227 protein-coding genes and 2 tRNA genes (1 of these 229 running past the window's edge) are annotated in these 220,442 nt (G+C 74.0%); 91 read left to right on the top strand and 138 right to left on the bottom strand.

Annotation, left to right across the window (positions count from 1 at the left end; all coding sequences use genetic code 11):
• Positions 1 to 90 carry the 3' portion of a hypothetical protein gene (locus NBH00_RS01145; RefSeq protein ID WP_254571527.1) on the top strand. 93 nt of this gene lie to the left of the window's left edge, so the window shows 90 of its 183 coding nt (coding positions 94-183); the start codon falls outside the window, past its left edge; the stop codon is at positions 88 to 90.
• A gap of 152 nt (positions 91 to 242) precedes the next feature.
• Here the strand turns inward: NBH00_RS01145 and NBH00_RS01140 are convergent, their stop codons facing one another.
• The 5 genes from NBH00_RS01140 to NBH00_RS01120 form a co-directional block, all read right to left on the bottom strand.
• A complete protein-coding gene (locus NBH00_RS01140; RefSeq protein ID WP_254571526.1) occupies positions 243 to 1,850 on the bottom strand; it encodes a GMC family oxidoreductase in 1,608 nt (535 codons plus the stop codon).
• Positions 1,851 to 1,947: 97 nt separating this feature from the next.
• Entirely contained in the window at positions 1,948 to 3,234 is a 1,287-nt protein-coding gene (gene purB / locus NBH00_RS01135) for an adenylosuccinate lyase (protein WP_254571525.1), read from the bottom strand.
• Positions 3,235 to 3,288: 54 nt separating this feature from the next.
• On the bottom strand, positions 3,289 to 3,702 hold the full coding sequence (gene purE, locus NBH00_RS01130) for a 5-(carboxyamino)imidazole ribonucleotide mutase (RefSeq protein WP_367401359.1): 414 nt from the start codon (positions 3,700 to 3,702) through the stop codon (positions 3,289 to 3,291).
• Between the two features lie 56 nt (positions 3,703 to 3,758).
• Entirely contained in the window at positions 3,759 to 5,045 is a 1,287-nt protein-coding gene (gene purD / locus NBH00_RS01125) for a phosphoribosylamine--glycine ligase (RefSeq protein ID WP_254571523.1), read from the bottom strand.
• 15 nt (positions 5,046 to 5,060) lie between these two features.
• Complete coding sequence (locus tag NBH00_RS01120) at positions 5,061 to 5,342, bottom strand: GYD domain-containing protein (RefSeq protein ID WP_254571522.1); 282 nt, start codon at positions 5,340 to 5,342, stop codon at positions 5,061 to 5,063.
• A 55-nt stretch (positions 5,343 to 5,397) separates the two neighbouring features.
• Between NBH00_RS01120 and NBH00_RS01115 the strand changes: the two genes are divergently transcribed.
• The gene (locus NBH00_RS01115; protein ID WP_254571521.1) at positions 5,398 to 6,081 is read left to right on the top strand and encodes a hypothetical protein; all 684 of its coding nucleotides are present in this window, start codon (positions 5,398 to 5,400) and stop codon (positions 6,079 to 6,081) included.
• A gap of 165 nt (positions 6,082 to 6,246) precedes the next feature.
• On the opposite strand, the gene NBH00_RS01110 is transcribed toward NBH00_RS01115, so the two are convergent.
• The 3 genes from NBH00_RS01110 to clpB form a co-directional block, all read right to left on the bottom strand.
• Complete coding sequence (locus tag NBH00_RS01110) at positions 6,247 to 6,777, bottom strand: CAP domain-containing protein (RefSeq protein ID WP_254571520.1); 531 nt, start codon at positions 6,775 to 6,777, stop codon at positions 6,247 to 6,249.
• Between the two features lie 175 nt (positions 6,778 to 6,952).
• The gene (locus NBH00_RS01105) at positions 6,953 to 7,636 is read right to left on the bottom strand and encodes a CAP domain-containing protein (protein ID WP_254571519.1); all 684 of its coding nucleotides are present in this window, start codon (positions 7,634 to 7,636) and stop codon (positions 6,953 to 6,955) included.
• Positions 7,637 to 7,858: 222 nt separating this feature from the next.
• Positions 7,859 to 10,426 carry an ATP-dependent chaperone ClpB gene (gene clpB / locus NBH00_RS01100; protein ID WP_254571518.1) on the bottom strand — a complete coding sequence of 856 codons (2,568 nt, stop codon included), beginning with the start codon at positions 10,424 to 10,426 and terminating at the stop codon, positions 7,859 to 7,861.
• Between the two features lie 109 nt (positions 10,427 to 10,535).
• On the opposite strand from clpB, the gene NBH00_RS01095 reads away from it, so the two are divergent.
• On the top strand, positions 10,536 to 10,802 hold the full coding sequence (locus NBH00_RS01095; RefSeq protein WP_254571517.1) for a hypothetical protein: 267 nt from the start codon (positions 10,536 to 10,538) through the stop codon (positions 10,800 to 10,802).
• A gap of 129 nt (positions 10,803 to 10,931) precedes the next feature.
• On the top strand, positions 10,932 to 11,162 hold the full coding sequence (locus NBH00_RS01090; RefSeq protein WP_254571516.1) for a hypothetical protein: 231 nt from the start codon (positions 10,932 to 10,934) through the stop codon (positions 11,160 to 11,162).
• Between the two features lie 12 nt (positions 11,163 to 11,174).
• On the opposite strand, the gene NBH00_RS01085 is transcribed toward NBH00_RS01090, so the two are convergent.
• From NBH00_RS01085 to dnaK, 5 genes are all read right to left on the bottom strand, one after another.
• Positions 11,175 to 11,819 (bottom strand): hypothetical protein, encoded by a 645-nt coding sequence (locus tag NBH00_RS01085; RefSeq protein WP_254571515.1) that lies wholly within the window; start codon positions 11,817 to 11,819, stop codon positions 11,175 to 11,177.
• 103 nt (positions 11,820 to 11,922) lie between these two features.
• Positions 11,923 to 12,405 (bottom strand): heat shock protein transcriptional repressor HspR, encoded by a 483-nt coding sequence (locus tag NBH00_RS01080; protein WP_254571514.1) that lies wholly within the window; start codon positions 12,403 to 12,405, stop codon positions 11,923 to 11,925.
• A 67-nt stretch (positions 12,406 to 12,472) separates the two neighbouring features.
• Positions 12,473 to 13,663 carry a molecular chaperone DnaJ gene (dnaJ, locus tag NBH00_RS01075; protein ID WP_254571513.1) on the bottom strand — a complete coding sequence of 397 codons (1,191 nt, stop codon included), beginning with the start codon at positions 13,661 to 13,663 and terminating at the stop codon, positions 12,473 to 12,475.
• A 38-nt stretch (positions 13,664 to 13,701) separates the two neighbouring features.
• Positions 13,702 to 14,316, bottom strand: a complete 615-nt coding sequence (locus NBH00_RS01070; RefSeq protein WP_254571512.1) for a nucleotide exchange factor GrpE — start codon at positions 14,314 to 14,316, stop codon at positions 13,702 to 13,704.
• 3 nt (positions 14,317 to 14,319) lie between these two features.
• Positions 14,320 to 16,227 carry a molecular chaperone DnaK gene (dnaK, locus tag NBH00_RS01065; protein WP_254571511.1) on the bottom strand — a complete coding sequence of 636 codons (1,908 nt, stop codon included), beginning with the start codon at positions 16,225 to 16,227 and terminating at the stop codon, positions 14,320 to 14,322.
• 287 nt (positions 16,228 to 16,514) lie between these two features.
• On the opposite strand from dnaK, the gene NBH00_RS01060 reads away from it, so the two are divergent.
• Positions 16,515 to 18,071 (top strand): MFS transporter, encoded by a 1,557-nt coding sequence (locus tag NBH00_RS01060; protein WP_254571510.1) that lies wholly within the window; start codon positions 16,515 to 16,517, stop codon positions 18,069 to 18,071.
• A gap of 88 nt (positions 18,072 to 18,159) precedes the next feature.
• Here NBH00_RS01060 and NBH00_RS01055 read toward each other — a convergent pair whose 3' ends face one another.
• Genes NBH00_RS01055 through NBH00_RS01045 form a run of 3 tightly spaced genes read right to left on the bottom strand, consistent with a single transcriptional unit; the run spans position 18,160 to position 20,263 of the window.
• The gene (locus tag NBH00_RS01055; protein ID WP_254571509.1) at positions 18,160 to 18,642 is read right to left on the bottom strand and encodes a GNAT family N-acetyltransferase; all 483 of its coding nucleotides are present in this window, start codon (positions 18,640 to 18,642) and stop codon (positions 18,160 to 18,162) included.
• Positions 18,639 to 19,358, bottom strand: coding sequence for an endonuclease III domain-containing protein (locus NBH00_RS01050; RefSeq protein WP_254571508.1), 720 nt, complete (start codon positions 19,356 to 19,358; stop codon positions 18,639 to 18,641). The genes NBH00_RS01055 and NBH00_RS01050 overlap by 4 nt, the downstream gene beginning before the upstream one ends.
• A 5-nt stretch (positions 19,359 to 19,363) precedes the next feature.
• A complete protein-coding gene (locus NBH00_RS01045) occupies positions 19,364 to 20,263 on the bottom strand; it encodes a carbohydrate kinase family protein (RefSeq protein ID WP_254571507.1) in 900 nt (299 codons plus the stop codon).
• A gap of 25 nt (positions 20,264 to 20,288) precedes the next feature.
• On the opposite strand from NBH00_RS01045, the gene NBH00_RS01040 reads away from it, so the two are divergent.
• The 5 genes from NBH00_RS01040 (at position 20,289) to NBH00_RS01020 (ending at position 25,737) form a co-directional block, all read left to right on the top strand.
• Positions 20,289 to 21,101 (top strand): alpha/beta fold hydrolase, encoded by an 813-nt coding sequence (locus NBH00_RS01040; protein WP_254571506.1) that lies wholly within the window; start codon positions 20,289 to 20,291, stop codon positions 21,099 to 21,101.
• A 57-nt stretch (positions 21,102 to 21,158) separates the two neighbouring features.
• Positions 21,159 to 22,751, top strand: coding sequence for a hypothetical protein (locus NBH00_RS01035; protein ID WP_254571505.1), 1,593 nt, complete (start codon positions 21,159 to 21,161; stop codon positions 22,749 to 22,751).
• 58 nt (positions 22,752 to 22,809) lie between these two features.
• The gene (locus NBH00_RS01030; RefSeq protein WP_254571504.1) at positions 22,810 to 23,601 is read left to right on the top strand and encodes a phosphatase PAP2 family protein; all 792 of its coding nucleotides are present in this window, start codon (positions 22,810 to 22,812) and stop codon (positions 23,599 to 23,601) included.
• A 77-nt stretch (positions 23,602 to 23,678) separates the two neighbouring features.
• Entirely contained in the window at positions 23,679 to 24,335 is a 657-nt protein-coding gene (locus tag NBH00_RS01025) for a CDP-alcohol phosphatidyltransferase family protein (RefSeq protein ID WP_254571503.1), read from the top strand.
• A gap of 94 nt (positions 24,336 to 24,429) precedes the next feature.
• A complete protein-coding gene (locus NBH00_RS01020) occupies positions 24,430 to 25,737 on the top strand; it encodes an inositol-3-phosphate synthase (protein ID WP_254571502.1) in 1,308 nt (435 codons plus the stop codon).
• A 67-nt stretch (positions 25,738 to 25,804) separates the two neighbouring features.
• Here the strand turns inward: NBH00_RS01020 and NBH00_RS01015 are convergent, their stop codons facing one another.
• The 3 genes from NBH00_RS01015 to NBH00_RS01005 all read right to left on the bottom strand — a co-directional run bounded on the left by NBH00_RS01015 (position 25,805) and on the right by NBH00_RS01005 (position 29,177).
• Positions 25,805 to 27,079, bottom strand: a complete 1,275-nt coding sequence (locus tag NBH00_RS01015) for a PucR family transcriptional regulator (protein WP_254571501.1) — start codon at positions 27,077 to 27,079, stop codon at positions 25,805 to 25,807.
• Between the two features lie 86 nt (positions 27,080 to 27,165).
• Positions 27,166 to 28,362 (bottom strand): hypothetical protein, encoded by a 1,197-nt coding sequence (locus NBH00_RS01010; protein ID WP_254571500.1) that lies wholly within the window; start codon positions 28,360 to 28,362, stop codon positions 27,166 to 27,168.
• On the bottom strand, positions 28,287 to 29,177 hold the full coding sequence (locus NBH00_RS01005; protein WP_254571499.1) for an ATP-binding protein: 891 nt from the start codon (positions 29,175 to 29,177) through the stop codon (positions 28,287 to 28,289). The genes NBH00_RS01010 and NBH00_RS01005 overlap by 76 nt, the downstream gene beginning before the upstream one ends.
• 50 nt (positions 29,178 to 29,227) lie before the next feature.
• Between NBH00_RS01005 and NBH00_RS01000 the strand changes: the two genes are divergently transcribed.
• The 3 genes from NBH00_RS01000 (at position 29,228) to NBH00_RS00990 (ending at position 32,543) form a co-directional block, all read left to right on the top strand.
• Complete coding sequence (locus NBH00_RS01000) at positions 29,228 to 31,141, top strand: PHP domain-containing protein (RefSeq protein ID WP_254571498.1); 1,914 nt, start codon at positions 29,228 to 29,230, stop codon at positions 31,139 to 31,141.
• A 143-nt stretch (positions 31,142 to 31,284) separates the two neighbouring features.
• The gene (locus tag NBH00_RS00995; protein ID WP_254571497.1) at positions 31,285 to 31,890 is read left to right on the top strand and encodes a uracil-DNA glycosylase family protein; all 606 of its coding nucleotides are present in this window, start codon (positions 31,285 to 31,287) and stop codon (positions 31,888 to 31,890) included.
• Positions 31,863 to 32,543 carry a hypothetical protein gene (locus NBH00_RS00990; protein ID WP_254571496.1) on the top strand — a complete coding sequence of 227 codons (681 nt, stop codon included), beginning with the start codon at positions 31,863 to 31,865 and terminating at the stop codon, positions 32,541 to 32,543. Before NBH00_RS00995 ends, NBH00_RS00990 begins: the two co-directional genes overlap by 28 nt.
• A gap of 9 nt (positions 32,544 to 32,552) precedes the next feature.
• Here the strand turns inward: NBH00_RS00990 and NBH00_RS00985 are convergent, their stop codons facing one another.
• Positions 32,553 to 33,494 carry an NAD(P)H-quinone oxidoreductase gene (locus NBH00_RS00985; RefSeq protein ID WP_254571495.1) on the bottom strand — a complete coding sequence of 314 codons (942 nt, stop codon included), beginning with the start codon at positions 33,492 to 33,494 and terminating at the stop codon, positions 32,553 to 32,555.
• A gap of 96 nt (positions 33,495 to 33,590) precedes the next feature.
• On the opposite strand from NBH00_RS00985, the gene msrA reads away from it, so the two are divergent.
• Positions 33,591 to 34,253, top strand: coding sequence for a peptide-methionine (S)-S-oxide reductase MsrA (gene msrA, locus NBH00_RS00980; RefSeq protein ID WP_254571494.1), 663 nt, complete (start codon positions 33,591 to 33,593; stop codon positions 34,251 to 34,253).
• A 163-nt stretch (positions 34,254 to 34,416) separates the two neighbouring features.
• Here msrA and NBH00_RS00975 read toward each other — a convergent pair whose 3' ends face one another.
• The 3 genes from NBH00_RS00975 to NBH00_RS00965 form a co-directional block, all read right to left on the bottom strand.
• The gene (locus NBH00_RS00975) at positions 34,417 to 34,596 is read right to left on the bottom strand and encodes a hypothetical protein (protein ID WP_254571493.1); all 180 of its coding nucleotides are present in this window, start codon (positions 34,594 to 34,596) and stop codon (positions 34,417 to 34,419) included.
• Positions 34,597 to 34,651: 55 nt separating this feature from the next.
• A complete protein-coding gene (rlmD, locus tag NBH00_RS00970) occupies positions 34,652 to 36,049 on the bottom strand; it encodes a 23S rRNA (uracil(1939)-C(5))-methyltransferase RlmD (RefSeq protein ID WP_254571492.1) in 1,398 nt (465 codons plus the stop codon).
• A 69-nt stretch (positions 36,050 to 36,118) separates the two neighbouring features.
• Positions 36,119 to 36,730 carry a hypothetical protein gene (locus NBH00_RS00965; RefSeq protein WP_254571491.1) on the bottom strand — a complete coding sequence of 204 codons (612 nt, stop codon included), beginning with the start codon at positions 36,728 to 36,730 and terminating at the stop codon, positions 36,119 to 36,121.
• A 131-nt stretch (positions 36,731 to 36,861) separates the two neighbouring features.
• Here NBH00_RS00965 and NBH00_RS00960 point away from each other — a divergent pair, with 131 nt between their 5' ends.
• Positions 36,862 to 37,260 carry an HU family DNA-binding protein gene (locus NBH00_RS00960; protein ID WP_302182678.1) on the top strand — a complete coding sequence of 133 codons (399 nt, stop codon included), beginning with the start codon at positions 36,862 to 36,864 and terminating at the stop codon, positions 37,258 to 37,260.
• A gap of 154 nt (positions 37,261 to 37,414) precedes the next feature.
• On the opposite strand, the gene argF is transcribed toward NBH00_RS00960, so the two are convergent.
• The gene (gene argF, locus NBH00_RS00955) at positions 37,415 to 38,293 is read right to left on the bottom strand and encodes an ornithine carbamoyltransferase (RefSeq protein ID WP_254571489.1); all 879 of its coding nucleotides are present in this window, start codon (positions 38,291 to 38,293) and stop codon (positions 37,415 to 37,417) included.
• Here argF and NBH00_RS00950 point away from each other — a divergent pair.
• Both NBH00_RS00950 and NBH00_RS00945 read left to right on the top strand, forming a co-directional pair.
• Positions 38,292 to 38,990: an endonuclease/exonuclease/phosphatase family protein gene (locus NBH00_RS00950; protein WP_254571488.1), complete on the top strand. Its 699-nt coding sequence runs from the start codon at positions 38,292 to 38,294 to the stop codon at positions 38,988 to 38,990. The genes argF and NBH00_RS00950 overlap by 2 nt on opposite strands.
• Before the next feature lie 58 nt (positions 38,991 to 39,048).
• Positions 39,049 to 39,456, top strand: coding sequence for a cupredoxin domain-containing protein (locus NBH00_RS00945; protein ID WP_254571487.1), 408 nt, complete (start codon positions 39,049 to 39,051; stop codon positions 39,454 to 39,456).
• A 9-nt stretch (positions 39,457 to 39,465) separates the two neighbouring features.
• Here the strand turns inward: NBH00_RS00945 and NBH00_RS00940 are convergent, their stop codons facing one another.
• Genes NBH00_RS00940 through thiO form a run of 4 tightly spaced genes read right to left on the bottom strand, consistent with a single transcriptional unit; the run spans position 39,466 to position 42,167 of the window.
• Positions 39,466 to 39,945 carry an ester cyclase gene (locus NBH00_RS00940; protein ID WP_254571486.1) on the bottom strand — a complete coding sequence of 160 codons (480 nt, stop codon included), beginning with the start codon at positions 39,943 to 39,945 and terminating at the stop codon, positions 39,466 to 39,468.
• Positions 39,946 to 39,959: 14 nt separating this feature from the next.
• A complete protein-coding gene (locus NBH00_RS00935) occupies positions 39,960 to 40,808 on the bottom strand; it encodes a thiazole synthase (protein ID WP_302182677.1) in 849 nt (282 codons plus the stop codon).
• Between the two features lie 10 nt (positions 40,809 to 40,818).
• The gene (gene thiS / locus NBH00_RS00930) at positions 40,819 to 41,028 is read right to left on the bottom strand and encodes a sulfur carrier protein ThiS (protein WP_254571485.1); all 210 of its coding nucleotides are present in this window, start codon (positions 41,026 to 41,028) and stop codon (positions 40,819 to 40,821) included.
• A complete protein-coding gene (thiO, locus tag NBH00_RS00925; RefSeq protein WP_254571484.1) occupies positions 41,025 to 42,167 on the bottom strand; it encodes a glycine oxidase ThiO in 1,143 nt (380 codons plus the stop codon). Before thiO ends, thiS begins: the two co-directional genes overlap by 4 nt.
• A 64-nt stretch (positions 42,168 to 42,231) precedes the next feature.
• Here thiO and thiE point away from each other — a divergent pair, with 64 nt between their 5' ends.
• Genes thiE through NBH00_RS00905 form a run of 4 tightly spaced genes read left to right on the top strand, consistent with a single transcriptional unit; the run spans position 42,232 to position 45,620 of the window.
• Positions 42,232 to 42,903, top strand: coding sequence for a thiamine phosphate synthase (gene thiE, locus NBH00_RS00920; protein WP_254571483.1), 672 nt, complete (start codon positions 42,232 to 42,234; stop codon positions 42,901 to 42,903).
• On the top strand, positions 42,890 to 43,567 hold the full coding sequence (locus NBH00_RS00915) for a hypothetical protein (protein ID WP_254571482.1): 678 nt from the start codon (positions 42,890 to 42,892) through the stop codon (positions 43,565 to 43,567). Before thiE ends, NBH00_RS00915 begins: the two co-directional genes overlap by 14 nt.
• 45 nt (positions 43,568 to 43,612) lie before the next feature.
• Positions 43,613 to 44,986, top strand: coding sequence for a dihydrolipoyl dehydrogenase (lpdA, locus tag NBH00_RS00910; RefSeq protein ID WP_254571481.1), 1,374 nt, complete (start codon positions 43,613 to 43,615; stop codon positions 44,984 to 44,986).
• Between the two features lie 4 nt (positions 44,987 to 44,990).
• Positions 44,991 to 45,620, top strand: coding sequence for a DsbA family protein (locus NBH00_RS00905; RefSeq protein ID WP_254571480.1), 630 nt, complete (start codon positions 44,991 to 44,993; stop codon positions 45,618 to 45,620).
• Between the two features lie 61 nt (positions 45,621 to 45,681).
• Here NBH00_RS00905 and NBH00_RS00900 read toward each other — a convergent pair whose 3' ends face one another.
• Positions 45,682 to 46,113, bottom strand: coding sequence for an SRPBCC family protein (locus tag NBH00_RS00900; protein ID WP_254571479.1), 432 nt, complete (start codon positions 46,111 to 46,113; stop codon positions 45,682 to 45,684).
• A gap of 49 nt (positions 46,114 to 46,162) precedes the next feature.
• Between NBH00_RS00900 and NBH00_RS00895 the strand changes: the two genes are divergently transcribed.
• Together NBH00_RS00895 and NBH00_RS00890 are read left to right on the top strand one after the other, a co-directional pair.
• The gene (locus NBH00_RS00895) at positions 46,163 to 46,420 is read left to right on the top strand and encodes a hypothetical protein (RefSeq protein ID WP_254571478.1); all 258 of its coding nucleotides are present in this window, start codon (positions 46,163 to 46,165) and stop codon (positions 46,418 to 46,420) included.
• Positions 46,421 to 46,478: 58 nt separating this feature from the next.
• The gene (locus NBH00_RS00890) at positions 46,479 to 47,177 is read left to right on the top strand and encodes a 2-oxo acid dehydrogenase subunit E2 (RefSeq protein ID WP_254571477.1); all 699 of its coding nucleotides are present in this window, start codon (positions 46,479 to 46,481) and stop codon (positions 47,175 to 47,177) included.
• Between the two features lie 14 nt (positions 47,178 to 47,191).
• Here the strand turns inward: NBH00_RS00890 and NBH00_RS00885 are convergent, their stop codons facing one another.
• A complete protein-coding gene (locus NBH00_RS00885) occupies positions 47,192 to 47,821 on the bottom strand; it encodes a hypothetical protein (RefSeq protein WP_254571476.1) in 630 nt (209 codons plus the stop codon).
• An 88-nt stretch (positions 47,822 to 47,909) separates the two neighbouring features.
• A complete protein-coding gene (locus NBH00_RS00880) occupies positions 47,910 to 48,554 on the bottom strand; it encodes a hypothetical protein (protein ID WP_254571475.1) in 645 nt (214 codons plus the stop codon).
• Between the two features lie 51 nt (positions 48,555 to 48,605).
• Here NBH00_RS00880 and lipB point away from each other — a divergent pair, with 51 nt between their 5' ends.
• A complete protein-coding gene (lipB, locus tag NBH00_RS00875) occupies positions 48,606 to 49,304 on the top strand; it encodes a lipoyl(octanoyl) transferase LipB (RefSeq protein WP_254571474.1) in 699 nt (232 codons plus the stop codon).
• Positions 49,305 to 49,321: 17 nt separating this feature from the next.
• Here lipB and NBH00_RS00870 read toward each other — a convergent pair whose 3' ends face one another.
• Complete coding sequence (locus NBH00_RS00870; RefSeq protein ID WP_254571473.1) at positions 49,322 to 49,699, bottom strand: hypothetical protein; 378 nt, start codon at positions 49,697 to 49,699, stop codon at positions 49,322 to 49,324.
• A 58-nt stretch (positions 49,700 to 49,757) separates the two neighbouring features.
• On the opposite strand from NBH00_RS00870, the gene lipA reads away from it, so the two are divergent.
• The 8 genes from lipA to NBH00_RS00830 all read left to right on the top strand — a co-directional run bounded on the left by lipA (position 49,758) and on the right by NBH00_RS00830 (position 57,474).
• Complete coding sequence (gene lipA / locus NBH00_RS00865; RefSeq protein WP_254571472.1) at positions 49,758 to 50,762, top strand: lipoyl synthase; 1,005 nt, start codon at positions 49,758 to 49,760, stop codon at positions 50,760 to 50,762.
• Between the two features lie 45 nt (positions 50,763 to 50,807).
• On the top strand, positions 50,808 to 51,581 hold the full coding sequence (locus NBH00_RS00860) for a rhomboid family intramembrane serine protease (protein WP_254571471.1): 774 nt from the start codon (positions 50,808 to 50,810) through the stop codon (positions 51,579 to 51,581).
• An 11-nt stretch (positions 51,582 to 51,592) separates the two neighbouring features.
• A complete protein-coding gene (locus tag NBH00_RS00855) occupies positions 51,593 to 51,769 on the top strand; it encodes a hypothetical protein (protein ID WP_254571470.1) in 177 nt (58 codons plus the stop codon).
• The gene (locus NBH00_RS00850; RefSeq protein WP_254571469.1) at positions 51,766 to 52,794 is read left to right on the top strand and encodes a D-alanyl-D-alanine carboxypeptidase family protein; all 1,029 of its coding nucleotides are present in this window, start codon (positions 51,766 to 51,768) and stop codon (positions 52,792 to 52,794) included. The genes NBH00_RS00855 and NBH00_RS00850 overlap by 4 nt, the downstream gene beginning before the upstream one ends.
• A complete protein-coding gene (locus NBH00_RS00845) occupies positions 52,791 to 54,236 on the top strand; it encodes a CoA transferase (RefSeq protein ID WP_254571468.1) in 1,446 nt (481 codons plus the stop codon). Before NBH00_RS00850 ends, NBH00_RS00845 begins: the two co-directional genes overlap by 4 nt.
• A gap of 10 nt (positions 54,237 to 54,246) precedes the next feature.
• Positions 54,247 to 54,999 (top strand): sulfite exporter TauE/SafE family protein, encoded by a 753-nt coding sequence (locus tag NBH00_RS00840; RefSeq protein ID WP_254571467.1) that lies wholly within the window; start codon positions 54,247 to 54,249, stop codon positions 54,997 to 54,999.
• A gap of 145 nt (positions 55,000 to 55,144) precedes the next feature.
• Entirely contained in the window at positions 55,145 to 56,356 is a 1,212-nt protein-coding gene (locus tag NBH00_RS00835; protein WP_254571466.1) for an acyl-CoA dehydrogenase family protein, read from the top strand.
• A complete protein-coding gene (locus NBH00_RS00830) occupies positions 56,353 to 57,474 on the top strand; it encodes an acyl-CoA dehydrogenase family protein (RefSeq protein ID WP_254571465.1) in 1,122 nt (373 codons plus the stop codon). The genes NBH00_RS00835 and NBH00_RS00830 overlap by 4 nt, the downstream gene beginning before the upstream one ends.
• Before the next feature lie 7 nt (positions 57,475 to 57,481).
• On the opposite strand, the gene NBH00_RS00825 is transcribed toward NBH00_RS00830, so the two are convergent.
• The 3 genes from NBH00_RS00825 to NBH00_RS00815 form a co-directional block, all read right to left on the bottom strand.
• Positions 57,482 to 58,747: an FAD-binding domain-containing protein gene (locus NBH00_RS00825; RefSeq protein ID WP_254571464.1), complete on the bottom strand. Its 1,266-nt coding sequence runs from the start codon at positions 58,745 to 58,747 to the stop codon at positions 57,482 to 57,484.
• 42 nt (positions 58,748 to 58,789) lie between these two features.
• On the bottom strand, positions 58,790 to 59,839 hold the full coding sequence (locus NBH00_RS00820) for an LLM class flavin-dependent oxidoreductase (protein ID WP_254571463.1): 1,050 nt from the start codon (positions 59,837 to 59,839) through the stop codon (positions 58,790 to 58,792).
• Positions 59,840 to 59,950: 111 nt separating this feature from the next.
• A complete protein-coding gene (locus tag NBH00_RS00815) occupies positions 59,951 to 60,778 on the bottom strand; it encodes a crotonase/enoyl-CoA hydratase family protein (RefSeq protein WP_254571462.1) in 828 nt (275 codons plus the stop codon).
• Between the two features lie 50 nt (positions 60,779 to 60,828).
• Between NBH00_RS00815 and NBH00_RS00810 the strand changes: the two genes are divergently transcribed.
• Positions 60,829 to 61,296 (top strand): group I intron-associated PD-(D/E)XK endonuclease, encoded by a 468-nt coding sequence (locus NBH00_RS00810; RefSeq protein WP_254571461.1) that lies wholly within the window; start codon positions 60,829 to 60,831, stop codon positions 61,294 to 61,296.
• A tRNA-Ala gene (locus tag NBH00_RS00805) sits at positions 61,287 to 61,359 on the top strand. Before NBH00_RS00810 ends, NBH00_RS00805 begins: the two co-directional genes overlap by 10 nt.
• A 76-nt stretch (positions 61,360 to 61,435) precedes the next feature.
• Here NBH00_RS00805 and NBH00_RS00800 read toward each other — a convergent pair.
• On the bottom strand, positions 61,436 to 62,395 hold the full coding sequence (locus NBH00_RS00800) for an alkaline phosphatase D family protein (protein ID WP_254571460.1): 960 nt from the start codon (positions 62,393 to 62,395) through the stop codon (positions 61,436 to 61,438).
• A gap of 118 nt (positions 62,396 to 62,513) precedes the next feature.
• On the opposite strand from NBH00_RS00800, the gene NBH00_RS00795 reads away from it, so the two are divergent.
• Both NBH00_RS00795 and NBH00_RS00790 read left to right on the top strand, forming a co-directional pair.
• Positions 62,514 to 63,521 (top strand): NADP-dependent oxidoreductase, encoded by a 1,008-nt coding sequence (locus tag NBH00_RS00795; RefSeq protein ID WP_254571459.1) that lies wholly within the window; start codon positions 62,514 to 62,516, stop codon positions 63,519 to 63,521.
• A 66-nt stretch (positions 63,522 to 63,587) separates the two neighbouring features.
• Complete coding sequence (locus NBH00_RS00790; protein ID WP_254571458.1) at positions 63,588 to 64,436, top strand: adenylate/guanylate cyclase domain-containing protein; 849 nt, start codon at positions 63,588 to 63,590, stop codon at positions 64,434 to 64,436.
• A gap of 150 nt (positions 64,437 to 64,586) precedes the next feature.
• On the opposite strand, the gene NBH00_RS00785 is transcribed toward NBH00_RS00790, so the two are convergent.
• Both NBH00_RS00785 and NBH00_RS00780 read right to left on the bottom strand, forming a co-directional pair.
• A complete protein-coding gene (locus NBH00_RS00785; RefSeq protein ID WP_254571457.1) occupies positions 64,587 to 65,405 on the bottom strand; it encodes an SDR family NAD(P)-dependent oxidoreductase in 819 nt (272 codons plus the stop codon).
• 26 nt (positions 65,406 to 65,431) lie between these two features.
• Positions 65,432 to 66,829 (bottom strand): patatin-like phospholipase family protein, encoded by a 1,398-nt coding sequence (locus NBH00_RS00780; RefSeq protein WP_254571456.1) that lies wholly within the window; start codon positions 66,827 to 66,829, stop codon positions 65,432 to 65,434.
• Between the two features lie 109 nt (positions 66,830 to 66,938).
• Between NBH00_RS00780 and NBH00_RS00775 the strand changes: the two genes are divergently transcribed.
• Positions 66,939 to 68,237 (top strand): Glu/Leu/Phe/Val family dehydrogenase, encoded by a 1,299-nt coding sequence (locus NBH00_RS00775; protein ID WP_254571455.1) that lies wholly within the window; start codon positions 66,939 to 66,941, stop codon positions 68,235 to 68,237.
• 67 nt (positions 68,238 to 68,304) lie between these two features.
• Here the strand turns inward: NBH00_RS00775 and NBH00_RS00770 are convergent, their stop codons facing one another.
• Both NBH00_RS00770 and NBH00_RS00765 read right to left on the bottom strand, forming a co-directional pair.
• The gene (locus NBH00_RS00770; protein ID WP_254573769.1) at positions 68,305 to 69,027 is read right to left on the bottom strand and encodes a hypothetical protein; all 723 of its coding nucleotides are present in this window, start codon (positions 69,025 to 69,027) and stop codon (positions 68,305 to 68,307) included.
• A 78-nt stretch (positions 69,028 to 69,105) separates the two neighbouring features.
• Complete coding sequence (locus NBH00_RS00765; protein WP_254571454.1) at positions 69,106 to 71,013, bottom strand: diguanylate cyclase; 1,908 nt, start codon at positions 71,011 to 71,013, stop codon at positions 69,106 to 69,108.
• A 196-nt stretch (positions 71,014 to 71,209) separates the two neighbouring features.
• On the opposite strand from NBH00_RS00765, the gene NBH00_RS00760 reads away from it, so the two are divergent.
• The 3 genes from NBH00_RS00760 to NBH00_RS00750 all read left to right on the top strand — a co-directional run bounded on the left by NBH00_RS00760 (position 71,210) and on the right by NBH00_RS00750 (position 72,227).
• Positions 71,210 to 71,282, top strand: a tRNA-Ala gene (locus NBH00_RS00760).
• Positions 71,283 to 71,348: 66 nt separating this feature from the next.
• On the top strand, positions 71,349 to 71,840 hold the full coding sequence (locus NBH00_RS00755; protein WP_254571453.1) for a metallophosphoesterase family protein: 492 nt from the start codon (positions 71,349 to 71,351) through the stop codon (positions 71,838 to 71,840).
• Between the two features lie 42 nt (positions 71,841 to 71,882).
• Positions 71,883 to 72,227 (top strand): hypothetical protein, encoded by a 345-nt coding sequence (locus NBH00_RS00750; protein WP_254571452.1) that lies wholly within the window; start codon positions 71,883 to 71,885, stop codon positions 72,225 to 72,227.
• On the opposite strand, the gene NBH00_RS00745 is transcribed toward NBH00_RS00750, so the two are convergent.
• Positions 72,224 to 73,210 carry a hypothetical protein gene (locus NBH00_RS00745; protein WP_254571451.1) on the bottom strand — a complete coding sequence of 329 codons (987 nt, stop codon included), beginning with the start codon at positions 73,208 to 73,210 and terminating at the stop codon, positions 72,224 to 72,226. The two genes, NBH00_RS00750 and NBH00_RS00745, sit on opposite strands and share 4 nt — an antisense overlap.
• Positions 73,211 to 73,307: 97 nt before the next feature.
• Here NBH00_RS00745 and NBH00_RS00740 point away from each other — a divergent pair, with 97 nt between their 5' ends.
• Positions 73,308 to 73,955, top strand: a complete 648-nt coding sequence (locus tag NBH00_RS00740; protein WP_254571450.1) for an HD domain-containing protein — start codon at positions 73,308 to 73,310, stop codon at positions 73,953 to 73,955.
• 23 nt (positions 73,956 to 73,978) lie between these two features.
• Here the strand turns inward: NBH00_RS00740 and NBH00_RS00735 are convergent, their stop codons facing one another.
• Together NBH00_RS00735 and NBH00_RS00730 are read right to left on the bottom strand one after the other, a co-directional pair.
• The gene (locus NBH00_RS00735) at positions 73,979 to 74,410 is read right to left on the bottom strand and encodes a hypothetical protein (protein ID WP_254571449.1); all 432 of its coding nucleotides are present in this window, start codon (positions 74,408 to 74,410) and stop codon (positions 73,979 to 73,981) included.
• Positions 74,411 to 74,615: 205 nt separating this feature from the next.
• A complete protein-coding gene (locus NBH00_RS00730) occupies positions 74,616 to 75,740 on the bottom strand; it encodes a DUF5938 domain-containing protein (RefSeq protein WP_254571448.1) in 1,125 nt (374 codons plus the stop codon).
• Between the two features lie 182 nt (positions 75,741 to 75,922).
• Here NBH00_RS00730 and NBH00_RS00725 point away from each other — a divergent pair, with 182 nt between their 5' ends.
• The 9 genes from NBH00_RS00725 to NBH00_RS00685 all read left to right on the top strand — a co-directional run bounded on the left by NBH00_RS00725 (position 75,923) and on the right by NBH00_RS00685 (position 86,076).
• Entirely contained in the window at positions 75,923 to 76,552 is a 630-nt protein-coding gene (locus NBH00_RS00725) for a TetR family transcriptional regulator (protein WP_254571447.1), read from the top strand.
• A complete protein-coding gene (locus NBH00_RS00720; protein ID WP_254571446.1) occupies positions 76,549 to 78,147 on the top strand; it encodes an acyl-CoA carboxylase subunit beta in 1,599 nt (532 codons plus the stop codon). Before NBH00_RS00725 ends, NBH00_RS00720 begins: the two co-directional genes overlap by 4 nt.
• Positions 78,148 to 78,161: 14 nt before the next feature.
• The gene (locus tag NBH00_RS00715) at positions 78,162 to 80,126 is read left to right on the top strand and encodes an ATP-binding protein (RefSeq protein ID WP_254571445.1); all 1,965 of its coding nucleotides are present in this window, start codon (positions 78,162 to 78,164) and stop codon (positions 80,124 to 80,126) included.
• A 138-nt stretch (positions 80,127 to 80,264) separates the two neighbouring features.
• On the top strand, positions 80,265 to 80,891 hold the full coding sequence (locus NBH00_RS00710; protein WP_254571444.1) for a TetR/AcrR family transcriptional regulator: 627 nt from the start codon (positions 80,265 to 80,267) through the stop codon (positions 80,889 to 80,891).
• A 64-nt stretch (positions 80,892 to 80,955) separates the two neighbouring features.
• Positions 80,956 to 81,927 carry a crotonase/enoyl-CoA hydratase family protein gene (locus NBH00_RS00705; protein ID WP_254571443.1) on the top strand — a complete coding sequence of 324 codons (972 nt, stop codon included), beginning with the start codon at positions 80,956 to 80,958 and terminating at the stop codon, positions 81,925 to 81,927.
• Positions 81,924 to 82,517 carry a TetR/AcrR family transcriptional regulator gene (locus tag NBH00_RS00700; RefSeq protein ID WP_254571442.1) on the top strand — a complete coding sequence of 198 codons (594 nt, stop codon included), beginning with the start codon at positions 81,924 to 81,926 and terminating at the stop codon, positions 82,515 to 82,517. The genes NBH00_RS00705 and NBH00_RS00700 overlap by 4 nt, the downstream gene beginning before the upstream one ends.
• 184 nt (positions 82,518 to 82,701) lie before the next feature.
• Positions 82,702 to 83,475, top strand: a complete 774-nt coding sequence (locus tag NBH00_RS00695; RefSeq protein WP_254571441.1) for a phosphodiester glycosidase family protein — start codon at positions 82,702 to 82,704, stop codon at positions 83,473 to 83,475.
• 69 nt (positions 83,476 to 83,544) lie between these two features.
• On the top strand, positions 83,545 to 84,951 hold the full coding sequence (locus NBH00_RS00690; RefSeq protein WP_254571440.1) for a glycosyltransferase family 4 protein: 1,407 nt from the start codon (positions 83,545 to 83,547) through the stop codon (positions 84,949 to 84,951).
• Between the two features lie 69 nt (positions 84,952 to 85,020).
• Positions 85,021 to 86,076 carry a DNA topoisomerase IB gene (locus NBH00_RS00685; protein ID WP_254571439.1) on the top strand — a complete coding sequence of 352 codons (1,056 nt, stop codon included), beginning with the start codon at positions 85,021 to 85,023 and terminating at the stop codon, positions 86,074 to 86,076.
• Positions 86,077 to 86,085: 9 nt separating this feature from the next.
• Here the strand turns inward: NBH00_RS00685 and NBH00_RS00680 are convergent, their stop codons facing one another.
• The 4 genes from NBH00_RS00680 to NBH00_RS00665 all read right to left on the bottom strand — a co-directional run bounded on the left by NBH00_RS00680 (position 86,086) and on the right by NBH00_RS00665 (position 89,522).
• On the bottom strand, positions 86,086 to 87,063 hold the full coding sequence (locus NBH00_RS00680; protein WP_254571438.1) for an NAD(P)H-dependent flavin oxidoreductase: 978 nt from the start codon (positions 87,061 to 87,063) through the stop codon (positions 86,086 to 86,088).
• A gap of 152 nt (positions 87,064 to 87,215) precedes the next feature.
• Positions 87,216 to 88,187: an ATP-grasp domain-containing protein gene (locus NBH00_RS00675; protein ID WP_254571437.1), complete on the bottom strand. Its 972-nt coding sequence runs from the start codon at positions 88,185 to 88,187 to the stop codon at positions 87,216 to 87,218.
• Complete coding sequence (locus tag NBH00_RS00670; RefSeq protein ID WP_254571436.1) at positions 88,184 to 88,963, bottom strand: phosphosulfolactate synthase; 780 nt, start codon at positions 88,961 to 88,963, stop codon at positions 88,184 to 88,186. Before NBH00_RS00670 ends, NBH00_RS00675 begins: the two co-directional genes overlap by 4 nt.
• Entirely contained in the window at positions 88,947 to 89,522 is a 576-nt protein-coding gene (locus NBH00_RS00665; RefSeq protein WP_254571435.1) for a histidine phosphatase family protein, read from the bottom strand. Before NBH00_RS00665 ends, NBH00_RS00670 begins: the two co-directional genes overlap by 17 nt.
• 126 nt (positions 89,523 to 89,648) lie before the next feature.
• On the opposite strand from NBH00_RS00665, the gene NBH00_RS00660 reads away from it, so the two are divergent.
• Positions 89,649 to 90,296, top strand: coding sequence for an alpha/beta family hydrolase (locus NBH00_RS00660; RefSeq protein WP_254571434.1), 648 nt, complete (start codon positions 89,649 to 89,651; stop codon positions 90,294 to 90,296).
• On the top strand, positions 90,293 to 91,015 hold the full coding sequence (locus NBH00_RS00655) for a glycerophosphodiester phosphodiesterase (RefSeq protein WP_254571433.1): 723 nt from the start codon (positions 90,293 to 90,295) through the stop codon (positions 91,013 to 91,015). The genes NBH00_RS00660 and NBH00_RS00655 overlap by 4 nt, the downstream gene beginning before the upstream one ends.
• A gap of 3 nt (positions 91,016 to 91,018) precedes the next feature.
• On the opposite strand, the gene NBH00_RS00650 is transcribed toward NBH00_RS00655, so the two are convergent.
• Entirely contained in the window at positions 91,019 to 91,429 is a 411-nt protein-coding gene (locus NBH00_RS00650) for a GNAT family N-acetyltransferase (RefSeq protein ID WP_254571432.1), read from the bottom strand.
• A 57-nt stretch (positions 91,430 to 91,486) separates the two neighbouring features.
• Between NBH00_RS00650 and NBH00_RS00645 the strand changes: the two genes are divergently transcribed.
• Positions 91,487 to 93,070, top strand: coding sequence for a DUF5715 family protein (locus NBH00_RS00645; RefSeq protein ID WP_254571431.1), 1,584 nt, complete (start codon positions 91,487 to 91,489; stop codon positions 93,068 to 93,070).
• Here the strand turns inward: NBH00_RS00645 and NBH00_RS00640 are convergent.
• On the bottom strand, positions 93,067 to 93,414 hold the full coding sequence (locus tag NBH00_RS00640; protein ID WP_254571430.1) for a DUF952 domain-containing protein: 348 nt from the start codon (positions 93,412 to 93,414) through the stop codon (positions 93,067 to 93,069). The genes NBH00_RS00645 and NBH00_RS00640 overlap by 4 nt on opposite strands.
• Positions 93,411 to 95,411 (bottom strand): transketolase, encoded by a 2,001-nt coding sequence (tkt, locus tag NBH00_RS00635; RefSeq protein ID WP_254571429.1) that lies wholly within the window; start codon positions 95,409 to 95,411, stop codon positions 93,411 to 93,413. The genes NBH00_RS00640 and tkt overlap by 4 nt, the downstream gene beginning before the upstream one ends.
• A 99-nt stretch (positions 95,412 to 95,510) precedes the next feature.
• Between tkt and NBH00_RS00630 the strand changes: the two genes are divergently transcribed.
• The gene (locus tag NBH00_RS00630) at positions 95,511 to 96,014 is read left to right on the top strand and encodes an inorganic diphosphatase (protein WP_254571428.1); all 504 of its coding nucleotides are present in this window, start codon (positions 95,511 to 95,513) and stop codon (positions 96,012 to 96,014) included.
• Between the two features lie 73 nt (positions 96,015 to 96,087).
• Here the strand turns inward: NBH00_RS00630 and NBH00_RS00625 are convergent, their stop codons facing one another.
• Positions 96,088 to 98,091, bottom strand: coding sequence for a hypothetical protein (locus tag NBH00_RS00625; RefSeq protein ID WP_254571427.1), 2,004 nt, complete (start codon positions 98,089 to 98,091; stop codon positions 96,088 to 96,090).
• A gap of 41 nt (positions 98,092 to 98,132) precedes the next feature.
• On the opposite strand from NBH00_RS00625, the gene NBH00_RS00620 reads away from it, so the two are divergent.
• Positions 98,133 to 99,023 carry a haloalkane dehalogenase gene (locus NBH00_RS00620; RefSeq protein ID WP_254571426.1) on the top strand — a complete coding sequence of 297 codons (891 nt, stop codon included), beginning with the start codon at positions 98,133 to 98,135 and terminating at the stop codon, positions 99,021 to 99,023.
• A 119-nt stretch (positions 99,024 to 99,142) separates the two neighbouring features.
• Positions 99,143 to 100,861, top strand: coding sequence for a DUF6909 family protein (locus NBH00_RS00615; protein WP_254571425.1), 1,719 nt, complete (start codon positions 99,143 to 99,145; stop codon positions 100,859 to 100,861).
• A gap of 62 nt (positions 100,862 to 100,923) precedes the next feature.
• Here the strand turns inward: NBH00_RS00615 and NBH00_RS00610 are convergent, their stop codons facing one another.
• Both NBH00_RS00610 and NBH00_RS00605 read right to left on the bottom strand, forming a co-directional pair.
• Entirely contained in the window at positions 100,924 to 101,589 is a 666-nt protein-coding gene (locus NBH00_RS00610) for a peroxiredoxin (protein WP_254571424.1), read from the bottom strand.
• 97 nt (positions 101,590 to 101,686) lie between these two features.
• Positions 101,687 to 102,568 carry an SDR family oxidoreductase gene (locus NBH00_RS00605; protein ID WP_254571423.1) on the bottom strand — a complete coding sequence of 294 codons (882 nt, stop codon included), beginning with the start codon at positions 102,566 to 102,568 and terminating at the stop codon, positions 101,687 to 101,689.
• 173 nt (positions 102,569 to 102,741) lie between these two features.
• Here NBH00_RS00605 and NBH00_RS00600 point away from each other — a divergent pair, with 173 nt between their 5' ends.
• Together NBH00_RS00600 and NBH00_RS00595 are read left to right on the top strand one after the other, a co-directional pair.
• Entirely contained in the window at positions 102,742 to 103,593 is an 852-nt protein-coding gene (locus tag NBH00_RS00600; protein WP_254571422.1) for an alpha/beta fold hydrolase, read from the top strand.
• Between the two features lie 31 nt (positions 103,594 to 103,624).
• On the top strand, positions 103,625 to 104,332 hold the full coding sequence (locus NBH00_RS00595) for a DUF3105 domain-containing protein (protein ID WP_254571421.1): 708 nt from the start codon (positions 103,625 to 103,627) through the stop codon (positions 104,330 to 104,332).
• Here the strand turns inward: NBH00_RS00595 and NBH00_RS00590 are convergent.
• From NBH00_RS00590 to NBH00_RS00580, 3 genes are all read right to left on the bottom strand, one after another.
• The gene (locus NBH00_RS00590; RefSeq protein WP_254571420.1) at positions 104,322 to 104,957 is read right to left on the bottom strand and encodes a sugar transferase; all 636 of its coding nucleotides are present in this window, start codon (positions 104,955 to 104,957) and stop codon (positions 104,322 to 104,324) included. The genes NBH00_RS00595 and NBH00_RS00590 overlap by 11 nt on opposite strands.
• The gene (locus tag NBH00_RS00585; protein ID WP_254571419.1) at positions 104,954 to 106,114 is read right to left on the bottom strand and encodes a glycosyltransferase; all 1,161 of its coding nucleotides are present in this window, start codon (positions 106,112 to 106,114) and stop codon (positions 104,954 to 104,956) included. The genes NBH00_RS00590 and NBH00_RS00585 overlap by 4 nt, the downstream gene beginning before the upstream one ends.
• Positions 106,115 to 106,241: 127 nt before the next feature.
• Complete coding sequence (locus tag NBH00_RS00580) at positions 106,242 to 107,321, bottom strand: glycosyltransferase family 4 protein (RefSeq protein WP_254571418.1); 1,080 nt, start codon at positions 107,319 to 107,321, stop codon at positions 106,242 to 106,244.
• A gap of 54 nt (positions 107,322 to 107,375) precedes the next feature.
• Here NBH00_RS00580 and NBH00_RS00575 point away from each other — a divergent pair, with 54 nt between their 5' ends.
• The gene (locus NBH00_RS00575) at positions 107,376 to 108,323 is read left to right on the top strand and encodes a glycosyltransferase (RefSeq protein ID WP_254571417.1); all 948 of its coding nucleotides are present in this window, start codon (positions 107,376 to 107,378) and stop codon (positions 108,321 to 108,323) included.
• Between the two features lie 107 nt (positions 108,324 to 108,430).
• Positions 108,431 to 109,300: an IS982 family transposase gene (locus tag NBH00_RS00570; protein WP_254569017.1), complete on the top strand. Its 870-nt coding sequence runs from the start codon at positions 108,431 to 108,433 to the stop codon at positions 109,298 to 109,300.
• A gap of 21 nt (positions 109,301 to 109,321) precedes the next feature.
• Here NBH00_RS00570 and NBH00_RS00565 read toward each other — a convergent pair whose 3' ends face one another.
• Positions 109,322 to 110,818, bottom strand: coding sequence for a lipopolysaccharide biosynthesis protein (locus tag NBH00_RS00565; protein ID WP_254571416.1), 1,497 nt, complete (start codon positions 110,816 to 110,818; stop codon positions 109,322 to 109,324).
• Complete coding sequence (locus NBH00_RS00560; protein ID WP_254571415.1) at positions 110,815 to 111,552, bottom strand: sterol desaturase family protein; 738 nt, start codon at positions 111,550 to 111,552, stop codon at positions 110,815 to 110,817. Before NBH00_RS00560 ends, NBH00_RS00565 begins: the two co-directional genes overlap by 4 nt.
• A 37-nt stretch (positions 111,553 to 111,589) precedes the next feature.
• On the opposite strand from NBH00_RS00560, the gene NBH00_RS00555 reads away from it, so the two are divergent.
• On the top strand, positions 111,590 to 112,729 hold the full coding sequence (locus NBH00_RS00555; RefSeq protein WP_254571414.1) for a glycosyltransferase family protein: 1,140 nt from the start codon (positions 111,590 to 111,592) through the stop codon (positions 112,727 to 112,729).
• Between the two features lie 90 nt (positions 112,730 to 112,819).
• On the opposite strand, the gene NBH00_RS00550 is transcribed toward NBH00_RS00555, so the two are convergent.
• The 6 genes from NBH00_RS00550 to NBH00_RS00525 form a co-directional block, all read right to left on the bottom strand.
• Positions 112,820 to 114,412 (bottom strand): O-antigen ligase family protein, encoded by a 1,593-nt coding sequence (locus NBH00_RS00550; protein ID WP_254571413.1) that lies wholly within the window; start codon positions 114,410 to 114,412, stop codon positions 112,820 to 112,822.
• Positions 114,391 to 116,268, bottom strand: a complete 1,878-nt coding sequence (locus NBH00_RS00545) for a FlgD immunoglobulin-like domain containing protein (protein WP_254571412.1) — start codon at positions 116,266 to 116,268, stop codon at positions 114,391 to 114,393. Before NBH00_RS00545 ends, NBH00_RS00550 begins: the two co-directional genes overlap by 22 nt.
• Complete coding sequence (locus NBH00_RS00540; protein ID WP_254571411.1) at positions 116,265 to 116,804, bottom strand: histidine phosphatase family protein; 540 nt, start codon at positions 116,802 to 116,804, stop codon at positions 116,265 to 116,267. The genes NBH00_RS00545 and NBH00_RS00540 overlap by 4 nt, the downstream gene beginning before the upstream one ends.
• Before the next feature lie 47 nt (positions 116,805 to 116,851).
• Positions 116,852 to 118,225, bottom strand: a complete 1,374-nt coding sequence (locus tag NBH00_RS00535) for a LytR C-terminal domain-containing protein (protein WP_254571410.1) — start codon at positions 118,223 to 118,225, stop codon at positions 116,852 to 116,854.
• Between the two features lie 66 nt (positions 118,226 to 118,291).
• Entirely contained in the window at positions 118,292 to 120,229 is a 1,938-nt protein-coding gene (locus NBH00_RS00530) for a polysaccharide biosynthesis protein (RefSeq protein ID WP_254571409.1), read from the bottom strand.
• Between the two features lie 429 nt (positions 120,230 to 120,658).
• Positions 120,659 to 121,120 carry a winged helix-turn-helix transcriptional regulator gene (locus NBH00_RS00525; protein ID WP_254571408.1) on the bottom strand — a complete coding sequence of 154 codons (462 nt, stop codon included), beginning with the start codon at positions 121,118 to 121,120 and terminating at the stop codon, positions 120,659 to 120,661.
• A gap of 68 nt (positions 121,121 to 121,188) precedes the next feature.
• Here NBH00_RS00525 and NBH00_RS00520 point away from each other — a divergent pair, with 68 nt between their 5' ends.
• Positions 121,189 to 121,899, top strand: a complete 711-nt coding sequence (locus tag NBH00_RS00520) for a glycosyltransferase family protein (protein WP_254571407.1) — start codon at positions 121,189 to 121,191, stop codon at positions 121,897 to 121,899.
• Here the strand turns inward: NBH00_RS00520 and NBH00_RS00515 are convergent.
• Both NBH00_RS00515 and NBH00_RS00510 read right to left on the bottom strand, forming a co-directional pair.
• Complete coding sequence (locus tag NBH00_RS00515; protein WP_254571406.1) at positions 121,880 to 122,872, bottom strand: DUF354 domain-containing protein; 993 nt, start codon at positions 122,870 to 122,872, stop codon at positions 121,880 to 121,882. The two genes, NBH00_RS00520 and NBH00_RS00515, sit on opposite strands and share 20 nt — an antisense overlap.
• 64 nt (positions 122,873 to 122,936) lie before the next feature.
• The gene (locus tag NBH00_RS00510; RefSeq protein ID WP_254571405.1) at positions 122,937 to 124,034 is read right to left on the bottom strand and encodes a DegT/DnrJ/EryC1/StrS family aminotransferase; all 1,098 of its coding nucleotides are present in this window, start codon (positions 124,032 to 124,034) and stop codon (positions 122,937 to 122,939) included.
• Between the two features lie 55 nt (positions 124,035 to 124,089).
• Here NBH00_RS00510 and NBH00_RS00505 point away from each other — a divergent pair, with 55 nt between their 5' ends.
• Positions 124,090 to 124,800, top strand: a complete 711-nt coding sequence (locus NBH00_RS00505; RefSeq protein ID WP_254571404.1) for a DedA family protein — start codon at positions 124,090 to 124,092, stop codon at positions 124,798 to 124,800.
• The gene (locus tag NBH00_RS00500) at positions 124,800 to 125,681 is read left to right on the top strand and encodes an undecaprenyl-diphosphate phosphatase (RefSeq protein WP_254571403.1); all 882 of its coding nucleotides are present in this window, start codon (positions 124,800 to 124,802) and stop codon (positions 125,679 to 125,681) included. Before NBH00_RS00505 ends, NBH00_RS00500 begins: the two co-directional genes overlap by 1 nt.
• A gap of 51 nt (positions 125,682 to 125,732) precedes the next feature.
• On the opposite strand, the gene NBH00_RS00495 is transcribed toward NBH00_RS00500, so the two are convergent.
• Complete coding sequence (locus NBH00_RS00495) at positions 125,733 to 126,758, bottom strand: type IV toxin-antitoxin system AbiEi family antitoxin domain-containing protein (protein ID WP_254571402.1); 1,026 nt, start codon at positions 126,756 to 126,758, stop codon at positions 125,733 to 125,735.
• A 256-nt stretch (positions 126,759 to 127,014) separates the two neighbouring features.
• On the opposite strand from NBH00_RS00495, the gene purM reads away from it, so the two are divergent.
• Complete coding sequence (purM, locus tag NBH00_RS00490) at positions 127,015 to 128,109, top strand: phosphoribosylformylglycinamidine cyclo-ligase (RefSeq protein WP_254571401.1); 1,095 nt, start codon at positions 127,015 to 127,017, stop codon at positions 128,107 to 128,109.
• Positions 128,110 to 128,184: 75 nt separating this feature from the next.
• A complete protein-coding gene (locus NBH00_RS00485; protein ID WP_254571400.1) occupies positions 128,185 to 128,610 on the top strand; it encodes an OsmC family protein in 426 nt (141 codons plus the stop codon).
• 58 nt (positions 128,611 to 128,668) lie between these two features.
• Here NBH00_RS00485 and NBH00_RS00480 read toward each other — a convergent pair whose 3' ends face one another.
• Positions 128,669 to 129,388, bottom strand: a complete 720-nt coding sequence (locus NBH00_RS00480; protein WP_254571399.1) for a CHAP domain-containing protein — start codon at positions 129,386 to 129,388, stop codon at positions 128,669 to 128,671.
• Between the two features lie 72 nt (positions 129,389 to 129,460).
• Here NBH00_RS00480 and NBH00_RS00475 point away from each other — a divergent pair, with 72 nt between their 5' ends.
• Positions 129,461 to 130,291: an SDR family NAD(P)-dependent oxidoreductase gene (locus tag NBH00_RS00475; RefSeq protein WP_254571398.1), complete on the top strand. Its 831-nt coding sequence runs from the start codon at positions 129,461 to 129,463 to the stop codon at positions 130,289 to 130,291.
• Between the two features lie 236 nt (positions 130,292 to 130,527).
• Here the strand turns inward: NBH00_RS00475 and NBH00_RS00470 are convergent, their stop codons facing one another.
• Together NBH00_RS00470 and NBH00_RS00465 are read right to left on the bottom strand one after the other, a co-directional pair.
• Positions 130,528 to 131,331 (bottom strand): flagellin N-terminal helical domain-containing protein, encoded by an 804-nt coding sequence (locus tag NBH00_RS00470; RefSeq protein WP_254571397.1) that lies wholly within the window; start codon positions 131,329 to 131,331, stop codon positions 130,528 to 130,530.
• Positions 131,332 to 131,449: 118 nt separating this feature from the next.
• Positions 131,450 to 132,334 carry a LysR family transcriptional regulator gene (locus NBH00_RS00465; RefSeq protein ID WP_254571396.1) on the bottom strand — a complete coding sequence of 295 codons (885 nt, stop codon included), beginning with the start codon at positions 132,332 to 132,334 and terminating at the stop codon, positions 131,450 to 131,452.
• 71 nt (positions 132,335 to 132,405) lie between these two features.
• On the opposite strand from NBH00_RS00465, the gene NBH00_RS00460 reads away from it, so the two are divergent.
• Positions 132,406 to 133,659, top strand: a complete 1,254-nt coding sequence (locus NBH00_RS00460) for an MFS transporter (protein WP_254571395.1) — start codon at positions 132,406 to 132,408, stop codon at positions 133,657 to 133,659.
• Positions 133,660 to 133,674: 15 nt separating this feature from the next.
• Here NBH00_RS00460 and NBH00_RS00455 read toward each other — a convergent pair whose 3' ends face one another.
• From NBH00_RS00455 to NBH00_RS00380, 16 genes are all read right to left on the bottom strand, one after another.
• Positions 133,675 to 134,850 (bottom strand): glycosyltransferase family 2 protein, encoded by a 1,176-nt coding sequence (locus NBH00_RS00455; RefSeq protein ID WP_254571394.1) that lies wholly within the window; start codon positions 134,848 to 134,850, stop codon positions 133,675 to 133,677.
• 80 nt (positions 134,851 to 134,930) lie between these two features.
• Complete coding sequence (locus NBH00_RS00450; RefSeq protein WP_254571393.1) at positions 134,931 to 135,137, bottom strand: hypothetical protein; 207 nt, start codon at positions 135,135 to 135,137, stop codon at positions 134,931 to 134,933.
• 24 nt (positions 135,138 to 135,161) lie between these two features.
• Complete coding sequence (locus tag NBH00_RS00445; protein ID WP_254571392.1) at positions 135,162 to 135,524, bottom strand: hypothetical protein; 363 nt, start codon at positions 135,522 to 135,524, stop codon at positions 135,162 to 135,164.
• Entirely contained in the window at positions 135,524 to 136,153 is a 630-nt protein-coding gene (locus NBH00_RS00440) for a hypothetical protein (protein WP_254571391.1), read from the bottom strand. The genes NBH00_RS00445 and NBH00_RS00440 overlap by 1 nt, the downstream gene beginning before the upstream one ends.
• 18 nt (positions 136,154 to 136,171) lie before the next feature.
• Positions 136,172 to 137,638, bottom strand: coding sequence for a flagellar biosynthesis protein FlhF (locus NBH00_RS00435; protein WP_254571390.1), 1,467 nt, complete (start codon positions 137,636 to 137,638; stop codon positions 136,172 to 136,174).
• 109 nt (positions 137,639 to 137,747) lie between these two features.
• A complete protein-coding gene (flhA, locus tag NBH00_RS00430) occupies positions 137,748 to 139,817 on the bottom strand; it encodes a flagellar biosynthesis protein FlhA (protein WP_254571389.1) in 2,070 nt (689 codons plus the stop codon).
• A 145-nt stretch (positions 139,818 to 139,962) separates the two neighbouring features.
• Positions 139,963 to 141,021 (bottom strand): flagellar biosynthesis protein FlhB, encoded by a 1,059-nt coding sequence (gene flhB / locus NBH00_RS00425; protein WP_254571388.1) that lies wholly within the window; start codon positions 141,019 to 141,021, stop codon positions 139,963 to 139,965.
• 78 nt (positions 141,022 to 141,099) lie between these two features.
• A complete protein-coding gene (locus NBH00_RS00420) occupies positions 141,100 to 141,501 on the bottom strand; it encodes a VOC family protein (RefSeq protein WP_254571387.1) in 402 nt (133 codons plus the stop codon).
• Between the two features lie 38 nt (positions 141,502 to 141,539).
• Positions 141,540 to 142,334: a flagellar biosynthetic protein FliR gene (gene fliR / locus NBH00_RS00415; protein WP_254571386.1), complete on the bottom strand. Its 795-nt coding sequence runs from the start codon at positions 142,332 to 142,334 to the stop codon at positions 141,540 to 141,542.
• A gap of 31 nt (positions 142,335 to 142,365) precedes the next feature.
• The gene (fliQ, locus tag NBH00_RS00410) at positions 142,366 to 142,641 is read right to left on the bottom strand and encodes a flagellar biosynthesis protein FliQ (protein ID WP_254571385.1); all 276 of its coding nucleotides are present in this window, start codon (positions 142,639 to 142,641) and stop codon (positions 142,366 to 142,368) included.
• Between the two features lie 16 nt (positions 142,642 to 142,657).
• Positions 142,658 to 143,296, bottom strand: a complete 639-nt coding sequence (gene fliP / locus NBH00_RS00405; protein WP_254571384.1) for a flagellar type III secretion system pore protein FliP — start codon at positions 143,294 to 143,296, stop codon at positions 142,658 to 142,660.
• Positions 143,296 to 143,805 (bottom strand): FliO/MopB family protein, encoded by a 510-nt coding sequence (locus NBH00_RS00400; protein WP_254571383.1) that lies wholly within the window; start codon positions 143,803 to 143,805, stop codon positions 143,296 to 143,298. The genes fliP and NBH00_RS00400 overlap by 1 nt, the downstream gene beginning before the upstream one ends.
• Positions 143,806 to 143,969: 164 nt before the next feature.
• The gene (gene fliN, locus NBH00_RS00395; RefSeq protein WP_254571382.1) at positions 143,970 to 144,326 is read right to left on the bottom strand and encodes a flagellar motor switch protein FliN; all 357 of its coding nucleotides are present in this window, start codon (positions 144,324 to 144,326) and stop codon (positions 143,970 to 143,972) included.
• Positions 144,327 to 144,361: 35 nt separating this feature from the next.
• Complete coding sequence (locus NBH00_RS00390) at positions 144,362 to 144,805, bottom strand: flagellar basal body-associated FliL family protein (RefSeq protein ID WP_254571381.1); 444 nt, start codon at positions 144,803 to 144,805, stop codon at positions 144,362 to 144,364.
• Positions 144,802 to 145,743, bottom strand: coding sequence for a flagellar motor protein MotB (locus tag NBH00_RS00385; protein WP_254571380.1), 942 nt, complete (start codon positions 145,741 to 145,743; stop codon positions 144,802 to 144,804). Before NBH00_RS00385 ends, NBH00_RS00390 begins: the two co-directional genes overlap by 4 nt.
• Before the next feature lie 5 nt (positions 145,744 to 145,748).
• On the bottom strand, positions 145,749 to 146,558 hold the full coding sequence (locus tag NBH00_RS00380; protein ID WP_254571379.1) for a flagellar motor protein: 810 nt from the start codon (positions 146,556 to 146,558) through the stop codon (positions 145,749 to 145,751).
• Positions 146,559 to 146,696: 138 nt separating this feature from the next.
• Here NBH00_RS00380 and NBH00_RS00375 point away from each other — a divergent pair, with 138 nt between their 5' ends.
• A complete protein-coding gene (locus tag NBH00_RS00375) occupies positions 146,697 to 147,722 on the top strand; it encodes an alcohol dehydrogenase (RefSeq protein ID WP_254571378.1) in 1,026 nt (341 codons plus the stop codon).
• A gap of 139 nt (positions 147,723 to 147,861) precedes the next feature.
• Here NBH00_RS00375 and NBH00_RS00370 read toward each other — a convergent pair whose 3' ends face one another.
• The 17 genes from NBH00_RS00370 to NBH00_RS00290 all read right to left on the bottom strand — a co-directional run bounded on the left by NBH00_RS00370 (position 147,862) and on the right by NBH00_RS00290 (position 162,414).
• Positions 147,862 to 148,221, bottom strand: a complete 360-nt coding sequence (locus NBH00_RS00370; RefSeq protein ID WP_302182676.1) for a response regulator — start codon at positions 148,219 to 148,221, stop codon at positions 147,862 to 147,864.
• Positions 148,221 to 149,117: a FliM/FliN family flagellar motor switch protein gene (locus NBH00_RS00365; RefSeq protein WP_254571377.1), complete on the bottom strand. Its 897-nt coding sequence runs from the start codon at positions 149,115 to 149,117 to the stop codon at positions 148,221 to 148,223. The genes NBH00_RS00370 and NBH00_RS00365 overlap by 1 nt, the downstream gene beginning before the upstream one ends.
• The gene (locus NBH00_RS00360; protein WP_254571376.1) at positions 149,114 to 150,103 is read right to left on the bottom strand and encodes a flagellar motor switch protein FliM; all 990 of its coding nucleotides are present in this window, start codon (positions 150,101 to 150,103) and stop codon (positions 149,114 to 149,116) included. The genes NBH00_RS00365 and NBH00_RS00360 overlap by 4 nt, the downstream gene beginning before the upstream one ends.
• A gap of 11 nt (positions 150,104 to 150,114) precedes the next feature.
• Entirely contained in the window at positions 150,115 to 150,633 is a 519-nt protein-coding gene (locus NBH00_RS00355; RefSeq protein ID WP_254571375.1) for a chemotaxis protein CheD, read from the bottom strand.
• Positions 150,633 to 151,220, bottom strand: a complete 588-nt coding sequence (locus NBH00_RS00350) for a chemotaxis protein CheC (RefSeq protein ID WP_254571374.1) — start codon at positions 151,218 to 151,220, stop codon at positions 150,633 to 150,635. The genes NBH00_RS00355 and NBH00_RS00350 overlap by 1 nt, the downstream gene beginning before the upstream one ends.
• A 1-nt stretch (position 151,221) precedes the next feature.
• A complete protein-coding gene (locus NBH00_RS00345; RefSeq protein WP_254571373.1) occupies positions 151,222 to 153,252 on the bottom strand; it encodes a chemotaxis protein CheA in 2,031 nt (676 codons plus the stop codon).
• A gap of 3 nt (positions 153,253 to 153,255) precedes the next feature.
• Positions 153,256 to 154,152, bottom strand: a complete 897-nt coding sequence (locus tag NBH00_RS00340) for a CheR family methyltransferase (RefSeq protein ID WP_254571372.1) — start codon at positions 154,150 to 154,152, stop codon at positions 153,256 to 153,258.
• The gene (gene cheB, locus NBH00_RS00335) at positions 154,149 to 155,237 is read right to left on the bottom strand and encodes a chemotaxis-specific protein-glutamate methyltransferase CheB (protein WP_254571371.1); all 1,089 of its coding nucleotides are present in this window, start codon (positions 155,235 to 155,237) and stop codon (positions 154,149 to 154,151) included. Before cheB ends, NBH00_RS00340 begins: the two co-directional genes overlap by 4 nt.
• A 28-nt stretch (positions 155,238 to 155,265) precedes the next feature.
• Positions 155,266 to 155,778 carry a chemotaxis protein CheW gene (locus tag NBH00_RS00330; RefSeq protein WP_254571370.1) on the bottom strand — a complete coding sequence of 171 codons (513 nt, stop codon included), beginning with the start codon at positions 155,776 to 155,778 and terminating at the stop codon, positions 155,266 to 155,268.
• A 158-nt stretch (positions 155,779 to 155,936) separates the two neighbouring features.
• Positions 155,937 to 156,164 (bottom strand): flagellar FlbD family protein, encoded by a 228-nt coding sequence (locus tag NBH00_RS00325; RefSeq protein ID WP_254571369.1) that lies wholly within the window; start codon positions 156,162 to 156,164, stop codon positions 155,937 to 155,939.
• Positions 156,165 to 156,230: 66 nt separating this feature from the next.
• A complete protein-coding gene (locus NBH00_RS00320) occupies positions 156,231 to 157,061 on the bottom strand; it encodes a flagellar hook-basal body complex protein (protein ID WP_254571368.1) in 831 nt (276 codons plus the stop codon).
• An 88-nt stretch (positions 157,062 to 157,149) separates the two neighbouring features.
• Positions 157,150 to 157,530, bottom strand: coding sequence for a TIGR02530 family flagellar biosynthesis protein (locus NBH00_RS00315; protein ID WP_254571367.1), 381 nt, complete (start codon positions 157,528 to 157,530; stop codon positions 157,150 to 157,152).
• Positions 157,530 to 157,940: a flagellar hook assembly protein FlgD gene (locus NBH00_RS00310; RefSeq protein ID WP_254571366.1), complete on the bottom strand. Its 411-nt coding sequence runs from the start codon at positions 157,938 to 157,940 to the stop codon at positions 157,530 to 157,532. Before NBH00_RS00310 ends, NBH00_RS00315 begins: the two co-directional genes overlap by 1 nt.
• 21 nt (positions 157,941 to 157,961) lie before the next feature.
• Entirely contained in the window at positions 157,962 to 159,455 is a 1,494-nt protein-coding gene (locus NBH00_RS25175) for a flagellar hook-length control protein FliK (RefSeq protein WP_302182675.1), read from the bottom strand.
• A complete protein-coding gene (locus NBH00_RS00300) occupies positions 159,452 to 160,132 on the bottom strand; it encodes a lytic transglycosylase domain-containing protein (RefSeq protein WP_254571365.1) in 681 nt (226 codons plus the stop codon). Before NBH00_RS00300 ends, NBH00_RS25175 begins: the two co-directional genes overlap by 4 nt.
• A gap of 67 nt (positions 160,133 to 160,199) precedes the next feature.
• Positions 160,200 to 160,655: a flagellar export protein FliJ gene (gene fliJ, locus NBH00_RS00295; protein ID WP_254571364.1), complete on the bottom strand. Its 456-nt coding sequence runs from the start codon at positions 160,653 to 160,655 to the stop codon at positions 160,200 to 160,202.
• A gap of 64 nt (positions 160,656 to 160,719) precedes the next feature.
• Positions 160,720 to 162,414, bottom strand: coding sequence for a putative bifunctional diguanylate cyclase/phosphodiesterase (locus NBH00_RS00290; protein ID WP_254571363.1), 1,695 nt, complete (start codon positions 162,412 to 162,414; stop codon positions 160,720 to 160,722).
• An 82-nt stretch (positions 162,415 to 162,496) separates the two neighbouring features.
• Here NBH00_RS00290 and NBH00_RS00285 point away from each other — a divergent pair, with 82 nt between their 5' ends.
• A complete protein-coding gene (locus tag NBH00_RS00285; protein ID WP_254571362.1) occupies positions 162,497 to 163,513 on the top strand; it encodes an SGNH hydrolase domain-containing protein in 1,017 nt (338 codons plus the stop codon).
• 10 nt (positions 163,514 to 163,523) lie between these two features.
• On the opposite strand, the gene NBH00_RS00280 is transcribed toward NBH00_RS00285, so the two are convergent.
• Genes NBH00_RS00280 through flgB form a run of 7 tightly spaced genes read right to left on the bottom strand, consistent with a single transcriptional unit; the run spans position 163,524 to position 169,505 of the window.
• Positions 163,524 to 164,984 carry a FliI/YscN family ATPase gene (locus NBH00_RS00280; protein WP_254571361.1) on the bottom strand — a complete coding sequence of 487 codons (1,461 nt, stop codon included), beginning with the start codon at positions 164,982 to 164,984 and terminating at the stop codon, positions 163,524 to 163,526.
• A 3-nt stretch (positions 164,985 to 164,987) separates the two neighbouring features.
• A complete protein-coding gene (locus tag NBH00_RS00275) occupies positions 164,988 to 165,704 on the bottom strand; it encodes a FliH/SctL family protein (RefSeq protein ID WP_254571360.1) in 717 nt (238 codons plus the stop codon).
• Positions 165,704 to 166,807 carry a flagellar motor switch protein FliG gene (gene fliG, locus NBH00_RS00270; protein WP_254571359.1) on the bottom strand — a complete coding sequence of 368 codons (1,104 nt, stop codon included), beginning with the start codon at positions 166,805 to 166,807 and terminating at the stop codon, positions 165,704 to 165,706. The genes NBH00_RS00275 and fliG overlap by 1 nt, the downstream gene beginning before the upstream one ends.
• Positions 166,808 to 168,382: a flagellar basal-body MS-ring/collar protein FliF gene (gene fliF, locus NBH00_RS00265; RefSeq protein WP_254571358.1), complete on the bottom strand. Its 1,575-nt coding sequence runs from the start codon at positions 168,380 to 168,382 to the stop codon at positions 166,808 to 166,810.
• A gap of 9 nt (positions 168,383 to 168,391) precedes the next feature.
• Complete coding sequence (fliE, locus tag NBH00_RS00260) at positions 168,392 to 168,757, bottom strand: flagellar hook-basal body complex protein FliE (RefSeq protein WP_254571357.1); 366 nt, start codon at positions 168,755 to 168,757, stop codon at positions 168,392 to 168,394.
• Positions 168,757 to 169,146 (bottom strand): flagellar basal body rod protein FlgC, encoded by a 390-nt coding sequence (flgC, locus tag NBH00_RS00255; protein WP_254571356.1) that lies wholly within the window; start codon positions 169,144 to 169,146, stop codon positions 168,757 to 168,759. The genes fliE and flgC overlap by 1 nt, the downstream gene beginning before the upstream one ends.
• Complete coding sequence (gene flgB, locus NBH00_RS00250; protein ID WP_254571355.1) at positions 169,146 to 169,505, bottom strand: flagellar basal body rod protein FlgB; 360 nt, start codon at positions 169,503 to 169,505, stop codon at positions 169,146 to 169,148. The genes flgC and flgB overlap by 1 nt, the downstream gene beginning before the upstream one ends.
• A gap of 172 nt (positions 169,506 to 169,677) precedes the next feature.
• Here flgB and NBH00_RS00245 point away from each other — a divergent pair, with 172 nt between their 5' ends.
• Positions 169,678 to 170,559 (top strand): hypothetical protein, encoded by an 882-nt coding sequence (locus tag NBH00_RS00245; protein WP_254571354.1) that lies wholly within the window; start codon positions 169,678 to 169,680, stop codon positions 170,557 to 170,559.
• 14 nt (positions 170,560 to 170,573) lie between these two features.
• Here the strand turns inward: NBH00_RS00245 and fliT are convergent, their stop codons facing one another.
• A complete protein-coding gene (fliT, locus tag NBH00_RS00240; protein ID WP_254571353.1) occupies positions 170,574 to 170,888 on the bottom strand; it encodes a flagellar protein FliT in 315 nt (104 codons plus the stop codon).
• Complete coding sequence (gene fliS / locus NBH00_RS00235; RefSeq protein ID WP_254571352.1) at positions 170,888 to 171,322, bottom strand: flagellar export chaperone FliS; 435 nt, start codon at positions 171,320 to 171,322, stop codon at positions 170,888 to 170,890. The genes fliT and fliS overlap by 1 nt, the downstream gene beginning before the upstream one ends.
• Positions 171,323 to 171,442: 120 nt before the next feature.
• Here fliS and NBH00_RS00230 point away from each other — a divergent pair, with 120 nt between their 5' ends.
• Positions 171,443 to 173,125: a S8 family peptidase gene (locus NBH00_RS00230; protein WP_254571351.1), complete on the top strand. Its 1,683-nt coding sequence runs from the start codon at positions 171,443 to 171,445 to the stop codon at positions 173,123 to 173,125.
• Positions 173,126 to 173,134: 9 nt separating this feature from the next.
• Here NBH00_RS00230 and fliD read toward each other — a convergent pair whose 3' ends face one another.
• The 3 genes from fliD to NBH00_RS00215 all read right to left on the bottom strand — a co-directional run bounded on the left by fliD (position 173,135) and on the right by NBH00_RS00215 (position 177,484).
• Positions 173,135 to 174,472: a flagellar filament capping protein FliD gene (gene fliD / locus NBH00_RS00225; protein WP_254571350.1), complete on the bottom strand. Its 1,338-nt coding sequence runs from the start codon at positions 174,470 to 174,472 to the stop codon at positions 173,135 to 173,137.
• Between the two features lie 10 nt (positions 174,473 to 174,482).
• Positions 174,483 to 174,914: a hypothetical protein gene (locus NBH00_RS00220; protein ID WP_254571349.1), complete on the bottom strand. Its 432-nt coding sequence runs from the start codon at positions 174,912 to 174,914 to the stop codon at positions 174,483 to 174,485.
• Between the two features lie 134 nt (positions 174,915 to 175,048).
• Positions 175,049 to 177,484 carry a tetratricopeptide repeat-containing glycosyltransferase family 2 protein gene (locus NBH00_RS00215; protein WP_254571348.1) on the bottom strand — a complete coding sequence of 812 codons (2,436 nt, stop codon included), beginning with the start codon at positions 177,482 to 177,484 and terminating at the stop codon, positions 175,049 to 175,051.
• 293 nt (positions 177,485 to 177,777) lie between these two features.
• Here NBH00_RS00215 and NBH00_RS00210 point away from each other — a divergent pair, with 293 nt between their 5' ends.
• Together NBH00_RS00210 and NBH00_RS00205 are read left to right on the top strand one after the other, a co-directional pair.
• Entirely contained in the window at positions 177,778 to 178,608 is an 831-nt protein-coding gene (locus tag NBH00_RS00210) for a sigma-70 family RNA polymerase sigma factor (protein ID WP_254571347.1), read from the top strand.
• A gap of 107 nt (positions 178,609 to 178,715) precedes the next feature.
• The gene (locus NBH00_RS00205) at positions 178,716 to 179,585 is read left to right on the top strand and encodes an IS982 family transposase (protein ID WP_254569017.1); all 870 of its coding nucleotides are present in this window, start codon (positions 178,716 to 178,718) and stop codon (positions 179,583 to 179,585) included.
• 61 nt (positions 179,586 to 179,646) lie between these two features.
• Here the strand turns inward: NBH00_RS00205 and NBH00_RS00200 are convergent, their stop codons facing one another.
• Entirely contained in the window at positions 179,647 to 179,808 is a 162-nt protein-coding gene (locus tag NBH00_RS00200; protein WP_254571346.1) for a hypothetical protein, read from the bottom strand.
• A gap of 21 nt (positions 179,809 to 179,829) precedes the next feature.
• Complete coding sequence (locus tag NBH00_RS00195; RefSeq protein ID WP_254571345.1) at positions 179,830 to 180,057, bottom strand: hypothetical protein; 228 nt, start codon at positions 180,055 to 180,057, stop codon at positions 179,830 to 179,832.
• 117 nt (positions 180,058 to 180,174) lie between these two features.
• Here NBH00_RS00195 and NBH00_RS00190 point away from each other — a divergent pair, with 117 nt between their 5' ends.
• Entirely contained in the window at positions 180,175 to 180,375 is a 201-nt protein-coding gene (locus NBH00_RS00190) for a hypothetical protein (protein ID WP_254571344.1), read from the top strand.
• Between the two features lie 50 nt (positions 180,376 to 180,425).
• Here the strand turns inward: NBH00_RS00190 and NBH00_RS00185 are convergent, their stop codons facing one another.
• Together NBH00_RS00185 and NBH00_RS00180 are read right to left on the bottom strand one after the other, a co-directional pair.
• A complete protein-coding gene (locus NBH00_RS00185) occupies positions 180,426 to 180,740 on the bottom strand; it encodes an EscU/YscU/HrcU family type III secretion system export apparatus switch protein (protein ID WP_254571343.1) in 315 nt (104 codons plus the stop codon).
• Complete coding sequence (locus NBH00_RS00180) at positions 180,727 to 181,353, bottom strand: hypothetical protein (RefSeq protein ID WP_254571342.1); 627 nt, start codon at positions 181,351 to 181,353, stop codon at positions 180,727 to 180,729. The genes NBH00_RS00185 and NBH00_RS00180 overlap by 14 nt, the downstream gene beginning before the upstream one ends.
• Positions 181,354 to 181,418: 65 nt before the next feature.
• On the opposite strand from NBH00_RS00180, the gene NBH00_RS00175 reads away from it, so the two are divergent.
• The 9 genes from NBH00_RS00175 to NBH00_RS00135 all read left to right on the top strand — a co-directional run bounded on the left by NBH00_RS00175 (position 181,419) and on the right by NBH00_RS00135 (position 187,752).
• Positions 181,419 to 182,108 (top strand): flagellar hook-basal body protein, encoded by a 690-nt coding sequence (locus NBH00_RS00175; RefSeq protein WP_254571341.1) that lies wholly within the window; start codon positions 181,419 to 181,421, stop codon positions 182,106 to 182,108.
• Between the two features lie 135 nt (positions 182,109 to 182,243).
• Positions 182,244 to 182,969 carry a flagellar hook-basal body protein gene (locus NBH00_RS00170; protein ID WP_254571340.1) on the top strand — a complete coding sequence of 242 codons (726 nt, stop codon included), beginning with the start codon at positions 182,244 to 182,246 and terminating at the stop codon, positions 182,967 to 182,969.
• A 55-nt stretch (positions 182,970 to 183,024) separates the two neighbouring features.
• Complete coding sequence (locus tag NBH00_RS00165) at positions 183,025 to 183,246, top strand: hypothetical protein (protein ID WP_254571339.1); 222 nt, start codon at positions 183,025 to 183,027, stop codon at positions 183,244 to 183,246.
• Positions 183,243 to 183,806 carry a flagellar export chaperone FlgN gene (flgN, locus tag NBH00_RS00160; RefSeq protein ID WP_254571338.1) on the top strand — a complete coding sequence of 188 codons (564 nt, stop codon included), beginning with the start codon at positions 183,243 to 183,245 and terminating at the stop codon, positions 183,804 to 183,806. The genes NBH00_RS00165 and flgN overlap by 4 nt, the downstream gene beginning before the upstream one ends.
• A gap of 3 nt (positions 183,807 to 183,809) precedes the next feature.
• Positions 183,810 to 185,120, top strand: coding sequence for a flagellar hook-associated protein FlgK (gene flgK, locus NBH00_RS00155; protein ID WP_254571337.1), 1,311 nt, complete (start codon positions 183,810 to 183,812; stop codon positions 185,118 to 185,120).
• Positions 185,121 to 185,122: 2 nt separating this feature from the next.
• Complete coding sequence (flgL, locus tag NBH00_RS00150; RefSeq protein ID WP_254571336.1) at positions 185,123 to 186,016, top strand: flagellar hook-associated protein FlgL; 894 nt, start codon at positions 185,123 to 185,125, stop codon at positions 186,014 to 186,016.
• 50 nt (positions 186,017 to 186,066) lie between these two features.
• The gene (fliW, locus tag NBH00_RS00145) at positions 186,067 to 186,525 is read left to right on the top strand and encodes a flagellar assembly protein FliW (protein WP_254571335.1); all 459 of its coding nucleotides are present in this window, start codon (positions 186,067 to 186,069) and stop codon (positions 186,523 to 186,525) included.
• Positions 186,526 to 186,548: 23 nt separating this feature from the next.
• The gene (gene csrA, locus NBH00_RS25170) at positions 186,549 to 186,812 is read left to right on the top strand and encodes a carbon storage regulator CsrA (protein ID WP_302182674.1); all 264 of its coding nucleotides are present in this window, start codon (positions 186,549 to 186,551) and stop codon (positions 186,810 to 186,812) included.
• Positions 186,813 to 186,939: 127 nt separating this feature from the next.
• Entirely contained in the window at positions 186,940 to 187,752 is an 813-nt protein-coding gene (locus tag NBH00_RS00135; protein ID WP_254571334.1) for a flagellin N-terminal helical domain-containing protein, read from the top strand.
• 71 nt (positions 187,753 to 187,823) lie between these two features.
• Here NBH00_RS00135 and NBH00_RS00130 read toward each other — a convergent pair whose 3' ends face one another.
• Positions 187,824 to 188,204, bottom strand: a complete 381-nt coding sequence (locus NBH00_RS00130; RefSeq protein WP_254571333.1) for a hypothetical protein — start codon at positions 188,202 to 188,204, stop codon at positions 187,824 to 187,826.
• Between the two features lie 67 nt (positions 188,205 to 188,271).
• Here NBH00_RS00130 and NBH00_RS00125 point away from each other — a divergent pair, with 67 nt between their 5' ends.
• The gene (locus tag NBH00_RS00125) at positions 188,272 to 189,378 is read left to right on the top strand and encodes an SGNH/GDSL hydrolase family protein (RefSeq protein WP_254571332.1); all 1,107 of its coding nucleotides are present in this window, start codon (positions 188,272 to 188,274) and stop codon (positions 189,376 to 189,378) included.
• An 18-nt stretch (positions 189,379 to 189,396) separates the two neighbouring features.
• Here the strand turns inward: NBH00_RS00125 and NBH00_RS00120 are convergent, their stop codons facing one another.
• Positions 189,397 to 190,053, bottom strand: coding sequence for a TetR/AcrR family transcriptional regulator (locus NBH00_RS00120; protein ID WP_254571331.1), 657 nt, complete (start codon positions 190,051 to 190,053; stop codon positions 189,397 to 189,399).
• A 135-nt stretch (positions 190,054 to 190,188) separates the two neighbouring features.
• Between NBH00_RS00120 and NBH00_RS00115 the strand changes: the two genes are divergently transcribed.
• Both NBH00_RS00115 and NBH00_RS00110 read left to right on the top strand, forming a co-directional pair.
• Entirely contained in the window at positions 190,189 to 191,652 is a 1,464-nt protein-coding gene (locus tag NBH00_RS00115) for an MFS transporter (RefSeq protein WP_254571330.1), read from the top strand.
• Between the two features lie 198 nt (positions 191,653 to 191,850).
• Positions 191,851 to 193,386 carry a protein kinase domain-containing protein gene (locus NBH00_RS00110; protein WP_254571329.1) on the top strand — a complete coding sequence of 512 codons (1,536 nt, stop codon included), beginning with the start codon at positions 191,851 to 191,853 and terminating at the stop codon, positions 193,384 to 193,386.
• Here NBH00_RS00110 and NBH00_RS00105 read toward each other — a convergent pair.
• The 11 genes from NBH00_RS00105 to NBH00_RS00055 form a co-directional block, all read right to left on the bottom strand.
• Positions 193,349 to 194,227: a cupredoxin domain-containing protein gene (locus tag NBH00_RS00105; RefSeq protein WP_254571328.1), complete on the bottom strand. Its 879-nt coding sequence runs from the start codon at positions 194,225 to 194,227 to the stop codon at positions 193,349 to 193,351. The genes NBH00_RS00110 and NBH00_RS00105 overlap by 38 nt on opposite strands.
• Complete coding sequence (locus NBH00_RS00100; RefSeq protein WP_254571327.1) at positions 194,224 to 195,144, bottom strand: multicopper oxidase domain-containing protein; 921 nt, start codon at positions 195,142 to 195,144, stop codon at positions 194,224 to 194,226. Before NBH00_RS00100 ends, NBH00_RS00105 begins: the two co-directional genes overlap by 4 nt.
• Positions 195,141 to 196,148, bottom strand: a complete 1,008-nt coding sequence (locus tag NBH00_RS00095) for a cupredoxin domain-containing protein (protein WP_254573760.1) — start codon at positions 196,146 to 196,148, stop codon at positions 195,141 to 195,143. The genes NBH00_RS00100 and NBH00_RS00095 overlap by 4 nt, the downstream gene beginning before the upstream one ends.
• A 233-nt stretch (positions 196,149 to 196,381) precedes the next feature.
• Positions 196,382 to 197,356, bottom strand: coding sequence for a D-alanine--D-alanine ligase family protein (locus tag NBH00_RS00090; RefSeq protein WP_254571326.1), 975 nt, complete (start codon positions 197,354 to 197,356; stop codon positions 196,382 to 196,384).
• Positions 197,353 to 199,323: a Stk1 family PASTA domain-containing Ser/Thr kinase gene (gene pknB, locus NBH00_RS00085; RefSeq protein WP_254571325.1), complete on the bottom strand. Its 1,971-nt coding sequence runs from the start codon at positions 199,321 to 199,323 to the stop codon at positions 197,353 to 197,355. The genes NBH00_RS00090 and pknB overlap by 4 nt, the downstream gene beginning before the upstream one ends.
• A gap of 6 nt (positions 199,324 to 199,329) precedes the next feature.
• On the bottom strand, positions 199,330 to 200,793 hold the full coding sequence (locus NBH00_RS00080; protein WP_254571324.1) for a peptidoglycan D,D-transpeptidase FtsI family protein: 1,464 nt from the start codon (positions 200,791 to 200,793) through the stop codon (positions 199,330 to 199,332).
• Positions 200,790 to 202,139 carry an FtsW/RodA/SpoVE family cell cycle protein gene (locus tag NBH00_RS00075; protein WP_254571323.1) on the bottom strand — a complete coding sequence of 450 codons (1,350 nt, stop codon included), beginning with the start codon at positions 202,137 to 202,139 and terminating at the stop codon, positions 200,790 to 200,792. The genes NBH00_RS00080 and NBH00_RS00075 overlap by 4 nt, the downstream gene beginning before the upstream one ends.
• 79 nt (positions 202,140 to 202,218) lie before the next feature.
• The gene (locus NBH00_RS00070) at positions 202,219 to 203,544 is read right to left on the bottom strand and encodes a Stp1/IreP family PP2C-type Ser/Thr phosphatase (protein WP_254571322.1); all 1,326 of its coding nucleotides are present in this window, start codon (positions 203,542 to 203,544) and stop codon (positions 202,219 to 202,221) included.
• 2 nt (positions 203,545 to 203,546) lie between these two features.
• A complete protein-coding gene (locus tag NBH00_RS00065) occupies positions 203,547 to 204,059 on the bottom strand; it encodes an FHA domain-containing protein (protein WP_254571321.1) in 513 nt (170 codons plus the stop codon).
• On the bottom strand, positions 204,056 to 204,880 hold the full coding sequence (locus tag NBH00_RS00060) for an FHA domain-containing protein (RefSeq protein WP_254571320.1): 825 nt from the start codon (positions 204,878 to 204,880) through the stop codon (positions 204,056 to 204,058). Before NBH00_RS00060 ends, NBH00_RS00065 begins: the two co-directional genes overlap by 4 nt.
• 122 nt (positions 204,881 to 205,002) lie before the next feature.
• A complete protein-coding gene (locus NBH00_RS00055) occupies positions 205,003 to 206,964 on the bottom strand; it encodes a serine/threonine-protein kinase (RefSeq protein WP_254571319.1) in 1,962 nt (653 codons plus the stop codon).
• Between the two features lie 310 nt (positions 206,965 to 207,274).
• Between NBH00_RS00055 and NBH00_RS00050 the strand changes: the two genes are divergently transcribed.
• The 4 genes from NBH00_RS00050 to NBH00_RS00035 all read left to right on the top strand — a co-directional run bounded on the left by NBH00_RS00050 (position 207,275) and on the right by NBH00_RS00035 (position 210,344).
• Entirely contained in the window at positions 207,275 to 208,312 is a 1,038-nt protein-coding gene (locus tag NBH00_RS00050) for a hypothetical protein (protein WP_254571318.1), read from the top strand.
• A 22-nt stretch (positions 208,313 to 208,334) separates the two neighbouring features.
• The gene (locus tag NBH00_RS00045; RefSeq protein WP_254571317.1) at positions 208,335 to 208,877 is read left to right on the top strand and encodes a DUF4446 family protein; all 543 of its coding nucleotides are present in this window, start codon (positions 208,335 to 208,337) and stop codon (positions 208,875 to 208,877) included.
• The gene (gene pheA / locus NBH00_RS00040; protein ID WP_254571316.1) at positions 208,874 to 209,767 is read left to right on the top strand and encodes a prephenate dehydratase; all 894 of its coding nucleotides are present in this window, start codon (positions 208,874 to 208,876) and stop codon (positions 209,765 to 209,767) included. Before NBH00_RS00045 ends, pheA begins: the two co-directional genes overlap by 4 nt.
• Positions 209,768 to 209,831: 64 nt before the next feature.
• Positions 209,832 to 210,344 (top strand): HNH endonuclease, encoded by a 513-nt coding sequence (locus NBH00_RS00035; protein ID WP_254571315.1) that lies wholly within the window; start codon positions 209,832 to 209,834, stop codon positions 210,342 to 210,344.
• A gap of 526 nt (positions 210,345 to 210,870) precedes the next feature.
• Here the strand turns inward: NBH00_RS00035 and gyrA are convergent.
• The 6 genes from gyrA to dnaA all read right to left on the bottom strand — a co-directional run bounded on the left by gyrA (position 210,871) and on the right by dnaA (position 220,303).
• Positions 210,871 to 213,474, bottom strand: coding sequence for a DNA gyrase subunit A (gene gyrA / locus NBH00_RS00030; protein ID WP_254571314.1), 2,604 nt, complete (start codon positions 213,472 to 213,474; stop codon positions 210,871 to 210,873).
• 78 nt (positions 213,475 to 213,552) lie between these two features.
• Positions 213,553 to 215,982 (bottom strand): DNA topoisomerase (ATP-hydrolyzing) subunit B, encoded by a 2,430-nt coding sequence (gyrB, locus tag NBH00_RS00025; RefSeq protein WP_302182673.1) that lies wholly within the window; start codon positions 215,980 to 215,982, stop codon positions 213,553 to 213,555.
• Between the two features lie 153 nt (positions 215,983 to 216,135).
• The gene (locus NBH00_RS00020) at positions 216,136 to 216,450 is read right to left on the bottom strand and encodes a DciA family protein (protein ID WP_254571313.1); all 315 of its coding nucleotides are present in this window, start codon (positions 216,448 to 216,450) and stop codon (positions 216,136 to 216,138) included.
• A gap of 23 nt (positions 216,451 to 216,473) precedes the next feature.
• Positions 216,474 to 217,595, bottom strand: a complete 1,122-nt coding sequence (gene recF / locus NBH00_RS00015) for a DNA replication/repair protein RecF (protein WP_254571312.1) — start codon at positions 217,593 to 217,595, stop codon at positions 216,474 to 216,476.
• A 43-nt stretch (positions 217,596 to 217,638) separates the two neighbouring features.
• Positions 217,639 to 218,748, bottom strand: coding sequence for a DNA polymerase III subunit beta (gene dnaN, locus NBH00_RS00010; RefSeq protein WP_254571311.1), 1,110 nt, complete (start codon positions 218,746 to 218,748; stop codon positions 217,639 to 217,641).
• Between the two features lie 124 nt (positions 218,749 to 218,872).
• On the bottom strand, positions 218,873 to 220,303 hold the full coding sequence (gene dnaA / locus NBH00_RS00005) for a chromosomal replication initiator protein DnaA (RefSeq protein ID WP_254571310.1): 1,431 nt from the start codon (positions 220,301 to 220,303) through the stop codon (positions 218,873 to 218,875).
• Positions 220,304 to 220,442: the final 139 nt, after the last annotated feature.

Below are 220,442 nucleotides of genomic sequence, written 5' to 3'. Positions count from 1 at the left end.
GGCCTCGCGACCCGGACGGGGAAGCGGACCTACGTCCTCGTCGACGTCGTCCCGAAGTCGGCGCTCAAGAAGGCACGCGCCCGGGGCTGACCCCCGGCCGCCCCAGCCGACCCGCCAGCGGGTCGCGGCCGACCCCCCGCCTACGCCGGACCCGCACGAAGACCACCATGCGCGCACGTCGTGCGCCTCCGCCGTGGTCGCCGCTCCCCGTCCGCCGTCTCAGTCGCCGTTCGATCCCGCCGCTACGCCGGAGCCCCGACGTCGGCCGGCGCCGCCGAGGTCGCCACCGCGACCCCGCGGATGAGGTCGGCCGCCCGCTCGGCGAGCGCGATCGTCGGGGCGTTCGTGTTGCCGCGCGGGACGCTCGGGAAGACCGACGCGTCGACGACGCGCAGGCCCTCCACCCCGTGCACGCGGCACTCGGGGTCGACGACGGCCAGCGCGTCCGTCCCCATCCGGCAGGTGCCCACGGGGTGGTAGATCGTCTGGGTCGTCGCCCGGATGTGGGCCTCGATCGCGGCGTCGTCGTCCCCGTCCGGGACGAGGTGGGGCTCGGCGGTCCGCTCCGCCAGCGGCCCGGTCGCCGCGATCTGCAGCAGCGCCCGCACGCCCGCGATCTGCGAGCGCATGTCCGCCTCCTCGGCGAAGTAGTTGTGGACGATGAGCGGCTTCGTCGTCGGGTCGGGCGAGACGACGGCGACCTGGCCGCGCGACTGCGGGCGCAGGACGCACGAGGACATGCTGTAGCCGTGGGCCGGCGGCGGGACGAGGCCCTCCTGCTCGAAGATCGCGCTCACGAGGTGGAACTGGACGTCCGGGACGGGGAGTCCCTCCTGCGTCCGCAGGAAGCCGCCCGCCTGCGCCCCGTTGGCGCTCAGCGGCCCGCCGCCGGCCATCCACGCGGCGAGCGTCTCGTCGTTCAGCGCGTCCTTGAGCGAGTCCTCGCCGGTGATCTGGAAGGTCGCCCCGCTCGACGGGTGGTCGGAGAGGTTCAGGCCGACGCCGGTGAGGTCCGCGACGACGGGGACCTGCAGGAGCGCGAGCTCGTCCGGGCGACCGAGTCCCGACAGCGTCAGCAGCTGCGGCGAGTTGTACGTGCCGGCGCAGACGATGACCTCGCGGGCGGCACGGAACTCGAGGACGTCCGACAGCCGCATCGCCTGCACGCCGACCGCCCGCGTTCCCTCGAAGAGGACCTTGCCCACCTGCAGGTGCGTCTCGACCGTGAGGTTCGGCCGGTCCATCACCGGGTGCAGGTAGCAGACCGCCGCCGACGCGCGGCGGCCCTCGGCGGTGATCGTCGTCTGGTACCAGCCGACGCCGTCCTGCCGCTCGCCGTTGAAGTCCTCGGTGAGCGGGTGACCGGCCGCGACCGCCGAGTCGAGGAAGGCCTGCGGCAGGACGCTGCGGTAGGCCGAGTCGCCGACGACGAGCGGGCCGTCGCCGCCGTGCACGGCGTCGGCGCCCCGGCTGTTGCCCTCGGCCTTGCGGAAGTACGGCTCGATCGCCGCCCAGCCCCAGCCCTCGCAGCCCTCGGCCGCCCACTCGTCCCAGTCGGCGCGGTTGCCGCGGATGTAGATCATCGCGTTGATGGACGAGGAGCCGCCGAGCGTCCGGCCGCGGGGCAGGAAGACGCGGCGGTTGTTCAGCCCCGGCTCCCAGCCGCTCGAGTAGTCCCAGTCGTTCTGCGAGCGGAAGAGCGCCGCGAAGGCCGCCGGGATGTGGATGAAGTCCGAGCTGTCCGGCGGCCCGGCCTCGATGAGCAGGACGCTCGCGTCCGGATCCTCGCTCAGGCGGCTGGCGAGCACGCAGCCCGCGGACCCGGCACCGACGACGACGTAGTCGTACATCCCTGACCCCTTCGCTCGCTCGACGTGCGCCGAGCATCGCCGCGGGGCTCGGCGAAAGTCAACCGGGTTCCGGCCGGATGACCGCGCCGTGGGCGCGTCAGGCGGGGATGACGTCGTCCAGGCGGCCGACGATCTCGGCGGCGTGGCGCGCGTAGTGGGAGGCGTCGAAGACGTCGTCGACGTCGAGCGCCGCGCAGCGCTCGTCCGCCTCGACGAGCGTCCGCAGCGCGATGCGCTCGTCCCAGGCCCGCTGGGCGAGCTCCTGGGCGATCCGGTAGGCGTCGTCGCGCGAGAGCCCGGACCGCACGAGGGCGAGCAGCAGCCGCTGCGAGAAGAGGGCGCCGTGCGTAAGCTCGAGGTTCTCGGCCATGCGGTCCGGATGGACGACCATGCCCTTGGCGATCCGCAGCGCGACGTGCGTCGCGTAGTGCAGGAGGATCGTCGCGTCGGGCAGGACGACGCGCTCGGCGCCGGAGTGCGAGATGTCGCGCTCGTGCCACAGCGCGACGTTCTCCAGGCCCGTCTGCGCGTAGCCCCGCAGGACCCGCGCGAGGCCCGTGATCCGCTCGGTGTTGATCGGGTTGCGCTTGTGCGGCATCGCCGACGAGCCCTTCTGCTGACCCGAGCGGAACGGCTCCTCGACCTCGCGGACCTCCGTGCGCTGCAGGTGGCGGATCTCGGTCGCGAAGCGCTCGAGGCCCGCGCCGGCGAGCGCGATCGCCTGCAGCAGCTCGGCGTGCCGGTCCCGCGGGACGACCTGCGTGGAGACGGGCTCGCCGTTCAGCCCGAGCCGCGCGAGGACCTTGCGCTCGAACTCCGGGGAGGTCGCGGCGTAGGTCCCGACGGCGCCGCTGAGGGCGCCGGTCGCGACCTGGGCGAAGGCGCGCTCGAGGCGGTCGGCGTTGCGCGCGGCCTCCATCGCGTAGCCCGCCATCTTGATCCCGAACGTCGTCGGCTCGGCGTGGACGCCGTGCGTGCGGCCGACGCAGAGCGTCTGGACGTGCGCGCGCGCCTGCGCGGCGAGCGCCTCGGCGAGCGTCCACGCCTGCGGCACGATGACCTGCCCGGCCGACTGCAGCTGCAGCGCCAGGGCCGTGTCGAGGACGTCGCTCGACGTGAGGCCGAAGTGGATCCAGCGGCCGGCCTGCTCGCCGGCGCTCGCGCTGAGGACGTCGACGAAGGCGGCGACGTCGTGATCGGTGATCTTCTCGCGCTCGAGGACCGCCTCCACGGTGAAGGTCGCGGCGCGGATCGCCTCCAGGTCGGCCTCGCTCGGGCCGTCCATCTCCTCGCAGGCGGCGACCTCGACCCGGCGCCAGGCCTCGAGCTTCGCGTGGTCGGTCCAGAGGTCGCCGAGTTCCGGGCGGGTGTAGCGCGTGATCATCGCCCGGGAGCGTACGACGGGCGGCGCGTCACGCGCCGCCCGGTGTGCCGCGGCTCAGGAGACGCCGAGGATGCGCACCGCGAGGTGCGCGGCGTTGCGCGTGTTGTCGAGGCCGACCGTCGCGACGGGGACGCCCGGGGGCATCTGGACGATCGAGAGGATGGCGTCGAGGCCGCCCGCCGCGGAGAGCGACGAGGAGAGCGGCACGCCGATGACCGGCAGGTCGGTGTGGGCGGCGGCGACGCCCGGCAGCGCGGCGGCGAGGCCGGCGCCCGCGATGATGACCTTCAGGCCGCGCGAGCGGGCCGAGAGGCAGTACTCGGTCACGAGGGCCGGGTCGCGGTGCGCGGACATGACCTCGATCTCGTAGGCGACCTCGGCCTCCGCGAGCACCTTGCCCGCCTTCTCCATCGCGGGCATATCGGAGGCGGAGCCCATGATGATGCCGACCACGGGGTCCCCGCCCATCGTGCGCTGCTGGGCGGGGGCGGTCTGCGGGTCGGTCGTCGACAGCTGGGGGTCGGTCATGGAACGGGGGTGTCTTCCTCGTATCGGTCGACGGCCCGCAGTGCGATGTCGGTCCGCAGCTGCCGCCCGTCGAAGTGGATGTGGTCCGCGGCAGCGTAGGCGGCGCGCCGCGCGGATGCGGGCCCGTCCCCCAGCGCGGTGACGTTCAGGACCCGGCCGCCCGCGGTGACGATGGCGCCGTCGGCCTGTCGCGCGGTGCCCGCGTGGGTGACCTGGACCGCGGCGAGCGCCGCGTGGTCGAGGCCGGAGATGACGTCGCCGGAGGCCGAGCGCTCGGGGTAGCCGGCGCCGGCGAGGACGAGCGTCACCGCCCACGCGTCGGTCCACTCGAGCACGGCGCCCTCGAGCCCGCCGGCCCGTGAGGCGCGGAGCATGAGGTCGAGCAGGTCGGACTGCAGGCGGGGCAGGACCGCCTGCGTCTCGGGGTCCCCGAAGCGGGCGTTGTACTCGATGACCTTCGGGCCCTCGGCGGTGAGCATGAGCCCGGCGTAGAGGACGCCGTGGAAGGGGGTGCCGCGCCGGGCGAGCTCGTCGACGATGGGCTGGTGGACGAGCGCGGCGATGCGCTGCGCCTCGGCCGGGTCGATCCCGGCGACCGGCGAGTAGGAGCCCATCCCCCCGGTGTTCGGGCCCTCGTCGCCGTCGAAGATCCGCTTGTAGTCCTGGGCCGGCGCGAGCGGGACCGCCCGCACGCCGTCGCAGAGCGCGAGCAGCGAGAGCTCCTCGCCGTCCAGGTGCTCCTCGACGACGACGCGCGCGTCGCCGAACCGCTTGTCGACGAGGAACGACTCGAGCGCCTTGCGGGCGCTCGCCTCGTCCTCGGGCAGGACGACGCCCTTGCCGGCGGCGAGGCCGTCGTACTTCAGCACCGCCGGGTAGGAGGTGATGGCGGCCATCCCCTCCTCGACGGTCGTGACGGTCGTCCAGGCGCCGGTCGGGACCCCGGCCGCCTGCATGACCTCCTTGGCGTGCGCCTTGGAGGCCTCGAGCTGCGCCGCGGCGGCGGACGGTCCGAAGGCGGCGATGCCCGCCGTCTGCAGCGCGTCGACGAGCCCCGCGACGAGCGGGGCCTCGGGGCCGACGACGACGAGGTCGACGGCCCCCTCACGGGCGGCGGTGACGAGCGCCTCGACGTCCGTCACCCCGATGTCGAGCAGGCGCGCGTCCTCCGCGATGCCGGGGTTGCCCGGCGCGCAGAGGAGCTCCGGCGCCTGCGGGGAGCGGGCGAGGGCGCGCACGATCGCGTGCTCGCGTCCCCCTCCGCCGACGACCAGGACCCGCACGCGCCGGCGCCGCCCCTAGAGGGAGGCGATGAACTCGTCGACGGGGATCGCCGAGAGCGTCTCATAGCGGACCGTGCCCCGCGAGCCGAGCTCGAGGGAGACGCGCGCCATGGTCGCCTCGTCGGGCGCCTCGACGACGTTGATGAAGTCGAAGCGGCCGAGCGTGGCCCACTGCGCCTTCACCGAAGCACCGAGCTGCTCGATCTCACTGTTGACCTCCCGGATGCGGGCAGGGTTGTTCTTGATCGTCTGCACGCCTTCGGGGGTGAGCGTCGAGAGCATGATGTACGTGGGCATGGATTCTCCAGTTGGGTCGACCGCGTGTACTGGCGCGTTCTACCATCGTTGGCCCATGAGGTCCCGCCTGATCGTGTTCCTGCTGCTCCTGCCCCTGTTCGGAGCGGCCCCATCCGCGGCCTCGGCGGCGACGATCTCGGTCGACCGGACGTGTTACGCGGACCCCGGCCAGCGGAAGGACACCGTGAAGCTCACCGGCAGCGGCTTCACGCCGAGCGCCCAGTACCAGGTGACGCTCGACGGCCGGCCGCTCACCGGCGGGACCGGCATGACCGACGCGTCCGGCAACCTCAGCGGCACGTTCACCTCCCCGCAGCTCGCGAACGGGACCCGCGCCCACCGCTACACGGTCGGTGTGCAGGAGGGCGCGAACGCGCCGACGACGACGTTCCAGGTCTCGCGCCTGCTCGCCGACTTCACGCCCGCGGCGGGCGACCCGCAGAGCCTCAAGGTCCGCTTCGAGGTCTTCGGCTTCGGCCTCTCCGGCGTCGCGAGCCCGCCGATCTACCTGCACTACGTCCGGCCGGACGACGGCAAGGTCCAGCGGACCGTGCGCCTCGGCACCGGCAGGGGCGTGTGCGGCACGATCCCGCACACGCCGCGCCACCGCCTGTTCCCGTTCCCGGCGCGGCGCGGCACGTGGCGCCTGCAGTTCGACACCGCCAAGCGCTACGTGAAGGGGACGAGCAAGAGCCCGTTCCTCTTCTTCACGGTGGCGGTGAAGGTCAAAGCGACATAGCTCGCCCTGGCGGGCGACCGGTCGAGCGACACAGCTCGCCCTGGCGGGCGACCGGTCGAGCGACATAGCTCGCCCTGGCGGGCGACCGGTCGAGCGACACAGCTCGCCCTGGCGGGCGACCGGTCGAGCGACATAGCTCGCCCTGGCGGTTGGCCCGGCCGGCGCTCAGCCGCGCCAGCCGAAGCTCGTCGTCATCGTCGCGCCGGCCGCGCCGTCGGTCGCGCGGCGCACGACGCCGACCCCGACGTCGCGGAAGCGCGGCTGCAGGATGTTCGCCCGGTGCTCGGGTGACTGCATCCAGGCGACCATCATCTGGGCCACCGTCCCGCCCGGACCGTCGCAGGTCCCGATGTTCTCGCCGACCACGAACGCGCGGCCGGCCGTGTAGGCGCGCAGGCGGCGACGGAGGTTGCCGTGCTCGAGGGAGCGGCGCGCGACCATGACGCCCGTGTGCAGCTGGGCGAGCCGGGTGAGGCTGCGGACGGCGTGCAGCGGCGGCAGGCCGGCGGCGCGGCGCCGGGCGTTGAGCTCGCAGACGGCCGCGACACGGACCTGGGCGTCGCCGAGCCGGCTGATCGGGGCGGCGGCGCCTGGGCACCCGGCGGCCATCGCGGGGGACGGCAGCGCGGCCACGGCGACGGCGGCGAGCGCCCCGACGGGCGCCGGAAGGACACGGAACGGCTTCGGGATCGGCACGGGGTGGTGCCTCCTCTCGTGGGGGTGGGGTACGACGGGCGTGGGACGGCTGGGGGTTGGAACGGGCAGGACGGAGCCGGCCGGCGCGAGGTGGGATCGCGACGGTCGGGGAGGGAGCGGGCCGGCACCGGTGGGACGGTGGACCCGGCGGGCAGCGTACAGACCGGGTCCGGCGTCAGGTAAACCTGGGCGCGCTCGTCCGATGTCGGCGTCTGACAACGACGGCGCGACGGCGGGCCTTCGCCCGGCGGGTCGCGAGGGCGCGACGGGCCCCGAAATCGGTCGTGTAGGTCGCGCCCGGACCGCCGTCGGCGGCCACGAGCAGCACGCCGATGCCGATGTCGTGGAAGCGGGGATCCAGGATGTTCGCCCGGTGACTGCTCGAGTCCATCCAGGCGCCGATCATCTCGCCGACGGCCGCGTCGCCGGTCGTCTCCCCGATGTTCTCCCCGAGCTGGTAGCCGTAGCCCCGGGCGTAGCCCTGCAGCTGCGCCGGCAGGTCGCCGTGCTCGAGGTCACCGCGGGCGACCATCTCCTGGGTGTGGCCCTGGGCCGCGACGGCGAGCTCGCCGACCGGCTGCAGCGCGGCGACGCCGGCGGCCTGGCGCTCCGCGTTGATCGCGCAGAGGACGAGCACGGCCGCCCGGTCGCCGCTGACCGTGGAGGTCGGTGCCGTGAGCCCCGGGCACGCGGCGAGCGCGGCGGGCGGGATCGGCGGCGTGTCGGCGGCGTCGTCGGCCCGGGTGAGCGCCGCGGGCGGCCCGAGCAGCAGGGCGAGCGCCGCGGAGAGCCCGCCGATCGCACGCCGGGAGCGATGGGCCGGGAGGAGGCGACGCGGTGGGGAGGGGCGCTCGGGCATGGGTGAGCGGGTCCACCGGCCCCCGCGGTCGGCCGGGACACCCTGTCCCGGACCGGCCGGAACGTAACGCGGATCCGCGCCTCCCCGGCGGATTGCAAGATCTTTGACACGTCTGGCCGCCCGGGCTGCAGCCTTTCTGCAGTTCCCCCGAACGCCCGGTTGCAGGGAGATCGGGTCGGGCGGACGGTGCCGGGGTCCCGCGACGGGACCCCGGCGCCGGCGTCAGGAGGCCGGGGCGTGGTCCGGCGCGTGGACCTTGCGCAGCACGAGCTCGCCGTCGGCTGCGCCGACCTCGACCGTGTCGCCCTCGCGGAAGCTCCCCTCGAGGATCGCGAGCGCGAGGGGGTCGACGAGGCGCTTCTGGATCGTCCGCTTCAGCGGGCGCGCGCCGTAGGTCGGGTCGTACCCGAGGTCGCCGAGCAGCGTGCGGGCGTCGTCGTCGAGGGTCACCTCGATGCCGCGCTCGCGGACCCGGCCGACGAGCCGCTCGACCTGGAGGTCGACGATCGTCGCGATCTGCTCGCGGGAGAGGCTCTCGAACTCGACGATGTCGTCCAGGCGGTTGATGAACTCCGGCTTGAACGTGCGCTCGACGGCGGCCTGATAGCCGTCCGCGGCGCCCGCGCCGACGTTCGAGGTCATGACGAGCACGACGTTCTTGAAGTCGACCGTGCGGCCCTGGCCGTCGGTCAGCCGGCCGTCGTCCATCACCTGCAGGAGCGTGTTGAAGACGTCCGGGTGGGCCTTCTCCATCTCGTCGAGCAGGACGACGCCGTAGGGCCGGCGGCGCACCGCCTCGGTGAGCTGGCCGCCCTCCTCGTAGCCGACGTAGCCGGGAGGCGCGCCGACGAGCCGGGCGACGGAGTGCTTCTCGCCGTACTCGGACATGTCGATGCGGACCATCGCGTCCTGGCTGTCGAACATGAACTCGGCCAGCGCCCGCGCGAGCTCGGTCTTGCCGACGCCGGTCGGGCCGAGGAAGAGGAACGAGCCGATCGGGCGGTCGGGGTCGCTGAGTCCCGCGCGGGCGCGGCGCAGCGCGGAGCTCACGGCGGAGACGGCCTCGTCCTGACCCACGACCCGCTGGTGCAGGCGGTCCTCCATGTGGACGAGCTTCTCGACCTCGCCCTCCAGGAGGCGGCTGACCGGGATGCCGGTCCAGCGCGCGACGATCTCGGCGATGTCCTCGGCGTCGACGACCTCCCTGAGGAACCCCGAGTCGCCGTCGGTGCGCTCCTCGGCCTTCGCGAGCTCGGCCTCGAGCCCGGGGATGACGCCGTAGCGCAGCTCCGCGGCGCGCTGCAGGTCCGCCTCGCGCTGGGCCTTCTCGACCTCGCGGTGGGCGGCCTCGAGCCGCTCCTTGACGTCGGCGACACCCTCGATCGAGTCCTTCTCGCGCTGCCACTCGGCCCGCATCCCGGCGGCCTTCTCGCGGAGCTCGGCGAGCTCGCGATCAAGCGCGGCGAGGCGCTGGACCGACGCGTCGTCCTTCTCCTTGGCGAGCGACGTGCGCTCGATCTCGAGCTGCATGACGCGGCGCTCGACCTCGTCGATCTCGACCGGGACCGAGTCGATCTCGATGCGCAGGCCGGCGGAGGCCTCGTCGATGAGGTCGATGGCCTTGTCCGGCAGGAAGCGGTCGGCGATGTAGCGGTGGCTGAGCGTCGCCGCGGCGATGAGCGCCGCGTCCTGGATGTCGACGCGGTGGTGGGTCTCGTAGCGCTCCTTGAGGCCGCGGAGGATCGCGATCGTGTCCTCGACCGAGGGCTCGTCGACCGTCACCGGCTGGAAGCGGCGCTCGAGGGCCGGGTCCTTCTCGATGTGCTTGCGGTACTCGTCGAGCGTCGTGGCGCCGACCGCGCGCAGCTCCCCGCGGGCGAGCATCGGCTTGAGGAGGTTCGCGGCGTCGACCGCGCCCTCGGCGCCGCCGGCCCCGACGATCGTGTGGAGCTCGTCGATGAAGAGGATGACCTGGCCCGCCTGCTCCTTGACCTCCTTGAGGACGGCCTTCAACCGCTCCTCGAACTCGCCGCGGTACTTCGCGCCGGCGATGAGCGCGCCGATGTCGAGCGCGACGACCTTCCGGTCGCGCAGCGACTCGGGGACGTCGCCGGAGACGATCCGCTGGGCGAGGCCCTCGGCGATGGCGGTCTTGCCGACGCCGGGCTCGCCGATGAGGACGGGGTTGTTCTTCGTCCGGCGCGAGAGGACCTTGACGACGCGGCGGATCTCCTCGTCGCGGCCGATGACCGGGTCGAGCTTGCCCTCCGCCGCCGCGGCGGTGAGGTCGACGCCGAACTTCTCGAGCGCCTGCATCGTCTCCTCGGGGTTCTGGTCGGTGACGCGGTGGGACCCGCGGACCTCCGCGAGCGCCTGCAGGAGCTTGTCCTTCGTCGCGCCGGCGGCGCGCAGCGCGTCGCCCGCCTTCGAGTTGTGCCCGGAGAGCGAGAGCAGGAGGTGCTCGGTGGAGACGTACTCGTCCTTGAGCTCGCGCATCTCGTGTTCGGCGGCGCGGATGACCTGGAGCAGTTCGGACGCGGCGCCGCTGACCTCGCCGCCGCCGGCGGACATGGTCGGCAGGGCGTCGAGGGCGCCGTTGATCGCCGCGCGGATGGCGGCGGTGTCGGCACCGAGCTTGCCGAGGACGGGGCCGACGATGCCGCCGTCCTGCTCGAGCAGGACCGCGAGCAGGTGCTCGGGCGTCACCTGGGGGTGGCGGCGGTTCTCGGCCAGGGTGGTGGCGGCCTGAAGGGCCTCCTGGGACTTGATGGTGAAGCGGTCGGCGTTCATTTCGTATCTCAGTGTACTCGACTGAGATTTCCTTTCAAGGGGTACTGCATGCTGATTGCGATCCGGGGTTTCTGCGGATGCGCGGCGCCGAGCGCGCGGGCGTGCCCGGATGGCGCCGATCGGTTGGCCGGAGGTCGCGCCCGGGCAACCGGAGGGCATGGACGAGAACCGCAAGCACGACGCTGCCCCCCACGACTCCACGGCCCACGAGCCGCTCGGACCGTTCCCCCCGGACGACGAGAGCCCCCTCGGCGACACGCCCGAGGTCCACGACGACATCAGCCCGCACGACCTGCCGCGCGACCACCCGGGCCGCCCCGCCCTCGTCCGCGAGACCGACCGGCGCCGCCGAGAGGCGGTGGGCGGCAACACCTGACCGGCCACCCCAGCCGGCGCCTGCGCGCCGCCCGCCGGCGATCCAGCGGGCGGTGCGCAGGCGCCGGTGGTGCGCCCGCGGCGGGCGGGCGCCGGTTCCGGCGGGGTGACTCCGGGCATCCTGTCCTGCATGCCCGACGAACAGCACGCCCCTCCGCACGACTCCGACGCGCGCGAGCCGCTCGGACCGTTCACCCCCGACGACGAGTCGCGCGGCGGCTCGACCCCCGAGGTCCACGACGAGGTCTCGCCGCACGACCTGCCGAAAGACCATCCCGGCCGGGCCGACCTCGTAGCCGAAGTGGGCGAGGACGGCGTCCACCGCGGCAACGTCCGGTCGGACGGCAGCACCGACGACTGACCCCCGGTCGCGTCAGCCCGGGACGTGCCGCTGCGCCTCGGCGCGCTCGGCCTCCCGGAGCATCGCGCGGAGCTGCTCGACGTCGATCTCGATCGTCTCCCCCGAGGACTCGACGACGCCCGGGCCGTCGGCCGGGGTCGTCGCGGGGTCCGGGCCGGGCGCCGCGACGGGCGCGGCCGGCGCGGTGACCTCCGCCCGCGGCGTCGACGGGACGAGCGCGATCCGTGGACGCGGCGGGAGTTCGATGACCTGCGCGCCGTCCCCCTGCGGCGCGAGCCGGCGACCCGGGGGCGCGACGTGGGTGTGCAGCGTGATCGCGGTGCCCTCCGGGCCGAAGTCGAGGCCGATGTGACCACGCAGCCGCGGGCCCATGGCGCCGACGACGATCATGCCGAGGCCGACGACGAGCAGCGGCAGCGAGAACGCGGAGCCCGACCCGAGGTGGATGGCCAGGAGCGTGAGCGCGGCGCCGACGAGGACCGTCCGCAGGCCTCGGCGCTCGGAGAGCTCGCGCGCGGCGACCCGCAGGCCTCGACCGGCGCCGCGCGCCCCCCGGTCGAGCAGCACCTCGGCGCGGCTCGGGGCGGGAACGGCCGGCGCCGGGGTGCCCGCGGCCGCCGGGCCGGCCGGCGGCGTCTCGTCACTGGCGTTCGTCATGGTGTCGCAGTACCCGTCCCGCACCGGGCTGACGCCAAACGGGGCGCGGCCGCGATCCTCCCCGCGCAGGCGATCCGGCCGGCGGGCCCGCGCGCCCACGCGTTCAGTCGCGGTCGACGCGGATGCGGCGGCCGCCCGCAGGCGGGTCGCGGCGCGCCGGGACGATGTCGGTCATCGGCCGGTAGGGCACGATCTCCGCGCGGAACGACCGGCGGACCGCCTCGACCTCGCGCTCCATCTCCGCGCGCATCTCCTGCGAGCGCTCCTCCAGGGCCTTGAGCCGCGCGGTCGCCCGCTCGAGCTCCTGCTCGAGCTCGAGGACCCGCTCGACGCCCGCGAGGTTGAGCCCGAGCTCGCCGGTCATCTCCTGGATGCGGCGGAGCTTCTCGACGTCCGCCTGCGAGTACAGGCGCGTGCCCTTCGCGGAGCGCTGCGGCTCGATGAGGCCACGCTGCTCGTACATGCGCAGGGTCTGCGGGTGCATCTCCGCGAGCTCGGCGGCGACGGAGATCATGAAGACGCCGCGATCGTCGGAGATCGTGATCCGCGTCGTCGTCCGGGTTCGCCGTGGCTCCTCGTTGCTCACAACATGTCCCTCCGAATCGTTGCCCGCGCGAACGGCGGGCAAGCCCTGCGGGCCCAGCCGCTCGCCGTCATGTCTCCTCGCTCGCCCTGCCCGCGGCGGCGGCCGCCTCGGCCGCGGCGAAGAGCCGGGACCGCGGGTCGCCGCGCATCGCCTTCGAGAGCTTCTCGACCGCGTCGGACTGCTCCTTGGAGAGGTCGTTCGGCACGTCGATGACGAAGCGGTAGTGGATGTCGCCGCGGGTGGGTGGGCCCGTGGTCCCGAGCTTGGGGGGCCCCTCGCCACGCAGGCGCTGGACCGTCCCGGAGCTCGTCCCCGGCGGGACGCGGAGCTTCTTGCGGCCGTTGAGCGTCGGGACCTCGACCTCGGCGCCGCGCGCGGCCTCCGGGAACGTGATCGGGACCTCGACCTCGACGTTGTCGCCCTTGCGGTCGAAGATCGGGGACGCCTCGACGTGCGTGAGCACGAAGAGGTCGCCGGGCGGGCCGCCCCCCGTCCCGGGTTCGCCCTTGCCGTTGATGCGGACCTTCGACCCCTCGCGGACGCCCGGCGGGATGTTCACGCGGTACTTCTTGACCGTGCGGATCGAGCCGCTGCCGCGGCAGGTCGCGCACGGGTCCTCGATGATCGTCCCGCCGCCGCCGCACTGCGAGCACGGCGTGGAGATCGAGAAGACGCCCTGGCCCTGCGCCTCGACGCCGCGGCCCTGGCAGCGCGGGCAGACCTTCGGCGCGGTGCCGGGCTTCGCGCCCGTCCCGTGGCAGGTGTTGCACGTCTGCGCCGTCGGCACGGTGAGCGAGACCTGCACGCCGTCCATCGCCTGCTGGAAGGTGACCTGCACCGACGTCTCGACGTCGCGGCCGCGCTCGGGGCGCTGGCGACGGGCGCCGCCGCGGCCGGACGTGCCGCCGCCGGGGCCGCCCGGGCCGTTGCCGAAGAGGTTCGAGAGGATGTCGGAGATCCCGCCGAAGTCCTGCGCGCCGCCGCCGAAGCCGCCCGCCGGGCCGCCCCCCGGGCCGCCGGGCGCGCCGCCGCCGAAGAGCGAGCTCAGGCCGCCGCGGTCGTACTGCTTGCGCTTCTCCGCGTCACCGAGGACGTCGTACGCACCCTGGACCTCCTTGAAGCGCTCCTCCGCGCTCGCGTTGTCCGGGTTGCGGTCCGGGTGGTACTGCCGCGCGAGCTTGCGGTACGCCTTCTTGATCTCCTCGGGCGTCGCCTTCTTGTCGACGCCGAGCACCTTGTAGAGGTCCTTGCCGGCCATGGTTCTTCGTGATCCTTTCGGGCGGGGTGGGGCCGGCGCTACGCCGACACCACGACCTTCGCCGCGCGCAGGACGGTGTCTCCGTAGACGTAGCCGGGCTGGTAGACGTCGATGACGAGGCCCGGGGCGGTGTTCTCCTTCGGGTGCTGCGTCAGCGCCTCGTGGCGGTGCGGGTCGAACGGGGCCCCGAGCGGGATCTCCGTCGTGATGCCGACCCGGGTCAGCGCGGCCGCCAGCTCGCTCTGCACGAGCCGGATGCCGCGGGTGATCGTGTGCTCCTCGTCGCCCTCGGCCGCCTCGGCGGCCGCGAGCGCCCGGTCGAGGTTGTCGAGCGCCGGCAGCAGCTCCTTCGCGAGCTTCGCGACGCCGCGGCCCTCGGCCGCGCCGACGTCCCGCCGCGCGCGCTTGCGCAGGTTGTCCATCTCCGCGGCGGAGCGGAGGTAGAGGTCCTGGTAGTCCGGGGCGGCGGCGGGCTCGGCGTCGCCCGCGGCGGCGGCCGGCGCCTCCGCGCCGGCCTCCGTGCCGTCGTCCATCAGCGCGCCCGTCGACCCGTCGCCGGCCGTGGCCTCGGCGGCGGCCTCGGCCGCCTCCTCGGTCACGAGCTCGGCGTCGAGGGCGGGCTCGCCCCCGGGCGTGGTGTCCTCGGCGGACATCGGCTACTTGCCCTCGTCCACGACCTCGGCGTCGACGACGTCCTCCTCGACGACGTCCGCGTCGGCCACCCCGTCCCCGTTCGGGGCGCCGCCCGCCGCCTGCGCGGCCTGGGCCTTCTCATACATCGCCTCGGAGACCTTGTGGAAGGCGGACTGCATCGCCTCGGTCTTCGCGTTGATCCCCTCGGCGTCCTCGGAGGTCAGCGCGTCGCGGACGGCCTTGATGGCCGCCTCGATCTCGGTGCGCGAGGCCTCGTCGACCGCGTCGCCGAGCTCCTTGAGCTGGCGCTCGTTCGCGTACGCGGCGGACTCGCCGGTGTTCCGGGCCTCGGCGAGCGCGCGGGCCTTCTTGTCGGCCTCCGCGTTCGTCTCGGCGTCGGAGACCATCGCCTTGATCTCCTCGTCGCTCAGGCCACCGCCGGCCTTGATCTCGATCTTCTGCTCCTTGCCGGTGCCGAGGTCCTTCGCGCTGACCGAGAGGATGCCGTTGGCGTCGATGTCGAAGCCGACCTCGATCTGCGGGATGCCGCGGGGCGCCGGCGGGATGCCGGTGAGCTGGAACTTGCCGAGCGACTTGTTGTACGTCGCCATCTCGCGCTCGCCCTGGAGGACGTGGATCTCGACCGACGGCTGGTTGTCCTCGGCCGTCGAGAAGATCTCCGACTTGCGGGTCGGGATCGTCGTGTTGCGCTCAATCAGCTTCGTCATGACGCCGCCCTTGGTCTCGATGCCGAGGGTGAGCGGGGTCACGTCGAGGAGCAGGACGTCCTTCACGTCGCCCGAGAGGACGCCGGCCTGGATGGCGGCGCCGACGGCGACGACCTCGTCCGGGTTGACGCCGCGGTGCGGCTCCTTGCCCGTGAGCTCCTTGACCTTCTCCTGCACGGCGGGCATGCGGGTCATGCCGCCGACGAGGACGACGTGGTCGATGTTCGCGGCGCCCTTGTCCTTGGCGTCGTCGAGGGCCTGGCGGACCGGGGCGACGATGCGGTCGATGAGCGGCGCGGCGAGCTCGTTGAGCTTCGCGCGGGTCAGGCGCACGTCGAGGTGCTTCGGGCCGCTCGCGTCCGCCGTGATGAACGGCAGGTTGATCTGCGACTCCTGCGAGGTCGAGAGCTCGATCTTCGCCTTCTCCGCGGCCTCGTAGAGGCGCTGGAGGGCCATCGGGTCCTGCGTGAGGTCGATGCCCTGGCTCTTCTTGAACTCGCCCGCGAGCCAGTCGACGATGTTCTTGTCGAAGTTGTCGCCGCCGAGGTGGTTGTCACCCGCGGTCGACTTCACCTCGAAGACGCCGTCGCCGATCTCGAGCACGGACACGTCGAACGTGCCGCCGCCGAGGTCGAAGACGAGAATGGTCTGATCGGTCTCCTTGTCGAGGCCGTAGGCGAGCGACGCGGCGGTCGGCTCGTTGATGATGCGCTTGACGTCGAGACCGGCGATCTTGCCGGCGTCCTTCGTCGCCTGACGCTGGTCGTCGTTGAAGTACGCGGGGACGGTGATGACCGCCGAGTCGACGGTCTCGCCGAGGTACGCCTCGGCGTCGGCCTTGAGCTTCGCGAGGATCATCGCGGAGATCTCCGGCGGGCTGTACTGCTTGCCGTCCGCCTCGATGCGCGCGTCGCCGCCGGTGCCCGCGACGACCTTGTAGGGGACCATCGACTCCTCCTCGCGGACCTCGGCCTCCTTGCGGCCGACGAAGCGCTTGACGGAGAAGATGGTGTTCTGCGGGTTCGTGACCGCCTGCCGCTTGGCGACGGTGCCGACGAGGCGCTCGCCGCTCTGCGCGAAGGCGACGACGGACGGGGTCGTGCGGCCGCCCTCGGAGTTCTCGATGACGGTCGGCTCACCGCCCTCGAGGACGGCCATGCACGAGTTGGTGGTTCCGAGGTCGATGCCGATGGTCTTGGCCATTGGAGGGTGCTCCTTGGGGACGGTGTGTGACGGAGGTTCGGGGTCCGGCAGAGGGGCTGCCGTGTCGTCTGCTACGAAATCTTAGTGGGAGTGTAGTAGATCTGTGCGGGCATCTCGACCCGACCTCGCGATCGCCCCGGAACACGACGGTTCCTGAACCGGATGGTTCACCTTCGACCGGGCGGCGAGAAGCGGCCGGAAGACTCCGACCGGATGTCGTAGAGCCCCCATTTCATCGGCCTTAGCGTGCTCTCAGGCACCCGTCCCCCGACGCCGGAGAACCCCGCATGAGCACGACGATCCGTACCGAACCGCAACCGGGCACCACTTCCGGAGCCGCCCCCGGAGCGTCCGGCCGCAAGGGCTGGATCGACCACTGGGAGCCCGAGGACCCGACGTTCTGGGCGGCGACCGGCCGGAGGATCGCCCGGAAGAACCTCATCCTCTCGATCTTCGCCGAGAACATCGGCTTCTCGATCTGGGTGCTGTGGACGATCGTCGTCCTCAACCTCGCGAACGCCGGGATCACCCTCACGATCTCGCAGCTCTTCTGGCTCACCGCGGTCCCGAACCTCATCGGCTCGTTCCTGCGGATCCCCTACACGTTCGCGGTCCCGCGCCTCGGGGGTCGGCTGTGGACGACGATCAGCGCCTCGTTGCTGCTCGTCCCGGTGACGCTGCTCGCGGTCGTCGTCCCGAGCGGCTGGCTCCACGACCAGGCGCCGCACGACCAGTTCCTCATCCTGCTGGCCTGCGCCGCGACCGCCGGCGTGGGCGGCGGCAACTTCTCCTCGTCGATGGCGAACATCTCGTTCTTCTACCCCGAGGGCAGGAAGGGCCTCGCGCTCGGCCTCAACGCGGCGGGAGGCAACCTCGGCGTCGCAATCACCCAGCTCCTCGTCCCGCTCGTGATCATCGTCGGCGTGCCCGCCGCGGCCGTGAAGGCGCCCGGCGTGCCGCACGAGGTGCACCTCGCCTACGCCGGCCTCGTGTGGATGCCGTTCATCGTCCTCGCGGCGACGCTCGCGTGGCTGAAGATGGACAGCCTCACGCAGGCGAAGGCCGACACGCAGTCCTACACGCGGGCCCTCTCGCACGCGGACACGTGGATCATGTCCTTCCTCTACATCGGCACCTTCGGATCCTTCATCGGCTACTCGTTCGCGCTGCCGCTCGTCATCAGGAACACGTTCCCGGAGTTCCTCGGCCACCACACGTTCATCGCGACGTACCTCGCCGGGCTGGGCTTCGTCGGCGCGCTCATCGGCTCCGTCGCCCGCCCGTTCGGCGGCTGGGTCGCGGACCGGATGGGCGGCGCCCGCGTCACCCTCGCCTGCTTCGCCGGCATGGGGCTCTTCACGGTCCTGGCGATCGCCGGGGTCGGCGACCACAGCTTCACGACGTTCTTCGTCGCCTACATGGCGATCTTCTTCTTCGCCGGGGCGGGGAACGGGTCCACCTACCGCATGATCCCCGCGATCTTCGCCGGCCTCGGCCGCGCGGAGGCGAGGCGGACCGGTCAGGAGGCCGGCGCGCTGCTCGTGAACTACAAACGCCAGGCCGCGGCGGTCATCGGCATCGCGGGCGCGATCGGGGCGTTCGGCGGCTTCCTCATCCAGGTGGCCTTCCGTCAGGCGAGCCTCGACATCGCCGCCATGGTGAAGGCGGCGAAGACCCCGGCCGAGAAGGTCGCGGCGGCGCACGCCCACCGGGACTGGTCGCTCCCCGCGCTGTACGTCTTCCTCGGGGCGTACGTCGTGATGGGTCTCGTGACCTACGTGCGCTACATGCGCACGGTGCAGGTGGCCGAGGTGGCGCCCGGCATGACCCACGCGGCGATCTAGCGTCGTTCTCACGTCGGCGTGCGGTCAAGTGGGCTCATATGTCCCACGAGACCGCACGCCGGCGGCCGTTCGGGCTGCGGGTGGGCGTTCAGCCGGGGCGCACGTCGAAGACGCGCAGGCCGCGGGCCTCGTAGTTCGGGAGGGCGCGCGGGTCGTCGTGGGTGCAGGTGTGCAGCCAGACGCGCGGGGCGAGGGCGAGCCCCGCGCGCAGCGCGTCGACGAGCAGGTGGCCGCCGAGGCCGGTCCCGCGGGCGTGCGCGAGGAGGCCGAAGATGGCGACCTCGACGCCGGTCGCGTCCGGGCGCAGCTCGTGGTAACCGGCGACGACGCCGTCGACCGTCGCGACGCGGGTGTGGACGTCGGCAGCGTGCCGCGCCCAGCGCGCCGCGCCCCACCCGAGGCGGTCGGTCCAGCGGAAGTCCGCGCCGATCTCCTCGTACAGACGCCGGTTCACCGCCGGGTCGTGGACGGCCGCGATCGCCAGCCCCGGTGGGGCGGGCCGCACCGGGAGGACGATCGCCTCCGGGTCGGTCAGCTCGAGCGAGGTGATCGTGACGGCGCGGCGGCTCATGTTGCCGCGACCCCGACCCGCGGGCACATCCGCCGCAGCCCGCACCCGCCGCACGCCGGGCGCTGCGCGTGGCACGTGCGGCGGCCGTGGCGCAGGAGGTTCACGTGGAGCTCGAGCTCGGCCCCGACGGGCGTCAGGGCGAGCATCGCGTCGTGCTGCTCCGGGTCGAGCCCCGCACCGGGGCGCAGCAGGCCGAGGCGGGTGCACACGCGGCTGACGTGGGTGTCCACCGGGATGTCCGGCAGGCCGTAGGCGAAGAGCAGGACGCAGGCGGCCGTCTTGCGCCCGACACCCGGGAGCGCGCAGAGGAACGCCCGCGACGCGGCGACCGGCGCCTCGCGCATCCACGTGAGGTCGAGATCCTCGGGCAGCGCCCGGAGGATCTCCTGGATGCGGCGGGACTTCTGCACGTGCAGGCCGCCGGGCTGGATCGCGGCGCGGACCTCGGCGACGTCCGCGTCCCGCACCGCCGCCCACGTCGGCAGCGCCTCGCGGAGCCGCAGGTACGCGACGTCCCGATTGCGGTCGTTCGTCGACTGCGAGAGGACGGTGAGGACGAGCTCGGCGAGCGGGTCACCGTGCGGGGGCTGCGCGGGGATGCCGTACCACTCGCGCAGCCGCAGGCGGATCGCCCGCACGCGGCGGGCGGTCGGCCCCGCCCAGCCCGCGCGGACGGCGCCGCGGTGGACCGGGAGCGGCGGGCGACGCCGGGCCACGCCCGCTACCCGACGGCCCCGAAGTGCTCGGTGACGCGGGCCGCCGCCGTCACCGCCTCCGGGAGCGCCGCGGCCATCGCGGACGGGTAGAAGCCGCTGCCGGCCAGGCGCGCGAGCAGGACCCCCGTGACCGTGTCCCCCGCCCCCGTCGTGTCGACCGCCCGGGCCGCGACACCCGGGACGTCGAGCCGCAGCCCCGGACCGCGGAGGAGCGCGCCGTCCGCCCCGAGGGTGATGACGACGTGGCGCGCGCCGCCGGCGAGGAGCGCCTTCGCCGCGGCGACCGGGTCGCGCTCGCCGGTGATCGCGGCCGCCTCGGCGCGGTTGGCCTTCACGAGGAACGCGCCCTCGACGCAGCCCCGGGCGACCGACACCGCGCGGGCCGGGTTGCTCCAGCGGCCCGGGCGCAGGTTCGGGTCGAAGATGACCGGGACGTCGTGCGCGAGCGCGGTCTCGCGCGCCGCGAGCGTCACGCGGCGCTCGTCCTCGCCGACCATCGTGCCGGTCGTCAGCACGAGCGCGGCGGCGTCCGCCACGGCGGCCGGCAGGCGGTCGGCCACCGCCGTCGTCGCGGCGGCCGCGGCGCCGGCGTGGATGAGGAAGTCGGGCTCGCCCCCCTCGGTGATCGTCACGAAGGCGACCGCCGTGGCCCCGCCGGGGATCGTGTCGAGCAGCTCGGTCCCGACGCCCTCGGCCTGCAGCCGCTCGCGGACCCACTCGCCCCAGCCGTCGGCCCCGACCCCGCCGGCGAGCGACACCGCCGCCCCGCGTCGCGCCGCGGCCACCGCGACGTTCGCCGGGGAGCCGCCGAGGTGGGGCACGAACGCGGGCGCCGCGGCGAGCGACGCGGCCGGCGTCTCGCACACGAGATCCACGAGCGCCTCACCGAGCAGCAGCGTCTTCATGGCCCGACGGTATCTTGCGCCGTCGATGCCCGACGTCATTGCCCACGACGACACCCTCGCGGGCGAACCGGTCTTCTGGCTCGAGGCCGACGGCGAGGGGGACGTCCCCGTCCTCTTCGTCCACGGCGTCCCGACGAGCGCCGACGACTGGCGGCCGTTCCTCGAGCGCACCGGCGGCCTCGCGCCGGACCTGCCCGGCTTCGGCCGCTCGGGGAAGCGCGGGGACGGCGACTACTCGATGCACCGCTACGGCCCGTGGCTCGAGACGTTCCTCGACGCGCGGGGCGTGGACCGCATCCGGCTCGTCGTCCACGACTGGGGCGGGGTCGGCCTGCTGCTCGCCCAGGCCGCGCCGGAGCGGATCGAGCGGCTCGTCGTCATCAACTCGGTGCCCTTCCTCCCCGGCTACGAGTGGCACCGCATCGCCCGCGCGTGGCGGACACGCGGCCTCGGTGAGCTCCTCATGGGCTCGGTCAACCGCTTCACCCTGCGGTGGCTCACCCGCGAGGCGAACGTCACGCCGGGGCCGTTGCCCGACGAGTGGCGGGCCCGGGTCCTCGAGCAGTTCGACCTCGGGACGCAGCGCGCGATCCTGCGCCTGTACCGCAGCGCGGACCCGGAGGCGCTCGCCGCGGCGGGGAAGCGGCTCGGCGACATCACCTGCCCCGCGCTCGTCGTCTGGGGCGGACAGGACCCGTACCTGCCGCCGCGCTTCGGCGCCGGGTACGCCGCGGCGCTGGGCGACGCGGAGCTGCTCGCGGTCGACGACGCCGGCCACTGGCCGTGGCTCGACCGCCCGGACCTCGTCGAGACGATCGCCGCCTTCCTCGGCGGCTGACGGCAGCCCCGCCCCGTGCGGCCGTCCGGCGCAGACCGCCGGTAGGGTCGCCCGACGATGCCCCGCCGACTCACCGCATGCCCTGCCTGGGTGCTCGCCGCGGTGCTCGCGATCGCCTACCTCGCCATCGACCCCCCGAGCGCCGACCTCGCGGCGCAGACCTACCGGGCCGAGCTCTTCCGCCACGAGGGCTTCCTCATCTGGGACAACGCCTGGTACGGCGGGCACCACATGCCGGGCTACTCGGTGCTCTTCCCGCCGCTCGCGGCGCTGCTCGGCGCGCGGGTCGTCGGGGCGCTCGCGGCCGTCGGCGCGGCCTGGCTCTTCGAGCGGATCGCCGCCGAGCACTTCGGGGTCCGCGGCGCCCGCGTCGGCTCGATCTGGTTCGCCGCGGCGACCGGCGTGAACCTCCTGACCGGCCGCCTGACCTTCGCGCTCGGCGTCACGGCCGCGCTCGCCTGCGTGCTCGCGGCGACGCACCGGCGGCCGGCGCTCGCCTGCCTCGCCGCGGCTGCCGCGACGTGCGCGAGCCCGGTCGCCGGCCTCTTCCTCGGGCTCGGCGCCGCGGCGTGGTTCCTCGCGGGCGGCCGCCGCCCGGACCCGACGCGCTCCTCGCTCGTGCGGCGCCGCGACGCGCTCGCCGTCGGCGCCTCCGCGGTCCTCCCGGCGGGGTTCCTCGCCGTCGCGTTCCCGGAGGGCGGCGTCGAGCCGTTCGTCGCGTCGAGCTTCTGGCCGTCGCTGCTCGGCCTCGGGCTCATCGTCGTCTTCCTCCCGAAGGGCGAGCGCGTCCTCCGCTACGGGATCCTCCTCTACGCGCTGGCGACCGTCGCGAGCTACGTCCTCGACACGCCGATGGGCGGCAACGTCACGCGGCTCGGGGCGGTCATCGCCGGCCCGGTTCTCGCCTGCCTGCTGTGGCAGAAGCAGCCGCGCCTCCTGCTCGCGCTCGCCGTCCCGCTCGTCTATTGGCAGTGGACCGCCCCGGTCCGCGACTGGGTGAGCGGCAGCGGCGACCCGTCGGTGCACGCGTCGTACTACACGGGCGTCGTCGCCTTCCTCGAGCGCGACCCCGACGCGGCGGCGCGGACGTTCCGCGTCGAGGTGCCGTTCACGCGCAACCACTGGGAGTCGCGCTGGGTCGGGGACCATCTGCCGCTCGCCCGCGGCTGGGAGCGTCAGCTCGACATCAAGGTCAACGACGTCTTCTACGAGGGGACGCTGACGCCCGCCCGGTACCTGCGCTGGCTGCAGGAGACGGGGGTCCGCTACGTCGCGCTGCCGGACGTGCGCCTCGACCACTCCGCCCAGGCGGAGGCGGCGCTGCTGCGCCGCGGCCTGCCGTACCTGCGGCCCGTGTGGCGCGACGCGCACTGGCGCGTGTTCCGCGTCCGCCGGGCGACCTCGCTCGTCACCGGCGCGGGGTCGATGACGCGCCTGGGGACGCAGTCGGCGACGCTCGTCGCGCGGCGGCCCGGGCCGCTCGTCCTGCGCGTGCGGTGGACGCCGTACTGGCGGGTGGCCGGCGGCGACGCGTGCGTGCGCCGGGCGCCCGGCGACTGGACGCAGGTGGACGCGAAGCGCGCCGGGACGATCGAGCTCGGGATGCGCTTCAGCCCGCTGCGGATCATGGCGACGGGACCGCGCTGCTGAACGCGATCGCCGGTCCTCGCCAACGGGCGTTCACCGCTCGGTAGCATGTGTCGCGCAGATGCGTGCCCGTGTCGTCGATCCCGTCTACAGCCGCCTGTTCCCCCAGGGCTGGTTCGACGTGCTCCGGCAGATCGTGCTCTTCGGCGCGGCGTACTACGCGTACCGCATCCTCCGGGGTGTCGTCGACGACGGCCAGGGCGCGGCGATCGCCTTCCAGCACGCCCGTGACCTCATCTCCGTCGAGCAGGCGCTCGGCTTCTTCCGCGAGCGCAGCGTGCAGCAGCTCACCGGCGGCTGGGACGTCACCACCGACTTCGCCTCGCTGCTCTACATCAACGCGCAGACGACGGTCGTGCTCGGCGCCATCTTCTACATCTACGTCCAGCACAACCAGAAGTACTACTTCGTGCGGAACATGATGATGGTGGCGATGTTCATCGCGCTCGTGGGCTACATCGTCTTCCCGACCGCGCCGCCGCGGTTCTTCTTCCCCGAATACGGCTTCCGCGACACGGTCTCCGAGTTCACCGGCGTGAACCACACGGACGTGAAGGTCAACACGCTCTTCAACCCGTACGCGGCCGTCCCGTCGATGCACTGCTGCTTCGCGATCATCATCGGCGGCGCGCTCTCGCAGGTCGCCAAGCGGCGTGCCGTGAAGATCCTGTGGCTCTCCTACCCGCTCGTGCTGACGTGGGTCGTCGTCGTCACCGGGAACCACTGGATCTCGGACGCGATCCTCGGCGCCCTCACCGCCGGTGTCTCGTTCGCCGCGGCGCGCTGGCTCGCGAAGACCCGCCCGGCCGCGTGGTCGTTCACGCCGCCCGAGGCGATCCGCGCCTCGGCCTGACGGACGCCCGGGCCGGACACGGCGTCAACCGGGTCGGGACCCCGCAGCACGCGCATTGTCCGTACCCTGCTCGGGCGATGTCCGAGCAGCCCACCCGTCAACGGCGCGAGCGCGCGACCGGCCCGATCGGCTCCGGTGCGCGCCGCGAGATGATGCGCAACGCGCTCATCGAGTCGCGGCTGACGCCGAACGCGATCTCCCTCACCGGCCTCGCAGGGAACGTCCTCGCGGCGGTCCTCGTCTTCGAGCGCTACTTCTTCCTCGCCGGCATCGCGTTCATCGCGGGCTCGGTCATGGACACGCTCGACGGGCGCTACTCGCGGATGTCCGGGAAGGGGTCGCCGTTCGGCGCGTTCCTCGACTCGACGCTCGACCGCATGGAGGAGGGCATCGTCCTCACCGCCGTCGGCGCGTACTTCGCGGCGCGCGGCAACGAGACGGCGGTCGCCGCGACGGTCGCCGCCGTCCTCTTCAGCCTCATGGTGAGCTACACCCGCGCCCGGGCCGAGGCGCTCGGCGTCGAGTGCAAGGTCGGCATCGCGTCGCGGGCCATCCGCGTCGTCATCCTGTCGATCGGCCTGCTCTTCGCGCGGGGCGCCGGCCTCGGCGACTTCCAGCTCCTCGCCCCGTCGGTCTACGTCCTCGCCGTCCTGACGCTCATCACGACGTTCCAGCGCATCTGGCACGTGCGCTCCGTGATGCTCGCCGAGGACGCGGCGGCCGTCGCCGACTGACGGCGCCCTACACCACATCGCGGCGGCAACTGTAACCCCACCCCCCGAACGGGGTGGATTGCTTCGAACTTCCGAGAAGGGATTACCTAGAACCATGAGCACCAACGGCAACGGCGCGTCCAACGGCGCGGCCGCCACGAACGGCAACGGCGGCGGCCGTTACCAGCACGACAAGGTCCGCGTCGCGATCATCGGCGTCGGCAACTGCGCGAACTCGCTCGTGCAGGGCGTCTACCACTACGCAGGCGCCGAGTCCGGCGAGGAGATCGGTGGCCTCATGCACTCCGACCTCGGCGGCTACCTGCCCCGTGACATCGAGTTCACGTGCGCCTTCGACGTCAACGCGACGAAGGTCGGCAAGGACCTCGGCCAGGCCATCTGGGCCGACCCGAACGACACGATCAAGTTCACGAACAAGGTCCCGAAGAAGACCGGCGTGATGGTCTACCGCGGCATGACGCACGACGGCATCGGGAAGTACCCGGCCACGCGCATCAAGAAGGCCAAGGGCGAGACCGCGGACATCGTCCAGATCCTCAAGGACACGCGGACGGACGTCGTCGTCTCCTACCTCCCGGTCGGCTCCGAGCTCGCGACGAAGTGGTACGTCGAGCAGATCCTCGAGGCCGGCTGCGGCTTCGTGAACTGCATCCCGGTGTTCATCGCCCGCGAGCCCTACTGGAACAACCGCTTCAAGAAGGCCGGCCTGCCGATCATCGGCGACGACATCAAGTCGCAGGTCGGCGCGACGATCGTGCACCGCACGCTCGCCCGCCTCTTCCACGAGCGCGGCGTGACGCTGAAGCGTACCTCGCAGCTGAACGTCGGCGGCAACATGGACTTCTTCAACATGCTCGAGCGCGAGCGCCTCGAGTCGAAGAAGATCTCCAAGACGAACGCCGTGACCTCGGTCGCCGGTGTCGAGCTCGCCGCGGACAACGTCCACGTCGGCCCGTCCGACTACATGCCGTGGCTCACCGACCGCAAGTGGGCGCACATCCGCCTCGAGGGCGACGCCTTCGGCGGCGTGCCGCTGAACTGCGAGCTGAAGCTCGAGGTCTGGGACTCCCCGAACTCGGCCGGCATCGTCATCGACGCGGTCCGCTGCTGCAAGCTCGCGCTGAACCACGGCGTCGGCGGCCAGGTCGACGGCCCGTCGTCCTACCTCATGAAGTCGCCGCACACGCAGCGCCCCGACGAGATCGCGCGTCTGGACACCGAGAAGTTCATCGAGAAGTACAAGGGCAAGAAGCTGGCCGGGCGCGCGCTGAAGGCCGCGTCCGCCCCGGCGAAGCCCGCCGCGGCCGCCGCCGCGAAGCCGGCCGGCAAGAAGGCCGCCGCCAAGAAGGCCCCCGTCGCGAAGGCCGTCGTGGCCCCCGCGCCGGTGAAGACCGAGGCGTAACCCGCCCCGGCAGCTCCGCAGGACCGACGGCCCGCCATCGTGCGGGCCGTCGTCGTTCCCGGGCCGCTCAGGCGTCGGCGGGGCGGCCGACGACGTCGACGAGCAGGAGGGCCGCGCGGAGCTCGAGGCGACGGTCGTCGACCGGGCGGCCGAGGAGGGCCTCGGCGCGCTTGACGCGATAGGCGACGGTGTTCTCGTGGACGCCCAGGCGGCGCGCCGCGCGGACGTTGCTCGACCCCTCCTCGAGGAAGACCTTCAGCGTCGAGGCGACGCGGCGGGCACTGTCGGAGTCCTCGACGAGCGCGCCGAGCTCGGCGGAGACGAAGCGCGCGGCGGCCGCCTCGTCCTGGGCGAGGAGCCCGAGGAGCACCGCGTCCTGGTAGCGGGTCACGCAGCCCGGGCGCCGGCCGCGCATGCGGGAGACGCGCTGCGCGAGGAGCGCGTCCTCGTACGTCCGGCGGAAGCCCTCGATGCCGCGGGCCGGCTCGCCGACCGCGAGCCGCACGCCGGCGGCGACCGCGTCCTGCCCGCGGATCGGGCCGACCGCCGAGAGGTCGGGCGCGCGCTCGTCGCCGAAGCTCACCCAGGCGACGAGGGTGCGCAGCCCGAGCGGGATGCAGAGCGCGTCGACGCCGCCGATCGCGCGCTCGACGTCGTGCGCGACGCGCTCGTAGAGGCCGATCGTCGCGTCCGCGTCCTCGGCCTCCTCGCCGGTGACGACGAGGCCGACGTGCGTGCGGTTCAGCGCGTAGCGCAGGCGCTGCGAGGCCCGGGCCTCGTCGATCTGCCGGCCGTCGAGGATCGCCCGGACCTCGTCGGCGCGGAGGGCGGCGGCGCTGCGGACCCAGCGCTCGCGCTCGTGCATGTAGGACTCGGCGATGCCCGCGCTGACGGCGTCGACGTAGGCGAACATCCAGGCGGAGCTCACCGTCACCGCCTCGGCGAGCACCTCGCGCCGGGCCTTGGCGTGCTGCAGCCGCTCGAGCCACTCCTGCGAGAGGACCGCGTGCCCGATGCGGTAGGTCCGCATGAGCGCCTCGACCGGCATCCCGGCCCGGGCGTACTCACGGGCGTAGTGCGTCGCCTCGACCGGCGCGACGGCGCCGGAGGCCTCGAGGCCGTCGTAGATCATCTGGATGATGAGGACGACGTTCGCCCGGCAGCTCGCGAGCGTCTGCGGGCGCAGCTCCTCCGGGATGCCGTCGATCTCGTCGTGGATCTGGGCGGCCATGTCCGCCGTGATCGCGTCGAGCTCGCCCGACCCGAGCATCGCCCCGGCGAGCTGCACGATGACCTCCCTGCACGCCTCCGACGGCTCGCTGATGACGACCTGATGGGCCACGGCGTCTCCTCTTCCCTGGTGGACCGGCTCCCTCGAGCCTAGCCCGGCGGAGGCGGCGGAGCCACCCCGGCCAGCCCCCCGGCGCCTCAGCCGCGACCGGCGATGACGTACTCGGCCACCCGGTCGCAGGCGCGGCGCAGGCGGCGGAAGTACGTCGCGCGGCTGACGTTGAGCTCCAGCGCCGCCCGCTCGTGGCCGCCGTGCGGGTCGAGGTAGCCGCGCTCGATGATGCGCCGCTGCAGGACCTCGTCGTGGGAGTCGCCGAAGACGTGCTGCACCGCGCCGGTGACGAGCTCGCGCACCGAGGCGGCGCGTTCGTCGGTCCCCGTGCCCGTCGCGAGCGGTGAGGCGGCGAGCGCGAGCGGCTGGTGGAGGACGCGCAGCGCCTCGCGCACGTCCTCGAAGTCGGCGGCCCGCGGGGGCGGCGGGGCGTCCAGCGGGCGCGGCGGGTTGAGGCCGAGCTCCTGGTAGACCGCGTCGCGGGTCATGCCGAGGACGCCGCCCTCGCCGTGGTCGAGGATGTGGCACTGGACGACCCCGCCCGTGTGGGTGTGGATGTCGAGGGCCGGCTCGTGGCGGGCGCCGACCGCGGCGGCGAAGGCGACGGCGACGTCGTTGCGGGGGTCGATCGGGAGGTAGGACCAGCGCTGGTTCGTCAGCCCGCTGCGGAGCATCGCCGCCTTGTTGAGGATCGCGACGACGGGCGACGCGGGGTGCCCCTCGGGCGCCGCCGAGAGGTCCACCGAGTCGCGCCAGACGAGGACGTTGCCGTCCGGGATCGTCCGCCTGGCGTGCGCGAGCCACGGCCCGAGGACGCGGTCCGCGGCCGCGAACGGCGGCGCGTTGGCCGGCGTCACGGCGATGCAGACGCCGCAGAGCGCGTCGCGCTCGTCGCGCGCGACGACGACCCGCTCGGGCGCCTCGTCGAAGAAGCGCTCCGCCCCCGCCCACCAGCCGTGGCCGCCGGCCTTCCGGGCGACGAACAGCTCCCCGGCGAGCTCGCGGTCGCCGGGGCGCACGTGATCCACGCGGTGGGTGGCGGAGGTCGTCGCCCCGAAGCCCCAGCGGATCACCGGGTTCTCGACGAGGTCGGCGAGCTCGACCATGACGTGGGTCTCGCCGCCCGTCGCCCGCGTGTGGAGATGGTCGGCGATCCGCCGGCGCAGCTCCCGCTCGCGATCGGCGTCGCGGCGGCGCAGGTCGGCCTTCAGCGCGCGGCGGACGAGGTCGTGCAGCGTGACGCCGCCCCGAGCGGCTCGGAGAAGCTCAGGCTCCGCAGCCACGCCTCGGCCTCCTCCGGATCGGTCCCGGGGAGGACGTCGCGCAGCATCGCCGCGCTCGTCAGGCGGGCGATCGCGGCGACGGCGAGGACGTCGAGGTCGCCGCCGTCGAGCTCGGAGCCGGCGAGGCGGCGGAGGATGGCCTGGCCGATCGCCGGGTCGTCCAGGTCGGGCAGCGCGGCGAGCTCGTCGCCGAGGGCGAGGGCGGCCGCCGTCGCCTCGGCTCCGAGCGCGAGCGCGAGCGGGGAGCCGTCGGCCCAGCGGAGCAGCGCGGTGACGCGGGCCTCGGCGTCCGCGGCGGCGGTGGTCACGCCGTGCTGCGCGATGAGGGCCGTCGCGTCCTCGTCGCCGAGCGGGCCGAGCTCGAGCGTCGTCGTGATGTGCTCCCAGCCGTCGCTGAGCCAGCCGGGCTCGGGGGCGCGGCGGCCGGCGAGGACGACGAGCGACCCCTCGGGCAGGCCGGGGAGCAGGCGGGAGCGCAGGAAGCCGCCGACCGCGGCCATGCGCTCGTACGTGTCGAAGACGACGAGCGGGCGATCGTGCGCCGCGACGCCGTCGAGGGCCGCCTCGATCTGGCCGGGGACGGGCGCGAGCTCGCGGCCCTCGACGAGGACGGGGGTGAAGCCGTGGCGGGCGGCGCGCCGCGCGACCTCCCGCAGGAGCGTGCTCTTGCCGACCCCGCCGGGGCCGTGGACGAAGACGACCGACGCCGCGGCGTCCCCCGCGATGACGGCGTCGAAGAGCGCGAGCTCGCGCTCGCGCCCGACGAACGTGCGCTCGTCGCGCCACGCCATGCGCTGCCCCAGGGTTCCGGCCACGTCGTCAGAAGACTACGGTGCCCGCACCCCCCTCCAATACGATCCTCGTCGTGCCCCTGTCGCCGCTGTCCATCGCCCAGGTCACGCCCCATGCGTGGGAGTCGGGGCACGAGCTCAACGGCCTCATCGCGCGGACGAGCGCCGAGCTCGCCGCCCGGGGCCACCGCGTCCTCATCGTCGCCCCGTCGACCTCGCAGCGCCTCGTCCGCGACTCACGGGCCGCGATCCGCGGCGGGGCGGACCTGTGGGCCGACGCCCCGGAAGGGGTGCGGATGGTCGCCGTCGGGGAGGTCGTCCCCGCGCCGATCGCGAGCCAGCGCCGCAGCCCGCTGCCGATCGACGTGACGCGGACGATCGAGGAGCTGCTCACGACGGCGCCGCTCGACCTCTGCCACGTCCACGAGCCGTTCGCGCCGTCCGCCTCCTCGGCCGCGCTGCGCCACTCGCGGGCGCTGAACGTCGGCACCTTCCACGAGCCCGCCGAGCGGATCGTCGCCACCCAGGTCGCGCGCAAGCTCGTCGACCTCGTCTTCGGGCGCCTCGACGCGCGCCTGGCGAGCTTCCAGGCGACCGCCGACCTCCTCGCCCGCCACTTCCCCGCCGCCTACCAGGTGCTCACGCCGGGGGCGGACGTGCCGGCGTCGGCCGCCGCGCCGCGCGCCGAGGGGCCGCTGCGGATCGCCTTCGTCGACGAGGAGGAGCGCGCGTCGCTGCGCGTCTTCCTCCGCGCGCTGCGGCGCCTGGACCCCGCGCTCGCGTTCGAGGTGACGGTGCTGAGCGACCGGGGCGCCTCGTCGAGCACACCGCTGCGGGCCGACCTGCGCGAGCGCGTCCGCTTCCTCGGCACCGACGGCCGGGACGCGAGCACCGAGGCCGAGGTGCTCGCCGCCGCCGACGTCTGCGTCTTCGCCTCCGACGGCTCGGCCCCGGCGCCCGCCGCCGTCCTGCGCGCGGTCGCCGCGGGCGCGGTGCCGCTGTGCTCGTCGCTCGCGGTCTACGAGGAGGTCACCGGCGAGGGCGAGCACGGGCTGCTGTTCGCGACCTCCGAGCCGCTGACGTGCGCGGCGCAGCTCACCCGCCTCGTCCGCGAGCCCGAGCTGCTCGACCGGCTGCGCGGTGCCGGGGACGCGGTCCGCGCCACCCTCGGCTGGGACCGGATGACCGACGAGCTCGAGGCGGTCTACGCGCGCACCGTCGCGCGCCGCCACGACCCGACCGGCAACCCGGCCGTCCGCGCCCGCCTGGAGGGCCGCCGCCGCATCGACGTCGACCTCCACATGCACACCGACCACTCCGGGGACTGCGCGACGCCGGTCGAGGTGCTGCTCGCGACCGCGCGCGACCAGGGGCTCGGCGCGATCGCCGTCACCGATCACAACGAGGTCTCCGGCGCCTTCGACGCGCAGGCGAAGGCGGCGGAGTACGGCGTGAAGATCATCATCGGCGAGGAGGTGAAGACCGCGTCCCAGGGCGAGGTCATCGGCCTCTTCCTCACCGAGAAGATCCCGCGCGGCATGACGCTGCAGGAGACCGTCGCCGAGATCAAGCGGCAGGGCGGGCTCGTCTACGTCCCGCACCCGTTCGACCGGATGCACGCGGTCCCCGACTACGAGCACCTGCTCGACATCGTCGAGGACATCGACGCGATCGAGATCTACAACCCGCGGGTGGCGATCGGCTCGTTCAACGAGGAGGCCGAGCGTTTCGCCGCCAAGTACCGCATCACCGCGGGCGCCGGCTCGGACTCCCACGTCGCCCAGGGCCTCGGCTCCGTGCGCATCCACATGCCCGACTTCGAGGGGCCCGAGGAGTTCATCGAGGCGCTCGCGATGGCGGAGATCCGGACGAAGCCCTCGTCGCTGCTCTACGTCCAGGCGCTGAAGTTCCTCGAGACGAAGGCGACGCCGGCGGGCGCGCGCCGGGCCCGCAAGGCCCGGCGGGTGGCCCGCGCGAAGAAGCCCTGACGGACGTCGCACCGCGTTCCGGGGACACATAGTCCGGGCCGTTCTCCTCTATCGTCGGACGGGCTGCAACAGCGCGCCCATCCGGCAACCTTGGGTGCACGACGAGGGTCGCGCGCCGCCCCCGTCGAAACCCCCGTTCGCCGATGCCGACGACCGACGACGAGATCCGGGAGAAGTACCTCGAGCGGGCCATCCGTGAGCTGAACACGCTCACGCAGGAGCTGCAGTCCTGCCCGCTCTGCCCCCGCGGGAACCTCATGCCGGTGCTCGGCTCGGGGCATCCGCAGGCGGACATCTTCCTCCTCAAGCACGCCCCGACCGCCGCGGAGATCGAGGAGGGCGTCGCCTTCTACGGCCGCTCGGGCACCGCGCTGATGAAGTCGCTCAAGCGGCTGCAGATCGACCCGCTCGCCGTCTACGGCACGCTCTGCGTGAAGTGCCCGGTGGACGACACCGGCCTCGCGGACCCCGGCTGCATGGGCCGCGTCGGGCGCGAGATCGCGATCGTCCAGCCGAAGATCGTCGTCGTCATGGGCGAGGAGGCCCTCGCCCTCCTCAACGAGCTGCAGCTGCCGCTCGCCGCGCCCGTCGAGCCCGTCCCGGGCCAGATCCAGCGGCTCACCCCGTCGATCGAGGCGCTCTACGTGCCCGACATCGACGGCGCGCTGGACGAGGAGACGGCCAAGCGCGCGTTCTGGTCGGCCTTCCGGATGCTGGGCACGTGGTACGCGGACCTTCCCCCCTACTGACGCTCGTCCTCGCCGCGCTGACGGTCGCCGAGGCGCTCGTCGCCCCGTCGCTGCCCGCGGCGACCACCGGCACCGGCGTCCGCGCGGCCGGCGTCGTCGGGGTCGTCCTGCTCTGCGGGACCGTCATCAGCGCCGCCTGGCTGCACGCCGGGCGCCTGACGCTCGTGACGCTCGCGACCGGCGTGGGCATGCTCGCGCTGACCTTCGACGCGACGAACGCCCGGGCGGCGGCGTCGCTGCCGGAGGCGCTCATGTGGGCGACCGCGGGGATGCTCTTCGCGCGGTCCTTCCCCCAGCCCGCGCTCGCGATCGCGGTGTCGCTGCTCGTCGCGGGCCTCGCCATCGGCGGGATCGCGAGCGACGCGTCGACCGTGACGGCCAAGGCGGCCGCCGGTGACCCGCTGACGCTCGAGATCGCCGCCTTCGGGGGCGGGCAGGCCCTGGCCCTGCCGGCGCTCGTCGTCGTCGCGATCGGCGCGATCGGCACGTGGGCGGCCGCGCTCGGCCTGCGCGCCCGGTGGACCGTCGTGCTCGTCCTCGAGGCCGCGGCGCTCGCGGCGGCCCTCCGGATCGACCCGGTCGCCCCCGTCCTCGGCGGGTTCCTCGCCGCGAACGCCGACCTGCTCGTCGTCGGCGTCCGCGACGAGGCCTGACGGGCGCGTCTACAGCTCGAGGATGATCTTGCCGACCTTGCCGCCGGCGACGAACGCCTCGTAGGCGTCGTGGACCTCGGCGAGCGGGAACGTCCGCGCGACGGGGACCGACAGCGCGCCCGAGGCGAGCAGCGGGAGGACGTGCTTCTCGATCGCGCGGGCGGTGGCGGCCTTCTCCTCCAGCGGCCGGGCGCGGAGCGTCGAGGCCCGCAGGGAGGCCCGCTTGCCCATGAGGGCGAGGAGGTTCACCTCGGCCTTCGCGCCCGCGCCGACCCCGATGACGACGATCCGGCCGCCGGTCCCGATCGCGTTGAGGTTCTCCGGCATGTTCGGGGCGCCGACGAGCTCGAGGACGACGTCGAACGGGCCCGCGTCCGCGAAGCCCTCGGGATCGATGACGGCGTGGGCGCCGAGCGCCTCGACCTGGGCGCGCGCCTCCTCGCGGCGGACGGTCGCGGTCACGTGGGCGCCGGCCGACGCGCCGAGCTGGACCGCGGCGGTGCCGACGCCGCCGGCCGCGCCGTGGACGAGCAGCCGCTCGCCCGCCGCCAGCCCGCACTGCGTGAACAGGGCGTCGTAGGCGGTCGTGAAGACCTCCGGGACGCCGCCGGCGGCCGGGAAGGCGACGTTCTCCGGCACCGGCATGAGCTGGCGCTCGTGGACGACCGCGAGCTCGCCCTGACCCCCGCCGCCGACGATCGCCATGACGCGGTCGCCCTCGGCGAAGCGGGTCGTGCCCGGGCCGAGGCCGGCGACCTCCCCGGCGAGCTCGAGGCCCGGGATGTCGGCGGGCGAGCCGGGCGGTGCCGGGTAGTGCCCCTTGCGCTGGAGGATGTCCGCGCCGTTGAGGCCGGCCGCGCGGACGCGGACGAGGACCTCGCCGTGGCCGGGGACCGGATCGTCGTGCTCGGCGACGGCGACGGAGCCGTCGGTGATCGTGGCGGCGTGCATGGCCATGAGTGTGACCGGTACGCCCGGTTCGTGAACACGCGCGAACATCGGGCGCATCCCGGTGGCGCCACGGCGGGGCGCGGATACCCTGGATCCATGTTCTCCTCCTTCCTGAAGTCCAAGACCGCGATGGTGGAGCCGTCGGACGCGCTCCCCGGCCGCGACACCGCGCTGCCCGTCGCCGAGACCCACCGCGTGCTCGGCACGCCGCTGAAGCCGCCGTTCGGAGCCGGCATCGAGGTCGCGTACTTCGGCCTCGGCTGCTTCTGGGGCGCGGAGCGGATGTTCTGGCAGACCCCTGGCGTCCACTCGACGGCGGTGGGCTACCAGGGCGGCTTCACGCCGAACCCGACGTACGAGGAGACGTGCACGAACCGGACCGGGCACGCCGAGGTCGTCATGGTCGCCTTCGACCCCGCGCAGATCACGTACGCCGACCTGCTCAAGCGCTTCTGGGAGGAGCACGACCCGACCCAGGGCATGCGCCAGGGCAACGACGTCGGCACGACCTACCGCTCGGCGATCTACACGGTCGACGCCGCCCAGGCCGCTGCGGCCGCCCGGTCCCGCGAGCAGTACCAGGCGGCCCTGAGCGCGGCCGGGCGCGGAGAGATCACGACCGAGATCGCGCCGGCGGGCCCGTTCTACTACGCCGAGGACTACCACCAGCAGTACCTCGACAAGAACCCGAACGGCTACTGCAACCTCGCGGGAACCGGCGTGAGCTGCCCGATCGGGACGGGCGTGAGCGCCGCCTGAGGGCCGCCGGGGCGGCGTCCGAGAACGCCTGCACGGAGGCGGACGCCGCGCTCGGGGGCGTCGGCGAGCAGCACGCCGCGCGGCTCGGGCGCACCTGAGTGAAGATTCAGGGTGCTGTGCGCACCCTGAACCTTCATTCACCGCTGGACGGGGCCGGGCGCGCTCAGGCGGCGCCGTCCGCCAGGTCCTCGCCGCCGCGCGGCAGCCGGGTGACGGTGGCGCCCGGGTCGGGCGCGTCCTCGGCGTCGATGCCCTCCTGCGGGGCGGAGCCCGTCGCGAGGCCGTCGCCGCGTGGCGCGCCCTCCGCGAGGTCGTCGGTGTCGGGGTGCTCGTCGGTGGTCATGTCGCCTGCATGCCCGGGGCCACGGCGCCCCACTCCTCGGGGCGCGGGCCTGCGCTCAGCCGCGGTCGAACACCGCGACGGCCTCGATGTGCGGCGTCTGCGGGAACATGTCCACGGGCCTGACCCGCTTCAGCACGTAGCCGGCCTCGACGAGCTGCGCGGCGTTCGGCGCGAGCGTCGTCGGGTTGCAGGAGACGTAAACGATGCGCTTCGGGTTGGCCTCGATGATGCGGCGGACGACCTTCTGCGAGAGACCCGCGCGGGGCGGGTCGACGAGCAGGAGGTCGGGGCGCCCGGCCATCTCGACGAGCTCGCCGAGCGCGGTGCGCACGTCGCCCGCGAAGAACTTCGCGTTGTCGATGCCGTTGGCCTTCGCGTTCCTGATCGCGTCGGCGATCGCGTCCTCGACGATCTCCAGGCCCCAGATCTCCCCCGAGCGGGTCGACAGCGACAGCCCGATCGTCCCGATGCCGCAGAAGAGGTCGTAGAGCCGCTCCCAGCCCTTGAGGTCCGCGAAGTCCGCCGCGACGCCGTAGAGGCGCTCGGCCATCTCGGTGTTCGTCTGGAAGAACGCGTCGGCGCTGATGCGGAAGCTCAGCCCGCACAGCTCATCGACGATGTGGTCCTTGCCGTCGAGCAGCGTCGAGACACCGCCGCTCGTCGTCTCACCCAGGCCGTCGTACTGCGTGTGGATGAGCGAGGTGGCGTCGAGCGTCTCGGCGAGGATCGCGACGGCGAGGTCGTCGAGCTCGACCGGTGAGGTCACGAGGCGGACCTGGAGCTGGCCGGTGCGCCGCGCCTCGCGGATGACGAGGTTGCGCAGCACGCCGGTGCGCGAGCGGCGGTCGTAGGCGGGCAGGCCCTGTTCGCGGCACCAGTCCAGGACGATCCGGCGGGCCTCGTTCGCGCGCTCGGTGCCGAGCCGGGACTCCCCGTCGATGATCGTCTCCCACGAGCCGGGCGCGTGGAAGCCGCAGAGCAGGTTGCCGTCGGTGTCGTTCCCGAACGAGTACTCGAGCTTGTTGCGGTAGCCCCACTGCTCGACCGCCGGGAGGATCTCCTCCATGACGAAGCCGTCGAGCTTGCCGATGCGGCGCATGGCGTCCTCGACCTGCTCGGCCTTGATGCGCAGCTGCATCTCGTAGGGCATGACCTGCCAGGCGGCGCCCGGATGGTGGGCGACGGGCTCGATGCGGTCCGGGCTCGGCTCGAGGACCTCGAGCAGCCGCGCCTCGCCGTAGGCCTTCTTCCGGGTGTGGAGGACGGCGCGGACGCGGTCGCCGGGGACGGTCCCGCCGACGAAGACGACGAAGCCGTCGTGGCGCGCGACGCCGTTGCCGCCGTGGGCGAGCCGCTCGATGCGCAGGTCGAGCTCCTGCCCCTTGTCGGGCCGCTTCGGACGGTCCGGGCGGTCGGTGGCGGGGGCCGGCGCGGCCTGGTCGATGGACTCCATGACCCCCCAGGATCGCAGGGTTGCGCCGGTCGGCCCGTCGCGGGGACGCGCGGGCGCCCCGCGGCAGGCTCAGTCGAGCGCGCGCCCGAGCGCCGCGAGGACCGTCTTGCGGTTCGCGTGGGTGCGCTCGTGGTCGCGGATGCGGCGCAGCTCGGTGGAGGAGAGACCCTCGAGCTGCGACGTGATCTGCGCCGCCGTGAGCGTGTCGTAGCCGGTGATCGCCAGGCCGGGGGCCACCCCGGCGGCCTGACGGACGCGCTCGACCTCGCGGCGCACCCGCTCGGTGCCCTCGCGCAGGAGCGTCGCCGCGTTCGGCAGGTCGCCCTTGCTGCGCTCGAGGAGATGTTCGATCTCGGCGAGGAGGTCGAAGCTCTGCCGGCGGCCGGTGTCGACGAGCTGGCGGGCGAGCTCCTCCGCGTCGCGCCGGGTCATCTTCCCCTTGCGGACCGCGTCGTCCATCGCCTCCTGCACACGGGAGGCCGTGAGCATGACGCCGCCGGCGAGGAGCTCGCGGAGCTGGGCGAGGTTCTGGCGCAGCAGCTCGTCGCGCGCGGCCTGGGCCTCGGCCGCGTCCTGCGGCGGCTTCGTCCCTGCAACCGACGGGGTTCTGGGCGCGTTCCGCGACGCGCCGCCCCCGGCCCGGGTGGGCTTGGCGGACGGCGGGGACTTCGGTTGCGGCATCGGTGTGGAGGCTCCGGACAGGGGGTCGGTGAAGGACCGGTCAAACGCACCGTATACCCACCGGACGCCGAGCGAGCGCCGAGCTTCCGGGCGGGTGGCGCGGGGCCGGACCGTCATGTCGTCCGACGGGTGTGATTCGGTCCCCCACCGCTGCAGAACCCCGATGCCATCGGGGTTTTCGCACGACATCCAACCGCGCGGCGGGGTACGCTCCGCCGCAGTCGCATTCGTCAACGCAGGAGGAAACCGCCGTGAACAAGACTGAGCTCGCCCAGAACCTCGCCGAGAAGACCGACCTCCCGGCCGGCCAGGCCAAGGCCGCCGTCGACGCGCTGGCCGACATCCTCACCGAGACCCTGTCCCGTGGTGGCGAGGTTGCCATCGCCGGCCTCGGCAAGTTCTCCGTGTCGGACCGTGCCGCCCGTCAGGGCGTCAACCCGGCCACCGGGGCGAAGATCGAGATCGCCGCGTCCAAGGCGCCGAAGTTCACCGCCGCCAAGGCACTGAAGGACGCCGTCAACGGCAAGTAGTCACCCGCCGGGGCGCGTCCCCGGCGATCCGCAGCAACGTCGAGGCCGCCTTCCGGGCGGCCTTCGTCGTCTTCGGGGGCCCAACCGCGCCGGCGTGCGGTCTCGTGGGACATATGTCCCCACTTGGCCGCACGCCGCCGTCGGGCGCGCGGACTCATCCCGCCAGAAGCAGCTCCAGCAGCGCCTTCTGCGCGTGGCGGCGGTTCTCCGCCTGGTCCCAGATCGGCTCCCCGCGCTCGCCGTAGAGGACCTCGGCGGTGATCTCCTCGCCGGGGTGGGCCGGCAGGCAGTGCAGCGCGATCGCGCCGGGCGCCGCGGCGTCGAGCAGCGCGTCGTCGATCCGGTAGGGCGTAAGGGCGGCGCGGCGGGCGTCGGCGGTGTCCTCGTCGCCCATCGACACCCAGACGTCGGCATAGACGGCGTGCGCACCGCTGACGGCCTCGTACGGGTCGGCGGTGAGCTGCGCGCCGGCGACCGGCTCGAGCTGGTACCCCTCGGGCGCCGCGACCGCGACCTGCACCCCGGCCAGCGCCCCGACGATCGCGAGCGACCGGGCAACGTTGTTGCCGTCGCCGACGTAGGCGAGCTTCAGCCCCTCGAGGGAGCCGAAGCGCTCCTTCAGCGTCATGAGGTCCGCGAGCGCCTGGCACGGGTGGTGCCCGGCGGTCAGCATGTTGACGACCGGGATCGTCCCCTCGGCGGCGAGCTCCTCGAGCAGCGCGTCCGGTCCGGTGCGCACGCCGACAGCCTGCACGTGGCGGCTGAGGATCCGGGCGGTGTCCTTCACCGACTCGCCGCGGGAGATCTGCATCTCCCCCGGCCGCAGGATGAGCGGGTGCCCGCCGAGCTCGACGACGCCCGCCTCGAACGACAGGCGCGTGCGCGTCGACGGCTTCTCGAACAGCAGGGCGACCGTCTTGCCCGCCAGCGCACGCGAGCCCAGCGGGTCCGCCTTCAGCGCGATGGCGCGGTCCAGGAGGGCGTGCAGCTCGTCCGAGGAGAGCTCAGCACCGGTCAGGAAGGAGCGTGCCATGAGGCGCGAGAAGATAGCTCACGTGCGCATCCTCACCTGGAACCTCTTCCACGGACGGGCGCTGCCGAACGCGGGCCGCGATCTGCAGGCCGAGTTCACCGCCGCGCTCCAGGGCTGGGCGTGGGACGTCGCGCTGCTCCAGGAGTGCCCGCCCTGGTGGCCGGCGCCGATGGCGCGCGCCTGCGGGGCCGAGCCGCGCGTCGCGCTCACCTCGCGCAACGCGCTGCTGCCGCTGCGCCGGCTCGTCGCGCGGCGCTTCCCGGACCTCATCAAGTCCAACGGGGGTGGCTGCAACGCGATCCTCGTCCGCGACGGCACGCCGATCGTCGCCCACCACGAGGTCGTCCTCCGCCGCCGGCCCGAGCGCCGCGTCGCGCACGCCGTGCACCTCGCCGACGGCCGCTGGATCGCGAACCTCCACGCCCAGGTCCACTCCGAGGCCCACGCCCAGGCCGACCTCGCGACCGCCGCCCGCGCCCTCGACGGCTGGGCGGGCGCGCAGGCGCCGGTGATCCTCGGTGGGGACACGAACACCCGCCACCCGCGGGCCGGCGACCTGGTCCCCCTCGGCGGCCACGACGTCGACTTCGTGCTCGCCCGTGGCTGGCGGCGCGTCAGCGAGGTCACGGTCCATGCGCACGCCCCGCTCTCCGACCACGCCCCGGTGAGCCTCGGGCTTGAGGCCACGGGCCCATAGCGGGACGATGTCCTCGGGCGGCGTCGCCGCCCCCCCACCCGTGCCAAGGAGTCCCGCCATGCCGTCGCACCGCACCCTGCCCCTGCTCGCCGTCCTCGCCACCGGCCTCCTCGCCGGCTGCGGCTCGAGCTCCGGGTCGAGCTCGAGCAGCACCTCCACGCCCGCCCCCGCCACCGGCGCCGCGTCGACCGCGACGACCGCGGCCCCCGCCTCCGGCGGCGTCACGATCACGATGAAGAACATCGCCTTCGACCCGAAGTCCGTCACCGTCAAGGCCGGCACGAAGGTGACGTGGACGAACGGGGAGGCCGTCGGCCACAACGTCACCGCGAAGGCCGGCGCGAGCTTCAAGTCCGCCCTCCTCAACCAGGGGCAGACCTTCTCCTTCACCCCGAAGACCGCAGGCACGATCAAGTACACGTGCACGATCCACCCCGGGATGGACGGCACGATCGTCGTGCAGTGACCGCGGCGCTCAGCCCGGCCGGCGGCCGACGCCGAAGCCCTGCAGGACCATAAGCGCCCGCTGCGCCGCGGTGCCGGGCTTCGGCAGGACGCCGAGCTGCTGCGCGGCGCCGTAGACGTCGAAGAAGGCCCGGGCGCGCAGGAGGCGATCCGAGCCCGGGTCGAGCTCGCAGTAGAGGACCGCGTGCGCGACGAGGAACCGCCCCGTCGCGGGCAGGGACCCGAGCGCCCCGCGCTGGGTCGCGACGAGCTTGCCGGGGGCGACGACGAGGGCGCCCTCGCGGACCTCCGCCCCCGTCGGCTCCAGGCGCCCGTCCGGGAACGCCGACCAGCCGCGGCGCAGGTGCGCGAGCAGCTCCCCGGGACCGCGGAGCGGCGCGGGCGTCAGCGGGTCCTCGTAGTGGACGTCGGGATGGACCGCCGCGTGCACGGCGGCCTCGTCCCGGGCGGTGTAGGCGGCCAGCAGCGGGGCGAGGGCGGCGTCGGGCATCGCGACGGGCGGGGTCAGGCGGCGGGCGGTGGCGCCGTCGGCGCCGCGGATCCCGCCGGCCCGAAGTCCGCCAGCCCGGACTGCGGCGAGGACGCCTCGGCGTACAGGCGGCGCGGGATGCGCCCGGCGCCGCGGGCCAGCCGCCCGCCCTCGACCCCGGCGCGGATCGCCAGCGCCATCGCGACCGGGTCCTGCGCGCGGCTGATCGCGCTCGCGCAGAGGACGGCGTCGCAGCCGAGCTCCATCGCCAGCGCCGCGTCGCTCGCCGTCCCGACCCCCGCGTCGAGGACGACGGGCACCCCGGCCCCCTCGACGATGAGCGCGATGTTGTACGGGTTGCGGATGCCCATCCCGGACCCGATCGGGGACCCGAGCGGCATGACGGCCGCGCACCCGACGCCCTCCAGGCGCCGGGCGAGGACCGGGTCGTCGGTCGTGTAGGGCAGGACGGTGAAGCCGTCGGCGACGAGCTGCTCGGCGGCGAGCAGGAGCTCCGGCGCGTCGGGCAGCAGCGTCCGCTCGTCCCCGATGACCTCGAGCTTCACGAGGTCGGTCGAGAACGCCTCGCGGGCGAGCTTCGCGGTGAGGACGGCGTCGCGGGCGGTGTAGCAGCCGGCGGTGTTCGGCAGGACCTCGACGCCGCAGCGGTCGAGGGTCGCGACGAGCGAGCCACGGGCCTCGACGTCGACGCGGCGCAGCGCGACGGTGACGAGCTCGGTGCCGCTCGCGCGGACCGCGTCCTCGAGCGCCTGCAGCCGCGGGAAGCCGCCCGTCCCGAGGAGGAGCCGGGAGCGCAGCCGGCGCCCGCCGAGCTCGAGGACGTCGTCGGCGTTCTGGGTCACGGGCGGGATGGGTGCGGACACGGTCCCCGGATCATCCTCCCTGCACGGCGACGAGGACCTCGACCTCGTCGCCGTCGGCCAGCACGGTGCTCGCCCAGGCGCTCTTCGGGACGACCTCGGCGTCGACGGCGACCGCGACGCCGCGATCGCGCTGCGGCAGGTCGAGGAGGTCGAGCAGCCCCGCGACGGTGGTCCCGGCCGGGATGTCGGTGCGCTCGGCGCCGTTGACCGTGAGCGTCATCGCGGGGCCCCGACCGGGGTGAAGCGGGACGGCGCGAACGCCGGGTCGATGTGCGGGTCCTCGCCCGCGAGCAGCGCGGCGATCCGGTCGGCGGTCGCGGGCGTCAGCAGGACGCCGTTGCGATGGTGGCCGCAGGCGAGCACGACGCCCTCCCACTCGCCGAGCAGCGGCGCGTTGTCCGGCGTCGCGGGCCGGAGCCCGGCGAGCGCGCACTCGAGGTCGAGCTCGAGGACGCCGGGGACGAGCTCGCCCGCGTCGCGCAGCAGCTCGTAGACGCCGAGCGCGGTGACGTTCGTGTCGTAGCCGCGGTCCTCCATCGTCGCGCCGAGGACGACCCGGCCGTCGCCGCGCGGCACGAGGTATCCCCCGTCCCACCGGACGACGTGCTCCAGCAGCGGGCCCTCGCCGGCGCGGGCCGCGAGCCGGAGGACCTGGCCCTTCACCGGGCGGACGCAGAGCCCCGGGAGGCCCGCGATGCGTGCCGCCCAGGCGCCGGCCGCGACGACGGTGCGACCGGCCGTCACGTGCTCGCCGCTCGCGAGCGTCACGCCGCCGCCGGTGACGGCGCGGACCTCGCAGCCGGGCCGCAGCTCGACGTCCACCCGCTCGCAGGCGACGAGCAGCGCCTCGCAGACGGCGCGCGGATCGACGGCGTGGTCGTCGGGGGCGTGGAAGGCGGCGCGGATCGTCGGGGCGAGGGCCGGCTCGACGCAGCGCGCGGCGGAGGGCAGCAGCCGTGCCACCGGGACCCCGAGGGCCTCGCGCAGGCGGATCTCGCGGTCGACGTGCTCGGCCTCGTCGCGGTCGCGGGCGACGACGAGCGTCCCGCAGTCGCGGTAGCCGACGGAGAGGCCGGACGCCTCCTCGAGCTCGGCGGCGAAGGCGGGCCAGCGGGCCGCGCTGTCGAGGCCGAGGCGGAGCAGCGGGCGCTCCTGCGCGTCGGCCTCGGCGACCGGCGCGAGCATCCCCGCGGCGACGTGCGCGGCGGCGACGTACGACGGGAGCCCGCCGCGTTCGCAGACGGTCACGGACAGCCCGCGGCGCGCGGCGCGCCAGGCCACGGCGAGACCGACGATGCCGCCGCCGACGACGACGACGTCGCGGGCGGCGCGGGCGCTGCGGGGGGACAGGGGCGTCACGGGGCGCAGAGCGACCAGCGTAGCCGGGCGCCGCGGCGCTGCCGCGGATGCCAGACTGACGGCGATGGATCGTCGCGCCCAGCTCGGGGCCGCCCGCCTCTACCTCGTGACCGGCGCGATCGCGCCGGCCCGCCTCCGCGCGGCACTGGCCTCCGGCGTCGACGTCGTGCAGCTGCGGATCAAGGACCCGGCCGGCGACGACGAGCTGCTCCGCGAGGCGGCCGTCGTCCGGGCGGCCTGCGCCGAGGCCGGCGCGCTGTTCGTCCTCAACGACCGGCCGGACCTCGTCGCGGCCGCCGGCGCCGACGGCGTGCACGTCGGGCAGGACGACATCGCCGTGGCGGCCGCCCGCGCGCTCGTCGGCCCGGACCGCCTCGTCGGCCTCTCGACCCACTCGCCGGCGCAGATCGACGCCGCCCACGTCGCCGCCGGCGGCGTCGACTACATCGGCGTCGGTCCCGTCCACGCGACGCCGACGAAGCCCGGCCGCGACGCCGTCGGCCTCGAGCTCGTCCGCCACGCCGCCGCCCGCGCCACGCTCCCGTTCTTCGCGATCGGGGGGATCGACGCCGGGAACGCCGCCGCGGTGCGCGCCGCCGGGGCAGCGCGGATCGCCGTCGTCCGCGCGATCACCGAGGCGGAGGACCCGGCCGCCGCCGCCCGCGCGCTGCGCGCCGCCGTCCTCGCCCCCGCCGACCGCCCCGCGCGCCCGGAGGCCCCCGTTGGGCTCGCGTAGCCGCAAGCGCGGCGAGCGCCCCGCCGCGCCCCCGCCGGTCCCGCGGGGCAATCCCGCGCCGACGCCGCCCGGCCGCGAGGCCGCGCGCCGCCACGTCCCCGGGCCGCTCGACGAGTTCTCCGCGGTCGCGGCGCCCGCGCCGGTCGCCGCAGGCCCGGACGCGACGCAGGCCCCCGCGGCGCCGCCCGTCCCCGGCGCGACGGCGCCCGATGCCTCCGCCGGCGCCCCGCCGAAGAAGCTCCGGGGCGAGGCGGCGAACGAGGCGATCCGCGCGACGCTTCAGCCGCTCCGGCCCGGCGAGCGCCCGCGCGCCCTGCAGTCGGCGATCGCGCTGGCCGCCTTCCTCGGCCTCGCGAACCTCGTGCTCGCGGTCATGAACGTGAAGGTCGGGAGCGGGACGAGCTCCCGCTCGGGCGGCATCATCTTCGCGGTCATCATGCTCGGCGCCGCGTGGGGCATGTGGAACCTGAGGTACTGGGCGATCCTCGGCTTCCAGACGCTCCTCGCGATCACGGTCGTCATCGCGTCGCTCGCCGTCACCGTCTCGAGCAACCTCTGGGCGCTGCTCGTCTGCCTCGTCGTGATCGCGACGTTCGGCCTGCAGTTCTGGAAGCTCGTCCGGGTCATGGCCCGGGTCCAGATGCCGCAGCGCCCCGGCCGCTGAGCACCGGGCGGCGTCGGCCGAAACCGTTGTAATAGGCTCGAGCGCATGGCTGAAAGCGCGTACGACGTCGTCGTCATCGGGTCCGGACCGGGGGGCTACGTGGCGGCGATCCGCTCGGCCCAGCTCGGCATGACGACCGCCGTGGTCGAGAAGGGCGACATCGGCGGCCGCTGCCTGAACGTCGCGTGCATCCCGGCGAAGGCCGTCCTGCGCGTGGCCGACATCCTCGGCGAGGTCCGCGAGGCCGGCGACTTCGGCATCACCGTCTCCGAGCCGACCGTCGACTTCTCCGCGGTCAGCGCGCGCCGCGAGAAGGTCGTGGGCACGCTCACCGGCGGCGTGTCGGGCCTCATGAAGAAGAACGGCATCGACGTCATCGAGGGCGTCGGCGCGGTGACGAAGGACGGCAACGTCGTCGTCGACGGCAACACGATCACCGCGAGCAAGGGCGTCATCCTGGCCACCGGCTCGGTGAAGAAGCCGATCCCCGGCACGACGTTCGGCGGGCGCGTCATCGGCACCGAGGAGGCATGGGCGCTGCAGGAGCTGCCGAAGACGATGATCGTCGTGGGCGCCGGCGCGTCCGGCAGCGAGATCGCGTCGGCCTACGCGCGCCTCGGCGTCGAGGTGCACCTCTTCGAGGGCCTCGACCGCGTCCTCCCCTCCGAGGACGCCGACATCTCCAAGCTCGCCGAGCGCGGCTTCAAGAAGCAGGGCATCAAGGTCCACACGAAGACGTTCGTCGAGAACGTCGAGACCCACGACGACAAGGTGACGTTCACCTACGGCGAGGAGGCCGGCGAGGCCGACTGGCTCGTCATCGCCGCCGGCCGCGGCCCGGACGTCGAGGGCCTCGGCCTCGACGAGGCCGGCGTGAAGCTCACCGACAGCGGCCTCATCGCGGTCGACGGCGCGCAGAAGACGAACCTCGACAAGGTCTACGCCATCGGCGACCTCGTCCCCGGCCCGGCGCTCGCCCACAAGGCGAGCGACGAGGGCGTCATCGCGGCCGAGGCGATCGCGGGCAACAGCACGCACCCGATCGTCTACGTCGACATCCCCCGCGCGACGTTCTGCACCCCGAACGTCGCCTCCTTCGGCCTCACCGAGGAGCAGGCGCGCGAGGCCGGCCACGACGTCGTCGTCGGCAAGGTCCCCTACGGCGCCGTCGGCGCGGGCACGGTCTACGGCGACCGCACCGGCCTCGTGAAGCTCATCGGCGACAAGCAGTACGGCGAGATCCTCGGCGGCCATATCGTCGGCGCGAAGGCGACGGAGCTCATCCAGGAGCTCGTCAACGCCAAGGCGCTCGAGGGCGGCTACCCCGAGGTCGCGCGCATGGTCCACGGCCACCCGACGATGAGCGAGGCCGTCATGGAGGCCGCACGCGCGGCCGACGGCTGGCTCATCCACGGCTGAGCGCATGTCCGGCGCGCTGCCCATCAGCGTGCACGGAGCGGGCGGCCCCGCCGGGGCCGCCGAACCGGCGCTGCCGGCCTTCTACCTCGACCTCGCGAGCCCCGAGTGCTACCTCGCCTGCGAGCGGATCCTGCCGCTCATGCCGGTCGCGGTCGAGTGGGTCCCCGTCCACCTGCGGCCCGCCCCGCCGAGCGACGAGGAGCGCGAGCGGATCGCCCGGACGGCGCTGGCGCGCGACCTGCAGGCGGTCCGCTGGCCGCCCCCGTTCGACGCGGAGTTCGCGAACCTCACCGCGACGTACGCGAAGTCGATCGGCCGGGTCGTCGCGTTCACCCAGGCGGCGATCCGCCAGGCGTACGCCGGCGGCCGCGACCTCTCGCTCCAGGACAACGTCCTCATCGCGGCGAGCGCCTGCGAGATGCACCCGGCGGCGATCCTGAAGACCGTCCCGAGCCGCGCCCCGCGGCGGACGCTCGAGCAGGCGACGCAGACCGCCCGCGAGCGCGGCGTGTCGAGCACCCCGGCGGTGTGGATCCCGGACCCGGGCGGCGGGCCGGAGGCCGCCGGGCGCGTCCTGCACGGGGACTCCCGGCTCGAGGACGCGGCCGCGCTCCTCGCCGAGCACGCGGGCTGACCGGCGACGAAGGTGAACGCAGGTTCCGGGTGCTGTGAGCACACGGAACCTGCGTTCACCTTCACGAGCGGGTGGTGGCCTCGGCCTCGGCCTCGGCCTCCGCGACGCTCGCCAGGCGGCGGACGAGGACGCCGACGAGCGGGCCGTAGGTCCGGGCCAGGGCGGCCTCGAGCGGGGCCGGCGCCGCGAGCGTCACGGTGATGACCGCGCCGCCGCCGTCGCCGGGCTCGACGACGTGGTCCATCGTCACCGTCCCCGCGACGCGCCACGTCCACGAGCGACCGGGGTCGACAGCCGTGATGACCGCGGGGACCGGCACGACACCCGCGAGCCGCGCCGCCCCGCGCGCCCCGGCCCGCACGACACCGTCCGCCCCGCCCAGCCCCCACGCTCCGCGGACGTGCGGCGCCCAGCGCGCCCAGCGGGCGGGACGGGCGATGAGCGCCCACGCGACGGCGGGCGGAGCGGCGGACCGGGCGGAGCGTGCGAGCACGATGGGAGGTACGGACGCGCCGCCGCCGCGGTCCACTACGCTCGGGGGAGTGGACGACCGCGCGTCAGAGCTCACCAGCGAGGCCCGGATCGCGCTCGACCTCCTGCAGGAGCAGGGCTCGGCGTCGGTCGACGCCCTCCGTGCCGCGGGCGTCACGATGCCCGCGCAGGCGCTCTACGCGCTGCAGCTCGCGGGCTGGCCGGTCGTCCGGCGCGGCAGCACCTGGCGCCTGACCGACCCCAACGCGCCGGTCCCGCCGAAGCCCGCGCCGATCCCGCGCGTGCGCCGGGTCAGCCGCGACGCCTGACGCCTTCCCGGGCGGACCGCACCGCCCCGCGCAAACCGCCTGAGTAGGCTCCAGCGCGATGTCCGAGCCCGCGACCGCGCCGCCCGCGAGCACCGCGAAGGGTGCCACCACGACGATCGAGCTGACGCGCGCGCAGGCCGCGATCGCGCGCCGGACCGCCGAGTCCCGCGCGATCGTCCCGGACTTCACGGTCCGGCTCGAGGCGGTCATGGACACCGTCCTCGCCCGCGCCCACCGGCCCAGCACCACGGCGGTCGTCGTCCGCGCCTGCGGCCTCGCGCTGCGCGAGCACCCCGAGCTCAACGGCGCCTACCGCGACGCGAAGCTCGAGCGCTACGACCGCGTGAACGTCGGCGTCATGGTCGACGCCCCGGGCACCCTCGTCGTGCCGACGATCTTCGACGCCGACCGCAAGAGCGCCGCCCAGATCGCGAGCGACCTGCAGACGCTCGCGGCACGCGTCCGGGCCGGCGAGATCACCCAGCCCGAGCTCAGCGGCGCGACGTTCACCGTCTCGAACGTCGGCATGTTCGGCGTCGACGGGCTCGATCCCGTCATCGTCCCGCCGCAGGCGGCGATCCTCGGCGTCGGCCGCATCCGCGACAAGGTCCTCCCCGTCGACGGCCAGCCCGTCGTGCGCCGGGCGATGGACCTCACGCTCGTCTGCGACCACCGCGCCGTGTACGGCGCGGCCGCGGCCCGCTTCCTCGCGCGCGTCGGCGAGCTGCTGCAGTGCGGCGCCGCCCTGCGGGACTGACCCGGCCCGCGCCGCTAGGGCTTGACGAGTTCGTCGACCGCCCGGCCGACCGTCGTCGTCGTGTCGGTCACCGCCTGCCCGGCGGAGGCGGCCGCGTCCGTGAGTGCGGTCGCGACGTTCGGCGCGGCCGGCGCGAGCGCGTCGCCGAGCGTCTTGCCCGTCTTCGTGACCGTCGTGCCGAGCGTCGAGCCGACCTGCGAGACCGCCTGGCCGGCGGCGGGGACCGTGAGCTTCTTCGCGCTCTTGGCGGCCGGCGCGACGGCGGTCGTCGCGGGCATGCTCGCGCCGGCCGGCCCGGCGCCGAGCGCGGCGACCGCCGAGCGCGGGCTGACCACCCCGACCAGCGTGCGGGTCGCGTGCGTGCGGCGCCGCGCCGTGGCAGAGGCCGCGCGCCGCGCGGCGGCGCGGCGGTGCCGCGAGACCGCCGCCGGAAGCCGCAGCGAGACCCGCTCGGTGACGCCGCCCGCCGGGCCGCCCTGGACGGCGGCCACGAGCGCGCGCTCGTCGGCGGTGCGCTGGACCCGCACCCCCGGCCATCCCTCGTAGGCGATGATCGCGCTGCAGAACGTGAGGGCGAGCGTCCCCGCGACGATGAGGCTGAGCCCGGCGCCGAGCGACGCCAGGAAACCGCGGGTTGCTTGCATCTCGACCGATATCGGCAGCCGGCGAGCGCCGCTTGAGGTCGGTGGACAACCCCGGCGCGTCGCTGTGCGCGCCCGGACCGGCCGCGGCTCAGTGCCCTTGGCGGCCGGGGTTGTCGGTCCCGGCGACGAACGAGTTCGGCTGCTGGTCGGGGTCGCGGGTCACGCGCGGCGGGTCGTGGCTGAGGTCGACGAACAGGCAGAAGTTGCGGCGAGGGTCGTCCCCCGCGAAGCACGTGCGGTAGAGGAAGTCGGCCTGCTTCCACACGCTCGGGCGCGCGGCGTGGCGGACGTACTGGTCGGTGCCGTGCTGCACGAGGTAGGCGCGGGCGGCGGCGAGCTCGCGGTCGTCCGCGTGGCGGGCGTCGACGACGGCGCCGTGGTGCGCGAGCCCGAGGACGACGAAGAGGCCGAGCATCGCCGCCAGCAGCGTCGCGCCGGCGTGGTCGGTCGCGATCGCCCGGGGCAGCCCGGGGCGCCGCCGGCGCAGGAGCCACCCCGCCGCCGGGGCGACCGCGGCGAGGAGGACGAGGTTCGCGAAGCCCGCGAGGAGGAAGGCGCTCGCGACGTCCGTCCTCGTCCCGGCGAACGGGCGCCAGTGGACGACGAGCGTGCCGAGCACCGTCGTGACCGCGAACGTCGGCAGCTGCCACGCCCCGCTCAGGCGCCAGCGCAGGCGGCGGGCGCGGTCGCGCCAGCCGTCCTCCTCGTGCTCGTCGCCCGGATCGTGGTCCATCCCGCGTCTGAGGGTAGTCCGGCCGGGCCACGCGCCGCGTACAGTGGGCGCATGGCCACCGCGGAACTGCGCGTCGTCTGTCTCGGGACCGTCGAGTACTGCGAGTCGCTCGCCCTCCAGCACCGGCTCTGCGCCGAGCGCCAGGCCGAGGCGATCGGGGACACCCTCCTGCTCCTCGAGCACCCGCCCGTCTACACGCGCGGCCGCCGCACCGGCGAGGGCGAGCTGCCCATGGGCGAGGCCTGGTACCGCTCCCAGGGGATCGACATCGTCGACGTCGACCGCGGTGGCAAGGTGACCTACCACGGCCCCGGGCAGCTCGTCGGCTACCCGATCATGCGCACGGACGCCGTCGTCGAGTTCGTCCGCCGGATGGAGCGCGCGATGGTCACCGCGCTGCGGGCGGAGGGGATCGTCCCCCGCACGCGCAACGACGAGGGCCGCGACTACACCGGCGTCTGGGTGGAGGACCGCAAGATCGCCTCGATCGGCGTCCACGTCGCCCGGGGCGTGACGACCCACGGCTTCGCGGTGAACGTCACGAACGACCTGCAGCCCTTCGGCTGGGTCGTCCCCTGCGGGCTGCCCGAGGTGCAGATGACCTCGGTCCTCCAGGAGGCGGGCGGCGACGCGGGCGCGGCACGCGTGACCGGCTTCGCGGCGGCGATGGCGCAGGCCTTCGCCGCCGAGCACGGCCTGGTCCCGGTCGACGCGCCCGCCACGTCGGTGTGGGGCGAGCCCGTGGCCTGAGCGCGGCCCGGCGGCGCTCAGACGGGGGCGGCGTCCTCCGCCTGCATCGCGGCGACGCCCAGCCCGGCGGCGGCGAGCGCCGTCCCGCCGGCGAGGATGACCGTCGGCTTCGACAGCGACCCGCTGCGGCCGCCGAGGTAGGCCGCGGCCGCGTCGAAGAGGTCGCAGGCGATCCCGATCTGCCACCACAGGCGGCGCGACGGGCCCGTCGTCTGGTTCGTGCCGACGGCGAGGGCGACGTCCCGGACGCCGAAGAGCCGCGCCATGTAGGGCAGCTCCGGGTTCGCGGCCGTGTCCATGCCGAAGAGCTTCGCCGTGACGCCCGGGCTGAGCCAGGCGCCGAGCCCCACCGCGAGGCGGATGGAGCTGAGGATCTTTCCCGGTTGCGTGGGCATGCGCGCGAGCCTACACCCGGCCCGGGGCCGCGCCGCAAGGGCGATAGTCTGGAGGCTCATGAGCAGCGAGCCCGACGCCCCGGCCGCCCCCCGCGCCCACCAGACGCGGTCGCGGTCAAACCCGGGCGGCATGAACGTCCTCACCGTCCTCGGCGACGACGTCCGCCCCCTCCGCGAGCGCAAGCCGCCATGGTTCAAGGTGCCCGCCCCCGGCGGCGAGCGCTACCGCGCGCTGTCGGCGCTCATCAAGGACGAGAACCTCAACACCGTCTGCCAGGAGGCCGCCTGCCCGAACGTCGGCGAGTGCTGGGAGCGCGGCACCGCGACGTTCATGATCCTCGGCGAGACGTGCACCCGCCGCTGCGGCTTCTGCAACGTCACGAGCGGCAAGCCGACGTGGAACGACCCGCTCGAGCCCGGTCGCGTCGCCCGCTCGATCGCGCGGATGCAGCTGCGCCACGCCGTCATCACGAGCGTCGACCGCGACGACCTGCCGGACTACGGCGCCGGCATCTGGGCCCAGACGATCCGCGCCGTCCGCCGCGCCTCGCCGCGCACGAAGGTCGAGGTCCTCACCCCCGACTTCCGCGGCCAGGAGATGCCGCTCGCGAAGGTCCTCCACGCGCAGCCGGACGTGTTCAACCACAACGTGGAGGTCGTCCCGCGCCTGTACTCGATCGCCCGCCGCGGCTCGACGTGGGAGCGCTCGAACCGGGTCCTCCGCAACGCGAAGGAGATGGCGGGCGACGCGATCGCGACGAAGTCCGGTCTCATGGTCGGGTTCGGCGAGTCGCACGACGAGGTCGTCGACGCGCTCGGGACGCTGCGCTCCAACGGCGTGCAGATCATCACGATCGGCCAGTACCTGCGCCCGACCGAGCGCCACCTGCCGGTCGTCCGCTACTGGCACCCCGACGAGTTCAAGGCCGTCGAGGAGGCCGGGTACGCGCTGGGCTTCGACCACATCGCCGCCGGGCCGCTCGTCCGCTCGAGCTACCACGCCGATCAGCACGTCGCCCAGGACGAGCCCGGCACGGGACCGCTCGCCGCGGCGGCCGGATAGCACCGGCCCCGTCCTCCGGGGCGGCGGGTAGCCTCCGGGCGGCCGATGTTCCCCCTGAAGGACAACCTCCCCAACCGCGACATCCCGATCGTCACGATCCTCCTGATCGCGGCGAACGTCATCGTCTACCTCTTCCTGCAGCCGAAGAGCGGCATCGACCTCGGCGGCGGCTCGCTCGACGAGGGGCGGCTCCTGCACTACGCCGCGGTCCCCTACGAGGTGACGCACCCCGGGCAGCACTGCGCGGTCGTCGGCGGGGGGTCGCACATCGCCTGTGGCAAGGGCGTCGGCGACGGCGGCTTCGCCACCCCGGTCACGCTCCTCACGGCGATGTTCAGCCACGCCGGCCTGCTGCACCTCGGCGGCAACATGCTCTTCCTGTGGATCTTCGGCGCGAACGTCGAGGACAGCATGGGCAAGGTCCGCTATCTGCTCTTCTACGTGCTCGGCGGCCTCGCCGCCGCGGCCGGCCAGATCGCCGTCGCCCCCGACGCGATCGTGCCGACGCTCGGGGCCTCGGGCGCGGTGGCCGCCGTGCTCGGCGGCTACCTGCTGCTCTACCCGCGGGCGAAGGTCGTCACCGTCGTCTTCCTCGTCCTCTTCTTCACGATCATCGAGGTCCCCGCGATCGTCTTCCTCGGGATCTGGTTCGGGCAGCAGCTGCTGTTCGGCGCCCTCGACCTCACCGACCCGGCCGGCAGCGGAGGCGGCGTCGCCTACTTCGCGCACGTCGGCGGGTTCGCCTTCGGCCTCCTGGCCATCACCCTGTTCGCCACCCGACGCAGCGAGTACGCGCCTTCGCGCGGGCTCGCCGCCTGAAAGGCCCTCCTGTGGAGAGCCAGCGCCTCGTCCTGTCCCTCGTCCTCGCCTTCGTCATCGTCTTCGCGGGCCTGACGATCGCCGTCATCGTCAAGCACGGCCTCGACGTCCTGACCGTCGCCTCGGTGGTGATCCTCGGCATGTTCGGCTTCGGCATCGTCGGTGCGCTACGCAACCCGCCCGAGTGAGCACCCGCCCCCATCACGTCCGCCGCCGGATCGTCGCGCTCGCGCTCGCGCTGCTCGCCTGCGCGGCCGGGGTCGTCGCGGCCGGCGCGCTCGTCGGTCGCCACGACGGCAAAGGGGGCGCGGTGGCAGCGGCCGGGCCGCTCGTCTCGACGGTCGACGGGCACGGGCTGCCGCCGATCCCGCCGCAGGGGGTGAACGGGCCCGTCCTCCCCACCGGGCCGCTGCCGACGTCGCTCGCGGTGAACCTCGCGGCGCCGGACCGCATCCGGATGCCGTTCCACGTCATGCCGCGCGCCGGCCTCGTCTTCGACCTCGACACCGGCGAGGTGCTCTGGCGGCGCAACCCGACGCGGGTGCTGCCGATGGCGAGCGTCACGAAGATGATGACCGCGCTGCTCGTCGACGAGCGCCTCCCGCCCGGGAGCCTCGTGCGGGTGACGAAGCAGGCGGTGCGGACGGGCGGCTCGAAGGTCGGGGTCCTCCCGCTCGGCAAGCGCGTCGGGGTGCAGGCGATGCTCTACGGGCTCCTGCTGCCGTCGGGCAACGACGCCGCGATCGCGCTGGCGCAGCGGGTCAGCGGGACGACGAAGGCGTTCGTCGCGCTCATGAACGCGCGCGCCGCGGCGATGCACCTGAGCTGCACGCGCTTCGCCTCCCCGAGCGGGCTCGTCGACGCGGGCAACCACACCTGCGCCTACGACCTCGCCGCGCTCGCGAAGGCGTTCCTCGACCGGCCGCGCCTCGCCGGCATCGTCGTCCGCAAGCAGGCGATCCTCCCGTTCCCGATCAAGGGCGGGAAGCTCTACCTCTACAGCCACGAGCCGCTCGTGAAGGTCGGGTACCCGGGCGCGCTCGGGATCAAGACGGGCTTCACGGACGCCGCCGGGCACTGCGTCGTCGGCGCCGCCGAGCGCGGCGGGCACCGGCTCGGGGTCGTCCTGCTGCACTCGCCGGACATCACGGCGCAGAGCGTCAAGCTCCTCGATCGCGCCTTCGCCTACGAGCGCAGGCGAGACCGGCGATGAGCCACGCGGACCTGGCGGCCGAGGCGTGGGCGGCGATCGGGGGCGACCCGGCCGCCGCGACCCGCCTGACCGTGACCGGCGGGACCGGGCCCGGCGGCCGCGCCGCGCCGCTCCCCGGGCCGCTGCCGACCGGGGCGCTCGCGACCGCCACGGTCGGTGCGATGCTGCTCGCCGCCGCCGACCTGGCCGCCGCCCGGGGCGCCGGCCGCCCCGAGCCCGCGCTCGACGCCGGGCACGCCGCCGTCGCCTTCACGAGCGAGCGGCACGTCCTCCTCGACGGGCACGGCGCCGGCGCGCCCATGGACCCGCTGACCGCGTTCCTCCCGACGGCCGACGGCTGGATCCGGCTGCACGCGAACTACCCCCACCACCGCGCGGCGCTCATGCGCGCACTCGGGCACCCGCGGGCCGGCGCCGACGGCGTGGCGGCGCTCGTCGCCGGGCGCGAGGCGGTGGAGCTCGAGAGCGCGATCGTCGCCGCCGGTGGCTGCGCGGCCGCGCTGCGCGACCCGCTCGGGTGGCGGCGCGGCGAGCCCGGGACCGCGGTGGCCCAGGCGGGCCTGCTCGACGTCGAGCCGGGCGTCCCCCGCGCGACCACGACGCTCCCGGCGCTGCCGTCCGGCGCGGACCCGTCGCGGCCGCTCGCCGGGCTGAAGGTCCTCGACCTCACGCGCGTCATCGCGGGCCCGGTGGCCACGCGCGTGCTCGCGGCCCTCGGCGCGCAGGTGCTGCGGGTCGACGCGCCGCTCATGGCCGAGCTCCCGCTGCCGTGGCTCGACACGGGGCCGGGCAAGCGGTCGACGCACCTGCAGCTGCGAAGCCGGCCCGACCGCGAGCGCCTGCACCGGCTGCTCGACGACGCGGACGTCCTCGTGGCGGGGTACCGCCCGGGCGCGCTGGACCCGTTCGGCCTCAGCCACGACCAGCTCGAGGAGAAGCACCCGCACCTGTGCTCGGTGACGCTGTCGGCCTGGGGGGAGACCGGGCCGTGGCGCGCGCGCCGCGGCTTCGACAGCCTCGTCCAAGCGGCGACGGGCATCGCGCACGTCACCTCGCTGGACGGCGGCGCGACGCCGGGCGTCCTCCCCGCCCAGGCGCTCGACCACGGCACCGGGTACCTCATCGCGGCGGCGGCCATGCGGGCGCTGACGCTCCGCGCGCGCGAGGGGCGCGTGTCCCACGCCCGGGTCGCCCTCGCGCGGACGGCGATGTGGCTGCTCGCGCACACGCCGGCGGACGGGCTCGCGCCGGACGGGGGCGCGGCGGCCGCGCCCCCCGCCGGCGCCGTCGCGCCCCCGTCCCCCGCGCCGTACCTCGACGTCCTCGACTCCCCGCTCGGCCAGGTCACGGTCGTGCGCCCGCCCGGGACGCTCGGCGGCGCCGCGCTCGGCTGGGCGACGGGGCCGGCGGTCCCGGGGTCGGCCGCCCCGCACTGGGACTGACCGCCGCGCGATGACGCCGCTCCACGCCCTGGTCCTGGCCGTGGCCGGCCTGGCCGCCGGCGCGATCAACAGCGTCGCGGGCGGCGGGTCGCTCGTGTCGTTCCCCGCGATGCTCGCGATCGGGATCCCGACGCTGAGCGCGAACGCGACGAACCTCATCGCGGTGACGCCGGGCTACGTCGGGGGGACGCTCGGCTACCGGGCGCAGCTCGCGGGTCAGGGCACGCGCGTGCGCCGGTACGGCGCCGTGATCATGGCGGGCGCCGTGCTGGGCAGCGCGATCCTGCTCGTCGCCCCGGCGAGCGCCTTCGACGCCCTGGCGCCGTTCCTCGTCCTCGTCGCGTGCGGCCTGCTCGTCGCGCAGCCGCGGCTCGCGCGGGCCCGGGCCGCCGGGACCGCGGAGCACGACGAGTCGAGCCCGCTGCTGCTCGGCGCCGTCTTCCTCGGCGGGGTCTACGGCGGGTACTTCGGCGCCGGGCTCGGCATCATGCTGCTCGCGCTGCTCGCCGTCTTCGTCCCGGAGGACCTGCAGCGGCTCAACGCGCTGAAGGGCGTCCTCAGCCTGCTCGTGTCGATCGCGGCGGCCGTCCTGCTCGGGCTCTTCGGGCCGGTCGACTGGACGGCCTGCCTCATCGTCGCGGTCGCGTCCCTCGCCGGCGGGCGGCTCGGCGTCGTCGTGGCCAAGCGCCTGGCGCCGCAGGCGCTCCGCTACACCGTCGCCTCGTACGGGACGGTCGTCGCGATCGTCCTGCTGCTGCGCTGAGGCGGGCGCGCGCGGGCCCCGGGTGGCCGGGGCGTGCCGTTCGCGCCCGAAAGTGAAGCTGGTTCAGCATCGGGACGCCGGCGTGTCTATCATCGCCGCACGTCCCAGCGACCGGCCCTCGCGCCGGTCCGATCGAGGAGCACAGGTGGATCTCAACGACACCCCGGAACAGGCCGCGTTCCGCCAGCAGGTGCGCGGATGGCTGCAGGACCACAAGGGCCAGGCGCCCCCGTCGTCCGGTGACTCCGGCGACATGGAGTACATCAACGGCCGCCGCGCGTGGCAGCGACAGCTCGCCGAGGGCGGCCTCGCCGGCGTCACCTGGCCGAAGGAGTACGGCGGCGGCGGGCTCGGCCCGTTCGAGCAGGTCATCGTCAACCAGGAGATCGCCGCCGCGGGCGTCCCCGGCATCCTCGACGTCATCGGCCTCGGGATGATGGGGCCCTGCCTCATCGCGCACGGCACGGAGGAGCAGAAGTCGCGCCACCTCGGCCCGATGCTCCACGGCGACGAGGTGTGGTGCCAGCTCTTCAGCGAGCCCGCCGCCGGCTCGGACCTCGCCGCGGTCCAGACCCGCGCGAAGCTCAACGACGACGGCTCGTGGTCGCTCACCGGGCAGAAGGTGTGGACGACGTACGCGCAGTTCGCGTCGTTCGGCATGCTCCTCGCCCGCACCGACGCGGACGTCCCGAAGCACAAGGGCATGACGATGTTCATCGTCCCGATGGACACGCCCGGCATCACCGTCCGCGGGCTGCGCCAGATCACCGGCGAGGCCGAGTTCAACGAGGTCTTCTTCGACGACGCGACGATCCCCGGCGACGCGGTCGTCGGCGGCGTCGGCAACGGCTGGGGCACCGCCCTGACCGTCCTCATGTTCGAGCGGTTGACGATCGGCCTCGGCTCGGAGGGCTTCGGCTACCGCTCGGACCGCTTCGCGCGGGCGCTCTCGTCCGACCCGGCGGCCTGCGCCGACCCGGTCATCCGCCAGCGGCTCGCCGACCTCTCGACCGAGCTGCTCGCGGTCCGCTTCCAGGGTTACCGGACGCTGACGGCCCTCGCGGGCGGGCAGATCCCCGGCCCCGAGAGCGGCCTCGCGAAGGTGACGACCGTCAACGCGGCGATCGCCGCGGGCGAGCTGCTCGCCGACGTCTTCGGCCCGGACGCGCTCGACGAGGACTCCGAGTGGTACCACATGATCTCGTTCCTCCCGGGCCTGAAGTCGGCCGGCGGGACCGAGGCCATCCTGCGCAACACGATCGGCGAGCGGGTCCTCGGCCTGCCGCCGGAGCCGCGCCTGGACAAGGGCATCCCCTTCTCCGAACTGCGCGCGAAGGAAAAGGAGGCGATCGCATGAACCTCGCGCTCTCCGACGAGCAGGAGTTCCTGCGGGAGGCCGCCGCCGGCGCCCTCGCGCGGGTCAAGACGGTCGAGGCGGCCCGTGAGGCCCTCGAGGACCCGGCGAAGCTGCCGGACCTCTGGCCGCTCGTGAAGGACGCGGGCTGGAACGGGCTGCTCATCGACGAGGAGCACGGCGGCGCCGGGCTCGGCGCGTTCGACGCGATGCTCGTCCTCGAGGAGTGCGGCAAGGTGCTCGCGCCCACGCCGCTGCTCGGGCTGCTGCCCGCGACCGCGATCCTCGACGCGGCCGGGGACGAGTCCCTCGCCGCGGTCGCCGCCGGCGACGTGCGCCCCGCGTACGTCCCGGCCCGCCCGCCGAGCGACACGCACGCCGGCTGGTCGGTCGACGCGGTGAGCGGCTACGGCCGCCCCGACGCGCCGCGCATCGCCGCGGACGGCAGCGTCACCGGGACGGTCGCCTGGGTGCCGGACGCGCCCGGCGCCGACCTGCTCGTCGTCGTCGGTGTGGACGAGTCGGGCGCGGCCGCGGCCTCCGTCGTCGAGGCGCGCGCCGCCTCGGTCGAGGCCGTCGTCCGCTACGACGCGACCCGCGCCCTCGGGCACGTGACGTTCGACGGCTCCCCCGGGCGCCGCCTCGACGTCCCCGAGTCGGTCCTCGCGGAGGCGTGGTACCTCGCGCACGCCCTCATCGCGAGCGAGTCGCTCGGGACCGTGCAGACGACGCTCGCGATGAGCGTCGAGTACGCGAAGGAGCGCTTCACGTTCGGGCGGGCCATCGGCTCCTACCAGTCGGTGAAGCACGAGCTCACCGAGGTGCTGCGCCAGCTCGAGAACTCGCGCTCGCTGCAGTTCTACGCGGGCTGGGCCGGCGAGGACAAGCCGGACGAGTTCGCGCTCGCGGCGTCCGCCTTCCGCAACGCGGCGGGCCACGCGCTCGACTTCGCGGTGCGGTCGAACATCAACGTCCACGGCGGCATCGGCGCGACGTGGGAGCACGACGCGCCGCTGTTCTTCCGGCGCGCGCAGCTGTCCAAGCGGCTGCTCGGCGGCACGCACGACGCGGGCGACCGCGTCGCGGCGGAGCTACTCGCGGCGGCCGCGACGCCCGCCTGATCGGCGTTCAGCGGGCGGCGGGCTGCTTCGCGGCCCGCCGCCAGGCGCTGTAGGACTGCAGGCGGCCGTCGTGCGGCGGCACGAGCCACGGCCAGGGATGGACGGCGGCCGGGGCGATGCGCCGGGCGAGCGCCCGCCAGCCGGGGACGGGCGTGAAGGTGGCCGCGACGGCGCGGCCCTCCAGCACCTCACCCGGGTCCCCGAGCCAGGCCTCGAGCGGGCGTTCGGCGGCGAGCCCCGCGAGCGTCTCGGCGAGGAACGTCAGGCGCTTGCCCGACAGGCGCCAGCGGGCCAGCCGCGCGCGGTCGAAGACGAAGAGGGCCGGCAGGCCCGGGTGCGCGGCGAGCGCCGGGTCGTCGCGGCCGAGGGACTCCGCGGTGAGCCAGACGAGCTCCGGGGCGCGGTCGTGGTCCAGTCGCGGGGTGTCCGGGCCGGCGGTGGCCGGAAGGTCGGGGTCGCCGCGCAGCGCGTCCGGCGGATCGTGGGCCGGCGCGCCGCGGCGCTCCGGGGGCCACGCCTGGATCGGGCAGCGCGTGCGCAGCGCGCAGCCGTCGCAGAGGCCCGGCGCGCGCTTCTCGACCTGCCACCGGCTGAAGCCGTAGGGCTTGCTCGCGGCGCCGACGGTCCACTGCCAGCCGAGGCGGTTCGCGGCGCGGGAGCCGTCGAGCAGGTGGGTGAAGAAGCGGTCCTCGCCCGCCCGCCACGGGTGCCCGGCGCGGACGACCCACTGGGAGGCGAGCCACATCCGCGTCTGGTTCACGAGCCAGCCGTCGCGCTCGAGCTCGCCGACGGTGAGGTCCATGCAGGCCATCTCGCGCGGCCAGGGCTCGGGCCAGGCCGTGTCGCCGCCGCGCCCCGGCGGCTCGGTGCGCAGCGCGCGGCCGGTGCGGGGGCCGAGGCGCGCGTAGAGGTGCCGCGCGTACTCCTGCCACAGCAGCTCGTCGCGGAACTTGCGGACGTCCGCCGCCGGGCCGCCCTCGACGTGCGCCCAGACGCGCGGCAGCGGCAGCAGCCCGTGACGGATGTACGGGCTGAGGCCGCTCGCGCCGCGGCGCTCGGGCGGCCAGACCTCGTTGCGGCGGCGGGCGTAGCCGGCGACGTCGTAGGCCGCGAGCGCGGCATCGGCCGCGTCCTGCCCGCCCGCGAAGCGCGGCGATGCGCGCACCCCGTCCGGGCCCTCGGCCGTGAGCCCGCCGAGGTGCGCGGCGACCCAGGCGCGGGTCGCGGCGCGGTCACCGGCGGGCGGGAGGTCGGGCAGGCGACGGGAGTCCACCTCCGGGGTCCGGGCGAGCGGCCCGGCGGGATGACCGGTCCGTCAGGCGGCGGCGCCGGCGATGGCGCCCCGCGCGGGCTCGGGCGGGGCGATGTCCATCGCCTCGGCGAGCCGGGTGTAGGACGCCTTGCGCTCCTCGTGGTCGTGGACGAGCGTCGTGACCATGAGCTCGTCGGCGCCGGTCCTCACCATGAGCTCCTCGAGCCGGGCGCGGACCGTCTCCGGGCCGCCGCTGATGACCGAGCGGCGCGCCTGGGCGAGGATCTGCTCCTCCTGCGCCGTGCGCGGGACGTAGGCGAGCGCGGTCTCGACCGTCGGGATCGGCCCCGGGCGGCCGGAGCGGAGCATGACCATCGAGAGGTGCGAGGAGGACGCGAGGCGCTCGGCGTGCGCGTCGTCCTCGCCGACGATCGCGGCGACGGTGAGGATCGCGTGCGGCCGCTCGACGTAGCCCGGCGCGAAGCGCTCGCGGTAGCCGCGCAGGGCGTCGGTCGCGCCGCCCGGGTTGATGTGGGCGGCGAAGGCGAACCCGAGGCCGTTGACCGCCGCGGCCTGCGCGGAGTAGTCGCTCGAGCCCAGGAGGTAGACCGGCGGCAGGAGGACGTCGGTCGGGATCGCCTGGATGCGGCGGAAGGGGTGGTCCTTCGGGAACTCGGCGTGGCCGCCCCAGGCGAGCAGCTCGCCGAGCTGCTGGGGGAAGTCGTCCGCGGCGAGGGCCTCGCGGGAGCGGCGGATGGCGATGGCCGTGAGCTGGTCGGTGCCGGGCGCCCGGCCGAGCCCGAGGTCGATGCGGCCCGGATGGAGCGCCTCGAGGACCTTGAACTCCTCGGCGATCCGCAGCGACGAGTGGTTCGGCAGCATGATCCCGCCGGAGCCGACGCGGATCCGCTCGGTCGCCATCGCCACGTGCCCGATGAGGACCTCCGGCGAGGAGGACGCGACGCTCGGGATGCCGTGGTGCTCGGCGAGCCAGTGGCGCCGGTAGCCGAGCGCGTCGGCATGGCGGGCGAGGTCGATCGTGTTGCGCAGCGCCTGGGACTCGGTCGAGCCCGACGGCACCGGGGAGAGGTCGAGGACGCTCAGCGCGGTCATACGCCCAGCCTAGAAGGTTGCGCGCGCATCTACCTGGCGGTTGCCGCGGGCCGAACGTCGATCCTCCCCCACCGGAGGGGGTGGTGATCGACGTCCGGCGCGGATGCGGCGCTACGCGTTGGCGGGCTCGGGGCGCGCGGGGTCCTCATAGACGCCCGGCTGCTTGCTCAGCGTCGCGGTGATCGCGGCCATCTGATTCGGCTTACCGATGAGCTCGAGCTGCAGGTCGGTCTCGAGGACGAGCGCGGCGTCCATGTCCTGCGTCGTCCACGTCGCGTCGTAGAGGCGCTTGCCGAGCTGAATCGCCGACGGGGACTTGCCGGCGATCTCCGCCGCGAGCTCCTGCGCCGCCGCGAGCGGGTCGGGGGCGGTACGGGTGACGAGCCCCAGCGCCGCCGCCTCCTCGCCGCTGACCTGCCGGCCGGTGTAGGTCAGCTCCTTCGCGCGGTCGATCGGCATGAGGCGCGGGAGCGTCTGCGTGATCCCCATGTCCGGGATCAGCCCCCACTTGATCTCCATGATCGAGAGCTTCGCGTCGGGCGCGGCGATGCGGATGTCCGCGCCGAGGGCGATCTGCATGCCGCCGCCGAAGCAGTTGCCCTGGATCGCCGCGATGACCGGCACCGGCAGGTCGATCCAGTCGGTGCACGCCTGCTGGGCGAGGTTCGACCGCCCGCGCTCGCCGCGGTCCATGAGCTGGTCCATCGTGATCGGCGAGTCGCCGCCCATGAAGCTCGCGACGTCGAGCCCCGAGCAGAAGCTCTTGCCCTCGCCGTGGAGGACGACCACGCGCACCGACGGGTCGGCCGCGACCTGCGCCGCCGCGTCGACGAGCCCGGTGAACATGTGCGCGTCGAGCGCGTTGTGCTTCTCCCCCCGGACCATCGTGACGGTCGCGACGTGGTCGGCGACGGTGACGGTGACGCGCTGCTCGCTCATGCGGTGAATGCTACGTGAGACACATCCTGGGCTCGTGACTGACCCACGTCGTGGCGACCCTCAAGCAGAAAGGCGACCTCGCCGAGCTGAAGGTCGCCGCCGACCTCGTGACCCAGGGGTGGCGCATCCTGCTGCCGTTCGGGGAGGACCACCTTTACGACCTCGGAATCGACGACGGGGAGCGGCTGCTGCGGGTGCAGGTGAAGCACACGCGATCGGACGGGCGGGCGCTCCTGGCCAGGTGTTTCACGCACTCGCTGACCAACGGACGGGTCCGGGCCACGACGAAGTACACGGCGGCCACGATCGACTGGCTCGCCGTCTGGGACGCGATGACCGACCGCTGCTTTTACATCCCGGCGACGTTGCTCGGCGCGGGCCGGGCGGGTGTCTCTCTCCGCTACGTCGCGCCCCGGAACAACCAGCGAGTCCGCATCAACTGGGCAGAGGACTACACGCGCCTCACGGCCGCGACGCGCGTCGCCGCGGGCTACACTCCGCCCTCCGTGGGGCCGTAGCTCAGTTGGTAGAGCATCCGCTTTGCAAGCGGAGGGCCGTCGGTTCGAATCCGTCCGGCTCCACCTCGCACCGGTGCGGGCGCCCATCCGGGCGCCCGCCTCCGGCCGCAGCCCGGCCGCGCGCACCGACCCGCCGCCCCTACCGCGGCGAGATGCGGATGCTCGGCCCGACCGCCCCAGCGAACTGCGAGTTCAGGAGGCCGACGAAGACGCGGTAGGTCCCGGCGCTGCGGACGCGGGCGCTCTTGGCGTAGCGCGAGCGGTCGGCCTTGTAGGCGCGGGTGACGTTTCCGGCGACCGTGATCCAGGCGCCCTTGCTGCTGAGCCGCTGGATGGCGACCTGGGCCGGGACGAACGACGGCGAGACCGTGCCCGCGAACCGGACGAAGCGGCCGCGGCGCGGGTGGCGGGTGCTGACCGCCGTGCGGACGACGGGCGAGACGCCGAGCATGATCGTGGGCGACGTGACCGCCTTGCCGGTCTTCGTCACGACCCGCGCCTGGGCGTTCGCGGTGAGGCCGGCGAGGACCATCGTGAAGTTGCCCGCGCCACCCGTGACGACCGGGCTGATCGCCGCGTTCATGAAGCCGCCGGTGTACGGGAACGGGTTGAGCTGGAGCTGGACGGTCTGCCCGCCGCCGCCGGTCCCGGCGAGCGTGCCGCCGAGCGTCACCGCCGCGCCGTAGCGCACGGGGTCGGGCGTCGCGACGAGCGACAGGGACAGCGGGACCTTGTCGGTCTTGAACGTCCGGTCCGAGCCGGACACGACGCCGCCGGGGCTGCTGGCCACGAGGCGGTAGTGGTAGGTCTTCGCGCCCTGCAGGCCGCCGAGGTCGGCGCCGACCGTGATGGCCTTCGTCCCGGCGCCTGCGGACGCGACCGGCGTGGACCCGCCGTAATTCGTCGTGGTGCCGTACTGGAAGCTGTAGGTCGTCCCCTGGCCACGGGGGTTGATCGCGCCGCTCACGTGCGCGGAGGTGCTCGTCACCTTCGACGCGCCGCCGGTGCTGACCCCGGGCGGCGAGGCGGCGAGCGCGGACGAGGGCGCGACGGCGACGAGTGCGGCGGTCGCGGAGGCCAGGACGAGCGAGCGGAACATGCCGCTGACTCTGCCCTGGCGCGCGCACGCTCACACGCCGCTCTCATGGGGCTCTCACGATCGTCGACCGGGGACGACCCCCGGCGGGTACCCGCCGCGCGCCGGGTAGGTTGTCCCGATGAGCACCGTCAGCCGTCAGTTCCGCCTCGCCGCCCGCCCCGTCGGCCTCCCGAAGGACAGCGACTGGGAGTACCGCGAGGAGGAGCTCCCGGATCCGGGTGAGGGCGAGTTCCTCGTCGCCGTCAGCCACATCTCGCTCGACCCGGCGATGCGCGGCTGGATGAACGACGCGCGCTCCTACATCCCGCCGGTCGGCATCGGCGAGGTCATGCGCGCGGGCGCGCTCGGCGAGGTCGTCGCCTCGCGCCACCCGGGCTTCGCCGTCGGCGACCACGTCTCCGGCGCCTTCGGCGTCCAGTCGCACGCGATCTCCGACGGCCAGGGCGTGACGGAGGTCGACCCGTCGAAGGTCCCGCTGCCCGTCTACCTCGGCGTGCTCGGCATGACCGGGCTGACCGCCTACTTCGCGCTGCTCGACGTCGGCCGGCCCCAGGCGGGCGAGACCGTCGTCGTCTCCGGCGCCGCGGGCGCGGTCGGCGGCGTCGCCGGTCAGATCGCGAAGCTCAAGGGCTGCCACGTCGTCGGCATCGCCGGCGGCGCGGAGAAGTGCCGCCACGTCGTCGAGGACCTCGGCTTCGACGCCTGCATCGACTACAAGAACGAGGACGTCGCCGCCGGCCTGAAGACGCACTGCCCGAAGGGCATCGACGTCTACTTCGACAACGTCGGCGGGGACATCCTCGACGCCTGCCTCGCCCGCCTGGCGATGCACGCCCGCGTCGTCATCTGCGGGGCGATCTCGCAGTACAACGCGACCGGCAAGGTCACCGGGCCGTCGAACTACCTCGCGCTGCTCGTGAACCGCGCGTCGATGACCGGCATGGTCATCTTCGACTACGTCGAGCGCTTCCCGGAGGCGGCGGCCGAGCTCGCGGGCTGGCTGGCCGAGGGCAGGCTAAAGGCCGAGGTCGACGTCGTCACCGACCTGGCGACCTTCCCGGAGGCGCTCCTGAAGCTCTTCCGCGGTGAGAACACCGGCAAGCTCGTCCTCCAGGTCGCCGCCTGAGCCGCCGCCCGTCCACCCCGCGGTCCGGGCGGGGCGGACGGGCGTGGCGCGGTAGCCTCCACGGGCGTGCCCGACGAGCCCCGCCCCCCACGCCCGGAGCTGGAAGCCGGCCCGCCCGTCCCGCCTGCGGAGCCCGCGGGCGCGGCCGGCCTGCGCGGCCGCCTGAGCGCCCTCGACGGCGCCGCCGTCGTCGTCAGGAGCGCGACCCGCCTGCGCCGCGCGCTGCCCGGTGACGCGCAGTACGGGGACGCCCTGTCGACCGCGAAGGACCTCCCGCATGACCTCATCGGCCGGGAGCTCGCCGCGATGAGCGCCGAGCGCCCGTCCGCCGTCCGCGAGCTCGGGCTCGGGGCCCTCCAGGTCTGGCAGGCGCTGTCGGAGGGGCTCGGCCGCGGCCACGGCGACCAGACGGTCACGATCCTCTTCACCGACCTCGTCGGCTTCTCCTCGTGGGCGCTCGACGCCGGGGACAGCCAGGCCGTGCGGCTGCTGCGCGCCGTCGGCGACGCCCAGGAGGACGCAATCGCCGAGTACGGCGGGCGCGTCGTGAAGCGGCTCGGCGACGGGCTGATGGCCGTCTTCCAGGCGTCGGAGGACGCGGTCGCCGCCGCGGTCGACGCCCAGGCGCGGCTGAAGGACGTCGAGGTCGGCGGCCACCGCCCGCAGCTGCGCGCCGGCGTCCACGTCGGCACGCCCCGCAAGCTCGGCGGCGACTACCTCGGCGTCGACGTCAACGTCGCGGCCCGCGTCGCCGAGGCCGCGAAGGGCGGCGAGGTGCTCGTCTCCGACCCGGTCGCCGACCACCTCGAGGCCGACGGCCACGCCTACCTCTACCGCCTCGGCCGCCGCCGGCGCCTCAAGGCCACGGGCACCCCGCGCGAGCTGCGCGTGCGCAGCGTCGCCGCCGCCGGCTGACCCCCACAGCCGAAACCCGACAAGAGCCCGACTGGGGGACGAAAAACGGGTTTCGGCGCGATGGAGGCGCCTGGGCCCCCCGGGGGCCGGGCGCCGCGCCGCGCGCGCCGGGCCGGGCCGGGCCGGGCCGGGCCGGGCCGGGCCGCGGGCCTACTTCTGCGGGTTGCGCAGCCGCACCCCGGCCGCGCGCTTGGCGGCGGGCAGGAGCAGGGTCCGCGGGATGAGGCGCCCGCCGAGCACCATGCCCTTCGTCGCGACGCCCGGGACGACCGACCGCTTGCCGTGGAGCATCCCGCGGACGGCCGCCGCCGCCACGTCGCCGGCCGGGACCGCGCCCCCCGGCGCGCTGTCCTCGATGTTCCCGACGCCCGCGACCTCGCCGAACTCGGTCGCGACCGGCCCGGGCGAGAGTGTCGTCACCGACACGCCCGTCCCCGCGAGCTCGGCGTGGAGCGACTCGCTGAACGTCTGCACGAACGACTTCGTCGCCGCGTACGTTGCGAAGCCCGGCAGCGGCTGGAAGGCCGCGACGCTCGCGACGTTGAGGATCGCGCCCGCGCCCGCCTCGACCATCGGCCACAGGAACGCGCCGGTGAGCTCGTGCAGCGCGAGGACGTTGAGGCGGACCATCGCCTGCTCGCGGTCGAACGGGAGGCCGTCGAAGCGGCCGTAGGTCCCGAAGCCCGCGTTGTTGACGACGCCGCTGACGTGGACGTCCGCCTCGGAGATCCGCCCGATGAGCGACCAGCGCGCGGCGTCGTCCCCGAGGTCGCACACCTCGACGCCGACGGTGACGCCGGTGGCGCGGCGCAGCTCGGTGGCGAGTGCCTCGAGCCGGTCGCCGCGGCGGGCGACGAGCGTCACCCCGTGGCCGAGGTCGGTGAGGCGCCGGGCGATCTGCTCGCCGATGCCGGAGCTCGCGCCGGTGACGATGACGGTCGCGCCGGGCGACGGGGAGGGAAGGGCCATGCCCGGGACCCTACGCCGCGACGCGCCTACGACTGGCGGCGCCGCATCGCCCGGTACTCGTCGAGGACCTGCTCCTCGCGCAGCTCGTCCACGCCCGTCGGGTCGACCTGGAAGTCGTGCGTGGCGTCCGAGCACCAGAAGCGCGGGTGCCGGTCGAGCCAGCGCCGGGCGTCGCGCGCGCCCGCGTCGAGCAGGCGCTCGGTGAAGTGCTCGTCGAACATGAGGAACGAGAGCAGCTCGCCGCGGGAGCGGCTGCGCCCGCCGAGCACCCGCGAGATCAGCGGGTAGTCCGGGTGCAGCACCCCGCGCCACCCGGCGTAGCGCTGCTCGAAGATCTCCTCGGCGATCTGCCCGATCTCCCCCTTGCGCTCGGGGGCGACGAGTGCGTAGGAGACCTTCTTGTAGGGCTTCTTCCCCTGCGAGGAGCGGTAGCTGCGGGCGGACTGCGAGAACCCTCCGACGCCGCCCGCGTTCTCGGCGTAGAACGTGTTGATCGACGCGAGGCGGTGCAGGTCGGCCACGACCTGGTCGACGAGCAGGCCGTCGATGACGTTCGCGGTGACGTCCGCCAGGCGCGGCTGCACCGGCGTGACGGGCCGGGGCGGCGGCGCCGCGAAGGGCTCGAAGCCGATGACGATGACCCGCTCGGCCCCGAGCGCGATCGCGGGCGCGATCGGCGAGTTCAGCCGCGTGCCGCCGTCGATGTAGTAGTCGGCGGCGCTCGCGGGCGTCGTCACCTCGACGGGCGGGAAGAGCAGCGGGATCGCCGCGCTCGCGCGGACGTGGTCGCGGTGCAGCCGGCTGACCCGCACGTAGCGGATGTCGTCCGAGGCCTTGTTCGGCGGGACCTTCCCGTCCGTGTGGACGAAGGCGACCGGGCCGCTGCGGGTGAGCGCCGTCGCGATGACGCAGACCGCGTCCATGCGCCCCGACTTCACGTTCTGCTGCAGCTGGTCCCAGTCGACCCACACGTCGAGCGCGCTCGCGAGCGGGGCCGGGTCCATGATCGACGCGAGCCGGAGCCCGGGAATCTCGAGCATCTCCCCCACGAACCGGAGCAGCATCTTCGGCAGCCCGAGGCCGACGATCGGGTTGATGACGTCGCCCTTGCGCATCTCCCGCCAGCGCGCCAGCGCGAGCTGCGCCTGCTCGGCCGCCGGGCGCTGCGCCATCGAGCTGACGAACGCGGCGTTGATCGCGCCGACGCTCGTCCCGCAGGCGATCGTGATCTCCTCGCCGCGGGCCTCGAGGGCGGGCAGCAGGACCGAGAGCGCGCCCGCCTCGTAGGCCCCGCGCGCGCCGCCGCCGGGCAGGACGATCGCGACCTTCGGCTTCGCCGCACCGCTCGCGCCGCCACTCGCGCCACCGCCCGCGCGGCCGCCTGACGCGCCGCCCCCACCGCCGATGCCATCCATGCCGACCATGACCGCCGTACAGGATCGCGGAACGGCGGCCGGCGCGCACCGCCGGCCGGTCCGGCGCGTGCCCGAAAATGTTGTCCACCGGGACCCTCGACAATGCGAGGATCGCGCGATGACCGACGTCGACCAGTCGCCGCGCGTCGCGAACGCGAGCCCGCACCACCCCGGCGCCGAGCTCTCGCCGTACGAGATCGCCCGCCACTACTTCGACGTCGCGGCGACCCGCCTCGGCCTCGAGGACGACGTGCGGGCCGTCGTCGGCAGCGCCTACCGCGAGGTCCAGGTCCAGATCCCGATCCGCCAGCAGGACGGGAAGATCCACGTCTACTCGGGCTACCGCGTGCAGCACAACGGGGCGCGCGGGCCGTACAAGGGCGGCATCCGCTACCACCACGAGGTCGACCTCGACGAGGTCCGGGCGCTCGCGGCGCTCATGTCGTGGAAGACGGCGATCGTCGACATCCCCTTCGGCGGCGCCAAGGGCGGCGTGAACGTCGACGCCTCGACCTGCACGCCGGACGAGCTGCAGGCGATCACGCGGAGCTTCATCGACAAGATCTCGAAGGTGCTGGGGCCGACCCGCGACATCCCGGCGCCGGACATGAACACGAACGCCCAGACGATGGCCTGGATGATGGACGAGTACGGCAAGCTCAACGGCTACACGCCGGCGATCGTCACCGGCAAGCCGATCGCCCTCGGCGGCTCGCTCGGCCGCGAGGCCGCCACCGGCCGCGGCGTCATCATGTGCTTCGCCCAGGCCGCGCCGGCCCTCGGCCTCACGCCGGAGGGCACGCGCGTCGTCGTGCAGGGCTTCGGCAACGTCGGCTCGTGGGCCGCCCGCATCGTCCAGGACCAGGGCGCGAAGATCGTCGGCGTGAGCGACGCGTTCGGCGCCGTCCAGTCGGAGGCCGGCATCGACGCCCACGCGCTCCACGCCCACCTCGCCGCCGGCGGCAGGCTCGTGGAGTTCGAGGGCGTCGACGTCATCACCCCGGACGAGCTCCTCGGCCTCAACTGCGAGATCCTCATCCCGGCGGCGCTCGGCGGCCTCATCAACGGGTCGAACGCCGACCGCATCCGCGCGAAGGCGATCATCGAGGGCGCCAACGGCCCGACGACCCCGGCGGCCGACGCGATCCTCCACGACAAGGGCGTCTTCGTCGTCCCCGACGTCCTCGCGAACGCCGGCGGCGTCGTCGTGAGCTACTTCGAGTGGGTCCAGAACCTCCAGCACTTCAAGTGGTCGGAGGCGGAGGTCAACGAGCGCCTCGGCACGATCATGGCCCGGGCCTACCACGAGGTCGCGGAGCGGGCGGCGGGCGATGCGGTCCCGCTGCGGACCGCCGCGTTCGAGATCGGGATCGAGCGCGTCGTGAGCGCCGCGAAGACCCGCGGCTACATCAGCTGAGCGCGCTCGCGCGGGCGCGCCCCGCGGCGTGCTCCCGCTCCGCGGAGGCGCGCGCCGCGGCGCGGGCCTAGAAGTCGAAGTCCTTCGGGGGCTTCTGCTCGAACCAGAGCCGGTCGTGCTCCGGGGTCTCCTGGAGGAACTCCGGGGTCTCCTCGAGCTCGTCGTGCTCCTCGTCCGCCGGGACGACGTCGTGGGCGACCGGCGCCGGGTCCGGCGCGGGGGCCGGCGCCGCCGGGGCGTCCCACTCGAGGTCCTGCACCGGCGGCTCGGGGGCGGGCGCGGCCGGGTGCGCCGGGGCCGGCGGCGCGGGCGCGGCGGCGGCGGACGCCTCGGCCTCCTCGGCGGCCTCGAGGTCGGCGAGCGAGAAGGCGACGGTCGGCTGGCCGCCGTCGGCCGGCGAAGCCGGCGCGGGCACGGGCGCGGGCGGCGGCGTGGACGCCGCCGGCTCCGGGCTCACGGGCGGCTCGGATGCGGGCACAGGCGGGGCGACGGCATCGGAGGCGACGACGGGGGCGGTGGGGCCGGGGGCGGCCTCGACGGGCGGTGCGGCCGACGGCGCGCCGACGGGCGGCAGCGGTGCGGCGGGGGCGCGCTCGCGCTGGACCGGCGCGGCGGGCAGCTCCTCCTCGTCGTCCGCGTAGGCCGGACTCGCCGGCGGCGGGGTCGCGAGCTCCCCCCGGACCACGGGGCCGAGTGCTTCGTGCTCCTGGCGGGCGACCTCGGTGGCGTCCGCGCCGTGCAGGCGCTTCAGCTCGAGGTGCTCACGGATGGCGTCGTCGAGCAGTCCCATCAGCGATGAACACTACCCACCTCCATGGACGGTGGTGCACCGATCGCTGCGCCGGCGTGAGCGCGCCGACAGGGCGGCTCAGCTCTGCGCGACCTCGGCGGCCCGCACGGTGCGGTTCTTCCCCGAATGTTTCGCCTCGTACAAGGCGGCGTCGGCCCCCGCGATGAGCGAGCGGGGGTCGGCCGCGGAGTGCGGATGGGTCGCGACGCCGAAGCTCGCGGTGACGCGGAGCGGCTCGTCCTCGGCCGTGCGGATCGGCAGCCGCAGCTCCGCGATGTCCTCGCGGATGCGCTCGGCCAGCTGGAAGGCGCCCTCGACGTCGGTGCCCGGGAGGATGACCGCCATCTCCTCGCCGCCGTAGCGCGCGGGCTCGTCGATCTCGCGCGAGGCCTCGCGGACGACCCGCGCGACCTCCCGCAGGACGAGGTCGCCGGCCGGGTGCCCGTAGGTGTCGTTGACCTTCTTGAAGTTGTCGATGTCCAGCATCACGAGGCCGACCGGCTGGCCGAAGCGCCGCGAGCGCTCGACCTCGCCGCTGAGCACCTGCTGGAAGCGGCGCCGGTTCGCGAGGCCGGTGAGCTCGTCGGTGACCGCCTGGCGCTCGACGCGCTCGTGCAGGCCGACGTTCTCGATCGACACCGAGGCCTGGCCCGCGAGGTAGTGGAAGAGCTCGCGCTCGGACGGGCGGAAGGGCGTCCCCGGGCGGGCGACGGAGACGATGCCGGTGATGCGCGGCGGGCCGTCCTCCTCGGACTGCTGAACGGCGCGCAGCGGATGCGCGAGCGCGGTGACGCCGCCGACGGTCACCTCGCGGGACGCGCCCGACTCGAGCACCGCCGCCTCGGCCTGACGCAGCGCGGCGGTGAGGTCGTCGAGGGACCCGGCCTGCGCGACCTGGTGCAGCTGCGCCTCCGGCCGGGAGCGGATCGTCGCCCGGCCGCCCGCGGCGCCGCTGCCGTCGACCGCCGTGCGCAGGACGATCTCGAGCAGCGCGTCGCGGTCGAGGTTGGAGGCGAACGTCTCGCCGATGCGCCGCATCGCGAGCGCGAGCCGCGCCTGCTCCGCCTCGACCTCGGCGATCTTCTTCTCGAGCTCGCCGGACATGCGGTTGAACTCGTCGCCGAGCTCGGCGAACTCGTCGCTGCCGACGGTCGGCACGCGCGCGCCGAAGTCGCCGGAGCCGATCCGGCGCGCCGCCTCGAGGAAGCCGCCGATCTGCCGCTGCAGGGAGCGGGAGACGAGCAGCGCGAAGAGGAAGGCAAGGGTGAAGAAGCCGAACAGGAGCGCCCCGGCGAAGAGCCGCGACTGGCGGACGTTCGAGCGCACCTTCGCCGTCGAGCCGAGCACGGCGACGCGGATCTGCGCCCCCTGGAAGCCCGGCACCCTGAACGCCGCGGTGCGGTACTTCCCGCCGGCGACCTCGACCGTCGCGGGCTTCGCGGGCAGCGCGGGCGCGCGGCCGCCGACCCCGAGCGTGTCGGCGAGGATCGTGCCGCCGCGGACGATGAGGACGTTCAGGCCGGTGACGCGCTTGACGAGCGTCGCGTAGCTCTTCGGGCCGCTCGTGGAGACCTGGAGCGTCCCGATCGGCGCGCCGTCCGTGTCGGTCAGGGGCCGGGTGGCGGGGAAGACCGCGGTCGTCGACCCGACGTCGACGAACGGCGACGTGCCGCGGACGATCACGATGCGCTTGATGGACAGCTCGTCGAGGAGCACCGTCGCGCGCCGGCTGGCGGCGACCTGGTCCCCCGCCCGGAGCGCGGTCGCGAGCTTGAGGTCCCGCCCCACGTGGACGAGCGCCTTGCCCGCCGCGTCACGGGCCTCGTCGTACAGGTGGATCGCCGCGGTCTGCCGCGCGGCGACGCCCGCGTCCTGCTTGCCGGTCTCGTTGTCGGCGATGAGCGTGAAGAGCACGACCGTCAGCGACAGCATCGGCACGATGACGATGAGGACGAAGAACAGCGTGAGGCGGTTGCGGAAGCTCATGCGGGGTGCATCCCGGTCACGGACGGGGAACCACGGCCCGCAGGCCGCCGGCACCGCCCAGGACGAGACTACCCGGGCTATCGGCAGGTCCGGCCGTCTTCGTAAGCCGTGGAGGCACCCACGCAAACGAGTGTGCGACACTTTCGCCCGCGAGCGGCCGCCCGGAGCCGCCCGCCGGTAGGATGGATGGTCACCCGGGGCTATAGCTCAGCTGGTAGAGCGCTGCCTTCGCATGGCAGAGGTCAGGAGTTCGAGTCTCCTTAGCTCCATCGCCCCGCAAACCCGCCCCCGTGGCGGGTTTCGCGTTTCCGGGGGCGCCGGTACGCTCGCCGCCCATGCGCGTGGCGATCGTCAGCGACACCCACCTCCCGCGCGGGGATCGCGTCGTCCCCGACGCGTGCCTCGAGCGCTGCCGCGCGGCCGACGCGATCCTCCACGCCGGGGACTTCGTCGACGTGGCGACGCTCGACCTCTTCGAGGCGCTCGGGCCGCCGCTGCACGCCGTCCACGGGAACGTCGACGGGCCGGCCGTCCGCGCCCGTCTGCCGGAGGCCCGCGAGGTCGAGCTCGGCGGCGCGCGCATCGGCATGGTCCACATCCCCGGACCGGCAGAGGACCGCGCCGCGCGGCTGCGGCGGCGCTTCCCGGCCTGCGCGGCGGTCGTCTTCGGGCACACGCACCTGCCGGAGCACACCGAGCTCGGCGGCGGCTTCCAGGTCTTCAACCCCGGCTCGCCGACCGAACGGCGCCGCGCTCCCGGCCACACGATGGGCCTGGCGACGATCACTGCGGGCGTCGTGCGGTTCGAGCTCGTCGCGCTCGACTGAGCGCGGCGCCGCGCTGTCGGGCCGCCGCGCGATGATGGACGGGTGACCGGCTTCCTCGAACGCGAGATGCTGCTCGCGCCGGACTTCGTGGCCCGGGCGGCCGCGGCGCTCGCCCCGCAGCCGGAGCAGCGCTGGATGCTCGGACAGCCGCTCGCGGTGCGGCGCAGCTACCTCGGCGAGGTCCTCGAACGCGGCGGCGGCGAGCGCGAGCAGACGGTCTGGATGCTCCGCCAGCCCGACGCGGTCCGGCTGAGCTACGTCGACCAGGTCGCCCGCCGCGGCGCGGCGCGCGCCTCCCCGGCGACCGTCTGGATGCTCCGCCAGCCCGCGTCGGTCCGCGAGAGCTACGTCGTCGAGGTCGTCCTCGCCGGGGCGCGGCCGGGTTAGCCGTCGCCGAACGGCTGGATCGTCATGCCGTGGTCGTGCTCGCGCATCCCGAGCTCGTAGGCGGCGAGGCCGCGGCAGAGGAGCGTCGCCGGCGGGCGACCCTCCCGGGCGACGGTGAGCTCGAGGTCGGCGATCGAGCAGTTGACCGTGTGGTGCTCGGAGCCGTCCGGGTCCGCGTAGACCCAGCCGACGAACCGCTCGCGCAGCGCCGAGGCGGTCCCCGTCACCGTCACGCCGCTCCCGGGGAGCGTGAACCTGATGCGGTCCGGCGTCGCGTCCACCTTCGTCGCCCGCGCCCGCGCCGGCCCCCCGAGCGCGTACCGCTCGCCCGCGACCGACACCGCACCCGAGGCCACCCACGGCGTCGTGCGGCCGGCGATCCTCAGCCGTCCGAGGACGACGTCGAGCCACGTGTCGTCGCCGCAGGTCTCGAAGTCCATCCCGTGCAGCCACACCCAGCGCTCGGCGTGCTGCGTCCCCCAGTTGTGCCCGACCATGCCGGGCCAGCCGTCGAGCTCGATCCGGCGCCCGGCGACGGTGACCGACCCGTCGAAGCGGGCGACCGGGTGGATGCTCACCGGCTTCGTCTTCGGGAGCGGCGTGCGGTACATCCACGGGCGCGGCAGGTGCGCGAGCAGCGGCTCGCCGGTGAACGTCAGCTCCCAGGCGACGTCGGCCCCGCCGGGGACGGTGACCGCGCCGGCGGCCGTCCCCGAGCGCATGACGGCGCCGCCGATGCGGATCCAGTCGCCTCCGCCGGCCTGCGGGCCGGGCTCGGTGTGCTTCGCGGCGACCGGGCCGGGCGCCGCGGCGTCGAAGAGCGTGAACCACAGCGACCCCGTCGGCGCGTGACCGGCGCGGCGGTGCACCGTGTAGCGGATCCACACGCCGAGCCCGCCGCCGGGCTGCGTCGCCCGGAGGTAGTAGCTCTCGTAGCCGGCGTCGAGCGCCGGGAAGCGCGCCTGGGTGAGGTCATCGGCCATGGCGCCCGACGCTACCCCAGCGGCGTGCGCCGGGCACGGCCGCGGCGTCTTCCGGCCGCACGCCGCGGGATGCGGCGCCGGTATCGTCCGCCGCCGCATGGATCTCGTCACCGCCACCGCCGACCACGTCCGCGCGCAGTGCGAGGGGGAGTCGAGCGGCCACGACTGGTGGCACATCCACCGTGTGTGGCGCTCGGCCCACGCGCTCTGCGACGCCGAGACCGGGGCCGATCGCACCGTCGTGGAGCTCGCCGCCCTCCTCCACGACATCGCCGACGCGAAGTTCCACGACGGGGACGAGACGATCGGCGCGAAGACCGCCGCGGCGTGGCTGCGCTCGCTCGGCGCTCCCGAGGAGACGGTGCGACGGGTGGCCGAGATCGTCGCGAACGTCTCCTACAAGGGCGCCGGCGTCGCCGACAAGGTCACGAGCCTCGAGCAGCGGATCGTCCAGGACGCGGACCGGCTCGACGCGATCGGCGCGATCGGGATCGGTCGCGCGTTCGCCTACGGCGGCTGGGACAACCGCCAGATGCACGTCCCCGGCGAGGAGCCCGTCCTCCACGCGACGACCGAGGCCTACCGCGCCGCGAAGGGCACGACGATCAACCACTTCCACGAGAAGCTCCTGCTGCTCGGCGATCGCATGACGACCGACGCGGGCCGGCGGCTCGCCGCCGAGCGGATCGCGTACATGGAGGCGTTCCTCGAGCGCTTCCACGCCGAGTGGGAGGGCCAGGCGTAGCCCGGCCGGATCGACGCAGCCGATCAGGCGTCGGGGATGAGCGCGCCGTCGAGCGCGGCGCGGAGCGCCCGCTCGTGGATGCCGTCGACGGCGTCGAGGACGTCGAGGATCTCCGGGCGGTGCAGGGCGTCGCCCTCGCGCTCGAGGTGCTCGCCGGCGGCGAACTCCGTCAGGCCGCTGCGCAGCACACCGAGCCGCGCGACGGTCATCTGCACGCGCGCGACGCCCATGTGGCCGCTGATGTCGGCGAGCACGTCGACGAGGGCGGTGAGGTCGCGGAGCGCGATGACGTCGTCCGTCGTGATCTGGACCCGGGCGTAGCGGGCCTCGCGCACGGTCCGCAGGCCGTGGAGCGTCGCCTCGACCTGGGACGGCGTGATGTCGATCGTGATCGCCACCGACGGGAGACCGTCGCGGTCGGGGTAGAGCTCGATGTGGTTGGGAAGGAGAACCACGGTGTGGGAGTCGTATCGGACGAACCGGCGGATCGGTTGAACGGCCGGGCGCGTCGCCGTCCGCCGTCTTCCCCATATATACGTTCGTCACACCCGGATGGGACCGCTGTGTGCCCGTTGTGTGACCGATCTCCGGTCGGACCGCCGCGCAGGGGCCTGCGGGCCGGTGCGCCCCCGCACCGGCCGCAAGGCACCCCCGGCCGGATCAGACCGTGGTGGTGACGGGCTCGCCGACGAGCCCGAAGCGCTGCAGGACACCGAGGAGCTCGCGGTGGCCGAAGGCCTGGCACCCGGACGCGAAGCCGACGCGGCGGGGCGGCTGGTGCAGCAGCGAGTACGCGCAGTGGGCCTGCAGGAGGGCGGTCTGCTGGTAGTTGTTCGCGCCGCGGATGACGACCTGCCGCGAGCCGAGCGGGCCGCTGCCGATGACGCTGTCGAGCGACCGGTTGACGAGCGGGTTCTCCCGCGGCGGCGTCACCGTCTCGGGCATCTGGGCGATGATCGTGTCGATCGCCGCCTGCTGCTCCGCCTCGGTGGGGAGCGGCTTGACCTGCGTCTCGATGATCTCGATGACCTGGACGACGCCCTTCATGACCTCCTGGTTGAAGAGGCCGCCGTGCGACTTGCAGGTGATGACGCGCGGGTCGTCCTTGAACCAGACCGGGTGCGCGATGCCGCCCCAGGTGAGGGCGAGGCCGGTCTCGTGCTGCCCGGGGATCGTGACGTTGAACTGGGCGTCCCCGGGCCACTTCTGGTACTCGTTGTTCTCGAGGTAGAAGTGGTCGGCCATGAGGATCGTGAAGATCGACGCGGTCGAGGCGATCGTCGGGTCGCCACCCCAGAGGACGAGCGTGTCGAGGGTGTCGATGGCCGGGTCCTCGAGCACGATGTTCGCCGCGATCTCGCCGTTCGTGTACATCTGCGCGATGCACGGGGCGAGGAGCAGGCCCTCCTCGGCGTACGCCTCGCCGAGCTTCTCCTGGACGTCGAGCATCCAGTTCTGCTCGCCCGTCGTGTCGAGGTAGTGGCAGCCGGCGGCGAGCGCGGCCTCGGCGACGTCCATCCCGAGCGTCGCGAACGGGCCGACCATGTTGCAGACGACCTTCGCGCCGCGGAAGAGCTCGGTGAGCGCCTCGACGGTGTGCTCGACGGCGACGCACTCGTAGGTCGCGGTCTCGATGCCGGGGACCTTGTCCATGATCGCCTGCAGCTTGTCGGCGTCACGCCCGGCCGCGGTGAACGGGACGTGGTACTGCCGCAGGTACTCGGCCACGAGGCGGCCCGTGTAGCCGCTGGCGCCGTAGATGACGACGGGATGCTTGGAGCTCATGGGCCGACGCTATCCGCGGGCGGGGGGCCTGCCGCCTGTCCGTCTGCCCCAGCCCGCGGGGGCGCGGTTGTCGATCACGGACAACGCCCCCGGCGCGAACGACGTTCAAATGAACATTTGATTGACGGGCGGTCCCGTGTCATGGTTGCGCCGTGCGCCCCCCGGCCCCCACGAGCCTCCCCGTGCGGCCCGAACCCGCCCACGGCGCCGACATCACACGCGACCGGCTCCTCCAGGCGACCCACGAGCTGCTCTTCGAACGGGCCGGCGCCGAGCCATCGGTGAGCGACATCTGCGCCCGGGCCGGCGTCAACGTGTCGATGGTGAGCTACTGCTTCGGGGGCAAGCGGGCGCTCCTGCAGGCGCTCGTCGAGCGGACGACCGGTGCGGTCGTCGCCGAGCTCGACGCGCTCGCCGCCCTGGACCTGCCGGCCGAGGAGAAGCTCCGGCGCCACCTCGCCGGCGTCGTGCGCAACTACCTGCGCTACCCGTACGTCAACCAGCTCGGCGAGCGCCTCGGCCACGCGGCCGGGCCGGCCGCCGAGCGGACGACCGCCGTCCTCGCCGCGCCGATGGTCGGCTTCTACACGGGCCTGCTGACCGACCCCGCCTTCCGCCGGGTCGACCCCGTCTTCCTCTTCTGCTCGATCACCGGGATGTGCGAGTTCCTCTTCGCGGCCCGCCGCTCCGTGGAGGACACGCTCGGCGGGCCGGTCGACGACGACGCGGTCGACCGCTTCGTCGAGCACACCGCCGCGCTCGTCCTCCACGGCATCACGTCCTCCTCCTCCAACCACCGGAACGCTGCATGACGATCCTCCGCTCGACCTTCGACCCCCGCTCGGACGCGGCGGCCGCCAACCGCACGGCGATGCTCGAGCGCCTCGCCGAGCTCGACGACCTGCTCGAGACGTTCAACGGCGGCGGCGGCGAGAAGTACGTCGCGCGCCACCGCAAGCGAGGCAAGCTCCTGCCCCGCGAGCGGATCGCGCTGCTCCTCGACCGCGACAGCCCGTTCCTCGAGCTGCAGCCGTTCATGGCGCACCACACGGACTTCTCGACCGGCGCCTCGCTCGTCTCCGGCATCGGCGTCGTCGAGGGGGTCGTCTGCTTCGTCAGCGCGAACGACCCGACGATCCGGGGCGGCGCGTCCAACCCGTTCTCCCTGCGCAAGGCGCTGCGCGGCCACGAGATCTGCGTCGCCAACCGCCTGCCGCTCATCTCGCTCGTCGAGTCCGGCGGCGCCGACCTCCCGACGCAGGCCGAGGCGTTCGTCCCCGGCGGGGCGACCTTCCGCAACCTCTCGCGGCTCTCCTCGCTCGGCATCCCGACGATCTCGCTCGTCTTCGGCAACTCGACGGCCGGCGGCGCCTACGTCCCCGGCATGTCCGACTACACGGTCTTCGTCGAGGGGCGCGCGAAGGTCTTCCTCGGCGGTCCGCCGCTCGTGAAGATGGCCACCGGCGAGGACTCGGGCGACGAGGAGCTCGGCGGCGCGGAGATGCACGCGAAGGTCAGCGGCCTCGCCGACTACCTCGCGGCCGACGAGCAGGACGCGCTGCGCATCGGGCGCGACATCGTCCGCTCGCTGAACTGGCGGCGGCTCGGGCCGGGCCCGACCCTGCCGCCGGACGAGCCGCTCCACGACCCCGAGGACCTCGTCGCGATCGCGTCCGCCGACCCGAAGGTCCCGTTCGACACGCGCGAGGTGCTCGGGCGGATCCTCGACGGCTCGCGCTACGACGAGTTCAAGCCGCTCTACGGGACCTCGCTGTCGACCGGCTGGGGCGCGATCCACGGCCACCCGGTCGGCGTGCTCGCGAACCTCCAGGGGATCCTCTTCTCCGAGGAGGCGCAGAAGGCCGCGCAGTTCATCCAGCTCGCGAACCAGAAGGACGTCCCGCTCGTCTTCCTCCACAACACGACCGGGTTCATGGTCGGCAAGGACTACGAGCAGGGCGGGATCATCAAGGACGGCGCGAAGATGATCAACGCCGTCTCGAACTCGAAGGTCCCCCATCTCGGCGTCATCATCGGCGGCTCCTACGGGGCGGCGAACTACGCGATGTCCGGGCGGGGCTACGACCCGCGCTTCCTCTTCTCGTGGCCGAACGCCCAGTCGTCGGTCATGGGTCCCGCGCAGCTCGCGGGCGTGCTGTCGATCGTCGCGCGGCAGGCCGCCGAGGGCCGCGGGCAGGCGTACGACGAGGAGTTCGACAAGAACATGCGGTCGATGGTCGAGGCCCAGATCGAGGGCGAGCAGACCGCCCTGGCGAACTCGGGCCGCGGCTACGACGACGGCATCATCGACCCGCGCGACACGCGCACCGTCCTGGGGCTGGCGCTCGGCGTCGTCCACAACAACGTCGTCGAGGGCGCCGAGGGCTTCGGCGTCTTCCGCATGTAGAGATGAGCGCCCCCGTGACCATCACCCGCCTCCTCGTCGCCAACCGCGGCGAGATCGCCCGCCGCGTCTTCGCGACCTGCCGTCGCCTCGGCATCTCCACCGTCGCCGTCTACTCCGAGCCGGACGCCGGCGCGCTCTTCGTGCGGGAGGCCGACGTCGCCGTCGCGCTCGGCGGCGCCACGCCCGCCGAGTCCTACCTGCGGGGGGACGCCGTCATCGCGGCCGCGCTCGCCGCCGGCGCGGACGCGATCCACCCCGGCTACGGCTTCCTCAGCGAGAACGCCGCGTTCGCCGCGGCGGTCGCCGAGGCCGGGCTCGTGTGGGTCGGGCCCTCGCCGGAGGCGATCACGGCGATGGGCTCGAAGATCGGCGCGCGCGAGCGGATGGAGGCGGCCGGCGTGCCGGTCCTGCCCGGCGCGCACCTGTCCGACGGCGAGGACGTCGCCGCGGCGGCCGCGCGGGTCGGCTTCCCGCTGCTCGTGAAGGCGAGCGCGGGCGGCGGCGGCAAGGGCATGCGGGTCGTCGCCTCGGCGGAGGCGCTGGCGGGCGCCGTCGAGGCCGCGCAGCGCGAGGCGGGCAGCGCCTTCGGCGACGCGACGGTCTTCCTCGAGCGGTACGCGCCGCGCTCGCGGCACGTCGAGGTGCAGCTCATGGGCGACGCGCACGGCACCGTCGTCGCGCTGCACGAGCGCGACTGCTCGGTGCAGCGGCGCCACCAGAAGGTCATCGAGGAGGCGCCGTCGCCCGCCGTGACGCCGGCGCTGCGGACCGCGCTGTGCGACGCCGCGGTGAAGGCCGGCGAGGCGCTCGGCTACACCGGCGCCGGGACGGTCGAGTTCCTCCTCGTGCTGCCCGACGACGGGTCGCAGCCGACGGACTTCTTCTTCCTCGAGGTCAACACGCGCCTGCAGGTCGAGCACCCGGTCACGGAGCTCGTCACCGGCCTGGACCTCGTCGAGCTGCAGCTGCACGTCGCCGCCGGCCACCCGCTCCCGGATGCGGTGCACGAGGCGCCGCTCGACGGCTGGGCGATGGAGGCGCGCCTCTACGCCGAGGATCCGGCGAACGACTTCCTCCCCGTCACCGGGACCCTCTCGCGCTTCGCGGTGCCGGACGGCGTGCGGGTCGACACGGGCGTGGAGAGCGGCAGCGAGATCTCGCCCTACTACGACCCGATGATCGCGAAGGTCATCGCCCACGGGGCGACGCGGGAGGAGGCGGCGCGCAGGCTCGCCGACGCCCTGGCCCGCGCCGAGGTGCAGGGGACGGTGACGAACCGCGACTTCCTCGTCCGGGTCCTGCGCTCGGAGGCGTTCCTCGGCGGGAGCGCCGACACGACGTGGCTCGACGCGACGGCCGACGTCGCGGCCCTCGCGGCGCCCCTGCTCGGCCCGGACGAGACGCGCGCGGCCGCCCTCGCCGCCGCACTCGCGGGGGCCGCCGCGCGCCGCGCGGAGGCGACCGTCCTCACCGCGGTGCCGAGCGGCTGGCGCAACAACCCGGCCGTACCCCAGAGCGCGCGCTTCGCCACGGCGCACGACGAGGAGCTCGAGGTCGCCTACCGCTTCGACCGCACCGGCCGGCAGCTCGCCGAGCCGGAGGCCGTCGTCCTGCACCGCGTCACGCCGGAGCTCGTCGAGCTCACGGCCGGCGGCCTGCGCCGGACCTACCGCGTCGGGCCGGACGCGGTGAGCACGCCGGACGGCGAGGCGCCGCTGCGCGAGCTGCCGCGCTTCACCGACCCGAGCGCGCAGGTCGCCGCCGGGTCGCTCACCTCGCCGATGCCGGGCACCGTCCTGCGCGTGCTCGTCGAGGCGGGCGCGACCGTCACCGCCGGGACGCCGCTGCTCGTCCTCGAGGCGATGAAGATGGAGCACGAGATCGTCGCGCCCGCGGACGGCGTCGTCGGGGCGCTGCCGGTCGCCGCCGGCGACCAGGTCGCCGCCGGGCAGGTGCTCGCGGTCATCGACGGCGACTGACCGCGCCGCTCAGGGCACCCGGCGCTGCCGGCGGCCGCGCGCCGCGACGGGCATGAGCGGGACCCCCGCGGAAGTCACGATCCCGCACATGGCACGGTGTGTGATCCCGGGGACCGGCCGAGATGTCAAGCTAGGGACGTGGCCAAGGCACCCACGCGCAAGTACTCCCCCCGCCGTTCCCGCGAGGAGCGCCGCGAGCAGCTGCTCGACGCCGCCCTCGAGATCGTCGACGAGCACGGCTTCGGCGCGTTCTCGATCGAGGCCGTCGCCCGTCACGCCGACCTCGCGAAGACCGTCGTCTACGCCTCCTTCGACAATCCGGACGCGCTGCTGCGGGCGATGGTCGACCGGGAGCTCGAGCGCGCCGTCGCCGACCTCGCCGCCGCGATCCCGCGCCCGCCGTACGTCGACCCCGCCGCCGTGCTGCAGGTCGCGCTCACCGGCGTCCTCGAGGCGGCGCGCCGCCGCCCGGCGACGTGGCGCATCTTCGTGCTCCCCGCCGACGGCATGCCGCCCGCGGCGCGCGCGGCGGTCGACCGCAACCACCACCAGTTCCTCCTGCAGATCGAGCCGCTCGTCACCTGGGGCCTCGCGTACCTCGACCTCGACCACCTCGACGCCGAGCTGACGACCGCGATCATGATCGCCGGGGCCGAGCAGGGCATCCGCCTCGCCCTGACCGACCCTGAGCACTACGACGACGAGCGCCTCATCGGCTTCGCGACGGCGCTCGTCCAGAGCTTCATCGTCCCCCGGCAGGCCTGAACCCGGTCGACGCGCCCGTCGTCGCGCGGAACATCGGTGAATCCGGATTCACTATCGTCCGGCCATGGCCTCCGGCGACGACCTGCGAACCCTGACCTACGCGGTGACCGGCCGCGTCGCCCGGATCACGCTGAACCGGCCGGAGCGGGGGAACGGGATCACCCGGCGCCTCGTCACCGAGCTCGAGCGGTGCGTCGAGCGCGCTGACCTGGACCCGGCCGTGCACGTCATCCTCCTCGCCGGCAACGGCAAGGGCTTCTGCGGCGGCTACGACCTCGTCGACAGCGCCGAGGGCATGGGCGACGGCGGCTTCGAGGGCGACGCCGACGCGGTCGCCGGCACCCCGCTGGACCCGCTCGTGCAGATGCGCAACCACGACCCGTCCGGCGTCTGGGACCCGATGGTGGACTACGCGATGATGGGCCGCAACGTCCGCGGGTTCATGTCGCTCTTCCACGCGAACAAGCCGGTCGTCTGCAAGGTGCAGGGCTTCTGCGTCGCGGGCGGGACGGACATGGCGCTCTGCTCGGACCTGCTCGTCATCGCCGCCGACGCGAAGATCGGCTACCCGCCGGCGCGGGTGTGGGGGTCGCCGACGACATCGATGTGGGCGCACCGGCTCGGGCCCCAGCGCGCGAAGCGGCTGCTCTTCACCGGGGACTCGCTCAGCGGGACCGAGGCGCTCGAATGGGGCCTCGCGATCGACGCGCCCCCCGCGGACGAGCTCGACGAGCGCGCCGAGGCCCTCGTCGAGCGGATCGCCGCGACGCCGGTGAACCAGCTCGTGATGATGAAGCTCCTCGTGAACCAGGAGACGATGGCGCGCGGCCTGCACGCGACGCAGGTGCTCGGGACGGTCTTCGACGGCATCACGCGCCACACGGCCGAGGGGTACGCGTTCCAGCAGCGGGCCGCGGCCGCCGGCTTCAAGCAGGCCGTGACCGACCGCGACGGCCCCTACGGGGACCGCGGCGCGTCGACGTTCAAGGGCCGCATGCCCGGCCCGGCGCCCGAGTGGGGCGGCGGCGAGGGGTGACCGCCGCGCCGGGCACGCGCGAGCGCCTGCTCGACGCGGCGCTCGATCTCACCCGCGAGGGCGGCTACGCGGCGGTGACGGTCGGCGCGGTCGCCGCCCGGGCCGGGGTGTCGGCCGGGGCCCTCTACCGCCACTGGCCCGGCAAGGGCGAGCTCGTCGCCGAGCTGTTCCGGACCGTGTGCGCCCGCGAGCTGTCCGCGATGGAGCAGGCGGCGTCCTCGGCGGGCACCGCCGCCGACCGGATCGACGCGGTGCTGAGCACGTTCGCGGGGCGGGCGCTCCACCATCCGCGGCTGGCCTGGACGCTGCTCGCCGAACCGGTCGATCCGCTCCTGGAGGCCGAGCGCCTCGCCTACCGCCGCGCCTACCGGGAGCTCGTCGCCGGGCTGCTCGTCGCGGGCGTGCAGGCCGGCGAGCTGCCCGCGCAGGACGTGGACGTCGTCGCCGCCGGGCTCGTCGGCGCGCTCGGGGAGGCGCTCGTCGGGCCGATCTCGCCCCTGGCGGGCGGCCCGCCGGACGCGGCGGCGCTCCTCGCGACGCTGCGGGTCTTCGCCCGGCGGGCGATCGGGGCGCCGGCGGCGCAGGTGTGACCTCCCGGACCTGCTGAGCCGGTCCGGGAGGTCACACCCGGCCCGCAACGTCCGTCCGCCCGGGCACAGGATGTCCCCGGGACGGGCCGAACACCACAGGATCGACACATCGGCGCGGCCGTCGTCCGCGACGGTGCCCGAAACCCCGCGAGCCTCGTGGGGTACCGAGAGGTCTGTGACGCCGATGCGAGCCATCGCCCCCACCCCGAGCACCGCCGCGGGCCCCGCGGTCGCCACGACCCGTCCGCTCCTGGACGACGGCGCGCGCACGTCGCTGCACGTGGCGGCCTTCCCGCTCGCGGGCCTGACGCTGGGCGTCCGCCGCCTCGAGCAGCCGGAGACGCTCGTGCGCTGGTGCCGCGCGGAGCGCGTCGAGCACGCGATCGTCGGCGGCTTCTTCGTCCGCCCGCACAACGCGCCGCTCGGTGAGCTGCGCATCGACGGCCGCGCCGTCAAGCACGTGCCCTTCACCGCGCCGTGGGGCGCCGTGCGGGCCTGCGTGCACCGCGGCGCGGGCGGCGTGCGCATCGCCGCGCGCCACGACCTACCCGCCGTCCCCGACGGCGACCTGCTGCAGGCCGGGCCGCTGCTCGTCCGCGACGGCCGCTCGGCCATCACCGGCACCGACGACGAGGGCTTCACCGCCGGCGCCGCGCAGTTCGACTCGGACATCACCGAGGGCCGCCACCCGCGGTCGGCGCTCGCGCTGACCCCCACGAGCCTGCTCGCCGTCACCTGCGACGGGCGCCACGAGGACGAGGCGGGCCTCACCCTCGGGGAGCTCGCGGACCTCCTCGTCGGGCTCGGCGCGACGAGCGCGATGAACCTCGACGGCGGCGGCTCGACCGCCCTCGTCTGCGGCGGGCGCCTCGTGAACCACCCGCGCGAGCAGCACGGGATCGAGCTGCTCGACGGGCGGCCGATCTCGACGGCGCTCGTCCTCGCGTACGCGGGCTGACCCTCCCGGCGCAGGCGCGCCGCATCCGGGTGCCATACTCGGATGCTGATGACAACAGCGTTACGTGTGGTGTCCGGAACGCTCTTCTACCCGAGGGGAGGCTCCGCCTACTCCTCACGCGCCCTGGCCCGTGGCCTTCACGCCTCGCCCCGCGTCGACCTGACGATGCTCTCCGGGTCGCTCCGCGACACCGGCCACGGCGACGCTCGCGCCTTCTTCGCCGGCCTGCCGCTGCACGAGGTCGACTTCACCGGCTCGCTCGCGGACGCCGACCCGACCGCGGCGCGGTGCGCGGCACCGGGCACCGCGCCGCTGCAGCCGTCCTACGAGGACCGGCCGGATGTCCCGGACCGGGTCATGGCGGCGCTCGACGACCGCGCCTACGCCGCGCAGGTGGCCGCCTGGGCGCGCGAGCTCACCGCGGCGGGCGCGGCCGAGGCGGACGTCCTGCACCTCCACCACCTCACGCCGATGCACGAGGCGGCGGCCCGGGTCGCCCCCGGCGTGCCCGTCGTCACCCACCTGCACGGCACCGAGCTGCTCATGCTCGAGGCGATCGCGGCCGGGGAGCTCGCCCACCTCGCGCACGCCGAGGCCTGGCGGGAGCGCCTGCGGCGCTGGGCCGCCGGCAGCGTCCGGCTCATCGTCGCGCCCGGCAACCGGGCCCGGGCCATGGCGGCGCTCGACCTGCCGCGGACCCGCTTCGCGGACCTCCCGAACGGCTTCGACCCCGTCGCCTTCCGGCCGCTCGAGGTCGACCGCGCGGACGTCTGGCGCCGCGTGCTCGTGGAGGAGCCGCGCGGCTGGCTGCCCGGTGGCGCGCCGGGCTCGATCGCCTACGACGACGCCGCGGTCGCCCGGCTGGCCGGCGGTCCGGTGATCCTCTTCGTCGGCCGCTTCACGAGCGTCAAGCGCCTGCCGCTGCTGCTCGACGCGTTCGCCGCCGCGCAGGCCCGCACCGGCGGCGCCGCGACGCTCGTCCTCGTCGGCGGCCACCCCGGCGAGTGGGAGGGCGAGCACCCCGCCGACGCGGTCGCCCGCCTCGGCCGCGCCGACGTCCTGCTCGCCGGGTGGCACGACCAGCTCGAGCTGCCCGAGCTCCTCGCCGCCGCCGACCTCCTCGTCCTCCCCTCGGCCCGCGAGAGCTTCGGCCAGGTCATCGTCGAGGCGATGGCCTGCAGCGTCGCGCCGATCGCCGCCGCGTCGCTCGGGCCCGCGCACATCATCGACGACGGCCGCACCGGCTGGCTCTTCGCGGTGGACGACGGCGAGGCGCTCACCGCCGCCCTCGTCGAGGCGATCGAGCAGCCGTCCGAGCGCCGCCGCCGCGCCCGCATGGCCGAGGAGGCCGCGCTGGAGCGCTTCACCTGGCCCGCGGTCTCCGGGCGCCTCGAGCGGCTCCTGCGCGAGGCCGCCGGCCCGCGCCCGGGCCGCCCCGGCGGTCGCAGCGCCACGGATCGCGTCCCGCCCCGCTGACCCCGATCGGGCGCGCCCGGACGCCCGGCACGGCGTTTGCCCCGCCCGGGCGCGGGGCAGTCGTGCTCCGTGCGTCGCGTCGACCCCGCAGACCCCGGCTGGACCCGGCGCCGGTCCGGCAAGGGTTTCGCGCTGCTCGACGAGGCCGGCAGGACGATCACCGACCCGGAGGCCAAGGCGCGGGTCGCCGCGCTCGCGATCCCGCCCGCGTGGAAGGACGTGTGGATCTGCCCGGACCCGGAGGGGCACCTGCAGGCGATGGGCGTCGACGACGCCGGGCGCCGCCAGTACCGCTACCACGACACGTGGAACGCGCGCCGCTCGCGCCGGAAGTTCGACGAGACGCTCGTCTTCGCCGCCGGCCTCCCCGTCCTGCGCCAGGAGGTCCACGACACGCTCGTCGCGGAGGACGGCCGCCCCTCGCGGGAGGCGGTGCTCGCCGTCGTCGCGCGGCTCCTCGACGTCGGCTTCTTCCGGATCGGCAGCGAGACGTACGCGCAGCAGAACGGGACCTACGGCCTGACGTCGATGCGCCGTGAGCACGTGCACGTCGGCCCGGACGACGGGGTCGTGACCTTCGACTACCCGGCGAAGCACGGCAAGCGCCGCGTGCAGCACGTCGTCGACCCGGTCGCCGCCGAGGTCGTCGCGAAGCTCCGGCGGATGCGGCTCGGGGACGGGCAGCTCTTCGGGTGGCGGACGAAGAGCGGCTGGCGCCCGCTGCGGACCGCCGACGTCAGCGAGTACCTCGCAGAGCGCGTGCCGACGGGCAGCGCGAAGAGCTTCCGCACGTGGCACGCGTCGGTCCTCGCGGCGGTGGCGGTCGCCGTCGCGGAGGTCGACCCGAAGCACGCGCCGAGCCGCAAGCGCGTCATCGCCCACGCGGTGAAGGAGGTCTCCCACCACCTCGGCAATACGCCCGCCGTCTGCCGCAGCTCGTACATCGACCCGCGAATCTTCGACCGCTACAAGGCCGGCGAGACCGTGCGGGACACGGTCGCGCGGCTCGCCGCGACGGACGACCACGGCCTGAGCGACACCGCCGTCCACGGCGAGGTCGAGGCCGCCGTGCTCGACCTCCTCGGGGGCGACGCGAGCGCCTACCGCGCCGCCGCCGAGGGGTGAACGGCCCCGCTAGACCGTCGCGCCGGCGAAGCCGACGAGGCGCTCGGCGATGATCGCCTCGGCCTCGCTCATCATGCGCTCCACGAGCTCGGCGCACGTCGGGACGTCGTGGATGAGGCCCTGGCAGAGGCCGGCCGTCCAGATGCCCGCGTCCGGGTCGCCGGTCTCGTACACCGTCCTGCCGCGGGCGCCGGAGACGAGGTCGCGGACGTCCTCGAACGGGCGCCCCTCCTGCTCGATCGCGATGACCTGCTGCGAGATCGCGTTCTTCGCCACGCGGGCGGTGTTGCGGTACGAGCGGAAGATGAGGTCGGTCTGACGCTCGTCCGCCGTGACGATGTGCTGCTTGATGTTCTCGTGGATCGGGGACTCGGCCGTGCACATGAAGCGCGTGCCCATGTTCACGGCGTCGGCGCCGAGCGCGAGCGCCGCGACGAGGCCGCGCGCGTCCGCGATGCCGCCGGAGGCGATGATCGGGATGTCGAGCTTGTCGGCCGCGGCCGGGATGAGCACGAGGCCGGGGACGTCGTCCTCGCCGGGGTGGCCGGCGCAGTCCAGGCCGTCGATGGAAACCGCGTCCACCCCGATCGACTGCGCCTTCAGCGCGTGCCGGACGGTCGTCGCCTTGTGGATGACCTTGATGCCCGCGGGCTTGAAGTGCTCCAGGTGGTCGACCGGGTTGTTGCCCGCGGTCTCGACGATCTTCACGCCCGCCTCGATGATCGCCTGGCGGTACTCGGCGTACGGCGGCGGCGTGATCGACGGGAGGATCGTGAGGTTCACGCCGAACGGCTTGTCGGTGAGCTCGCGGCAGCGCGCGATCTCCTTCGACAGGTCCTCGGGCGTCGGCTGCGTCAGCGCGGTGATGCAGCCGAGCGCGCCGGCGTTCGCCACGGCGGCGACGAGCTCGGCACGGCCGACCCACTGCATCCCGCCCTGCACGATCGGATGCTCGATGCCAAACGTCTCGGTGAAGCGCGTCTTCATGGAGGTTGCGACCCCTTCTCACGGCCCGCGGGCCGGACTCGTTCTCGGACTGTGGTGGCGGCGAAGGTTAGGGAACGACGCCCCGCCGTCCGTGTCCTGGCGTCCCCGCCCCTACCGTCCGGGGGGTGGACTTCCGCCACCGGGGGGTCCCGTCAGAGCATCGGGCGGCCGGTCGGACGGCGGTCCGCATCGAGCTCGAGCTGCTCGTAGTACCGCGTGAAGTGGTGGCCGTGGCGGAACTCGCCGACGTGCGGCGCGATCCGCTCGCCCTGGGCCATGCGGACGATGAGCTCCGGGTAGGTGCGGCCGGGCAGCGCGGCGTACATCGGCGCGGGGAAGGCGCCGCCGAAGCGCGGGTTCACGTCCGTGATGCCGAGCCCGATCTCCGGGTCGCGGAACATCTGGATCGTCCCCGGACCGCGGAAGGCGAACGCCTCCGCGACCCGCCGCGCGAGGTCGATGAGCTCCTCGTCGTGGATGACCTGGCCCTTGATCGACTCGCCGCCGCGCGACTCGAGCATCGTCCGCGGGATCGCGTTGAGGCAGACGCCGTCGAGGTCGCAGAGCACGTCGACGGAGAACTCCGGGCCACCCATGAGCCGCTGGACCATGACCGGCTCCTTCACGTAGCCGATGAAGAACTCCATCTCGCGCTCGTCGGCGCAGGGGTGGATCGAGCGGGCGCCCGACCCGTGGACGGGCTTCACCATCACCGGGTAGGACTCGGGCCGTGCGGGAGGCAGGACGGTCGGCGGCGAGGGCAGGCCGCGCTTCTCGAGCTCGAGGTGCGTGCGGTACTTGTCGTACATCGACTCGCAGGTCTCGACGCTCGCCACGAACGCCGGCAGCCGGTCGCCCGCCGCGGCGAGGATGTGGATGTCGAGGTCGGTGAGGGGGACGACGGCGCAGACGTCGTGCTCGGCGACGAGGCGCTCGAGGTACGGGATGTAGTCGGGGTCGTCGATCCGCGGCGGGACGACGGCGAGGTCCGCCGCGTAGCGGGCCGGCGCGAGCAGCGACGGGTCCGCCGCGATCGTGCGGGCGTGCCTGGAGAAGGCCGAGACGATGTCGAAGCGCTTGCCGACGCCGGTCAGCAGGACGGTGGGGCGGACCGGGTCGCTCACGCCGACGTCTTCCGCGAGTGGAAGCCCGGCAGCGTGTCGGCCCGCAGCCCGAGTCGCAGCGACTCGAGCGAGATGACCTCGGAGGGCGGGACGTTGCCGAGGTTCACGCCGCCGCCGAAGCGGTTGATGAGCCACGACTGCTGGTCCTTGCGCGGCGCCTCGAAGACGAGCTGCTCGAGCGGCACCTCGTGCACGATCTCGTCGATGAGGCCGGTCCGCGCCTCGCCGTCGGCGCGGTAGAGGCCGGCGGTGCCGGTCGCGCGGCCCTCGCAGACGACGAGCTCGGCGCCGGCGGCGAGCGCCTCGCGGATGAGCTGCACCCACCGGTAGGGCGCGAGGATCGCGTCGCTGTCCTTCTCCCCCACCTCGGCGTAGACGGTGAAGTCCTTCGCGAGGAGCGTGATGAGCGCGTGCTTCTCCTCGGTCGGGATCGGGACGACGCCGGAGGAGACCTCGACCCGGTCGATCGCGTGCGCGTGCAGCCAGGCGCGCAGCTCGTCGACGCGGCCGTGGAGCCACGCGAGCTCGGTGATCGTCCCGCCGACCATGACCGGGACCCCGCCCTCGCGGTAGGCGGCGAGCTTCTCCGGGAGGTTCGCGGTGACGAACGCGGAGCCCCAGCCGAGGCGGACGAGGTCGATGTGCGGCCCCGCCACGGCGAGGAGGCTCGTGACCTCGGCCGGGCCGAGGCCCTGGTCCAGGACATGGGTGAGGCCCGTGGCGCGCGGCTTGGGCGCGCGGCCGGGGAGCGGGAAGACGTCAGGGAGCGCTGGCACTCGGGCCGAGCCTACCGGGGGTCACGGCCACCCGGTCGGGCTCGGCGAAGCGCTCGGCCGTCCGCGAGGCCGTCTCGACGTCCAGCAGGCCGAGCAGGACGCGCGCCGTCCGCAGCACGCCGTTGTGTGCGACGAGCGCGACGGTCGTGCCGTCGGGGCGGGCGGCAACCTCGGCGAGGACGGCCCCGACGCGGGCCTGCAGCACGGCGAAGGACTCGCCGCCGGGCGGCGTCACGCGGAGGTCGAGCGTCCCCGTGCCGGTGAACGCCTCGGGCCGCTCCGCCGCGACCTCGGTCCTTACGCGCCCCTGCCAGGCGCCGAGGTGGCGCTCCATGAGCCGGGCGTCCTCGGTCCGCGCCTGGTCCGGGAAGAGCGCCGCGGCGGTGAGCGCCGCGCGGCGCAGCGGGCTCGTGAGGACGACGTCCGCGGCGATCGTCCCCGCGAGCGCCGCCGCCCGCTCGAGGCCCGCGGCGTCCGGCTCGGCGTCGAGCTGTCCCATGAACGTCCCTCCGATGTTCCCCGCGGCGGGGGCGTGGCGGATGAGCCAGAGGTCGGGCACGGGCGACAGGGTCGCACGCCGGGTCCGCCGGCCGCCCCGTCGACTGACAGCCGGCGCAGACCTGTCCTGCGTCAGCTGTCAGCCGGCGCGGGGGTGGGAGGCGGTCGGGGCGTCACAATGGGACGCGTGGCCCCGCTGACGCTGCCCACCCCGCCCGGCGAGGCCCGCGTCCACCTGCACGCGGCGGCGGGCGAGCCGGCCGGGGCGCTCGTCCTCGGGCACGGCGCCGGCGGGTCGATCACGGCGCCGGACCTGCAGGCGGTGACGGCGGCCGCGACCGCGGCGGGCGTGACCGTCGCCCTCGTCGAGCAGCCCTACCGCGTGGCGGGCCGTCGGAACGCGCCGCCGGCCGCGACCCTCGACGCCGCCTGGCTGCCGATCGTCGGGCAGCTCCGCGCCGGACCGCTCGCGGGGCTGCCGGTCGTGTGTGGCGGCCGCTCGAGCGGCGCCCGCGTCGCCTGCCGGACGGCGGCCGCCGCCGGCGCCGCGGGCGTCCTCGCGCTCGCCTTCCCGCTGCAGCCGCCGAACGCCCGCAAGGACGGGACCCTCGGGCCCTCGCGCCGCCCGGAGCTCGAGGCGGCCGCCGCGGCCTGCCCGGTGCTCGTCGTCCAGGGCGAGACCGACCGCTTCGGCATGGTGCCGGACGGCGTCGCGCCCGGCGTGACGCTCGCCCGCATCCGCGGGGACCACGGGCTGAAGGGCGACCGCGCCGCGCTCACGGCCGCGGTCCTCACGTGGCTTTGCTCCGTCCTCCCCGGGGCCCGGCCGGCGTGAGCGGCCTCGTCGAGCGCCGTCCCCTCGTCGTCGCCCACCGCGGCGCCTCCGACGGGCACCCCGACAACACGCTCCAGGCGTTCGCCGGGGCGATCGAGGACGGCGCCGACATGATCGAGTTCGACGTGCGCCGCACGACCGACGGCGAGCTCATCGCCTTCCACGACGCGACGGTCCGTCGGCGGGCGGTCGGCACGCTCACCCGCGCGGAGATCGGCGAGGCGACGGGGCGCACGCCCCCGCTCCTGGAGGAGGTCGTCGAGCTCGCCCGCGGCCGCATCGGGCTCGACGTCGAGCTCAAGGAGGCGGGCTACACCCAGCGCGTGCTCGAGGTCGTCGCCGCCGACGGAGCCGACGACGCCGGGCTCATCGTCTCCTCCTTCCTCGACGAGGTCGTCGCGACCGTCAAGCGGGCGCGGCCCGACATCCGCGCCGGACTGCTCGTCGGCACCGACCGGCCGGGCCCGAACCCGCTGCGCACCCGCCTCTCCGAGCTCTCCCCCGTCGCCCGGGCCCGTGAGTGCGGCGCCGACGCGGTCGGCATGCACTTCCTCATCGCCTCGCTCGGCGCCCTGGAGCGGACGACCGCCGCCGGGCTCGGCGCCTTCGTGTGGACGGTGAACCGCGACGACGCCCTGCGCCGCTTCCTCGCCGACGCGCGCCTGGACGCCGTCATCACCGACCGGCCCGGCCGGGCCCTCGCCCTGCGCGATGGCTGAGCGTCAGGGTGTCCGGCGGATGCCCATCCAGGCCTCGGCGTCGGCGAGCGGCGTGAAGCCGAACTGCGCGTAGAGGCCGTGCGCGTCGTCCGTCGCCAGCAGGACGCGCCGCACCGCGCGGACGTCCGCGTGGGCCATGATCGCCCCGACGAGCTGCTTGCCGACCCCCCGGCCGCGGACGGCGGCGAGGACGAAGACGTCGGCGAGGTAGGCGAAGAGCGCGTGGTCGGTCACGACCCGGGCGAAGGCGACCTGCCCACCGTCGTCAGCGTACGCACCGAAGCACAGCGAGTGGGCGATGGCGCGCTCGGTGAGGGCGCGCGGGCGGCCGATCGCCCAATACGCCTCCTCGCTGAGGAAGCGGTGCACGAGGTCGACGTCGAGGCGCGACGGATCGGTCGAGATCTCCACCACGCGCGGGAGGGTCGCAGGAGCGCCGGTCGCCTGGATGTGGGACGGTTGGCGGGCCCGATGGCCGCCCCCGCCCGCCCGCCGAGACGCGGCCGCCCCCGCCGCGGCGGCCCCCGCGTCCCTCCTGCCGAGCTCCGGCGCCGCCGGGCGCGCGCCGGGCTGCTGCTGCTCCTCGCCGTCTTCGCCGGGGCGGCCGGCGCGGCGCTCCTGCTGCACTCCTCCGGCGGCGGCTCCGGCCCCGCGAAGGCCGGCGGGCGCGACCCGCGGGCGCTCCTCCCCGGCTCGGCGCCCGGCGCGGGCGTCGACCCGCTGCGCTACACGCCGGCGGTGCGCGCGGACCGCGAGGCGCAGGCCGCCGCGGGGCTCGCGCACGTCCTCTACGTCAAGTCGCCCGGGGGCGCGGTCGTCACCGCCGAGCGCGTCGCGGCGCTGCGCCCGCTCATCGAGCGGGCGGCGGCGAAGGGCGGCGTGGACCCCGACGTGCTCGAGGGCATCGTCTTCCTCGAGAGCGCCGGGCGCCCGGACGCGGTGGCGAACCCCCGCGACCTCAGCGGCGCGGCCGGGCTCACGCAGATCCTCGCGCAGACGGGGACCGGCCTCCTCGGCCTGAAGGTCGACGTCGGCGCGTCCGAGCGGCTCACGCGCGGCATCGCCCGCGGCCGCCGGGTCGCCGCCCGCCAGGCGCAGCGGCGGAAGGTCGACGAGCGCTTCGACCCCGCGAAGGCGCTCGCCGCGACCGTCCGCTACCTGAACATCGCCCGCAAGGCCTTCTCCGGGAACGCGGACCGCGACGACCTCGCCGTCGCGAGCTACCACATGGGGATCGGCAACCTCCAGACCGCGCTCTCGCGCTTCGGCGACACGACGGTCCCCTACGCCGAGCTCTACTTCGCGAGCTCGCCGGTGAGCCACGCGCGCGCCTACGCCTTCCTCACGGGCCTCGGGGACGACTCCTCCACGTACCTGTGGCGCGTGCGGGCGGCCGAGGACATCATGCGCCGCTTCCGCAGCGACCCGATCAGGCTCGCCTCGCGGGCGGTGCGGATGCTGCACAAGGCGTCGGCCGAGGAGGTGCTGCGCCCGGAGGGCTCGGTGCCGGAGTTCCCGGACCCGTTCGCAGTCGGGCGGGCCGAGGCGGCGGGCGCCCTGCGCCGCCTGGACCCCGCCCTGCTGCAGCGCTACGGCCTGCAGATCTCGACGACGATGGGCGAGCTCGCCCCGAAGGTCCACCAGACCCGCCGCCTGTACCGCGCGCTGCGGCCCGAGGCGCTCGCGACGCTCCTCTACCTCGGCGCCGCCGCCCAGGGCATCTCCGCCGCCGCGCCGCTCATCGTCACGAGCACGGTGCGCGACCGGCAGTACCAGGCTCAGCTCGCCGCGACGAACATCGAGGCGACGCACGCCTACTCGCTCCACACGACGGGCTTCACCTTCGACATCCTGCGCAGGTACGTCTCCGCCGACCAGTCGAAGGCCTTCCAGTTCGCGCTCGACCGCCTCACCGCGGAGGACGTCATCGCCTGGGTCCGCGAGCCCGCGGCCATCCACGTCACCGTCGGCCCGGGCGCCCGCGTCCTGCTGCCGCTGCTGCGGCCCGGGGCGCCGGTGCCGGCGCCCGCGGTGCCGGCGACGCGCGCCCGCTAGAGGACGGCGCCGAGCGGGCGCACGTCGGAGACGTTGTCGACCGGCAGCGTGCCGTAGAGGTGCGGGAAGTCGCCCGCCCCGTCCGCCGCGGGCTCGACGACGATCCGCAGGTCGTCCGGCTCGACCGTGAGGACGAGCAGGTCGCCGTGCGGCGGCGGGTAGAACCGCTCGACGACGCCGGCGAGCTGCCACGGCCGGCAGAGGTGGATGAACGGCGCGCCGTCCGGGATCGCGTAGACCCCGGACTCCTGGGCGTCGTCCCACGCCCCCGTGCTCGTCACGTGGAGGACGTCGTCCTCGTCGTCGTCCCCGAACGGCGCGGGGCGATCGACGGCGCCGGTCAACCGATGAGCTCCTTGACCTTCGCCGCCGTCGCCGCCGCGGAGATGCCGAGGCGCTCGAGGACCTCGTCGCCGGGCGCGCTCGCGCCGAAGCGCTCGATCGAGACGCTCGCGTCGACGTACTGCGCCCAGCCCATCGAGATGCCCGCCTCGACGGAGACCTTCGGGACGCCGAGCGGGAGGACGGACTGCTTGTAGCCGTCGTCCTGCGCGTCGAAGAGCTCCCACGAGGGCATCGAGACGACCTGGGCGTGCAGCCCGTCGGCGGCGAGCAGGTCGGCGGCCTCGAGCGCGGTGTGCACCTCCGAGCCGGTCGCGACGATGACGGCCTGCGGCGGCTCCTCGGTCGTGCGCACGACGTAGGCGCCCTGGCCGAGGCGGTCGACGGGCGCGCCCTCCATGACGGGCAGGTTCTGGCGGCTGAGGACGAGCACCGCGGGGCCGGGGAGCTCCTCCAGGACGACGCGCCACGCCTCCGCCGTCTCCAGCGGGTCGGCCGGCCGGATGACCGTCAGGCCCGGGATGGCGCGCAGCCCGGCGAGGTGCTCGACCGGCTGGTGGGTCGGGCCGTCCTCCCCGAGGGCGACCGAGTCGTGCGTGTAGACCCAGGCGACCTTCAGCTGCATGAGCGCGCTCAGGCGGATCGACCCGCGCATGTAGTCGGCGAACTGCAGGAACGTCGAGCCGTACGGGCGGACGATGCCGCCGTGGCAGGCCATGCCGTTCACGATGCCGCCCATCGCGTGCTCGCGCACGCCGAAGAAGACGTTGCGGCCGACGTGGTCGCGCGTGAGGCGCTCGTCGTCGCCGCCGGGGAAGATCGTGTTCGTCGAGGCGGTGAGGTCCGCCGCGCCGCCGACCATCGTCGGGACGAAGGAGTCGAAGGCGGCCATCGCCATCTTGCCCGCCGCGCGGGTCGCCAGGGCGGGCTTGCCCCAGTCGATCTTCCCGGGCGCCAGGGCCTCGCCGACGCCGGGCAGCGCCTCACCGACCCAGGCCTTGTCCCACAGCTCGGCCTTCGCCGCGTCGCCCTTGAGCGTGTCGAGCCGGCCCTGCCAGGCGGAGCGCTTCTCGGCGCCCTTGCGCGCGCCGGCCTGGAAGCGCTCGTAGACCCCCTCGGGCACGAAGAACGTCTTGTCCGGGTCCCAGCCCATCGCCTCCTTCGTGAGGCGGACCTCCTCGTCGCCGAGCGGCGAGCCGTGCGCGCCGCTCGTGCCCTGCTTGTTCGGCGACGGGTAGCCGATGATCGACTTCACGTGGATGAGCGTCGGGCGCCCGGTCTCCGCCTTGCCGGCGGCGATCGCCTCGCGCAGCGCGGCGACGTCGTTCGCGTCGCCGACCTCGAGGACGTGCCAGCCGTACGCCTCGAAGCGCGCCGAGACATCCTCGCCGTCGAAGCTCAGCGACGTCGGGCCGTCGAGCGAGATGTCGTTGTCGTCGTAGAGGTAGACGAGCTTGCCGAGCCCGAGCTGGCCGGCGAGCGACGCCGCCTCGGAGGCGATGCCCTCCATGAGGTCGCCGTCGGAGACGATCGCGAAGACGTGGTGGTCCTGGACCTCCTCGCCGAACGTGTGCCGCAGGTGCTGCTCGGCGATCGCCATGCCGACGCCGTTCGCGAAGCCCTGACCGAGCGGGCCGGTCGTCACCTCGACGCCGGGCGTGCGCCAGCCGCCGTCGTGATGCTCGCGCTCGGGGTGGCCCGGGGTGCGGGAGTCCCACTGGCGGAACGACTTGATGTCGTCCATCGACAGGTCGTAGCCCGCGAGGTGCAGCGCGCTGTACAGGAGCATCGAGCCGTGGCCCGCGGAGAGCACGAACCGGTCGCGGTCCTGCCAGTCCACGTCGGCGGGGTCGTGCTTCATCACGTCGGCATAGAGGACGAAGGCGGCGGGCGCCATGCCGAGCGGCAGGCCCGGGTGGCCGGAGTTCGCCTTCTGGATCGCGTCCATGCTGAGCGCGCGGATCGTGTCGATGCAGAGCTGGTCGATCGAGTCGGTCATGGACCCCGCAGACTACCCAGACACCGCACCGGGCCCGTGCGCCCGCCGTGATGACGGTTCGCGGGACATCGGGGAACCCGCCTCGGGTAGCCTGCCCCCATGTCCGAAGAACCGACGCTCTGCCTGGTCGAGATTCCCAAGGGGAGCCGCAACAAGTACGAGTGGGATGAGGACCTGCAGGCGATCAAGCTCGACCGCTTCCTCTTCTCCTCGGTCGTCTACCCGACCGACTACGGCTTCATCCCGGACACCCACGGGGAGGACGGCGACCCGCTCGACGCGATGGTCTGCGTGTCGGAGCCGACGTTCCCGGGCTGCATCATCCCGGTGAAGGTCATCGCCCTCTTCAAGATGAGCGACGACAAGGGCGTGGACGACAAGGTGCTGTGCGTCCCGCTCGAGGATCCGAACTGGAACCACATCGATTCGCTCGAGGACCTGCCGAGCTCCCTCACCCGCGAGATCGCGCACTTCTTCGCGATCTACAAGCAGCCGGAGGGCAAGGAGGTCATCGTCGACGGCTGGTACGACAAGGCCGAGGCGCTCGAGGTCATCGAGGAGGCCCGCGAGCGCTGGGCCGCCACGCAGGCCGCCCAGCACTGAGCCGGACACCGGGCTGCGTCCGGGTGCGGCCCGGGAGGGACGACGGCGTCGTCCTCCCCGCCGCGGGGTCACGTCACGCCCCCGGGTGGTACACCGGCAGCGGCGGCTTCCTCGCCGCGGCCTGCTGCTTGGCGGCGGCCTTCCGGTCGGCCGCCGTCCGCGGCCTGCGGCCCTGGACGATGAGGTCGACCTTCGTGCCCGCGGGCAGACGGCGGCCCTGCCGCTGCTTGGAGCCGAGGACCGTGAAGCGCCGGACGACGACGCGGACGAGCTTGCGGCCCTTCCGCACGAGCCTCGGCCTGGAGTAGACCGTCAGCGTCCGCCCGCGGCGGCAGCCGGCGCGCCGCAGGACCCCGCCCGCCGACGCGGCGCTCTTGAGCCCCCTGACCTTCGGGACGACGCACGGCTTGGGCGCGGCTCGCGCCCGGTAGATGATCGTCAGGGTCGCCTCGGTGACGTCGCCCGCCGCGTCCGTCGCGTGCGCGACGATCGCGTTCGTACCCGGGACGAGCGGGACGACCGCGCTCCACGCCCCGCCGGCGCCAGGCGCGGTCGGCTGCCCCGCGACCGTCAGGGCGGTCACCGCCCGGTTGTCGGTCGCCGTCCCCGTCACCGTCACCGTCGGCGTCCGCACCGCCGCGCCCGGGGCCGGGCTCGTGAAGGCGACCGCGGGACTGCCGTACGAATCCTCCGCCCGCGCGGCGAGCGCCGCGGACGTCGCGGCGTCGGGGGCCATCGAGAACGTGTGCGTGAGGTTCAGCGGCGCGGCGGCCGTGACCGGCTGCAGGTAGTGGAGCTCGAGGTAGCGCGAGGGGTCGCCGAGCCCGGAGATGAACTCGATGCTCGTCGGCGCGGTCGAGAAGGTGATCGCGCCGGTCGGGTGCCCGATGTCCCCGGCGGGGAAGGCGCGGTCGCTGCGCACGAGGATCGACGCCGGCGCGGACGGCGGGGCCGCGAGGCTCGCCGAGCCCGGGTAGGCCGCGATGCCTGAGCCGGCCCACGGGAGCTGGAGCCCGTACCTCGTCGAGGCGAAGTCGACCTCGAAGAGCAGGTCGAGGACGTGCGACGCCCCGTCCGTGGACTCCCAGCGGTCGCGCATCGTCGTGACGCGGCCGTCGTCGCTCATCACCGCCTCGCGGACGAGCCGGAGCCCGGCCGGGACGAGGCTGCCGCAGTCCGCCGCGGCGGCGAACGGGTAGCTCGCGGGGGTCGTCTCGCAGCGGACGACGTCGGAGGACTCGGTGACCGTGAGCAGCCCCGTCGCCGGGTCGCGGCTCGCCGTCCGCGTCAGGGGCGGGCGGCCGCCCACCGCGGGCAGGCCGCCGGAGCCGTTCGCGGCCATCGCGGCCGTGAAGGCGTTGCGCCCGTCGACCTGCAGCTCGCTGCGCGTCGGCGCGGTGCCGTCGGCGACGTCGTCCGCGTAGCCCGCGCACTCGAAGACGTCGAGCGCCGCGACGTCCGGGCCGACGGCGGGGTCGAGCGGACGGGCGTCCCACAGCCCGCAGCCGCCGAAGCTCTGCAGGTGGGCGGTGCTCGTCCGGCTCGGCGTGACGGTGCTCGCGTCGACGTCGTAGAGCTCGCCGACGTTCGGGTTCGTCAGCACCGTCTCGCGCAGGTCGCGCAGACCCGAGGGGAAGATCGCGGGCCCGGCCGCGAACGCGGCCTGGTCGTACGTCAGCGCGCCGGTCGGGATCGCGCGCAGGCGGCAGGGCGTGCGCAGGGCGGGCGCCGTCGCATCGATCGCGACCGCGAAGGTCCCGGTGCCCGCCCCCGCGGCGGTGACCGGGACGCCCGGCGCCGCGACCTCGGAGCCGGCGGTCCCGGCCGCCGTGAGCGGCTCGCCGCGGCGGACGCAGATGATGTCGACGGCGTCGCCGGACGCGTACCCGCCGCCCGTCGTCCCGGCGACGCGCAGGACGTTGGGGCCGGCGCCGTCGAGCCAGTCGTAGGCCGGCGCGTAGAGGTCGTCGGGCGCGGTGATGTGCGTCGTCGTGACGACCGCGGAGGCCGCCGCGGGGCCGAGGAGACCGCCGCAGAGCGCGACGGGGAGGGCGAGACGGCGGAGAAGAGCGTTCACAGGCTGGGGTGAGGCCGGTGGCGGTGGGTTAGGTTGTCCACATGACCTCCGTGGAGACCGTACGAGTGCCGGAATCCGCCTTCGCGGACCTCCCGGACTTTTCCTTCCTGCCCAGTTTCGCCGAGATCGACGACCTCCGCATCGCGTACCTGGACGAAGGTCGGAGGGACGGAGATCCGGTGTGGTTCATGCACGGGGAGCCGACGTGGTCGTTCCTGTGGCGCAAGGTCTTCCCCGCCGTCGCCGCGGCCGGCCACCGCTGCCTCGTCCCGGACCTCGCGGGCTTCGGCCGCTCCGACAAGCCGACCGACCTCGGCTGGTACTCGTACGACCGCCACGCGGCCATCATGGCCGAGCTGAGCGAGCGGCTCGACGTCCGCGGCGGGACGATGGTCGTTCACGACTGGGGCGGACCCATCGGCATGCGCCTCTTCGTCGAGCAGCCCGACCGCTGGGACCGGCTCGTCATCCTCGACACGGGCCTCTTCACCGGTGAGCAGGCGATGACCGACGCGTGGAAGGCGTTCCGCGACTTCGTCGAGAAGACCGAGGACCTCCCCGTCGGCTTCCTCGTCAAGGGCGCCTGCGCGCGGGGCCTCGACGACGCGGCGCTCGCGGCCTACGAGGCGCCCTTCCCGACCCCGGCGTCGAAGGCGGGCGCGCGGGCCTTCCCGCTCATGCTCCCGACGAGCCCCGACATGCCGGGCGCCGCCGCGGGCCGGGCCGTCCGCGACGCCCTTGTCGATGACCCGCGGCCGAAGCTCCTCCTCTGGGCCGACGGCGACCCGATCATCCCGCCCGTCGTCGGCGAGAAGCTCGCGGCGCTGCTCGGCGCGCCGGCGCCCGAGCCCATCGCGGACGCGTCGCACTTCCTGCAGGAGGACGCCGGGGAGCAGATCGGTGCGAGGATCGTCGAGTGGCTGGCGGCATGAGACGCGGCAACCTCGCACTGCGAGGTGCGCGGATCGTCGAGTGGCTGGCGGCATGAGACGCGGCAACCTCGCACTGCGAGGTGCGCGGATCGTCGAGTGGCTCGAGGGCTGAGCGGCGCGTGAACTGGGACGTGAGCTACGCGGCCGAGGAGGTCGCGCTCTACCAGCGGACGTACTCGACGCTCCTGCGCTCACGCGGGGAGACCGACCTGCGGGTGCTCGAGTCCGCGCACCGCGCGATGGGCTCCTCCCTGCATCCGCACGCCGGCGCGGACGACGTCCTCGACCTCGGCGCCTTCATGTACGCGACGGCGCGCCTGCCGGCCGAGCTCTTCCGCGCCACCCGGATCGTCATGGGCCAGGAGGCGCAGCAGTTCGCCCGGGCCGGGGTCGGGCCGCTCGACGAGTGGACCCCCGTCGAGGCGGCCGCGCGCCGGCGGCGCTGGTTCGCGCAGCCGGGCGACGACGCCGACACCTACGCGGTGCTGCTCGCGAGCACGTCCGACCTCGACGACCTCATCCCGACGCTCGTCGCCTTCCAGATCGAGTGGAACAAGCTGCACCGTCGCCTGCGGTCGGTCGGCTGGCCGCGGCCGCAGCGGAGCCCGGGCGCGGAGGACTGCACGCGCGCGCTCGGCGGGGCCGACGACGACTGGCGACGGCTGCAGGAGACGTGGGGCACGGCGTTCGCGGCGCGCCTCGGGCACGTCGCGACGCACCAGCTGCGCTGGCGGATCCGGATGCTCGGGGGCTCGTCGGCGGGCTACGCGCGGATGACGCGGCACTGGTTCCGCCCCGTCCGCGCCGCCGTCGACGCGACCGGGCTCGGGGACGGCCCCGTCTACTTCGTCTCCTCGAACACGCACTCGCTCGCGAACCTCGTGAGCGGCGATGCCCGCGCGATGGAGGACGAGCTCGTCCACTGGGTCCGCCGCGAGGGACCCCGCGACCTGCGCGAGGAGCTGCGGGCGTTCGAGGCCGGGGAGACGCGCGGCGCGTGGGACAACTTCCTCTACTACGCGGCGCGGGACTTCCACCTCGCCCACCCGAAGCTTGCCGGGCGCCGCCGCGACGCCGAGCGCGGCGCCGGCGTCGTCCACCTCGGATCGACGACCGCCCTCAGCGTCGCCGCGCAGGTGACCGCGCTGCGCGATCTCGACCCGGCGCGCCTGGATGGCCGCATCGGCGCGGTCGACCCCGAGGCGCTGCGCCGCAGCCGCGCGGTCATCGTCAACGTCGACTACCCGCTCGGCCTCGCCGCCTACAACATCCTCCGCGAGATCTGCGAGGACGCCGACACGCTCGCGGCGGTCTACGTCCTCGGGAAGGCGGCGACGCTCAACGCGGACGTCGGCGACGTCCTCATCTCGAGCGTCGTGCACGACGAGCACTCCGCGACGAGCTACTGGCTCGACAACGCCTTCGGGGTCGAGGACATCGCGCCGTACCTGCGCTTCGGCTCGGGCCTGGACAACCAGCGCGCGGTGACGGTGAAGTCGACGTTCCTGCAGAACCGGGCTTACCTCGACTTCTACTACCGCGAGCAGTTCACGGTCGTCGAGATGGAGGCCGGGCCGTACTGCGCCGCGGTCTACGAGGTCGCCGAGTCCGACCGCTACCCCGTCGGCGAGCACGTGAACTTCGCGAAGCTCCCGATCGACTTCGGGATCATCCACTACGCCTCCGACACGCCGTACACGCAGGCGCGCACGCTCGGGGCGCGCGGCCTGAGCTACCGCGGGATGGACTCGACGTACGCCTCGTCGATCGCGATCCTGCGGCGGGTGCTGGCCCGTGAGGGCGCCCTGGAGGCGCCGCCGACCGCCGAGACCCGATAACCGCCCGGCTGGGGGACCGAAGAACGGGTCTCGGCGCGGAGGGGGCCGACGCGGCCCGTGTGTCAGGCCGCGGACGGGTCCTTGACGATGCGCATGTAGGGAAGCGGCTCCTCCCAGCCGTCCGGGTACTTCTCCTTCGCGGCCTCGTTGGAGACCGAGCCGCCGATGATGACGTCGTCGCCGCGCTGCCACTGGGCGGGCGTCGAGACGGCCTCGGTCGCCGTGAGCTGCAGCGAGTCGACGACCCGCAGGACCTCGTCGAAGTTGCGGCCGGTCGTCATCGGGTAGATGAGGACGAGCTTGATCTTCTTGTCCGGCCCGATGACGAAGACGTTGCGGAGCGTCGCGTTCTGGGCGGCGCTGCGCGCCGTCGGGTCGCCCTCGACGTCGGCCGGGAGCATCCCGTACGCCTTGGCGATCGCGTGGTCGGCGTCACCGATGATCGGGTAGTTGACCGCGGTGCCCTGGCTCGCCTCGATGTCCTTGGACCACTCGGCGGAGCCCTCGACGGGGTCGGTGGAGATCGCGATGATCTTCACGCCCCGCTTGTCGAACTCCGGCTTGATGCTCGCCATGTAGCCGAGCTCCGTCGTGCAGACGGGGGTGAAGGCGCGGGGGTGCGAGAAGAGCACCGCCCAGCTGTCGCCGATCCACTCGTGGAAGTGGATCGTGCCCTCGGTGGTCTGCGCCTCGAAGTCAGGGGCGTCGTCGCCGATCGTCAAGCTCATGGTGGGTTCTCCGTTCGTGGCTGCCGGAATAAGGGAAAGTCCGATCAGGATTCCATCCTAGCCACTCCGGGCCGCTGCGCGGAGAGCCCGGGCCCTCCTACTTGGTCAGCTCCTTGACCTGGTCGCCGGGCTCGAGCCCGGGCTCGGACTGCGACGCCCGCAGCTCATACGCGCGGCGCTTCTCCGGGTCGGCGGAGAGCAGCACCCGGTCGGCCTTCAGCGCCCGCACGAGCGCCTCGCGCCCGCGGCGCGGGACGACGTTCATCACCGTCGTGATCGTGCCGACCGACCGCGGGACGAAGACGTCGAAGCGCGGGACCTGGAGCGCGTCGACGATCTCGTTCGCGACGTCCTGCGGGGTGACGTTCTTCACGCCGCGGGCCTCCTGCAGGCCGGACGCGAGCTCGGTGTTGACGATGACCGGCATGACGCAGCTGACCTCGACGCCCGTGCCGCGGAGCTCGAGGCGGACGGCCTCGGAGGTCCCGACGACGAAGTGCTTGGTCCCGCAGTACGTCGCGCCGCCGGGGAAGCCGCCCTTGCCGGCGGTCGAGGCGATGTTCACGAGGTGGCCGCGGCCGCGCGCGACGAACCGCGGGAGCGCGATCTTCATGCCGTAGAGGACGCCGTGCACGTTGATGTCGACCTGGCGGTGCGCGGTGGCGTGGTCCTCCTGGAGGAACGGGCCGAGCTGCATGATCCCCGCGTTGTTCACGAGCACGTCGAGCGGGCCGAGGTCGGCCTCGACGGCGTCGATGAAGGTCGTGAAGGAGTCGAGGTCGGTGACGTTGAGCGCGTAGGCCTTGACGTTCGGCCCGAGCTCGGCGGCGGTCGCCTCGCAGGTCGCGAGGTCGAGGTCGCCGATGGCCACCTTCATCCCCTGGGCGACGAGCGCGCGCGCCGTCTCCTTGCCGATGCCGCGGGCACCGCCGGTGATCGCGACGACCTGACCGCTGAGGATGCGGGGCTGCTTGGCCATGGAACTGCCTCCTGGGAACGCTGGGGACCGATGAACGTGACGCTGGCGTCAACATTAGCCCAATCGCGCCCCCGCGTGTGAAATGGGTTCAGCTCGGCTCCGGCCGCCGGGCGAGGACCCGCGTCCCGCCCCGTCGTCAGCGCACGACCGGTCGCCCGTCGTATGCTCGGCCCATGGCGTCCTTCGTCCACGGCGAGCACCGGATCGCGTACACCGAGCACGGCGAGGGCGAGGGCGAGCACGTCGTCGTCCTCATCCACGGCCTGCTGTTCAACCAGAAGCTCATGACGCCGCTCGCGACGCACCTCGGGCGTCGCGGGTACCGGGTCGTGACGATGGACCTCCTCGGGCACGGCGGCTCCGACCGCCCGCGCGAGATGTGGAAGTACTCGATGACCGCCTTCGGCGAGCAGGTCATCGGCCTGCTCGACCACCTCGGCGTCGACGAGGCCGTCGTCGGCGGGCTGTCGCTCGGCGCGAACACCGCGCTCGAGGCCGCCGCGCTCGCCCCCGACCGGGTGAAGGGGCTCATCGTCGAGATGCCCGTCCTCGACCACGCGCTCATCGGCTGCGCCGTCGCCTTCACGCCGCTCGTGATCGGCCTGACCTTCGGGGAGCCGGTGCTGCGCGCGGTCGCCGCCGTGACCCGGCGCATCCCGACCCGGCCCGGGCCGGCCGACGTCGCGCTCGACTGGATCCGCCAGGACCCGCGCCCGAGCGCCGCCCTCCTGCAGGGCCTGTTCTTCGCCCGCGTCGCACCGCCCGGCGCCGTCCGCCGGACCCTCCCCCAGCCGACGCTCATCATCGGCCACCGGCGCGACCCGATCCACCCCTTCACCGACGCGGGCATGCTCGCGGACGAGCTCGAGCGCGGGCGGCTCGTCGAGGCCGCGTCGATCCTCGAGATGCGCGTCGCGCCGAAGCGCCTGACGGGCGAGGTGAAGCAGTTCCTCGAGGAGATCTGGCCGCCGGAGGCCGGTGCGCCGCCGAAGCGCCGGCGTCGCGCGTCCTCGCCTGCGGCCTGACCGGCGGCGCTTGGCCTACCCTTACGCCACGATGAGCAGCCGTCATGAAGAGAAAGCCGCCCGCCGCGCGGAGCGGGAGGCCCAGGAGGCCGAGGCCGCGAAGGCCGCCGGCCGGACGAAGCGCATGCAGATGGCGCTCGGCGCCTTCCTCGTGATCGCGATCCTCGGCGGGTCGGCGGCCGCGCTTCTCAGCGGCGGCGGCAGCGGCGGCGGCTCGGGCAAGGTCCAGAAGGGCGCCGTCGACAAGAAGGCGGCGATCCCCGCGGTCCAGGAGACCGACCTCACCAAGGCGGCCGCGCTCGCGAAGTGCACGCTGTCGAACCCGAAGATCGAGGGCTCGACGCACGTGACGGGGACGGTCGTCTACCACACGAACCCGCCCTCCTCCGGCAACCACAACCAGACCCCGGCCGAGGACGGCATCTACGCCCCGGGCAACGAGCCGGCGAAGGAGAACTTCGTCCACTCGCTCGAGCACGGCCGCATCGAGATCGAGTACGCGAAGGGGTCGACCCCGACGCTCGTCAACCAGATGGAGACGGTCGGCAGCGAGGAGCTCAACGGCTCGGCCGCCTACCACGTCCTCGTCTTCGAGAACAACACGAACATGCCCTACCAGGTGGCCGCCGTCGCCTGGGGCCACATCCTCGGGTGCAAGACGATGAACCCGCGCGTGTTCGACGCGATCCGCGCCTTCCGCAAGACCTACACCGACAAGGCCCCGGAGCTCATTCCGTAGGCGTCCCGCCGCCGGGGGGCGGATCCGGTGGCCGCCAGCCGCCCGTCGCCCCCCGGTAGCTGTCGGAGCCCCCCGCGAAGAGGACGCCGACGGTCCGCCAGAGGATCTTCGCGTCGAGGGCGAGCGAGCGGTGCTCGATGTACCAGAGGTCGAGCTCGATCCGCTCGCTCCAGGGCAGTGACGCGCGGCCGTTGACCTGCGCCCAGCCGGTGAGCCCCGGCTTGACGGCGAGGCGTCCGCGCTGGCGGTCGGTGTACTGCGCGACCTGGTGCGGGAGCGTCGGGCGCGGCCCGATGAGGGACATCTCGCCGCGCAGGACGTTCACGAGGTTCGGCAGCTCGTCGATCGACGTCCGCCGGAGCACGGCACCGACCTTCGTGATCCGCGCGTCGCCCGCGTCCACGGCGAGACCCGCTCCGATGAACTCGGCGCCCGAGACCATCGTGCGGAGCTTCAGGACGTCGAACTCGTGGCCGTGCAGCCCGGAGCGGCGCTGGCGGTAGATCGGATGGCCCGGGCTCTCGAGGCGGATGAGGAGCATCGCGACCAGGAGCACCGGCGACGTGACCGCGAGCACGGCGGCGCTGACGAGCACGTCGACGACGCGGCGGACGCGGTCGCTCATCGGGTCCCCTCGGCGGCGTCCCAGCCGGCGGTCGTGCCGTGGCGGAGGTGGTCGTGGAGGCCGGCGGCGATCGACGCCGTCGTGAGCGTGTAGTAGCGGGCGACGAGCCCGGCGCGGCCGGCACGGGGACCCGCCGCCGCCGCGCCGAGGAGCGCGAGCTGCGCGGCGAGCGCCAGGCGGTAGACGGCGCCGTGGCGACGGGACCGGGCCAGTCGCGCCGCGGTCGCGAGCGCCGCGAGGTGGAGGAACGGGCCGCCGTAGCGCAGGTACCGGTGGCCGACGAGCATGAGCAGGTACGGCGGGGGGAAGCCGCGCGGGTCGAGCAGCCCGCCGCGCAGGATGATCGCCCAGGCGTGGCTCATCATCCGCCGCTTGCGCTGCCACTCGCCCTCGATCGACGGGACCATCTTCTCGGTCGCGCGGGCGGCCGGCGCGTAGACCGCCCGGCGGCCGCGGCGGACGAAGGTGAAGGGGAACATGAGGTCGTGGCCCATGACCGGGTCGACGACGACGTAGTCCTCGCGGCGGGTCGCGTAGATCGCGCCGTTGCCCGCGGTGACCGACCAGCGCTCGGACTCGGCGGCGCGCAGCCACATCTCGTAGCGCCAGTAGAGACCCTCCTGGTTCGTCCCCGCCGCGCCGTCCGGGTTGACGAACGAGACCTGCCCGCAGACGTAGCCGACCCCGGGGTCGGCGAAGGGGGCGACGAGCTCACGCAGCGCGTCAGGCTCGAGGAGCGCGTTCGCGTCGCTGAAGGCGACGATGTCCGCCGTGGCCGCGGCGACCGCCGCGTCCTGCGCGGCGACCTTGCCGCCGCGCGGGAGCTCGAGGACCACGTCGGCGCCCGCGGCCCGCGCGCGCTCCGCCGTCGCGTCGGGCGAGCCGTCGCACGCGACGACGACCTGCAGGCGCTCGCGCGGGTAGTCGAGCGCCCGCGCGTTCGCGACCTTCTCCGCGATGACGTCCTCCTCGGTGTACGCCGCGATGACGAGGCAGACGGTGGGGAGCGCGGCGGTCGCGTCGCCGGGCCCGGGACCGGGCTCCGGGCGCAGCGGGCGCCGCGGGAGCGCGCGCAGGGCCAGCGGGTAGCCGGCCTGCGCGAAGACGAGCCCGCCGGCGGCGGCCCAGAAGGTGGCTTTGGCGAGACGGGCGGACACGCCGCGCGGAGGCTAGCGGGCGGCCGCGGCACGGGTCGGCGCCGCCCCTCCGGCGCCGAGACCCGATAACGGCCCAACTGGGGAACGAGAAACGGGTCTCGGCGGCGGGGGGACGGCCCGCGATCCGTCACGCCGCGCCGAGCGAGCGGTACAGCGCGAGATGCCGCGCGGCGATGTCGTCCCAGGCGTAGCTCGTGGCGGCGGCCGCGGCGGAAGCCTGGGCGAGCGCTCGGAGCGCGCTGCCGTCCTCCTCCCCGAGCAGGCGCGTGAGCTCGGCGGCGAGCGCCGGGGCGTCCCCCGCCGGCACGTGCGCCGCCGCGGTGACCTCCGGGAAGCCCCCGACGTCGGAGAGCAGCAGCGGCCGCCCGAGGCCGAGGGCGCTGAAGAGGACCCCGGACATCTCGATGTCGCGGTAGGGCAGGACGGTCAGCGCGGCCTCGCGCAGGCACCAGGCCGCCTCGGCGTCGGTGACGAACCGCGGCACGACGGTGACCCCCGGCGGCGGGTCGGGCAGCGCCATCCGCGGCGCCCCGACGACCCACAGCCGCGCCGGGACCTCGAGACGGCGCCAGGCGTCGTAGAGGACGTCGAGGCCCTTGTACGGCTTGAGCAGGCCGAACAGCAGCGCGGCGGGCGGCCCCCCCGCCCCGGCCCCGGTCGCGGCGAGCTCGGGCGGCGGCGTGGGCACGAGGCCGGAGAGGTGGGTGAAGGCGCCGTGCGGGATGACGTGCACCCGCGCGGGGTCGACGCCGGCCTCCGCCACGAGGCGCCGCCGGCCGTGCTCGGTGTGGGCGACGACGGCGTCCACCCCGGCGTAGAGGCGCCGCTGGCCGGCGGTCTGCAGCGGGCGCGCCACGCGGGGCAGGACGTCGTGCGCGGTGAGGACGCGGACGCCGCGCGGACCGAGGCGGGTGAGCGCCCAGTCGAGCTCCTGGATCGCCGCCCACTGCCAGTGGACGACATCCGGCCGGTCGCGGCGGCGGGCCGCGGCGTAGGCGAGCATGTCCGGGACGTGCTGGAGCGGGCGCGGGAGGGCGCGCCGGTAGAAGGTCTCGCGGACCTCGTAGCCGAGGGCGGGCGGGACCTCCCCGTGGCGGAACGGCGCGGTGACGAGCGTCACGCCGGCGCCCGCGCGGGCGAGCGCGGCCGCGAGCGCCCGGTCGTACGGCGGGGTGTAGGCCGGGGGATCGACGACGTGGACACGCACCGCAGCGGCGACGATACGACAACGCACGGCCACGTCCGCTTGAATGGGCGGCCAGTGGCGGTCGACCTGTCCTTCCTCGTCGTGAACACCGAGCAGCGCGAGCTGCTCGTCCGCGGCCTGGACGCGATCGCGGCGGAGCGCGCGGCGATCGAGGCGACCGGGCTCACGACCGAGGTCCTCGTCCTCGACAACGCCTCCCGCGACGGCTCGGTCGGCGCCGCCCGCGCCCACGCGGCGGTCGACCGCGTCATCGTCAACGACCGCCGCCGCGGCAAGGCGGAGAACGACACGCTGCTGCTCCAGCGGGCGGCCGGGCGCTACGGCCTGCTCTTGAACGAGGATTCCGAGCTGCGGCCCGGCGCGACGGCCGCCCTCGTCGAGGCGCTCGACGCCGACCCCGAGGCCGGGGCGGCGGGGGCCCAGCTCCTGCGGCCGGACGGGACCTGGCAGCCGTGCGCCTGGCGCTTCCCCACCCCGGCGACCGCGCTCGCCGGGGCGCTCTTCCTCCACCGGCGCATCACCGTCCAGTCGCGCGGGGACCGCACGCGCCGGGTCGACTGGGCGCAGTCGGCCGCGATGCTCGTGCGCACCGAGGCCGCCGCCCAGATCGGCTGGCTCGACCCGATGTTCTTCGTCTACTCCGACGAGGTCGACTTCTGCAAGCGCCTGAGCCTCGCCGGGTGGCACACGCTGTACGTCCCGTCGGCCGAGGCGATCCACCACGAGCAGCTCTCGACCGGCGCCGTCCCCGAGCGGCGGATCGTCGAGCTCTCCCGCAACCGCGACCGCTACATGCGCAAGCACCACTCCCGCCTTGCGGCGTGGGCCGTCCGCTGGCTCACCGCCTACACGTACCTCGTGCGCTCGCTCGTCGCCGTCGTCGTCCCCGGCCACGACCCCCGACGCTACCGGCGTCACGTCTCCGCGACGCTCCGCCCCGACGAGGGCGAGGGCCTGCGCGAGGCGGCCTACGAGCGCAACAAGGGCGGCGCGCGACTCTAGATGGTTCGTTCCACGGCGGGGGCGGAGGAGTCGGGTAGGCAGGTGACATAAGCAGGCAGGTCGAAGTCGGCGGTGCTATCTCGCCAACGCCGACCCTGGGGGCCTCGATGGACGCCGACCTCGACCTGCTGCTGATCGCTGTTTACTGCACCTGCGACGATCTCCTGCCTGCGAAGGGCAAGAACGCCAAACGGATCTTGACCGACGCGGAGGTCGTCACGTTGAGCGTGGCTCAGCAGGTACTGCGGATCAGCTCTGACGAGCAGTTCTGGGCGATGGCACCGCATCGCTTGGGGCACCTGTTCCCGCGACTGCCCAAGCGCCCGGGTTTCGTCAAACGCCGCCAGCGCCTGTCGGACAAAATCGAAGCGCTGATCCTCGAGTTCGCCCGCCACACCAACGGCTTTGACGACGACCTGCTCGTGGTCGACAGCACACCGGTCGAATGCGGTCGCTCGGTCGAAACGACGCGCCGCAGCGCCCTGGGCAACGCCGCGGAGTACGGCTACTGCGCCAGCCATTCCCGCTTCTTCTGGGGCTTCCGCCTGCACGGCCTGTTCGCGACCGACGGCACTCCACGCGCCCTTGCCCTGACCTCCCCGAAAACGGGCGAACGAGACGTCGCGCTGGACATGCTCGCCCGCTGCCACCGCAACGGCCCGGTCACCGTCATCGGCGACAAGGGCTACTCCGGCCGCGACTTCCACGCCCAAGCCTCCGCGCTCGGCGCCACGATCGTCCGCCCCCGACGCAAGGACGAGGCCGGCAAAGAGCCGCACCTGGCCCCGATCCGGCAATGCGTGGAATCGATCTTCTGGACATGCAAAGACATGCTCAACCTCGAGGACCACCGCGCCCGCGAGCTCCACACGCTCCGCACCCGCCTGGCCGCCAAGTTCCTCGCTCTCACCGCCGCGATCGCTCTCAACGAACGCCTCGGCCGCCCACCACGCAACCTCACTGCCTACTACGCCTGACCGATCCGTGGAACGAACCATCTAGGTCGCGTCGACGCCGCCGCCACCACCGCGCCCGCCCCGCCGCGCCGCCAGCGACCGGGCGATCGCCGTGAGGCCGGCCTTCTCCTCCGGGCGCATGATGCCACCGGCGTAGAGGAGGACCGGGATCGCGGCGAGGACGGCGACGCGCGCGAAGAAGCCGCCCGCGCCGGACGTCGGCAGGAGCAGCTCGCCGCCGACGCTCAGGCCGCCCATGACCGCGGCGATCGCCGCGAGCCGGCCCCACTCGAACGGGACCGAGAAGAGGACGCGGGTGAGGCGGTGGATGACGAGGATCATCACGACGTAGGCGGCGCAGAGGGCGATGCCGGCGCCGCGGAGGCCGAGCGACGGGACGAGCGCCACGAGCACGAGGACGTTGACGAGGACGCCCGCCGCCGCCGCCGGGAAGTTGCGCGTCATGACCTTCGCGCGGCCCGCGATCGTGATGAAGACGAGGTTCAGCCCGTACAGCGCCCAGCCGAGCGCGATCCACGGGATGACCGCGTGGGCGGCGTAGAAGTCCGGCGTCGACAGCAGGCGGACGATCCAGCGGCTCATGAGCGTCAGGGCGGCGACGACGAGGCCGGTGGCGGCGACGTACGCGGTCGTCACCACGGCGTAGAGACGACGGGCGTCGCCGTCCTCCTGGACCGAGTAGGCGAGCGGCGGCCACGCGGCCTGGAAGCCGCGCACCGCGACGATGACCGCCGTCGAGAGCTTCACCGCGACCGCGTAGACCCCGGCGGCGCTCGCGGACTGCGCGCGCAGGATGTACGCCCGGTCGATGACGTTGAGGGCGAAGACCGTCGCGTCCGCCGGGATCGTCGGCCCGCCGAAGGCGAGCAGCGGCCGCAGCGGGACGGTCGCCCGCGGGAGGCGCACGCCGAGGTACTCGCGCTCGCGCCACCAGAGCGTCAGCAGGACGATCGTCGAGGCGCCGTAGTTCCCGAGGACGTAGCCGCGCGCACCGCCGTCGAGGCCGACGACGAGCGTCGCCGTCAGCGTGATCGTCAGCAGGACGTTCCCGATCGAGGTGAGGACGAAGGCGACGCGGCGCTCCTGCACGCGCAGCAGCGAGGTCGCGAGCTCGAGGTTCGTGAAGGCCCACAGGCCGAGCAGCCCGAGGCGCATGAGGCCGGCGTCGTGCTTGCCGAGGAGGAGCTGCGAGAGCGGGTCCGCGAAGGCCATCCCGATCGCCGTCGCGACCGTCGTCACCGCCCGCGTCAGCGCGCTGATCGTCCGGGCCAGGCGGACGCGGCGGCCGGCGTCCTCGTCGTCGAACCAGAAGCGGACGAAGGCCTCCCCGAGCCCGAGCCGCAGCACGATCGAGGTGAGGATGATGAACGTGAGCAGGGTCTCCGCGTAGCCGTAGTCGGCGGGCGTGAGCGAGCGCGTGTAGAGCGGCAGGGTGCCGATCGCGAGCAGCGCGGAGAGCAGGCTCGGCGCCTGGTAGGCCACGCTGCTGGCCAGCAGGCGCTTGAGGTACGAGGTCACGGAGCGACGGGACGCTGCGGCGGCTGCGGCGCAGGCGGGGCCTCGGTGAGGGTGCGCGCGGTCGGGGAGCGCTCGACGGTCCGGTGGTCGGGCGCGGTGCGGAGCACGTGGTCGGCGACCGTCGAGGTGATGCCGTGCCAGTAGTGCTCGTTCTTGAAGTGGTGCAGCCGGTGGCCGCGGTGGACCGCGGCGTAGGCGCGGCTGCGCGGCCGGTAGGCGGTGTGGATGAGCAGGTGGGTCCACTCGTAGACGCCGATGAGGACGTACGTGGTGAGCGTCGCGGTGAGCACCGCGCCGAGGCCGGGCGCCGCGCCGGCGAGCGTGAGCAGCCCGGTGAGCGTCCCGACGACGAGCGGGACGGCGAGCAGCAGCAGCCCGAGCGCCTCGGCCGGCCCGAGGAGGATGAGGCCGAGGTGGTGCGGGCGCTCGTGGTGCTCGCGGTGGGCGGCGGCGGTCACGAGCTCCACGCGGCGCCCGCGCCAGCGGATCGGCGGCAGGTGCAGGAGGTAGACGTGGATCGCCCACTCGCCGAACGGGAAGACGCCGAGCATCACGGCGACGGCGACGGCGTCCCGCCACGACGGCCCACCCCCGAACGCGACCCGGGCGAGCAGAGCGAGCGCGACGCCGGTCGCGAGGATCCGCGGCGAGCGACTGCGCCAGAGCTCGGCGCGCGCCTCCGCGAGCGTGCGGATCGTGCTGCCGTGGCGATGGGGTGGGATCGGTCCGGCCACAGGCGAAGGTTCGCACGCCGGTAGCCTCCGCGCAGCCGTGCCGCTGCCCGACCCCACCCGCCACGACCCGAGCCTGCGGCCCCTCTGCCTGCTGCTCCTCCCCCGCGAGCTCGAGGCCTTCCTCCTGCGCGACCAGGCGCAGGACCTGCTGCAGGCGCCGGGCGTCGTCGCGGTCGACCCGCCGCGCACGCCCTACGGCGTCCTCGGGCGCCTGCCGGGCCCGGTCGCGGACGCGCTCGCGGGCGGCCAGGCCCGGCGCCTCGTGAAGGTCCTCGCGCGGGACGCGCGGCGCGACCCGTCCGTCGGCGGCGTCCCGCGCGTCGTCGTCATCTTCCACCCGCTGCAGTACCTGCTCGCCCGCGCGATCCTCCTCGCCGTCGGCGGCGAGTGCGAGCTCTGGTACGGCCGCTGGGACCGCTACGAGCACGCGTACGACGCGAGCCCGCGGATGCGCCGGCGCCTCGAGCAGCTCCACGAGCAGGCCGCCTCCCGCGCGCAGATCACCTTCGTCGCCTCCGGCGCACTGGCGGACATCGAGCGCGAGGCCGGCCGCGACGCGACGCTCGTCCCGCTCAGCGCGGACGGCTTCCCCGCCCCCGACCCGCGGGGCGACCGCGGCCCCGAGGGCGAGGCGCGGCCGCCGGTCGTCGCCGTCTCGCTCGGCCATCTCGGGTGGCGGACCGACTGGGCGCTCCTGCACGAGGTGAGCCGCCGTATGCCAGAGCTCGTCCTCCTGCTCGTCGGCGCCTGGCACGACGACGAGTGCGCCGGCGACCCGGAGTACGCCGCCTGCCGCGCCGCGCCGAACCTCGTGTGGCTCGGCCGCCAGGACGACGAGGCCGCCGCGCGGCTGATCCTCTGCGCGGACGTCGGCATCATCCCGTTCAAGGTGGAGCCGTTCAACGACGCCGGGCTGCCGTTCCGGATCCTGAAGTACGCGCTGCTCGGGCGGCGGACCGTCTCCCCGCCGCTCGCCGGCGCGCGCACGTGGGCGGACGTCGTGACGTTCGCGGACGGCGCGCCTGCCTTCGTCGCCGCGCTGCGGGCCGCTGCGGGGACGCGGACCGACCCGGACGACGCGGTCCGCGCCTGGGCGCTCGAGCAGACCGCGCGGAGGCAGAACGCGCCGCTGTGGGAGCGGCTGGGCGACGTCGGGGTGGACACCGGCGGCCGCTGACCCGCGCCGGCCGTCGCTGCTCCGGGCGCGAGGGGTTCCGCGGCGCGCCGTCCACCTCGCGGCGGCCCTGCCGCCGCGCGGCGCCCCCGCTCAGGCGCCCTGAGCGGCGGCGGCCGCCGCGGCGGCGCGGCGCGCCTCCGAGCGGGCGCGCGCGTCCGGCGTCCCCGGCGCGACCCGCGCGAGCGCGACGCCGATGCCGAGCAGCGTCCAGGTGAGCGGGTCCTCCAGGAAGGCCGCGTACATGAACGTGTGCACGACGAGGGCGACGAAGGCTGCCGCCACGATCGCCCGCGGCACGGACGCGACCGCCCCCTTGAACAGGCGCGACAGGGCGGCGGCGAGCAGCGCGAGGTAGAGCGCGAGGCCGACGATGCCCTGCTCGGCGGCGACCGTGATGGGGATCGTGTGGGACGCCGAGGCCGACGTCTCGCTCGAGCTCTTCTGCGTGCGCCGGTAGTCCTTCGCGAACGCGCCCGCGCCCTGCCCGGTGAGCGGCGCGTCCTTGAAGAGGTCCAGGCCGCCCCTGATGAGGTCGTAGCGGCCGCTCGTCGACGTGTCCGCCGACTTCGAACCTGAGACGTTGAAGCGCACGCTCGGGACGAGCAGCGCGACGCCGAGCGCGAGGACGACCCCCACCCCGGCGACCATCCCCGCCTTGCGCGGGTCCCAGCGCAGCCCGCCGAGCACGGTGAGGCCGACGAGCATCGAGACGAACGAGGACTGCGAGAAGGTCAGGACGAGCCCAGCCCAGAGGACGACGAGGACCGCCGTCGCCGCGAGCGCGGTGCGCTGCGTCCGCGCCCACAGGACCGTCCCCGCGAGCCCGAGCATGACGACCATGAGGAAGCGGCCGTAGATGTTCGGGTCGAAGAACAGCGAGTTGACGCGGAAGTAGGACTCGAGCTGGTTCGAGGTGATGACGCGCGGGTTGAGGAACACGTGCTTCGTCGCGTACTCGACGAAGCCGATCCCGGCGAACGCGAGCGCGAGCCCCGCGAGGACGGTGAGGCAGCGGCCGACGAGCTGCGCCGTCCACGTGATCCGGCCGAGGAGGACGAAGAGCAGCGCGAACGGGACGTAGAAGAAGACGACGTTCTCGAGCGCGTGGCCCGCGTCCGAGGAGTACGTCGCCTGCAGCGCGTAGAGGACGAGCGTCGCGGCGAGCAGCCACTCCAGGCGCTGCGCCGGGTGCTCGGGCCGGCGCGCGGCCTCCGGCGCCGGCGCGAGGACGCCCGCGAGCGTGTCGGCGCTCGGCGCGGCCGCGGGCGGACCGCCGAAGAACGTCCCCGACGCACGCAGCCGCGGCAGCGCGTAGGCGAGCGCGCCCGCGCCGATGACGACGTACAGCGGGACGAGGAGGTTCGACGTCGAGCCGCCGACGGCGATCGGGATGCGGAACGGGACCATCGCGACGGCGGCGACTCCGAACCACGACGGATGGCGGTCGAAGACGGCCGCGAGCGCGAGGACGACCGCGCCGCCGGCGACCGCGGCCACCGCGAGCAGCGGCGGGTGGTCCTTGAAGGTGTGGAACGCGCTCGTGTCCCAGACGTGGGCGACGAGGAGGATCGGCGTCACCGCGAGGGCGCCGAGCATCGCGCCCGCCCGCTGACGCGCCACGGGGGCGACGAGGGCGCCGGCGGCGAGGGCCGCCACGAGGATCACCGCGAGAGCTTGAGCCACATGCTCTCCATGAGGGCGGCCGCGTTGCGGTCCGCGCCCAGGTGGGAGGCGAACCCGGCGAGGCCGGTCCGGACGACGAGGCCCTTGCCGAGGGTGTTGGCGACGATGACCGGCTTGCCGGTCGCGTCGACCGCGGAGGCGACGAGCGTCCCGCCGGCGTCCGCGCCGATCGTGCGCTCGACCGCGGGGAAGCCGTGGAAGCTACCGGTCCCGCCCCGGAAGAGGTCGATCTTGTCGAGGCTGTTCTCGATCGGCTGCGTGTTCGGCCCGACCGGGGCGAGGCGCGCCCCGAAGAGGTCGGTCGCGGCGGGCGGCGTCGGGTCGGTGAGGCGGCCGCGCGGGGTCAGCGTCACCGAGCGGCGCAGCGACTCGGTCCCGAGCGAGACGACCGTCCCGCCGGCCGAGACGAAGCTCCGCAGCGCCTTGCCGACGGCGACGGGCAGCCAGCGCGCGTCGCCGGCGATGAGGACGCCGCGATAGCGGCGCAGGTCCGGCGGCGAGGTCGCGAGCGCGACGTCCGTCGTGAGGTCGTAGCGGTGGCGGTGCGCGTCGAGGTAGGCCATGAGCGGCCCCTCGTTCGCCATGAACCCCGACGGCAGGCCGTCGCCGGCGTACACGCGGGCCAGGCGCACCGGCAGGCCGCGGTCGAGGAGGTCGGGCAGGCCGTCGCCGTCGTCGTCGACCGGGTTGCGGCCCTGCCAGGTCATGACCGGCAGGACGACGAGCACGCCGTGCGGGGCCGCGTCGCTCGGGCCCGCGACGTACGTCGTCGACTGCACCGGGTAGGGGACGCGCTGCTGCACCCCGTTCGCGCGGACGCTGAGGAGGAAGAGGCGCGAGACGCCGGGCGGGGCGTGGAGCTTGAGGAACGGCGAGCGCTTGCCGCCGCGGCGGGCGGCGCTGCGCGGGCCGCCGACGCGTCGCAGCGACCAGCGGTACGGCGCGGACCGCGCGTCGACGCTCACCGCGCCGAGGGCGCCGCCGACGGTCTGGATCGCGGGCGGCAGGACGCCGAGGCGCCGGATCGTGATGCCGCCGTGTCCCGCGAACGGGGTCCCGTACGTCACGACGGGGAGGCCGGTCCGGCGGCTCAGCGGCACCGAGGTGCCGATGTTGCCCGCGACGTCGCGGGAGGTGATGACGACGACGTAGGTGCCCGGGGCCGCGGGCGCGCCCGCGGCGGTCGTCCCCGCCCAGCTCCACACGTCCGCCCCGTCGGGCAGCGGCACGGGGCCGTCGACGCGCGCGAGGTGCCCGGGGTCGGTGCGGAAGACCGTCGCCGTCGTCTTCCGTCCCGGGGAGAGGAAGCGGACGCGCGCGGGGGCGCCGTCGACCGACGGGAGGATCTTCGGGATCGGGCGGCCGGCGCCCGCGGGCTTCGGGCCGATCGAGAGGACCTCGACGCGCGGCGGCGTCGTGTCGAGGACGAACGAGTCGGGGCGGACGAGCGAGCGGCCCTCGCGGCGCAGCGTGATCCGCATGCGGTAGCGGCCGTCGGGCGCGCGCGCGCCGTCGTCGGTGCGCCCGTCCCAGCTGAAGCGCGTCTGGCGGTAGGCGGGCAGGCTGCGGGCGTCGACGAGCTTGCGGACCGGGTCGCCGCGGCGGTCGAGGACCTCGATCGTCACGTCGTCCGCGCGGCGGAGCTTGAAGTTGATGCGCTCGGCGTCGAAGCGGCCGTCCCCGTTCGGCGAGAAGACCGGGTACTGGAGGTACTGCTGCACCGGCGAGGGATCGTGCTTCAGCCGCTGGGCGACGAAGAACGCGGCGAACGTCGAGGCGACGAGGAGGGTGAAGACGACGACCGGCAGACGGGGCGGGACGCCGGCCCGGGGCGGCGTGGCGGCCGGCGCGCTCACAGCGGCTCCAGCGTCCCGTTCGGGACGTCCCACGCCATGAACGTCTCGAGGCCGCGGATGTGGGTGTGGGACCGCGCGGCCCGGATGACGCCGCGGTGGCAGACGATGAGCGCGGGCAGCCGGCCGCCGTGGGTGACGGCGACGAAGCCGTCGACGGCGCGCTCCATGAGCTCCTCGAGCGACTCGCCGCCCGGGAAGCGGAAGTCGGGGTCGGTCTCGTGGTACGCGGCCCAGCCCTCGGGGTCGTCTGCCTCGATCTCCGTGTAGAGGCGGTCGGTCCACGTCCCCGCGTCCGCCTCCATGAAGCGGTCGTCGGGGATCGGCTCCAGGCCGATGCCGGCGGCGACGATGTCGGCGGTCTGCCGGGCGCGGCGCAGCGGCGAGCAGTAGAGCCCGGCCCACTCCCGCTCGGCGGCGACGGCGGCGAGCTCGTGCGCCTGCTGCACCCCGCGCTCGGTGAGTCCGACGGCGACCTGTCCCTGGAATCGCTCTTCGGCGTTGTAGGGGGTCTCGCCGTGTCGGGCCAGGAAGATCAAGAGGTCGGGGGCGCGGCCGGGGCGGCGGGCGGGGTCTCGGACGGTGGCTACTTGACGGCGTCGGCGCCCAGCGTGACGACGACCTTCGCGTTCTGGCCCGCGACGATGTCGTTCTGGGTCGCCGGGGCGATGCTCGCCGGCGTCAGGCCGAGCAGCTTGGCGACGTCGACGGCCGCGCGCTTGCTCCCCTGCTGGTAGGCGACGACGGTCTTCGCCATCGTCTGGGTCACCGCCTGGCCCTTGCCGGCGATGCGGTAGCCGCTCGTCTCCAGGAGGCTCGCGGCCGTCGCGGCGGCGCCGTTCGTCTGCGTGCTGTTGAGGACGTAGACGGTGTAGTCCGCACGGACGGGTGTGGTCGCGGCGGGGGTCGTCGTGGTCGACGAGCCGGTCGAGGCCGCGGCGGCGGAGGTGGCCGACGTCGTCGAGGCGACGCTCGTCGGGGTGCTCGAGCCGCCCGAGCCGCCGCCCCCGAAGACCTGCGTGATGAGGAGGACCGCGACGACGATGACGACGAGGCCGCCGCCGACCACCGCAGCGGTGCTGCGCAGCGGCGAGGTCTTCTCGGGCTCGATGACGGGCGGAGCGCCGGGGCGGCGGACCGACGAGCGCACGGAGGCCGCGGCGGGCGGGGTGCTCCGCAGCGCGGCCGCAGGCTGGGGGCACGCGGGCGGCACGCGCGGGGCGGGCGCCGGCGCCGCTGCGGGCGCCGGCGCCGCGGTGGGCGCGGGGCCGGAGGCGGACCCGGTCGCGGACGGGGGTGCCGCGGCGGCGGAGGCGCCGGACGCCCCCGCGGCGGCGGTGGCCGCGGCCGCCGCCTCGGGGGTGACCGCCGGGATGGCCTGCGTCGCGTCCTCGTCGACGGGCTTCCCGCCGGGGGAGGCCGCGGGCGTGCCGTCGGGCTTCGGCGCGTCGGAGGTGGCGGTGGCGGCGCCGCTCGGGGACGCGGCGGTGCCCGCGCCGCCCGCGGTCGCGGCGGCGGCACCGGCGGCGGCCGCGGCCGCGGCGGTGGCGGGAGCGGGGGCCGGCGCGGCGGCGGGCGCGGGCGCGGCGGCGGGGGCGGCGGTCCCCGGTGCCGGGACCGGGGACGCGGGGCCCGCGGCGGCGGGGACGACGCCCGGGGCGCCGGGGCGCTGGACGGTCGTCGCCTGGGTCGCGGCGGCGGTCGCGGGCTGCGTGGCCGGCGTGCGCGCGGGCGGGGCGGCGGCGCGGCGGGCCGCGTCGGCCTGGATCCGCTCCTGCATCTCCGCGGCGCGCTCGGGGGCACGGCCGGCCCACTCGCGCAGGCGCTTCAGCTCGCGCGCCTGGGCGAAGTAGAGGACCGAGAGCACCGCCAGGCCGATGACGGACGCGAAGCCCGCATACGACCCGACGTCCTTGATTTTCTCGGTGACCGAGAGGGCCGCGACGGCGAAGTCCAGCATGAACGACGCAAGTCTAGGGAACCCCGGCGCCGGAACCGCCCGTCGCCGGGCGCGGGCCGGCGCGGCTCAGTCCGCCAGCTGCGGCAGGACGGCCCGCCCGGCCGCCGTCAGCTCGGCGACCTTCACGGCGAGCGCCGCCGCGTCCCCCTCGAGCACGAGCAGGTGGATCTCGTTGAAGATCGCCTCCACCTGGGCCGGGTCGAGCGGGTCGCGCTCCGCCCGGGAGATCTTCTGCACCGGGGTCGGCTGCACCCGCTCGAAGGGGTTGTAGAGCTCCTCGTCGAGCTTCTCCCCCGGCCGGCGGCCGATGACGTCGATCGCGATGTCCTCGTCGGGCCGGAGTCCCGACAGCTCGATCATGTCCCGCGCGAGCTGCATGATCTCGACCGGCTCGCCCATGTCGAGGACGTAGATCTCGCCGCCGGGCATCGGGTCGTCGCCCCCGAGGTTGCCGGAGCGCAGGATGAGCTGCACGGCCTCCGGGATCGTCATGAAGTAGCGCTTCATGCGCGGGTCGGTGACCGTCACCGGGCCGCCCCGGGCGATCTGGCGCCGGAAGATCGGCACGACCGAGCCGCTGGACCCGAGGACGTTGCCGAACCGCACCGCGCTGTACCGCGTCCCCGGCCAGCGGACGGTCGCGGCCTCGATCGCGTACTCCGCGAGGGCCTTGGACGCACCCATGACCGTCGCCGGGCTCACGGCCTTGTCGGTCGAGACGAGGACGAAGCGGCGGACGCCGTGCTCGCCGGCGAGCCGCGCGAGCAGCCGCGTCGCGATCGCGTTGTTGTTCACGGCCTCGACCGGGTTCGTCTCCATGAGGCCGACGTGCTTGTACGCGGCGGCGTGGAAGACGATCGTCGGCCGGTGGGCGCGGAAGACCTCGCGCATGCGCTCGCCGTGCTTGCAGTCCGCGAGGACGATGCCGAGCCCGTCCGGGTGCACGTGCCGCTCGTCGATGAGCTCGCGCTGGATCTTGAAGAGGTTGTCCTCGGCGTGGTCGAGGAGGATCAGGCGCCGCGGCCCCACCCGCGCGATCTGGCGGCAGAGCTCGGAGCCGATCGACCCGCCCGCCCCGGTGACCATGACGTTCTCGCCCGCGAGGTAGCGGCCGTACTTCTCGATGTCCATGAGGACCGGCTCGCGACCGAGGACGTCCTCGACCTGGACCTCGCGCACCTGCTGGACGAGGTTGCCGCCCGTCTGGAGGAGCTCGAAGACGGTCGGCAGCGTCCGGACGGGGATGCCGACCTTGCGGCACTCGCGGACGACGCGGGCGCGCAGCGTGCCCGGGGCCGACGGCACGGCGATCGTCACCTCGTCGGGCGCGACCTCCTCGAGCACCTCGGCGAAGTCGTCCCCCGTCGTGCCGAGCACCTTCACCCCGTCGATCCGCTGGCCCTTCTTCAGCGGGTCGTCGTCGACGAAGCCGACGGGCGTGAGGCCGAGGCCGGGGTTGCGGAGGATCTCGCGCAGGACGAGCTGCCCGCCGTCCCCCGCCCCGACGATGAGGACGCCGCGCGCGTCCTTGTTCGCCCGGAAGCCGTGCAGCGGGCGCTCGTAGACCGCGTGCGCGGCCCAGCGGGCGCCGCCGACGAGGGCGAGCGTCAGGAGGAAGAACGTGCCGAGGACGCCGGTCGGGATCGAGACGGCGACCTCGCCCGCCTTCGAGGGGGCGGTGACCGGCTTGACGAGGGCGACGAAGCCGGCGGTCGCGAGCGTCGCGACGACGACGGCCTGGACGATGGAGACGTAGTCGCGCTGGCGGGTGTAGCGCCACCACCGCTGGTAGAGGCGGAACATCGCGAAGACGACGACGCTCATGAGCACGGTCCAGCCGACCGTCGCCTTGAGGAGGTCGTCGTACCGCTCGGGCAGCCCCTGGTCGAAGCGCAGCTTGTACGCGACGTAGTAGGAGATCGCGACGAGCACCGCGTCGATCGCCATCTGGGGCAGCGAATGGCGGTGCAGCGGGATCGCTGCGGTGCGCGGACGCCGACGCATGGGTCCGCAGTCTACGCGAGGAGACCCATGGATCCCGCTCGTCGCATCGTGCGACGAGCGGGACCGGGGCGGCGACCAGCCCAAGTGTCCGGCCGTCCCGGGGCAGGGCGGACGGACGGCGGGTCGCCTGCTCGCCGGACCGAGAGGGGACACGGGTCCCGGTCCGGAGGTCGCGCGCAGGCCGTCGCGCGGAAGTTTCGGCGTGAGGCGGTCATCTCGGGTGACCGCTCTGGAGACCTCGTGTGCTCGTTCCCCCTCCTTCGCACGCGCCGGGTGGCGCCCTGATCCGCAAGCTCCCGAGGTCCGCGCCCTGCCCCGGGCGCCTCGGGATTCCAGCATACGCCGAGATCGCTCCGATCGCACGCGATTCGTGTCATTTTCGACTTGACCGGAAGTCGGTCTTTCGTCGGGTCGCGCGCGGCGCGGGGGTCAGGCCGCGGTGGCGCCGAGGCCGGGGCCGTGCACGGGGCGCACGTTCAGCGCGTGGACCGGCCCGCCGCAGCAGTCGCACGTGAGCTGCGGCGACGTCACCTGGCCGCAGTCCTGGTGGACGAGGACGACGGGCGGCCCGTCGGGCGCCGTGTACGTGTCCCCCCACTGCATGAGGGTGACGACGATCGGATAGAGGTCGCGGCCCTTCGCGGTGAGGCGGTACTCGAAGCGCGGCGGGCGCTCGGAGTAGGGGCGCTTCTCGAGGATCCCCTGGTCGACGAGCTTGCCGAGGCGGTCGCTGAGGATGTTGCGGGCGATGCCGAGGTCGCGCTGCATGCGGTCGAAGCGCTTGACCCCGAGGAAGGCCTCACGGAGGATGAGCATCGTCCAGCGCTCGCCGACGACCTCGACGGTCCGGGCGACGGAGCACCGATACGTGCTGGAGGTGATCGGCTCCATGGGTCTGCGTCGAGGGTAGCGGGACGCAACCCTCTTGTCGCGGACGCCGGGACAGGGTCAAGACGCGGGTGTCCGAGCCGACGAACGGGGCGACCATGTTCGTGTTCGCCACCTGCGTCGGCTCCGAGGACACCTACCGCGCCTGGGCCCTTCCCGGCCTGCGGCTCGCCGGCGAGCCCGACACCGTCCTCGTCCACGCCACGGCCGAGGCCGGGTCGATCTTCACCGCCTACGACGAGGTCCTCGACGCGGTCTGCGCGATGGACGGGGTCGAGGCGCTCGTCCTCATACACGAGGACGTCGAGCTGCTCGACCCCGGCTTCTGCGCGACCGTCCGGGCACGCCTGGCGGCGACGCCCGACGTCGCGGTCATCGGGGCGGTCGGGGCCTCGGACGTGCGCTCGCTCGCCTGGTGGGAGGGCCGCGGCGCCGGCCGCGTCGCCGAGACCCGCGGCGTCGTCGACTTCGGCGGGCACCCGTGCCCCGTGGACACGGTCGACGGGCTGCTCATGGTCCTCTCCCCGTGGGCGATCGCGAACCTCCGCTACGGGCCGGGGCACCCGCCCGGCTTCCACGGCTACGACGCCGAGCTGTGCTTCGCGGCGCGGGCCGCGGGCCGATCGGTGTGGGTCGAGGACCTGCCGCTCATCCACCACACGAAGGGCGGCTACGGCGACGTGGCCGCGTACGCGCGGGCGGACGACGCCTTCCGGGCGCGGTGGATCGCGCCGGGGGCGGCGGCGGTCGCCGGCGGCGGCGTCAGCGCAGCGGCGCGCTGAGGAGGTCCACGAGGACGTCCGGGTCGCGCCGGATGCGCGCGGCCGCGCCGGTGCGGTCGTGCTTCTCGAGCACGAGCGCGGCGGCGTCCTCGAGCTTGCGCATCCGCCCCTCGGCGATGAGCCGCTCGTCGACGGCGCCCAGGCGCCCCTCGAACGTCGTCCACACCGGGGTGCCGAGGGCGACGGCCTCGCGGTTCATCGTGCCGCCCGCGGAGACGACGAGGTCGGCGAGCGCGATGAGCGACGGGGCGTCGATCGCCCGCTCGGGGACGATGAAGCCGCCGAGCTCCTTGCGCTGGGACTCGACGCGCGGGAGGACGACGGTCTGCGTCCCGCGGAGCTTGTCCAGGACGCCGGCGAAGACGTCGTTCTCGAAGCGGTGGTAGAGGCTGACGACCGGCGGGGTGCGGACGACGGCGATCGGCTGCGACGGGTCGAGCCGCAGCTCGTCGAGGACCGCCGTGTCCGGCTCGAAGCCCGCGAGGTAGTACTCCTCCTTCAGGCCCGGGTACGGCTGGTGCTTGCGCGCGGTGACCCCGTACCGCGCGAGGCGGTCGAGCGGGATCGCGTCCGGGACGACGACGGCGTTCCCCAGGCGGCAGTTGATCGTGTGCTGGACCGTCGCCCACTCGTAGTCGAACATCGTCGAGCGCGGGATGCGCAGGAGGGCGGCGGCGACGGTGATGTCGTTGGAGCCGTGGCCGAGCGCGAGGTCGAAACGGGGGCGCTTCCTTGCCCACCGGTAGAGCGCGCTCGAGCGGTCGGCGAGGCCGACGGCCTTCTTCGCGAGCTTCTCGCCGCGGTGGTGCCCGATGACCGTGTGCTCGACGCCGAGGCGCTCGGCGAGGCCGATCGTCTGGGCGAAGTCGCGCGCGGTGACCTCGACGGTGGCGCCGCGCGCGCGGAACGCCTCGATGACCGGCTTGAGCACGAGGACGTGCGGCGAGTTCGTGAGGTCGACCCAGACGCGCATGGTTCGTTCGGTCTCCGTCGGTCGGTCGGTGGCGGGGCGGGGCGGGCGGTGGCCGGTGGCCGCGTCAGCCCGCGAAGGCGCGGACGGCGGCCGCGACCTCGGCGACCTGCGCGCGGGTGATCGCGGCGCTCATCGGGATGGCCAGGTGCTCGGCGGCGGCGACGTCGGTGCCGGGCAGGTCGGTCGTGCGGCCCCAGCCGGCGGCGGCGATCGCGGGCTGCGCGTCGATGGGCCGGCGGTAGTAGCCGCGGCACTCGATGCCGTGCGCCTGCAGGTGCTGCGCGAGCGCGTCGGGGGCGGCGTGGCGGATGACGTAGAGGTGCCAGGCCGGGCGGGCGCCGGGGGTCGCCTGCGGGAGCACGACGGCGTCGTGGCCGGCGAGCTCCTCGGCGTACCACTCGCCGGCGGCGCGGCGGTGGGCGGCCCAGGCGTCGAGGTGCGGGAGCTGCACGCGGAGGATCGCGGCCTGCAGCTCGTCCAGGCGCGAGTTGTAGCCCACGTCCTGGTAGCTCACCTTGTCGCGGGAGCCGTGGAAGCGGAGGGAGCGCACGCGCTCGGCGAGGGCGGCGTCGCCGGTGGTGATCGCGCCGCCGTCCCCGAAGGCGCCGAGGTTCTTCGACGGGTAGAAGGAGAACGTCGCGATCGCGCCGAGCGCGCCGGGGCTGCCGTCGGGGCCGGACGAGCCGGCGGACTGCGCGGCGTCCTCGACGACGGGGAGGCCGAACTCCTCCTCGAGCTCGCGGACGGGCGCGACGTTCCCGAACAGGTGGACGGCGATGATCGCCTTCGTCCGCGGGGTGATCGCCGCCCGCACGGACTCGACCGTCACGCAGTACGTCGCGGGGTCGACGTCGGCGAACACGGGACGGGCGCCGACGGGCGGGATCGCCTCGGCGCTCGCCCAGAAGGAGAAGGACGGGACGACGACCTCGTCGCCGGGGCCGACGCCGAGCGCGCGCAGGGCGATCGTGATGGCCTCGGTCCCGTTGGCGACGCCGACGGCGTGCTGGACGCCGAGGTGGGCCGCGAACTCCTCCTCGAAGGCGCCGACCTCGCGGCCGAGGACGAACCGCTCGGAGTCCAGGACGCGCGTGACGGCCGCGTCGATCTCCGCGCGCAGCGGGCGCAGCGGGGAGGCGGGATCGAAGAGCGGAACGGCCATGGCGCGGGACAACGTATACACCCGCGCCCGGCCCCCGCCGGTACCCTCGACCGCAGTGCTGACGCTCAAGCTCTCTGCCGTGCTGGTGCTCGCGAGCATCACCGAGTCGCTCGCGGACATCGCCACCCGGGTCGTCGGCGACCTCGGGCTGGGCGGGATCTTCCTGCTCATGGTGCCCGAGTCTTCCGGGATCCCGATCCCCTCCGAGGCGACGATGCTGTTCGCCGGGTTCAACGTGTCGGAGGGCAGGTTCTCGCTGCTGGCCGCCGTCGTCGTCGCCTCCGTGGCCAACGTGGTCGGCTCGCTCATCGCCTACGCGATCGGCTACTACGGGCGCGACGAGCTGCTCGAGAAGCACCTGCGCTTCTTCCACCTGAGCGAGTCGCACCTCGCCTGGGGCGACCGCTGGTTCGCGAAGTACGGCGCCCCCGCGGTCTTCTTCTCGCGGATGCTCCCGGTCGTCCGGACGTTCATCTCGTTCCCGGCCGGGGCGGCACGGATGCCGCTCGGGCGCTTCACGCTCCTGACCTTCCTCGGTGCGCTGCCGTGGAACTTCGGCCTCTGCCTCGCCGGCAAGTCGGCGAAGGACAACTGGGTCGACATCAAGGACAAGCTGCACTACGTCGACTACGGCGTCGTCGCGCTCATCCTGCTCGGCGCGGGGTATCTCGCCGTGCGGTGGTACCGCGGGCGTGGCGACGACGGGCCGGGCACGGGGCCGGGCCGCCGGTCCTCCGGCCGGGCCGCGGACGTCACGCCGGTCTGATGCGCGCGCGCCGGGGGGCCGGGGCGCGGGGGGTCGGTTCGGCGGGGGCCGCGGGCGGGCGCTCCGCCGTCACCACGCCGCTCGACGCGCTGCCGCTGCGGGACGCCGTCCTCCTCGGGCTGCTCCACGGGCCGGCCGAGCTGCTCCCGATCTCCTCGTCGGGCCACATCACGCTCGTGCCGTGGCTCGCCGGGTGGCCGTACGGCGAGCTCGACCCGGAGCTGCGCAAGGCGTTCGAGGTCGCCCTCCACGCGGGGACGGCCGCCGCCCTGCTCATCGCCCTGCGCGACGAGGTCGAGGACGCCGCGCTCGACCTCGACCGGCGGCGGATCACGCTCATCGCCCTCTCGTTCGCGGTGCCCGCGGTCGCCGGCCTCACGCTCGAGCGGGCGATCGAGCAGCGCCTCGGCACGCCCCGGTCGATCGCGGGCGGCCTCATCGCGGGATCGCTCGTGATGGCGTGGGCGGACCGGGTCGGCGGGACCTCGCGCGACCGGGCCGACGCGGGCGCGATCGATGCCCTGTGGCTCGGCGTCGCCCAGGCCTGCGCGCTCGTCCCGGGGGCGTCACGCAACGGCATGACCCTCGCGGCCGCCCGCCGGCGGGGGTTCGGCCGCGAGGACGCGAACGCCCTCTCCCGCCACGTCGCCCTGCCCGTCATCGTCGGCGCGACGCTCCTCAAGGGGACGCGCCTCTGGCATCGCGGCCTGCCCCCCGGCCTCGCCGGCCGCTTCGTCGCCGGCGTCCTCGCCTCCTTCGCCTCGACCCTCGGCTCCACCTGGCTCATCCGCCAGGTCGAGCGCGACCGCTCCCTCGCCCCCTACGCGGCCTACCGCACGGCGCTCGCGGCCGCGGTGCTGTGGCGGGGGCGCCGGCGCTGACGCCGCGACAAGCGCATACCGCCACACCCCGCGCTACCGCCGCACCCCGCGCTACCGCCGCACCCCGAAGGTGAATGAAGGTTCAGGGTGCTGTGGGCCCCCTGAAGCTTCATTCAGCTTCCAATGGGCGTCGAAGGCGACCATCTCGGCGACCACCCGCGGCCGCTCGTACGTCACCGCCCACCAGCCGTAGCGGACGACGGTGAGGCCGTTCGACCGGTAGAGCGCATCACGACGCGCGTCCTCGCGGCGACGCTCGGGGTCATCGTGGCCGTCGCGCCCGTCCGCCTCGATCACGAGGCCTCGCTCGACGACGTGGAGGTCCGGCCGGAGCACGGTGCCCGCGATCCGGAGCGGCTGGTCGCAGCGAGGCTCGGGCATTCCGGCCTCCAGGAGGATCGCCCGCATCCGGTCCTCGAACTCGTTCGCGGTCAGCCCGATCAGGCCCGCGCGCTCGGCGTGGAGCTCACGCAGGACGCGCGTGCCCGGCGTCCCGTGATGCTCGTCGAGCACCCGCAGGATCGCCGGCATGTGGAGCCGGCGGCGGTAGGCCGCCTCGCGCCAGGCCGTGCGCAGCTCCGCGTCGCCATGGATCGCCGCGAGGTGCAGCAGGGCCCGGGGCACGGTCATGGACATCACGCCGTCCACCACCGTGCACTCGTGGGCGCGCACGGACACGCGGCTCACCCCCGCCCGGTCGAGGGCGCGGCGCGCCGGAATGACGATGTCGACGGGGCGCGCCCGGTCCTCCGGCAGCAGGCCGCAGCCGACGAGCGTGGAGCGACCGCCCAGCATCGCGTCCGCGCCCGAGCGGAGCACCTCGCCGATCCGCCGGCCCTCGGGCGACTGCGTCACGCGTCCGGCGAGATAGAGACCGGGACGGTCGCGATGCAGTTGCCCGCTGCGGCGGCGCACGCGTACATGCTCGCGCGTCACGCCGAGTCGCCGGAGCTGCGCGACGTGGACGTTCCCCTCCTGACGGCCCGCGAGCCGCGCGATGATGCCGTCGACCGGGACGCCCAGCTCACGGTGGCACTCGTCCGGTCGCACACCCTCGGGAAGCCACACCTGGTTCACGCGCCCAGTGTCGGCTGCGGACCTGCGACGGCGCTACGGCACACCTGCGTCCTCTCCGCACCGAATCTGCGCGCTCGACGTCACAGATGAAGGTGAATGAAGGTTCCGGGGGCCCAGAGCACCCTGAACCTTCATTCACCTTCTGGGGGGGCGGACGGGGGCGGGGCGGGTGCGCGGCGGGCCGGCGGCCCGGGGCGCGGCGGGCCGCGGGGTGGCGGAACCCGCTTCGCCGCCTTGTCTGACAGCATCGAGGGGGATGTCCGAGAGCTATGCCGCCGCCGGCGTCGACACCACCCAGGCCGACGAGGGCGTCGGGGCCCTGGTCCGCGTGCTGTCGACGATCGAGCTGGACCGCCCCAGCGCCTCCGTCCTGCCGTCGGGGCACTACGCCTCGGTGCTGCGGGTCGCGCCGAACCTCGGGATCGCGTTCTCGACGGACGGGGTCGGGTCCAAGCTCGTGCTCGCCGAGCAGGCCGACCGCCTGGAGACGGTCGGCATCGACTGCATCGCGATGAACGTCAACGACATCATCTGCGTCGGCGCGGAGCCGATCGCGATGGTCGACTACCTCGCCGTCCAGCAGGCGGACCCGACCGCGCTCGGCCGCATCGCCCAGGGCCTGAAGACCGGCGCCGAGCAGGCGAACATCGAGATCCCCGGCGGCGAGCTCGCCGTCATCCCGGAGCTCATCAAGGGCCACCCGGACCCGCACGGCTTCGACCTCTGCGGCACCGCCTTCGGCACCGTCGCGCTCGACGCGGTCATCACCGGCGCGGACGCCCGGCCCGGCGACGCGCTCATCGGCCTCCCCGCCTCCGGCCCCCACTCCAACGGCTACACGCTCGCCCGCAGGGCGCTGCTCGAGGACACGGCGGGCGGCCTCCCGGCCCTCGACATGCACGCGACGCCCGACGAGCTCGGCGGCGCCTCCGTCCTCGACGCGCTCCTCGAGCCGACCGTCATCTACGTCCGCGCCGTGATGGACCTCATCCGCAGCGACGTCCCCGTCCACGGCCTCGCCCACATCACCGGCGGCGGCCTGACGAACCTCCTGCGGCTCGGCGGCACCCGGCTCGGCTGGCGGATCTCCGCCCCCCTCCCCGTCACGCCCGTCTTCGACCTCATCGCCCGGCACGGCGCCGTCTCCGTCCCGGAGATGTGGGAGGTCTTCAACATGGGCTGCGGCTTCGTCTGCGTCGTCCCCGCCGAGCGCGCCGACGACGCCGTCGAGGCGCTCGCGCAGCACCACCCCGGTGCCGCCGTCATCGGCGAGGTCACCGACGAGGGCGGCGTCGTGACGGTCCCGTCGCTCGGCATCACCGGCGACAAGGCCGGCCTGCGCCCCGCCTGAGCGCTCAGGCGCGCCCGGCGACGGGCCACGGGCGGCTAGGTTGGTCCCTCCACCCCAAACCCAGGAGGAGACGACATGGCATCGAAGGGCAAGGCGAAGTGGGAGGGCGACCTCAAGGGCGGCAGCGGGGTCTTCACCGCCGGTGAGGACATCACCGGCCAGTACTCGTTCAAGTCGCGCTTCGAAGACGGTCCGGGGGCGAATCCGGAGCAGCTCATCGGCGCGGCCCACGCGGCCTGCCTCTCGATGGCGCTGTCGAATATCCTCGCCGAGGCGGGCCACAACCCGACCTCCGTCGAGGCCGAGGCGGTCGTGCAGCTGCGCCTGCTCGACGACGGCCCGTCGATCACGAAGATCCACCTCAAGGTCGTCGGCACCGTCCCCGGCCTGAGCGAGGAGCACTTCCGTGGGCACGCCGAGGAGGCGAAGGCCGGGTGCCCCGTGAGCAAGGCGCTCGCGGGCGTCCCCGAGATCACGATGGACGCCACGCTCGCCGGCTGACCGCGGCTCCGGCAGCGGACGCCGCCTCTGCGGTGGGGTTCGCTGCCCCTGCGCCGATTCAGCCGAGCTTCACGTACGTCAGCGCGCCGCCCCCGTCCGGGCCGTAGGTCCGGGCGGAGACGCGGTCGGAGGAGTTCCCCTCGATCGTGTGGATCGTGCCGTTCGGGTCCACGCCGGTGACGAGCCCGATGTGCTCGTTCCAGACGATGAGCTCGCCGGGCGCCGGCGCGGCGGTCGTGCGGTCGGTGCGCTGCGCCCAGGCGTGCAGCGCGTCGACGGACCCGAAGCCCTGGCCCGCCTCGCCGACCGGCGTGCCGGCCTGCTTCGCGAGCCACGAGACGAAGTACGCGCACCAGGGGCCGACGCCCGAGCCGGCCGTCGCGGTCCGGTAGTCGGCGATCCGCGGCGAGTCGTTCGACCCCGGGGGCTGCTCGGCGACGCCCTGGGCGAGCTCCTGCTGCGCGAGGGCGATCATCCGCTGCCCGGCGTCCCCACCCGGTGCCACGGCGCCGACGGGGACGGCCCCGCCGATCGAGGCGGCCGTGAGCGGCGAGCCGGCCGTGAGCGCCGCGCCCCCGGCGAGCGGCGCCGTCAGCCCCGCCGTCGCGCCGTCCCCGCCCGTCGTCGCGTTCCCGAGCATCGCCGCGAAGGCCGACGGCACCTGCGTCGTGCCGTCGGCGGACCACGCCGGCGCGGCGGACGCCCCGGCGGGAGCCGTCGGCGGCTGCAGCCCCTGCTGGATCATCGTGATGCGGGCCATGACGGCCTCGACGCTCATCTCCCCCATGATCGGCAGCCGCCGCCCACCGTTGAGCGGGCCGAATCCGACGGTGGTGTACCTTCACGCGCCATGTCCTCCCCCACGCAGGTCGACGGCCGCGTCGCCATCATCACGGGCGCCGGCTCCGGCATCGGCCGCGCCCTCGCCCGCAACCTCGCCGCCCGCGGCTGCCCGCTCGTCCTCAGCGACGTGAACGAGGCCGGGCTGCTCGAGACGGCCGAGACGCTGAGCGTCCCCGTCCTCACGAAGGTCATGGACGTCAGCGACCGCTGGGCGCACCAGCAGCTCGCCGCCGAGGTGCAGGAGTGGGCCGCCGCCCCGATCGCCCTCGTGATCAACAACGCCGGCGTCGCCCTCTCGCAGACCGTCGCCGACCAGTCGACCGAGGACGTCGAGTGGGTCATGAACATCAACTTCTGGGGCGTCGTCCACGGGACCCAGGCCTACCTGCCGATCCTCACCGCGCAGGACTCCGGCGCGATCATCAACATCTCGAGCCTCTTCGGGATCATCGCCTTCCCGACCCAGAGCGCCTACAACGCCTCGAAGTTCGCGGTCCGCGGCTACACCGAGTCCCTCCGCCACGAGCTGCACGGCACCGGCGTGCGCGCGATCTGCGTCCACCCGGGCGGCATCCGGACGAACATCGTCAACAACGGCCGCCACCACGTCGACAACCTCGGCCGCCGGGACGACGGCGCGGCGCTGAAGAAGGACTTCGAGAAGATCGCCCGCACGACGCCGGCGAAGGCCGCGGAGACGATCATGCGCGGCGTCGACAAGGGCCATGACCGCGTCCTCATCGGAGCCGACGCGAAGGCGATGGACCTCCTGCAGCGGGTGGCGCCGACGAACTACTTCGGCGTCATCCGGCGGGCGCAGCGCGTCGTCATGCGCTGAAGGCGCGCCGCCGGTCAAGACGAGCGGGCGGCCTCTGCAGGGAGAGACCGCCCGACGCCTGATCCGTCCCCCGTGCGGGTATGCCGACCCGCAAGGAGCGTGTGTCCTGCCCCGCGCGCCGGATGCCGCCGGCGCCGCGTGGCCCTGCATGTTCCGCCGAAGCGGGCACCACGCCCGCCTCACCCCGGCGAACCGGAGCGAGGCGGGTACTGCGAGGTGTCCGACCGCGACTGCGACTAGCGCAGGAGCGAGAGGACCGACTGCGGGGCCTGGTTCGCCTGGGCGAGCATCGCGTTGCCGGCCTGCTGCAGGATCTGGTTCTTGGTGAGCTTCGTCATCTCGTCCGCCATGTCGACGTCACGGATGCGGGACTCGGCCGCCGTCAGGTTCTGCTGCGCCGTCGCGGAGACCGCGAGGGTGTGATCGAGGCGGTTCTGCACCGCACCGAACGTGGCACGGGCCGACGACACGTTGTCGATGGCCGTATCGATGTCCGTCAGCGCCGTCGCGCTGCTCAGGCTCGAGAACGACGTACCGACCGTCGCGCCGAGGCTGATCATGGCGACGGAGATCTCCTCGCCGTCGTTGGCACCCACCTGGAAGGTCACCGAGCTGGTCGACCCGTCGAGGAGCTTGATGCCGTTGAACTGCGAGGACGTCCCGATGCGGTCGATCTCCGAGGCGAGGCTGTTGACCTCGCTCTGGATCGCGGCCTGGTTCGTGGACGAGAGCGAGCCGTTCTTGTACTGCACGGCGAGCTCGCGGACACGCTGGAGCATCGAGTGCACCTCGTCCAGGCTGCCTTCCGCGGTCTGCGTCAGGGACTGCCCGTCCTGGATGTTGCGCTGCGCCTGGGCGAGGCCCCGGATCTGGCCACGCATCTTCTCCGAGATGCCGAGGCCGGCTGCGTCGTCCGCCGCGCTGTTGATGCGGTAGCCGGTGGACAGCTTCTGCATCGACTTTGCGAGGTCACCGGACGACCGGTTGACGGCCTGGTGGGCCTGCATCGCGAGCAGGTTGTTCTGAATGCTGAGGGACATGATCATCTCTCCTTGATGATGTGGGGTTGTGCGTCCCGGAGTCCCGTCCATGGGGCTCCTTCTTGCCTTGCAAGCGGAATGATCGGCGGGCGCGCACCCGGCTTGAGGCGATGTCCACTCAGGCGTGGACGCCGGCGCGCGCGAGCTCGAGCAGCGCGCGGGCGGCGGGGGCGTGCGGGCGGTCCTCCCGCCAGAGCAGGACGATCTGCCGGCGCAGGCGGGGGGCGACGTCGAGGATCGCGACCTGGTCGCGCGCGGTGTCCGCCGTCGACCGCGGGACGACCGACACGCCGAGCCCGCGCGCGACGAGCGCGAGCACGCGGTCGAGCTCGTTGGAGGCGAAGGCGACGCGCGGGCGGACCCCCGCGGCGGCCGTGGCGGCGTCCATCGCCTGACGCAGGCCGGTGCCGCCCTTGAAGGCGATCCACGGGTCCTCCGCGAGCGCGCCGAGGCGGACGGGCGTCCGCCGCCGCGCCAGGCGGTGCTCGGGCCCGACGACGAGCACGAGGTCCTCCTCGGCCATGACCTGCTCGACGACCCCGGCGGGCAGCGCCGGGCCGCGGGTCGCGAACGCGAGGTCGACCTCGTCGGCGGCGAGGAGGCGGACGAGCTCGACCGTCGGTTCCTCCTTGACCTCGAGGATGATCTGCGGGTGCCCGGCGTGGAAGGCGGCGAGCAGCGCCGGGAGGTCGACGGGCCCGAGCGACCCCATCGCTCCGACGATGACGCGGCCGCGCTCGATGCCCTGGATCTGATCGAGCTCCGCGATCGCGGCGTCGAGCTCGGCGGCGACGCGTCGGGCCCGGGCGAGGAGCAGCTCCCCCGCCTCCGTCGTGCGCACCCCGCGGGCCCCGCGGCGCAGGAGGGGGACGCCGACCTCGGCCTCGAGCCGCCGCATCTGCTGCGAGAGCGCCGGCTGCGCGACGTGGAGCGCCGCGGCCGCCGCGGTGAACGTCCCGTGCTCGACGATGGCGACGAGATAGCGAAGCTGGCGCAGTTCCATAAGCGATCGCTCTACAGCGTAGTCCGGACCGGTCTTTGTGGTTATGGGTTGCCCGCGCAACGATGGCGGGCGTGCCGCAGGACGCCCTCCAGCTCGACCGCCGTCAGATGACCCGCCTGGCCCTCGCGCACGCCCTCTGCGACGTCTATCAGGGCGCCGTCCCGGCCCTCCTCCCGTTCCTCCTCACCGCGCACGACTGGTCCTACGGCACCGGCTCGCTGCTCGTCCTCGCGGCGACGATGTCGAGCTCGATCGTCCAGCCGCTCTTCGGCCACCTCTCCGACCGCCGCCCCGCCCCGTGGCTCATGCCGGCCGGCTTCGTCGTCGCCGCGGCCGGCCTCGCGGTCGTCGGGCTGCTCGGCTCGCCGGTCGCCGCCTTCCTCGCCGTCCTCGCCTCCGGGCTCGGCGTCGCCGCCTTCCACCCGGAGGGCTCCCGCGCCGCGGCCTACGCGGCCGGTCCCCTCAAGGCGACGGGCATGAGCTACTTCTCCGTCGGCGGCAACGCCGGCTGGGCGCTCGGCCCGATGCTCGTCACCGCGACGGTCCTCCCCTTCGGCCTGCACGCGACCGTCCTGCTCGCGCTCCCCGGCCTCGCCGGCGCGGTCCTCACCGCCCGCGAGCTCCCCCGCCTGCGGGAGGCCCGCACCCGCGCGACGGCCCACGCCGCCGCGCTCGCCCGCGCCACGACCGCCGCCAACGGCCGCGCGGCCGCCGTCCTCCACGACGACTGGCGCGCCTTCGTCACCCTCACGGGCGCCGTCGCCGCCCGCTCGATCGTCTACTTCGGCCTCATGACGTTCGTGCCGCTGTACTTCACCGACGTGCTGCACACCCCGAAGGCGGCCGGCGAGACGGCGCTCATCGCCTTCCTCGTCGCGGGCGCGCTCGGCACGCTCGTCGGCGGCCGCCTCGCCGACCGCATCGGGCGCCGCCCGCTGCTGCTCGCCTCCTTCACGCTCCAGGCGCCGCTGCTCATCCTCTTCCTGCTCGGCGGCCCGGTGCTCGCGACGGTCGCGCTCGGGCTCATCGGGCTCATCGCGATCGCGACGTTCTCGATCTCCGTCGTCATGGGCCAGGCCTACCTGCCGAACCACCTCGGCGTCGCCTCGGGCGTGACGCTCGGCCTCGCGATCGGCGTCGGCGGGCTCGCCGCCGCCGCGCTCGGGCCGCTCGCCGACGCCGCGGGCCCGCGGGCGCCGCTCGAGGTCATCGTCCTGCTGCCGCTCGCCGGGCTGGCCTGCGTGCTGGCGCTCCCCCGTGAGGCGGGGGCGGCGTCCGTCCGGGCGCGCCTGCGCCGGCGGCCCGCCCTGCTGCGCGCCTCCTGAGCGCGGCCGCCCCGCCTAGCGCGCCGCGCCCGGCACGGCGGCGCCGTGGAGCTGCTCGAAGCGCACCTGGTCGCGGCGGATCTGCGCGTCGATCCACGCCCGCAGCTGCGGGTCCGGCGAGGCGACCGTCTCGCTCAGGCCGTGGCGGATCGTCGACTCGGGGACGAGCCGCGGCGGCCGCCCGGCGGCACGCAGCCGCGCGAGCAGGTCGGTGTCCTGGAACCAGACCCGGAGCTCGGGGTGGAAGAACTCGCCGGGCGCCACCGCGTACGCCTCGAGCGTGTCGCGGCGGAAGGCGAAGCACCACGCGGCGAAGTCCTCGCGCATCGCGCCGTCCACCGTCCGGGGGAAGACGACCGCGGCGGGATCCTCCCCGTCGAGGGCGGCGCGCAGCGGCTCCCACCAGCCGGCGTCGACGTGCACGTCGTCGTTGCAGACGACGAGGAAGCGGCCGCGGGCCGCCCGCAGGCCGGCGTTCACCGGGTCGGTGAAGCCCTGCGGCGGCGCGCCGTTGTCGATGACGATGAGCTCGTGCGGGACCGTCGTGTGGCGCTGGAGCGCGCGCAGGCAGCCCCGCAGCCGCGGGCCGGCGGCGTCGAGCGTCGGGATGACGACCGAGAGCTCGACCGCCTCACCCGGGGTCCGGCGGGCGCGCGCGACCGTGTCCTCCACCGTGACGGCCGGGGGGACGACGACGGCGCCCGGGACGGCGGCGACACGGCCGCGCGGGGCGAGGGCGAAGGCGATCGCGGCGACGAGCCGGTCGTCGGGGGCGTCGGGCACGGCGTCGGCGCCTGCGTGCTCGTGGCGGCGCCAGGCGACGGCGTGGGCGGCCGTCGGGTGCGGGGCGTCGGCGGTGGCGCCGGCGAGCCCGGCGTCCGCGAGCGCGTCGTGGAGCAGGGCGACCGCGCCCGGATGGACGAGCGCGCCCTCGGCGAGGACGACGGCGACCGCGCCGGTCGCGGCCTGCAGCCCGGCGCGGACGGCGGCGGCGGCGCCCGCGCGCTCGTCGCGGCGGATGACCGTGGCGTCGCCGGTCACGCGCGCGAGCAGCGGGGCGAGGTCGTCGGAGGCGTCGTCGACGAGGACGACCTCGTGACGGGGCTCGTCGGGAAGACCGGCGAGTGCTTCGAGGGTGCGGAGGGCCCGCTCCGGGTCACCGGTGAGCGGGACGATGATCGAGACGTCCACGCCCCGGGTGGTCGGCGGGGCCCCGCGGGCCTTGAGCGGGGGCGGGCGCCGGCGCGCGGCACGCGGCGCGCGGCGCGTCGTCAGGCGCGGATGTCGACGTGCGGCGAGGGGTCGGGCGGCGGCGCCGGCCCGGCCGGCGGATGGCGCGCGCGCTCGCGGCGCGCGTCCTCGCGGTCGGCCTCCTCGTCGTCGCGGCGGTCCGCCCGGGAGCGGGGCCGCACGCGGGCGACGGGGACGACCGGCCCGTCGCCGGGAAGGACGCGCCCGAGACGCTCGATGCGGCCCATCGGCGTTCAGCGCGGGCCGCGGCCCTACGCCGTCTCGCCCTTGCGCTCGGCCGCCTCCATCTCCAGCAGCGCGGCGACGATCTTCCGGCGGGCGGACTCGATCTCGGCCTGCGCGAGCTGACGCCAGAGCATGACGGCGCCGAACCACCCCAGGAGGTAGCCGACGACGCCGGCCTCGAGCGCCCGCGTGAGCATCCTCTCCAGCGGCTGCCCGGCCTGGTGCGAGAAGTAGGCGACGACGAGGAAGAGCCCGAGCGCGGCGTACGCGCGGATCGTCCGGATCTGGTGGAGCGCCCGCGGATGGTCGGCGAGCAGGAGCTGACGGCGGCCCTCCCCGGCGAGCTCCGCCGCGTCGGCCTCGGCCGCCTTCCTGCCCTTGCGCGCCATCAGGCGACCCTCCGGCCCTGGTGCTCGGCCGCCCAGCGCACGAGGCGGCCGCGGTCGGTCGTCGTCAGGCGGGTGAGCCGCCCCTCCAGGACACCGTCGCCGCTGACGCGCTCGACGCGGAACTGGCCGCGGATCGCCGCCTCCCGCGGGATGAGGAAGAGGTCGAACTCGAAGAGCTGCCCGGTGGCGGCGAACGGCACCCCCTGGACGCGGAGCATCGCGCCGGAGAGCTCGACGCAGCGCGCCTCGACGGCGACGTGGTCGGCGGACCCGCTGCGCAGGACGACCATCCGCGCGTTCGTCGTCGAGCGCACGAGCTCGGCCCGGCGCAGGAGCTGGACGTTGCCGCGGTGGACGAAACGCAGGACCTCGCCGGAGCCGTACCCGACGATCCGCAGCCCGCGGTCCTGCGGGCGCCGGCTGAGCTCGCCGCTGATGCGGCACAGCCCCTGCGCCCCCGCGAACTGCAGGAAGACGCGGCTGCGCTCGAGCTGCGGCAGGGAGGTCCGCGGCGAGTCGAGGAGGGCGACGTCGACCCAGGTCGACGCGCTGTCCTCGACGCGGGCCGAGAACTGCTCGCGCTGCGGGACGACGAGGGTGACGACATCCGCGCGCGTGGGTCCGTGCATGCCCGCCATCACGTCACCTCACACGAGCTCGTCGTCGGGATCTTCGGGACCGAGCAGCGCGTGCGCGAGCGCGTCGGCGCTCGCCGGGCGCATGCCGCCGTCGAGGGCGGTGCCGCGCGCGACGTACGACAGCGGGACGTCCGCGTCGATCGCGAGCTCGACGACCGTGCCGAGGGCGGCGGTCTCGTCGGCGTGCGTGAGCGCGATGCCGCGCGCGCCGAGGCGGCGGCCGGCGGCGGCGAGCTCCCGCGCGGCGATCGGGCCGATCGTCGCGGGCACGGTGAGGTGCAGCTCGTCGGCCGCGAGGCGGCGCAGCTCCGAGGAGAGCGTGCGGAGCTCCGCGTCGGCGCGCGGGGAGACGCCGGGCGTGTCGACGAGGACGATCGTCTCGTTGCGCAGCGCGTCGATCCGGCGCGACGCGGCAGCCGCGTCGTCCTCGGCGTGGACCGTGACGCCGGCCTCGCGCAGGAGGGCGGTGAGCTCAGCGCCGCCGTCGGCCGCGCGCAGCGTGACGCAGGCGACCGGCAGCGCCGAGCGCTTCGCGTAGGCGGTGGCGAGGCGGGCGACGCAGCGCGTCTTGCCGCTGCCGGCCGGGCCGACGAAGCCGATGACCGCGCCGCCGGGGCCGCGGACCGGCGTGGCGATCGGGATGCGGGCGGCGAGCGCGGCGCGCAGGACCGCGCGCGGCGAGTCGTCCTGCGCGAGCGGCGCGATGTGCGCGGCCGCGGTCTGGACGAGGTCGGCGGCGAGGATCGGCGAGATGCCCGTCGCGACGAGCGCGGCGCCGTCAGGGCCGAGGCCGTCGGCCGGGAGGGCCGGCGGGGGCGCCGGCGCGGGGACCGCGGGGAGCGGGGCCGAGGCGGCGACGAGGGCGTCGGCGTCGTCGAGGGTCGGGAGGAGGTCGACGCGCGGATCGACGACCGGGCGGTGGGCCGGGGCCGCGGGCGCCGGGCGGTCCTCCATGAGGCCGGCGAGCTGGCGGGCGAAGCTCGCCGCCTCGTCGGTGAGGACGCGCTCGCGGTCGGCGGCCGCGTCGGTCGCGTCGGCCGCGTCGGCCGCGGGGGTGGTGTCGTCGCCGTCGGCCACGGGGGCGACGGGCGCTGCGTCCGCCGGGCCGGGCGCCGGGGTCCTCTCGGGGGCCGAGGTCGGGGCGGGACCGGGCAGGGGCATGACGACCGGGGTCGCGTAGGCGCTCACGCCGTACGCGCCGGAGTCGGCGGGGCCGGCGGACCCGGGGGCGAAGGCGTCGTCCGGCTCGTCGTCGAGCAGGTCGACGCTCAGGCCCTGGCCGCCGGCGGGCGCGGCGTCGAGCTCGACGACGCGACGGCCGAAGAACCCGGCGACGCCGCCCTCGATGCCGTCGCGGCGGGCGAGGATGACCGCGTCGTGGCCGAGCTCGGCGCGGATCCGCGGCAGGAGCTCGTCGAGGCCGGAGCCGGCGTACGTGCGGACGTCGGGGTGCTGCTGGTCCGTGACGGGGGTCATGGGATCACCGCTTTCGATCGTGTCGCTGCTCATGCTGTCACCACGCCGATGGTCTCGACAGAAATGCCTCGGGCGAACGCCAGGACACGGGGCTCAGACGGACGCCGCATCACGCGGTCACCACCCCGATGGTTTCGACAGAAATGCCTGGCGCGATCTCGTTGTAGGCGCACACCGAGAGCTGCGGCAGCGCCTGCTCGACGAGGCGCCGCAGGTGGCGGCGCACGCGCGAGGAGCAGATGAGGACGGGGCGGCGGCCGAGCGCGGTGGCCTGCTCGACCTCGTCGTGGAGCAGCTGGACGAGGGCGTGCGCGCGGGCCGGGTCCATCGCGAGGTACTCGCCGTCGCTCGTCTGCGCGATCGACTCGCTCACCTCCTGCTCGGTGCCCGGGTCCAGGGCGATCGCGCGGAGGCGGTGCTCGCCGTCGAGGTACGGCGCGAGGATGGTCCGGCCGAGCGCCTGGCGGGCGTACTCGGCGAGCAGGTCGGGGTCGCGGGTGATGCGCGCCCGGTCGCCCGCGGCCTCGACGACGGCGCCGAGGTCGCGGATCGAGACGCCCTCGCGGAGGAGCGCCTGCAGGACGCGCTGCAGCTCGCCGACGCTGAGCAGGTCGGGGATGACCTCCTCGACGACCGCGGCGTTCGTCTCCTTCAGGCGGTCGAGGAGCGCGCGGACGTCCTGGCGCGTGAGGAGCTCGGCGACGTGGCGGCGGATCGTCTCGGTGAGGTGGGTGACGATGACCGACTCGCCGTCGACGACGGTGTAGCCGAGCGCCTCCGCCTCGGGACGGCGCCCGTCGGGGATCCACACGGCGGGCAGGCCGAACGCGGGCTCGGTCGTCGGGATGCCGTCGAGCTGGCCGATGGCGTCGCCCGGGTCGAGCGCGAGCTGGTGCCCGGCGAGCAGGGCGCCGCGGGCTACCTCGGTCCCGCGGACCTTCATGACGTAGTCGTGCGAGCCGATGAGGACGTCGTCGTGGATGCGGACGGCGGGGATGATCGTCCCGACCTCGCCGGCGATCTGCCGGCGGACCGCGCCGACGCGCTGCGGCAGCGAGCCGTGCGCGCCGCCGCCGTCGACGAGCGGGACGAGCCCGAAGCCGATCGCGAGCTCGAGCGCGTCGAGCGACAGGGCCTCCATCGCCTGGTCGCGCGGGCTGGCGGCCGGGAGCGGCTGGCTCTGCGTCGCGAGCAGCGCGGCCGCGGCCTCGTCGGCCGTCTTCTCCTGCTCGGCGCCGAGCGTCTTGCCCACGAAGAAGAAGAGCAGGCCGATGACGAGGAACGGGAGCTTCGGCAGGCCCGGGACCATCGCGAAGAGGCAGATGACGACGCCAGCGACCATCGGCGCCTTCTTGTTCGCCGTGATCTGGCCGGCGATGTCGGCGCCGAGGTCCTTGTCGCTGATCGCCCGCGTGACGATGATGCCCGTCGCGACGGAGATGAGCAGGGCCGGGATCTGCGCCGCGAGGCCGTCGCCGACGGTCAGGAGGCTGAAGTGCTTGACCGCCTGCCCGATCGGCTGGTGGTGCATGACGACACCGACGACGATGCCGCCGATGAGGTTGATGAGCGTGATGAGGACGGCGGCGATCGCGTCGCCCTTGACGAACTTCGAGGCGCCGTCCATCGCGCCGTAGAAGTCGGCCTCGCGGCCGATGTCGGCGCGGCGCTCGCGGGCCTGGTCCTCGGTGATCTGCCCGGCGTTGAGGTCGGCGTCGATCGCCATCTGCTTGCCGGGCATCGCGTCGAGGGTGAAGCGCGCGCCCACCTCGGCGACGCGCCCGGCGCCCGCCGTGATGACGACCATCTGGATGACGACGAGGACGAGGAAGATGACGAGGCCGACGACGACGTTGCCGCCGACGACGAACTGGCCGAAGGCCGCGACGACGTGGCCGGCGTCGCCGTGGAGCAGGATCAGGCGCGTGACGCTGATGTTGATCGCGAGCCGGAAGAGCGTCGTGAGCAGCAGCAGCGACGGGAAGGCCGCGAAGTCGAGCGGACGCGGGAGGTAGAGCGTCGTGATGACGACGGCGAGCGCGACGCTGATGTTCAGCGTGATCGCCAGGTCGAGGATGACCGGCGGCAGCGGCACGATCATCATCACGACGACCATCACCACGATGCCGGCGGCGATGAGGTCCGAGTGGCGCCCGATGCGCTTGACGAGGTTCTGCATGGTGTGGGGGGTTCCGCCCGGCGCGCAGGACGGCGCCGGCGGGACGTTCCGGTAGTCGGTCAACCGGCCACCCGGCTTGAGCGCCGTCCCTGGCCGGACGTCGGAGGCCCGCCCGGGCCTGCGGTATCGCGCGCGGCGCCGCGGCCTACGCGGCCCGGCGCGCCTTCAGGCGGTAGACGAACGCGAGGACCTGGGCGACGGCGGCGTAGAGGTCCTCCGGGATCTCGTGGCCGACCTCGCAGGTGGCGAACAGCGAGCGGGCGAGCGGGACGTTCTCGACGCACGGGACCCCGGCGTCCTTCGCGATCTCGCGGATGCGGAGGGCGAGGAGGTCCTGCCCCTTCGCGATGACCATCGGGGCGGCGCGGGTCCCGTCGTACTTCAGCGCGACGGCGAAGTGCGTCGGGTTCGTGACGATGACGTCGGCGGTCGGGACGTCGGCCATCATGCGGGCCCGCGCGGCCGACATCTGGCGACGGCGCATCGCGGCGCGGACCTCGGGCGGGAGGTTCTGGCCCTTGGCCTCCTCCTTCACCTCCTGGAGCTCCATCTTCATCGACTTCTCGAGCCGGTGGCGCTGGTAGCCGTAGTCGACGACGCCGATGATGAAGTAGGCCAGGGCGGCGCGCAGGGCGATCGCGTGGATGTCGGTCGAGAGCGCGGAGGCGAGCTCCTGCGGGCCGATCCCGACCATCGCGCCGGTGCTCGTGACCTTCGGCGCGACGAAGGTGAAGACGACGGCCCCGACGACGCCGACCTTCGAGATCGACTTGATCCCCTCGGCGAACATGTTGGGGCCGAAGATGTTCTTCGCGCCGTTGATCGGGTTCAGGCGCTTGGGATCGGGCTTCAGCGCGTGGGTCGACGGCTTCAGGCCCACCTGGGCGAGGTTCACGAGGATCGCGGCGAAGGCGCACACGAGCGCGATCGGCCCGACGGCGAGGAGGACCGAGCCGCCGGCGTGCGTGAGCAGCTCGCCGATGTGGTCCTGCGAGACGACGGACGGGTCGCTGATCTGGGTCAGCGCCTGACGCATGCCGTCCCCCATCCGGCGGGCGGCGGCCGGGCCCGCGGAGCCGAGCGCGAAGAGGCCGGCGAGCAGGATGACCGAGCCGCCGAGGTCCGAGGACTTCGCGACCTGGCCCTTCCTGCGGGCCTCCTCCTTGCGCTTCGGTGTCGCCTTCTCGGTCTTCTCGCCGGCCATGCCGACCACCGTCATCGGCGGCGGCCGCCCGGACCTGAGGCGCGGCCGGCCGGGGACGTCCGGCCGGGCCAGGCCGGGTCAGTCCGGCTGGACGACGGCGATCGCGTTGCCGTCGGGGTCGCGCATCATGAAGAGCAGCGGCGCGCCGGGGATCCGCCCGGCGGGCGCCGGGTCGAGGTCGACGCCGCCGATCGCCGTGAGGCGCGCGTGCTCGGCGAGGACGTCGGGGGTCTCGACGCCGATGCCGCCGCCGCCCGGCTCCTGCCCCATGGGCGGGTTCAGGGCGAGCCGCGCGGCGGAGCCGGACGGGGCCACCTCGAGCCAGCGCATCTCGTTCTCGGGGCCGAAGCGCACGTCGGCGCGGACCTCGAAGCCGAGCTTCTCGGTGTAGAACGCCAGGGCGGCGTCCTGATCGGCCACCGTGAACATCGCGACGCCGAGGTTCGTGACGGTGGTGGGGGTCTGGGTGAGATCGCTCATGGTCCGAGGACGCCACCCGCGCCCGGAACTCATCGGTCCTAGTGCACGACCTTCAGCGTCATGAGGGCCGACGCGACGTCGCGCTGCAGCTCGTCCCCGAGCCAGCCCGCGACGAACGGGAGCGAGACGCTGATGAGCAGCAGGCCGGCGACGACCTTCGCGGGGAAGCCGACCTGGAAGACGTTGAGCTGGGGGACGACGCGCGAGACGACGCCGAAGGCCGCGTCGGTGAGGGTCAGCGCGAGCATGACCGGGCCGGCGACCTGGATCGCGGCGAGGAAGATCGAGGCGAACGACGCGACCGCGCCGGAGACGAGCGCGTTCAGCTGCGGGTACTCGAGCAGCCCGACGACGTCGTACGTGCGGGCGACCCCGCGGATGACCCACGCGTCCCCGCCGATCCCGATGAAGACGAGCACCGCGACGAGCGAGTAGAGCTGCTGGATGACGGTCGACTGGTTGCCGGTGACCGGGTCGACGAGCGAGCCGAACGAGAAGCCGATCATCGTGTCGAGGAACGAGCCCGCGATCTGCACGGCGGCGAAGAGCGCGCCGAGCGCGAAGGCGAACCCGAGGCCGACGAGCAGCTCCTTGCCGAGCAGGCCGGCGAACGCCCACGTGTCGGTCGGCAGCTGCACGTGCGCGCCGGCGACCGGCGAGAGCCCGATCGCGAGGGCGACCGCGACGATCCCCCGCACGCGGGCGGGGACGAGCTTGGAGCTGAACAGCGGGGCGAGGATGAAGAGCGGCGAGACCCGCGCGAGGACGAGGAAGAACGCGCCGACCCGATCGGGCCCGAGCTGCGTCAGCAGCTGCTGGAGGGTGGTGTCCACGGCGGCGGCCGGTCCGGGGCCCGGACGGGGGCTACTGCCCGCCGACGACCGTCGGGATCGACAGCCACAGCTCCTGCGTGTAGCCGAGGAGCTGGCCGAGCATCCACGGGCCGCCGATCATGAGCACGCCGGCGAGCGCGAGGACCTTCGGGATGAAGGCGAGCGTCTGCTCCTGGATCTGCGTGACCGCCTGGAAGACCGAGACGGCGAGGCCGATGACGAGGCCGACGAGCAGCAGCGGGAGCGCGAGCTTCAGCGTCAGCGCGAGCGCCTGCGTCGACAGGCTGATGACGGTGTCCTGGTCCATGCGTGGGTCTCCGGCGTCAGTGGAAGGACTGCACGACGGACTGCGTGACGAGGTTCCACCCGTCCACGAGCACGAAGAGCAGGATCTTGAAGGGCAGGCTGATGAAGACGGGTGGCAGCATCACCATGCCCATCGACATGAGCGTGGAGCTCACGACGAGGTCGATGACGAGGAACGGCAGGAAGATCAGAAATCCGATCTGGAAGGCCGTCTTGAGCTCGCTGATGATGAACGCCGGGATGAGGACGTAGGTCGGGACGTCCGCGCGCGTCCTCGGGCGGTCGAGCTTCGCGAGCTTCACGAAGAGCGCGAGGTCCTTCGTCCGCGTCTGCTTGAACATGAAGGTGCGGATCGGCTCCTGGCCGCGCTGGAACGCCTCGCCCTGGCTGATCTTGTGCTGGGTCAGCGGCTTGATCGCCGTGTCGTTCACCGCGGTGAACGTCGGCGCCATGACGAAGATCGTCAGGAAGAGCGCGATGCCGACGAGGACCTGGTTCGGCGGCGCGGTCGGCGTGCCGAGGCCGGTGCGGATGAAGCCGAGGACGACGATGATCCGCGTGAACCCGGTGACCGTGAAGAGCAGCGCGGGGACGAGCGTGACGCCGCCGATGAGCAGCAGCAGCTGGACGGTGTTGCTGGACGCGGTCGAGTTCATCAGCGCGCGGTGAGGTCCCGGAGGCGGCCGAGCAGCCCGGCCGGGCGCGGCGGGCCGGAGGACGGGCGGGGTCCGGAGGTGCGGTCGTCGTCCTCGTCGGGGTCGATGAGGCCGACGGCGAGCGCCTCCTCCTCGGTGTAGGTCCGGATGGGGACGACGCCCTGCTCGGCGCTGCCGACGAGCACGAGCTCGCGGCCGGCGCGGATGAGGTGCAGCGACCGGTTCGGCCCGAGCGGGATCGTCGCGGCGTGCTGGAGGCCGGCGCCGGAGACGCGGGCCTCCTTGCTGTCCCGCACCTGGCGGAGCACCCAGGCGACGCCGTAGATGACGCCGATGACGACCGCAAGGCCGACGATCGTGCGGACGAGGTTGCCGGACCCGCCGACGGTCGCGGCCTTGGAGGGCGCGGACGACGGCAGGTTCAGCGGCGTCTGCTCGCCCGGACCGGTGAAGGCGGCCGCGAGCGCGGTGGCGGGGGCGGGGGCGGCCAGCGTGAAGCCGGCCGCCATCAGGGGCATGAGGAGTCTGCGAGACACGAGAGCGGGGGTCCGGGGAGGGTGTGACGAGCCGGACAGCCCGGTAGTCGGCCCCCGCCGCTACGACTTGAGACCAGTTGTGTGGAAGCGCGGTCTGGACGCGCCGTGGACGCGTCCGGACCCCCGTGCGGCCCGGCTCAGGCGGGGAAGTCGTCGTCCCCGCCCGCGTCCGCCGGGGCCGGCGGAGCGGACGGGACGGCGCCGATGACCTCGGTCAGGCGGAGCCCGAACTGCTCGTCGATGACGACGACCTCCCCGCGGGCGATGGGCCGCCCGTTGATGAGGAGGTCCACCGGCTTGTCGGCCAGGCGCTCGAGCGTCACGACGGACCCCGGCCCGAGCGCGAGCGCCTCGCCGAGCGTCATGTACGTCCGCCCGACCTCGACGGCGAGCTCGACGGTGACGTCGGTGAGCCGCTCCAGGTCGCCGCCGGCGCTGAGCAGCACCGGGGCGGAGGCGGGGTCGAAGGTCTGCAGCTGCAGGTCGTCGGACATGGCGTGGTTCTCGGTGGTCGGGGTGGCGCTCGTCGTCACTGGACGGCGATGTCGGTGAGCAGGACGTCCTTGACGGGCACGTCCGTCTCCTTGTCGATGCGCTTGAGGATGCGCTGCTTGACGCTGTCGCGGCCCTTGCGGCTCGTCAGGTCCTTCGCGCCGGCGTTCGTCACGATGTCGGTGACGATCGCGCGCACGACGGGCTCCTGCTTCAGGAGGCCGTACCCCTCCGGCGGGGCGGCGGCGGCTTCGCCGCCGGCCGCGGGCGCGGCCGAGAACCCCGGCTTGAAGATGAGCGCGACGTCGAGCTTCGCGAACTTGCCGTCGGCGAGGTTCAGGAGGAAGTCCTTCGGCAGGACGTAGATCTCGCCGGCGATCTTCGCCGGCTTTGCCTCGGCCGGCTTGGCGAGGACGAACTTGTAGCCCGCGCCCCCGGCGATGAGCAGCAACGGGATGATGAACTTCAGCTTCGACTTCATGGGTGGGCCTCCGTGGCCGGTCGCGGCACGATCCGTGTGCCGAGGGGATGGGACAGTTCAGGGGGGACGATCGAGCCCGTGCCGTTCCCGGTGGACGCGGGACGCGGGGCGGGGACGTCGGTCATCTCCCGGGGAAGGAGGATCTCGACGCGGCGGTTCACGGCGCGCCCGTCGGGCGTCGCGTTGCTCGTGATCGCGTCGCGGTCCGCGCGGCCGGACGCCGTCAGCCGGTCCGGCGAGACGTGGGCGACGATGAACGCGCGGACGACCGCCGTCGCGCGGGCGGCCGACAGCTCCCAGTTCGTCGGGAACCGGGCGGACGCGATCGGCATCGAGTCGGTGTGGCCCTCGACGACGACGGCATGGGAGCCCTCGCGCGCCAGGACGGTGCCGAGCTTCGCGAGCAACGGGTAGCTGCCCTGCTTCGGCACCGCCGAGCCGGAGTCGAAGAGGAGATTGTCGGTGAGGATCCGGATGTGGAGACCGTCGGCGCTCACGCGCGTGGAGACCTGGCCGGAGATGCCCTGCTGCGCGGCGAACGCGTCGATGCGCGCCTTCAGCTGCGCGAAGTCCTTCGCCTCGGCCGCCCGGGCTGCCGCCTTCTGCGCCGCGGTCATCCCCTGCGTCGCGCCGCCCATCTGCGGCTGCGGCTGGGTCGACTGCGGGGGCGCGATGACGCGCTTGTCCGCCGACGTCCCGCCCGCCGACATGATCGACGTGCCCCCGGGGAGGACCCGGCCGGAGAACGCGTCCTTGAGGGACTTCTGCAGGCCCTCGAGCTTCGACTTGTTCACCGAGGAGATCGAGAAGAGGACCATGAAGAGCGCGACGAGCAGCGTCATCATGTCCGCGTAGGAGAGGAGCCAGCGCTCGTCCCCGCCCTCGTGCTCACCGCCTCCGTGGCCGCCTCCGCGGCGCCGGCCTCCGTGCCTGGCCATCAGCGTCAGGCCGCGGCGGCGTCGGGGACGGCGGAGAGCTTCGGGTCCGCGTTCTGCGCCTCGTCGCGCTGCGCGGGCGGCACGAAGCTCATGAGCTTCTCGGCGACGACGCGCGGGTTGTCGCCGGACTGGATCGCCATGATGCCCTCGAGCAGCAGCGTGCGCTCCTCGACCTCCTCCTCGCTCAGCGCCTGCAGGCGCGCGGCGACGGGCAGGAAGACGACGTTCGCGCAGCCGACGCCGAAGAGGGTGGCGATGAAGGCGGAGGAGATCGCGGGGCCGAGCATCTCCGGGTGGGCGAGGTTCGAGAGCACGTGGACGAGGCCCATGACCGTGCCGACGATGCCCATCGTCGGGGCGTAGCCGCCGGCCTGCTTGAAGACCGAGGCGCCGGCCTTGTGGCGGGCGCTCATCGCGTCGATCTCCGTCTCCATGATCTCGCGGAGCATGTCCGGGTCGGTGCCGTCGACGACGAGCTGCAGGCCCTTGCGCGTGAAGCTGTCGTCGATCGAGTCGACCTCGGACTCGAGGGCGAGCAGGCCGTCGCGGCGCGCGCGCTCGGCGAACCCGACGATGAGGCCGACCTTCGCCCCCAGCGCCGGGGGCTCGGCGCTGAAGGCGCGCTTGTAGAGCCCGGGGACCTTCTTCATGGTCTCCATGCCCACCGAGGCCATCGTCACCCCGAGCGTGCCGCCGAAGACGAGCAGGATCGCGGGGATGTTCAGGAAGGCGGCGGGACTGGTGCCCTCCATCATGGCTCCGCCGAGGATGCCCAGGATGGCGACGACGATCCCGATGACGGTGGCTGCCTTCATACCGCCCGGTGGTCGGCCGGGCCCTGAGGATCTTCAGGGGCCCCTGGACGAACCGCCCGTCGGGCCGCTGACCGGGCGCGGCGGCCCGAGGGCTACCGTGGGCGCCGAGAACACCACCCCACCCCCGAAGGACGGCAGATGACGAGCGAGACGATGCGTGCAGTGCAGGTGAGCGAGGCCGGCGGCCCGCTGGAGCTGGTCGAGCGGCCGGTCCCCGAGCCCGGTCGTGGCGAGGTCCGCGTGAAGGTCCAGGCGTGCGGCGTGTGCCACAGCGACATGTTCGCGGTGACGGGCGGCTTCCCGGGCGTGAGCTTCCCGATCGTCCCCGGCCACGAGATCGCCGGCGTGGTCGACGCGATCGGCGAGGACGTCCACCTGTGGGAGACCGGCCAGCGCGTCGGCGTCGGCTGGTTCGGCGGCCAGTGCGGGTACTGCGAGCCGTGCCGCCGCGGCGACATGATCGCCTGCCAGAACAGCGGCATCCCTGGCATCACCTTCGACGGCGGCTACGCCGATCACGTCGTCGTCCCGGCGAGCGCCCTCGCGTCGATCCCCGACGAGCTGAGCGCCGCCGACGCGGCGCCGCTGCTGTGCGCGGGCGTCACGACGTTCAACGCGCTCCGCAACTCCGTCGCGCGCGGCGGGGACACCGTCGCGATCCTCGGCGTCGGCGGCCTCGGCCACCTCGGCGTGCAGTTCGCCCGGCGCCTCGGCTTCCGCACCGTCGCGATCGCGCGCGGGACCGAGAAGGAGCCGCTGGCCCGCGAGCTCGGCGCCCACCACTACATCGACTCCACGACGCAGGACCCGGCCGCGGAGCTGCAGGCCCTCGGCGGCGCCACCGTCATCCTCGCGACGGTGACGAGCAGCGCCGCGATGGCGGCGTGCGCGGGCGGCCTGAAGCCGAACGGCCGCCTCATCGTCGTCGGCGCGTCGATGGAGCCGCTCGAGCTCCCGCCGGCGATGTTCATCGGCGGCAGCACGGGCCTCATCGGCCACGCGTCGGGGACGTCGCAGGACTCGCAGGACACGCTGGCCTTCAGCGACCTGACCGGCGTGCGCCCGATGATCGAGACGCACCCGCTCGAGGAGGCCCAGGCCGCCTACGACAAGATGCTCGCGGGCGACGCCCGCTTCCGGATGGTCCTCGTCACGGGCAACTGACCGACGATCCGAGGCGGCGTGTGGTCCAGGGGGACATATGGCCACTGTGGACCGCACGCCGACCCTGGACTCGCCTTCCGGCCACCCGGCCCGCCACACACCTGACGTGGCGGGTCCGGCGGGTGGTCGACGCAAGCGACTACCCCAGGGCCTTCGTGACCGCACCCTGCACGCGGTCGGGCTTGAACGGCTTGACGACGAAGTCCTTCGCGCCGAGCTTGATCGACTCGAGCACCTTGGACTCCTGCCCGAGGGCGGAGCACATGATGACCTTCGCGGCCGGGTCGATCGCGATGATCTCCTTGAGGGCGGCGATGCCGTCCTTCTCGGGCATCGTGATGTCCAGCGTCATGACGTCCGGCCGCAGTTCCTGGTAGCGGGCGACGGCTTCCACGCCGTTGCCGGCCTCGCCGACGATCTCGTGGCCGCCGCCGGTGAGGGCGTCGGTGACCATCTTGCGCATGAAGGCGGCGTCGTCGACGACGAGCACTCGGGCCATCAGGCGACCTCCTTGTATTCGGGGCTTGTGAGGGGGGGAGAAGTGGGGTCCGCGGCGGCGGCGTCGTCGCCGGCCACGGTGCCGGCGAGGATCCGCTCGACGCGGATGGCGAGCGTGCCGTCCTCGCAGACCTGCAGGCGGCCGACCGCGAAGCGCATGCCGTCGGCGTAGAGGTCGATCGGCTCGTCGACCTCGCGGTCGAGCTCGACGAGGGCGCCGGCAGGGAGGCCGACGACGCGACCGGACGGCATCTCCGCGCGGCCGAACTCGGCCCAGACGCGGACGGGGACCGAGCGCAGCGCGTCCGACAGCGGGGCGCTCTCGTACGACTCGGTCATCTCGTCGAGCGCCCGCGTCATGCGGACGATGAAGGCGTGCGGGACGAGCTGGACGAGGAGGCAGGGCGCGCCGCAGAGCGTGAACTCGACGGTGCAGGCGAGGCCGCCGGCCTCGATGCCCTCCTCCGCCTCGGCGGACGACGTGACGAGGCGGACGTTCGGCGGCGCGATCTCGACCTCGTCGCCGAGGACGCGGCTCGTCGCCATTGCGGCCGCCGACATCATCTGGTTCATCGCCTCGCCGACGGCGGAGAAGTCGAGCTCCGAGAGCTCGCCGCCGGGCTCGACCTCGTTCGGGTCGCCGCCCATCATCGCGGCGGCCAGGCGACGGGCGCCCTCGACCCCGATGACCATGATGTTGCCGCCGGTGACGCCGTCGACGTAGCCGACGTCGGCGAGGACGGCGGGCGTCTGGGCGCCGGCGAGCGGATGCGTCCCGGGGCTGACCGCGGCGACGGCGCCGGGGTTGACGGCACCCGGCGCGTACGTCTCGAGGACGTCGCGGATCGCGTCGAGGGTGCTTGCGGCAAGGCGGAGGAGTGCCTGCTCGTTGGTCATTCCTCGATCACCGCCGGACCGGTGATCTGCACGGCGCGGCGCGTGCCCCAGCGGCCGGCGCGGGCCTCCATGATGGGCGTGCGGTCGGCGAAGAGCGTGACGGGAGCGTCCGCGGGGGCGTCGAGGCGGATGAGGTCGCCCGGCGCGAGCGCGAGGATCTCCTCGAGCGTCAGGTGGGTGTCGGCGACCTCGGCGCGGATCGTGACGTCGACGCGCTCCAGGCCGGCGCGGACGGCGCGGGCCGTCTCGGGGTCGCGGTGGCCGCCGTCCTCCTCGCGCTGCGAGAAGGCCGCGGCCGCGGGGGCGATCGCCGCGTAGGGGACGAGCAGCGCCATCGTGCCGGTCCCCCGGTGCAGGCGCCCCTCCATCGTGAGCATGAGCGTCGGCTCCGAGCCGGCGGCGACCTGCACGCGCTCGGCGAGCGAGTCGACCTCGGCGAGCGAGACGGTGAGCTCCGCCAGGTCGAACCAGATGCTCGACAGCGACTCCACGAGCGTCCGCACGAGGCGGCGCACGAGGATGAGGTCGATGTCGGTGAGGGCGCGGTCCTTGATCGACCCGGCCGCGTCCCCGCCGAGCAGGCCCTCGACCGCGGTGACCATCAGCGGCAGCTCCGCGGCGAGGAGCATGCGGCCCTCGTGCGGCGCGGTGTCGAGCGTGCAGAAGACCGACGACTCGGGCAGGAGCTTGAAGGCGTTGGCCCACGTGAGCTGCTGCACGTCGATGACCTCGAGCTCCAGCGGCAGGCGGTGCTCGCCGTGGACGCGCTGCGCGCTCGTCGCGCAGAAGCCGTCCAGGAGGCGGCGCAGGCGCCGCTCCTGGTCGGTCGAGAACTTCGTCGGGCGGGTGAAGTCGACCGTCCGGAGCCAGCGCGTGCGGCGACCGCCGCCCTTGGCGCCGATGGGCGGCGCCTCCATGGGGAGGTTGCCCTCGCTCGCTCGCGCGAAGAGGGCCTCGATCTGGCTGGGGTCCAGGAAGTCGTTCATGAGGGTGGTGGTCAGGCCGCCATCCGCAGCGTGTCGGCGGAGGGGTCGAGCAGGGTGATCGGCCGACCGGCCGCCTCCCTGAACACGACTTCGCCGTCGGGCACGGTCACGCGCATGGAGCGGCCCTTGCCGCCCCCGGTCGCCGCGGCGCGCACGGGGATGCGCAGGCGGTCGAGCTGGGCCCGGACCGCGACCTCGTTGCGGGCGCCGATGTCCTGACCCGAGCCGCGGCCGAGCGCGAACATCTGGGCGCCGCCGACGAGGACGGCCTCCAGGCGGTGCTTCATCGCGCCCTGGCGCTGGAGCTCGGCGACGAGCGCCGGCACCGCGAGGTCCGCGAACTTGCCCGGCTGCGGCGTGATGCCGCCCGGGGACTCGGGCAGCATGACGTGGGCCAGCCCCGCGACCTTCGCGCGGCGGTCGAGCAGGGCGAGGCCGATGCACGACCCCAGCCCGATGCACGAGAGCACCGTGCCGGCCTCCGTGCCGACGACCCACTCCCCCATCCGTGCGGGAAGCTCCCCCTCCATCAGACGACGCCGATGCGCCCGAGCAGTTCGTGCACGCCACCGCCCACCGGGATGAGCAGGAAGCTCAGCGAGCACGGCTTGCCCTCGACCGTCAGCGCGCTGTCGAGCAGGAGCGCCGTGTCGGTGTCCTCCCCGCTCGCGAGCAGGACGGACGCGAGGATCGCGCCGAGCATGTCGTGGACGACCTGCGGCGGCGCGGGCTCCATGTCGAGGCCCGACATCTCCGCGAGGACGTTGATGTAGGAGGTGCCGAGGATGTTCCCGATCTCGCCGAGGAAGGACGCGCCGTCCTCGCCGCTGGGGTCCAGGTTGTAGACCGAGCAGAGCTGGACCGCGTCGGGCTCGGGGACGAGCAGGACGACGGCCGCCTCGAACTCGCCGACGATCGGGACGAGGATCCCGTGGCGCGCCTCGTCCGGGTTGCCGGCGACGGCGACGGCCTCGGCCAGCGGTAGCGCCGCGGCGGTCGGCACCGAGATGTCGACCGGGTGGCCGAGCATCGTCGAGAGGGCCGCGGCCGCCTGGCCGGACCCGATGTTGGCGAGCTCGCGCAGGGCGTCGAGCTGGGTCTCCGTATAGGTGCTCATGTCAGGCGGCCTTCTTGATCGGGGAGGACGTGGCGGGTTTCGGCAGGCGCTCGCGCAGCGCATCGCAGTCCGCGAGCAGCACGATCGAGCCGTTGGAGAGGACGGCGGCGCCGGAGACGGCGGCACCGGAGTGCACCTCCGGCGGAAGGGGACGGGTGACGAGCTCGCGCTGGCCGATGAGCTTCGAGCAGCTCAGCGCGACGAGCCGGCCCCCGACGTGGACGAGGACGATGTGCGTGTCCTCGTGGCGCGGGCGGGCGGGGTCGTCGACGGGATGGCCGAAGGCGTCGGCGGCCGGGAGGACCGGGATCGCCTCGTCGTCGAGCATGAGCATCGGCGCGCCGGCGACCGACCGGATCGTCTGGTCGGAGATGCGCATCGTCCGCTGCACGCGGTTCAGCGCGATGCCGTACGGGTCGCCGTCGGCCTCGACGAGCAGGGCGCTCATGATCGCGAGGGTCAGCGGGAGGCGGATCTCCGCGACCGTGCCCTCGCCGGGCGTCGAGGTGACGAGGACCTCGCCGCCGAGCGCGCGGATCTTCGTGCGGACGGCGTCCATCCCGACGCCGCGGCCGGAGAGGTCGCCGACGGTCTCGGCGGTGCTGAAGCCCGGCGCGAAGAGGAGCTCGACGGCGCCCTCGACGTCGAGGAGGGCCGCCTGCTCGGCGGTGATGAGCCCGCGCGAGAGCGCCCGCTCGGCGACCCTCACCGGGTCGACGCCGCGGCCGTCGTCGCGGACGGAGATGATGATCGATCCGCCGCCGTGGCGCGCGGCGATCTGCAGCGTGCCGGTCGCCTCCTTGCCCGCGGCGACCCGGTCCGCGGGGGACTCGAGGCCGTGGTCGAGCGAGTTGCGCACGAGGTGGACGAGCGGGTCGCCGAGCGCGTCGACGACGGTCCGGTCGAGCTCCGTGTCCTGCCCGATGATCTGCAGGTCGACCTGCTTGCCGAGCTTGCTCGACACGTCGCGGACGAGCCGCGGGAAGCGGAGGAAGACGGCCTCGACGGGGATCATGCGGATCTGCATGACCATCGACTGCAGGGCGTGGCTCGAGCGGGTGAGCTCCTGCACGGCCTGCGCGAGCCCCGGGACGCCGGCCTGGGCGGCGAGCGACTCGACGAGCGTGCGCTGCACGACGAGCTCGCCCATGTAGTGCATGAGCTGGTCCAGCCGCTCGGCGTCGACGCGGACGGTCGAGGCGGCCTTCCCGCCCGCGGCGGCGGCGTTCGCCCCGGCGGTCGCAGGGGCCGGGCCGGCGGCGGTCGGCAGCGGCGTGACCTTCGCGGCCGACTCGGCCTCGCGGGCGGCCTGCGCCTGCGCGGCGTCCATGACCGTCACCGCGCCGACGTCGTCGACCGCACGGACGGCCTCGCCGAGCTCGTGGTCCTCGGTCGAGGCGACGAGCGTCACGGTGAGGTTCTTGCCGCTGAAGCCGTCGAGCTCCTCCTCGGCCGGGACGGACGCGACGACCGTGCCGTGCTCGCGGAGCGCCGCGAGCACCATGTAGGCGCGGACCGCGGGCATCATCACGTCCTCGGCGAGCGTGACGTCGACCTCGACGAGGCGCTCGCCGTCCTCGAGCTCCGGGAGGAGAACGACCCCGCCCGGATGGTGCTCGACGGTGTCGGCCGCCTCGGCGTCCGCATGATCCTGGGCGCGGACGAGGGTCTGCAGCCGCTCGATGAGCGGGTCGGGCTCGATCGTCTCCACGCCGTCCGCGTCGATCGTGTCGATCGCGGCGCCGAGCGCGTCGAGGCACTCCAGCACGACGTCGACGACCGCGACCGGGATGGCGGTGGTCCGCTGGCGGAGCAGCTCGAAGACGTCCTCCATCTGATGCGTCAGGCGGGCGATGCCGTCGAAGCCCATCGTCGCGCTCATGCCCTTCAGCGAGTGCGCGGCGCGGAAGATCTCGTCGAGGGTCGCGCGGTCGTCGGGCGACTCCTCGAGGCGGACGACGGTGAGGTTGAGCTCCTGCAGGTGCTCGCGGCACTCGGCGAGGAACATCGGCATGTACTCGGAGGTGTCCATGACCTACGCCTCCTTCCGGTAGGTGAAGGGGAACGCCGGGACGAGCCCGAGCGCCGTCGTGTGGGCGACCCGCTCGGTGGAGCCGACGACGAGGTAGCCGCCCGGGCGCAGCGAGGCGACGAGCTTCGCGTGGAGGGCGTCGCGCACGTCGTCGGTGAAGTAGATGACGGTGTTGCGGCAGAGGACGAGGTCGTACTGCTCCTTGCGCGCCGGGATGCGCAGGAGGTCGGCGGCCTCGAAGCGGACGAGCGGCCGCAGCTCCGCGCGGGCCGTCCACGTCCCCTCGCCAGCCGGCTCGAAGAACCGCTGCAGGAGGGCGGACGGCGCGTCGCGGGCGTCGTCGGCGGTGAACGTCCCCTTCCGCGCGCGCTCGACGATGCGGCGGTCGATGTCGGTGCCGGTGATCTCGATGCGGTAGTTGGCTCCACCACCCGCTCCACCGACCTTCGCGGCGACCGCGCGGCTGAGGGCAGCGAGCGTGTACGCCTCGGCGCCGTAGGAGCAGCCGGCGCTCCAGGCGTTCAGCGCGCGGCGCTGCTCGAAGAGCTCGGGGAGGACCGTGCGCTCCAGGCGCGTCCACTGGTCCGGGTTGCGCCACAGCTGGCTGACGTTGATCGTCACCCGGTCGAGGAAGTCGCCGAGCTCCGCCTTGTCCTTCTGGATCCGCCGGAGGTACTCGGCGAGGTCGGGCGAGCCCTGCCGCTCGACGAAGGTCCGCACGCGGCGCTCCATCTGCGCGCGCTTGTACTGCGAGAGGTCGATGCCGCAGATGCGGCGCACGCCGTCGCAGAAGTCGGTGAAGTCGTCGCGGGCGACCGCCGGCCGGGACGGGGCCAGGCGCGGCGCGGGGACGGCCGCCGCGTTGCGGGGCGGCAGCGGGGAGCGGGGTTCGGCGCTCATGAGTTCAGTTCCTCTTTGATGGCGGCGGGGAGTTCGTCGAGGGGGTGGACGGCGTCGGCGAGGTCGGCCTCGACGACCGCCCGGGGCATGCCGTAGACGGTGCAGGTGGACTCGGCCTCGACGAGCACGCGGCCGCCGGCGGCCTTGACCGCCTTGGCGCCCTCGGTGCCGTCGCGGCCCATGCCGGTGAGGACGACGAGCAGCAGCTGGTCGCCGTAGAGCGCCGCGGCGTCCTCGATCGTGAGGTCCGCGCGCGGGCGCAGGGCGCCGATGGGCGGCTCGTCCGAGAGCTTCGCGCGCTTGTCCGCGCCGAGGCGCAGGTGGCTCCCGCCCGGCGCGAGGAGGATCGTGTCGGGGCGGATGACCTCGCCGCCGGTCGCCTCGACGACGTTGAGGGCGCTCGCGCGGTCCAGGCGGTCCGCCAGCGAGCTCGTGAACCCGGGCGGCATGTGCTGGACGATGAGCCCGCCGGCGCCGAGCGGGCTCGGCAGGAAGGGGACGAGCTCGCCGAGGGCGCGGGGGCCGCCGGTCGACGAGGCGATCAGCACGAGCGGCTTGTGGCCGGCGCGGCGCGGGCGCGGCGCCCGCGGGCGCGGCCGGGCCGCGCGGACCGGCGTCGCGGCGACGGGTCGGAAGAGCGAGTCGGCCGCGACGGCGGTGCGCCCGGAGCGGGCGTGCGTCGCGGCGCGGACCTTCTCGCCGATCTCCGCGGTGAAGGCGGCGAGGCCGTCCCCCCCGGCCGGCTTGCTCACGAGGTCGAAGGCGCCCTCGGCGAGCGCGTCGACCGCGCGGGCGCCGTGCGTCGGCGAGAAGGCCGACACGACGACGACGGGGACCGAGCGCTCGCCCGCCTGGCGCAGGGCGCGCAGCACGCCGATGCCGTCGGTGCCCGGCATCGCGAGGTCGAGCGTCATCGCGTCCGGCTTCAGCTCGGCCCACATGCGGAGGGCCTCGTCGCCGTCGCGGGCCTCACCGACGACCTCGAAGCCGCCGCTGCGCAGCGCCGACGAGAGCACGCGGCGCATGAAGCCGGAGTCGTCCGCGACGAGGACGCGCGACGGGGAATGCGGAGCCGGGGAGGCCATGTCGGGAAGGCGAGACGGGGCGGCCGCGCTAGGCGGCGGCCGCGGCGGGGACGCGATCGGCGGCGTCGGACTCGGCGGCGGCGACAGCCGCGGCTGCGTCGGCGCGCGTCACCTCGGCGCCGCTGACGACGATGTGCTCGGGCGAGAGCAGGACGACGAGACGGTCCTCGATCTTCGCGATCGCCGCGATGCAGTCGCCGCTGACGCCGGAGCCGCCGTCGCGGTCGAGCTGGTCGTCGGTGACCGTCAGGACCTCCTCGACGTCGTCGACGACGACACCGGCCATCGAGCCGTCGCGCTCGACGATGACGATCTTCGCCCGGTCCGAGCGGGCGCTCGTCAGACCGAGGCGGGTCGCGAGGTCGAAGACCGGCAGGATCTTGCCGCGCAGCGAGATGACGCCGCAGACGCACGGGTCCTCGGAGGCGACGGCGCGGGGCTCCGTCCAGCGGATGATCTCGTGGACGTAGCTGATGGGCAGCGCGTACTCCTCGTTGCCGAGGGAGAAGACGACGAGCTGCCCGGAGGTGTGATCGGACATGGGACTCCAGGGTCAGGGGCCGGTGTGTCCCTGGTCATCGGACTCCGGAGGCCGGTCTTGAGGGCCCGCGGCGGCGTCCGGAGCCGTCCTCGCGGGTCGGCAACGAGCGGTCCCGCGTTCCCGGCCGGCAGGCGACCACGAACGCGGGACGAGACGGCTCAGATGTGCCGGACGACGGTCGGCGTGCCCTCGAGGGCACGGTGCAGCACGAGCACGCGCCAGTCGCGGATGGCCGTGACGACCTCCTCCATCGACTCGGTGACGGGCAGGCGGAGCCCGGTGCTCAGGGTGATGTACGTGTCGTGCGCCGCCTCGACCGTGACGATGAGGTCGGGGTTCAGGGCGAACGGCTCGGGCGTGTGCCCGAGCCGGTGCAGCGTGATCATGCGGAGACCGCCGACGACGCGGGGGGCAGGTGGGCCGGGTGGCTAGGCATCGGCGGGTCCGGCCGATCAGTGCTTGAGGTTCACGAGCGTCTGCAGGATCTCGTCGCTCGCGGAGATCACCCGGGAGTTGGCCTCGAGGCCGCGCTGCGCGACGATCATCGCGGTGAACTCGTTCGCGAGGTCGACGTTCGAGGCCTCGAGGGTGCCGCCGATCGTCGAGCCGTACGTGCCGCCCGGCTGGCCGACGGTCTCGGCGCCGGAAGACGGGTCGACCTGCCAGCGGTTGCCCGAGGCGCGGACGAGGCCGTTCTCGTTCGGGAACTTCGCGAGCGAGATCGTCGACGCCGTCACGCGCGCGCCGCCGCCGGTCGGGATGTAGGAGACGGTGCCATCGCCCGCGATGGCGGTCCCGGTGGCCCCGGCGGGGATCTGGATGTACTGGTCGGTGTTCGACGTGAAGTCGCGCCCCATGACGTAGTAGCCCTCGCTCGTGACGAGGTAGCCCTGGTCGTTGCGCGTGAAATTGCCCGCACGGGTGTACTCGACCGAGCCCGCGGCGGGCATCGCCGGCGGGACGCCGGGGGCGACGCGGAACCAGCCCTCGCCGGAGACCGCGCAGTCGAGCGGGTTGCCCGTCGTCTGCAGGTTGCCGGCGGTGATGAGGTTGTCGACGCTCGAGAGCGCGACGCCGAGGCCGACCTGCTGCGGGTTCTGGCCGCCGCTCGTGGCGCCCGAGGCCGCGCCGCCCGCGAAGTTCTGCGCGAGCTGGTCCTTGAACGTCGCACGGCTGGCCTTATAGCCGATGGTGTTGACGTTCGCGAGGTTGTTCGCGGTGACGTCGAGCATCACCTGATGCTCCTTGAGGCCCGAGATGGCCGAGTACATGGCGCCGATCATGGTGTGGTGTTCTCCTGGTGGGTCTGGGGTGACGACGACGCGCATGACCGCGGCGCCGAGGGGGAAAGGGCGGACGATCGGGCGTGTGTCATGCGATCACGGCCGAGTCGATGTTCGTGAAGACGTGGTCCTTCATGTGCTGCTTGTCGACCGCCGTGATGACGGTCTTGTTCGAGACGGAGACGACGAACGCCGTCTGGTCGACGAGGACGACCGCGTCGCGGGCGCCCTTCCCGGCCGCGCGGCGGACGCCGTCGTCCAGGCGCTGCAGGGTCGGGCCGTCGACGGCGATGCCGCGACGCTCGAGGCGCTGGGCCGCGTGGCCCGAGAACCGGACGCCGTCGGTCTTCCCGAGGACGTTCGCGAACGGGACCGCCGGGGCCGCCTCCCCCACGCCGCGCGCCGGGGCCGCCGGCATGGGAGCGCCGATCGGGGTGACGAGCGCCGGGTTGTGGGCGGGGAGGGACATCAGGCCCCGATCGAGGTGATGCGGTTGGGGTCCATCCCGCTGACGCCGGCGATCGTGACCGTCGGGGCGTCGCCCGAGACGTCGACCTTCTCGACGGTCCCGGTGGCCGGGAGGCCGTCGCTGCCGACGTAGCTCACCGTCTTGCCGAGCAGCGCGATCGTCGAGGAGACCGTCTGGTCCTTCGCGGCGTTCGTCTGCGTCGTGGCGAGCTTCGTCATCTGCTCGACCATGGACATCTGGGAGATCTGCTGGACGTATTCGTTGGAGTCCTGCGGTTTCGTCGGGTCCTGGTGCTGCAGGTTCGTGACGAGGAGCTTGAGGAACGTGTCCGAGGTCGCGCCGAGGCCGGCCGCGGCGGAGCTCGCCGTGGCGGTCTGGTCGCTGGTGGAGGTGATGGAGCTGATGAGCATGGGGTTCCTGGATCTCGGGGGTCAGGCCTGCACGTCGACGAGCGCTCCGGGGAGCGGCGCGACGCGGCGGCGGTCGGCGGACGGGGTAGCGGGCTCGGCGGCGTCGGCGCTCGCGCCGATCCGGCCGGTGCGGGAGCGGGCGGCGGACGCGGCGGTGCTCGCGGCCTGGCGGCGGTCCTCACGGGCGCCGGCCTGGCCGGCGAGGTCGTGGGCCGCGCCGTGGCCGAGGTTCACGTCGAGGCGTAGGACGTTCAGGCCGCGGTCGGCGAGCTGCTGCTGCAGCTCGGCACCGGCGCGGGTGACGGCCTGCAGCGTCTCGGGCCGGTCGACGTTGATCGTCGCGACGAGGCCGAGCGCCGTGGAGCGCAGGCGGACGTCGACGGCGCCGAGGTCGTCCGGGTGGAGGTTCAGGCGGGCCCGGGCGACGCCGTTCTGGCTCGAGAGCTTCACGATCTCGGCGATGCGCTCGACGTGCTGGGTGAGCTGGGCGGCCACCGGCGGAGCCGGGGTCGCCGGCGCGGCGGACGTGGACGGGGCCGGCACCGGGGCGGGGGCGGCCGAGGCGGGGGCGGCCGGGGTGGCGGGGGTCGCCGGCGTCGCGGGGCTGCCCGCCGCGCCGGGGACGGCGGGCGTCGCCGGCGTGGCCGCGGCGTGGGCCGGGCGCTCGCCCTTCGTGCCGGGGACGGTCGGGGTCATCTCGGCAAGGGCCGCGGCGAGCGCGGGGTCGCCCGCCCCGCCGGGGGCGGCAGGATGCCCGGCGCCGGGCGCGTGCGCGTGGCCGGTGGACGTCGGGACGACGGGAGCGCCGGCGCCGGACGCGGGGTCCGCCGGCGTGCCGCCGGCCGTCGCGTCCGCCGTCTGGGAGGAGGCGGGGACCGCGGGCGTCGCCGGGGTGGCGGGGACGCCGGGGCCGCCCGGGGTGGCCGGGACGGCCGGGGTCGCGCCGTGCGGGTCGCCGGCGGTGGTGGTGCCCGGGGTGCCCGGGGCCGGCGCCGGCGCCGGCGTCGCGGGGACGGCGGGGGTGGCCACCGGGGTGACGGTCGCGGCGGGGACGGCGGGGGTGGCCACCGGCGTGACGGTCGCGGCGAGGGTGGCGGCCGGGTCGGTGACCGGCGCGCCGGGCGCGGGTGCGGGCGCCGACGCGCCGTCGAGGGGTGCGGGCGTACCCGGAGCGGGCGTGCCCGGAGCGGGCGTGTCGGCCGTGCCGGGGTCGGGCGCGGCACCGGTCGCGTCGTCGGTGTCGACGCCGTGCGTGTGGTGGGCCGGGTCGTGCCCGTAGGCGTGGCCGCGCCCGCGCTCGGAGCCGTCGGCGCGATCGGCGCGGTCCTCCCGGTGCCCTTCCGCATCCGCGGTCGGGGGCGCTCCCTGGTCCTGGCCTTCCGCAGTGGCGGTCCGGGCCTGGTGCAGGGCGGTCGTGAAGGCCACCGGGTCGTCCGGTGGCGCTGCGCCACCCGCCTTCCGATAGGGCTGGGGCGGGGCGGCCGCGGCCGGCGGCGGGGTGCGCAAGGCGCTCACGTGATGCTCCACTGGGTCGGGGACGACGCCACCGCGGTCGCGGCGGGAGGGGCCACGGGGGCCGGCGTCGGCGTGGCGGACGCGCCGCCGCGGTAGCCCGCGGCGAACTGCAGGACGTTCTGGACGTAGTGCTGGGTCTCGGCGTAGGGCGGGACCCCGCCGAACTTCTGGACGGCGCCGGGGCCCGCGTTGTAGGCGGCGAGCGCCTTCGACGGGTCCCCGCCGAAGCGGTCGAGCTGCTGCTTGAGGTAGCGGGCGCCCGCGTCGAGCTGCTGGAGCGGGTCGGTCGGGTCGGTGACGCCGAGCTCGCGGGCGGTCCCCGGCATGAGCTGGGTGAGGCCGAGCGCGCCGACGCCGCTGCGGGCCGCCGGGTCGAAGCCCGACTCCTGCTTGACGAGGCCGCGCAGCAGCGCGGGGTCGACCCCGTTCTTCGCGGCGGCCGCGTCGATCTGGGCGGCGAAGGGGACGGACGCCGCGGCGGCGTTCAGGCCGGCGGCCGGGACGGTGGGGGGCGCCGCGACACCGGCCGCCGCGGGCGTCGTCGCCTGCGTCAGCGCGGTCGCGAAGGAGGGGGAGCCGGCCGTCGTCGCGGGCGAGGGCGCCGCCACGGGCGGGGCCTGCAGCGTGGCGAACATCGCCTGCAGCTGCGCGACGCGGGTCATGGCGTCGACCGTCATCGATCAGCCCTCCGGGCCGGCCGACGCGCCGACCGGGCACGAGCCCCCCGGGCGAGCTCTCGGGCCCTCATGCCGCGGGCCTCGTGATGCGCATCGCCATCTCGTCCAGGCGCGCGCACTCGGCGCGGCCGGCGGCGAGGTCGTGCTCGGCGCGGCGGCGGGCCTTGAGCTTGTCGAGGGCCTCGCGGCGGCGAGAGGCCTGCAGGACGCTCTCGCGGTCCCGGCCGACCTGCGCCTCGGCGACGGCGGTCTGGCGCGCGGCCTGCTCGGTCCTGCGCTCGAGGCGCTGGACCCAGGCCTGGCGGGCGAGCAGCGCCGCGCCCGTGAGGGGGACCGACGGGTCCGCGACGGCGCCGGCGCGCCGGCGCGCCTCCTCGAGCCGCGCGCGGGCCGCGGCGAGCGCGGCCTCCTCGCGGAGGCGGGCGTTCAGGCTCGCCGCCAGGACCTCCTGGGCGGTCCGCTCGTCGTGCACGCGGACTTCGCGCACACGCTCCAGGCCGAACCGGAAGGGGGACTCGCTCACGTCCTGGGTGGTCGGTCGCGGCGCCCGGAGATGGACCCGGGTGGACGCCTGTTGGGGCAGCGGGCTACCGGGCCGGGCCACGGTCGAGCACGAGCGGGCCCGGCCGGCCGAGATGGAAGCCCTGCGCGTAGGTGACGCCCGCGTCGCGGAGCAGGTCCGTCGTCTCCCGGTCCCCCGTGAACTCGGCGACGGTCGTCTTCCCGAGCGTCGACGCCATGCGCACGACGGCGTCGATGACCATCTGGTCGAAGCCCGACCGCGTGCAGCCGGAGACGAACTCGCCGTCGATCTTCACCTCGTCGAACGGGAGGTGCTTGAGGTAGGAGAACGTGCCGAAGCCGGCGCCGAAGTCGTCGAGCGACAGGCGGCAGCCGAGGTCGTGCAGCCCCTCCGCGAAGGTCTGCGCCGAGGCGATGTTCGTCACCGCCGCCGTCTCGGTGATCTCGAAGGTGAGCTGCGACGGGTCGACCTTCTCGCCGGCGATGCGGTCGGCGATGAAGTCGACGAGGTCCGTCTGCGCGAGCGATCGCGCCGAGAGGTTGATCGAGAACCGCGAGCCGTGGGCGGCCGCGAGCCCGATCGCCTTCGCGATGACCCAGCGGTCGACGGCGGGGATGAGGCCGAAGCGCTCGGCGACCGGGAGGAAGGCGACGGGCGGGATGAGCGCGTCGCCCTCGCCGAGCATCCGCAGCAGGAGCTCGTGGCCGACGGTCGCCCCGGTGGCGAGCTCGACGATCGGCTGCCCGTGGAGGACGAAGCGGTCCTGCTCGAGCGCGACCTGGACGCGGTCGAGCCAGCGCACGCGGGTGCGGATCCCGGCGATCTCCGCCCCGGTGCCCGCCTCCATCTCGGCGGCCTCGTCGCGGTAGACGGCGTACTGGTCGCGGCCGGCCTCCTTCGCGTCGTACATCGCGAGGTCGGCCTGGGTCAGCAGCTCGTTCGCGCTGAACTCCGACGGGCCGACGACGGCGACCCCGATCGAGGCAGTGACGGGTCGCGGCCGGTCGTCCTCCTTGCCGCGGGCGTGCCCGCGGAGGTCGGCGACGAGCGACTCCGCGACGGCCTCGGCGCCCGCGAGGTCGACCTGCGGGAGGAGGACGGCGAACTCGTCGCCGCCGAGCCGGGCGAGGACGTCGCTCTCGCGCAGGCGCGTCTGGAGCGCCTCGGCGACCTGGGCGATGAGCTCGTCGCCGGCGGCGTGGCCGAGCGTGTCGTTGACGTACTTGAAGTGGTCGACGTCGATGAGCAGCACGGCCCCGCGCGGGCCGTAGCGGCGGCACAGCGACAGGTGGTGGTCGATGTCCTGCTCGAAGCGCCGGCGGTTCACGAGCCCGGTGAGCGGGTCGTGGTCGGCGAGGTGCTGGAGGCGCGCGTGCACCTCGTTGCGGTCGGTGACGTCGTGCCAGACGGCGATGCCGAGCGGGTCGGAGGCGGACCCGCCGTCGAGCGGACCGACGGTGACGTGGTACTGCCGGCCGCCGGAGACGGTCGTGCAGGGGAACGTGCTGCGGTGGCCGGCGAGCGCGGCCTTGTGGCGGATGATCGTCTCCTCGCGGGCGTCGGGCGCGACGAGGATCGCGACGTCCCGGCCCTCGTAGGCCGAGCCGGGCAGGAGCGCCTGCGCGAGCCCGCCGCCCTCGAGCATGCGGATCCGCAGATCGGCGTCGAAGACGACGACGAGCATGTCGGGCAGGCCGGCCGCGATCGCGCGGTAGGCCGCATCGCGCTCGGCAATGGACGAGGTGGACGTGAGGTGCACGACCCTCCCGTCATCGGTCGGGGCTCCGGTGGATTGAGCGCGGGCGGCGGGCCTGGCGCGGCGCCCGACTACCATGCGCGCCGTGAGCGCCGTGCCGCCGTCCCCGCGGGCCCCCCGCCGTCCTCGGGCGCGCGGGTCCGCCGCCCTCGCCGTCCTGCTCGTCGCCGTCCTCGCGGCGGTCGCCGCGGTCGCCGCGGTCGCCGCGGTCACCGTCGCGGACGGGCGCGGGGTCGCCCGCCCGCGCTGCGCCGGGGCCGCCGCCCGCGTCCCGGGCCACCCGTGCGCGAATCGGGCCCTGCGGACGGTCGCGGCCCCGAGCCCGGAGGACGCCCTCCTCGTCCCGGACGAGCCGTGCACCGTCGTCCTCCCGGAGGCCGATCCCGACCCGTGCCTCTTCGGCCGCCCGCCCGGGCGCCCCGCGGCGGCGACGGTCGCCCTGCTGGGCGACAGCCACGCGAGCCACTGGCGCGCGGCCCTCGCCGTCGCGGCGGCGCGCAGCGGCTGGCAGGGCGTGTCCCTCACGAAGTCGAGCTGCCCGTTCTCGTACGCGAGCGCGCGGGTCGCCCCCGAGGCCCGCGTCCCCTGCCACGACCACAACCGCGCGGTCGTCGCCTACCTCACCGCGCATCCGGAGATCCGGACGGTCGTCGTCTCGGCCCACGCGGGCGCCCGCGTCCTGCACCCGGCCGGCGCCTCGCCGTTCGCCACGAAGATCGCGGGCTACCACGCGGCCTGGGCGGCGCTGCCGGCGTCGGTCCGCCGCATCGTCGTCCTGCACGACATGCCGATCCACCCGCTGCGCACCGCGGGCTGCGTGGACGCCGCGGTCGCCGCCGGGCGCCCGCCGGGGACGACGTGCGCCGTGCGCCGCCGCGGGGCGCTGCTGCCCGACGCCGAGGCGATCGCCGCCGCGCGCTCGGGCGATCCGCGCCTGCGGGTCGTCGACCTCACGCCGTTCGTCTGCGACGCGGCGCGCTGCTTCCCGGTCGTCGGCGGCGTGCTCGTCAACAAGGACACCGACCACCTGACGCGCGCGTTCTCCGCGAGCCTCGGGCCCTACCTGCTCGAGGCCCTGCGCCCCCTCGTGGCGCCGGGCTGACGGGGCCCGCTCAGCCCGCGAGGCCGAGCGGCGGCAGCGCCACCGGGCCGGCGGCGAAGGCCGGCGACTCGTCCTGCAGGGTGCCCATGATCGTGGCGAGGTCGCCGTCGGGGTCGTGCGGGGCGGCGGGCGCGGCCGCCGCGAGCTCGGCCCCCGGGTCCCCGACGAGCTCGCGCAGGCGCAGGTCCGCCGCCGCCGCCTCCGTCGGGTCCTCCGTGGACTGACGCAGGAAGGCCTGGATCGCCGCCTCGAGGTCGATCGCCCGGTCCGTCAGCGGGTCCGAGCCGCGCTCGTAGGCCCCGATCGCGATGAGGTCCTTCTTGTCGCGGTGCGCGGCGAGCAGCGCGCGGAGCTCCTGCGCCGCGCGGCGGACGGCCGGGTCGGTGACCTCGCCGACGAGGCGGGAGACCGACTGCAGGACGTCCACGGCGGGGTAGTGACCCTGGTGGGCGAGCTCGCGGGTGAGGACGATGTGACCGTCGAGGATCGAGCGGACCGCGTCGGCGATCGGCTCGTTCATGTCGTCGCCGTCGACGAGGACGGTGTACAGCGCGGTGATCGACCCGTCGACGCTCGTCCCCGAGCGCTCGAGGAGCTTCGGGAGCAGCGCGAAGACCGACGGCGTGTAGCCGCGGGTGGCGGGCGGCTCGCCGATCGCGAGGCCGACCTCGCGCTGGGCCATCGCGAAGCGCGTGACCGAGTCCATCATGAACATGACGTCGTGCCCGGCGTCGCGGAAGGACTCCGCGATCGTCGTGGCGGTGAGCGCCGCCTTGATGCGCACGAGCGCCGGCTGGTCGCTCGTGGCGACGACGACGACCGAGCGGGAGAGCGCATCGCCGAGGTCGCGCTCGATGAACTCGCGCACCTCGCGGCCGCGCTCGCCGACGAGGCAGATGACGTTGACGTCGGCGCTCGTCCCCGCCGCGATCATCCCGAGCAGCGAGGACTTGCCGACGCCGGAGCCGGCGAAGATGCCGAGGCGCTGGCCACGGCCGCAGGGCACGAGGCCGTCGAGGGCGCGGACGCCGAGCGAGACGCGCTCGGTGATGCGCGGGCGCTGCATCGGCGCGGGCGGCGCCGCGGTGATCGGGGCGCGCGGCACGTCGTCGAGGGGCGGGCCGCCGTCGAGCGGCGCACCGAGTCCGTCGAGGACGCGCCCGAGCAGCTGCGGGCCGACCGGCCCGCTGACCTGGCGGCCCGTCGCGGTGACGACGTCGCCGGGGCCGATGCCGTGGAGCTCGCCGAGCGGCATGAGCAGGGTCCGGCCCGAGCGGAAGCCGACGACCTCGGCGGGCAGCTCGGTCCAGCCGGACGCCTGGCGGCCGGTGCGGACGAGGCAGACCTCCCCCACCTCGGCCTCCAGGCCGGTCGCCTCGACGATGAGGCCGATGAGGTCGGTGACGCGACCGCGGCGGCGGTGCAGGTCGGCGTGGCGGACGGCCTCGGCGGCCGCGAGCAAAGCGCTCACGCGTCAGAACCCGTCGAGTCCATCAGCGCCGGGCGAAGGAGCCCCCTGGGCGAGTTCGCCCGACGGAATCCGAGCCCCCTGGGCGAGGGATTCCGCGGCGAGGGATTCCGCGATGACCTCCCGTACCCGCACGAGCTTCGTCTCGAGGCTCGCGTCGATCTCGCCCTCGGCGGTGCGGACCATCGCGCCGCCGCGGGCGACGCGCCGCTCGGCCTGGACCTCGCAGTGCTCGATCCCGCCGAGCTCGGTGAGCAGGCCTCCGGTCGCGGCCCGGACGACGTCGAGGTCCTCGGGATGGACGAGGAGGGTGACGCGCTCGCGGTCGACGAGCCGGCGCAGCGCGCCGCGCACGACGTCGACGATGAGCTCGGGGCGGACCTCGAGCGCCCCGCCGAGGACCTGGCTCGCGATCGCGAGCGCGAGCTCGACGGCGTGGTCCTCGAGGAGGCCGGGCAGCTCCGCGGCGATCTCGCCGAGGGCGCCGGAGGCGGCGGTGAGCGACGCGACGGCGGCGGCCACGTCACCGGCGGAGGCGGCGAGCCCCTCGGCGTGGCCGGCGGCGCGGGCCTCCACGCGGATCGCGTCGGCCTCGGCGCGCGCCTGGGCGACGAGCGCCTCGGACGCGGCGGCCGCCGCAGCGGCGGCGCCCTGAGGCCCGGGCTCGACGAGGCCGGGCACCGGCTCGAGGGCCGGCAGCGCGAAGTCGACGGTGGCCGTCATCAGATGACCTCCTCGTCGGGATCGTCGCCGCCGCGGCCGATCGTGATGATCCCCGAGTCCTCCAGGCGGCGGACGGCGCCGACGATGCGGCCCTGCGCCTCCTCGACGACGGCGCGCCGCTGCGGCGCCCCGCTCTCGAGGTCGTCGCGGAGCATCTCCGCACCGCGGGCGGACATGTTCGCGAAGATCCGCTCGCGCATGTGCTCGTCGACGCCGCGGAGGGCGAGCCCGAGGTCCTTCTGGTCGACCTCGCGCATGACGAGCTGGATGTCGCGGTCGGAGAGCTGGCCGACGTCGTCGAAGGTGAAGAGCCGCAGGCGGACCTCGTCGGCGAGCTCGGTCGAGTGCTCCTGGATCGCGGCGAGGACGTTCCGCTCGGTCGAGCGGCCGGCGCGGTTGAGGATCTCGGCGAGCGAGTCCACGCCGCCCGCGCTCGAGAACTCCTGCGTCATGACGTTCGCGAGCTTCTGCCGCAGGCCGCGCTCGACGTCCTCGATGACGCCCGGGTTCGTCTCGCTCATCTTCGCGATGCGCAGCGCGACGTCCGCCTGCATCTCCGGCGGGAGGTCCGAGAGGACGCGGGCGCCGAGGTTCGTCTGCAGGCAGGCGACGACGAGCGCGACCGTCTGCGGCGCCTCGTCGGAGAGGAAGGTGACGATCTGCTCCGGCGGCGTGCGGCGGAGGAAGTCGAACGGCCGCAGCTCGGCCTGGGCGATGAGGGCGCCGACGATCTCGTCCGCGCGCTCGGCGCCGAGCAGGTGGCCGAGGACCTCACGGGCGAACTCGGGACCGCCGATGGCGAACGCCTCGCGGGACTTGAACTGCTCGGCGAGGTCGGCGATGACGGCCTGCGTCGTCTCGGCCTTGACGCGCCACATGTTCGCCATCTCGGCGCTGATCGCCTCGACCTCGCGCTCGGAGAGGTGCTTGAGGATGTCGGCGGCGCGCTGCGAGCCGAGCGAGATGAGGAAGATCGCGGCCTTCTGCCGGCCGGTGAGCCCCCGCAGGAGCGAGCGATCGACCTCGGGGAGCTGGATCGTCGACGCGACGGACGCGACCGCCTGGTCGATGGCGGGCGCGAGCTGGACTGCGGTGCCGGCCATCTAGTTGTCCTCCGTGATCCAGGTCCGCAGGTGCTGCGCGATCTTGTCGGGCTCCTTCTCGACGATCTCCTCGAGGGCGATCGCCCGCGGGTCGTTCGCGAAGATCTTCTTCGCCGCCTCCTGCGCGTCGAAGCGGTCGAGCTCGAGGCGGTCCTCCTCCTCGAAGTCGCCGGCGGAGAGCATGGGCGGCGCCGGCTGGCTGAGCTGACGCAGCCACGCGGGCTCCTCGGTGAAGGCACCGGACTGGCGCCGGCGCAGGCCGCGGCTGACGAAGAAGAGGAAGAGCAGCGCGGCGAGGCCGAGGAGCCCGGTCTTCACGTAGGCGAGCATCGACGCCGGGATCGGCAGGGCGCTCTTCGGGGCCGCCGGCGTCGTCACCGGGGCGAACGCGACCTGGCTGACGGCGAGGGAGTCGCCGCGGGCGGGCACGATGCCGGCTGCGCTCGCGACCGCCGCCTGGAGCGACTTCACGCCCGCGGGGCCGAGCTTCGCGGCGGCGGCCTTGTCGAGGACGAGCGCGACGTTCAGGCGGTTGACGGCGCCCGGCGCGATCTGCGTGCGCGTGATGGTCTTGTCGACGCCGAAGGTCGTCGTCTTCGTCACGTGCTTGTAGTTCGACTTGCCCGTGCCGCCGGCCCCGCCGACCGTCTGCGCGTAGGACGGGATGTTCGTCGCGGTGCCCGCGGCGCCACCGCTCGCCCCGCCGGTGCCCGTGAGCGTCTCGGTGTCGTTCGTCGCCGTGAGCGGGACGCCGACCTTCGCGTACTGGAGCTTCTCCTGGCTCGCCTTGTCGACGTTGAGGTCGGAGTTCACCTGGACGCGGGCCTTGCCCGGGCCGAGCGTGGAGACGAGCATCGCGTCGAGCGACGCCTGCAGCTGGGCGTTGTAGCGGGCCTCGGCCGCCGGCTTGCTCGTCGCGCCGGCGCCCGCCGCGTCGGCGAGCGGCCACAGCATCTGGCCCGCGGCGTCGGTGATCGTGACGTTCGCGGTCTTCAGGCCCTGGACGGAGGAGGAGACGAGGTTCGCGATGCCGCGGACCGCGCCCGGGTCGATCGCGTCGCCGCTCCCGCCGAGGAGGACGGCGGCGGTGGCCGACTGCGCCTGGTCGGTGAAGAGCTGGTCCTTCGGGAGCGTGAGGCTCACCTGCGCGGAGCCGACGCCCGCGATCTGCCCGATCGTGTTGGCGATCTGGCCCTCGAGCGCGCGCTGGTAGGCGACCTGCTGCTGGAAGTTCGACGCGCCGAGCTTCTGCTTGTCGAGGAGCTCGAAGCCGGGCTGCTTCGACATCCCGGTGAGGCCGGCCGACGCGAGGGCGATGTTCGCCGGCCCGGTCTGGGAGGCGTCGACGGCGACCGCGGTGCCGTTGTTCTGCAGCTCGTACGCGACGCCGGCCTGACTCAGCGCGGCGGTGATCTTGCCGGTCTGGGCGGGGTCGACGCCGGCCATGATCTGCGTGTACGAGGTGGACCCCGCCATCTTCACGAGCATGATCGCCGCGGCGATGAAGCCGACGGCGCACGCGGCGAGGATGCCCTTGCCCTTGGGGGACAGCGAGGTCAGCAGCGAGAGGTTCATTCAGCAGCCCTAGACCGTGGTGTGGAAGATGTCGTTGATGGCGTCGACGCCCTTGGTCCGCAGCTGCGCGGCCATCTGCATCGAGAGGCGGGCCCGCTCGACCGACATGACGACCGCGGTCGGGTCGGTGGCGGTCCCGTCGGCGAGCGACTGCGACGCGGTCGCCGCGTCGTTCTGGATCTTGCTGAGCTGGTTCAGCTGCTGGCCGAGGACGGAGCCGAACGACCCGCCGCCGGACGCCGGGGTGCCGTCGGCGCCGTCGATCGAGCCGACCGACCACTCGCCGCGCGTGCCGCCGGCGCCGCCGACCCCCGCGCTGCCGCCGAGGCCGCCGAGGGCGTTCGCCGCCGCGCCGATGCCCGGGACGAGCGGCATCAGCGGAGGATCTCGAGGGTCTTCGAGAACATCTGCTTCGTCGTCTGCATCGCCGTGACGTTCGCCTCGTAGGCGCGCGAGGCGGAGATGAGGTCGACCATCTCGGTGACGGACGTGATGTCCGGCATCGAGACGTAGCCCTGGGCGTTCGCGTCGGGGTTGCCGGGGTCGTAGACCTGCTTGTTCGGCGCCGGGTCGTTGACGATCCCGGTCGCTTGGACGCCCATCGCCTTGCCGAGCTGCTGGTCGAACGCCTCCTTGACGACGACCTCCTTGCGGCGGTAGTTCGGCGTCTGGGCGTTCGCGAGGTTCTCGGCCGTGACGTCCATCCGCAGCCGCTCGGTGGTGAGCGCGGAGCCGGAGACGGAGAGCGCGTCGAAGAGGCCCATCACTTCACCCCGAGCGCGGAGCCGATGATGTCGATGCGGGCCGCCATGACCTGGGCGATCGCCTGGTAGGTCATGCCGTTGCTCGCCTGCGCGGCGGCCTCCTTCTCGACGTCGACGGTCGAGCCGTCGGCCCGGACGGGCGCGGCGTTGTCGACGGTCATCTGCGGCGTGAACGCCTGCAGGCCCTTGCGGTCCCCGGCGGCCATGAGGGACTGGAGCTGGGACTGGAAGTCGACGCTCACCCGCCGGTAGCCGGGGGTGTTCGCGTTCGCGAGGTTCTGCGCGATGGCGGTCTGCTGCGCGGCGGATCCGCGGAGGGCGGCGGCGAGGCCGAGCTGGGTGGGGTCGAAGAGATCCATGGAAGGGGTCGTGGTCCGGGGGTTCCGGGGATGCCCTTCCGTGGGCGGGCGACAGGCTCTGGGCCCGTCCCGGCCACCGTTCCGTGGTGGCCACCCGGGGTGGTCGGCGGCGGGGGCCCCGGCTTGAGGGACGCGATGGACGTCCGTCCGACGCGGGTAGTGTTCTGAGCCCATGCACGACCGGCCGACATCGCCCTGGCTGCCCGCCGAACCGGCTGAACCGGCTGGACCGGCCGCGGCGGACGCCGCCGGCCCGCCCGCGCCCGCCGCCCCGGCGAACCCGTGGGCGCCCCCCGCGCCCGACGCGACCCCGGAGGCCGGGGCGCCCGCGCCCACCCCCGCGCCCGCGGCGACCCCGGAGGCCGAGGCGCCCGACGCCGCGCCCGCGCCGATCCCGGAGGCCGGGGCGCCCGACGCGACCGCATCCCCCGTCCCCCCGCCGTCCTGGGCCCCGCAGCCCGCCCGCGCGCCCGGCGGCCGCGGCGCCGGCCTCCTCGCCGCCCTCCGCCGCGAGCTGCTGATCCCCGTCTGGCTCACGGCCCTCGGCGCGCTCGCGCTCGTGGCGGCCGCCGTCGCCTGCGTCGTGCTCGCGGGGCAGAACGACGGCCCCGCGCCGGTCGCGGCGGCCCCCGCCGCCGGCCTCCAGGCCTCCGCCCCGCGGCTGCGGACCCTCCGCGACCCCTTCGAGCTCGACGGCGTGCGCTGGGCGGTCTTCGCCGCGCCGTCGCAGCCCTGGACGCGCTTCCAGAAGCGGGTGCTCCCCGGTCCGGGCCGCCGCTGGGTGCTCATCTCGGTGCGCGTGCGCAACCTCTCGCGCGCCCGCTTCGTCCCCAACGGCCTCGGCTACCGGCTGTCGGACGACAGCGGGACCGAGTTCACCCCGGACCCCGGGCACAGCACGGACGCCGCCGCCGGCCCCGTGATCCCGCAGAACGGGCTCGGGCAGGTCCAGCTCGCCTTCAAGGTCCCGGCCGCGGCGACCGGCCTCACCCTGCGGTTCACGACCCGCGCCCCCGGCGGGACCGCGGTCGGCGTGCCCGTCGGCACCGGCTGACCCGCGGGTCGCGGTCAGAGGGTGGCGCTGGCGCGGTAGCCCGCGGCGGCGCGACGGGCGTGCCCGCTCTGGCCGAGCTGCCGGCGCAGCTCGTCCCGGCGCTGGCGCATCGCCTCGCCGGCGAGCTGCTGGACGCACGCGGCGGTCTGCAGCTGCGCGCGGTCCTCGGGGGAGAGCGGCGGGCCCTCGCCGGGTCCGCCGAGCGCGTCGATGAGCTCGACGCGACGGGCGTGGACCGCCGGCAGCTCCTCGTAGGCCGCGGCGTCGACGAGCGCGAGCTCCCGCTGGGCGAGCGCGGCGAGCGCGGCGCACGCCTCGGGGCGGCCCATCAGGCGCGGATCCCGGGAGCCATGGCACGGCGCGGCGGCGCCGGGCGCTCCGATGCGGTCCCGCCCGGCCCGGCGACCTCGGCCCAGGCGTCGCGCAGCTCGCCGAGGAGCCGGACGACGTGCTCGACCTTCGCGGGGTCGCGCTGCAGGCGCGCCTCGATGAGCGACGCCTTCGAGAAGACGTAGATGGCCTGGAGGCGCTCGGCGACCTCGCCGGCATCCATGTTGAGCGTGCAGAGGAGCTCGTCGATGATCGCCTCACCGCGACCGATCCGCTCGCGGGCGGTCGACCACGCCTGCTCGCGCAGGGCGGCCTCCGCCTGGCGGAGGAAGCGGGCGGCACCGTCGTACAACATGACGACGAGCTGCTCCGGCGACGCGGTGAGGACGGCCGACTCCTGGTAGGCCTGGGACTGGGCGGCGTAGGGGTTCATGGCTCACCCGGATGGTCGGCCTCCGATCGTCGCGCTTGAGCGTTCGATCAGGGGGTGTCGGCCAGCGGTCCGCCGGGATACGCTCCGCCGCCGGCCGTCGCCCCCTCGAGGTCTTCTCCCTTGCCCCTCCGCCCCCGTCTCCGCCTGCCCGTCCCGGTGCCCCGGGCCGCCGCCCCGCCCCTGCTGATCGCGCTGCTCGCGGGGACCGGACCCGCACCGGCGCAGGCGGCCGCGACGGTGAGCGCCGCCCGCCCGGCTGTCCTCACCGCGACGCCGTTCGTCCTCCCGGGCTCCGCCGCGGCCCGCGCCGACGTCCGCGCGGCGGGTGGCGCGGCGCCAGGTTGGGTCGTCGGGGCCCGCCCGTCCGCCCGGACGCGTGCGCTCGCCGCGCGCCTCGGCGCCCGGCAGGTCACCGCGCTCGGCACGTTCGTCGTGCCGGCCGCCCGCGCCCGCGCCTTCGCGGACGGCCTGCGGCAGACCGGCCTGCTCGTCTTCGCGGAGCCGAACGTCCGCCGCGCCCCGCGCGCCTTCGAGGCCGCGCCGGGCGGCTGGTCGCGCGGGGCGATCGCCTCGCCGGGGCTCCTCGCGCCCCCGAACGGCGCCGCTCGGGCCGCCGGCATGATCGACCAGCGCATCGACACGACGCGGCCCGACCTCGCGAGCTCGGTGACGTTCCTCGCCGGCTCCGAGCCCGAGGTCCAGGGCGGCCACGGGACCGAGGGCGCGTCCGTCCTCGGGGCGGCGCTCGACGGCGAGGGCGTCCTCGGCACCTACCCGGGCGTCCACATCGACGAGTACGCGATCCCGCTCGACTTCGGGTGCGCGGACTCCGCCGCGGGGATCGACGCGGTCCGCCGGAGCGGCGTGGCGGCGCTGAACATGAGCTACGGCTCGACGACGCCGTGCTTCGCCGAGTTCCGCGAGCTGCAGTACGCGCTCGCGCAGGGCGTCGTCGCCGTCGCCGCCGCCGGCAACGAGTTCTCCGACGGCAACCCCGTCGAGTACCCCGCCACCCTCCCCCACGTCCTCAGCGTCGCCGCGGTCGCCCCGGACCTCGCGACCGCCGGCTTCTCGACCGCGAACGCCGCCGTCGACCTCGCGGCGCCCGGCGAGGCGGTCCCCGTCGACGTCCCCCTCGCCTTCGACACCGACGGCCATCCGGACGGCTTCACGCTCGCGGACGGCACGAGCTTCGCCGCGCCCGCGGTCACCGGCGCCGCCGCGTTCGTCAAGGCGGCCCGCCCCGGGCTCAGCGCCGGCCAGGTCGCCGACGTGCTGCGTCTCAGCGCGACCGACGTCGACCGGAAGGGGTACGACGCGAACACGGGCTACGGCGTCGTGAACCTCGACAAGGCGCTCACGACCCCCGCGCCGCGCCGCGACCCGCTCGAGCCGAACGACGAGATCATGTGGGTCGACGGCACCGCGTTCGCGAAGGCCGACAGGCCGGTGTACGACGGGCGCCGCCGGGTGAGCTTCCCCGCCTCCGTCGATCAGGTCGAGGACCCGATGGACGTCTACCGCGTGAAGCTCCCCCGCCGGTCGCGCACGGTCATCAGCCTGCGGCCCTCCTACGGGGACCCCGACCTCGCCGTCTACCGCTCGTCGGCGACCGACACCGCGCAGACCGGGAAGGTCATCGCCGCGAGCCACCGGTCCGGGACCGCCACCGACCGCGTGACGCTCCTGAACCGCGCGGGCGTCTACGCCATCACGTACGTCGTCGTGTCGATCGACCGCCGCGTGCGGAACCTCGCCGCCGGCTACACGCTCACGCTGACGAAGCAGCCGTTCCGGTGGTAGGCGCCGCCGTCACCCGAACTGCTTCTGGACCTGCGCGAGCGTCGCCTGGTTCGCCTGCATCGCGGTCTCGAGCGCGGCGAACTGCTTGCGCAGCTGGTCCGAGTGGGCCGTGATCCGCGCGTCGAAGCGGGTGAGCTGGTCGGCGATCGAGGAGAGCTGGTCGGTCACGCTCGAGGCACGCGAGTCGAACGTCCCGCCCGCCTGCGTCAGCGGGGTGAGGACGCCCTCGAGCGCCTGGGCGAAGCCGTTCGTGCCCGGCGAGCCGCCGAGGAGCTTCTTCACGCTCTGCGGGTCCTTGTCGAGCTGCGTCCGCAGCGCGCCGCTGTCGAACGTGAGCTTGCCGGCGATCGCGTCCGCGCTCGGGGTGCCCGAGCCCGTGCTCGCGCCCGTGCTGATGCCGATCTCCGACAGCTGGTCCATGCCCGCCGCGAGCCCCGGGACCGCCGCGGAGAGCGTGCCGCGCAGCGACGTGAGGACCGAGTTCAGCCCGGTGTCGTTGAAGAGCGAGCCCTTGCGGGCGTCGGTCGTGTTCGCCGGGTTCGTGACGCGCTGCTCGGTCGTCTGCTGGCGGATGCCGTCGACGACGTTGTTGTAGGCGTCGACGAACGCCTTCGTGGCGTTGACGATCGCGTCGGGGTCGGGCCCCGGGGGCGACACGGTGACCTCGGTGCCGGTCGTCGCGCCCTTGAGGGTGAGCTCCACGCCCGCGATCGCGTCATTGACGATGTTCGACGAGCGGGTGTAGGCGACGCCGTCGACGGTGAAGTTCGCGTCGGCCCCGGCGACGGTGCTCGCGGCGCCGACGGTGCCGCCGGTCGCGGCCGCGGTCGAGGCCGCGCCGGTCGTCTTGGACGAGAGCGCGAGCTTGCCGCCGACGTTGACGGCGAAGACCCCGGCAGTGTCGCTCGCGTTGATCGCGGACACGGCGTCGTCGAGGGTGGCCCCGGCGGTCAGGGGGATCGCGACCCCGTTGACGGTGAGCGTGTCGGCGGCGGCCGGCGGGGTGAAGTCGTACGTGGACTGCGTCGCGCGCGCCAGGCCCGCGACCGTGACGGTGTGGCCGCCCGAGGCGGCGCCCGCGATCGTGCGCGCCGCGACCTTCGTCGTGTCGGCGCTGGCGATCGTCTGCACGTCGCCCCACGTGCCGGCGGACCGCAGCGCCGTCGTCGCGAGCTTCAGCGCCGACAGCCGCGAGGAGACGTCCTTCAGCGCGTCGGAGCGCGCCTGCGTCGCCGCCTGCGTGAGGAGGATGTTGTTGCGCGGAGCGCTCTCCGCCGAGATCAGCGACGAGATGATCGACTCGGTGTCGAGTCCGGACGCGAGCCCGGTGAGCTGGATACCGGCCATGAGGGGCTCCTTACGCCGCTCCGCCGGAGCGGCCGTACGCCGCCGCGACGTCCGACGCGGGCGGGGTGATGGTCGTGTGGGCGCCCTGCGGGTCGACGGCCTGGGTCAGCGGCACGTTGCTGATCGCGCCGTCCGGCTCGAGCAGCGAGGCGACGACCCTGCCCGTGAGGCGGTCGTTGTCGAACATGACCTGACGGCCCTCGCCCTTGAGCTGGTCGAAGAGCTTCGCGGCGGCCTCGACCTCGTCCCAGACCTCCGGCGGGATCTTGTCCCCGGCGATCGGCGGGATCGGGATCGCCCGGCGGCGGCGGGCCTCCTCGAGCTCGTACACCCGTGCGAAACCGGCACCGACGGCGGGGGCCGGGTGCGTCGCGCCGGCCCGCCCGGTCACGTCATATGCGCCGGTGCTCGCGCCCGGCGGCGTTCCGATGGGAATGCTCATGGTCGGTCCTCCTGGACTCGGGGCCGGCCCTTCCGTGGGCCGGGGTCTGTCACGTCCCTCACGATGGTCGGACGGGCGCCGCGCAGCTTGAGGGCGCGGCTGGCCGTTCGTACGAGGACACGTGGGTCGGCGGGTCACGCGGCGGCGCGCTCCAGGGCGTCCGCCTCGGCGCGGAAGAGCTCCGCGTCGGCGTCGAGCCCCTGGCCGGCCGCGACGGCCGCGAGGCCCCGGAGCGCGGCCGGGTCGGGCCCGAGCGTGTGCACGACCGTGATCCACTCGTCGGCGGCGCTCTCGAGGAAGCCGCGACGGAGGTATAGGGACGCGAGCCGCTCGTGACGGTCGCGCGCGCCGATCTGCGTCCGCGCGAGCACGGCCGCGAGCGCCTCGAACGCGTCGTACCGCTCGAGCCGCGCGAGCGCGTCGAGCATGACGCAGACGACGTCGGCGGCCTCGCCGGGGACGCGGACGTCCGCGCCGGCCCAGGCCAGGAAGGCGGCGCGCTCGGCGGCGGGCAGGACGAGGGCGGCGGGGGCGTCGAGCGCGGCAGTGGCCCGCGCCGTGTCGCTGTCCGCCAGCCGGGCGAAGATCTCGGTCCGCAGCGCGGCGGCCTTCGCCGGGGAGTCCCCGGGGACGGCGGCCGCGGTCTGCGCGGCGGCGGCGGTGCGGTCCTGGGAGAGCTGCGCCTCGGCGAGGGCGACCCGCGCCCAGGCCGCGTTCGGCTGGGCGGCGAGGACGCCGTCGAGCTCGGCCTCGGCCTCGGCGAACGCGCCGGTCTCGTAGAGCGCGACGGCGAGGAGGAAGCGGACGTTCGGCGTGACGGCGGCGACGCCGGCGTGGATCGTCGCGACGACCTCGTCCCCGCGGGCGCCGCGGGCGCGCAGGACCCGGGCGAGCGTCTCGACGGTCCCGAGGAAGGACGGGGCGAGCGCGAGCGCCTCGCGCAGGAGCGTCTCCGCCCGCTCGAGGTCCCCCTGCTCGCGGGCGACCTCGCCGAGGGCGACGCGGGCGAGGTGGGTGCCGCAGCCGACCGTCGAGGAGTAGCGGGACGGGGCGTCCCCCATCTCGAGGCACCGCTCGAGCAGCGCGGTGGCGCGCTCGCGGTCCCCGGCGACGCGGGCGGCGTGCGCCTGCTCGAAGACGACGTCGGTGAGGCCCGGGAAGCGCTGCAGGACCTCGGCGACGGTGGCGTCCATCCGGGCGACGTCGCCGGCGATGCGCTGCTCGCGGACGAGGCGGGCGGCGAGCGCCGGGGCGAAGCCGAAGCTCGCGAGCGCCGGGTCGTCCTTCAGCGCGGCCCAGGCCCGCTCGAACGCCGCGAGCGACGCGGGGTGGTTGCCCGCGGCCGAGAGCTCGGAGCCGAGGTTGAAGTGGAGGAACGGCGTGTCGTCCCCCTCCGCGGCCTGCCGCTCGAGCAGCTCGACGTTGCGGCGCGACTTCTCCTTCGTGTCGCGGACGACGCCGAGGTAGCCGAAGTGCTCGATGCGGACGGGGGTGCGCTCGAGCCGCTCGGGCAGGAATCCGGGCAGGCGGTGCGCGATCTGCTCGTGGATCCGGCCCTCGAAGCGGTACGCGGGGCGGTTGCGGAAGAGGCGCAGCGCGTCGTGGGTGACCGCGGTGCCGTCGGCGAGGTCACCGGTGTGGTTCGTCTCGACGAGGTACATCGCCTCGCGCCACACGTGGCCGGTGAGGGCGCGCAGCGCGTCGGCCTCGCCGTCGACGAGGACCTCGTCGGCGTCGAGGTAGAGGATCCAGTCGCCGGTGGCGGCGTCGAAGCTCACGTTGCGCGCGGCGCCGAAGTCGCCCGTCCACGTGTGGTGCAGGACGCGGGCGCCCCGGGCCTCGGCGATGGCGACGGTGGCGTCCACCGACCCGGTGTCGACGACGATGACCTCGTCGACCGCGCCGGCGACGGCGTCCAGGCAGCGCCCGAGCATCGCCTCCTCGTCGCGGACGATCATGCAGAGCGAGAGGCGCTGGCCGGTGGCCGGGCGCGCCGCCGCGGCGACGTTCCCCGCGCGGGCGGCGAGCGGCCGCAGCGCGGCGAGGACGGCGGGCGCGAGGCCGGCGGGCGGGGCGGTCTGCCCCGCGCGACGGCGCCGGCGGCACTCGTCGCGGTTGGCGGCCGCGTGCGGGAGCTGGGGGTCGAGGCGGTGCGCCGCGGTGAAGAGCGGCTCGGCGGCGGCGAGCTGCCCGAGCTCGAAGAAGGCGAGGCCGCAGTGGTTCAGGAGGACGGGCTCGCGCGGCTCCTCCTCGAGGACGGAGAGCAGCGCGTCGGCGACCGCGGCGTACCGCGGCCCCAGCCGGGCGGGGGTCCGGCCCTCGGCGGTCAGCGCGGCCTGGGTGAGGAGGCGGCGCGCGTAGTGCCGCACGTGCCGGTCCTCGAGGTCGGCGGCCGCGGCGAAGACGGTGCGCCATCCCGTGGCGTCGCCGGCGGCGAGCGCGGCGCCGGCACGGTCGAGCAGCCCGGTGACGAGCGCCGTCGCGGACGGCGCCTCGGGGGCGGGGGTGGTGGGGCGGGTCGGGTCCGCGACGCCGTCGGCATCGGCGAGCGCGGTGAGACGAAGGGCCATCGGGTACTCGAGCCTCCGGCGGGGATCGGATCGTGTGTCCCTCAGGTGCTCGCCCGGATCGCCGCGTTCTTGAGCGGCGTCCAGAGCCCCTCGCGCGCATGAGAGCACCCCCGCCGGACGGAACCGCGATCCATAAGCAGACGGGCCGGACGGAAGCTCCCCACTTCTGGGGAGTCCGCCGTCCACGGATGTCGGCGAACGAATACCGGGAAAGGGGGATAGCAAGAAAATCGAGCAACTCCGATACAGCCGCTGTCCGCCCCACCGTGCAACCGCAACAGAGGAGCCGCGAGATGTCGCTCGCCACCGCCACCGCCCGCCCCACCGGAACCCGCCGTCGTATGTCCGCCGAGGACGTCCTCGTCCTGTGGACGGAGTACGACCGCACCGGTGACAAGGCGCTGCGCGATCGTCTCGTCCTCACCTTCGCCCCGCTCGTGAAGTACATCGTCTACAAGAAGGTGCGCGAGATGCCGGCGCGCTGCGAGGTGGAGGACTTCATCTCCTGCGGCCTCGAGGCCCTCATCCAGTCGATCGACCGCTACGACCCAGCCAAGGGCGCGACGCTCGAGCAGTACGCCTGGACCCGCATCCACGGCGCCGTCCTCGACGAGCTCCGCCGCCAGGACTGGGCCCCCCGCTCCGTCCGCCGCTGGGAGCGCGACATCGAGCGGGCCGCCGACGCCTTCACGACGCTCCACGGCCGCCGGCCGAAGAACGACGAGCTCGCCGAGGCCTGCGGCATCTCCGTCGATGAGCTCCGCCGTCACCGCGACGAGGTCACCCGCTCGGACATGACGTCGCTCAACACCCTCGTGCTCTCCGACGACGAGACGAACATCGAGCGCATCGACACGATCGCCTCGGGCGACCTGAGCAGCGACCCGATGCACGCGACGGCCAAGGACGAGGCGAAGGACAAGTTCCGCGCCGCCTTCGCGCGCCTGCCCCAGCGTGAGCGCGAGGTCGCGGTCCTCCTCTACGTCAAGAACCTCACGCTCGCGGAGATCGGCACGATCCTCGGCGTCTCCGAGTCGCGGGTCTGCCAGATCCACGGCCAGCTGAAGAAGACGCTGCGCCAGGCGCTCACCGCCGACGAGCAGCTCTTCCAGCTCGTCGCCTAGATGGTTCGTTCCACGGCGGGGGCGGAGGAGTCGGGTAGGCAGGTGACATAAGCAGGCAGGTCGAAGTCGGCGGTGCTATCTCGCCAACGCCGACCCTGGGGGCCTCGATGGACGCCGACCTCGACCTGCTGCTGATCGCTGTTTACTGCACCTGCGACGATCTCCTGCCTGCGAAGGGCAAGAACGCCAAACGGATCTTGACCGACGCGGAGGTCGTCACGTTGAGCGTGGCTCAGCAGGTACTGCGGATCAGCTCTGACGAGCAGTTCTGGGCGATGGCACCGCATCGCTTGGGGCACCTGTTCCCGCGACTGCCCAAGCGCCCGGGTTTCGTCAAACGCCGCCAGCGCCTGTCGGACAAAATCGAAGCGCTGATCCTCGAGTTCGCCCGCCACACCAACGGCTTTGACGACGACCTGCTCGTGGTCGACAGCACACCGGTCGAATGCGGTCGCTCGGTCGAAACGACGCGCCGCAGCGCCCTGGGCAACGCCGCGGAGTACGGCTACTGCGCCAGCCATTCCCGCTTCTTCTGGGGCTTCCGCCTGCACGGCCTGTTCGCGACCGACGGCACTCCACGCGCCCTTGCCCTGACCTCCCCGAAAACGGGCGAACGAGACGTCGCGCTGGACATGCTCGCCCGCTGCCACCGCAACGGCCCGGTCACCGTCATCGGCGACAAGGGCTACTCCGGCCGCGACTTCCACGCCCAAGCCTCCGCGCTCGGCGCCACGATCGTCCGCCCCCGACGCAAGGACGAGGCCGGCAAAGAGCCGCACCTGGCCCCGATCCGGCAATGCGTGGAATCGATCTTCTGGACATGCAAAGACATGCTCAACCTCGAGGACCACCGCGCCCGCGAGCTCCACACGCTCCGCACCCGCCTGGCCGCCAAGTTCCTCGCTCTCACCGCCGCGATCGCTCTCAACGAACGCCTCGGCCGCCCACCACGCAACCTCACTGCCTACTACGCCTGACCGATCCGTGGAACGAACCATCTAGTGTCGCGGGCCCCGGCGGGCTGCGGCCCGCCCGCGCTCAGCGCAGGAGCAGGACGAGCACGAGCAGCAGCACGACGACACCGAGCCCGGCGAAGCCGTACCGGGCGATGCGCTGCTCCGCCCAGAAACCGGGGCGGGCACGGTCCCGCGTGATGCGCCCCTCCGGGGGCGTCCCGACCCAGTCGTCGTCGTCGTCCATCCGGGCGACGTTACACCGCGGTCAGGGAGCCGGCTGCTGCTCGACGTAGAGCTCGTCGTGGCGCAGCGCCTCCAGGCGCCGCAGCCGGCTCGCGGGGTCCTCTGCGAAGGCGGGCTCCGGCGCCCGCCGGCCGCCCGGATGCGGCCGCGCCTCGCGCAGCGGCCACGCCTCGGCCTCGGGGAGCTCACCGAGCGCCACCGGCTCCGCGGCATCCCGCCGCGCCTTCATCCAGCCCCCGAACGTCCCCATACCCGGAGTGTGGACGGTCGGCGCGCGAACGGCAAGGGCGGAAATCGAGCTTCTCCGGCGGCACGGTGCGCGTCCGCGCCGGACCGCCGCGGCGCGGGCGGGGGTACCCTCCGCCCCATGAGCGAGCACATCCGCGTCGAGCGCGGCTGGATCCACGTGAACGGCACCCGGCAGGACGACGGCACCTTCCGCCTGGGGACCGGCCACGAGGAGCGCTTCAGCCCGGCCGACGCGATCTCCCAGCGGGCCGAGACCCACATCACGTGGGGCCACATCCTCACGGCGTCGGTGCAGCGCCTCGCCTTCTGGCGGCGCTGAACGGCGGGTCGCGGTGGCCCGGCCGCCGCGACGCACCCCACCGGTGCCGTCTACGCCCGCCCGGTCGCCCGCGTGAGGCGATAGGCCCAGACGAGCGCCTCCGCCACCGCGCCGTAGAGCTCCTCGGGGATCTCGCGGCCGACCTTGAGCTGCTCGAGCGCCTGGAGCAGCGCGGCGTCCTCGCGGACGGGGACGCCGGCCTCGCGGGCGGTGTCGACGATGCGCTGGGCGACGTGCCCGGAGCCGCCGGCGACGACGACGGGCGCGGTGTCGGTCCCGGCGCGGTAGCGGAGCGCGGTGGCCCGCAGCGGGCGGCCCGGGGCGCCCGGGACGGCGGGGACGGGCGGCCGCTCAGGCGCTGACATCGAGCGCCTGCGTCCGCGGGTGGAGGGTGACGAGCAGCGGGCGGCCGACCGCGCGGGCGAGCGCCTCGCGAAGGGCGGGCAGGGCGGCGCGGGCCGCGTCGGCCGGGGGGCCGGCGCTCACCGCGACGGCGCAGGAGAGCGCGTCGACGCGCACGTCGAGGCGGCCGAGCTCGGCGGAGTCCAGGCGCAGCCACACCGCGCCCGGGCCCCCGCCGCGACCGGCGGCGCCCTCCGGCCGCGAGCCCGATCCGTCCGGCTCGACGCGGACCTGGGCGGTGAGACCGCCGGGGAGCGGGACGAGCACCGGCGGGGTGACGGGCGCGGAGGTCGCGGCCGGCGCGGAGGCGGCGGGTGCCGGCGCCTCGGGCAGGACCTGGAGCAGCACGCGGTCCGCCGTCGCCTCGGCGACCTGCAGCCGCACCCGGGTGCCGGCGGCGAGCTCGGGCGGGAGCTGGGCGACGACCGGCGTCCCCCGCAGCATCAGCAGCCCGTGCTCGCCGCTGCGCTCGGCCACCCGCCCGGCGAGCACCATCCCGGGCCGCAGCGGCGCGTCGCCGATCGCGGTGCGCAGGAGGATGAGGTCGACGGCGATCTGGGCGGAGACGACGGACACCCCCCGGTCATCGACCATCGTCCAGCGACCTCAAGCGGCCGTCCGGCACGCCGAGAACCCGGGCCATGGACCGTGGTCTCTACATCGCCGCCTCCGGGATGCTCGCCGAGCAGACCCGGCAGGACCAGCTCGCGAACGACCTGGTGAACGTCTCGACCGCCGGCTACAAGGCCGACCGCGTGAGCCAGAAGTCCTTCGGCGACATGCTCCTGTCGAACTCGCGGACCGGGCAGACGATCGGCCCGCTCGGCTTCGGCAGCGAGATCACGAAGTACCGCACCGACCTGCGCCCCGCCGCCCTCAAGCAGACCGACGAGCCGCTCGACGTCGGCATCCAGGGCGAGGGCTTCTTCGCCGTCCAGACCGGCGCCGGCGTGCGCTTCACGCGCGACGGCTCCTTCACCTCGGGGCCGAACGGCACGCTCGTCGACCAGCTCGGCAACCCCGTGCTCGGGCCGAACCGGCAGCCGGTCAAGCTCGCCGCCGACGGCACCGTCCCGGCCACGGCGATCGGCGTCTTCGCCGTCACGGGCCCCAAGAAGCAGGGCGACGCGATCTTCTCCGGTACCGCGACCGGCGCCGCCACCGGGGTCGCCCGCACGGGCTACCTCGAGGGCTCCGGCGTGGACTCGGCCCACACGATGATCGACATGATGGCCTCGCTGCGCGCCTTCGAGGCCTCTCAGCGGGCGATCACGACGATCGACACCACCCTGCACCAGGCGGCGACCCAGGTCGGATCGCTCAACGGCTAGACCAATCGGCCAGGCGCCGCTCAACCCCGAGCGCCACAGGCCGACTATCCCGGCTGACCAGGAGCCCACCGACCGGACCGCTCAGCGGAAGTCAGGTGCTCCACCCCATCGAGGAGACCGGACGTGCTTCAAGGCATGTACACCGCCGCCGCAGGCATGGCGGCACAGCAGCAGCGCATCGACGCGGCGAGCTCCGACCTCGCGAACACGAACACGACCGGGTACAAGCACGTCCGCGTCGCCTTCCGTGACCTCGCCTACCAGGCCGCCGGGCGCGGCGGCACCCAGGACGTCCTCCTCGGCTCCGGCGCCGCCGCCGCGATGGTCGGTCGCAGCCAGGGCCAGGGCCAGCTGAAGCTCACCGGCCAGCCGCTCGACGTCGCGCTGCAGGGGGCCGGGTTCATCGCGGTCACCGGGCGCGACGGCAAGCCCGCCATGACCCGCGACGGCGAGCTGCGCACCGACGACAAGGGCCGGCTCACCACCGTCGCCGGCCTCCTCGTCAGCCCGGTGATCACGCTGCCGGCCGGCACGGACGCGTCCGCCGTGAAGATCGGCGCCGACGGCACCGTGAGCGCGAACGGCCGGGCGCTCGGCGCGCTGCGCATCGTCACCGTCCCGAACCCGAGCGCCCTCGCCGGCGGCCCGGACAACACCTTCACTGCTACGGCCGCCTCCGGCGCCGCGGGCACCGCCCCGAAGTCGACGGTCGTCACCCAGGGCTCCCTGGAGGCCTCGAACGTGGACCTCTCGACCGCGATGGTCGACCTGATGGACGCGCAGCGCGGCTTCGAGCTCGCGAGCAAGGCCATCACCTACCAGGACCAGCTCGCCGAGATCGCGAACGGCATCAAGCGATGAGCACACGACCGCAGCCCCTGTCCTCCGTCATTGCCGTGGTCGGCAACATCGAGCGATGAGCATCCCCGCCATCGATCCGGCCGTCCAGCGCATGCTCGCCGGCGAGGTCGCCAAGCAGCTGTGGGCGAGCGCGAAGCCGCAGGCCACCGACAGCACCGACGACACCGGCGGGGACTCGACCGCATCGACCGCCGCCGACACGTACGGCTCGCTCTTCACCGACGTCCTCGCCGACGCCCTCGCCGGGACGAAGACCACCCCGCGGAGCGCCCGATGAGCTCGGTCGCCCTCGCCGCCCCCGCGCGCTCGCCGCTCGGCGACGCCGTCCTGCTCCACCTCCAGGTGCAGCTCGAGTCGGCGTCCGCCCTGCTGCAGGCCTGCATCGCGCAGTACCGCGCCATCCGCGGTCGCGACGTCGAGGGCGTCCTCACCCGCATGGCCGACATGCAGGCCGAGTCCGAGCGCCGCGGCCGCCTCGAGCGCGAGCGCACCGTCCTCCTCACCCACGCGGCCGGCCTGCTCGGCATCCCGCCGCACACCGTCACGCTCGACGCCCTCGCGACGCTCCTCGATCCCGCGACCGCCCGCGAGGCCCGCGAGCGCTCGGCCCAGCTGCGCGGCACGCTCGCCGAGCTCCAGCGCCAGCACCAGACCAACCGCGTGCTCATGAAGCAGGAGCTCGCGTTCGTCGAGCACCTCACGCGCATGCTCACCGGCGGCGGCGCCGACGACGCGGGCGAGACGTACGGCCGCCCCGGCGCGCCCACCGCCCGGGCGACGCCCTTCGGTAGCCGGACCTCCGGCTCCGTCCTCCGCGGCCTCGACCTGCAGGCCTAGACGATGACGATCTCGGCCTTCAGCGGACTGCAGACCTCCCTCCGCGCCCTCCAGGCGCAGCAGGCGGCGCTCGACACGACCGCGCACAACATCGCGAACGTCAACACCGTCGGCTACACGCGCCAGCGCGTGGACCTCTCGGCGGCGACGCCGTACACGATCCCCGCGGGCGTCACGTCGATGGGCGGCGGCGTCCAGCTCGGCCAGGGTGTCGACCTGCAGGGCATCACCCGCCTGCGCGAGGCGTTCGGCGACCTGCAGTACCGCGCCCAGCAGATGCTCTCCGGCCAGGCCTCGACGCAGACCCAGGCGCTCGGCCAGGCGCAGGACCTCGCCGGCGAGCCGTCGGACACCGGGATCAACGCGCTGCTCTCCAAGTACTACGCCTCGTGGCAGGACGTCGCCGACCACCCCGAGTCGACGTCCGCGAAGGCCTCGCTCGTCGGCAACGCGCAGTCGCTCGCGACCGCGATCAACCAGCTCGACACGGGCCTGGCCCAGATCCAGACGACGGCGACGAGCGAGTACACCCAGCAGGTCGGCCCGCAGGGCCCGGTCCAGTCCGCGGCCGCCGAGATCTCCCAGCTCAACGCGTCGATCAAGAACGCGGTCGCCGGCGGCCAGTCCCCGAACGACCTGCTCGACCGGCGCGACGTCCTCCTGGACCAGCTCTCGAAGCTCGGCCAGGTGTCGACGACCGACCTCGGCAACGGGTCGATCAGCGTCCAGTTCGGAGACGCCGCCTCCCCGCTCGTCAACGACACCACCGTCACCTGGCCGCAGACGCTCACCGCCGCGGCCGGCGGGTCGCTCGGCGCGCTCATCGACCTCGGCAGCCCGGCCGGCACCATCGGCGCCTTCCGGAGCGACCTCGACACGGTCGCGAGCGCGCTGACGACGAGCACGAACGCGGTCCAGCCGAGCGCCTTCTGGTCCGGCACGACGGCCGCGACGCTCGCCGTCGTCGGGACCTCCGCGACCGTCGCCGCCGGCTCGACCGGCGCCGCGGGCGCGAACGACCTCGCCCTGCAGCTCGCCGGCCAGCGCGGCGGGGCCGCCCAGACCGCCTACGCCGGCCTCATCCGCGACATGGGCGCCGGGGCCGCGGACGCGCAGCGCCGGTCCGACACGGCGAGCGCCCTCTCCGACGCGGCCGACCAGCGCCGCCAGGCGGTCGGTGGCGTGAGCCTCGACGAGGAGCTCACCGACATGCTCAAGTTCCAGCGCGGCTACCAGGCCGCGTCGCGCGCGCTCTCGACGATGGACCAGATGCTCGACACGCTCATCAACCGCACCGGGAAGGTCGGGCTGTAGCGATGCGCATCACCACCCAGGCGATGACCTCGCGGATCCTCGCGGACCTCCAGGCCTCGCAGACGCGGCTCGCGACCCTCCAGTCGCAGGTGTCGACCGGCCGCCGGATCTCCCAGGCGAGCGACGACCCGCTCGGCACCGCGGACGCCCTGCGCCAGCGTGCGGACATGGCCGGCATCGCCCGCGACCAGCAGTCCGTCTCCGACGCCGGGAACTGGGTCTCCGCGACCGACTCCGCGCTCTCCCAGGTGACCGACGTCATGCACCGGGTGAAGGAGCTCACCGTGCAGGGCGCCAACGGCGCCACGACGACGGCCGGCCGCGCCGCGATCGCCGCCGAGATCGGCCAGCTCATCGAGTCGGTGAAGAGCTCCGCGAACGCGAAGGTCGGCGACTCCTACATCTTCGGGGGCACCGCGACGACGGCCCCGCCCTACACGGCGGGTGCGAGCGACGCCTACGCCGGCGACAACGGCACGATCGCCCGCTCGATCGGGCCCGGCGTCTCGGTGCCGGTGAACACGACCGGCGCGCAGGTCTTCGGCAGCGGCGGCGGGGACGGCAAGCTCCTCGACACGCTCCGGAACATCCAGGCGCACCTGAGCGCGAACAACGTGAACGCCCTCGGCACGACCGACCTGCAGGCCCTCGACGCGAACCTCGACGCGGTGACCTCCGTGCAGGCCGGCGTCGGCGCCACGCAGAACCGGCTCGACGCCGCGGCCTCCCGGCTCACCGATGCCGCGACGACGGTCGCGAAGGCGAACGACTCCACCGAGTCGGCCGACCTCGCCGCGTCGCTCATGCACCTCTCCGCCCAGTCGACCGCCTACCAGGCGGCGCTCAAGAGCGCCTCGTCGATCATGCAGCCGTCCCTGCTGGACTTCCTGCACTAGCGGCCGATCACCCCGTACGAACGACCCCCGACAGAAGGACCCACCATCCCATGTCCGTGACCCTGCACAGCACCCGCTTCGGGCGCCTGGAGATCCCCGAGGAGGCCGTCCTCGAGTTCCCGACGGGACTCATCGGTCTCGCGGGCTCCCACTACGCGCTGCTCGCCCGCGACGACGACGCGACCTTCGTCTGGCTGCACTCGATGGACGACCCGGAGCTGGCGATCCCCGTCACGAACCCGTGGCGCTTCTTCTCGGCCTACGAGGTGGAGCTCTCCGACGAGGAGGCCGCGCGCATCGGCATCGACGACGCGACCGCCACCTCCGTGTACGTCACCGTCCGCGCCGCCGAATCCCTCGAGGACTTCTGCGCGAACCTCGCCGCCCCGATCCTCATCGCGGACGGGCGTGGCCACCAGGTCATCAACCAGGCGCCGGACGCTCCGGTCCGCGCTCCGCTGTTCACCGACGTCGCCACTTCGGGCGCCGCCGGCGTCGCAGCAGCCTGACTTCCGGTCGGTACGCTCGCCCCATGCTCATCATCACCCGCCGCGTCGGAGAGAAGCTGATGATCGGTGACGACATCGTCGTCGAGATCATCGAGGTGAGCGGATCGAGTGTCCGCATCGGCATCGAGGCGCCGAAGGCCGTCCCGGTCTACCGCGAGGAGATCTACAGCGCGGTCAAGGCCGAGAACGCCGCCGCCGCGAAGGCCGACCCGGGCCAGCTCCCCGAGGAGCTCACCACCACGCCGTCGCAGGAAGCCGCCCCGCCCGGCGGTCAGAAGCACCCGTAGCACCGCACCACCACGGCCGTACCGGCGCAGCCGGTCCGGCCGACGGGACCCGATCCGTCCCACGTCAACCTCTCCCGCCCGTCACCAGCGTCGGCGCGGGGCATCCACGGAAGGAGCTGGAGACACGATGTCACTCAGCATTCAGAACAACCTGCTCGCGATGCAGGCCCACCAGGCGGTCAACAAGTCCGCCGGCGACCTCTCCAAGTCGATGCAGAAGCTCTCCACGGGCTACCGCATCAACAGCGCGGCCGACGACGCAGCCGGCCTCAGCATCTCCGAGAAGATGCGCGGCCAGATCCGCGGTCTCGCGCAGGCACAGCGCAACATCCAGGACGGGCAGTCCCTCGCCCAGACGGCGGAAGGCAGCCTGGACGAGGTGCACTCGATGCTCCAGCGCGTCCGTGAGCTCGCCGTGCAGTTCAAGAACGGCTCCGTGAGCACCGCCAACCAGGGCGCGATCCAGAGCGAGGTCAACCAGCTGGCCTCCGAGATCGAGCGCATCGGCACCTCCTCGCAGTTCAACGGCATCAAGCTCCTCGACGGCTCGACCGGCTCGGTGACCTTCCAGGTCGGCGCGAACGACGGCGAGACGATCTCGCTCGCGACGATCAGCCTGGGCTCCGTCATCGGCACCGCGGCGTTCTCGCTCACGGCGGGCAGCAACACCGACCTCGCCGAGATCGACTCGGCGATCGACGCCATCTCGTCCGCCCGGGCCGACTTCGGCGCGGCGCAGAACCGCCTCGATCACACGCTGACCGTCACCGCGACGGCCCAGCAGAACCTCACCGCCGCCGAGTCGCGCATCCGCGACGTCGACATGGCCGAGGAGATGACGAAGCTCACGAAGAACCAGATCCTGCAGCAGGCCGGCACGGCGATGCTCGCCCAGGCCAACCAGGCGCCGAACTCGGTGCTCTCGCTGCTCCGCGGCTGACGGCCGGCCCTCCGGGCCGCAGCGCCCGACCGCGAGGACGTCGCCCGGCGTCCTCGCCGGGCGACGGGCGCTCAGGTGTCCTGGGTGTAGGTGTGCCGCACGCGCGCCGCGCCGCGGCGGCACGTCACGACCGCGTCGAACTGGATAGCGATCCCCTGACGGGTCTCGCGGCAGGCGAAGCCGAGCACCTTCGCCGGGCAGCGGCCGGCGACGCCGCCGTGGGCGACGCGGCACCGGTAGTACGCGCGGACGAGCTGCCGGGCGAACGTGCACGTCCGGTCGTGGACCTTCAGCGACGTGACGTACGTCGGGCCGAGGTGGCGCGACGCCTGCGCCCCCAGCGTGCACGCGCGCAGCGGCCCGGCCGTCGCGCCGGAGGCGGCCGCGCCGGCCAGGACGGCCATTGCCGTCAGCACGAAGACCACGGCACACAGGCGGAACGCGAGCTTCATGGGCCGGGACCCTACCCCGCCCGGGACCGGGTGGCGGTGCGCGGTGCGCCGCCCTACGATCCGCGCCGTGGCCCGTCCCCGTCCGACCGCAGTGGCCACCGCGCGCCGGCTCCTCGCCGCCGTGCTCGTCCTCCTCGCGGCCGGTCCCGTCGCGTCCGCCCACGCCGGCTGCGGCGGGGTCCAGACCGCCCGTCCCGCCCACCGCCCGGCGGCGCCGCTGGCCGTCGGCGACTCGACGATGCTGCTCGCGCTGCCCTCGCTCGCCCGGGCGGGCTTCGCCGTCAACGCCCACGGGTGCCGGCAGTTCCCCGAGGCCCTCGCGCTCCTGCGGCACCTGCGCGACCACCACGGGCTGCCGCCGATGGTCGTCGTCGCCCTCGGCGCCGACGGCTCGGTGACGAAGGCGGACATCCGCGCCGCGCTCGCGATCGTCGGCCACACCCGCCGGCTCGTCCTCGTCACGCCGATCGAGCTCGGCGGCGGCTCCGGGCAGGACGCGGCGACCGTCCGCGACGCCGGCGCCCGCGCGGACGGCCGGGTGACGGTGCTCGACTGGGTGCGCTACAGCGCCGGCCACGCCGACTGGTTCCAGCCCGACGGCGTGCACCTGACGTTCGGCGGCGCCGCCGCCTTCGCCCGCTTCCTCCGCCGGGCGCTGCTGCTCGCGCCCCTGCCGCCCCCCTTCAGCGGGATCGTGACCCTGGCGGGAGCCGGGCCGGGCCCCGCCGCCCGGCTGCCCTTCGCGCTGCGGCTCACGCTCCCGCGCGGGTGGCGGGTGACGGGCCGGACCGCGCTGCACCGGCTGCCCGTCGTGCGGCTGCGCGCGGGCGGCCGCTGTCCGGCGGCGCTCACGGTGTCCGCCGGCGGTGACCGGTCGCCGGCGCGGATCGGCGTCCGCGAGCACCTGCGGCCGCTCCTCCCGCCCGCCGGTCCCGGCCTGACCCTCGGGCAGCACGCCGCCGGCGACCGCGCGTGGGCCTCGTGGGCCGCGCCCGCGGACGCGACACCCGTCCGCGGGCTGTGGACCCAGGCCCTCGGCGACCCCTTCCCCCGCAACCCGGACGCCGGCGAGCGGGCCTTCCTCGACGTCCGCGTCAACGCCCGGCCGCTGGCCGCCGGGGGCGCCGCCTGCACGCGCGCGCACGTGGCGGCCCTCCTCGGCGCCCTGCGCTGAGACGGGGCGGCGGCGCGCTCAGCGCCGCGGCGGCCGCCAGCCGGCCATCGCGCGGTCCAGGCCCTCGTCCTCCAGCGCCGGCTGCGGCAGCGGGGTCGGCGCGGTCCGCTGCGGGCGCAGCCCGTCGAGGACGAGGCCGAGGTAGCGGCGCCACAGCTCCGGGTTGGCCTCGCGGCTCGCCTCGGCGACGGCCCCGAGCATCATGGTGATGAGCGGCAGGTCGGCATAGGTGACGTCCGCGCGGATCGTCCCGCTCGCCTTCGCGCGCTCGACGATCTCGGCCACGAGCGGCGCGATCTGGGCGCGGACCGAGGCGACGCGCGACTGGCCGCGGGCGGTGTTGAGCAGGAGCTCCTTCAGGCCCTGATCCTCGGCCTGCATCCCGACCGCGCCCTCGAGGAAGGTGACGAGCGCCTCCCACGGGTCCTCGGTCGCCCGGGCGGTCTCGGCCATCGCGGCGAAGTCCCCCACGCGCTGCTCGAAGAGCGCGTCGATGAGCGCCTCCTTGTCCGGGAAGCGCCGGTAGACCGTCCCGACGCCGACCTCCGCCTCGCGGGCGATGTCGTCGAGCGAGACCTCCAGGCCGCGGGCGGCGAAGACCGTCCGCGCGGCCTCGAGGATCCGCAGGCGGTTGCGTTCGGCGTCGCGCCGGAGGGGGCGTGTGACGGATGGCACAGAGCACACGCTAGCAAGAAGTGGAGACATCCTCTCCGCTTGTTGCTACGCTCCGCGCACACCGAAGCGGAGACTTACTCTCCACATTGAGGCCACCCCTCCACTTCCACCGCAACCCCCATCACCGAGGCTCTCGTGCACCCCGATCACCCCAACCCCCACCACGCGCGCCGCTGGGCGATCCTCGGGATCCTCGGCCTCGCGCAGCTCATGGTCGTGCTCGACGCGACGATCGTGAACATCGCGCTCCCGTCCGCGCAGCAGGCCCTCCACTTCTCGAACGACAACCGTCAGTGGATCGTCACCGCCTACGCCCTCGCCTTCGGCAGCCTCCTGCTGCTCGGCGGCCGCATCGGCGACCTCTTCGGCCGCAAGACGACGTTCATCGTCGGCCTCATCGGCTTCGCCGTCGCCTCCGCCGCCGGTGGCGCCGCCCAGTCCTTCGGCGTCCTCGTCGCCGCACGCACGCTCCAGGGCGCCTTCGGCGCGCTGCTCGCCCCCGCCGCCCTCTCGCTGCTCACGACGACCTTCACCGACGAGAAGGAGCGCAACACCGCCTTCGGCGTCTTCGGCGTGATCGCCGGCAGCGGCGCCGCGGTCGGCCTGCTCCTCGGCGGCGTGCTCACCGAGTACCTCTCCTGGCGCTGGTGCCTCTACGTGAACCTCGCCTTCGCCGCCGCCGCAACCGCGGGCGCCGTGACCCTGCTCCACAACCAGGTGCCCGCGGACAAGCCGCGCCTGGACCTCCCCGGCACCCTCACCGCGTCCGCCGGCCTCTTCGGCCTCGCGTACGGCTTCTCCCACGCGGAGACCGCCGGCTGGGGCGCGCCCCTGACGATCGGCACGCTCGCCGCGGCGGCGGTCCTGCTCACGGCGTTCGTCGCCCTCCAGCGCCGGGTCGCCCACCCGCTCCTGCCCCTGCGCATCGTCCTGGACCGCACCCGCGGCGGGGCGTTCCTCGCGCTGGCCCTCGCCGGCGCCGGGATCTTCGGCGTCTTCCTGTTCCTGACGTACTTCCTCCAGCAGAACCTCGGCCTCTCGCCGCTGCAGACCGGCCTCGCCTTCCTTCCCATGACGGCGACGATCATGCTGACGGCGACCGTCGCGACGACCCGCCTCGTGCCGCACTACGGCCCCCGCCCGATGATCGTCGCGGGCATGGCCCTCGGCGCCGCGGGCATGGTCTACCTCGCGCAGCTCGAGGTCGGCTCGCACTACGCCGGCGGCGTCCTCCCGGCCCTGCTCATCATGGGCCCCGGCCTCGGGCTCATCTTCGCCACGGCGATCAACAGCGCGACCGCGGGCGTCGACCCGCGCGACGCCGGCGTCGGCTCGGCGATGGTCAACACGATGCAGCAGGTCGGTGGCTCGGTCGGCACCGCCCTCCTCAGCACGCTCGCCGCGAGCGCCTCCGCCGGCTACCTCGACGGCCGCGCCCCCACCCCCGCGGTGCTCGCGCAGGCGTCGATCGAGAGCTACACGACCGTGTTCTGGGTCGCCGCGGGCATCCTCGCCCTCGGGCTGGTCGTCTGCGGGCTGCTCCTCCCGGCGCGCCCCGTCGAGCGCGCCGTCGGCGTCGCGCCGTCCCTCGCCCACTGACCCCTCCCCGCCGAGACCCGATACGCGTCCACCTGCTGGACGCTCGTCGGGTCTCGCGGTGTTTTCCGGGTCGATCGGCGTGGAATCTCGCCTGCAGGGCGTACCGTGACGTAGGGAGCGCCCGTCCTGCGTCGAAGTCGGGGAGGATCCGCCCCGACTCGCCCCCCCGATGACCGGCCAACCCGCAGAATACGAATGGTGACCGCCGCCGTCGGCACCCTCCTCTCCGGCCGCTACCGCCTGGACGCCAAGATCGGCACGGGCGGCATGTCGACGGTCTATCGCGCCTTCGACACGACCCTCGAGCGCCAGGTCGCGATCAAGGTCATGCACAACCACATCGCGGGGGACGCCGACCAGCTCGAGCGCTTCCGCCGCGAGGCGCGCGCCGTCGCGCAGCTGAGCCACCCCCACGTCGTCGGCGTGATCGACGCCGGGGAGGACGGCGGGACGCAGTACATCGTCTTCGAGTACGTCGAGGGCGAGACGCTGAAGGACCGCATCCGCCGGCTCGGGAAGCTCCCCGTGAGCGAGGCGGTGGCCTACGCCATCGAGATCGCCCGCGCGCTCGGCGCCGCCCACGAGCAGGGCATCGTCCACCGGGACGTCAAGCCGCAGAACGTCCTCATCGACGGCGAGGGCTCGGCGAAGGTCACCGACTTCGGCATCGCCCGCACCCGTGACCAGGCCGGCCTGACGATGGACGGCCGCGTCCTCGGCACGACCGACTACGTCTCGCCCGAGCAGGCCCTCGGCCACGCCGTCACCGGCCAGAGCGACCTCTACTCGCTCGGCATCGTCCTTTTCGAGATGCTCACCGGGGACGTCCCCTTCAAGGGCGAGGGCCAGGTCGCCGTCGCGATGAAGCACGTCCGCGAGGACCTTCCCGACGTCCAGATCCGCCGCCCCGAGGTCTCCAGCGCGCTCGCCGCCGTCGTCGACAAGGCGACCGAGAAGGACCTCGACCGCCGCTACGCCGACGACCGCGAGCTCGCCGCGGACCTCGAGGAGGTCCTCTCGATCGAGTTCGCCCGCTCGGGGCAGATCACCGGCGAGGCGACCGTCGTCTTCAAGTCCCTCCCCGCCAAGACGCGCCGCCGCGTCCCGGCGAGCGTCGCGCACCCGACGCGGATCTTCGCCGTCCTCGCGCTCGCCGCCGCCGTCGCGGTCGTTCTCGTCCTCGCGCTGAAGGACAACACCTCACGCGGGACCCGGAACGCCGCCGACCCGCCCGCCCGCAGCGAGCCGGGCATCAAGGGCGTGTCGTTCTCCCAGGATGCGGCGCACGACTACGACCCCAGCGGCGACCAGCAGGAGCACCCGGCCGACGTGCGCAACGTCGTCGACGGTGACCCGAACACCGCGTGGACGACCGAGAGCTACCGCGGCGGCACCCTCAGCGGCAAGCCGGGCGTCGGCATCTACGTCGACGCGCACCCCTCGGCGAACGGCGTGAAGCTCCAGATCGACTCCCCCACCCCGGGGTGGCGCGGGACGATCTACGGCGCGACGAAGGGGCCGCCGAAGGCGATCACCGACCCGGGCTGGAAGGCGATCGGCGACATCGGTCGCGCCGACCGGAAGACGACGGTCGACCTCGACGGCACGCCCTTCCGCTACTACCTCATCTGGATCCAGTCCCTGCCGCCCGGCAAGGAGAGCGTCGCGATCTCCGAGGTGCGGCTCTACCAGCGCGTCATGCGCCCGGTCGCCCGACCGTCCTCGGCGGGCTGACCGCCAGCGGCGTCGCGCCGTCCCTCAGGGTGAGGACCATCCGCGCCCGCGCCCGCGGCCGGCGCGGGAGCCGCACCACCGCATGACCGCGGCGGTCCAGACGCAGCGTCCGGACCGGCCACCAGCCGAAGTGCTCGCGCAGGTCGAGCTGCAGGACGACGGTGCCGCCGGGCGCCGCCGGGGTGACGGTGGCGGTGAGCACGTCCGCGCGGGCGGTCCGCCGGACCGTGAACGCGATGCGGTGGTCGAGGACCTGCAGCCCGACGGGCGGGCTCGTCGCGCCGGCGGCGACCGCGCGCAGCTGCCCGGACGTCACCGGCCTCACCGTCGTCGCGAAGCTGCCGTCGAGCCCGACGCTCGTCGCCGCGACCGGCACGAAGCCGGCCCCGGTGTCCGCCTCGATCGCGACGTCGGTCCCGGCCGGCAGCGCCGAGCGCCCGGTGACGGGATAGGGCCGGTTCGGCGCCCCCTCCTGCCGGGGCGCGTCGAGGATGACCTCGTGGACGCCGACGACGCCCGTCATGCCGGCGTGGAACACGCAGTGGTAGGCGACCTCGCCCTCGGCGGCGAAGACGCGCGTGAAGTGGTCGGCGCCGAACAGCGCGCCGGAGTCGAAGCTCGCGTCGTCCGCGGTGACCGAGTGCTTGCGGACGCTGTCGTTCGTCCAGGTGACCGGCTCGCCGACGAGCACGTCGACGCGCGCCGGACCGTACGTCACGTAGCCGATCGACACCGCCGGCCCGGCCGGGGGCATGTGGTGCTCCTGCGCCCGCGCCGCGACGGGCGCGAGGCCCGCCGCGCCGGCCAGCACGGCCGCCGCGAGCCGCCGGCGGCGCCTCACCGGGGCGCCACCCGGTAGATCCCGATCATGCCGGCCATCATGTGCGCCTCGACGTGGCAGTGGTAGAGCCACGTGCCGGGGGCGTCCTCCTTCCAGCGGATGCGGAAGGACTCGGCCGGGCCGACGGTCTGCGTGTCCTTGTTGATGCCGCGGTCCCTCCAGCGGTGGCCGTGCACGTGGAAGGTGTGGTGCTCGGAGCCCATGCCCATGACGTCCCACTGGACCTCGTCCCCCACCCGCGCGTGGAAGACCGGCGTGTTGCCGACGAACGCCCGGCCGTCGATCGACTGGAACTGCCCGTACGGCGCGAAGACGACGGCGAACTCGCGGTCGGGCGCCGGCTGCCCCTTGTCCCGGATCGAGAGCATCCCGTACATCCCGCCGGCGATCGACATGTCCATCGACGGCGAGTGGTCGTGGTAGGGCCAGACCCCGGACGAGTCGGGCCCGGCCGTGAGCCGGTACGTCCACACCTGGCCAAACTTCACGTCGGCGTCGCGGCCGGAGAAGCCGGGGAGGTAGGCGCCGTCGGAGCTCGGCTTGTAGCTCACCCCGTGGAAGTGCATCGAGTGCGGCTGCATCGGGTCGAGGTTCTTGAAGTGGACCTCGATGCGGTCCCCGACCTCCGCGCGCAGCAGCGGTCCGGGGATGAGGTTCTGGTTGCCCGAGAACGGCGTGTTCACGAGCGGGCGCCGCCAGTGCGGGGAGTAGCGCCGGTAGACCGTCGTCGGGAAGACCGTCTGCGACGGGTCGTACGTCGTGTTCTCGATCGCGTCCCGCTGGTTCGGGATCGCGTTCCAGGTCACCGGCGTGGCGGCGACCCAGAACTCGCGGGTCGCCGCCGAGGCCGCCGGGGCGGTGGCGAGTGCCACCGCCCCGAGCAGGCCGCCGGCGACGAGCGCGAGGCGTCGCCTCACCCGACGACGACCTGCCCGTGCATGAACGTGTGGATCAGGCAGTGGAATGTGTACGTGCCCGCCGTGGAGAACGTCACCGTCGAGCTCTGGGCCGGCGGGCTGGCGGCGACGGCGTCCATGACACCGCTGCTCCAGAAGCCGTTGCCGTGGAGCGTCGGCGAGAGCGACGCGGTCGTGCCGGGCGCCTCGCTCGAGTACGTCGCCTGACCCGGGATCACCGGGGCGTTGAAGCCCGCGGCCAGGTCACCGAGGTAGGACTTCACCTTCTGGTCGTTCGGGTCGCCGGGCCCGGTCGAGGCCGTGTGGTCCTCGCGGGCGTTCACCGGCATCGTGAACGTCACCGTCGTGCCGGGCTTCACCGACAGCGTGCCGGGCAGGAACGTGTAGAGCGTCACGCCGCCCTTCTCGGGTCCGACGAGGACGGTGTTCGCCGGGACCGGGGTCTTCGGGAGCGCCGCGGCGATCGCCTTGGCGGCCTTCACCTGCGCATTGACGAGCAGCCCGATGGCCTTGGCGGTCGGGACCTTCTTCGCCTTGGCCACGACGGACACGGTGCCCTTCATCCCGTGGTGCACGTTGCAGTAGTACGTGTAGACACCGGCCTTGGTGAACTTCACGCTCATCGGCTTCGGCTTGTTGACCAAGGGCAGGCCGCTCCGGACCCCGTTGGCGCTCGGGACGGTGAAGCTCTTGCCGAAGCCGCTCGTCACAAGTGGCGGGGCGAACCCGAGCTGCGGCAGGCCGTTGAACCAGAACGGGTTACCGGCCGCGTCGTTGGCCCCGGAGACCGTCCCGGCGGGCGCCAGCAGCCCGGTGGGCGCCTTGCCCGCCGCAGGGAACTCGGCGGAGTGGAAGCCGACCGGCGTGAACTTCACCGTGTCGCCGACGTGCACCTTGATCGCGGTCGGGAAGAACTGGTTGGCGTCTGCGCCGGCCTTCTGGAGCGCCTTCTGCGCGCTTGGGGGCGTCCCCATGAAGACGGTCTGGGTGGCGGCGTGTGCCATGGCGGGCACGCCGAGGAAAGCCACAGCGGTGGCTGCGACCGTGAGTTTGCGATGCATTGGTGATCCCCCGATCCCGGTGCGAACTATTGATCTGACAATTGGGTTATTCGGGCCATCCCTAGCCGTAAGGGAAGAAGCTATGGGTCTTCCGGGCGCGTTGCAACCATGTTTGCGTCTGCGTGGTGACGGATGTGACGAATCTCATCCCGTGCCGATGTCTGGCGCGGACCCGCTCAGTGGCGCACGGCGCGCTCGCTGCGGTACCGGGCCACCCCGATCTCGCACAGGCGCGTGAGCAGATCGGGGTACGCCAGGCCCGACGCGGCCCAGAGCTTGCCGTAGACGCTCGTCTCGGTCTGGCCCGGCATCGTGTTCAGCTCGTTGAGGAGGACGTCCTCGCCGCTGACGAAGAAGTCGGCCCGCGCGAGGCCGCTGCAGCCCGCCGCCGTGAACGCGTGCGCCGCCAGCGCCTTCACCCGCGCCGCGGCCGTGGGCGAGATGCGAGCGGGGACGACGAGCTCCATGCCGCCCGGCGTGTACTTCGCCTCGTAGTCGTACCACTCGCCCTCGATGACGATCTCGCCCGCCACCGACACCTCGGGCGCCTCGGTCGGCCCGAGGACCGAGCACTCCACCTCGAGCGCCCCCTCGGGCGCGCTCGCCTCGACGATGACCCGGCCGTCGTGCGCGAAGGCGACGTCGAGCGCCGCCTCGAGCTCGTCGGCGGCCTTGACCTTCACGATCCCGACGGACGACCCGAGCCGCGCGGGCTTGACCCAGCACGGCAGGCCGAGCCCGGACACGTCGACCTCGTCGCGCGCGTGGACGAGCGCGACCGCGTAGGCGACCTGGGCGAGGCCGGCGCGCTCCATGAGGTCCTTGAAGACGAGCTTGTCCATGCAGGCCGCGCTCGCGAGGACGCCGGAGCCGACGTAGGCGACGTCGAGCACCTCGAGCAGGCCCTGGACCGTGCCGTCCTCGCCGAACGGCCCGTGGAGGGCGGGGAAGACGACGTCCGCGCCGAGCAGCCCGCCGGCCGCGCGCAGCGCGACCTCGGTCCCCTCGTGCCACCACGTGCCGTCGCGGCGCAGCTCGACGTCGAGCACGTCGTGCCCCGCCGCCGCGAGCCCGCCGCGAACCGCGGCCGCGCTCGCGAGCGAGACGTCGTGCTCCGAGGAGCGCCCGCCGCCGAGGACCGCGACCCTCACGGCGTCGTGCCCGGGGTCGTCGGCGTCGTGCCGGTCGTCGTCGTGGTCGTCGTCGGCGTCGTGCCGGTCGTCCCGGGCTCCGGGTTGAGGTCCGGGTTGAACGACCCGATCGTGATCGTCACGGTCTGGCCCGGCTTCAGCGTCTTCGGGGCGGCCGGATCCTGCTTGAGCACCGTCCCGTCCTGGTCGGGCGTCGCGACGTCCTGCTGCTTCTGGACGACCTTGAAGCCCGCCCCCGACAGCTCGGTGACGGCGTCGCTCGCGGTCTTGCCCGTGACGTCGGGGACGGCGGTCGCGTCGGGCTTCTTCGCGACGGTGATGGTGACGACCGTCCCCTTCGCGACCATCGTGCCCGCGGCCTGATCCTGTGCGAGCACCGTCCCGGGATCCTTGTCGGTCGAGTCCTGCTCGGTGACCTTGAGCTTCAGCCCGGCGTCGTCCGCCGCCGCCTGGGCCTCGTCGAGCGTGGAGCCGGTGAGCTGCGGCACCGCGACCTTCGACGGCCCGAGCGACACGACCGAGATGACGGTCTGCCCGCGGTCGAACTGCGAGTTGACCGGCGGGCTCGTCGAGATGACGTGGTCCTTCTTCACCGTGTCGTCGTTCTGCTCGCGCTCGGTGACCTTGAAGCCGGCGGCCCGCAGCGCCTTGTACGCCGCGCGCCGGCCCTTGCCGGTGACGTCGGGGATGATCCCCTGGCCCGGGCCGTCGCTGACGGTGAGCGTCACGGTGGTGCCCTTCTTCACCTTCGCGCCCGCGCCGGGGGACTGCCCGAGGACCGTCCCCTTCGGTTGGTCGTCGGTCTTCGTCACCGTGTCGGTCGAGAAGCCCTGGTCGCGGAGCTTGATCTCGGCGGTCGCCTGGTCGGCGCCGACGACCGCCGGGACCGTGACCTTCTTGCCCCCGGCGAGGAGGAGGACGGCGCCGACGACGAGGCCGACGACGACGAGTGCCGCGAGGAGGCCGACCCACCAGCGGCCCTCGCGGTCCTCGGGCGGCAGCGGCTCGCGGACGACCGCGGGCGGCGGCTCGGTCGGCACGCCGTACATTGCGGCGAGCTCGTAGCTCGACGTGCTGCCGTACGTGTCGGGGGCCGGGGGGACGTACGCCGTCGCCATCGTCGCCGGCGCGGCCGGGAGCCCGTGGCGGGCGGCCTCGAGCTCGGCGATGAAGGCCTCCGCGTCCTGGGGGCGGTCGGCGGGGTCCTTCGCGAGGGCGCGCAGGACGACGCGCTCGAGCGCCGGCGTCACCGCCGGGTTGCGCTGGGAGGGCGGGACCGGCGCGGCGCTCACCTGCTTCAGGGCGATCGAGACCGCGCTGTCGCCGTCGAAGGGGACGCTGCCGGTGAGCAGCTCGTAGAGCATGATCCCGACGGAGTAGAGGTCGCTGCGGGCGTCGACCGGCTCGCCCTGAGCCTGCTCGGGCGAGAGGTACTGGGCGGTCCCCATGATCGACCCGGTCTGCGTCATGTCGCTCGCCCCCGCGAGCGCGATGCCGAAGTCGGTGACCTTCGCGCGGTCCTCGGCGTCGACGATGACGTTGTGGGGCTTGAGGTCGCGGTGGATGATGCCGCGCTTGTGGGCGAAGCGGGCGGCCTTAAGGACCTGCTCGACGAGGTCGACGGCGCGGGCGGGCGGCAGCGGGCCGCCATCGCGGACGATGTCCTTGAGGGTCTGGCCCTCGAGGTACTCCATCGCGATGTACTGCGTCCCGTCCTCCTCGCCGCGGTCGTACACGCCGACGACGTTCGGGTGCTGCAGGCCGGCGGCGGACGACGCCTCGCGGCGGAAGCGCTCGACGAACTCGCCGTCCTCGGCGAACCGCCGGTAGAGCATCTTCAGCGCGACCTTGCGGCCGAGCTGGAGGTCCTCCGCGCAGTAGACGTCGGCCATCCCGCCCGAGCCGAGCCGGTTGAGGATGCGGTAGCGGCCGTCGATGATCGTGCCTTCCACAGGGCGACCGGTCATGGAGCGTCAGTTCTTCTTCTCGTTGAGCAGGGTCTGGATGAGCTGCTTGGCGATCGGCGCCACGACGTCGCCGCCGAAGCCGACGACGTTGTTCACCGTGACCGCGACCGCGATGCGCGGGTTGTCCGCCGGCGCGAAGGCGATGAACCACAGCTTGTTCTTGGTGCCGGCACCGACGGTCGTCTCCGCCGTGCCGGTCTTGCCCGCGACCGCGACGCCGGGGATCTGCGCCTGAGTGCCGGTGCCGCGCTCGACGACGGCCCGCATCGCCGTCGTCACCGCGGCGGCGGTCCGCTCGGACATGACCTTCGACTGGACCTCGGGGTCGATCGTCCTCGTCGTGCGCCCGTCGCGGTCGACGAGGCGGTCGCCGAGGTGGGGCTTCATGAGCGTGCCCCGGTTCGCGACGGCCGCCGCGACCTGGGCCATCTGCAGGGCGGGGACCTGCAGGCCGTCCTGGCCGATGCCGAGGCGCCCGATGTCGACCTTGTCGCTCGTCGGCTTGACGAGCTTGCCGCCGATGTAGACGCCGGGCACCGACATCGCGTCCTTCGGGTAGTCGAGCTGCGGCTTCTTGTCGAAGCCGAAGCGCTCCATGTACTCGCGCATCGTCTTCTTGCCGACCTTCTCGGCGACCTGCGCGAAGACGGTGTTCACGGACTTCGCGAGCGCGGTGACGAGGTCGATCGAGCCGAAGCTCTCGTCGAAGTCGTTGCGCAGCGGGACGCCGGAGATCTTCACGTTGTTCTGGCCGTCGACCGGGGTGTTGATGTCGAACTTCCCCGAGTCCAGCGCCGCGGTGAGCGTCACGACCTTCATCGTCGACCCCGGCGCGTAGCCGAACTGCAGCGCGCGGTTGACGAGCGGCTTGCGGAGGTTGTCGGTGTTGAGCTTCGCCAGCGCCCCCTTCTGGCGGACCGCGTTCGGGTCGTAGCCGGGGACCGACGCCATGACCCGCACGTCGCCGTTGCGCGGGTCGAGCGCGACGGCGGCCCCGCCGTCGACCGGGGAGGCGGCCGCGATGAGCTGCTCGGCCTGGCGCTGCGCGGCCGGGTCGAGCGTCGTCTGCAGGTTGTCGCCGCCCTGGTCCTTGCCGGTCAGGCCGCCGAGGAGGGAGTCGACGTCGCTGATCTTCCCGGCGAGGTCCTCGTTGTAGCTCGCCTCCAGGCCCGACTGCCCGAGGTTCGTGTACGAGTAGCCCACCGGGTGCCCGAAGAGGCTGCCGAGCGGGTAGCGCCGCGAGTAGATGCCCTCGCTGTTCTTCACCGAGCGGGCGATGACCTGACCGTCGGCCGCGCGGATGACGCCGCGCCGGACCTTCAGCCCGCGCAGCAACGCGCGCTGGTTCTGCCCGGGGTGGTCGTGGTTGAGCGAGCTGGCGTCGACGACCGTCCACCACGACGTCCCGCCGACGAGCACGGCGAACATGAGCATGACGACGACGAAGACGCGGCCGATCGGCTTGTTCACGCCTCCCTCCTCGCCCGGTTGGAGACGAGCAGCAGCAACGCGAGGAGCACGAAGTTCGCGAGCACCGACGAGCCGCCGTACGAGACGAAGGGCAGCGTGACGCCGGTGAGCGGGATGACCTTCGTGACGCCGCCGACGATGACGAAGACCTGGAGCGCGAAGACGGTCGTCAGGCCCGCGGCGAGGAGCTTGGAGAACGAGTCGCGGGCGAGCATCGCGATCTTGAAGCCGCGCTGGCAGACCAGCAGGTAGACGCAGAGCAGGCCGCAGGCGCCGATGAGCCCGAGCTCGTTGACGATGACCGCGTAGATGAAGTCGGTGTGCGGCGCCGGCAGCAGGGTGCAGAGCTGGGCGGTCGGGCCGCACTGGCCCTTAGGCAGCTCGAGCACGGCGCCGCCGAAGCCCTTGCCGAAGATCCCGCCGTCGGCCTGGGCGAAGAGCCCCTGCGCGAGCTGATAGCTGCCGCCGACCCCGTTGGACGGGCGGAAGTTCGACTCGAGGAACGGGTGGTGCCACGCCTCGACGCGGTCGGCGATGTGGCCGATGTGGCCCGCGACGAGATCGGCGCCGCCGATGAACAGCAGCAGGCCGATGACGACGAACGACAGCCGGTCGGTCGCGATGTAGACCATCGCGAGGAAGCCGCCGAAGAACATGACCGACGAGCCGATGTCGCGGATGAAGAAGAGCAGCAGCATCGCCGTACCCCAGACGAGCAGCAGCGGCCCGAAGTGCTTCAGCGGCGGGATCGTGACGCCCAGGACGCGGCGGGCGCCGAGCACGAGGACCTGCCGCGTGTCGCGCAGGTAGCTCGCGAGGAAGACGACGATCGCGATCTTCGCGAACTCCGCCGGCTGGATCGAGATCGAGCCGACCTGGATCGCGAGGTAGGCGCCGTTCGTCGGCGTGAAGAGGCGCGGCAGCAGCAGCAGGCCGATCCCGGCGAGGGCGATCGTGTACCGGTAACGCTCGAGCCGGCCGTGGTCGCGGAGGATGACGATCGTCGCCGCCATCGCGCCGACGCCGATGACGAACCACGTCGCCTGCTGCCGCGCGAGGTCCGCGTCGATGCGGTAGATCTCGACGAGCCCGAAGGACGCGAGCAGCGCGACGAGCGGGAAGAGGTACGGGTCGGCGTCCGGCAGCGCCACGCGCAGGACGAGGTGCGCGCCGACGCAGACGCCGAGGAAGATCCCGCCGTAGGTCAGCGAGACGTCGGAGACCTGGTTCGTCCCGTGCAGGCCGCCGAGCAGGTCGCCGCGCGAGAGGAAGATGGCGGCGAAGCCGGCGCTGAGCAGCAGCGCGGCGGGGATCAACGCGAAGAGCTCGCGGGTGCGCGCGCTCACGACGTCACAGCTCGCCGAGGTTCCCGCGAACCAGCCCCCGGGCGGGTTCGCGCCAGGCCGTGCGAGCGCGCAGCGCGGGTCATTGCCCGCCCTGTTGCCCGACCAGCTTGCCCTGCTCGATCTGCTTGACGAGGTCGGCGGCGTCGTCGCGCGAGCGGAGCTTGTGCGCGGTGACCGTGTCCTGCACCTTCGCGGTGAGCGCGCTCGCGGGGACGCCGGAGGTGTAGTTCACGCTGTAGAGCGAGACACCCGCCGGCAGGTCGTACGGCATCCCGCGGTAGAGGGTGACGAAGCCGTCGTCGTCCGTGCCGACGAAGTAGACGGACTGGCTCGCGACCCATGCCCCGCCGACGATCGGCACGCCGATCGCGAGCAGGACGACGAGGACACGCAGGGCCTTGCGGCCCCGGCGGCGGCGCTTCGGCGGCGGCCCGGTGGGGGTCCGCGGGATGCGCCGCGCGGGTGCCTCGGCGACGGCCCCGCCGGTCCGGCGGCCGCCCGTCGCGGCGGGTCCCTCGGATGTGCGCGCGCCGGAGGCGGCGAGGGCCGCGCGGACCTCCTCGCTGCGCGGCGCGGTCGCGCCGACCATCGTGCGGTCGTCGTCGGTCGCCGGCGCCGTGCCCGGCCCGCCGGCGGCCGCGGTCGTCGCTGACCCAGGCCCGCCCGCCCCGCCCGCGGCGCCGATCTCCTCGATGCGGAAGAGGATGACCGTGATGTTGTCGCGGCCGCCCGCGGCGTTCGCGGCGTCGATGAGCGTGCGGCCGGCCTCGCGGAGCGTCGCGGAGCCCTCGATGAGCTCGGCGAGCCGGTGCTCGTCGCGGACCATCGACGTCAGCCCGTCCGAGCAGATGAGGTACACGTCCCCCGCGCGCACGCGATGGGTGAAGTGGTCGACGAGGACGTGCTGCTCGGGGCCGAGCGCGCGCGTGATGATCGACCGCTGCGGGTGCTCCTCGGCCTCCTCGGGCGTCAGCCGGCCCTCCTGCACGAGCTCCTCGACGAGCGAGTGGTCCCGCGTGAGCCGCTCGATGACGCCGTCGCGCAGGCGGTACAGGCGCGAGTCGCCGACGTGGGCGATCGACAGCTCGTCCTCGTCGAGGTAGGCCGACGTGAGCGTCGTGCCCATCCCGGCACGCTCCTCGTCGCTGCGCGAGAGCTCGTGGATGCGGGCGTTCGCGTCCTGGACGAGGGACGCGAGCCGCTCCTCGACCGAGCCCTCGCCGTCGGGCACGCCATGCTCGAAGACGGAGACGGCGATGCCGCTGGCGATCTCGCCCGCCTGCGCGCCGCCCATGCCGTCGGCGACCGCGAACAGCGGGCGCCGCGCGAAGTGCGAGTCCTCGTTCCCCCGGCGCTGGCGGCCCTGGTCGGTGTCCGCGTAGAAGTCCTTGGCGATGCCCAGCATGGTCAGTCGACGGCGTCCAGGTAGGTGAACTCGCTGTCGCCGATGCGCACGCGGTCGCCGGGGTGCAGCGGCTGCGGGCCGCCGACGAGTTCCTCGTTGAGGTAGGTGCCGTTCGTGGATCCCAGGTCCTCAAGGATGACGACACCGCCCTGCCGCGTGAGCCGGGCGTGCCGCGAGGAGGCGAACGGGTCCTCGAGGCGGATCTCCGCCTGGTCGCCGCGGCCGAGGATCGCGCCGGGCCCGACCTCGTACTCCATGCCCGGGGTGTGGCCGGGCGCGCGCTCGACGACGAGGCGCGGGTCGAGCCGGTCGAGGGCCGCGGCGTTGCCGCCCGCCGCCGCGTGGATCGACGTCCCCTCGTCGCCGACGGGGCTGCCACCGCCCGGCGTCCAGCTCTGCCCCTGCCCGCCGCGACGCAGGTCCTTCATCGCGCTGCGCGAGACCCACAGCAGGAAGATGTAGAGCACGGCGAGGAAGCCGTACTTCAGCGCGACACTGATGGGATCGAGGATCACTTCTCGACCTCGAAGCCGATCGGGACGGTGCCGAGCTCGATGCGCTCGCCGTCGCCCATCGACGTCGGCCCGGTGATGCGACGGCCGCCGACGCGGACGCCGTTCGTCGAGCCGAGGTCGGCGATCGTCCACTCGCCGGCGTTCTGGTCCCAGCGGATCTCCGCGTGGCGGCGGCTGACGTTCGCGTCCGCGAGGACGATGTCGCAGTCGCGGCTGCGGCCGACGACGGCCCCGCCGGACGGCACGAGCATCCGCTTGCCCTCGGCGACGACGAAGGCCCGGCGGCGGCGCACGGGCAGCGCGGCGGCGGACGCGCGCTCCTCGGCGAGCGTCTCCTGCACGCGCGCGGCGCTCGAGTAGACCATCGTGTGGCCGTGGTCGCCCTGCTCGACCGCGGGGTCCTGGCGGCCGCCGCGCCCGCTCGGTGCGGCGGGCGCCTCGGGCTCGGACGCCGGGCGGACGAGCCGCGCCTGGATGCCGAACTCGCCGAGCTGCAGCGCCTCGTCGGTGCGGAACTGGATCTTCGGGGTCGACACGAGCGAGACCCGCTCGCGGCGGGCGTGCTCGAGGAGGTAGGCGGACAGCTCCCCGGCGACCTCGTCCTCGACCCCCTCGTAGCGGGTGCGGTCCTGCGGCGAGAGCCAGACGACGTACTCGTTCGGGACGTAGGTGCGGGAGACGGACACGGTGCGGTGCTCGTCCATCTCCTTCGCGAGCTTGCGCGCGAGCTCGACGGGACGGACCTCCGTCTTGAAGACACGGCCGAACGTGCCCTCGACGAGGCCGGCGATCCTGCTCTCGAGGTTGCGCAGCACGCTCATGTACGGGTCGGGACGCCCAAGGCGCCGGGTCCATCGTAGTTCTTCCACGTTCGACGGACAGCCACGGTGGCCTGCCCGCAACGTACCCGGAAGCCGAACGGGTTATCCGCCCGGACCCCGCCCTACCCGCGGCCGGGCGGCCGCCAGGCGGTGCCGGGGCGTTCGCGGGCCGGGCCGCGGGCTGCGCGCGCGCCCACCGCGAGGCCCCCGGCGAGCACCGCCCCGAGGACCGCACCCCGCACGTCGGGCGGCCCGCCGTCCCCCGGGAGGGCGCGGGCGACGGCCTGCGTCGCCGCGGCGAGGCCGGCCGCCCACGCGGTCGCGAGGGCGATGTCGAGCGCCCCGTGCCGGCCCCGGATGAGGAACGGGAGCACGGCGGCGGCGAGCGCCCACACCGCGGCGATCCCCACGGCACCACTCGTCAGCAGCGGGGCGAGGACGTGCAGGAACGCCTCCTGGGCCGACCCGGTCCAGCGGAGCGGATCCCGGACGCCGGGCACCGGGCCGAGGAGCAGCGTCGTCCCCGTCAGGGCCTGGACGAGCAGGAGCCACCAGCAGCCGAGCGCCCCGAGCACGAGGCGGTGGGTGACGCGCCGCGCCTGCCCGGCGATCGCGGGCCAGGCGAGGGCGAGCGAGAGGACGCCGAGCAGCGGCGCGAGCGCCGGGGCGCTCATCCACCCCGGGCGGGCGCGCCACAGGGCGATGACCGCCGGGAGGCCCGCGGCGAGGACGAGCAGGGCGAGCCCGCTGTCGCCCGCGCGGGCGCCGGCGCGGTTGACGACCACGCCGTGCCCGAGGCCGACGCCGGGCGCCACGCCCTCGGGGGCGAGGAGGAGCCACAGCGCGAGCCCGAGGACGGTGAGCAGCGCGCCGAGCCGCGGCACGACCGCGACGACGGCGGCGACCGCCACCGCGGCGGCGGGCGTGGCGAACGGCGGCGGCGGGCCGAGCGTCGCGAGGGCGACGGCGGTGAGGCCGCCGGCGCCGACCGCGGCGACGGCGCGCCCGGACGGCGGGACCGGGCGCCACGCCCACGGGCCGTCGGGCGCGGCGTCCCCCCACCCGTCCTGAACGCGACCGGCGTGCGTGTCCTCCGCCGCCCAGCCGCGCGCCGCCTGCGCGTCGGGCGCCGCGACCAGGCGCGTGGCACGCCGCGTCGCCCGCCGGGTGATGCGGGTGACGGGCTCGAGCGTCGAGCCCTCGACCGTCCCGGGCTCGTCGCCGACGTCGCCGGCGTGGCCTCGGAGCCCGGCGCGCAGGTCGGTGAGCTTCCCGCGGCGGCCGGGGTCCGGGTCGACGGCCTGGTCGATCGCCGCGCAGAGCTCGCGCGGGAGGTCACGCCGCAGCCGCTCGAGCCGGGGCAGCCGCTCGCCGACGTTGCGCGCCGTCGCCGCCGGGGTACGCCCCCGCACCGGATTGACCCCGCTCAGCGCCTCGTAGACGACGAGGGCGAGCGCGTAGAGGTCGGACTGCGCCGTCACCTCGTGGCCCTCGGCCTGCTCGGGCGCCATGTAGGCGATCGTCCCGACGACGTCGCCGGTGCGGGTGAGGACGTCCTCGTCGAGGAGCATCGCGATGCCGAAGTCGGTGAGCTTCGCGACCCCGCCGCCGGACTGCTGGGTGTCGGGGACGATGATGTTCTGCGGCTTGACGTCCCGGTGGATGACCCCTCGCCCGTGGGCGTGGGCGAGCGCGTCGCAGAGCGCGGCCCCGATCTGCAGCACGTCGCGATCGGAGAGCGCGCCCTCCTCGAGCAGCGCCGCGAGCGTGCTCCCGACGACGAGCTCGGAGACGAGGTAGACGGCCTCCTCGTCGCGGCCGGTCTCGTACAGGGACACGATCGCCGGGTGGGCGAGCCGCGCCGCCGCCTTCGCCTCGCGCGCCGCGCGCCGGGCGACCGCCTCGTCCCCGGTGGCGATCCGCTTGACGGCCACGGGCCGGTCGAGCTTCTCGTCGTGCGCGAGCCACACGACGCCCATCCCTCCGGCCCCGATCCGGCGGACCCGACGGTAGCGGCCGAGCACGAGCTCACCGCCGCCGGCGGAGGGCGGATGCGTCTGACCGGTGGGGGACGCCTGCTGCACGCGACTTCCCTTTTCGGGGGGCCGGGGTTCGCGCCTGCCGCAGGTGGGAAGGAAAACGCCTGCTGACGGCAAACTTGCACTGTGGGGCCAGTCTTCCGATTCCGGTCATACTGGCGCCGCGCGGCCCTCGGTCAGCTCCGTCGACCGCACCCACCTCCCTGAACTGATGTCGTTCTTCGACGACGAACCCACTCGCGCCACCCCTCGGGCAGGCCGTCCCGCACCGCGCCCACGAGCCGCGGCGGGTGGTCCGCGGCCGGGCGGCTCGCGCGGCGGTGGGGGTGGCGCCCGGCGCCCGCCCACCCGCAGCGTGGACGATCAGACCCTCCTCGTCCGGCGCCTCGTCGCCGGCGGCGGCGGCCTGCTCATCCTCATCCTGCTCGTCGTCGGCGTCAACGGCTGCCTGAACGGCCGCACCGAGCGCGCGCTGAAGGACTACACGCGCAACGTCGCGAGCGTGATGAACACGAGCCAGACGGACGTCGCGGAGCCGTTCTTCTCGCTCCTGAACACCGGGGCCGACAACCCGACCGACCTGCAGGCCCAGGTCCGCCAGCTCGCCCTCGCGGCCCAGCAGGGCGCGAAGCAGGCCGGCGGCCTCTCGGTGCCCGACCAGATGCAGCGCGCCCAGGGCGCGCTCATGCTCGTGCTCAACCTCCGCGCGACCGCGCTGACGAAGATCGCCGACGAGATCCCGAACGCGCAGGCCAAGGCGCGCAGCCAGGCGACCGCGGTCGAGCAGGCGCTCAAGCGCATCGCCGGCCAGATGCGGGCGTTCGACGCGTCCGACGTCGTCTACAGCCAGCGCGTGCGCCCGTACATCACCGACGCGCTGAAGGCCAAGGGCGTGAGCGGGCAGGCCCTGCCGGCCGGCCAGTTCCTCCCGACGATCAGCTGGCTCTCGGTGAACACGATCGCCGGGGTGCTGAACGCGCAGCGCGCGGCGGGCGGCACCGGCGCGAACGCCGCGCCCGCGCCCGGCCTCCACGGCCACGGCATCCTCTCGGTCGCGGTCGGCACCCAGGTGCTCAACCCGTCGCCGGCCGTCAACCGCATCGCGGCGACCGGCACCGTCACCTTCAACGTCAAGGTCGCGAACCAGGGCGACAACGACGAGTCCGACGTGGTCGTGAAGGTCACCGTGAAGGCGGGGGCGAAGAAGCCGATCGTCGGCACGAAGACGATCCAGCAGACGAAGGCGAAGAGCGAGGTCACCGCCGCGGTGACGCTGCCGGGCGCCGCGCCCGTCGGCGACTCGGCGATCATCACGGTCCAGGTGCTCGGTGTGCCCGGGGAGAAGAACCTCGACAACAACATCATGAAGTTCACCGCGCTCTTCGGGAGCTGACCACGCCTATCCTTTCGCGGGCGTGGATGACCTGACCTCGACCACCGGCGTGGTGGCGCTCGCCGCCGCGGCACTGGCCTTCGCCGCCCTCGTCGTGGGGGTGGTGACGCTCCTGCGGGTGCGCCGGCTGCGCACGGACCAGACGCTCGTCCTCGGGGAGCAGGGGGAGGCCGACGTCGTCGCCCACGCCGCGGCGCTCTCGCGCGACTTCCGGGCGCTCCACGGCTACGTGGAGGACATGGCCGCGCACCTCACCGGACGGCTCGACCGCGTGGAGGTCCGCCTCGACGGCGCCATCTCGCACACGAGCCTCGTCCGCTACGACGCCTACAACGAGATGTCGGGCCGGCAGTCGACGACGCTCGCGATGCTCGACGAGGGGCGCAACGGCATCGTCATCTCGACGATCCACCACCGCGACACCGCCCGCATGTACGTCAAGCGGGTCATCGACGGGACGGGGGAACTCGAGCTCTCGCCCGAGGAGAACGAGGCCATCCGGCTCGCGCTCGCCTCCGGCAACGACAGTCCGACACCGCTCGTCGACGGGCCGGGCGCCGCGTGAGGACCGGGTACCTCGGCCCGGAGGGCACCTTCTCCCACGAGGCGCTGCTCGCCGCCGGCCTGCCGGAGGGCGAGGTCGACGCGGTCCCGCTTGCCTCGATCCACGACGTCGTCGTCGCCGTGCAGTCCGGCGAGGTCCGGCGCGGCATCGTCCCGATCGAGAACGCCCTCGAGGGTGCGGTCACCGCGACGCTCGACGCCCTGACCTTCGACGCTCCGGACGTCGTGCTCACCGGCGAGCTCGTCCTCGCGGTCCACCACCTGCTCCTCGCGCGCGACGCGCAGCCGCTCGACGGCCTCGAGGTGATCGTCTCCCATCCGCAGCCGCTCGCGCAGTGCGCGCGGACGCTCCGCACGCTCGCCCCGCAGGCGACGCCGGTCGTCGCCACCTCGACGGCGCAGGCCGTCCGCGACGTCATGGCCGAGGGGGGCGCCCGTGCAGCGATCGGGACCGCGGCCGCCGCCCGCGTCTACGGCGCGCACGTGCTCGCCGAGGGCCTCGAGGACGACCCGAGCAACGTCACCCGCTTCGTCTGGCTCGCGCGCGCGGGGGACGGCGAGGCGGGTCCGCCCGCCCCGGTCGGTGCCCCGGCCCGCACCTCGCTCGTCTTCCACGGCGACGGTGACGGCCGCGCGGGCTGGCTCGTGCGCTGCCTCTCGGAGTTCGCGTTCCGCGGCGTGAACCTCACGAAGATCCAGTCGCGGCCGCTCCGCTCCGCGCTCGGCCACTACCTCTTCCACCTCGATCTGGACGGGCGCGCGGACGACCCGGACGTCGTCGCCGCGCTCGCCGGGTTGTCGACGCACTGTGAAACCCTCCGCATCCTCGGCAGTTATGCCGTCGCGGCCGCTACCATTCGCGCTGGCCATGGGGGCGCACACACCACCTGACCCAGTGAGGTTCGCGTCGCCCGATGAGCACCGGCGACGCGGACGTGACGGTGGCCGTGTCCTGGTGCTCAACGCGACGTACGAACCGATCAACGTCTGCACGGTCCGCCGCGCCGCCGTCCTCCTGCTGAAGGAGAAGGCCGAGGTCATCGAGGGCGGCAAGGGCGAGCTCCACGCCGAGCACACCTCGATCATCCGCCCGCTCGTCATCCGCCTGCTGTCGTTCGTGAAGCTCCCGCGCGACCGCCACCGCCGCAAGATCACCCGTCGCGCCGTCTTCGCGCGGGACGACTGGACCTGCCAGTACTGCGGCACCGGCTCGGGCCTGACCGTCGACCACGTCATCCCGCGGTCCAAGGGCGGCTCGTCGGACTGGACGAACATCGTCGCCTGCTGCGCCCCGTGCAACCGCCGCAAGGGGGACCGGCTGCCGGCCCAGGCGAACATGCACCCCGCCCGCATCCCCGGCCCGCCGAGCCCGAACGTCTTCATCCAGGTCGCGAGTCCCCGCATCCCGACCGCATGGCAGCAATGGCTGCCGGACCTCACCGCCGCGCCCGTCCCCGACGCGGCGTAGGCGAGCCGTTCAGCGGAGGCGACGGAGCGGGCGCCGCCACCAAGCTCCCATCCACCCCGGGCGACGAGCCCATCACCCACTGCCGGCGCCCCGGCGTCAAGCCCCGGCGCACCGCGCTCAGCGGGGGGACGGTGATGCACCCCCGGAGCGGCTCCCGCACAAGGCGAGGGACGAGGCGTGCGGAGCGGAGGGGGTGGCGTCACCGTCCCCCCGCCCACCACGACCCCGCGTCGACGCGTCCCGAACACGAAGCACCGCCACCAAACGACGAGGGGCCCCGTCGACACGGGGCCCCTCGCCTACAGCACTGACTGGAAAGCATCGACCGACTCGTACTCGCCGGTGGGACCAAGTCCGGCCGTCGATCGAAGGGTGGCCCGGTTGGATTCCGCAAAGCGGTTCCAGCCATTCCGGCTTAGCGGCCGGTCACCTCCAGGGTCCCGCAAAAACTGTGACTACAGATTTGGACCACCTCCTTTCTCTGGTGCGAAAGAAGATACCAACGGTCCGGACGGAACTCGACGGCCTATTCGCTGCCGGGCACGTCGCCGCTGCCCCCGATGTCGTCCGCCTCCGGGAGCAGGTCGGTGGGCTCGGTGCCCTCGCCGGCCTGGACGATGACCTCGCTCACCGGCGCGCCCGGGTCGACGAGGCCGACGACCTCCGCCTCCGCGGCGCCCGAGCTGTCGGAGTCCGCGACGAGCGCGACGGCCGAGACCCGGTCGTCGTCCTTGAGGTTCATGACCCGCACGCCGGTCGCCGAGCGACCCTGCTGCGAGATGCCGCGGACCGCGGTGCGCTGCACCATCCCGCCCTCGGAGATGAAGACGAGCTCGTGGTGGGCCTTGACGACGAGCGCGCCGGCGAGCCGGCCCTTCGCCTCGGTGAGGCCGATCGTCTTTACGCCCTTGGCGCCCCGCGAGGTCTTGCGGTACTGCTCGATCTTCGTCCGCTTGCCGTAGCCGTTCTCGGTGATGACGAGGAGGTCCTGGTCGTCGCGGGCGACGTCCATCGCGATGACCTCGCCCGCAGGCCCGACGTCCATGCCGCGGACGCCGGAGGTGTCGCGGCCCATCGACCGGGCGTCGTCCTCGGCGAAGCGGACGGTGAGGCCGGCACGGGAGACCATGATGACCTCGTCGCCCTCGTCGACCCCGCGGACGGCGACGAGCTCGTCGTCGTCGCGGATCTTGATGGCGATGATGCCGTCGGCCTTGATCGGCGTGTTGTACGCCTGCAGCTCGGTCTTCTTCACCGTGCCGGACTTCGTCGCGAAGATGAGCGACGCGGTCTCCTCGAACTTCCGCGTCGAGAGCACGGACTGGATCCGCTCGCTCTCGCGCAGGGGGAGGATGTTCACGAGCGCGCGGCCCTTCGCCGTGCGCTGCGCCTCCGGCAGCTCGTAGACCTTCGAGCGGTAGACCTTGCCCCGGTTGGAGAAGAAGAGCAGGAAGTCGTGCGACGAGCAGACGAAGAGGTGCTCGATGAAGTCGCCGTCCTTCATGTCCATCCCGGTCACGCCGCGGCCGCCGCGCTGCTGCTGGCGGTACGTCGCGAGCGGGAGCGACTTGATGTAGCCGGTCTTCGTGATCGTGATGACCATCTGCTGGTCGGCGATGAGGTCCTCGATGTCGAGGTCGTCCTCGCTGGGGGAGATGAGCGTGCGGCGCTCGTCGCCGTAGGCCTCGCGGATCTCCCCGAGCTCCTCCTTGATGAGCGCGAGCACCGCGGCCTCGTCCCCGAGCAGCGCGCGCAGCTCGGCGATGCGCTCGGTGACGTCGGCGTGCTCCTGCTTGATCGCGTCGCTCTCCAGCGCGGTGAGCTGCGACAGGCGGAGGGCGAGGATCGCCTCGGCCTGGATCGTCGAGAGCGCGAAGCCCTCGATGAGGCCGGTCCGCGCGGTGTCGCGGTCCTTCGACGAGCGGATGAGGTTGATGATCGCGTCGAGGTTGTCGAGCGCGATGAGCAGGCCCTCGAGGACGTGCGCCCGGGCCTCCTTCTGCGCGAGCTCGTACTTCGCCCGGCGCACGACGACCTCGCGCTGGTGCCCGATGTAGGCGTGGAGGAGGTCCTTCAGCGGCAGCGTCTTCGGCACGCCGTCGACGAGCGCGACGGTGTTCACGCCGAACGTCGACTGCATCGCGGTGTGCTTGAAGAGCTTGTTCAGCGCGACCTTCGGGATGACGTCGCGCTTGAGCGTGATCACCAGGCGCATGCCGTGACGATCGGACTCGTCCTGGATGTCGGAGATCTCCGACAGCTTCTTGTCGTGGACGAGGTCGGCGATCTTCGTGATGAGGCCGCCCTCGCCGCCCTTCTTCACCTGGTAGGGGAGCTCGGTGACGATGAGCGCCTCCTTGCCCTTCCCGATGTCCTCGACGCCGACCTTCGCGCGCACCCGCACGCGGCCGCGACCGGTCTCGTAGGCGTCGCGGATGCCGCCGTAGCCGAGGATGACGCCGCCGGTCGGGAAGTCCGGGCCCTTGATGTGCTCCATGAGCCCGTCGAGGGAGATCTCCGGGTCGTCGATGTAGGCGACCGTCGCGTCGATGACCTCGCGGAGGTTGTGCGGCGGGATGTTCGTCGCCATGCCGACGGCGATCCCGGAGGAGCCGTTGACGAGGAGGTTCGGGAAGCGCGCGGGGAGGACGAGCGGCTCGCGGCGGGAGCCGTCGTAGTTCGGCCCGAAGTCGACCGTGTCCATGTCGAGGTCACGGAGCATCTCCGTCGCCATCCGGGTCAGGCGCGCCTCGGTGTACCGCATGGCGGCGGCGGGGTCGTCGTCGACGGAGCCGAAGTTGCCCTGGCCGTCGACGAGCGGGTAGCGCATCGAGAAGTCCTGGGCCATGCGGACCAGGGCGTCGTAGATCGCCGAGTCGCCATGGGGGTGGTAGTTGCCCATGACCTCCCCGACGATCTTCGCGCACTTCGAGTACGACCGGTTCGGCTGCAGGCCGAGGTCGTTCATGCCGTAGAGGACGCGGCGGTGGACGGGCTTCAGGCCGTCGCGCACGTCCGGGAGGGCGCGCCCGACGATGACGGACATCGCGTAGTCGAGGTACGCGCTGCGCATCTCGTCCTCGAGGGCCCGCGGCTCGATGTTGCCGCCGTCCAGGGTGTCAATGGCCATGGTTCGTCACCTGCTTCTTCGTTGCTTGGTCAGCGCCGGCGGTCGGCCGGCCGCCTCGGGGGAACAGCGGCCGATCCATCAGACGTCGATGGTCGCGGCGAGCGCGTTGTCCTCGATGAACTGCTTGCGGAACTCGACGACGTCCCCCATGAGCTTGGAGAAGATCTGGTCCGCCTCGGCGGCGTCCTCGATCGACACCTGCGCGAGCGTGCGGCTCGTCGGGTCCATCGTCGTCTCGCGGAGCTGCTCGGAGTTCATCTCGCCGAGGCCCTTGAAGCGGTTGAGCGAGACGCCGCGCTGCGCGACCGACATGACGGAGCGGCGGAGCTCCTCGAAGGTCGTCGCGTCCTCGGTCCGGTCGGCGAGCGTCACCGAGAACGACGGCGTGCCGGCGAGTTCGACGAGCTGCGCGTGGATCTTCACGTACTGCCGGTACTCGGCCGAGTCGAAGAGCGAGCGGCGGATCCGGTGGGTCGAGGCGAGGCCCGTCTTCGTCTCGACGCCGCGGACGAGCAGCAGGTCCTCGGACTCCTCGAGGAGCGTCGTGTCGAGCACGGCGCCCTCGACGGTGTCGCGCTCGAAGATCTCCTTCGCCTTCGCGAGGTCGGCGGCCTGCTCGGAGAGCAGCCCCGACTCGGTGAGGAAGCGGACGACGTCCTGGCCGTGGGCGGCGCGGAGCGTCGAGCCCCAGCCCTCGAACTGCTTGAGCAGCCGGTTGTACCGCTGCCAGCGCGCGTCGGTGAGCTTGAACTGCTGGCCCGCGCCGTCGATGACCTCGTAGCGCTCGAACTTGTCGGAGAGGAGGACCTCCTCGAGCTCGGACTCCTTCTCGATGTAGCGCTCGTTGCGGCCCTGCTTGAGCTTGTACAGCGGCGGCTTGGCGATGTAGATGAAGCCCGCCTCGAAGAGCTCGGGCATCTCGCGGAAGAGCAGCGTGAGGATGAGCGTTCGGATGTGGGCGCCGTCGACGTCGGCGTCCGTCATGAGGATAATCTTGTGGTACCGGGCGTTCGCGATGTCGAACTCGTCGCGTACGCCGGTGCCGATCGCCGTGATGAGCGCCTGGACCTCGTTGTTGCCGAGGACCTTGTCGATGCGGGCGCGCTCGACGTTGAGGATCTTGCCGCGGAGCGGCAGGACGGCCTGCGTGTGCCGGTCGCGGCCCTGCTTCGCCGAGCCGCCGGCCGAGTCACCCTCGACGATGAAGATCTCGGCGAGGGACGGGTCCTTCACCGAGCAGTCGGCGAGCTTGCCGGGGAGGCGCGAGTTCTCCAGGGCGCTCTTGCGCCGCGTGAGGTCGCGCGCCTTGCGGGCGGCGGAGCGGGCCTGCGCGGCCTGGACGGCCTTGCGGACGATCGCCCGCGCCTCGGCCGGGTTCTCCTCGAGGAACTCGGAGAGGCCGGCGTTCACGACGCGCTGCACGTTGCCGGCCATGCCGGGGTTGCCGAGCTTGGTCTTCGTCTGGCCCTCGAACTGCGGGTCGGCGAGCTTCACCGAGATGACGGCGGTGAGCCCCTCGCGGATGTCCTCGCCGGAGAGCTCGGGGTCCTTCTCCTTCAGCTCGCCCTTCTCACGCGCCCACGAGTTGATCTGCCGCGTCAGCGCCGTGCGGAAGCCCGACATGTGCGAGCCGCCCTCGTGCGTGTTGATGTTGTTCGCGAAGGAGTGGACGGACTCCTGGTAGGTCCCGTTCCACTGCATGGCGACCTCGACGTAGCCCTCCTTGTCGGAGTCCCCGTCGAAGTAGATGACCTTCTTGCCGCCGGCGAGCTGCTCCTTGCCCTCGTTGAGGTAGGCGACGAAGTCGCGGATGCCGCCCTCGGCGTGGAACTCGACCCGCTTGCCCTCGCCCCGCTCGTCGGTGAGCGTGATGCGCAGGCCACGGGTGAGGAACGCCGTCTCGCGCAAGCGCGTCTCGAGCGTCTGGAAATCGTACGTCGTCTCGTCGAAGATCGTGGAGTCGGGCAGGAACGTGATCGACGTCCCGTGCTCCTTCGTGGCCTCGTTCTTCTGCAGGTCGTGCTGCGGGGTGCCGCGCGCATAGCTCTGCGAGAAGCGGAAGCCGTCGCGGCGGACCTCGATGTCGAGTGTCTCGGAGAGCGCGTTCACGACGGAGGCGCCGACGCCGTGCAGGCCGCCCGACACCTTGTAGCCGCCGCCGTCGCCGAACTTGCCGCCGGCGTGCAGCACGGTGAGGATGACCTCGACCGCGGGCCGGCCCTCCTTCGCCATGTTCGACACGGGGATGCCGCGGCCGTCGTCGGCCACGGTGATCGAGTTGTCGGGGTGGATCGTGACGTCCACCTGCGAGCAGTTGCCGGCGAGCGCCTCGTCGACCGAGTTGTCGACGATCTCGTAGACGAGATGGTGCAGTCCGCGCACACCGGTCGAGCCGATGTACATCCCGGGGCGCTTGCGCACCGCCTCGAGACCCTCGAGGACGGTGATGTCCTCGGCGTCGTAGCCCCGGTTGCCCGAGGGCTTGTCATTGTCAGCGTCGCGAGCCACGCAGTCCTCCGTTAGACGTGAAAAGCCCCGGCGGCGCGTCCGATGACGCTGGGCCGGGGCGGGTGAAGCACGTGCCGGTGAGTATAGCACAGCGATACCGGTCTCCGGTGTGCATAACTCTGTAGAAAGTCCTGCAAAACAGCGTTATTTGTGTCACGTCCGCCGGCCGCGTCGCCCTTGCCGGGCCCAGCCGGCGGTCTCGGTGGCCCGGCAGCGCAGCTCGCGCACGGTCTCGGCCCCCAGCGCGGCGTTCAGCCGGGGGACGAGCTCGCCGGCCAGGAGCGCGATCTCCTGGGCCCACACGGCGGCGTCGCAGGCCACCGTCACGACCCCCCCGGAGCTCATCGCCGTCGGCGTCGCGTGCGGGGCGAAGGCCTCGCCGACGACGCCCGGCCAGACCCGCTGCAGCTGCGCGAGCGGCGTCCGCGGCTCGACGCGCGCCAGCGCGGCGTCGAGCGCCGAGGACATCCCGCGGGGACCCGGGCGGTGCCTCACGCGGCGTCCACCGCCCGCAGGCCGGGGGCGTCGACGTGGACGGCGCCCGGCGTCACGTGCAGCCGGACGACCGAGGCGTCCTCCGCGCCGGGGACGTGCGCGAGGTCGGTCGTCGTGACGAGCGACTGGCCGGCCGCCGTGATCCGCGCGACGAGGAGCGCGCGCCGGTCGGCGTCGAGCTCGCTCATGACGTCGTCGAGGAGCAGGAGCGGCGGCGCCCCGCGCTCGGCGGCGAGGACGTCGCGCTCGGCGAGCAGCAGCGCCAGCAGGGCCAGGCGCTGCTCGCCCTGGGAGCCGTAGACCCGGAGCTCCCGCCCGTCCCGCAGCAGCGCGAGGTCGTCGCGATGGGGACCGTGACCGGTGAAGCCCCGCTCGAGGTCGGAGTCGACGCGCTCGGCGAGCTCCGCGGCGAGCTCGGCCGCCGTGGTCGCCTTCGTCCGCGGCCGGTAGCGCAGCTCGCCCGCGCCGGTGAGGCCGAGCTCGGCGGCGATCTCGGCGAACGGGTCCTGGAGCAGGGCGACGGCCTGCGCGCGGTCGTCCCGCAGCGCGATGCCGTGCCGGGCCAGCTCGAGATCCCACGCCGCGAGCGCCTCGCGGCCGCCGCGACCGTGCTTGTACCGGGCGAGCAGGGCGTTGCGCTGGGCGAGCGCCTGCCGGTACGCGGTGCGGTTCGCGGTGCGCCCCGGCCACAGCGCGGTGATGACGGCATCCAGGTGCGAGCGCCGCAGCGCCGGCGGGCCCTTGACGAGCTCCAGGCGCTCCGGGAGGAAGACGCTCACGAGCGGTCGCACCGCGGCGTCGAGCAGGCGCGCCACCGGCACGCCGTCGACCTTGATGCGCTTGTCCTCGCCGGGCTGGAAGCCGACGGCGATCGTGTGGTCGCCGTCGCGGTCGTGGCCCTCGACCTCGATCCGCGCGGCGGCCTGGTCGAACCGCAGGACCTCACGCTCGTTCGACGTCCGGCAGGACCTGGCGGTGCACCCGAAGTAGAGCCCCTCGAGGAGGTTCGTCTTGCCGGCGCCGTTGCGGCCGTGGACGACGGTCAGGCCGGGGCCGAGCGGGACCTGCACCCGATCGTAGGTGCGGAAGTCCCGCAGGCTCAGGCGGCTGACGATCACGACACGGAGCCTAGGCCCGGCCGGGGGTGAGGGCCGGGATCGCTCAGACGTTCAGGCGGATCGGCATGATGAGGTACAGGAAGCCGCTGCCGTCGCCGGACTCGATGAGGCCGGGGCGCAGCGGGCTGATGAGCTTCAGGACGACGTCGTCGGAGCCGACGCTGTCGAGACCGTCCTTGAGGTACTCGGGGTTGAACCCGATCTCGAAGGGCTCGCCGACGAAGGGGATCGGCAGCGGCTCGCTCGCCTCGCCGACGTCCGGCGTCCGCGCCGAGACCGTCACCTGGCCCTCGGCGAAGGACAGGCGCAGCGGCGCGTTCTTCTGCGCCATGAGGCTGATGCGCTTGACGACGCCGGCGAGCTCGTCGCCCGGCACGTGCAGCTCGTGCTCGTACGTGTCCGGCAGGAGCTGGCGGTAGTTCGGGAACTGGCCGTCGATGAGCCGCGAGGAGAGGGTCGCGGCGCCGTGCTCGAAGATGATCTGGTTCTCCCGGACCGTGATGCGGACGTCGGGATCGTCGGAGCCGGAGATGAGCCGGCGGAGCTCCTGCAGCGCCCGGACGGGGACGTTCGCCTCGAGCTCGCCGCTGAGCGGCACCTCGAGCGCGGTCTCCTTGACGCTGAGCCGGTAGGAGTCGGTCGCGACCATCCGCAACTGCGTGCCTGAGGCCGACACCAGCACGCCGGTGAGGATCGGGCGCGTCTCGTCCTTGGACGCCGAGCGCTCGACCCGGTCGATCGTCGCGTCGAGCGGCAGCGCCGGGACCTGGACGACGGCGTCGCCGCCGGGTGTCGGCAGCGGCGGGAAGTCCTCGGCGCGGAGCGTCCGCAGCTGGAACTTCGCGGGGCCGGCGACGATCTCGACGTCCTGCTCGGCGGTGCGGAGCTCGAGCGTCACCGGACCGGAGGGGAGCTGCCGGGCGACGTCGAGGAGCAGCCGGGCGGGAAGGACGACGATGCCCTCGCGCTCGACGGTCGCCTCGAGCGGGACGCGGAGCGCGAGCTCCATGTCGGTAGCGCGGAGTTCGACGGTCGTGCCGGACGCGTCCACCTGGACGCCCGAGAGCGCCTGCACCGCGCTGCGGGTCGAGGCGACGCGTGAGACGGTCTGAAGCTGGGCGAGCAGCTGCTGGCTCGTGGTGGAGAGCTTCACGAAGAGAACCTCTGATCAGGAATTGACGTCATAGGTGGTGTGGAGATGTGTACAGCTCGCCGAAAGGCCGCGTGGTGCGGGAAAAGGGCGCACAAGTCCAGCGTGGGGGACGTGCGTGAGTCTGTCAGTCACGCCGGTCGGGATCGGGGGCGTGGAGCTGAGCGGTGAGGTTGTGCACAAGGTCGTAGGCCTCGGCGTCGTCGGCGATGCGCTTCGTCGTCGCCTTCACCGCGTGCATGACGGTCGTGTGGTTGCGGCCGCCGAACTCGCGGCCGATGGCCGGCAGCGTCTCGCTCGTGTGCTCGCGGGCGAGGTACATCGCGACCTGTCGCGGCCACGAGACACGGGCGCTGCGGTCCTTGGAGAGGAGCTCGTCGCGCGTGAGGGAGAAGGCGTCGCACACGAGGGCCTGGACGCGCCCAATGGTCACGGCCGGAGGCGCCGGGCGCAGCGGGGTGCCGGGACCGCTCGGGGCGGGGCCGCGGCGGTAGAGCCCGCGCAGGACCTCGTCGGCCAGGTCGGTGTCGAGCGTCCGGCCGGTGAGCGACGCGAAGGCGACGACGCGGATGAGCGCCCCCTCGAGCGCACGGATCGACTCGGTGACGCGGTCGGCGATGAGGGGCAGGACCCCGGGGTCGTCGAGCTCGATCGAGTCGTGCTGGACGCGCTTGCGCAGGACGGTGAGGCGGGTGGCGACGTCGGGGGCGCCGATGTCGGCGACGAGGCCCGAGGCGAAGCGGGCGCGGAGCCGGTCCTCGAGCGCGTCGAGGTCGCCGGGGAGGCGGTCGGACGTCATGACGAGCTGGCTGCCGGCCTCCAGGAGCGCGTTGAAGGTGTGGAAGAACTCCTCCTCCGTCTTCGCCTTGGACTGGAGGAACTGGATGTCGTCGATGAGCAGGACGTCGGTGTGGCGGTGGCGCGCCTTGAAGCGGTCCATGGCGCGGCCGCCGCGCTTGACCGAGGAGACGAACTCGTTCGTGAAGCGCTCGACCGTCGTGTAGCGGACGGTCAGCCCGCCGCCGTAGCGCTGGACGTAGCCGCCGATGGCGTGGAGGAGGTGGGTCTTGCCGACGCCGGGCGGGCCGTAGATGAAGAGCGGGTTGTAGGCGTGCCCTGGGAGCTCGGCGACGGCGAGGGCGGAGGCGTGGGCGAAGCGGTTCGTGTCGCCGATGACGAACTGGTCGAAGCTGAACTTCGGGTTCAGGGCGACGTCGCGATCGGCCGGCTCCTCGCGCTCGTCGTCGGTGACGGCGGCGCCCCGGCTGCTGCGCGGTGGCCGGCGGGCGTCCCGGGCCGCGGCGACCGGCTCGACGTCGGCCTGGACGCTGACGGTGATCCCCGCGCCGATGACGTCGGCGGCCACCCGGGCGAGCACGCCGCTGAAGCGGTCGGTGATCCACGCGCAGAGCTCGGCCGGGGCGCGGAGCGTGAGCACGTCGTCGGCGAGGGCGACGGGCTGCAGCGGCGCGAGCCAGATCTCGTACGTCGAGACGCCCACCGCGTGCTGCAGGTCCGCCTGGATCTCCGGCCAGAAATGCGAGAGATCCGGGGTCATGGCAGCGGGGAACGACTCCTTGAAGAAGCGGCGAGAACAGGACGGCGAGGGGCGGCACCTCCTCCGGGGCGCCGGGCGGCGAACATACCAAAGGGACGACCCCTCGGCGGGGGCCTGCGGCGCGCTCCGGGGGCCCCTG

Source organism: Paraconexibacter antarcticus, from assembly GCF_024220175.1.
GTDB classification, from domain to species: domain Bacteria; phylum Actinomycetota; class Thermoleophilia; order Solirubrobacterales; family Solirubrobacteraceae; genus Paraconexibacter; species Paraconexibacter antarcticus.
Note: the sequence above shows the minus strand (reverse complement) of the source record. Positions and strands in the feature narration are given on the sequence as shown.

Coding starts and splice junctions, on each gene's coding strand:
- NBH00_RS00890 (WP_254571477.1), top strand. CDS start 46,479: ATGTCCGAGCCCGCGACCGCGCCGCCCGCGAGCACCGCGAAGGGTGCC.
- NBH00_RS00420 (WP_254571387.1), bottom strand. CDS start 141,501: ATGAGCGATCTCACCCAGACCCCCACCACCGTCACGAACCTCGGCGTC.
- NBH00_RS00985 (WP_254571495.1), bottom strand. CDS start 33,494: ATGCACGCCGCCACGATCACCGACGGCTCCGTCGCCGTCGCCGAGCAC.
- dnaJ (WP_254571513.1), bottom strand. CDS start 13,663: ATGGCCGGCAAGGACCTCTACAAGGTGCTCGGCGTCGACAAGAAGGCG.
- fliE (WP_254571357.1), bottom strand. CDS start 168,757: ATGCCGCTCGTCCCGGGCATCGGCGCGGCGGCGAACGCCCTCGGCGGC.
- purB (WP_254571525.1), bottom strand. CDS start 3,234: ATGATCACGCGCTACACCCGCCCGGAACTCGGCGACCTCTGGACCGAC.
- NBH00_RS00470 (WP_254571397.1), bottom strand. CDS start 131,331: ATGTCCCTCAGCATTCAGAACAACCTGCTCGCGATGCAGGCCCACCAG.
- NBH00_RS00975 (WP_254571493.1), bottom strand. CDS start 34,596: ATGACCACCGACGAGCACCCCGACACCGACGACCTCGCGGAGGGCGCG.
- NBH00_RS00175 (WP_254571341.1), top strand. CDS start 181,419: ATGGACCGTGGTCTCTACATCGCCGCCTCCGGGATGCTCGCCGAGCAG.
- fliP (WP_254571384.1), bottom strand. CDS start 143,296: ATGAACTCGACCGCGTCCAGCAACACCGTCCAGCTGCTGCTGCTCATC.
- NBH00_RS00680 (WP_254571438.1), bottom strand. CDS start 87,063: ATGAAGACGCGCTTCACCGAGACGTTTGGCATCGAGCATCCGATCGTG.
- purE (WP_367401359.1), bottom strand. CDS start 3,702: ATGGGCGGGGACCCCGTGGTCGGCATCATCATGGGCTCCGCCTCCGAT.
- rlmD (WP_254571492.1), bottom strand. CDS start 36,049: ATGGAGTCCATCGACCAGGCCGCGCCGGCCCCCGCCACCGACCGCCCG.
- NBH00_RS00195 (WP_254571345.1), bottom strand. CDS start 180,057: ATGGGGACGTTCGGGGGCTGGATGAAGGCGCGGCGGGATGCCGCGGAG.
- NBH00_RS00740 (WP_254571450.1), top strand. CDS start 73,308: ATGGATCTCGTCACCGCCACCGCCGACCACGTCCGCGCGCAGTGCGAG.
- NBH00_RS00185 (WP_254571343.1), bottom strand. CDS start 180,740: ATGTCAGCGCCTGAGCGGCCGCCCGTCCCCGCCGTCCCGGGCGCCCCG.
- NBH00_RS00130 (WP_254571333.1), bottom strand. CDS start 188,204: ATGAAGCTCGCGTTCCGCCTGTGTGCCGTGGTCTTCGTGCTGACGGCA.
- NBH00_RS00870 (WP_254571473.1), bottom strand. CDS start 49,699: ATGCCCACGCAACCGGGAAAGATCCTCAGCTCCATCCGCCTCGCGGTG.
- NBH00_RS00275 (WP_254571360.1), bottom strand. CDS start 165,704: ATGACGGCCACCGTCGACTTCGCGCTGCCGGCCCTCGAGCCGGTGCCC.
- csrA (WP_302182674.1), top strand. CDS start 186,549: ATGCTCATCATCACCCGCCGCGTCGGAGAGAAGCTGATGATCGGTGAC.
- NBH00_RS01120 (WP_254571522.1), bottom strand. CDS start 5,342: ATGCCCACGTACATCATGCTCTCGACGCTCACCCCCGAAGGCGTGCAG.
- NBH00_RS00210 (WP_254571347.1), top strand. CDS start 177,778: ATGTCGCTCGCCACCGCCACCGCCCGCCCCACCGGAACCCGCCGTCGT.
- NBH00_RS00705 (WP_254571443.1), top strand. CDS start 80,956: ATGGCCTCCGGCGACGACCTGCGAACCCTGACCTACGCGGTGACCGGC.
- flgK (WP_254571337.1), top strand. CDS start 183,810: ATGACGATCTCGGCCTTCAGCGGACTGCAGACCTCCCTCCGCGCCCTC.
- fliW (WP_254571335.1), top strand. CDS start 186,067: ATGTCCGTGACCCTGCACAGCACCCGCTTCGGGCGCCTGGAGATCCCC.
- NBH00_RS00800 (WP_254571460.1), bottom strand. CDS start 62,395: ATGTTCCGCTCGCTCGTCCTGGCCTCCGCGACCGCCGCACTCGTCGCC.
- NBH00_RS01055 (WP_254571509.1), bottom strand. CDS start 18,642: ATGAGCCGCCGCGCCGTCACGATCACCTCGCTCGAGCTGACCGACCCG.
- fliN (WP_254571382.1), bottom strand. CDS start 144,326: ATGTCCGACGACCTGCAGCTGCAGACCTTCGACCCCGCCTCCGCCCCG.
- NBH00_RS00515 (WP_254571406.1), bottom strand. CDS start 122,872: ATGCGCGTCTGGGTCGACCTCACGAACTCGCCGCACGTCCTCGTGCTC.
- clpB (WP_254571518.1), bottom strand. CDS start 10,426: ATGAACGCCGACCGCTTCACCATCAAGTCCCAGGAGGCCCTTCAGGCC.
- NBH00_RS00745 (WP_254571451.1), bottom strand. CDS start 73,210: ATGGCCGATGACCTCACCCAGGCGCGCTTCCCGGCGCTCGACGCCGGC.
- NBH00_RS00945 (WP_254571487.1), top strand. CDS start 39,049: ATGCCGTCGCACCGCACCCTGCCCCTGCTCGCCGTCCTCGCCACCGGC.
- NBH00_RS00765 (WP_254571454.1), bottom strand. CDS start 71,013: ATGAGCTTCCGCAACCGCCTCACGCTGTTCTTCGTCCTCATCGTCATC.
- flhA (WP_254571389.1), bottom strand. CDS start 139,817: ATGCAGAACCTCGTCAAGCGCATCGGGCGCCACTCGGACCTCATCGCC.
- NBH00_RS00770 (WP_254573769.1), bottom strand. CDS start 69,027: ATGGGACTGCTCGACGACGCCATCCGTGAGCACCTCGAGCTGAAGCGC.
- flgB (WP_254571355.1), bottom strand. CDS start 169,505: ATGGATCTCTTCGACCCCACCCAGCTCGGCCTCGCCGCCGCCCTCCGC.
- NBH00_RS01105 (WP_254571519.1), bottom strand. CDS start 7,636: ATGCCCGAGCGCCCCTCCCCACCGCGTCGCCTCCTCCCGGCCCATCGC.
- NBH00_RS00070 (WP_254571322.1), bottom strand. CDS start 203,544: ATGCTGGGCATCGCCAAGGACTTCTACGCGGACACCGACCAGGGCCGC.
- NBH00_RS01140 (WP_254571526.1), bottom strand. CDS start 1,850: ATGTACGACTACGTCGTCGTCGGTGCCGGGTCCGCGGGCTGCGTGCTC.
- fliF (WP_254571358.1), bottom strand. CDS start 168,382: ATGAACCTCTCGCTGCTGACCTCGCTGTCCCCCAAGGGCAAGGGCATC.
- NBH00_RS00215 (WP_254571348.1), bottom strand. CDS start 177,484: ATGGCCCTTCGTCTCACCGCGCTCGCCGATGCCGACGGCGTCGCGGAC.
- flgL (WP_254571336.1), top strand. CDS start 185,123: ATGCGCATCACCACCCAGGCGATGACCTCGCGGATCCTCGCGGACCTC.
- NBH00_RS00860 (WP_254571471.1), top strand. CDS start 50,808: ATGTTCCCCCTGAAGGACAACCTCCCCAACCGCGACATCCCGATCGTC.
- NBH00_RS00885 (WP_254571476.1), bottom strand. CDS start 47,821: ATGCAAGCAACCCGCGGTTTCCTGGCGTCGCTCGGCGCCGGGCTCAGC.
- purM (WP_254571401.1), top strand. CDS start 127,015: ATGTCCGAGAGCTATGCCGCCGCCGGCGTCGACACCACCCAGGCCGAC.
- NBH00_RS00785 (WP_254571457.1), bottom strand. CDS start 65,405: ATGGCCCTTCCCTCCCCGTCGCCCGGCGCGACCGTCATCGTCACCGGC.
- NBH00_RS00435 (WP_254571390.1), bottom strand. CDS start 137,638: ATGACCCCCGTCACGGACCAGCAGCACCCCGACGTCCGCACGTACGCC.
- NBH00_RS01030 (WP_254571504.1), top strand. CDS start 22,810: ATGCGTGCCCGTGTCGTCGATCCCGTCTACAGCCGCCTGTTCCCCCAG.
- NBH00_RS01090 (WP_254571516.1), top strand. CDS start 10,932: ATGCCCGACGAACAGCACGCCCCTCCGCACGACTCCGACGCGCGCGAG.
- NBH00_RS00450 (WP_254571393.1), bottom strand. CDS start 135,137: ATGGGCCGCATCGAGCGTCTCGGGCGCGTCCTTCCCGGCGACGGGCCG.
- NBH00_RS00095 (WP_254573760.1), bottom strand. CDS start 196,148: ATGGCACACGCCGCCACCCAGACCGTCTTCATGGGGACGCCCCCAAGC.
- argF (WP_254571489.1), bottom strand. CDS start 38,293: ATGGCACGCTCCTTCCTGACCGGTGCTGAGCTCTCCTCGGACGAGCTG.
- NBH00_RS00135 (WP_254571334.1), top strand. CDS start 186,940: ATGTCACTCAGCATTCAGAACAACCTGCTCGCGATGCAGGCCCACCAG.
- NBH00_RS00780 (WP_254571456.1), bottom strand. CDS start 66,829: ATGGTCGGCATGGATGGCATCGGCGGTGGGGGCGGCGCGTCAGGCGGC.
- NBH00_RS00755 (WP_254571453.1), top strand. CDS start 71,349: ATGCGCGTGGCGATCGTCAGCGACACCCACCTCCCGCGCGGGGATCGC.
- NBH00_RS00375 (WP_254571378.1), top strand. CDS start 146,697: ATGACGAGCGAGACGATGCGTGCAGTGCAGGTGAGCGAGGCCGGCGGC.
- pknB (WP_254571325.1), bottom strand. CDS start 199,323: ATGACCGGTCGCCCTGTGGAAGGCACGATCATCGACGGCCGCTACCGC.
- NBH00_RS00695 (WP_254571441.1), top strand. CDS start 82,702: ATGCGAGCCATCGCCCCCACCCCGAGCACCGCCGCGGGCCCCGCGGTC.
- NBH00_RS00590 (WP_254571420.1), bottom strand. CDS start 104,957: ATGAGCGACCGCGTCCGCCGCGTCGTCGACGTGCTCGTCAGCGCCGCC.
- NBH00_RS00320 (WP_254571368.1), bottom strand. CDS start 157,061: ATGATCGGCGCCATGTACTCGGCCATCTCGGGCCTCAAGGAGCATCAG.
- NBH00_RS00570 (WP_254569017.1), top strand. CDS start 108,431: ATGGACGCCGACCTCGACCTGCTGCTGATCGCTGTTTACTGCACCTGC.
- NBH00_RS00475 (WP_254571398.1), top strand. CDS start 129,461: ATGTCCTCCCCCACGCAGGTCGACGGCCGCGTCGCCATCATCACGGGC.
- NBH00_RS00385 (WP_254571380.1), bottom strand. CDS start 145,743: ATGGCCAGGCACGGAGGCCGGCGCCGCGGAGGCGGCCACGGAGGCGGT.
- NBH00_RS00630 (WP_254571428.1), top strand. CDS start 95,511: ATGTCCGAAGAACCGACGCTCTGCCTGGTCGAGATTCCCAAGGGGAGC.
- NBH00_RS00325 (WP_254571369.1), bottom strand. CDS start 156,164: ATGATCACGCTGCACCGGCTCGGGCACACGCCCGAGCCGTTCGCCCTG.
- NBH00_RS00530 (WP_254571409.1), bottom strand. CDS start 120,229: ATGCGTCGGCGTCCGCGCACCGCAGCGATCCCGCTGCACCGCCATTCG.
- NBH00_RS01060 (WP_254571510.1), top strand. CDS start 16,515: ATGAGCACGACGATCCGTACCGAACCGCAACCGGGCACCACTTCCGGA.
- NBH00_RS01040 (WP_254571506.1), top strand. CDS start 20,289: ATGCCCGACGTCATTGCCCACGACGACACCCTCGCGGGCGAACCGGTC.
- NBH00_RS00795 (WP_254571459.1), top strand. CDS start 62,514: ATGAGCACCGTCAGCCGTCAGTTCCGCCTCGCCGCCCGCCCCGTCGGC.
- NBH00_RS00595 (WP_254571421.1), top strand. CDS start 103,625: ATGAGCAGCCGTCATGAAGAGAAAGCCGCCCGCCGCGCGGAGCGGGAG.
- thiE (WP_254571483.1), top strand. CDS start 42,232: ATGGATCGTCGCGCCCAGCTCGGGGCCGCCCGCCTCTACCTCGTGACC.
- NBH00_RS00370 (WP_302182676.1), bottom strand. CDS start 148,221: ATGGCCCGAGTGCTCGTCGTCGACGACGCCGCCTTCATGCGCAAGATG.
- NBH00_RS01035 (WP_254571505.1), top strand. CDS start 21,159: ATGCCCCGCCGACTCACCGCATGCCCTGCCTGGGTGCTCGCCGCGGTG.
- lpdA (WP_254571481.1), top strand. CDS start 43,613: ATGGCTGAAAGCGCGTACGACGTCGTCGTCATCGGGTCCGGACCGGGG.
- NBH00_RS00360 (WP_254571376.1), bottom strand. CDS start 150,103: ATGAACGACTTCCTGGACCCCAGCCAGATCGAGGCCCTCTTCGCGCGA.
- lipA (WP_254571472.1), top strand. CDS start 49,758: ATGAGCAGCGAGCCCGACGCCCCGGCCGCCCCCCGCGCCCACCAGACG.
- gyrA (WP_254571314.1), bottom strand. CDS start 213,474: ATGGCCATTGACACCCTGGACGGCGGCAACATCGAGCCGCGGGCCCTC.
- NBH00_RS00440 (WP_254571391.1), bottom strand. CDS start 136,153: ATGCACGGACCCACGCGCGCGGATGTCGTCACCCTCGTCGTCCCGCAG.
- thiS (WP_254571485.1), bottom strand. CDS start 41,028: ATGACGCTCACGGTCAACGGCGCCGAGCGCACCGACATCCCGGCCGGG.
- NBH00_RS00905 (WP_254571480.1), top strand. CDS start 44,991: ATGTCCGGCGCGCTGCCCATCAGCGTGCACGGAGCGGGCGGCCCCGCC.
- NBH00_RS00720 (WP_254571446.1), top strand. CDS start 76,549: ATGACGATCCTCCGCTCGACCTTCGACCCCCGCTCGGACGCGGCGGCC.
- fliQ (WP_254571385.1), bottom strand. CDS start 142,641: ATGGACCAGGACACCGTCATCAGCCTGTCGACGCAGGCGCTCGCGCTG.
- NBH00_RS00445 (WP_254571392.1), bottom strand. CDS start 135,524: ATGGCGCGCAAGGGCAGGAAGGCGGCCGAGGCCGACGCGGCGGAGCTC.
- cheB (WP_254571371.1), bottom strand. CDS start 155,237: ATGGCCTCCCCGGCTCCGCATTCCCCGTCGCGCGTCCTCGTCGCGGAC.
- NBH00_RS00165 (WP_254571339.1), top strand. CDS start 183,025: ATGAGCATCCCCGCCATCGATCCGGCCGTCCAGCGCATGCTCGCCGGC.
- tkt (WP_254571429.1), bottom strand. CDS start 95,411: ATGACCGACTCGATCGACCAGCTCTGCATCGACACGATCCGCGCGCTC.
- NBH00_RS00620 (WP_254571426.1), top strand. CDS start 98,133: ATGACCTCCGTGGAGACCGTACGAGTGCCGGAATCCGCCTTCGCGGAC.
- NBH00_RS00535 (WP_254571410.1), bottom strand. CDS start 118,225: ATGCTGGACTTCGCCGTCGCGGCCCTCTCGGTCACCGAGAAAATCAAG.
- dnaK (WP_254571511.1), bottom strand. CDS start 16,227: ATGGCCAAGACCATCGGCATCGACCTCGGAACCACCAACTCGTGCATG.
- NBH00_RS00830 (WP_254571465.1), top strand. CDS start 56,353: ATGAACCTCGCGCTCTCCGACGAGCAGGAGTTCCTGCGGGAGGCCGCC.
- NBH00_RS00775 (WP_254571455.1), top strand. CDS start 66,939: ATGACCGACGTCGACCAGTCGCCGCGCGTCGCGAACGCGAGCCCGCAC.
- NBH00_RS00310 (WP_254571366.1), bottom strand. CDS start 157,940: ATGCTCATCAGCTCCATCACCTCCACCAGCGACCAGACCGCCACGGCG.
- NBH00_RS00525 (WP_254571408.1), bottom strand. CDS start 121,120: ATGGAGCCGATCACCTCCAGCACGTATCGGTGCTCCGTCGCCCGGACC.
- NBH00_RS00965 (WP_254571491.1), bottom strand. CDS start 36,730: ATGCCGCAACCGAAGTCCCCGCCGTCCGCCAAGCCCACCCGGGCCGGG.
- lipB (WP_254571474.1), top strand. CDS start 48,606: ATGGCCACCGCGGAACTGCGCGTCGTCTGTCTCGGGACCGTCGAGTAC.
- NBH00_RS01025 (WP_254571503.1), top strand. CDS start 23,679: ATGTCCGAGCAGCCCACCCGTCAACGGCGCGAGCGCGCGACCGGCCCG.
- NBH00_RS01095 (WP_254571517.1), top strand. CDS start 10,536: ATGGCGCCGATCGGTTGGCCGGAGGTCGCGCCCGGGCAACCGGAGGGC.
- NBH00_RS00345 (WP_254571373.1), bottom strand. CDS start 153,252: ATGGACACCTCCGAGTACATGCCGATGTTCCTCGCCGAGTGCCGCGAG.
- NBH00_RS00610 (WP_254571424.1), bottom strand. CDS start 101,589: ATGAGCTTGACGATCGGCGACGACGCCCCTGACTTCGAGGCGCAGACC.
- NBH00_RS00645 (WP_254571431.1), top strand. CDS start 91,487: ATGGCCGCCCCCGCCCGCCCGCCGAGACGCGGCCGCCCCCGCCGCGGC.
- NBH00_RS00940 (WP_254571486.1), bottom strand. CDS start 39,945: ATGCCCGACGCCGCCCTCGCCCCGCTGCTGGCCGCCTACACCGCCCGG.
- fliS (WP_254571352.1), bottom strand. CDS start 171,322: ATGAACCCCTACGCCGCCCAGTCCCAGGCCTACCAGGAGTCGGCCGTC.
- NBH00_RS00315 (WP_254571367.1), bottom strand. CDS start 157,530: ATGTCCCTCCCCGCCCACAACCCGGCGCTCGTCACCCCGATCGGCGCT.
- NBH00_RS01085 (WP_254571515.1), bottom strand. CDS start 11,819: ATGACGAACGCCAGTGACGAGACGCCGCCGGCCGGCCCGGCGGCCGCG.
- NBH00_RS01045 (WP_254571507.1), bottom strand. CDS start 20,263: ATGAAGACGCTGCTGCTCGGTGAGGCGCTCGTGGATCTCGTGTGCGAG.
- fliG (WP_254571359.1), bottom strand. CDS start 166,807: ATGGCCGGCACCGCAGTCCAGCTCGCGCCCGCCATCGACCAGGCGGTC.
- NBH00_RS01115 (WP_254571521.1), top strand. CDS start 5,398: ATGAGGTCCCGCCTGATCGTGTTCCTGCTGCTCCTGCCCCTGTTCGGA.
- NBH00_RS00205 (WP_254569017.1), top strand. CDS start 178,716: ATGGACGCCGACCTCGACCTGCTGCTGATCGCTGTTTACTGCACCTGC.
- NBH00_RS00170 (WP_254571340.1), top strand. CDS start 182,244: ATGTACACCGCCGCCGCAGGCATGGCGGCACAGCAGCAGCGCATCGAC.
- NBH00_RS00500 (WP_254571403.1), top strand. CDS start 124,800: ATGCGCGCGCGCCGGGGGGCCGGGGCGCGGGGGGTCGGTTCGGCGGGG.
- NBH00_RS00730 (WP_254571448.1), bottom strand. CDS start 75,740: ATGAGCTCCAAGCATCCCGTCGTCATCTACGGCGCCAGCGGCTACACG.
- NBH00_RS00480 (WP_254571399.1), bottom strand. CDS start 129,388: ATGAGCGTCGAGGCCGTCATGGCCCGCATCACGATGATCCAGCAGGGG.
- msrA (WP_254571494.1), top strand. CDS start 33,591: ATGTTCTCCTCCTTCCTGAAGTCCAAGACCGCGATGGTGGAGCCGTCG.
- NBH00_RS00245 (WP_254571354.1), top strand. CDS start 169,678: ATGCACGACCGGCCGACATCGCCCTGGCTGCCCGCCGAACCGGCTGAA.
- NBH00_RS00605 (WP_254571423.1), bottom strand. CDS start 102,568: ATGGCCAAGCAGCCCCGCATCCTCAGCGGTCAGGTCGTCGCGATCACC.
- NBH00_RS00840 (WP_254571467.1), top strand. CDS start 54,247: ATGACGCCGCTCCACGCCCTGGTCCTGGCCGTGGCCGGCCTGGCCGCC.
- fliT (WP_254571353.1), bottom strand. CDS start 170,888: ATGGGCCGCCCCGAGGCGTGCGCCGCGCTCGCCGCGCTCGCCCAGCGG.
- NBH00_RS00020 (WP_254571313.1), bottom strand. CDS start 216,450: ATGTCCTCGGCGCTCGACGCCGCGCTGGCGCGCGTCGAGCCGCGGACG.
- NBH00_RS00995 (WP_254571497.1), top strand. CDS start 31,285: ATGCCGACGACCGACGACGAGATCCGGGAGAAGTACCTCGAGCGGGCC.
- NBH00_RS00190 (WP_254571344.1), top strand. CDS start 180,175: ATGAGCGAGCACATCCGCGTCGAGCGCGGCTGGATCCACGTGAACGGC.
- NBH00_RS00950 (WP_254571488.1), top strand. CDS start 38,292: ATGAGGCGCGAGAAGATAGCTCACGTGCGCATCCTCACCTGGAACCTC.
- NBH00_RS00880 (WP_254571475.1), bottom strand. CDS start 48,554: ATGGACCACGATCCGGGCGACGAGCACGAGGAGGACGGCTGGCGCGAC.
- NBH00_RS00400 (WP_254571383.1), bottom strand. CDS start 143,805: ATGGCGGCCGGCTTCACGCTGGCCGCCCCCGCCCCCGCCACCGCGCTC.
- flgN (WP_254571338.1), top strand. CDS start 183,243: ATGAGCTCGGTCGCCCTCGCCGCCCCCGCGCGCTCGCCGCTCGGCGAC.
- NBH00_RS00600 (WP_254571422.1), top strand. CDS start 102,742: ATGGCGTCCTTCGTCCACGGCGAGCACCGGATCGCGTACACCGAGCAC.
- flgC (WP_254571356.1), bottom strand. CDS start 169,146: ATGGGCCTCTTCGACGCGCTCTCCGTCTCCGGCTCCGCGCTCACCACC.
- NBH00_RS00340 (WP_254571372.1), bottom strand. CDS start 154,152: ATGAGCGCCGAACCCCGCTCCCCGCTGCCGCCCCGCAACGCGGCGGCC.
- NBH00_RS00485 (WP_254571400.1), top strand. CDS start 128,185: ATGGCATCGAAGGGCAAGGCGAAGTGGGAGGGCGACCTCAAGGGCGGC.
- NBH00_RS00220 (WP_254571349.1), bottom strand. CDS start 174,914: ATGAGCATTCCCATCGGAACGCCGCCGGGCGCGAGCACCGGCGCATAT.
- NBH00_RS00820 (WP_254571463.1), bottom strand. CDS start 59,839: ATGACCGCGCTGAGCGTCCTCGACCTCTCCCCGGTGCCGTCGGGCTCG.
- fliD (WP_254571350.1), bottom strand. CDS start 174,472: ATGGCCGGTATCCAGCTCACCGGGCTCGCGTCCGGACTCGACACCGAG.
- NBH00_RS01070 (WP_254571512.1), bottom strand. CDS start 14,316: ATGTCCGCCGAGGACACCACGCCCGGGGGCGAGCCCGCCCTCGACGCC.
- NBH00_RS01020 (WP_254571502.1), top strand. CDS start 24,430: ATGAGCACCAACGGCAACGGCGCGTCCAACGGCGCGGCCGCCACGAAC.
- NBH00_RS00330 (WP_254571370.1), bottom strand. CDS start 155,778: ATGTCCGATCACACCTCCGGGCAGCTCGTCGTCTTCTCCCTCGGCAAC.
- NBH00_RS00355 (WP_254571375.1), bottom strand. CDS start 150,633: ATGGAGGGGGAGCTTCCCGCACGGATGGGGGAGTGGGTCGTCGGCACG.
- NBH00_RS00060 (WP_254571320.1), bottom strand. CDS start 204,880: ATGAGCGTGCTGCGCAACCTCGAGAGCAGGATCGCCGGCCTCGTCGAG.
- NBH00_RS00465 (WP_254571396.1), bottom strand. CDS start 132,334: ATGGAACTGCGCCAGCTTCGCTATCTCGTCGCCATCGTCGAGCACGGG.
- NBH00_RS00200 (WP_254571346.1), bottom strand. CDS start 179,808: ATGGACGACGACGACGACTGGGTCGGGACGCCCCCGGAGGGGCGCATC.
- NBH00_RS00365 (WP_254571377.1), bottom strand. CDS start 149,117: ATGACCAACGAGCAGGCACTCCTCCGCCTTGCCGCAAGCACCCTCGAC.
- NBH00_RS00390 (WP_254571381.1), bottom strand. CDS start 144,805: ATGAAGTCGAAGCTGAAGTTCATCATCCCGTTGCTGCTCATCGCCGGG.
- NBH00_RS00815 (WP_254571462.1), bottom strand. CDS start 60,778: ATGAGCGAGCAGCGCGTCACCGTCACCGTCGCCGACCACGTCGCGACC.
- NBH00_RS00845 (WP_254571468.1), top strand. CDS start 52,791: ATGAGCCACGCGGACCTGGCGGCCGAGGCGTGGGCGGCGATCGGGGGC.
- dnaA (WP_254571310.1), bottom strand. CDS start 220,303: ATGACCCCGGATCTCTCGCATTTCTGGCCGGAGATCCAGGCGGACCTG.
- NBH00_RS00350 (WP_254571374.1), bottom strand. CDS start 151,220: ATGAGCACCTATACGGAGACCCAGCTCGACGCCCTGCGCGAGCTCGCC.
- NBH00_RS00510 (WP_254571405.1), bottom strand. CDS start 124,034: ATGGCCGTTCCGCTCTTCGATCCCGCCTCCCCGCTGCGCCCGCTGCGC.
- NBH00_RS00300 (WP_254571365.1), bottom strand. CDS start 160,132: ATGACGGTCGACGCCATGACCCGCGTCGCGCAGCTGCAGGCGATGTTC.
- flhB (WP_254571388.1), bottom strand. CDS start 141,021: ATGGCCGGCGAGAAGACCGAGAAGGCGACACCGAAGCGCAAGGAGGAG.
- NBH00_RS00380 (WP_254571379.1), bottom strand. CDS start 146,558: ATGAAGGCAGCCACCGTCATCGGGATCGTCGTCGCCATCCTGGGCATC.